Below are 230,686 nucleotides of genomic sequence, written 5' to 3' on the forward strand. Positions count from 1 at the left end.
GTAGTGCCTTTCTTTGACCCGGCACCATGGGGCGGACAATGGATGAAAGAAGTGTGTGGATTAAATCCTGAAAAAGAAAATTATGGTTGGTGTTTCGATTGTGTGCCCGAAGAGAATAGTCTTTATTTTGAGGTGAACGGTGTACGTTTTGAATTGCCGTCGGTAGATTTGGTTTTGTTGAAATCTAGAGAGCTTTTAGGTGAACCGGTAGAAGCGCGTTTTGGTAAGGATTTCCCGATTCGTTTCGATTTCCTAGATACAGTAGGTGGTGGAAATTTGAGTGTACAAGTGCATCCTACCACACAGTTTATCCGTGAAAACTTTGGTATGTATTATACTCAGGACGAAAGCTATTATCTGCTGGATGCTAAAGAAGGAGCTTCGGTCTATCTTGGTTTGAAGAATGGTATTAATAAAGATGACATGATTCGTGATTTGCGTGAGGCTCAGAAAGGTGAAATCGTTTTCGATACAGAAAAGTATGTAAATAAACTGCCTGCTAAAAAACATGATCATTATTTGATTCCGGGAGGTACGGTGCATTGCTCAGGTTCGGAGGCACTTGTATTGGAAATCAGCTCAACACCCAATTTGTTTACATTCAAACTCTGGGATTGGCAACGTTTGGGGTTGGATGGCAAACCGCGCCCCATTAATGTGGAAAGAGGTAAAGAAGTAATAGACTGGAAACGTAATACGGAATATGTAAAAGAATATCTGGCAAATCATTTCACTCAGATTGCCGAAGGAGAAGGATGGAGCGAGGAGCGTACTGGATTACACCCGAATGAATTCATTGAAACACGCCGTCACTGGTTTTCCAAATCTGTTACACATCATACGAATAATAGTGTGAATGTACTGAATTTGGTGGAAGGTGAAGAAGTGGTTGTTGAAAGTCCGACAAGCGCTTTTAAACCATTTGTGGTACATTATGCTGAAACCTTCATAGTTCCGGCAAGTGTGGGTGAATATACAATAACTCCTTGTGGCAAGTCTGTGGGAAAAGAGTGTGGAACCATCAAGGCTTATGTGAGGTTTTAACCGGAAAATGGTATTAATTAAATCTGATATAATATGTATAGACATGACCAACGTACAGTAATGACCTTGGATGCAGGAGGCACGAATTTCGTTTTTTCAGCTATCCGGGGAAATCAGGATATTGTGGAAACTATTTGTTTGCCAGCGGTTTCGGACAATTTGAATGGATGTCTGACTGTTTTGAAAAAAGGCTTTTCTGCAGTGAAAAGACAATTGGAAAATGAGCCGGTAGCTATCAGTTTTGCATTTCCTGGTCCAGCAGACTATAAGAATGGTGTGATAGGCGATTTACCGAACTTTCCGGTTTTTCGTGGAGGTGTGGCTTTGGGAGCTTTTCTGGAAGAAGAATTTGGTATTCCGGTATATATAAATAACGATGGTAACTTGTTTGCTTACGGTGAAGCGTTGGCCGGAATATTACCTTCCATTAATGAGGAACTTAAGGCTGTCGGTAATCCTAAACGTTATAAAAACTTGTTAGGCATTACGTTGGGAACCGGTTTTGGAGCAGGAGTGGTGATTGATAATTGCTTGCTGACCGGTGATAACGGCTGTGGTGGTGATGTCTGGATTATGAGAAATAAAAAATATACCGACTTGATAGCCGAAGAAAGTGTCAGTATCCGTGCAGTACGCCGTGTGTACGGAGAACTGAGCGGTGAGGCGGTTGATAATCTGACTCCAAAGGATATATATGACATTGCCGAGGGCATACTCACGGGGAATCGTGAAGCGGCTGTGCGGAGTTTTGATGAATTAGGTGAAATGGCGGGTGCTGCCATTGTCAGTGCACTTCATATTGTAGATGGTATGGTGGTTATAGGAGGAGGAGTTGCTGGTGCAGCTAAATATATTCTGCCAGGTATGATGCGTGAAATGCGTCGTTCCATATCGACTTTCTCCGGACGGGATTTCGATTGTCTGCAGATGGAAGTTTGTAATTTGATGGAGCCGGACGAATATAAGAAGTTTTTAGAAGATACAAGTTCTTGGGTTGAGGTACCTTTTACTGACAAGAAAGTATCCTATGATTGTACTAAACGTATAGGGGTGGCGATTTCAACTTTAGGAGCAAACAAGGCTATTGCACTGGGAGCATATGCTTTTGCTTTACAACAGATAGACAAGAAGATATAAGGGTTAGTTTGCTTTTTAAGTAGATAAGATTGTTTTCACGGATAACAAAAAATAATAAGACTCATTATGAATATGAAAAAAATAATATCTTTTTTTATCGTTGCTTGTTGCGCTATGTGTGCAACTGCTGCAAAAGTGGTATGGCAAATTGGCGTTGCGGATAATTCCGGAACAGAACTGGCTTTGGGCCCTTCTGAGTATAAAAAGTTCCTGGCTCATGATTTTGGTTATGAAGATCGTTACTTTTTAGTGGGGACTTCTGTTGACAAAAATGATTTCCCTTATGTGTTGCCAGGGCCTGATGATACTTGGGGAGGTACATGGAGTACTTCCGGTTGGAGAACTCATGATGCAAATATATTGTTTGGCATTAAAAAATTGCCGAAACATGGCAAATGGAAATTGGTGGTAGACTTGGTGGATGCCAATCCGAGCCGTTCGGTGGTTAAAGTTATGGTGAATTCTGCCGAAAAGAAGTTTGAAATTAAAGGGCATTCGAAAGGAGTACTGGAGGGTAATCTTCAAGATGCCAAGGAACAAATTCTTGAATTTCCAATTTCAGCCAATGATTTGAAAAAAGGTGGAAATATGGTCACTGTTTCTGTTCTTGAAGGGGGCTGGATTGTTTTCGATCAGATACGTTTGGAAGGTGCTGACGAACTTGTTCTGGAAAAGAATAATGAATATGCTTTCTTGCGCAATGTGGCTCCGGCAGAATATGAAATGGAAATGGATGGAGCAAAAATACAGCCTTTATTGGTTGATGTAGAGCATCTATCCGGTAACCCGAAATTGAGTGTAAAATTAGACGGTATAGATGTTTTTTCTGCGCAGTTGGACACGGCACGTTATGTATTTGAAGTACCTATGCCTGCTGTGAAAAAAAGTAGAAAGAGTGAATATCAAGTGTTTGTAGATGGACAATTGCTGGAAAAGGGTATTATTATACGTTCTCCGCAAAAGATACAGACATTTGCTGACTATGTAGATACCAAAATAGGTACGGCACATTCTCGATGGATGATTGCACCGGGACCTTGGATGCCTTTCAGTATGGTGAAGCTGAGTCCGGACAATCAAAATATGGGCTGGCAGGCCGGTTATCAACCAACTTTTGAAACTTTGGGTTGTTTCAGTCATATCCATGAGTGGACAATGGGCGGATTAGGGTTAATGCCTACTAACGGCAAGTTGTTTACTCAGGTTGGCGATCAGTTCCGTCCAGATGAAGGTTACCGTTCGCGTATTGACAAGAGGACAGAAGAAGCTCCGTTAGGATATTATAAGGTCTTCTTGACCGATACAGAAATCTGGGCGGAGGTGACAGCTACAGAAAGAGCAAGTTTCCAGAAATATACCTTCCCGAAAGATAAAGATGGACGTGTAATGATTGACCTTCATGTGCAAGCTGAATATGATTATAATCTGCTGGATGTAGATATTAAGAAGGTAAGTGATTATAGAATTGAGGGACGCTCTCATCAGATTTCTCCTCGTCCTTATGTGTGGAGTAATGACGCTGATCAGGAATATGTAGTGAACTTCGTAATAGAGTTTGATGCACCGATTAAGAAAGTAGGTGGCTGGAAGAATAAGCAAATATTGGATGGAGGCCATATATTTGGTAAGAACTTGAAAGATGCAGGACTTTATGTCGAATTTGATACGAAAAAGCATCCGGTGGTGCAGGCTCGTGCCGGTATTTCGTTGGTGAGTATTTCAAATGCTTCTGAAAATCTGCAAAAGGAAATCTCTGATAGATTTGGTTGGGATTTTGATGCGGTAGTGCAAAATCAGAAAGATGTATGGAATGGTATTTTCAACCGTCTGGATATAACTACCAATGACCGTCTGGAGAAGGTGCGCTTTTACACTAATATGTATCGTGCACTTTGCCGAAATTTGTGGAGTGATGTGAATGGCGAATGGGTGTCTCCGGACGAAAAGGTACGTAAATTTACAAATCCTGAACATGTAGCTTTAGGATGTGATGCTTTTTGGAACACTTTCTGGAATTTGAATCAGTTCTGGAATTTAGTGACACCCGAATGGAGCTCCAAATGGGTGAACTCTCAGTTGGCATTGTACGATGCAAACGGGTGGTTGGCAAAAGGTCCTGCCGGAATGGAATATATTCCGGTAATGGTGGCCGAACACGAAATTCCACAGATGGTATCTACCTATCAGATGGGTATTCGTGATTATGATGTGGAAAAGGCATTTGAAGCCATGAAAAAAATGCAGACTACTCCAGCTACACATGTTGCAGGTGGTTTTGCCGGTAATCGCGATTTGGTGTCTTATATGAAATATAAATACGTACCTATTGAATTGGGACGTTTTTCTAATACATTGGAGTATTCTTACGATGATTGGACTGTGGGACAGATGGCGAAAGCATTAGGTAAATTCTCGGAATATGCTACATTCAATGATCGCGGATATTGGTGGAAAAATGCTATTAATCCGGAAAATGGATATGCTCACATGCGTGATTCGGTCGGTAACTTTATCCCTGATTTTGATGCATTTCAAACCGGACGTAATCACCACTATGTAGAAGGTAATTCTTGGCAGCTTAGCTACTTTGTGCCTCAGGATGTACCGGCCTTGATTGACATAATGGGAGAAAAATCATTTGTGGATCGTCTGAACTGGGGTTTTGAAGTAAGTGAACCTTGGAGATACAATGCTCCCAATGACCAATATTGGGATTATCCGGTGGTTCAGGGCAACCAGCAGTCCATGCATTTTGCTTTCTTGTTCAATTGGGCCAATAAACCTTGGCTGACACAAAAATGGTCCCGTTCCATTATTGATAGATATTATGGTTGTGGCGTTGCCAATGCCTATTTGGGTGACGAAGATCAGGGCCAGATGAGTGCTTGGTTTGTGATGGCGGCTTTGGGACTGTTTCAGACTGATGGCGGTTGCAGTGTCGAACCTATTTATGAAATTGCCAGTCCATTGTATGAGAAAGTGGTTATTGATTTGGGCAAACGCTATAATCGTGGTGAAACATTTACAATTGAGGCTAAAAATGTATCCAGAAAAAATAAGTACGTTCAGAGTGCCACTCTGAATGGTGAGAAGTTGGAACGTTTCTATTTCCCCGCTGCAGAATTGCTAAAAGGTGGAGAATTGATACTGGAAATGGGTGATAAACCGAATAAGTCATGGGGGATTGCTCCATGCTCGGAAAATAAATAATGTTAGTGTCTACCGTCTTAATAAATTAATATCATGAAACGACTTTGTTTTTTGGTGATATGTATGAGTATCATTATGGGGTGTTCAACAAGTACTTCAAGCACTAAAGCTTTGGTGGACTATGTAGACCCAAACATTGGAACTGCGCATTGTCGTTGGTTCTTTTATACACCGGCTGCTATTCCGTTTGGCATGGCAAAACTGGCTCCTTCTACCGATGCGCATTTGGGAAATCCCGGTGGTTGGCAAGCAGTGGGGTATGATTTTCGTCATACTTCCATCGAAGGCTTTGCCAATTTTCACGAGTTCCAGGTAGGCGGTGTCGTATTTGCACCGACTGTCGGAGAATTGCAGACAGTACCGGGTGAGTTGGAAAATCCGGATGGCGGTTATCGTTCACGTTTCGATAAGAAAGATGAAGTGGCAGCTCCCGGGTACTATTCTGTTTTGTTGAAGGACTATGGAGTAAAGGCTGAATTGACTGCTATGAAACGAGTGGGATTTCATCGTTATACCTATCCCAAAACAGAACTGGCAAACCTTATCTTCGATATAGGTAACAAGCAAGGAGAAAGTGGTGAGGTGAAAGATGCCGAAGTACAATATTTTGAAGATGGCCGGGTGGAAGGTTATGTAATCACTTCCCCCGTATATGTTAATATTTATCAGAAAGGGGCAGATGTACGTATGTATTTCTCGGCTGTTCTTAATAAGAAGCCGGTTCAGGTAGGTACTTTTGTAAAAGATGTGGTTAATCCGGGTAAACATCAGGAAAAAGGACCAGGCGCGGGTCTTTACATGACATTCTCTACAGAAGAACAAGAGGCTGTGGAAGTCAAAGTGGGCCTATCCTATACTTCCATAGAGAATGCTCGTTTCAACCGGGAAACCGAGGCTGCGGATGTTACCTTTGACCAAGCCAAGAAGAATGCAACAGATGTGTGGAATGAATCTCTGAGCAGGATTTATGTGGAAGGAGGGAAGGAAACTGATAAAGTGAAGTTTTACACCGGATTGTTCCATGCGCTTTTGGGGCGTGGATTGGCTAGTGATGCAAATGGATATTATCCTAAAAATAATGGAACGGTCGGTCGTATTGCTCTTGATGAAGAAGGTAATCCGGTACATCAGCATTATAATACGGATGCCATTTGGGGTGGTTTCTGGAATCTGACGCAATTATGGTCATTGGCTTATCCCGAATATTATTCTGATTGGATAAAAAGTCAGTTGTTGGTTTATCAGGATGCCGGTTGGTTGGGTGATGGCATCGCATGCAGTAAATATGTGTCTGGAGTAGGGACGAATTTTACTAGCTTGGCTATTGCTGCTGCATATAATTGCGGTATTCGTGATTTTGACGTACAGCAGGGATATGAAGCTGCTTTGAAGAATGAAGTGGAATGGCGTGGAAGACTTGAAGGTGCAGGTAAGATGGATGTACGTCAGTTTGTGGAACGTGGATATTCTCCTTATGAAAAACGGTTTGATATGGTGACTCGTGAGGAAGGATCTGGGTTTGGTGCTTCACATACAATGGAATACAGTTTCAGTAGTTTTGCTGTGTCCCAATTTGCCAAACATTTGGGTAAAGAGGATGACTATAAGTTACTCTCTGATTTGTCGAATGGCTGGAAGAATCTTTATGATCCGGAGACCCGTTTGATTCGTCCCAAGGATACTAAAGGAAATTTTCTGGAAGATTTTAATCCATTGGCTCCTTGGAAGGGATTTCAAGAAGGAAATGCCGTGCAATATACATTTTATGTTCCTCACCAGATAGACGAATTGGTAGATTTGGTAGGGCAAGAAACGTTTAATAATCGTCTGGATAGTATCTTTTTGCTTTCACAGAAAAATATTTTTGGAGGTGGGAAAGAAGTGGATGCGTTCGCCGGATTGAAGACGGTGTATAATCATGGTAATCAGCCTAATTTGCATATTTCTTGGTTGTTTAACTTTTCGGGTAAACCATATCTGTCTCAAAAGTGGGTACGTGCTATTTTGGATGAGTTCTATGGCCTCGAAGGTATACATGGCTATGGTTATGGACAGGATGAGGATCAAGGACAATTGGGGGCTTGGTACGTAATGTCTGCATTGGGCTTATTTGATGTAAAGGGATTGACGGAGATTGATCCGAAATTCCAGATAGGTGCCCCTTTGTTTGACAAAGTCACTGTCCGTTTGAATAAAGATTATTATCCGGGAGAGAAATTTGTAATCGAAGCTAAGAAGCAGGCGGTAGGTGATTGTTATTTGCAGGATATATCTTTGAACAACCGTCCGCAAGATACTGTACAATTGCCCTTTAGTGAGGTCGTAAAAGGAGGAAAATTGGTTTTAGGTTTGGGAGCTTCACCTAATGAGGAATTGACTCACTGAGAAATATGTTATGAAAAATAATCTGTTTTCCACTTCTATGGTTGTACTGCCGATAATATCGGCAGTACAACCTATTTGGGCCCAGAAAGTGTCCAATAAACCGTTGAATATTGTTTGTATTTTTACGGATGACCATGCTTTCCAGACCATAAGTGCTTACGGACATCCTATTTCAAAGTTGGCTCCGACACCTAACATTGATCGTTTGGCTGGGAATGGCATGCTTTTTACGCAATCTTTTGTAGAGAATTCCATTTCAGCTCCAAGCCGGGCGACCCTTTTAACGGGCTTGTATAGTCATCAGCACGGACAGACGAGGTTGGGGTGCTGTTTGAATCCACAGAAACAATGGTTTACCGAGCTGCTACAAAAAAAAGGATATGTAACTTCAGTCTTTGGAAAGTGGCATTTGAATGTTGAGCCGAAGGGGTTTGACCATTATGACATTCTTTTTGATCAGGGTGAATACTATAATCCCAAGTTCCGTCGTCCTGATACAAACGGAGAATATATAAAAGAAAAAGGATATGCTACCACGTTGATAACCGATCATGCCATAGAGTGGTTGGAGAAAAACATCTCCGATGAGAAGCCTTTCTGTGTCCTTGTAAATCACAAGGCACCTCATCGTAATTGGATGCCTGACTTTCCCAATATGCATTTATTTGAGGATGTGGATTTTCCAGAACCTGAAACGCTATTTGATGACTATACGACACGTGGTCCGCAGATGAAAACTCAGGAGCTGACAATTGATCGGCACATGGGGTATGCGTTCGATTTTAAGGTGAGAGAATTGAAGAACGAACCTACATTGCAATATATTAGAGACAGTTGGCTGATGGCAATGGCTGAGATGGATAGCAAACAGCGTGCCACATGGGAAGCTATTTATGACAAGAAAAATGAAGAATTCCTGAAAAATCCTCCGGTTGGAAAGGATTTGCTTCGGTGGAAATATCAACGGTATGTAAAAGAGTATTGTCGGACTATCCGTTCGGTAGATGAACAAGTGGGCCGTTTGCTTGATTATTTGGAAGAAAAAGGAGTTCTGGATAATACAGTGATAGTTTATACCTCTGATCAAGGTTTTCTGTTGGGAGAGCATGGACTGTATGACAAGCGCTTTATGTATGAGGAGTCTTTCCGTACACCTCTGATTATTTCGTGCCCTTCTTTAGTCAAGAAACATTCGGTATGCAAAGAGCTGGTGCAGAATATTGATTTGGCACCGACTTTCCTGAGCCTTGCAGGAGTGGAGGTGCCGAAAGAGATGTCTGGGCGCTCTTTATTACCGTTGTTTAAAAATGGAAAGGCGGAAAATTGGCGAAATGAGTTATACTATCATTTTTACGATTATCCGGCAGTGGGTAGTGTACGCAAACATGATGGCATTCGCACTAAACGCTACAAATTGATTCATTGGTATGGAGAGGGTAGTGGGAATGATGAAGCTATTGACTTTTGGGAATTGTATGATTTGAAAAAAGATGTGATGGAGGTCAATAATGTATATGATAACCCGAAGTATGTAAAAGTACGGGAAGCACTGACTGTTCAATTGGAAAAACTGCGTAAAGACGTGGGAGTGACAGAATAGATATTTTATATAAAAATCCATGAAAATGAAAAAACAAAACTCTATAATGACAGCCTTTCCGGTACTTTTCGGTTTCTTTGTGATGGGCTTCTGTGATATTGTCGGTATTTCATCAGACTATGTTCAGCGTAGTTTTAACTGGTCACCTATGATGACCGGGTTTGTACCTTCAATGGTGTTTGTTTGGTTCTTGTTTTTAGGAATTCCGATAGGTAATCGGATGAATAAATGGGGACGTAAGAATACCGTACTTGTTAGTATGGTGATTACAATTGTAGGTATGATTCTGCCATTATTGGCGTATGATGGTGTAACTTGCATGGTGGCTTATGCCTTGTTGGGTATAGGAAATGCTATTTTACAAGTTTCTTTAAATCCGTTGCTTAATAATGTTATAACTAACAAAGCTTTCCTGACAAGTAGTTTGACAGTTGGGCAGGTAATAAAAGCGGCTTCTTCTTTAGTCGGTCCGGAGATTGTATTGCTGGCTGTCCATTATTGGGGGATGGATAAATGGTATTATTGCTTCCCCATTCTTGGCTTCATCACTTTATTGTCGACAGTTTGGCTGATTGCAACCCCTATTGAACGGGAAAGAAATGTTGTGTCGAACAGTGATCTTTCCATGAGGAATACGTTTGCTTTGTTGAAAGACCGGACTATTCTATTACTGTTTTTAGGAATTTTCTTTATTGTAGGCGTGGATGTGGCGACAAACTTTATTAGTTCGAAACTTATGTCTATCCGTTTTGGATGGTCTGATGAGCAAGTAAAATTTGCTCCTCAAGTCTATTTCCTTAGTCGTACGATTGGTGCTTTGTTAGGGGCGTTCTTGTTGACCCGTATTGCAGAAATGAAATATTTCCGTATAAATATTGTAGCTTGTGTCGTTTCGCTGTTAGTTTTAATGGGAGTGGAAAAGGATGTGGTGAATATAGTTTGTATTGGTGCAGTAGGCTTTTTTGCTTCATCTGTTTTCTCTATTATTTATTCAATGGCTTTGCAGGCGCGTCCGGAGAAGGCAAATCAGATTTCCGGTCTGATGATTACAGCGGTTGCCGGAGGTGGAGTGGTAACTCCAGTTATCGGTTTTGCCATCGGTACTGTAGGTATTATCGGTGGTGTTGTGGTGACGTTGGCCTGCGTATTATATCTAACGTATTGCGCTTTTGGTATAAAAGTAACTTCTTGTGTAAAGTGATTCGTTTTTTGATACTATTAATACATCATCATTTTTATTTTTTAAGCGTCTTCGAAAACGAAGACGCTTTTTTGTGTTGTATGGTTTCTTTGGTATGATGATTTAATGAAAATATAATTTTATACCTTATAATTAATGTGTGAACATTGAAGTGTGTTGTGTAATCATTTTGATAAATACGGGCTTTGCTGGGATGTTATTCTTTGAAATGTTTGTTTTTTAATATTGTAGTTAAAGATGTTTTTAAACATAATTAGTTAATTATTAGTAGTTTAAGTTTTAATATGTATTCTTTTATAAATAATTTAGTGATAAATTAATTTAAGTTTAGTTTGACTTTTAATTTATTACATCTCATTTTTTTATAAAAAAAACTTTGTTTTACTTTTGCTTTTTGAATTTATTATATATATTTGCTGCATCTATATGTTCATACATATAATGAGGTTTGTTTTTGTTGAGACTACTTTATATGTTTAGCAGTTTTATTAAAAACTAATATTTTGTGGAATGAAAAAAATCATTACCGTTATTTTGTTATTAATGATGTTCATTACCGGATATGCACAACGTATTGTTGTGTATAAACAGTTGGATGAGAGCTTAATTAAAGTATCTGCCAGCAGCGAATTGAATAAAGGAACTATTTGTTCCGTAGTTAATGGAGATGGAATGCAGGGGTGCTATCATGTGGCTAATAACCTGGGACATGGCATGTGGTTGTCTGAAGTTTCTAAAAAGCCAGTTCGTTACAATAAGTCTACTCATGAAGGAGTTGTCTGGTTTTTGTGTGATTTTGGTAAAAGTAGAAAATGTCCTGAAGTAGATTTGATTCAGATATGGAACTATAATCAGAATGAGCATACTCGGCGTGGACTCAATAAGGTATATATAGAGTACTCAGAGGATGGGAATAAATGGCAATTACTAAAGAATGGTGATTTGGAATATTATTTAATTCCTGAATCGGTAGGACGTAATCCTGGATCCGTGGATTTTTCTTTGGATACTAAAGGTATAAAAGCACGTTATATATGCTTTACGGCTGCGTTGGATGGAGAAGGTAATCATTATGATCGTAAGAATCCGGTTGTGATACAGGAAGCTGCTGATATGCATCAGAATGTGGATTACTATGGTTTGAGCGAAATTCGTTTTTATAAAAAAACAGTGGTTTCAGTACAATCATTGGGAAAGCTTGATGATATTTCTTTTGTGGCTGGGCAAGGCTATCTAAAGAGTGCTGAAGGTCCTAAACGAGAATTCTTATTACGTTTTAATACTCCATTGTATGCTGGGGCTACCTTAACGTGTCAATTAGGTGATAAAATATGGAATGCTGAAATAGAGGCTTCAAAGACTGGGGTGGATGAGTACAAAGGATATTTCCCTGCTGGATATATGGAAGAGACCTCTTCTTTGGAGATAAAGGTGAATAGCCGTCAAGGTTGTGTGAAACGTAAATATGAAGTGCCAGGAGCAAGAAAGTGGACTGTTTGCTTTTTTCCGCATTCTCATTTGGATATCGGATATACACATCGCCAGGATGATGTGATGAAACTTCAATGGCGTAATTTGGAACGCGCACTCGATTTAGCTGAGCGTACTAAAGAATATCCGGAAGGTTCACGTTACTGTTGGAATACGGAGGCTACATGGGCAGTTGCTGCATATTTGAAAAAATATGCAGCAACTGAAAAGGCTGAACGTTTGAAGCAGGCCATTCGCGATGGTATTATTAATGTTGATATGTCTTTGGGAAGTATTTTGACTGGGATTAGCCGACAAGAAGAATTGATGCATATTTTTGATGATGCACATTGGATTAGTGATGAAGTGGGAGTAGAGCTGAATACTGCAATGATGAGTGATGTGCCTGGGCAAGCTTGGGGATTGGTCACTGCAATGGCTAAGAATGGAGTGAAATATTATTCACCCGGACCAAATTATGTACCTTTTTATGGGAGGATAGGAAATGACCGTGCTGCTGCTTTACATGTCAGATGGGGTGATAGACCTTTTTATTGGCAATCTCAATCAGGTACTGATAAAGTACTTGTATGGCAGGCAGGGCGCGGTTACTCATGGTTTCATGGCTGGTTGGCTAACCGTATCGGAGTTTGTGGACTTGAGCCAATCTGGGACTATTTAACAGAATTAGAAACTGAGGAGTTTCCATATCAAACTTGTTATTTACGTTATACAGTTCATGGTGATAACGGCCCTCCCGATCAATCAATGTCTGATGTAATCCGTGAGTGGAATGAACGTTATGAGTCTCCTCAATTCCGTATATCAACTGCCCGTGAGTTCTTTATGAAATTCGAAGAACAATATGGCGCTGAATTACCCGTCTTTGCTGGTGACATGACTCCCACTTGGGAAGACGGAGCGGCTTCTACTGCTTGTGAGACAGCAATGAATCGTACTACTGCTGCACGCTTGGCACAGACTGAAACTATTTGGAGTATGCTTCATAAAACAGACGCTTTCCCAGATAAAGCTTTTAAAGAAGCATGGAAAAATGTGATACTGTTTTCTGAGCACACTTGGGGGGCTTCTGCTAGTGGAACTGACCCGCATTCTAAATTTACAAAAGATTTGTGGGAAGGGAAAAAAGCTTATGCTGATAATGCAAGTAATCAGTCTCAAATATTATATAAACAGGCTTTAAGCCCATTGCATGTCGACAAAGGTGGGGATTTTGTACATGTGCTGAATACAAATCTTTGGAATCGTACGGATGTAGTGTTTTTGGATTCAATGGTCAATTTGAATGAAAAAGAATTGATAACCAGGACTGGTGAAAAAGTAGAGACACAGCGTCTGTATGATGGCCGTTGGGCTTTTGTTGCTGAAAATATACCAGCACTTTCTTCTGAGGTATATCAAATCGTCTCGAAGAAAAAGAGTTCAAGACGTTTCGTTTCCATGATTGCAGAGAATAAAATATTAAATAATGGAATTGTACGCGTTGAAATTGATGAGGTGAAAGGTACAATTAGTTCTTTCAAAAGAGTTGGTGACTCTTATGAATATGCTTCGAATAGCGGTTTGAATGATTATTTATATACTGGAAGATATGCTTCTGACCCACAGGGAATCGAACAGATATTAAATATAAGAGTGTTGGATGATGGAGCGGTTGCTGCTACACTGCGTATAGAGTCTAAAGCTCCAGGATGTAATACTTTATGGCGTGATGTGACAGTTTACAAAGGGATAGATAGGGTAGATATTTGTAATACGTTGGATAAGCAGGATATTTTAGATTTTGAAAATGTGCGTTTTGTTTTTCCATTCAATATTCAGCAACCTGAAATTACAATGGATCTTGCCATGAGTGAAATTCATCCTGAGCGTGAGCAACTGGAGGGAGTAAACAAACATTATTATTCATTGCAAAACGGATTGGCTGTGGGAGATTTGGAGCATGCAGTCTGCCTGACCACCGTTGATGCGCCTTTTGTTGAACTGGGTTCGCCCTCAGGGCTTGATTATCGCCTGAATCCCCGTCATGGATATGGCTGGTGGCAGTCTGCCAAGATATCGCCGATTGTCTATTCATGGGTAATGACGAATACATGGAGGACTAATTATAAAGCATCACAAGGAGGCACAGCGAAGTTTCGCTATTCTTTGCAGCCTTGTAATCCGCTTGACCTGAAATTGAAACAGCGAGGAGCTGAACGTGAGATGGAATTGGTGGCTGTAGCCAGTCGTTCTTCTCAGAATATAGAGCAGTTGTTTCGGTTGAAAGGACGCCATCGTATTGCATTATCCAGTATCAAACCTGCTGACGATGGAAAGGGGTATATTGTCTGCCTGCACAATATGGGTAAGCAGAGTGTTTGTTCATCATTTGTTTGGGGTAGTATAAGGCCGCGTGAAGTAAGTGTATGTGATTATCGTCAGAAGGCCTTAAGACCTTTTAATGACGAGATGTTTTGGATGAAGCCTTATGAATATATCATGTTGAAAGTAATAATAGAATAATCATCAAATTGCAATTTTAAATTTAATAAGTATGAAAAAGTTAGTGGTACAGAATCTTTTAAAGGTTTGGTTGTGTGCAATGGTGTCGTTCATGACAGTGACGTTGTATGCACAAGGGAACTCTTTTAAGGTATCGGGTACAGTAAAGGACAACACCGGTGAGCTGGTGATTGGCGCGACTGTCATTGATACCAAGACAAAAAATGGATGTGTGACGGACGTTGATGGAAACTTTTCTTTAGAGGTGACGCCAAATTCGTCGATTAAAGTAAGTTTTATCGGATATAAGTCACAGACGATTGCCATCAAGGCAGAACAGAAGGTTTATAATGTCATCCTTCAAAGTGACAATGTTTTGATTGATGAACTGGTAGTGGTAGGCTATGGAGTGAAAAAGAAACAGACATTGACCGGTGCTGTGTCTGCCGTAAACACGAAGGACATTGTTTCTACAAAAAATGAAAGTTTACAGAATATGCTGACTGGTAAGATTGCCGGTTTACGTGTGGTTCAAAATTCAAGTGAGCCGGGAGCTTTCAATACATCGATGGATATCCGTGGACTGGGGAATCCACTGGTGATAATTGATGGTATTCCTCGCGATAATATGGCACGCGTTGATCCGGAAGATGTTGAGAGTATTTCTGTTTTGAAGGATGCCTCTGCTTCTATCTATGGTGTGCGTGCTGCCAATGGCGTGATTCTTATTACCACCAAAAAAGGTGCGCAAGGGAAACCGGAAATTAATTATTCGGGTAGCTTTACTTGGCAAATGCCTTCCAATTTCCCAGATTTGGTTACTTCACAAGAATGGATGACATTGGCTAATGAAAAGGGACGTCATAATGTAGATGGTGGGGGAGCTTCTTATTCTGATGAAGAAATAGCCGCTGCACAGACTACAGATTGGAAATCAGCAGTATTACGTGGTTCTGCGCCTCAGACACAACATTCCATCAATATTTCAGGTGGGACGGAACGTGTAAATTATTATGCGAGTGTTGGCTATCAAGCGCAACAAAGTTTCTTGCAGACAGATGATATGAATTACGATAAATGGACAATGCGTAGTAATCTTTCTGCCAATATTACTAAGAATCTGAAATTGGATGTTAATCTTTCAGGTTTGATGGATGAGCGTAATACACCGCATTATGGTGCTTATGATATTATTCGTGGTCTTTGGTTGATGCAGCCGATGGATCCCATTTATCAGGAGAATGGCGGTTTTACCCAGCCTTCAAACTCTACTTTGATGAATCCGGTGGCGATGATGGATAAGGATGTTGTAGGATATAAAACTTATAAGAGCAAATGGTTTCAGTCAAGTTTTTCATTGAGTTATGATGTACCTTGGGTAGAAGGATTGAAACTAAAGGGGTTATATAGTTACGATTATATAATGAATGATAATAAGGAGTTTGAAAATACTTGGAAATCATATCGAGATAATCAGGTATGGACGCGTAATGATCCTCCTAAAGTAGGTCGTACATTCTATTCAAAAGATAATACTTTATGGCAAGTACAAGCTAATTACTCTCGTGAGTTTAATGGGCATAATATTGATGCGATGCTGCTGTTTGAGGAATCGACTTATAAGGGGGATAACTTTAATGGTAAAAAGGAACTTTCTATTCCTATAGATCAAGTTTTTGCCGGAAATGCTGATAACCAGCAATTTGGACAGAGTACTGCTGCTTCTGCCTTGTTTGATAATGCCAATCAAGCATTGGTAGGGCGTGTAGCTTACGATTATAAGTCCAAATATCTTATTGAATTTGCTTTCCGTTATGAAGGTTCTTCAAAATTCCCTGCAAATTCACGTTGGGCTATGTTTCCTTCAGTGTCAGGGGGATGGCGTGTCTCTGAAGAAAAGTTTTGGAAAGAATCTTCTTTGAATTTCATTAATAACCTTAAAATACGTGCTTCTTGGGGTAAGATGGGTGACGATGGTGCTTTAGCGTATCAGTTCCTTAATGGTTATACGTATCCGGTAGGTGGGGCAGCATATGCGATGCCGGGTGGTGCCATTTTTGATGGCTCATTTGTCAATGCTTCTGCAACAAAGGGATTGGCTAATCAAAGCATCTCATGGATTGAAGCTAAAACTTTTGATATAGGTTTTGATTTGGAAGCATGGGATGGCCTATTGGGATTGACTGTTGATTATTTCCGACGTGATCGTGATGGATTACTGACCACTCGGGCAGCGAGTCTTCCGGGAGTAGTGGGAGCCGCATTGCCACAAGAGAATCTGAATGGAGATATGACCCGTGGATATGAAATAGAAATAAGCCACCGTAATACCATCAATGAGTTCAGTTATGAGATAAAGGAAATTTTGCGTATGCCCGTTCAGAAAATAAACATGTGGAAGGTGCGCGGAAAGGTAATTCTTATTTGAATTGGAAACAAAATTCAAACGATCGTTTTACAGATCTTTGGTGGGGATATGGGGCCGGCGAACGTTTTACTTCATGGGATCAAATTTATTACAATTCTATTTATATAGGACGTGGTTCTGTACTCGGTGATTATAACTATGAGGATTGGAACGGTGATGGTTGGATTAATGAATTGGACGAACATCCTTTGACGAACACGGGAGACCGTCCTTTGATAAATTTCGGTTTGACGTTTAATGCAAGTTGGAAAGGTTTTGATGTAAGTCTGTTGTTGCAAGGAGCTGCCAAACGTCATATCTCTTATGATGAGTTGCTTTACAATCCATTGTGGGCTAATACAAATGCTTTGGATCAATTTATGGATCGTTGGCGTCCTGCTGATAGTCATGCAGATCCTTACGATCCGGCAACTAAATGGATTAGCGGTCATTATGCTTACACTGGTTCACTGCCGAACCGGAATTCAGAATTCAATATGCAAAATGCTGCTTATCTGCGTTTGAAAACAATTGAAGTGGGATATAGTCTTCCTAAATCATGGTTGACTAAAATTGGTGTACAAGGGCTGCGTGTTTATTTAAGCGGTTATAACTTGTTTACCATTACCGGATTGAAATATTGTGATCCTGAATTCCCGTCAGGAAATTATGGATATAACTATCCTTTAAATAAAACAGTTACTATTGGAGCAAATCTTAAATTTTAAATGAATATCAACATGAAAATTAAAAAATATATCTTCGCATTTGCATTATGCATGGGGTCATTGACTTCTTGTGTAGATCTGGACATCCCACCAATGAATATTGTTGGTGATAATGATATTTTTGGAAGTACGGCGGGGGTTACAAGCTATATGGCCCGTTTGTATAGTACGTTGCCTGTAGAAGACTTCCGCTATTCGCATGTAAACATGTTCTTTTCGGGAGGTTCTAATTTTGCGCAACCTTCTTGTTTGACTGGTGAAGCTATTAGCCGTGACACGAAGGGGGCAGAGGTTGAAACAGCAAACTATTGGGATGCTGCGTATGCCTTAATACGTGAAACGAACTATTTTATAGAAACACTTCCCAAATATGCTGATTCACATTCTGCTGCTGAAATTGAAAGTTTGTTGGGCGAAGCGTATTTCATTCGTGCTTATACTTATTTTGCATTAGTAAAGCGTTATGGTGGTGTACCTATTGTTAACACAGTAATTGATTATCCGGCTACAGTAAGCATTCCTGAAACACAATTGTTCCGTGATTCGGAAGAGGCTGTCTGGGATTTTATTTCCAGTGATTTGGACTACGCTATTGCGCATTTGTCTGCAAAGAACCAAAAAGGACGTGCCAATAAATATGCAGCTGCAGCTTTTAAATCGCGTACTATGCTTTATGCCGGAAGTATTGCCAAATATAATGATGTGAATGAAGTTTATAATGATGCGCGTATTTGCGGAATTCCAGCAAATCGTGCTGCCGATTATTTTAAACAGGCTTATGAAGCATCGAAGATTGTTGATGAAGGAGGTTATGCTCTTTACAAAGGGGACTGGGCAACTAATAATAAAGATGCACAATATACTAATTTCGTGAATATTTTCTTGAAAGATACGGAAGAGAATATTTTCGTGAAATATTTTGATTACCCGGACTGTGTACATTCATATGATTGTTTTGCACAGCCTACGCAAACCTCTACCGGTGGTAGCAACACAGAAATTTGTCCTACATTGGATTTTGTAGAAATGTTTGAAGGTTTTGAGAAAGATGCCGATGGGCATTTTGCCAACATGAACACGGAAGGTTATTATAAATTGTATGAAACAACAATGGAACCTTTCAAGAATGCCGAACCTCGTTTGCGTGCTACTGTATTGCTGCCGGGTGACGAGTTCAAGGGTGAATCCATTGAAATCCGTCGTGGTATTTGGGTTGGAGAAGGTGATAAAATTTCTCCTCTTCTTCCTTCAGAAGATACCTATGGCTTTTATGATGATTATAGTGCTTATGCTAACGATGCGACGAGTTTGCTGAAATTGGCCAGTCGCGAATCGCAAAATACGGATGCTAATGCAATTCAGTTAAAGGATGGTACAATGATGAAGCGTGCAGGGAAAAGTGGTACAGTGAAGAATCAGGAGATAGGCTGTACGGTTTCCGGTTTCCTTATTCGTAAGTATCTGAATCCTGAACAGAAGAATACAACTTGGAATCAGTCTGTTACAGATTGGATTGATATCCGTTATGCAGAAGTATTGCTCAATCGTGCCGAGGCGGCTATGGAACTTGCAGCTGCGGGTAGTGTTACCGATGATGCCGGTAAGAATTATGTAGAGGAGGCTTTCCGCTGTGTGAATCTTATTCGTGAACGTGCAGGTGCTACGTTGCTTGCTTCTTCTGCAGAAACTTCAATTGATGTAGTGCGTATAGAGCGTCGTAAAGAGCTTGCTTTCGAAAATAAAACTTATTGGGATTTGAAGCGTTGGCGTATTATTGATGATGAGCAGTCTACACGCAGATATCGCACTCTGCAGCCATTCTTTGCAGCAGATGCCATGAAGTATTTCATGGATATCAAGGAGCAGGAATATGGATATACTTATACTTATGATACACGTAATTATTATCAGCAGATTCCGACTGGTGAAATCACCAAGAATCCGAACTGTAAACAAAATCCAGGTTATTAATTATAAGAAACGAAACATTCAATTATGAAAAAGTTAACATATATTTTGTTGTCCTTATGCTTATTGGTAAATTTTACCTCTTGCGATGTGGATAATTATGGAGAACCTGAAGAAACTTTCCGTGGTGCTTTTATTGATAAGGAAACCAAAGAACCTTTCCAAACAGCTATTGGTAATACCGGCATTCGTATCCGTATGATGGAGTATAGCTGGAGTGATACTCCGGAACCTTATGATTTTAATTGTATGCAGGATGGTACTTTCCAGAATACCAAAATATTTGCAGGCAATTATGGTATTATTCCTGAAGGTGCTTTTGTACCATTGGATGAAGAGATTATTGATATAAAAGGTACTGTAGAGAAAACTTATGAGATTGAGCCGCTGTTGCGCGTGAAATGGGTAGGCGAACCTCAGGTCAATGCAGATGGTACTGTGGAGGTGAAGGTTATAATTACTCGTGGTACAAATAATCCGGATTACCAACAACCGCTTACCGAAGCTTGGCTATTTGTGAGCGAAACGAGTTATGTCGGAGATTTCAGCTTCAGTCCGCGTTTTTCTACTCAGTTGTTAGGGGCAGCTTTAACCGATGTTTTAGGTAAAGAAATTACTATTAAGACAAAAGGACAATTCCCTGATTATTCGCGTAAATTCTTTTTGCGTGTAGGTGCTCGTACTACAAAAAGCTTTAGCGGTACCAATCGTTATAACTATACAACAATTAAAGAAATCACAACTATAGCACGTAATTAGTAATAATCTGGATGAGAGTGTATTGGAACCTTGATAAGCACATTGTTTGGTCTGGTTTTTTACACTCTCATCTCTTTTATAGATATTAATATGAAACAGTCCTTTTTTATTTTTATGGTAATTACCCTTATGTTACCTCAGTTCGTTTCTGCAAAAAGGGGGAAAAATAGTTCACAACTTACTGTTATTTCTTATAATATGCGGTATGGTACGGCAGAGGACGGTGTTAATGCATGGGAATTCAGAAAGCCAGCTACTATAAAAATGATTAAAAAGCATAAACCCGATATTTTGGGAGTTCAGGAAGCTTTGGATTTTCAGCTGGCGTTTATTCTTGAGAATTGCACGAACTATGAGGCTGTAGGTGTTGGACGCATTGATGGTAAGCACGACGGAGAGCATGCTTCAATAATGTATAATAAGAAAAAAATAGAATTGTTGGAGTGGGGTAATTTTTGGCTTTCTTCAACTCCTGAAATTCCTTCTATAGGATGGGATGCTGCATGTACCCGTACTGCTACATGGGCACTTTTGAAGGATAAAAAGACAATGGAGAAATTTTATTACGTTAATACTCATTTGGACCATGTCGGAAGAGTGGCACGGAAGGAAGGTCTGAATCTCATCTTAGAAAAGATACAGAAGATTAATCCTGATAATTTTCCATTAATTTTGACCGGAGATTTTAATATGGAGCATACAGATTCTTCCATACAAAAACTGAATGAAAAAATGATAGATGCTAGAACTTCTGCTAAAAAAACGGATTCTTTTGGTACTTTCAATGGATGGGGGACCCGTAGCTCCATTATAGATTATATTTATTATAAAGGGTTTAAAATGTGTACGGAATACGTTACAATTCGAGAAAAATATGCAGGAAAAACTTTTATTTCTGATCACTATCCGATTAAGGGGGTACTGAAGTTTTAATTATGTGAAAAATCATGATGTATTCTGGTTTTCTCACGATGTGTTTGCTAATGGAGGGTTGTTAGAATTATGGATGAGTCCGAAACCGAATAAAAAATGAGGGAAAGACAAGGAAATTCTTAATATGTCCCTACTGAATAGGTTGCTATTATGAAGAAAGGCGAAGAGGTGCAACTCCCTTCGCCTTTCTTCATAACAACTATGGCTTTTATTCTTACAGAATCCCTTGTGCCATCATAGCCTTCGCCACCTTCATAAATCCGGCCACATTGGCACCCTTCACGTAATTTACATAACCGTCGGCTTCTGTACCATATTGCACGCAAGCTTCGTGAATGTTCTTCATAATGCTCTTCAGTTTCTCGTCCACTTCCTCTGCACTCCAGCTCAACTTGATGGAGTTCTGAGTCATTTCGAGACCAGATACTGATACACCGCCAGCATTGGCTGCCTTACCCGGAGCATACAGAATCTTTGCATCCTGAAATACTTTGATGGCTTCCGGTGTAGAGGGCATGTTGGCGCCTTCGGATACTGCCATTACCCCATTAGCTATCAACTGACGGGCATGGTCGCCATTCAATTCATTCTGAGTGGCAGAAGGCAAAGCGATATCAGCCTTTTCGCCCCAAGGCTTGGCTCCTTCCACATATTTCACACCCGGATATTGTTCAGCATATTCGCGGATACGTCCACGATAGAGGTTTTTCAGTTCCATGATGTAATCCAACTTTTCGCGGTCAATGCCGTCCGGATCGTATACATAACCGTCAGAATCAGACATGGTCAATACCTTACCACCCAATTCCAATACTTTCTCGGCCGTATATTGAGCTACGTTACCGGAACCGGAAATCAGACAAGTTTTGCCTTTCAGGTCAGTACCCTTAGTCTTCAACATTTCCATCAAGAAGTAGATGTTACCGTAGCCGGTAGCTTCCGGACGAATCAGCGAACCGCCGAACTCACGGCCCTTACCGGTGAAAGTACCCGTAAATTCATGAGCCAGCTTCTTATACATACCGAACATGAAACCTACTTCGCGACCACCTACACCGATATCACCGGCAGGTACGTCTGTTTCAGGGCCGATATGACGCCACAACTCCAGCATGAAAGCCTGAACGAAACGCATAACCTCAGCATTCGACTTGCCGCGCGGAGAGAAGTCCGAACCGCCTTTACCGCCACCCATGGGCAGAGTTGTCAATGAGTTTTTAAATGTCTGCTCGAAAGCAAGGAATTTCAGGATGCTCAGGTTTACAGAAGCGTGGAAACGAACACCGCCTTTATAAGGGCCGATAGCGTTGTTGTGCTGCACACGATAGCCCATGTTGGTTTGTACGTTACCTTTATCGTCTACCCAAGTAACACGGAATTGGTAAACGCGATCGGGGATGCAAAGACGTTCAATCAGATTGGCTTTGTCAAACTCCGGATGCTTGTTATACTCTTCTTCAATCGTAGAAAGAACTTCTTCTACTGCTTGATGATACTCCGGTTCGTTGGGGAACCGTCTTTTCAGGTCTTCTAATACCTTAGCTGCATTCATAATCTATTTCTTTTATTGGTTGCTACTATATGTTACCTAAAACAATTCGATTTTCGGTTTGTTTCCTTTTCCTCTCATTGCGGTTGCAAAAGTACACATAAAAATGAAACGAGCAAACATTTTATAAAGAAAATGCGGTATAAGACAACATTTTTATTGTTTTATACCGCAAAATGGAATAAAAAGATATTATTTATCCTCTTTTTAGAGACTTTATGACGGGAATAAATACTAAAGCCGCCGAAATGGCAAGCGTTAGAATGATTGGACCGTCAATTCGTTCGATAGATATCAAAACAATGTAGCAAAGTGCTGCCCAAAGCAGCACAATGCAAACTATTTGGAATTTTGATAACGGTCGTCTCATTTGACTGCCTTCTTTTTGTCTACGATAGCATCGATAACTGCTACTGCAGTGATGTTAACGATATCGCGCACAGAGCTCTCAAAATCGGTAAAGTGGATAGGCTTGTTCAATCCCATTTGGATAGGACCAATCAGTTCGGCATCTGTATCCATGGCCTGCAACAGTTTGTAAGCAGAGTTTGCAGAACTCAAGTTCGGGAAAATCAGTGTGTTTACGTCTTTTCCTTTCAGGCGTGTAAACGGGTACTTGGCATCACGCATTTCGCGGTTCATGGCGAAATTCACCTGCATTTCTCCGTCAATGGCAAGGTCAGGATAGTTTTGTTGCATATAATCCACTGCTTCGTGTACACTTACCGGACTTCCTTCCTTATCCGCACCGAAGTTGGAGTAACTCAACATGCCCATTACCGGTGTATGATTGAAGAAGCGGACGGTATATTCCGACAGCTTGGCAATGTCAATCAGCGTTTCGGCATTGGGATGACGGTTAATCAGCGTATCTGCCAGGAAGTATGTGCCTTTCTTGGAGTTCAGAATATGCATGGTGCCGAAATGTTTGTATTCTGGACGGATGCCGATGACTTCCTTGGCGACCTTGATGGTATTGCTGTATTTGGTGTAAAGGCCTGTGATGAAAGCGTCTGCTTCACCCGTCTCCACCATCATCATACCAAAGTAGTTACGTTCGAACATTTTGTCGTTGGCTTCTTCGTAAGTGACGCCTTCGCGGGCACGTTTTTCAGATAGAATGCGGGCATAGCGTTCACGGCGCGGCGCTTCATCCGGATGGCGCAGATTTACTATCTCAATACCTTCAAGGCTAAGGTCTAGTTCTTTTGCCAGCTTCTCGATGGCTTCGTCGTTGCCCAATATTATAGGATGGCAGATACCTTCAGCCTTGGCTTCCACAGCAGCTTTCAGCATATTGGGGTGGATGCCTTCGGCAAATACCACACGTTGCGGGTTGCGGCGGGCGGTGTCGTAGAGCTGGCGGGTCAGTTTGCTCTCGTAACCCATCAGCTCACGCAGTTGCAGGCGGTAGGCATCCCAATCTTCGATGTCTTTGCGGGCTACACCGCTTTCCATGGCAGCTTTGGCCACAGCGCAGGACACTTCGGTGATGAGGCGCGGGTCAACCGGTTTCGGGATGAAGTATTCGGGACCAAAAGTGAAGTTGTTTACGTGGTATGCCTCGTTCACCACATCAGGCACGGGCTGCTTGGCAAGGTTGGCAATGGCGTGTACGGCAGCAATTTTCATTGTTTCGTTGATGGCTTTTGCCTGCGTGTCGAGGGCACCGCGGAAGATGTAGGGGAAACCGATTACATTATTAATCTGGTTAGGATAGTCGGAACGACCGGTGGACATCAGTACGTCCGGACGTGCTGCCATGGCGTCTTCGTAAGAGATTTCCGGAGTAGGGTTGGCAAGGGCAAACACGATGGGATGGTCTGCCATGCTGCGAACCATGTCCTGGGTCAACACATTACCTTTTGACAGTCCAAGGAATACATCGGCGCCTTTGATGGCTTCTGCCAGAGTATGTACATCGCGACGGTCGGTGGCAAAGTAACGTTTCTGCTCGGTCAGATTCTCGCGGTCGCTGGTGATGACTCCCTTACTGTCCAGCATCAGGATATTCTCACGGCGTGCACCGAGCGCTTCATACAGTTTGGTACATGAGGTGGCGGAAGCCCCGGCACCGTTTACGACGATTTTCACTTCCTCTATCTTCTTGCCTGCCACTTCCAGGGCGTTCAGCAATCCTGCGCTGGAGATGATGGCGGTGCCGTGCTGGTCGTCGTGCATCACGGGGATGTCCAATTCCTCTTTCAGGCGGCGTTCTATTTCGAAACATTCGGGTGCTTTGATGTCTTCCAAGTTGATACCTCCGAATGTTGGGGCAATAGCCTTGACAGCTTCGATGAACTTGTCGGGGTCTTTTTCATTTACTTCGATGTCGAATACGTCGATACCTGCATAAATTTTGAACAACAGACCTTTACCCTCCATGACGGGTTTGCCGCTGAGGGCGCCAATATCGCCCAGGCCGAGCACGGCGGTTCCGTTGGAGATGACAGCTACCAGATTGCCTTTTGCTGTATATTTATATGCATCTTGCGGGTTTTTCTCAATTTCGAGGCACGGTTCTGCAACGCCCGGAGAGTAGGCGAGAGAAAGATCGGTTTGTGTACTGTAAGGCTTGGTGGGTACTACTTCAATCTTACCCGGTTTGCCTTGCGAATGGTAGAGCAAGGCTGCTTCTTTGGTTATTTTAGCCATGGTAGAATAGTTAAATTGGTTATAATTTGGCTGCAAATGTAGGTATAAAAGTTCTAAATTGTAGCTCGCTGTCAATAAAATCTATTACTTTTATCAGTTAATTAGCTTAAAATGCTTATTTTTGGCATCAGATTTTAGAAATTACCCCCATTTATTAACTTAACACATGAGTTGCATGAGAATTTTGAAACTTCCTCTGGCAGGATTATTATTTTGTGTAATGGCACTATTTGCTGGATGTAAAACGAGTAATGAACCTAAGGCACCGGTTGCTCTGACCTGGGAAATGGGTGCAAGTGACATCGAACCCGGATATTATGAGAATACCTTTATTCTCAAGAATATCTCTCAAAAACCTCTAAAAAAGAACTGGACGATTTACTATTCACAGCTTCCCCGAGGGGTGAAGCAGGAAGGAGCCTCTGAAGTGAAGGTAGAGGTAGTGAACGGTAATTTTTTCAAAATGTATCCGACAGACGAATTTGCTTCGCTGGCTCCCGGTGATTCCATGCGGATTACTTTCCTTTGCACTTACAAGCTGGACCGGAACTCCCATGTACCGGAAGGAACTTATTGGGTGGAGACTGTGGATGGTAAAGAGGGCAGTCCGTTGCCCGTGGCTTTGAAGGCGCTGCCGCTTCCTTCTCCCGAGTCAATGAGCGGCTATCCGGATGCGACTAAGATTTATGAATCCAATCTTCGCTTGGCTGGTGCTCCTGCTTTGGTGCAGTCAGACATTCTTCCGTCTGTAAAGAAAGTGGTAGCCATTGAAGGCGATAATGTCGTATTGGAAGGTAAGGTAGCTTTGGCATTTCCGGAGAACTTTGCCGGTGAAGCCAAGTTGCTGAAAGAGAAACTGACTGGTTTGTATGGTTTGGAAGTTGTCGGAAATGCTTCCGTGAAGATTGTGCTGGAAGAACTGCTTGATAGGAAGGAGGCCGTAAATGATGAATATTATACTATCAATATAGGTGACAACCTGATAAAAATCAGTGCTGCCACTCCTCATGGCATTTTTAATGGTACACAGACACTTTTGTCAATGTTGAAGGGCAAGCAGACACCTTATTTGCTGGAGGCAGTCTCCATTCGGGATTATCCGGACTTGGCATATCGTGGACAAATGATAGATATTGCCCGTAATTTCACCGCTCCGGAGAACTTGAAGAAACTGGTGGATATTTTTGCATCTTATAAATTGAATGTCCTGCATTTCCATTTTTGTGATGATGAAGCCTGGCGTTTGGAGATTCCCGGTTTGGAGGAACTGACTGCTGTGGGTAGCCGTCGCGGGCATACCACTGACGAAAGCCAGTGCCTCTACCCATGTTATGACGGTGGCTATGACCCTGATGCAAAGACTGTAGGCAATGGATATTATAGCCGCGAGGAATTTATTGATTTGCTGAAGTATGCTGCCGAAAGACATGTCCGCATTGTTCCGGAAATAGAATCTCCGGGGCATGCCCGCGCTGCCATTGTCTCCATGAAGGCACGCTATAACAAATATTTTGAAACTGATCCGGGAAAAGCTACAGAATATATATTGAGTGAACCGGAAGATACTTCACGTTATGTTTCTGTACAATATTATACGGACAATGTGATGAATGTCGCCTTGCCTTCTACCTACCGTTTTATGGAGAAGGTGATTCAGGAACTTAATGCGATGTATCAGGAAGCCGGTCTTTCATTGTCCACAGTGCATTTGGGTGGTGACGAAGTGCCTCGCGGCGTGTGGATGGGCTCTCCGAAATGCCAAGAGCTGATGAAGGAAAAAGGCATGACGAAAGCTCATGATTTGTCGGAGTATTTCATTACGCAAATGGCGGATGTGATGCAGAAGAACGGACTGAAATTCAGTGGTTGGCAGGAAGTTGCTTTGGGGCATACCGAAGAGGCTCATCAACAGTTGAGGGGCCAGGCTGCCGGTGTGTATTGCTGGAATACTGTACCGGGCTCTGATGAAGTGGTTTATCAGACAGCCAATAACGGTTACCCGGTCATCCTTTGCAACGTGGGCAATTTCTATATGGATATGGCTTACAATGGTCATCCGGACGAGCGTGGACTCGATTGGGGAGGTTATGTGGATGAGTCTGTCTCTTTCTCTATGCTTCCTTTCAGCATTTATCGTTCGCTGCGTGTGGATATGGCAGGCAATCCCATTGATTTGGATAATGCGGAAAAGGGGAAGACTGCTTTGACAGAGATAGGCAAGAAGCATATTATGGGTGTACAAGGGCAATTGTTTGCCGAAACTATCCGTAGTTTTGATGGCGTGGAATATCTTCTTTTCCCCAAAATCTTAGGGCTGGCAGAACGTGGCTGGAATGCTCATCCGGTATGGGAAAACCTGTCCGGCGTGCGGGAGCAGCAGGCTTTCAATCAGGCTTTGGCACTTTATTATGAGAAAATCAGCAAGAGTGAAATGCCTTATTGGGCAAAGAATGGGATTAACTTCCGCTTGCCTCAGCCGGGATTATTGGTAAAAGATGGAAATCTGTATGCTAATGTGGCCATTGATGGTGCTGAAGTACGTTACACAACTGATGGTTCGGAACCTACTGCCCAGTCAACCTTATGGAAAGAACCGGTGAAGTGTGGTTCCCTGGTAGTGAAAGCAAAGACCTTCTACCAAGGCAAGGAAAGTTTGACGATTATATTGAATGTTGAGTAATAGAGAATATTGAAATGAAAAGGGAGTGCATTTTCGGACAATGCACTCCCTTTTGTTTATTCCTTTAGGCGTTCAGCGCTTGTTCGATGTCGGCAATAATATCCTCTGCATTCTCTATACCTACCGAGAAGCGAATCAGGTCGGGGCGTACACCTGCCTCCATCAGCTGCTCGTCTGTCAACTGGCGGTGTGTATGGCTGGCTGGGTGCAGCACGCAAGTACGTGCATCGGCCACATGAGTCACGATGGCCGCCAGTTTCAGTGAATCCATAAACTTGATAGACTCTTCCCGTCCGCCCTTCAAGCCGAAGGTGACAACGCCGCAAGAGCCGTTCGGCATGTACTTCTGTGCCTGCTCGTAGTATTTGTCGCCCGGCAGACCACAATAATTCACCCAAGCCACTTTATCGTTCTGGGCAAGATACTCGGCTACCGCTTGTGCATTCTTGCAATGTTGGGGCATACGCAGGTGTAGTGTTTCCAGACCCAGGTTCAGCAGGAATGCGTTTTGTGGAGACTGGATGCTGCCCAGGTCGCGCATCAGTTGGGCTGTAGCCTTGGTGATGTAAGCCATTTTGCCGAAGGCTTTCGTATAAGTCAGTCCGTGGTAAGACTCGTCCGGTGTGCACAGTCCGGGGAATTTGTCGGCGTGTGCATCCCAATCGAAGTTACCGCTGTCTACAATGGCTCCACCTACACTGGTGGCATGTCCGTCCATGTATTTGGTAGTAGAGTGTACTACGATGTCGGCACCCCACTCAAACGGGCGGCAGTTGATAGGGGTAGGGAAGGTGTTGTCCACAATCAAGGGCACGCCGTGGCTGTGGGCAATGCGTGCAAACTTCTCTATATCGAGCACTTCGAGCGTAGGGTTGGAGATGGTTTCGCCGAATAGGGCCTTGGTATTGGGGCGGAAAGCAGCGGAAATTTCTTTCTCGCTGGCATCTGGGTTGACGAAAGTGACGTCGATGCCCAATTTCTTCAAAGTTACTCCGAAGAGGTTGAATGTTCCGCCATAGATGGTAGAGGAGCAAACAAAATGGTCTCCTGCCTGGCAGATATTGAAAATGGCATAGAAGTTGGCTGCTTGTCCGCTGGATGTCAGCATAGCGGCCACACCACCTTCGAGGGCGGCAATCTTGGCGGCTACTGCATCGTTCGTAGGGTTCTGCAGGCGGGTATAGAAATAGCCGCTGTCTTCAAGGTCGAACAAGCGTGCCATCTGTTCGCTGGTATCATATTTGAAAGTTGTACTTTGATAGATGGGGAGTACACGGGGCTCGCCCTTTTTAGGAGTCCATCCGGCTTGTACGCACAGCGTCTCCGGCTTGAATTGCTTTGCCATAATGTTATCTGTTTTAAAAGTTTCTTATCTATTATCGCGTAAGTTGTCGCAAAAGTAGGGAAAAAATTATAATTTTGTGCTTAAGTATGGTAAAATGCTATAAATTAGCGGCTGGAAATTTGTAGCGAACCGAATAAATGATGAATAATTGGAATATGAAACGCATATTTTGTTTACTGACCATCTTCTTTTGTACTTTGTTTGCTTTTAATGCTTCGGCTCAGGAAGAGCGGGATAGTCCGAGACGTGGAGAAGGAATCTCTGTTTTCCTGGAACGTAACAAGCGCCCGGGGAGAGCCTATTATAAGGAGTTTTTGGAGCTGAACAAGAAACTTCTTAAAGGGAAGGAGGAATTGCGGCTGGGAGTGAAGTATGTACTGCCCCCATTATCAAAGCCGGTTGGCAATGGGAAGAAGACAATCAATGAACCTTTGTTCGGGAAAGCGCTTGCCAGTGTAAAAGTGACATCCAACCGTTTGCAGGGCGCTTGTTTTTATGTAGTGAGCGGGCATGGAGGCCCCGACCCCGGAGCTATCGGCAGAATCGGCAAAATAGAACTGCATGAAGATGAGTATGCGTATGATGTGGCTTTGCGCCTTGCCCGTAACTTGATGCAAGAGGGGGCGGAAGTCCGTATCATTATCCAGGATGCTAAAGACGGAATCCGTGATGACAAGTACCTTTCCAACAGCAAACGTGAGACGTGCATGGGAGCTCCCATACCCTTGAACCAAGTGGCACGTCTCCGGCAACGTTGCGCCAAAATCAATGAGTTTTACAAGAAGGACCGCAAGAACTATAAATATTGCCGTGCCATTTTTCTTCATGTGGACAGTCGCAGTAAGAGCCATCAGACCGATGTGTTCTTTTACCACTCTAAAAGCAAGCCCGACAGCAAGCGTCTGGCTAAGACCATGAAGAAAACTTTCGAATCGAAATATGACAAGCACCAGCCCAACCGTGGGTTTACCGGAACTGTCAGCGCACGCAATCTTTATGTGTTAGCCAATACTTCTCCCGCTTCCGTATTCGTGGAATTGGGAAATATCCAGAACACTTTTGACCAGCGCCGTTTTGTAATCAGTTCGAACCGCCAGGCCTTGGCCAAGTGGATGATGGAGGGTTTCATCACGGATTATAAAAAGGCGAAATAAGGACAATCAACTCTCACTCTCCTTTTTCTTTTCGTGTACCACCACGACTGTAACGGCCGTTATTATCAGCGCCATGCCGATGGCGCTGGCCGGTGTGAAGCTTTCATTGAATATCAGGCAACCGATAACTACGGCTGTCAGAGGTTCCAAGGCCCCGAAAATGGAAGTCAGTGTAGGCCCTATGTATTTAATGGCTTTTACCAGGGTGATGTTGGATATAGCTGTTGCCGGCAGCGCCAGTCCGAGAATATTCAGCCATGTGTAGGTATCATTGGCCAGCCGGATGCCTCCGGTCAGATATCCTCCTATAATAAAGAACAAGGCTCCCAGCCCCATTACGTAGCATGTCAATGCAGTGGAGGGAATCTGCACGGCACGGCTCTTCCTTACTCCTACGATATATCCTCCATAAAAGAATACGGACAGACCGGCAGCAATCAGCCCGATGGTCGTGTTTCCTCCTTCAAAGTCTATTTTGCCGGATGACAAAAGTCCAGCTCCGCTTAGTGACACCAACACGGCAAACAGAATGGCGAATGACCTCTTTTCTCCGAAAAAGCCCATCATGGCCAGTGCCACGGCCAGCGGATACATGAAATGAATGGTGGATGCCACTCCGCTGGATATGTTCTGATAGGCGATGACCAGACTGAAGGAGGTAGCTGCTCGGAGCAGGCTGAGGATGAACACCGTTCCCCAGTCTTTCCTGCTGATGCGGAATGTCTCGCCCAGCATAATGCCGAAAACGACCAAGGTAAGTGAAGCTATTCCCCATCGGTAGGCCAATACTTCGAAAGAGGAGAAGCCCGCAAGGAGTAATGAAATGGTGAAGAAAGGAGCCAGCCCGAAGGTGGCAGAGGAGAGAGCCGCATATATAAACCCTTTTATGGAAACATTTTGCATTTTTTATCTTGATTTTAATGGAGATTTTAAAATTATCTGTTTGCGTCAATTGCTTGATTCGCATTGCGTCGTGCAAAATTAATGAATAAAAACAAGCATACAGACAAGGGAGTGTCCCTTTTTTACAATACAGTATAGATATGGGTATCTAATATAGTATCGACCGGCTTGCCTGATATTTATTCGTTCCATCATGAGGTAAAAATCATTCCACCGCGGAGTAAAAATCGTTCCACCATGGTGGAACGATTTTTACTCCATGGAGGAACGAATACTTGTTCGCTGTCCGGCTCCTAAACTCTTCCGGGGAGAAAGTCTGATAGCTCCGGCAGAACAGTTTGCCTACTCTACCGGAATATAAATCTCTGTCAACAGTTCCTCCGGCGCCGTATCTGCGGGGTTGTTCAGGTAACGTTCCGCACTGGACTCATCCCGTAAGCTACATTCCATTTCGGGGATATACTTCCCGTAGATGGTATCGTATACGGCCTGCAGATGTTCGTATGGACCTTTGTATAGGAATATGGCATAGCGGCCTGCCGCGAGCTGTTTAAATCCGATGTCTCCTTTGGCCGTTGCAAATGAGGGTAGGACCATACATACATCGGTACGCAGCTTTTCAGCGGGTGTCACTTTGGGGTCATCGTGATAGATACAGTAGGGCATCACTTCTCCCATAGGCAGTTTTTCTTCCTGGATGAACTGGCAAAGGCGCATCCATGCGCTGCAATAGTCGTTCAGTTTATAGTCGCCAAAGAGGCGGATGTAAATCACATTTCTGGCAGGAACTTCTTTGATTTCGTGTTTCAGTTCCAGTTCCGGACGAATAATGGCTGGTTTCATAATTACAAAGTTTTTATTGTTACGGTATTCTAATGGTGAAATGCCGTAGAACTGCTTGAATACTTTCGACAGTGACGAAGGCGAAGAGTAGCCTATACGGTAGGCTATGTCCGCTATCGGCATGTCCGAGTAACGAAGCAACCGGGCAGCGGCTTCGGTACGCGTCCGGACAATGAACGTACCGACGGGTTCACCCAGGAAAGCTTTCATGATGCGGTGGAAGTAGAAGGGAGAGAAATGGGAAATCCTGGCCAAAGATTTCAGGTCAATTTCTTCTCCGAGGTGCAGATTTATATAATCCACTACTGCGTTCACACACTTTTGGTATTCCTCCTGGGTTGTCTTTTTCTGCTGCATGGCTCTATTGGGCTTTTTCATGTTGCAAAAATAGGAGGAAAAGAAATAGGTTACTTGTCCGATGTTGCTATAAATGCAATATCTTTAAATAAGATAAGCTATATCCCGGCACAACTTTTTCGTGCAAGCATGAAAGTTTTGCATTCGATTTGCAATATCTTTGCATTTCAGATGAAAAAACAAATGCTTGCAGATGACCGAGGAGATTAAAAGACAACTTTGGGAGTGGGCGGCGGCCTATCATTGCGCCGGCTTCATTCAGAACGACCCCGTACAGTTTCCACATCGCTATGAACGGAAGCAGGATATTGAAATCAGTGGGCTGCTGACTGCCATCATGAGTTTCGGCAACCGTAAACAGATATTGAAAAAGGCTGAAGAGTTGCATAGGTTGATGGGGGTATCACCTCATCAATACGTGTTGTCCTGCCGATGGAAGAATGACTTCCCTGCTACGGACAGAAGCAGTTTTTACCGAATGCTTTCTTATGCTGACTTTCATTCCTATTTCAGGCGTTTGCATGCTGCCTATTCTGCTTTTGACAGTCTGGAGGATGCCTTATGTACGTATGCAGGTAATCCGATGGAAAGGTTATGCGCATTTTTGGAAGTCTCGGCAAAGAGCCCCCAGAAGAAACTGAACATGTTTCTGCGCTGGATGATAAGGAAAGGTCCGGAAGTGGATTTTGGTATTTGGGAGAGATTTGATTGCAGGGACCTGATTGTGCCTTTGGACACGCATGTCTGCCGTGTGGCCTATGCTTTGGGACTCACCGAGACAGAAACATTTTCTTTGAAGAATGCCCGCCGGATTACTGAAGCTCTGGCAGAGGCCTTTCCGGACGACCCGTGCCTGGGGGACTTTGCTTTGTTTGGAAGCGGAGTCAGCGGAGTATTGTAGCGTGTTACCAGTCTATTTCTTGTATCCCTCTGCTCCGTAAGAAATCGTTGGCTTTACTGAAGTGCCTGCAACCGAAGAATCCGTATTCGGCAGAACGTGGGGACGGATGGACGGTAGTCAGAATCAAGTGTCTGCTGCTATTGATTAAAGCGGCTTTTTCTTTGGCGTACGCTCCCCAAAGCATGAATACAAGATTCTCCCGTTCTTCACTCAGTTTCTTGATAACAGCGTCTGTGAAGATTTCCCATCCCATGTTCCGGTGCGAGCCGGTTTCGTGGGCACGTACTGTGAGGACGGAATTCATAGGAAACACGCCTTGCGCTACCCAACGGTCCAGATTTCCGGAAGTCGGAATGGGCTTTCCCAAGTCCTGATGTATTTCCTTGAATATGTTTGCCAGAGAACCGGGAATGGCTATTCCTTTCGGTACGGAAAAGCAGACTCCATAATACTGACCGGGATTAGGATAAGGGTCTTGTCCGAGTATGACGACTTTCACTTTCTCGAACGGGCAAGAGTTGAAGACGTGGAAAATTTGATGGCCGGGAGGTAGCACGTTGGCATGTCCATACTCACTTTTTACAAATGCTACCAGCTTCTCAAAATAAGGTTTGTCAAACTCCTCTTGCAGGCGTTTTCTCCAGCTTTCTTCTATTTTTACGTTCATAAGAGTCTTGCAGTTACATATGAATAGGAAACGATGTTGCAAAAATACAAATAATCCGGATGAGGCAGATGCATTTACGAGTATAAAGAATGTTTTAATTATCGTATGAAACGATAGTTATTTTGAGTAAGTTTATTACTTTTGTGGTGCAATGCCGGACACTAAGCATAAAGCCGTCATTGTTGAGGTTGAACTGATTGGTAAAATAAAGGAATGGAAAATTTTCATCGTATGGATGCTTGTCCGGTACGGGATGTACTGAGCAGGTTGGGAGACAAATGGACAATGCTTGTGCTGGTCACACTGAAAGCGAATGGAACGATGCGCTTTTGCGATATACAGAAAACCATAGGGGATATTTCCCAGCGGATGCTGACGGTTACATTGCGCTCATTGGAGACGGACGGGCTGATTGTCAGGAAAGTCTATGCGGAAGTTCCTCCTCGTGTGGAGTATAACCTTACAGAAACCGGATGTAGCCTGATGCCGCATATCGAATCTTTGGTAGGATGGGCATTGGAGCATATGAATGATATTTTGAATCGGCGCAGTCTGCAGAACTGATGGGTCGATATGCAAAGAGGGTGTGTCGAAACTGGTATTCACCACAGATTACACAGATTTGCACAGATAAGCATCTTTGATTATCAGTAGATTAAGCTCATTCTGTGTTAATCCGTGTAATCTGTGGTGAATTTTGACACACCCCTTCAGAAGTTTCCAAGTGCTTGTTTTATTTCTTAGCATCGGCAAAATTGTGAACCTTGTTTTTCAGATTGTCAGCTTTCTCTGCGGCCTCATGGGCCTCATGGGCCATCTTGTCTGCTACTTTGGTGCCAACGTGCAATGCTTCTTCTTCAGCAGTGTTAATGAACTCCTTGGCTTCGCCATTTGCTTTGTGGATGGCACGGCATATGGCATCTTCCAGCTTTTTAGCTTTCTCCGTACGGGAGAAGTGGTAGGCCAATGCACCGGCAACCGAACCTATTCCCAGTCCGATCCAGAAATTAGAATCTTTACATTTCATAATCAAGTCAGTTTTTAATAGTTAAAGTTAGAATCAATTCTGATGAGACAACATACTTGCCAAAGATTGGTTCATCCGGCGGGAAAGGAATTAATAACAATTTACTTTTGTTGGTGGAGATATTTATTCTGCTTAAATTTGCGATGCACTTAAAATTTATACAAGTATGATTAGATTAAATGTTTTTATTCAGGTAAGTGCGGAGAACCGTGCCGCAGTATTGGAATCTGCCAAAGAACTGGTCGCATATTCCTTGAAGGACAATGGATGCATTGCTTATGATGTGTTTGAGAGCGCCACTCGCAGCGATGTTCTTATGATTTGTGAAACATGGAAAGATGCAGAGTCATTGTCTGCCCATGAAAAAGCAGACCATTTTGTGGCCCTGGTGCCCAAAATCCAGGGGCTGGCTGCCATGAAGTTGGAAAAATTCGAGTTCTGAATCAGTAATTTGAGGTAGTAAGGGGTTGTGTGATCATGCGTAAATAAGTATATTTGTGCATTCTTAATATACATATTTATGCTGATTACCCTTATTATCCTTGTTCTCTCCGCTGCCTTTTTTGTAGCAGGCAAAGTCCGTTCGGACATTGTGGCGCTTTGTGCGCTGATTGGTTTATTGATATTTCAGATTCTTACTCCTGAAGAGGCCCTTTCCGGCTTCTCCAACTCGGTGGTGATTATGATGGTGGGCTTGTTCGTTGTGGGCGGCGCCATTTTTCAGACCGGGCTGGCTAAAATGATAAGTTCGCGCATTTTAAAGCTGGCAGGCAAAAGCGAGCTGAAACTCTTCTTGCTGGTGATGCTGGTTACCTCTGCCATTGGTGCTTTTGTGAGCAATACGGGAACGGTGGCTTTGATGCTGCCTATCGTGGTGAGCTTGGCACTGAGTGCCGGAATGAATCCTAGCCGTCTATTGATGCCTTTGGCTTTTGCCAGCAGCATGGGCGGTATGATGACACTTATCGGTACGCCTCCTAACTTGGTCATTCAGAATACATTGACGGGAGCGGGCTTTGAACCGCTGTCTTTCTTCTCCTTCTTGCCGGTGGGCATTGTGTGCGTGATAGTGGGAACTTTGGTTTTAATGCCTCTGACCAAATGGTTTCTCTCCAAGAAAGGCAAAAAGAATGACGGAACATTGTCGGGTAAATCATTGGACCAACTGGTACAGGAGTACGGACTTTCCAGCAACCTGTTCCGTTTGAGGGCTGTCAATGACTCCCGTCTGATAGGAAAAACCATCATAGACCTGGATGTACGCCGCAAGTATGGTCTGAATATCATTGAAGTACGGCGTGTAGACTCTTCCCAACATAGATTCCTGAAAACTATTACCCAGAAATTGGCATCACCCGATACGACTATTTGGGTGGGCGACGTGCTTTATATTACGGGAGAGGTATCGAACGTAAATCGTTTTGCTGAAGACTTTTTAATGGAAATGCTCGACGGGCATACCACTGAAGAAGCCTCTAAAGCCGACAAGTCCCTTGACTTTTATGACATCGGAATTGCCGAAATCGTGTTGATGCCCTCTTCCAATATTGTGAACCGGACGGTGAAGGAAGCGGGGTTCCGTGATAAATTTAATGTAAATGTATTGGGCATCCGTCGTAAGAAGGAATATATATTACGTGAATTGGGACGTGAGCGTATGCATAGTGGCGATGTTTTGCTGGTGCAGGGTGCGTGGCAGGACATCGCACGGATAAGCAGGGAAGATTCCGATTGGGTGGTATTGGGGCAGCCTTTGGCAGAAGCCGCCAAAGTGACGCTGGATTATAAAGCGCCCATAGCTGCCGCTATCATGGTGCTGATGGTTGCCATGATGGTCTTCGACTTTATTCCCGTGGCCCCGGTGACAGCGGTGATGATTGCCGGCTTGCTGATGGTGCTGACGGGATGTTTCAGGAATGTGGAAGCCGCCTATAAAACGATAAACTGGGAAACAATTGTACTCTTTGCAGCCATGCTCCCCATGTCTCTTGCACTCGAAAAAACCGGTGCCTCGGAATATATATCCAACAGTCTTGTGAGCGGATTGGGCAGTTATGGTCCTATTGTGTTGATGGCAGGTATCTATTTCACCACTTCATTGATGACCATGTTCATCAGCAATACGGTGACGGCAGTGCTGATGGCCCCTATTGCTCTTCAAAGTGCGATTCAGATTGGAGTAAGTCCCGTTCCGTTCTTGTTTGCCGTGACGGTTGCGGCAAGCATGTGTTTCGCTTCTCCGTTCTCTACACCGCCCAATGCACTGGTGATGCCGGCAGGACAATATACATTCATGGATTATATAAAAGTGGGGCTCCCGTTGCAGATTATTATGGGAGTGGTGATGGTATTTGTGTTGCCGTTGCTGTTTCCTTTTTAGATATATTCTTATTAATTGGAAAAAACACACTTATTGGTTGAGTGTAAAGAGGAGATTGTACGTATTAAAAGGAAAAAAGATAGATACTATGAAAAAGATTCTTTTATTAATGGCAATTTTCTTTTCTGTATTATTGCAGGCACAGCTCAACACTCTGTCTATGAATCTTCCCCAAGGGCATCCGCGTTATCTGACTGATGCCGGTGGAAAAGAGACTACTTTGAAGTTGATAAGTAATGAACCGTGGGCGGAAGAAGTGTTCGGAAAGCTGAAAAGCAAGACGGATGTTTATGTCCGGTTGACAGAAGCACAGCCGGAATGGTTGCTTTCGCGACTTGCCATGTATTGGGAATCGCATGCCACGGATGTATATGTAAAAGGTGAAACCTTTGATTATGCCGGTGGAGAAAAAGCTCCAGTTCCAACCGTACGCTATACGGGGACACGAGGGACCTTTGCTACACACAGTCGTCCGAAGTTGGAAGATGTCGTTCCTTACGATGACGTCGGTGGCAATGTTACGTTTTGCAACAACTCTTTGCCGGGACGCCCCATGGAAAGTGTGCACCCTTCCAAAACCGGTCGTAACATAGAAAGCCTGAACCGTGAAATTATGGGCATTGCCCGTGATGCAGCTTTCCTTTACTGGCTGACGGATGATGAGAAATATGCAAAATTGGCAGCCGGAGTTTTTGATACCTACATGCAGGGCATCTATTATCGGAATGTCCCCGTTGACCTGAATCATGGGCACCAGCAAACTTTGGTGGGCATGACTTCTTTCGAGGTAATCCACGAAGATATTCTTAAAGATATAGTTCCTCTTTATGATTTTCTTTACGGCTATTTACATAGCAATTATGCCGATAAACTGGAAATCTATGCCGGAGCTTTCAAGAAATGGGCAGACAATATCATAGCAAACGGAGTGCCTCATAACAACTGGAACCTGATGCAGGCGCGTTATGTCATGGACATTGGCATGATTTTGGAAGATAATAGATGTTATGCCGACGGTAAGGGGCGTGAGTACTACATTGATTATGTGCTCAACCGTTCCAGTATCCGTCAATGGAGCCTGAAGAAACTGGCGGATTATGGCTATGACTCAAATACCGGTATTTGGGCGGAGTGTCCCGGTTACAGTGGTGTTGTACTTAATGACTATGCCAACTTCACCAATCTGTTCGACCGTAATTTGGGATATGATTTGACTCTGGATTTGCCGGTTATTCCGAAAGCAGTAGCCGCTACTCCCCAATATCTGTTCCCCAACCGGATGATGTGCGGATTTGGTGATACCCATCCCGGTTATTTGAATACTTCTCCAATAATCCGCATGATAGGGAATGCCCAGGTCAATGGCAAGAAAGAGCAGGAGGATTATTTCACGGCTTTGTTGAAGTGCTTGAAGCCAGATATGGGTGAGGCGAACGGGAAACGGAATGCCCGTGTCTCCATCAATTCTTTTTTTGACGATAAACCATTGGTGCTGAATCCTGATATTAAGGCTGGCAAGATAGAAGATTATGTATCACCGTTGTTCTATGCTCCGAATGTGTCATGGTTGGTGCAGCGCAACGGGATGCATCCACGCCACAGCCTTATGGTATCGCTGAATGGCAGTGAAGGCAATCACATGCACGCCAACGGAATCTCTATGGAGCTTTATGGCAAAGGCTATGTTTTGGGTCCCGATGCCGGTATCGGCTTGTATCTGTATAGCGGATTGGATTACTTGGAATATTATTCCCAGTTTCCCAGTCATAATACGGTTTGTGTAGACGGTATATCGAGCTATCCGGTAATGAAGAGTAACCATGCTTTCCGTGTGAACTCTTGCTTTCCGGCACCGGTATCAAAGAAAGGAGAATTTTATCCGATTACATATAGTGAAGTTTACTTCCGCGAACCGGAGAGTTGTGCCGACCAGACCCGTCTGACGAGCATCGTCACCACGGGACCGGAAACCGGTTACTATGTTGACATATTCCGTAGCCGTAAAGTGCAGGGTGGAGACAAAATGCATGATTATTTTTATCACAATCTTGGGCAGACGCTTTCACTGACCGGTACAGACGGTACCGATTTGGGGTTACAGCCTACCGAAGAACTCTCTTTTGCCGGCGCACATTTGTATGCCTATTCTTATATCTACAACAAGAAAGCAGTGCAGACGGCTAAGGATGTAAAGGCCTCTTTCACTATCGACATGAAAGACGGAGATGATATTTCCATGAACTTGTGGATGAAAGGGGAAAAAGACCGTAAAGTCTTTACCGCTTTGTCTCCCATGACTGAAGGTTATAGCCGTACTCCGGGGATGCCCTACAATATCAAGGAACAGCCTACCCTGACATTTGTTGCCAGACAGTCAGGAGAGGCATGGAGCCGTCCGTTTGTGGCAATCTATGAGCCGTCTTCGGTAAACGAACCGGGACAGATTGAGTCTGTCACTTTTCCGGAGGTGGAATGTAAGGACAAAGGGAGCCATGTCGCAGTTTGCGTTGAACAGAGGAATGGTCGTAAGGATTGTATTTTATCCTCAGACAACGCGTCGCACCTTTGCGGCATGGGGGATATGAAGGCAAAAGCTGTTTATGCTTTATGCGGAAACAAGGCGGGAAAAGAAACTACATTGTTTTTGGGAAACGGTACTTTGCTGCAAACTCCTCGGGTTACTATAAAATCTGAAAAAACTGCAAATGTTTTGTTGGAACATCAACTGGATGGGTGGTATTATGAAGCCTCTGCCGATTGTACGATTACAATAAAGGGACAGACATACAAAGCTAAGGCTACAAAAGGATTGGAATATTTGGGAAGATAGTTATATCATTCCCTCTATTTTTAAGCTTGAGGTAGCTATACAGTTGATGTTTTTCGTTATATTTGCACCATAGAGTAAAGACTACAGTGTAATGAAAAACATAATAAAATACATTTTTCTTTTTCACTTGTTAATGTTCTGTGCATGGGCCTATCCAAGTACATATACCTTGCGTGGCTTGTCGGTATCCGACGGACTGTCTGATTTGCTGGTCAATGCCATTTATAAAGACTCTTTGGGATTTGTCTGGATAGGTACGGGTAATTCTTTGGAGCGTTTTGACGGAAGCCATATCAAACACTATCCGATAACCGGTTCCAATGAGAAATTGAAACGTGTCAATGTTATTGCCGAAATGGAAGATAACCAATTGTGGATGGGGAATGGCATGGGATTGTGGCGTTTGAACAAAGAATTGGATGCTTTGGAACTTATTGTCCCCGATATGATAAATTGTGCAGTCCACTCTTTGCTTCATGATGGAAAAGGGACACTCTATATCGGTAGTGCGAAAGGGCTCTTTTTATACAAGAAAGGAAACTTGGAGCAAATATTACTGGATAAAAATGCCCTTTCTGCTTCGAATGTTGTAACCGGACTTTCATTGAATGAGCAGGGCATGCTATGGATGGCAACCGAGAAGGGACTGTATTCGTTACGATTGTCCGACAGAAAAGTGAAAGCCTATCATAATGTAAAAGACGGCAAGCATGTGTGTGCTTTTAACAATATCACCCGTATCGGTTCTACCATTTATCTGGGTACTATGGACCAAGGGATTATTTCCTTTGACACCCGTTCCGGAGAATTTGAGCATTTTGTGGAGGTGGGGTGCAACATCATCTCTTCCCTTTCCAGCGACGGCAAAAATATGTTGTATGTAGGAACGGATGGCAATGGAGTGCATTTCATAGCCACAGACCGGCGGAAGGTGGTCCGTACCATGCGGCATGAGACGGGTGACAATGAAAGCTTGCGTTCCAATTCCGTTTATTCGCTTTTGGTAGACCGGAACGGAATGATTTGGATAGGGTTCTACCAGTTGGGACTTGATTATACTTTATATCAGAGTGATTTGTTTACTACTTATGCTTTCCCTCCTTATTTCAATTCCAGAGACATGCCTATCCGTGCCCTTGCCATCAATGGGCATGAAAAGCTGGTAGGTTCGCGTGACGGCTTATTCTATATTGATGAGAAAAGGAATCGTTTCAAAAGTTTCCAGTCGCCCGAAATGCGCTCCGGCATGATATTCTGTATTTTATTTTATGAAGGAGAATATTATGTAGGAACTTACGGCGGAGGAATGTACATCTTCAATCCGGAAAGGTTGACCATACGTGACTTTGCACCTGACGGTGAACAGCAACCTTTTGTAAAAGGACATATCTTCTGTATCAAGCAGGATGCGGAAGGAAATTTATGGATAGGAACTTCTCAAGGCGTTTATTGTTATAAAGACGGCAGGCAGGTGGCTCACTATACCAGTTCCAATTCCAGGCTTCCTGAAGGCAATGTCTACGAAATCTATTTTGACTCTACCCGTAAAGGATGGATTTGTACGGAAAATGGCGTATGTATCTGGGACCCTTCTTCTGAAAAGCTTCGTACGGATATATTTCCTGAGGGATTTATCCATAAGGAGAAAATCAGGGTCGTTTATGAGGACTCCGGGCATAATCTTTATTTTTTTCCGGACAAAGGCTCTCTGTTCATATCCGATTTGTCTATGAACAGCTTCCGGCGTTTGCATCCCGGTACTCCTTTGGAGGGGCGAGACGGGATGTTCATTATAGAAGATCGTAAAAAATGGCTGTGGATGGGGACGAGTGACGGTTTGTTCCATTATGACAAGAATGACAATTTTATCCCTTATAACTTTGTAGACGGTATTCCGAGTTCCATTTTTACCCTATGCCCGCCGGTTTGTGACGCGGAAGGAAATCTCTGGTTTGGAAATTCTAAAGGATTGGTCTCTTTGGATGTTGCTCACATGAATCAGAAGAAGCATGATTTTTATCCGGTCAAGGTAACCGATGTGCATATCAATGGTAAGCCGTCTACTTATCCGATGGTCACCGTTGGAAGTGGTATTTCGAGAATCGGGTTGGAGCCTTCGGAGAAAAATGTCACTTTCTGTTTTTCCGACTTTTCCTATACTTCTCCTGCTTTTATGTCCTATGAATACCAGTTGGAGGGTAGGGATGACGGTTGGATAGCAATTACAGGGCGTTCGGAAGTGACTTATTATGATTTGCCTTCCGGTTCTTATGTGTTTAAGGTGCGCCGTATGGGGGAACCGGATTCGGAAACTCTGCTGAAGGTGGAAATCGCTTCTGTTTTCAGTGGTTGGCTTGCTTGGGGGATTGTTGTAGCAGTACTGTTGGCCGGTGGAGGCTATTATTTCTTCGGGCGTGGAAAAAGACAAGCCCCTGAGCAGGTACAGGTCGTGAAAGAAGAACAATCTGTTGCGGTGGAGACAAAATCGGTATCTGAAGAAAAGTATAAAAGCGTAAAGGTCAGCTCGGAAGAGTGCAGGCGACTGACGGACAAGCTGGAAAAAATCATGCATAAAGACAAGCTTTATAAGCATTCTGATTTGAAGATAGCCGATTTGGCTGCTGCCATTGATACGTCTGCCCATACACTTTCTTATCTTTTCAATCAATACTTGGAACGCAATTATTATGATTATATCAACGATTACCGCATTGCCGAGTTTAAACGTTTAGTCAATACGGAAGAGTATTCCAAATATACGCTGAGTGCTCTTGCCGAACTTTGTGGCTTCAGTTCCCGCGCTTCTTTCTTCCGTTATTTCAAGAAAGCTACGGGAATTACTCCGAATGAATATATCCGAAGCATAGGAGGGAACAACGAATAGTCTCAAATTATTAATTGATACTGTGAGTCTCATATTCTTAAGTCGCTATATATTAGCGACTTTCTTTGTTTTTAGTCTAACCGTATTAGTTGAGATTTGTATGCCCTTCAGAAGTGTTGTTTTTATTGAAATAGAAGTTATTTTTGCATTGTTCAATCGAACGGAAAACATGAATCGTAATCTAATTTATTATGGAAAACTGCATGATGACATCCCCCCAATTGATAGCTGATTCTTATGAGCGTTATCATTTTTCGGTTTACCTGTATATATATAATAAGGTGAATAATAAGGAAGAGGCGGAAGACCTTTCTCAAGATGTATTTGTCCGTCTGATGGACTATAAACAAATGCTCCGTCCCGATACTGTCAAGTTTTTCATTTATACCATTTCGCGTAATTTGGTGAACGACTATTTGCGTCGCTATTATAAGAAACAAGAGATTACCTCTTATATGTATGATAGGACGGAGGTTGGTCATAATGAGGTGGAGTCTTGTGTGGTAGCCGATGATTTATTGGCTTGCGAGAAACGGCGGGTAGAATTTCTTCCGTCGCAGCGTCGTAAGATTTATGTCATGAACCGTTTTGAAGACAAGTCTGTCACAGATATTTCGGAAGAATTGAATCTTTCGCGCCGCACGGTGGAGAACCATCTTTTCATCAGCCGTAAAGAGGTACGCGAATACTTGAAGCAATGTATCTAATTAGGTATTGATAATAATATAGTGTTAATTTTAAATTTATAAATTTATGAAGAATGAATTTCTAAAGTTCTCATCGAGAAGAATTTTATTCTCAGCGGCAATGGTATCAGCTTTGTTGGCGGGGAGTCCGCAGATGGCATTTGCCGAAGCGAACGATGTTCAGGCTGTTATGCAGACGAGTGTAGTTAAAGGTAGGATTCTTGACTCTACTGGTGAACCGATTATTGGTGCAAGTATTATAGAAAAAGGTACTACCAATGGAACAATTACTGATATTGATGGAAACTTTTCATTGAGCGTTTCTTCATCTAAAGCTATTTTAGTTGTTTCTTATTTAGGTTATAAATCTGTGGAATTATCAGCTTCAGATAAAAAATTAAATGAGATAGTGTTGAAAGAAGATACAGAAATGCTTGATGAAGTTGTTGTAGTGGGTTATGGCGCAGTTAAGAAATCTGATTTGACGGGTGCCGTAGCTTCTGTTTCTACAAAAGAATTGACGGCTGCTGGTATCTCCAGTGCAGCTGGTGCTATGCAAGGCGTAGTGCCTGGTGTCAATATTCAACGCTCATCTAATAAGCCTGGTAGTGGGTATAATATCTTGATTCGTGGTTTGAATACAGTTAGTGGTAGTACCAAACCATTGATTGTAATTGATGGTGTTCCTGGTGCTGAATTGGAAAACATCAATCCTGATGACATTGAAAAGATTGATATATTGAAGGATGCCTCTTCTACAGCTATTTATGGTTCCAGAGCTACGAATGGAGTTGTAATCGTGACTACCAAAAGAGGAAAAGCCGGAGCTCCTAAAGTCAGTTATGATGGTTCCGTTGGATTTAAAAATTATATGAATGCTCCCGATATGATGGATGGACAGCAATATGTCCAACTTGCACGGGAATACTCTCGAGCTACTAAAGGTAACGGAGAATATGTTTCGGATGATAAAATATTTTCAGCATCAGAATTGGTTGCTATTGAAAATAATAATTATATGGATTGGTTTGATGCTCTTACTTCTACTGCGTGGATGAACAGTCATACACTTTCAGTTTCTGGAGGAACAGAGAAATCATCCTATGTGGCGTCTGCGGGTTATCATAATGAAGATGGTTGTCTTCAACCTCAGTTTTATAAGCGATATAATCTGCGTGCTGCCGTTGACGTAACGCCTAATGATTACTTTAAGTTCGGGGTAAGCCTTTATGGAACTTTTTCTGACCAAGAAACTGGTAATGAAGATGGTTTGCAGACTATTTATCGTTTACGTCCTACTTATCATCCTACTAATCTTGTGACAGGTGAGCAGGAATTCAAATATGGTAGCGGACAGTTCAATCCTTTTGTAACTCAGAAAAACCAGTCATGGAGATATAAGAAATATGATGTTCTGAGTAATTTATTTGTAGAGTTTAATCCTATTAAGAATTTGGCGTTACGCTCTACATTTTCTCCCGATCTTCAATTTATTGACTATGGTATGTATGCAGGTGCTTATACTAAGCGTAATCAAGGTTCACAAGCTACTGCATGGTATGAGAAAACTACCATTTTGAATTGGGTTTGGGATAATATGGTTACTTATAATTTTGACTTGATGAAGGACCATCATTTTGATTTGACAGGTGTTTATTCAATGACCGAATATCAGAATGAATTTATGCGTGGTGACGGTGCCGGTCTTTCTTATAATTCTTTATGGTATGCTTTGCAAAATGGTGCAAAAACGAATAAGACTCAATCTAAGTACACTAAAACATCATTGATGTCGTATTTGGCACGTTTGAACTACAATTATAAAGGCAAGTATTATGTGACTGCAAGTATGCGTTATGACGGTTCTTCCAAATTGGCTGAAGGACATAAATGGGGAGGTTTCTTCGCTGGTGCATTGGCTTGGAGAATCACTGAAGAAGAATTTATGAAAGATATTGATTGGCTGAATAACTTGAAATTGCGTGTAAGTTTCGGTCAGTCTGGTAATGATAATGTAGGTGCTTATCAGACACAAGGTTCTATCAGTGGCGCTCAGTACTATTCTTTTGGAACGAATGATGTAATTGGCTACGTGCCTAACAATTTGCGTAATATGGAATTAGGTTGGGAGAGAACAACAGAATATAATATCGGTGTTGATTTTGGTTTCTTGAACAACCGTATATCAGGTTCTTTTGAGTACTATAACCGTTTGACAGAAGATTTGATTATGAACAAAACTCTTCCCATTACTCTTGGTTATTCTTCAGTAAAGGCTAATGTTGGTTCTGTTCGTAATAAAGGTTTTGAATTTGTATTGAATACGGAAAATATCCGTACAGAAGACTTTTCATGGAGAACTTCATTCAATATAGCTTATAATAATAATAAGATTGAAAAGCTGCAATATATAGAAGATCTGACTTCAAGAGGTAAGTCATTCGAAGGAATGAAGGGTGATTATAGCAATCTTTGGGTGGTAGGACAACCTATTGACATCAACTATAATTTGATGACTATTGGCGTATGGCAGTTGGACGAAGCAGAAGAGGCTGCTAAATATGGATGTAAACCTGGCCAATATAAAGTACTGGATCTAGATAAAAATGGTAAAATAGATGATGCTGACCGCGTAATTGATGGTAAGCGCACCCCGGATTGGACCGGTGGTATGGTTAATACTTTTAATTATAAGAATTTTGATTTATCGGTAGGTACTTCTTTCCAATTGGGCGGTCGTATGCGTAATCAATTCTATGTGTCTTATGCACTTGAGAACAATAATATGAACTTAAATAATATGGTGAAAGATTATTGGACCCCAGAGAATCCTACTAATGAATCGGCTCAACCCGGTAATATGGGAACTTATCGTAGCAAAGCAGGTTCGTGGGGAAATCAGAAGTCGGACGTTTCACATACAATGTCATCATCAGATTTCTTTAAAATAACTCATGTTAGTTTGGGATATACATTTGATAAGAAATTGATTTCTAAATCATTCTTGACCAATTTGAGATTGTATTGTACGGTTCAAAATCCGATGATTATTTGTGCTGATAATGTTATTGTTCCCGAACAGTTACCTACAAATGTATCTAGCACAGACCTTATGACACGCAATGTGATGTTTGGAGTGAATGTTTCTTTTTAACAAATCGAAATTAAAGAAAGAATAAAATGAAAACTAAGAATATAATTAAAAAGGGCTTATTGCTTATTTCCGTAGCTACTTTCGCAAGTTGTTCGTCTTTTCTTGAAGAAGAAAATTGGACTAGTCAGTCAGCTGAAGACTATTACAAAACAGCCAAAGGTTATGAATCATTAGTTAATGGTGCGTATGCCTCTTTGAAGTCTGTATATAATAATTATAGTTACCATAAACTTACTCAATTGGGTACTGATATTGGCACACAGCCTAACGGTACTGTTACTAGCGACTTGAATCAGTATGTAGTGACTTATGATAAATCAAACGGAACTGTATATGAGCAGTGGTCTAAACTTTATGTAGCATTAAAAGATGTAAATGCTGCTATCGGCCGTGCTACAAATGTGACTCTTAAAACAGAAGACCCTATTGAAGGAATTGATCCGAATCAACGTGACTTGAGGGTGGCAGAAGTCAAATTTCTTCGTGCGCTTTATTTGTTTGAAATTGTGAAGAATTGGGGGCAAGCTCCTTTGGTACTGGAAGAAGCTCAATCAACAGCAACAACTTCTAAACTGAACAGTGGCGCGGAATTTTATACTCAGATTCTGAAAGACTTGCAAGATGTGTTATCTTCTTCATTGCCCGAAAAACAAGGAGCTTCCGATTTTGGACGTGCTTCAAAAGCAGCAGCTCGCCATTTGCGTGCTTTGGTTTATTTGACTCGTGGATATCAGGACTATGCAGATGTGAATGACTTTAAAAATGCATATGATGATGCGATGTATGTAATTGAAAAGACGGGGCATAGTTTACTTGAAGACTATGCTATGGTTCACCGTCAGTCTAATGAGGCTAATGATGAGGTTATTTTTGCTGTAAACTATAACAATAGTACAAATAATAATAATAATCAACAGAGTACTTATTATCTATTCTCTTACCGTGAAGGTTGGGAAGGTTTGGCCAAATCAAATTTCTACGCCAATGACTACGGAGATGTGATGCCCTCAAAGTATCTTTATACCTCTTTCGATTGGAAAAAAGACCGTCGTGCGGAAGTTACTTTTATGAGTCCGCTTAATGGAGATCCTGCTACTTCGGTGGATGGACGTACTTATGGACGTAATGCCTTTATGAATACTACTCAGCTAGGGTCTTCAAGTACAGGTGTTGCCGATACGGTGATTCATTTTCCTGTACCTACAGAAGAAGGCTTTAGAGTGTATTCAAAAGCTGAGCAAGATGCGGCAAATGCTGCTTCTCCGATGAAGTTTATTTATAATTATCCTTCCGGTTCTTACAAAGATTGCTCTGAAGATGATTACTTTATTACCGGTTTGCAAGGCAATAGTTCAACCACTCGTGCTTGGTTGCCGGTATATAAGTTCAAGGATGCAGGTACTCTTTATGGCGAAAGTGGTGGTAGCCAGTATGGAAGTCGTGACATCGTGTTGTTTCGATTGGCTGAAACTTACTTGATTGCAGCCGAAGCAGCTGTAATGAAAAAAGACAATGTGAATGCTTTGCTTTGTATCAATGCGGTTCGTGAGCGTGCAATGCATAATGCGAAGGAACAAGGTTTGGCTAAATATGAAGGTACAGTCACTATTGATGACGTATTGGATGAAAGAGCACTTGAATTATTTGGTGAAGCACCTCGTTGGAATGATTTGACTCGAACTGGTAAGTTGGCCGAAAGAGTTTTAGAGTATAACTGGGACGTAACCCATATTACAGGTGGTTTAATCCAAACTCAATTAAGTGCAGCCACCAATGCCAAATATAGTCTTCGTCCTATTCCGGTGAATTGGCTGAATACCCTATCTAACGGACAAGAATTGGGAAACAACCCTGGATGGGAATAATAGTAAATTGAAACTATAAATTAATAGGGCTTGCCAGTTTGTTATTTGCAATAAATTGTGCAAGCTCTTTGTTCTTTTAATCTTAAAAGAGTATTTGTTATGGATATATATGAAAAACTACTTAAATGTGCAAGCGTTTTAGTGATGCTATGTTCGATATTTTCTGCTGCTGCCCGAAACTTTATTCATCCCGGTTTGCTTCATTCTCAAGACGATTTAAAACGTATTACTCGACTTGTGAAAGAGAATTCCTATCCGGCTATGGGTTCGTATGATTTATTGAGAAAAGTGCCGGGTGCATCCTTTGAGTATGAAATGAAGGGGCCGTTTGAGAATATCAGTCGTGCCGGAAAATATGGATACACCAAAGCTCCTTGTGAAAGCGATTGTAATGCGGCTTATTATAATGCTCTGATGTGGAACATTACCGGTGATGTACGTCATGCCGATAAAGCTATGGAAATTCTTCGAGGATATGCATCCACATTACAGAAAATATATGGACCTGATGATCCTCTTTGTGCAGGTCTTCAGGGATTCATGCTTATAAATGCAGCTGAAATAATGCGTTACACTTATCAAGATAATCAATATGTGAAAGGTTGGAGCGAAGCTGATACAAAGAGTATAGAAGGTATGTTCCGTAATGTATTTCTTCCAGTACTTACCACTTTTGTTCAAGCCAAACCTTATGCAAATGGTAATTGGGGAGGATCGGTTAACAAAATGGTGATGGCAATTGGTATTTTCTGTAATGATGAACCTCTTTACAATCAGGCTGTAGACTTCTTTTATAATAGTCGGGATAATGGAAGTTTGCCTAATTACATTGCAGAAACTGGCCAATTGCAAGAATCGGGACGTGATCAAGCTCACTGTATGCTTGGAGTAGGTGTTTTGGCTGAATTGGCAGAATGCGCTTGGAAACAAGGGGATAATCTTTATGCGGCTTTAGATAATCGTATTATGAAAGGATATGAATATCTTTCTAAAGTTAACTTGGGCTATACGGATGTTCCTTTTGAAGTTTGGAAAGATGCTACAGGTAAATATTGTAACTGGCAAAATATGGGAGAAGCAGAATTGGGCAAATTCAGGGCTGTTTTTGAAATTGCATATAATCATTATGTGGAACGAAGGGGAATTGCAATGCCTTATACGGAAAAGGTGCTAAAGCGTATTCGCCCTGAAGGCATAGGATGGACGTGTGATAATCCGGGTTTTGGAACATTACTCTTTTACTTAGGAAAAAACGAACCGGTTCCTCTTGAAGGGCAAATTTCAGAACAACTTAAATATGGCTGGAAAGGGTGGCAAATTGCAGCACCTGATTTAGAGCCTGTCGGCAATGAATTCTTATTGGTGAACAAAGGTATCTCAATGCAGAAAAACCGGATACACTATAATCCTTCAGAATTCCCTTATATAAAAGTGACATTCAGCCATAAACCCGAAGAGGTTAAAGATGGATGGCTTCGGTTGAGCTATAGCGTACAGAGTGCTCCTGAATTTTGGACTTTTTATGAGAAGGATGCGGTGAAAGTGGATGGTAATACTTATTGGTTTGCTGTGAAAGACGCACGTTCCAATAATGGAACATTATTTGGTACACGTGACAGGCATATTTCGTTGTTGCTCGATTTTGGAGACATAAAGGCTGTCGGTGTTGAAAGTATCGTTTCCGAGAGTCATTTATAAATGTGTGTGACGGATAGGTGTGGAGCTAAACAAAATAACAATATTGTAATTAGAATTGATATGAAGAAGAGATTAACACTGACGTTTTGGGGTATGTTGGTTGCGTTTTCTGTTATGGCAGAAGCGGTGAAGGTTACATCGCCCGACGGCGAATATGAGTTTACGGTGAGCGATGACGGACAATTGAGCTATTCGCTTTTCTATCAACAGAAAGAGGTGATAGAACCTTCTCGGTTAGGAATCGAATGGAACGAAAATTGGTATGATGGAATCCGAATAGTCACTTCGCGTAACAGCCGGATAGATAAGAATTGGAAACCTGTCTACGGTGAACGTGCCGTTGTGAAGGAATTATATAATGCTTGCGAGATAGAGTTGGCTAAAACTGGTTCGCGGAAGAGAATGGTGCTGGATGTGCGAGCTTATAACGAAGGCGTTGCATTCCGTTATCGTTTTGTAGGAGGTGAATATTTGAAGATTGAAAATGAGTTTACCCAATTTACACTTCCTAAAGGCACTCTTGCTTGGCATACCGAACGGGCACAGACCCCTTATAATCTTTTGCCACTCGAAGGGTGGGAAAATGAGTCGGATCGTCCGTTGATGCTTCAATTGCCAGAAGGCCAATATGCTTGTCTTGCCGAGGCTCAGGTCGTGGATTATGTGCGTACCAAATTTAAACTTTCGGATGAGAAACCTTATACTTTGCTTACTTCAATGTATGGAATAGTGGAGGATATAGCTCCATATCATACGCCTTGGAGAATTGTGATGTGCGCTTCCCGGCCAGGAGATATTCTCGCTAACAATGACTTGTTGCTTAATCTGAATCCTGATTGTAAAATCGCTGATACATCCTGGATTAAACCGGGGAAGGTAATGCGGGAGGTTACACTTACCACTGAAGGTGGTAAGGCTTTAGTGGATTTTGCAGTGAAGCGCCGCTTGCAGTATATTCATTTTGATGCAGGTTGGTATGGTTTTGAATATGACAAGTCTTCTGATGCTACTACCGTAACGCTCGACCCACGGCGCAATGAGCAGATTGATGCGCTTAATCTGCAAGAAGTGATTAGTTATGCCAAGTCGAAAGGAATAGGTGTTATCCTTTATGTAAATCAACGTGCTCTTCAACAACAACTGGACGAGATACTTCCTCTTTACAAATCATGGGGTATAGCGGGTATTAAGTTCGGTTTTGTACAGGTCGGCTCTCAAATATGGACAAGGTGGATGCACGAAGCGGTGAAGAAATGTGCGCAATATGGCCTTATGGTGGACATTCATGATGAATATCGTCCAACGGGTTTTAGTCGTACTTATCCCAATCTGATGACCCAAGAAGGTATTCGAGGAAATGAAGAATTCCCTGATGCGACTCATAATACCATTCTTCCCTTTACGCGTTTTGTTGCAGGTGCCGCAGACTATACTATCTGTTATTATCGTCAGGACTTCGGGCGTTTGCATACGGATAAAGATAGTTATGGGGTACCTCGTTCTCGTACTATTCAAACAACTCCTGCTCATCAGTTGGCTCTTTCTGTAATCTATTACAGCCCTCTTCAGTATATGTATTGGTATGATAAACCCTCTGATTCACAAGATGAACCTGAATTGAAATTCTTTGATGATGTTTATACTACTTGGGATGATACGCAGGTGCTTCAAGGTAAGATAGGCGAATTCGTTACCATAGCTCGCCGCAAAGGTGAAGAGTGGTTTGTTGGTGCCATAACCAATAATGATGCTCGCGAACAGGAGATTAGTCTCGATTTTTTGCCGCAAGGAAAGTCTTATATAGCTGAGATTTATACAGATGGAGATAAATCAGTAAAAACCCGTACTCGTGTGCGATGTCAGCGGTATCTTGTGAATGCCCAGTCGGTGCTTCGTTTCTCTCTTCGTGCTTCCGGTGGTGCCGCTATTCGGTTGGTGCTTGATACAGGTGATAACCGAAATGTTCGCAACTATAGGAAGCAGAAATTATAAAGATTTAATTTTTAAAATCCAGTATGATGAAATGTGATAAGAAGAAGTGTTTATTGGCTTTAGTATTTCTGTCATCATTGTTAATGTCGTTAAAGGTTTATTCTAATGAGCCCGAAACAAATTGGAAGTATGTAGAACTGGTAAATCCATTCGTGGACAGCCATCGTTCTCGTTGGTTCTTTTTTAGTTCTGCTTGTCGCCCATTTGGTATGGTCAGTCTGAGTCCTGATACAGATACGGAACATTCATGGGGATCGGGTTATATGTATGGCTCTAAGTATATACGATGTTTTAGCCATATTCATAATTGGCAGATGTCCGGTGTTGCTGTAATGCCTACGGTTGGTCCATTTAAAGGGCATTTGGGCATGGACTCCTATCAGTCTGAATTTACTCATGAGGGTGAGATTGCCAAACCTGGGTTTCATAAGGTGAAACTTACAAATTATGATGTGACTGCTGAATTAACGTCGACAATGCGGGTAGGCTTCCATCGTTATACGTTCCCCCAAAGCGATTCGAGCTATGTCCTTTTTGATACTGGCGCTTTTTTGGCTCACAGTCCTACCGCTTATTCGGAAGTCTGGAAGATTAGTGATACGGAAATAGCTGGTTGGGAAATAATGGAGCGTACAGGGCGTCGTCCTAAGGATACACCTGTCTATTTTTATGCACAGTTGAGCAAGCCGGTGGAGCAGATAGTGACTTGGCGTGAAGGGAAAATAGTGCCTAATACCAAACCTGAGCGAATTTCAGGAAAGAATGTGGGATTGGCTGTGAAGTTTCGTACCAAGGCCAATGAAAAAGTACTACTGAAGGTTGCCATTTCATACGTTAGTGTAGAGCAGGCTCGTAAGAATCTTTATGCGGAACTGGAATCATGGAATTTTGAAGAGGTAAAACATGCTTCGTTTGATGAGTGGAATACTTGGCTTGGTAAGATAGAAGTGGAGGGCGGTAGCCGTGAGCAACAGATAAAGTTCTATACAGATCTTTGGCACGCATTATTGGGACGTAAGGTAGTGAGTGATGTTGATGGGTGTTATCTTGACCAAACGTCTGACTTTCCCCGTATTTGCCGTATTCCTTTGTCTGCAAGTGGTAAACCTCTCTACAATCATCATAATTTTGATGCGTGGTGGGGGAGCCATTGGTCGCTTGATATTCTTTGGTCTATGGCTTATCCGCATCTGATGGATGATTTTTGCAATACAATGTTGGATATGTATCGTAATGGGGGACTTATTCCTCGCGGACCTTCGGGGGGGAATTATACCTATGTAATGATAGGCGATCCTGCTGTGTCTTTCTTTGCAACTGCTTATAACAAAGGTATTCGTAATTATGATGCTGATTTGGCCTATGAAGGGCTACGCAAGAATGCATTTCCTGGAGGTATTCGTGACCATGCCGGTTACGAACATAGTAAGGATGCTCATTCAGGTGGAATGGAATATTATATTAAAATGGGATATGTGCCTGATGGACGTGCGAATGTGGTAGGTATGCATACTACAGGTGCATCTATGACCTTGGAGTACGCATATCAAGACTGGTGTCTTGCCCAAATGGCCAAGGCAATGGGCAAGCAAGCTGATTATGAATTGTTCTTTGAACGCTCAAAAAATTATAAGAACCTTTGGAATAAAGCATCAGGATTCATGCAACCTAAAGGGACGGATGGAGAATGGTTACCTGATTTCGATCCACTTGAGTTGACGGAGAAAGGTGGTTTTTGTGAAAGCAATTCGGCTATATATTCTCATTATGTTCCCCACGATATGCAAGGTTTAATAGCACTTTATGGTGGTCATAAGAAATATGCCGAGCGTTTGAATGAGAACTTTGTCAAGAGTGAGCCTTATGGTTTTTTCCGTTCAAAAGATACCAAATCTGGTAATTGGACTGATTACGGTAACCAACCAGGCACGGGCATGGCTCATCTTTTCAATCATGCTCGGGCACCATGGCTGACACAAAAATGGGTGCGTAAGGTCAAAGCGGCTTATGCTGATGTTACCCCGTATGGTGGGTATCGTGATGATGAAGACCAAGGGCAGATGGGAGCTTTGGGCGTTTTAATGGCGATGGGACTGTTTGAAGTGGACGGAGGCTGCGCTGTAAAGCCTTATTATGAGATAACCTCTCCTATATTTGATAAAGTGACCATACATCTTGACAATAGGTACTATCCGGGAAAGACTTTCCAAATTGTAACTACGGGCAATTCCGACAAAAATATGTATATCCAACGGGCTACGTTTGATGGAAAACCCTGGGATAGGTGTTGGTTCTATCATGAAGATTTTGCTAACGGTGGTGTTCTTGAATTGCATTTGGGTGATAAGCCTAATAAGCAATGGGGAATTGGTAAATTGCCGCAGGATGATTAAAATGCGGAGGTTGCGTCAAAACGTTGACACAACCTCCGTATAGCTTTTCTTATTTGAATAGGTCTTTAATTGGGGATATTCCTAAAATAAGGAAATTTAAGGCAACTAATTCATTGCGAGTTGGTTGCCTTTTTGTCTCTTTAAGCATTCCCCCAAAAAACGGTTTGACGGCCAAAACGGGGGTAATCTAAACTAAAAACACATGGTAAAGATACAAAAAATCTCAGAAATCGAACCTCGTTTGGGTTTTACTGAGTTCGATATGCTAAAAAATATCGTCAAAGTTTTGCAACGAGTGAATTAGGCCGCCTCCATGCTCTGTTTCCTTTCTCGGAATTGGCCCGACAAATGCATTTGAAGTCCTCTGCTTTGGGGCGTAAAAGTTATTTTTCTCCCGAAGGTAAAATAGCCTTGATGGTCTTGAAGTCCTATACCAACTTTTCCCGATGCCACCTGTTATGAAAGCCATCTTGATGTAGGCCGTGCCTACCTTGCTTATAGTAAACTACGTAAACGCAGGAAATCGCAGATTCGTATGATTAAACGCAGGTCACTTACTATCCTCTGATTACCAAAGACGCTTTTCGGTCATACAGACAATCCTTGAGCAAGGGAAGAGTTTATTTGCAGGCAAGAAAGTATCTAACCGTATTGTGAGTATCGACCGGCATCACCTTCGCCCCATCATCAGGGGCAAGGAAACCAAATCCGTTGAATTCGGAGCCAAAGTCAACAATATACAGATAGATGGAATCTCTTTCATAGAACATATCTCTTTTAAGGATTTTAATGAAGGAGTACGTTTGAAAGACTGTATTCGTCTGCAACAACAACTGACCAGGGTTAGGGTCAAGGCGCTTGTGGCAGATTCAATCTATGCCAATAATGCCAACCGGAAATTTTGTACTAAATATCATATAAGTACTTCCTTTAAGCGTAAGGGCAGAGCTGCCAAGGATGAGCCGCTTCGTAAGATTTTACGGTCGGAACTCAGCCGTGAAAGAGCTACCCGCTTGGAAGGAAGTTTTGGAACGCAGAAGCAACATTACTCACTGGCCAGGATAAAAGCCAGAACCAGGAAAACGGAAGTACTTTGGATTTTCTTTGGGATACATACAGCCAATGCGGTATGTATGATAGAAAAAGTAGAGAGGAAAAAAAGGATGGCTGCATAATCAGACTAAAATAAGAAGAAAAGAGGGGAGGTTTTTAACTTCACCTAAAAAAGGCATGTACATAACGCATGGGTGGGAAGAAAAGAATAAGTATATGTAAATAATATTCTATGAAAAAGATAGAAGACCGGGAGAGTTGAACGGAAAAATCAAGAGAAAAGCTCACGTAAAGTAAAACTTTTCTCTTGATTTATTAGAAACGGGAACATTTACTGAATATCCCCAATTTATTCAATGTGTTTGCCTACGAACTGTACGTGTTTCACAAAGTCATTCATTTGTACTTTTTCGCTTAGGGCGTTTATCGGTTCACCGTAATAACTTACATTCTCAAAAGTAACGCCCGATATATTGTATTTGTCATCAATCCCTTGTAACAAAACAGTTCCTCCAGCTTTAGGGCTATTCTTTGTACCGTATGTATATATGTTGCGGAAAGTTACATTGTGTATATATGGACCACTAGATGGAACTACTACGAATTCTCCATATCCACAACTACCTGGACCACGCCGTCCTGGGCCAGTTTTGATATTGTTGGGGCGCGGCTTCTCTATTGGACGAGTACCAACCAACTGAAGGGCAGGAGTCATTTTAATTAAATTATAAGGTTTGTGCCCATTGATTCTGATATTTTCGAAGCAGAGGTTCTCCATACTCATTTCACCTGTGGGGTGTAACCAAAATATTTGTACCCGGTCACGGTCAGGGAAGTGGATGACATCAATATTTCGTGCCGTGAAGTTGCGGAATGCCGGACAACTACTTTCAGTAGCCATACGAAATACATTGGCAAAATCTACCCAAAATACACAATTCTCTACCGTGATATTCTCTACTGACTTAGAATGACTTTCACCTCCTGCACGAGTGATGCCTTTGGGGGAAACGGAATCATCGTCCGTACGAAAGAAGCAGTTGCGTATCGTTACATTGCTGGAATTGCAAGGATCTACCCCGTCATCATTTCCCACTCGCGAACCGGCCAAACGGATATGGTCAATCAATACACGGTCGCAATCTTGCGGAACAATAGTCCAATAATAAGAGCCTTTCAAAATAATATCTTTCATCACCAAGTTATTGCAATGTTTGGCATTAATCATATAATCTGTTGGACCGGCATTGTGTTCCCAATCGGAACCGTCTAAAATGCCACGACCGCAAATCGTAATATTGTCACCAGTTGCTTCTATTCCTGCATTGACTACGGCACCTCCTGCTATATATAGTGTCTGATTGTCGGTAAGTTTTATTAATCCATTTTTCGGATTATGTTCACCCGGACCATAGTAAATTACATTCGGGTCATCTTTGGAGGGAATACTTTTTTCCAATTCATTACTGAAGAGAATCAAAGGGCTGTTACAACCGTCTGGTTCAAAAGAAATGTCACAAGGAGTATCTAGCTTAAAAGTAGCTATGTTTTTATTTACCGATGGACGGATGCCGTATTTGTCAGGCAAAATATTCAGTTTGCTCAGTTGGAAATTACTTTTTACAGTAATCGTTACCGTACCCGAAAAATCGAAGTAAGCAATTGAATATTTCTTGTCGTGGTGTTGTGTACTGGCTGTATATACCGGTATAGTTATGCCGTTGACTTCAACTGTATAATCAGAGGACAGAGGTTCGGTTTGTGGTACCGGATAACTAACTACTTTGGCTCCGATGTTCATGCTTGTAGCAAAGATTAGCACAAAGCTCAAAATCAATTTTTTTAATAATGTTTTCATAATGTATATTTTGTTTATATATGTTTTGTTATAATATATAGAATGGAATTGACTCTTCTTTCTTGTCTATCGCTATTTATCTCAGTCCGGATGTTCCTATTGTGCAATCTCAAATTCTCCTTTCAAGCGGATGTCTTTTGATGAAGAACCAATCATGACTTTGAACATGCCCGGCTCAACGGTGAAATTCATTTGTTTGTCCCATATCCCCAGCTCTTGTGGTGTGAGTTCGAAATGTACGGTATGCGATGCTTCCGGTTTTAGAGTGATGCGCTCGAATCCTCTCAGCACTTGTGTATAGGTGGTTACGCTGCTGACTTCATCGCGCAAGTAAAGCTGTACCACTTCATCTCCTTCGCGCTGACCGATGTTCTTGATGGTGCAACTGATGGAGATGTTGCCTTGTACTCCTTGTTTGGATGGAGATATTGCAAGGTCACTATATTGGAAAGTCGTATAGCTTAGTCCATGACCGAAGGGGTAGAGCGCACCATAGACAGAAGTCTCGGAGCTTTCATCAGAACCGGGCTTGAAAGGAAAAGCAAAGGGTATCTGCCCAACGGATTTAGGGAAGGTCACGGCGAGGCGTCCTCCGGGGTTGTAGTCACCAAACAGTGCTTCGGCTATGGCTTGTCCTCCGAATTCACCAGGAAACCAGGCATGGATGATGGCAGGAACATGGGTAGCGGCGAAGTTGATGGATGAGGCGCGTCCGTCAATCATTACCAATACCACTGGTTTGCCTAATTGGCAGATTTTTTTGAGTAATTCTTTCTGTCTGCCGGGCAAGTCCAATGAAGTGCGTGACCTGTCTTCTCTTACGGTAAGTTCGTTTCCTCCTAATACCATTACGGTAACTTCCGCTCCCTTTGCCGCCTCTATGGCTTCTTCCATCATTTGCGCTTCTTGGGCAGCCTTGGGAAATTCAAGGACTTCGCTTTCGGGGAAGTGGGGGTCGATGATGTCGCATCCTTTCTTATAAACAACGTCTGCTTGGGGAAGCATCTTTTTGATACCTTCGTAAATGGTGGTAATGTGTGCGTTGGCTGGGCCATATCGGCAGATTAGCTGTTGTCGCTCGTCGGCATTTGGACCGATGACGGCTACTGAGCGTATCGACTTGGAAAGTGGAAGTGTCTGGTGTTCGTTTTTGAGGAGTACTAACGATTGGCGTGCGGCTTCCAGCGCAAGTTGTTGATGTTCGGGACTGTGTACTATTTGTCCGGCTCTCTTTTCGTCGCCACGATAAGGGTTGTCGAAAAGTCCGAGCCAGAACTTCACGCGTAGAATCTCGGCAACACGTTGGTTGAGTGTTTCTTGGGAGATTTTTCCTTTCTTTACGGCACTGCGCAGCGGAAGGATGAAGTCGGCAGGTGGTGTGAAATGGGTGCGGATGTTGAGTCCGGCATTAACGGCTTGCGCTACGGCATCTTCATATCCGTTGGCCACTTGATGTTTGGTGGAGATAAATTCTACGGCTTCACTGTCGGAAACCACATAGCCTTTGAATCCCCATTCTTGTCGAAGAATTTCGGTGAGGAAATGATAACTGCCTGTGATGGGTTCGCCGTCATAGTCGTTGTACGAACTCATTACTCCCAGCGCACCGGCTTCGTGGAAGGCCACTCTAAAAGGATCGAGATAGAGTGTGCGCATTTCTCGGGGAGCTACGTGGGGGTCGGTACGTGTTTTTCCGTCACGTCCACCTACCGGTATGCTATAGACGGCAAAATGTTTTGGGGTAGAGACCAGCTTGTTCTTTTGTAGGCTCAGAATCATTTGCTTTCCCATTTGTCCTGCATGATAGGGATCTTCGCCATAGGTTTCTACGCATCGTCCCCATCGGGGATCTTGTGCGATGTCGAGGATGGGGGAGTATATGTTGGTATATCCCAGTACGGAGGCTTCACGGGCTTCAGCTTCGCCTATTTGGGCTATTAGTTCTTTGTTCCATGTAGCTCCTCGTCCGCATTGGGCAGGAAAGTAGGTCGCCCGGTCATGGCATAGCCCCCGGATGCCTTCGTTGGTGAAATCTACCGGGATTCCCAGCCGTGTATTTTCTACGAACCAGCGTTGAATGGCGTGCTTCGTCTTTACGTGGTGTGCATAGGGGAAAGAGTATGCAGACTTGAAGCTGCCAAGCCCATTGTGCTCTTCATCAATATTCCCGATGCCATCTTTCCATACTTCGTTTTTCCAGTTATCACTTGGAAGGGCGTCATTGAGTACGCGGCCTGAACCATACAGTGTAGCCATCTGGCAACTTTTTTCTTCGAGAGTCATTTGCGAGAGCAGGTTTTGCACCCTTGCTTCAAGTGGGGCGTAGCTGTCTTCGTAGATGTCCTTCACGCCATTTTTGTTAAAGTCAATCCATCCTTTGTGATAGATGTTTTTGACGGTTGACTTGTCCTTCTCGTAATCGAGTATCGAGTTGCTCCACAACTGCTGGCTGCAAATCATGGATACAAGGACGGTTGTTAGGTATCTATTCATACTGATAAAACAATTGGTTGATGTTTTTTGATAATATACGTATCAAGCAGGACTGTTACCTAAACCTGATAGTTAATTTGCCGGGGCGATTGAGTATTTCTACTTTTTGGTTCGTAATTTCTTATATGCTTATAAATTATATCATTAATAAACTTGTTACTTACTAATTATGCAAAAACATTTTAGATTGAGGAATGCGTTATTTGCAGGATTACTGCTTGCCGCATTTGGGTGTTCTTCCCATACCCATCCTACCACTGATTTTAATGTGGATTCTGCTATTGCTTACTGTAGCTGTCAGGCTATAAAAACTCTTGAAACGCTTCCTGATGTAGATTCGATTCCCAATACGATTGATAAAGGACAGAAAAAATGGCAGTATGCTCATGTAGGTTCTTGGACATCTGGCTTTTGGCCGGGTACATTATGGTATCTTTACGAAGCGACTCAGGATACGGTATGGTTGCATGCAGCTGAAAATGTTACTCGTATTCTGTTGCCGGAAGCTTATCGTAAGGCTCGTTCGCATGATTCGGGATTTATTATGATGCCAAGTGTGGGTAATGCTTATCGTCTTACGGGCGATACTATGTACGCTCAAGCACTTCATCATGCGGCAGATTCGTTGGCCGAACTCTATAACCCCAAAGTGGGTACCATATTATCTTGGCCGGGTATGGTCAAAAAGATGAATTGGCCTCATAACACCATTATTGACAATATGATGAATCTTGAATTGCTTTTTTGGTCGGCCAAGAACGGTGGTAACAAATGGCTGTATGATGTAGCCGTAAAACATGCGGAAACAACCATGAAATATCATTTCCGTACGGACCATTCGTGCTATCATGTTGCGGTTTACGATACACTGGACGGTCATTTTATTAAAGGCGTCACTCATCAAGGATTGGCTGATAGTACAATGTGGGCTCGTGGTCAGGCCTGGGCCATCTATGGTTATACGATGGTTTACCGTGAAACTCGTGATGTACGTTTTCTTGAAGTAGCTTGCCAATCGGCCGATGCTTATCTTCGTCGTTTGCCTGAAGATATGGTACCATATTGGGATTTTGATGCGCCAATGTCACCATTGCTCCCTCCTAAAGACGCATCTGCTGCTGCTGTTACGGCTTCGGCGTTGATTGAACTTTCGGGCTATGTAAATGATGAGATAAAATCACGCCATTATCTTGATGCAGCTATAGCTATGTTGGAGAATCTCTCCTCATCGGCTTATCAGTCGGGTACGGTTAATACAGCTTTTTTACTTCATTCTGTAGGCCATATGCCTCGTGGACGTGAGATTGATGCTTCGATTATGTATGCAGATTATTATTATATAGAAGCACTTTTACGGCTTCGTACCGTAAATAAAGGCGGATGACTTGCTACTGCGTCCCCTTCATGCCCCATTGTCAAAGTCAGGAAATATTCTAATGTCGTTTTGATAAATGATGTGTTAATAGGGCAAACATGTGTGGCAGAGCCGTAGAAAGGAGAATTACAATGAGCAAGAAAGATAGAGACATAGCCCTCTTCGTGGCATTCTGCATTGAAGAATACGGAGCGGCTAAAGGAATGATGGACGATCAGGTACTTTTTTAGCAAAGGCTCACTATAGTGAGCCTTTGCTAAATATAAGGAGTGAACAGAAGAAACATATACGGCTCTTTCATTTAAGGGAGTTAAAGGGTGTTAGAAGCCGATAGTATAGCTATACATCAACAGAACTATCGGCTTTTAACTCCTAAGCTTGCAGGGTGATAACTCCTTCTAACTTCCGATAACTCCCTTAAATGAAAAAGCCATGAGAAACATGGGAGATGTTTGTGAATATAATAAGTAAAATTCCTACCTTTGTCTTTATAACCATTGATTTTCTCCATAGCCATGTTAGAAGATTACAGAAGATACCCGATAGGAATACAGAACTTTCAACAGTTGCGCAACAACGACTGTGTGTATGTAGACAAGACGGAACTGGTTTATAGACTGACACATACCGACCGGGTCTATTTCCTCAGCCGTCCCCGCCGTTTCGGCAAGAGCCTCTCGTGTCTACGCTCGAAGCCTACTTCCAAGGAAAGAAAGACCTTTTCGGAGGGTTGGCTATGGAGCGCTGGGAGAAGGATTGGGAAAGCTATCTGGTGTTGCACATCGATTTCAGCCTAACAAAATACATGGAACTGACCGACCTTACGGGGCAGCTTAATCTCTTCCTGCACCGGTGGGAAAAGATTTATGGAAAGGATGAAGCGGAAAAGACCGCTTCCGAGCGTCTGCAAGGCATTATTCTGAGAGCTTCCGAGCAGATCGGCAAGCAGGTTGTCGTGCTGATTGACGAGTACGATGCCCCCTTGTTGGACAGCAATTCCGACACCGCCTTGCAGCAACAGCTCCGCAACGAGATGCGGAAGTTCTTCAGCCCCCCTCAAGAGGTTGGGGCAGTATCTTCGCTTTCTCTTCATCACCGGCATCAGCAAGTTCAGCCAACTGAGCATCTTCAGCGAACTGAATAATCTGAAGAACATCAGCATGCACGATGATTTCAGTGCACTCTGCGGCATCACCGAGCAAGAATTGCTCACAGACTTGAAACCGGACATCGAGCGAATGGCCAAGGCAAACAATGGGACTTATGAGGAAGCTTGCGCTCACTTGAAACGGCAGTACGACGGCTATCATTTCAGTAAGAATTGTGCCGACATCTATAATCCGTTCAGCTTGTTCAACGCTTTCGATGCAAAGGAGTACAAGAACTTCTGGTTCTCTACGGGCACTCCTACCTTTCTGATTGATATATTGCAACGCACGGATTTCGATGTGCAGAGCCTGGACGGACTTACGGCTACCGATGAACAGTTCGATGCGCCTACCGACCACATTGTCGACCCTATTCCGGTACTTTATCAGAGTGGCTACCTGACAATAAAGGGGTATGACCCTGCTTTCCGTCTTTACCGGCTGGCCTATCCCAACGGCGAAGTGCGTTATGGTTTCACGGAGTCCTTGCTTCCTGCACTCAACAAGCACATCATTTGGTAAATGTCACCCCTTCCACATGTTCGCCGATGAAGAAGCGTGCCATGTCTCCCATCTTGTACCATTTCGGTTTGCCCGGCATGTCGTCGTAAATAGCTTCTCCGTTGATTCTGAGATTCTCGAAGCGGATGTTCTTCACTTTCCGTTCTTCGTTGTAGCCGGCAATGATGGACAGTTCGGCGTTCTCTCCGTTGTAGGTGATGTCCTTGAAGAGCACGTTCTCAATCCCTCTGCCCGGAGCCGCACAATATTTCTTGTTAAAGAAGATGCGTAGGTTGACAAGTTGGCCTTGACGGAAATCTTCTATGCGGATATTCTCGAAACGCACGTTGCGGACCAAGTTGTTGTCTCCTACGTTGATGGCCATACAGCCTTGATAGTCTATCTGCTTTTCTTTATGGTCGAGGATGTCGATATTGATATAGTTCAGGTTCTCCATTACTTCTTGACCTTCGGCATCGCCGTGCAGTCCGATGAAGATGGGATGGGCCACGTCCGCCCAGAGGGTGGAATTCTGCATGGTGATGTTCTTGCATCCGCCTTTGAAGCCCATACAGGTGGCATAAACAGTGGTACAGTCGTCCGAGTTTCTGCAAAATACGCCATCGAACAGTACATTGTTGCTGGCAAACACGTTCATCCCGTCGCCCCATCCATAGGAGCTGATGGCCTTTACGTTGCGTATCGTCACGCTGTCTGAGCCACCGGTGGGGCATTGGGTGGTAATCAAGCCTTCTACCCGGATGTTTTTGGAGTTGATGATGCTGACTCCTGCTCCACGTCCTTCGGGATGTACTTCTCCCCGGCCGAAGATAGTTACATTTTCAGCATTCTTTGCTCGTATGCACCCTCTGACGATGGCTCCTCCGGAAATGTATACGGTTTTGCCTGAAGGTACATCCAGCGTGTCGCCCGGTAATTGGTGTATGCCCGGACCGAAATAAATCAAGTTGCGGTTCTTTTTTAATTTCTTCGGGTTCATACCCGGTTTCAGAGGATTGTTCCGGTCTATCGGATTGGCGAAGAGGTGCAGGTTGTGGAAGATGTCGCCGTTCACTTCTATCGACAAGTTGTGGGGAGAGTTCAGCTTGAAAGTAAGCGTGTTGCGGCTGACCTGCGGAGTGATGCCGTAGGAAAGAGGACGTATGCGGGCTGTTTCTATCTCTTCCTTATGGGCGGTGACCGACACTTCCACTTCACCATCGAAGTCGAAATAGCTCATGGAGGCCAGCTTTACATGGTGCCGGGCCTCTTTTACTTCGTCCACTTTGACGGGATAGGTGGCTATCGTTTGCCACTTTCCACCCGGTTGGCGCACCTTGACGGTGAAGTCGTCCTTCAATTCCGCTTCCTGAGGAGCGGGATAGGTGATTAACTGGTTTTGCGCGCCGATAGTCTGAGCGAATCCGAGCAATAAGCCGGAGATAAGGATTAGTTTTCTTAGTTTCATTGGTAATAGCATTATTGTTGTTTTAAGTAGAAATACGTTTTCTACGGGATGTTCACTTAGTAGGGCTAATGAAATTTGTGCAAATTAAGTGCTTTTCGGCTTTCAATCGTATATTTTGTGTAGAAAACGATGGAACTTATGAAACAGATTTGCAAATTAGTAGTGATGTTATTGTTGGCCTTTACCGCAGGAGTACAGGCACAGTTAGTGACATATCCTGAAAGTTTAAATCCGGGCATGCCCCATAATGACGACTACACGGTACGTGTACGCATCCCCGGCGGTGAGTGGAAAGACTTGTTTGAATACAACGTACAGGTAGATATGGACAACGTGCAGAATGCTTCCATGGTACAATTTGATATGGGAAGTGCTGTAGAGGTAATGGTGAAGAAGAACAATGGCAGCGTGCGCGAAGTGACCATACGCCCTTTGAGTAAAGGTATTGAATACAAGCAGATACAAAACGCCATTCTTTTCACTTTGGAAAAGCCACAGTATCTCTCTATTGAATTTGATGGCGACCGGTTGCACAATCTGCATCTCTTTGCCAATCCTTTGGAAACAGAAAAATATGATAAAGAGACAAAAGGCATCATGTACTTCGGTCCGGGAGTCCACCGTCCTAAAGACTTACCTAATAATCAAATCCGTATTCCCGGTAATACCACCGTGTATCTGGCACCGGGAGCGGTAGTCAAAGCGAAACTTCTGGTAGACAAAGCGGAAAATGTCCGGATTATCGGACGAGGCATCTTGGACCATCCGATACGGGGCATTGAAGTGACTGACTCAAAGAATGTGCTGATAGATGGAATTACCGTAGTGAACCCTGATCATTATACCGTATTCGGAGGCGGTTCAACGGGAATCACCATCAAAAACCTGAAATCATTCAGTTGCAAGGGTTGGAGTGACGGCATTGACATGATGTGCTGCCGCAGTGTGATGATTGACAATGTCTTCATGCGCAATTCGGACGACTGCATCGCTCTGTACAATCACCGCTGGAACTGGTGGGGAGGTTCGTCCGACATCACTGTGCAGAACTCCATTCTTTGGGCAGATGTGGCACATCCCATCAATGTAGGCGGCCATGGCGACCCCGATTCACCTACGGGAGAAGTAATAGAAAATTTGACTTTCCGCCACATCGACATTCTGGAACATGACGAGGATGACCCGATTTATCAAGGTTGCATGACAGTGGATTGCGGTGACAAGAACCAGGTCCGTAATGTTCTTTTTGAAGATATCCGGGTAGAGAATATTCAGGAAGGACGGCTTTTCTATGTCAAAGTACGCTTCAACGGGAAATATGATAAACAGCCGGGAAGCGGCATTGACGGCATTACTTTCAGGAACATTACGTACACAGGAGTAGGAGAGAATCCATCGTTGATGCAAGGACTGGACAAAGAACGAACCGTGCAAAACGTGACGTTTGAAAATGTAGTAATCAATGGAGAACGGATGAAGGACCTGAAAGGAGTAGTAACCAATGAGTTTATAAAAGGAATTAAAATAAAGTGAACCATAAGAGCCAGTTTAAATTTTCTTCAAAAAGTATTTCTTCAGCTTCTTCCCAAGCTTCTTTCCGGTCTGTTTTCCTCTTTTTATTCGTCACATAGCCCGCTATGCTCCTCATAAAAACAGAAAAACATCCTCAGAAAGAACTCTCAAAATAATGCTGAATAAAATTTGAACAGGCTCTAAAACCAAAGAACCATGAATAGATATAGACTGCTTTTTTCAATAATCCTCTTGCTTTACTTCTCTCCCTGCCTGCGGGCAGGAGAGTGGCAATGGTCTGTGACTCTTGACGGATTCGTCTCCAACGAAACGAACCGGAATCCTACGGCTTTCTTGTGGATACCCGCCGACTGTATGCAGGTGAAAGCAATTCTTGTAGGACAACACAATATGAGCGAAGAAACTCTTTTTGACAATCCCCTTTTCCGCGAGAAGATGCAGAAGCTGGGAATCGGCTTTGTATGGATAACACCCGGCATCGACCAGCAATGGGATGTATCGAAAGGCACACAACGGATATTCGAGAAAATGATGGCCGACTTGGCAGACGTCAGCGGATATAGCGAACTGAAAAATGTCCCTATCGTGCCCATAGGCCATTCGGCCATGGCTACTTATCCCTGGAACTTTGCCGCATGGAATGCGGAACGTACCTTGGCCGTCATCTCCCTGCACGGCGATGCTCCGCGTACGAACTTGACCGGCTACGGGCGTGAGAATCTGGAATGGGGACGTACCCGTAATATCAACGGGATACCCGGACTGATGATTGAAGGAGAATATGAATGGTGGGAAGCCCGGGTAAATCCGGCACTGGCTTTCCGCATGATGTATCCTGAAAGTTGCATTTCGTTTCTGTGTGATGCAGGACGGGGACATTTTGATGTGGCAGATGAAACAGCCGCATACATCGCTCTGTTTCTGGAAAAGGCTGTCTGCCTGCGACTGACGGATGAAGTGACGAAAGACGGTAAAGTAAAACTGAATCCGATAAACCCGACCAAAGGCTGGCTGGCAGAACGCTGGCATCCCAATCAGAAGAAACGAGCCAAAGCTGCTTTCTACTCACAATATAAAGGCGATGTGCATGACGCTTTCTGGTATTTTGACCGTGAAATGGCAGAAGCGACTGAAGCACGGTATGTGCAAAGTCGCGGTAAGGAAGAACAGTATCTGGGATTTGAACAAAGCGGCAGTCTGCTGGCATACGACAAGAAACAGCATGTACGTGTACAGCCTCGCTTCAATCCGAAAGCCGATGGAATTACTTTCCATCTGAAAGCCGTATGTACGGATTCCCTGAGAACGAAACTGTCTGACGAACACGCAGATGCAACGCCGACAATCAGTCGCATCTGCGGACCGGTAGAAAAGGTAAATGACACGACATTTAAGGTATCTTTCTATCGGATGGGTATGGATAACCCACGCCGCACCGGTGATATATGCCTGCTGGCAAGCCAGACAGGAGACCGGAGGTATAAAAGTGCCGTTCAGGAAGTCAGTATCCGCATCCCCTACCGGAATACGGCAGGAGAAAGGCAGCATATACTGTTTCCGGGACTGCCCGATGTGGAAACAGGAAGCGGGTCTCTATCTTTAAAAGCCACAAGTGATTGCGGACTGCCGGTCTCTTACTACATCAAAGAAGGTCCGGCCGAGATAGAAGGAGACCAAATTGTATTCACTCCTATTCCTCCTCGCAGCAAATTTCCGGTAAAAGTGACGGTAGTTGCCTGGCAATACGGCGTTGCAGGTAAGGTGCAGACGGCCGAGCCGGTGGAACGTAGTTTTTATATAAAGAAAGAATTAATAAAAAGGTTATGAGAAATAAGAGTTTAATCCTAATGACAATTTGTGCGGCTCTATCAACCGGTCTTTCCGCCCAATCCGTTTATCCCGGACAGCATGCCGGAAAAATGAAAAAAGTGACGACCGCACCGATGCAGGTAGAAAGTTTCGACTTAAAGGACGTGCGTTTATTGCCAAGCCGCTTTCGCGACAATATGATGCGTGATTCCGCTTGGATGACTTCCATAGCAACCAATCGTTTGCTGCACGGTTTCCGCAACAATGCCGGAGTATTTGCCGGGCGTGAAGGCGGATATATGACCGTAAAGAAACTGGGTGGTTGGGAATCGCTGGACTGTGAACTGCGCGGACACACAACAGGGCATTTACTATCAGCCTATGCGCTCATGTACGCATCTACCGGAAGTGAAATATTCAAGTTGAAGGGCGACAGCCTTGTTACAGGTCTGGCAGAGGTACAGGCGGCTTTGGGAAACGGATATCTCAGTGCATATCCGGAAGAATTGATTAATCGGAACATACGTGGGACAAGTGTATGGGCACCCTGGTATACACTGCACAAACTCTTCTCCGGATTGATTGACCAATACCTCTATGCAGATAACAAACCGGCATTGGAAGTTGTGACCCGCATGGGCGACTGGGCTTATAATAAACTTAAACCACTGGATGAAGCCACCCGGAAAAGGATGATACGGAATGAGTTCGGCGGTGTGAACGAATCTTTTTATAATCTTTATGCCATCACCGGCGACGAGCGTTATCAATGGCTTGCCGAATTCTTCTATCACAATGATGTGATAGATCCGCTGAAAGAACAACGCGATGATTTAGGTACCAAGCACACGAATACCTTTATTCCAAAAGTTCTTGCCGAAGCACGCAACTACGAGCTGACGCAGGATAACGACAGTCGGAAACTGACAGATTTCTTTTGGCATACCATGATAGACCACCATACCTTTGCACCGGGATGCAGTAGTGATAAAGAGCATTATTTCGATCCACAACAATTATCCAAACATCTGACCGGATATACCGGTGAGACTTGTTGTACGTACAATATGCTGAAACTAAGCCGTCACCTGTTCTGCTGGACGGGAGATGCCAAAGTTGCCGATTACTACGAACGTGCACTCTATAATCATATTCTTGGACAACAAGATCCTGAAACGGGAATGGTATCCTATTTCTTGCCCTTACTCTCCGGCTCTCACAAAGTTTATAGTACCCGGGAGAATTCCTTTTGGTGTTGTGTAGGCAGTGGTTTTGAAAGTCATGCCAAATACGGAGAAGCTATCTATTGTCACAATGAAAAAGGAATTTACGTGAATCTCTTTATTCCGTCAGAAGTAAACTGGAAAGCAAAAGGAATAACTCTGCGTCAGGAAACAGGTTTCCCAGCAGAAGAAAACACTACATTGACCATCCAAACAGACAAACCTGTCACCACTACGATTTATCTGCGCTATCCCTCATGGAGTGAAGGCGTGAAAGTAAACGTCAACGGGAAAAAAGTATCGGTAAAGCAGAAACCGGGATCATACATTGCTGTAACCCGCCAGTGGAAAGACGGTGATCGCATTGAAGCCAATTATCCGATGAGCCTGCAGCTGGAAACCACTTCTGATAATCCTCAAAAGGGAGCTCTGCTATACGGACCGCTGGTATTGGCCGGCGAATTGGGAACAGAAGGTATGCAAACTCCGGCACCATTCTCTGATCCGGCATTATACAATGATTATTATACTTACGATTATCATATCCCGGCAGGATTGAATACGACATTGCAAGTAGACTTAAAACATCCGGAACGCAACCTGCAACGTACAGGTAAAGGACTGGAATTCAAAAATGCGGAAGGTACTATATTGAAACCTCTGTACGATGTGCACCATCAACGTTATGTTATATATTGGGATTTAAAAACAAAGTAGATGAAAAAGAATCTTCTTACAGTTTCTCTTTGGGGAATTTATCTTTTATTCCTGTCATGCCGCCCTGCCAGTAATAGGCAGGCGGTTTATAATTTTGCACCACTCGATTCCATTATTACCGGTTGGATAGACAAAGAGTATTATCCCGGTGCAGCCATTTGCGTAGTTAGAGATGACAGCATTATCTTTTGGAAAAACTATAAAGAATTCACTCCCGATACCAAAGTCTATGTAGCCTCTGCCGGAAAATGGGTGGCAGCTGCAGTCATCGGAGCGGTAGTAGACCGTACCGATTTGGATTGGAATGATAATGTAAAGAAATGGATTCCTGAATTTAAAAACGACGTAAAAGGAATGATTACTTTACGTCAGTTGCTTTCGCACACATCAGGCGTTCGCCCTTACCTGCCGGAACCACGCGTAGACAATTACAATCAGCTGGATTCGGCAGTCATGGAGATTCTTCCACTTGACACGGTTTTCACTCCCGGCACTCGTTTTGAATATGGCGGACTTGCCATGCAGATAGCCGGCCGGATGGCAGAAAAAGCGATGAATAAAGAATTTGAGGAATTATTCCAGAAATTAATTGCCCGACCTTTAGGAATGAAAAGCTCTCACTTCACGCCCGTGAATACGGATGGCGGACACGCTCCCATGCTGGGTGGAGGTCTCTGTACCACTTTGCACGACTACATGCGTTTTCTTGATATGATCTACCACAATGGCGTATTTGAAGAAAAGCAAATACTGAAACCCGAAACCATACATGAAATGCAGGCAGACCAGGTGGGAAATGCGGAAGTTCACCCGGGTGAATACGTAGAACGTGCACTGAAAAAATATCATACCGGTATATACGGTTTGGGAGAATGGAGGGAACTCATTGATGAAGCAACAGGAGAAGCCTATCAGATCAGTTCACCGGGTTGGGCCGGCGCCTATCCATGGATCAATAAACAGGGCCGGGTATATGGATTCTTCATAGCCCATGTACAGGGAAGTTCACAAAAGGAAGATGGTTTCTCGTCATTTTATGGAAGTCCCGTCATTTCACAAACTGTCTCGAACATTATTTCCCTAAAAAGATAGAATACATTGAGTATCCCCATATCTTAAATCGTATTTATATAAAAACAATAAATACGAGGATATGAAGACTATCGGCTCAACAATTATTATGTTAGCTCTCGCTTCTTCCCTTTTTGCGGACAATGGCAAGGAACTGAAGCTGGCATCTCCTGACGGAACACATGAAATAGTATTTTACCAAAAGCAGGTTTCACCTGCGGTAAACGAACTTTGTTATCGGGTAGATTACAAATCACAACCCGTAGTCAATGAGTCGCGTGCCGGGTTGGAACTGGACAACCGGATATGGGAAATGGCTTTGGGAGTTCGAAATCTGAAACAGCCTGCCTGCTGGATGGACAATCTGGAAGTGGACTCCGTGACTTACCAGCTCGAAACAAACCTCACCTGGCAGCCGCTTTACGGTGAGCGTAGCAGTGTACGCGATCATTACCGGGCCGGCACCCTTTGTCTCTCCAAGAAAGACAACTCCGGTTATCGGCTCAATATAGAGGTACGTGCCTATAATGAAGGAGTGGCTTTCCGCTATTTCTTCCCGGAACATCCGAAGGCTATCTTTCATAAAGTAGTAGGTGATCTCACAGAATACGCCTTACCGGCAGGCACAAAAGCATGGACTGAACAATGGGCACAGGCTTTCTTCGAACGCCTGAATATCGATGATATCAAACATCCGGTGGAACGTACCCTTACGTTTGAACTCCCGAATGGCAAATGGGCCGCACTGGCAGATGCGGATGTAGACGACTGGTGCCTGACCAAATACCTCGTCTCCACCGATAAGAAGAACACGTTGACTTCTGTAATGTATAGCCCCGTAGATGTGGTGACCTATTATGCCACTCCTTGGAAGATAGTCATGGCAGCCGACAAACCGGGTGAATTGCTGGAACACAATGATATCATCCAGAATCTGAATCCGCCGTGCGAAATTGCCGATGCTGCCGCATGGGTGAAACCGGGCAAGATTATGCGCGAAACGACTATCACCACCGAAGGGGCTATTGCTACCATCGACTTCTGTGCAGCACATCATATTCCGTATATGCTTTTCGACTGGCAATGGTATATGCCCTGTACTTCACATGACGGGGATGCTACAAAAGTGGTTGACAAACTGGATATGCCCCGCGTAGTAGCATACGGTAAGGAGAAAGGAGTTGGCATCTGGGTGTACGTCAACCAGCATGCACTCATGAAACAAATGCGTGAACTCTTCCCATTGCTACGCCAATGGGGAATTGTCGGAGTGAAATCCGGTTTCGTACAATACGCCAGCCATCGCTGGGCTACCTGGTTGCACGACATGGTCCGCTTGGCAGCAGAGAACCATCTGCTGATGAATATCCATGATGAGTATCGCCCTTCAGGCTTCAGTCGTACTTATCCGAATTTATTGACTCAGGAAGGTATTTGCGGAAACGAAGAGTTTCCCGATGCAACTCATAATGTCACGCTTCCCTTCACTCGCATGATAAACGGTGCAGCCGACTATACGATCTGTTATTTCGACAAACGGCTGAAAACGACTCATGCCCACCAACTGGCAGCATCGCTCGTGTTCTACAGTCCGCTGCAAACTATCTTCTGGTATGACAAACCGTCGTTCTATCACGGAGAACCGGAAATGGAATGGTTTGAGAACTTGCAAACTGTATTCGACGATACGAAAGTATTGGATGGCGCTCCCGGCAAAAACATAACGATGGCCCGTCGTAAAGGGCAGGAATGGTTCTTGGGGGCGATGACCAATAATGAAGGTTCCGAAGAAGAAATTCCTTTGGATTTCTTGGATAAGAATAAAGTCTATCTTGCTTCTGTCTATACCGATGGCGGCGAAAAGGTGAAGACACGCACGCAGGTGGAATGCAGTTATTTATTGGTGGATGCTTCCATGACGATGAAGTTTGACCTGAAGCCCAGTGGCGGTGCTGCGGTTCGTTTTGTACCGGTGGAGGCGAAAGAGGCGAAGGGATTTAAAAAATATAAAGGAAAAATATTATAAAGGTTTGGGTGTAATTCTCCCTTTGAACGTATAGATGATAGATTATTCAAAGAAGGTGTTGTTATGGTAAAGATGTTTTTTATACTGTTTGGAGTACTTGCATTTTGTCAGGCTGTATGTGGACAGTCCGTTTCCAAAGTTTGGGTTGCCGACCGGAAGGATGGGACGTATATGAATCCTGTTCTGCATGCCGACTATTCCGATCCGGATGTGTGTGCGGTGGGAGATGATTTTTATATGACCGCTTCCAGCTTTAATTGTACTCCGGGGTTGCCCATTCTCCATTCCAAGGATTTGGTGAATTGGAAACTGGTAAACTACGCGTTGAAAACTATCGAACCGGAAGAATTCTATAACAAGCCTCAGCATGGAAAGGGCGTGTGGGCTCCTTCCATACGTTACCATAACGGTGAGTTCTATATTTATTGGGGAGATCCGGATTTCGGCATTTTTATGGTGAAGGCTAAAGACCCGCAAGGTGAATGGGATAAACCGGTATTGGTAAAGGCCGGAAAAGGCATGATAGACCCTACGCCTTTGTGGGATGAAGACGGGAAGGTCTATCTGGTTCATGCGTGGGCCGGAAGCCGTGCAGCTTTCAACAGTGTCGTCACGGTATGCGAAATGAATCCGGAAGGAACCAAAGTCATCAGCGAACCGGTGTTGGTATTTGATGGCAATGACGGGGTGAACCATACGGTGGAAGGCCCCAAATTCTACAAACGCAATGGGTATTATTATATATTGGCCCCTGCCGGTGGGGTGGTTACCGGTTGGCAACTGGCACTCCGTTCAAAGAATGTTTATGGCCCTTACGAAGTGAAGAGGGTGATGGCGCAAGGAAGTACGGACATCAACGGCCCGCATCAGGGCGCTTGGGTAGAGACGAATTCCGGTGAATCCTGGTTTGTACATTTTCAGGATAAAGCAATGTATGGGCGGGTCATTCATCTTAATCCGGTGAAGTGGACGGAGGGTTGGCCTGTCATTGGTGAAGATAAGGACGGTGACGGTTGCGGAGAACCGGTAAGACGGTATCGGAAACCGAATGTCGGGAAGACATATCCGGTAGAGACTCCGGCAGAGAGTGATGAGTTCAATTCCCGCCGGTTGGGGCTGCAATGGGAATGGCATGCCAATTATCAGGATGCTTTTGGTTTTACTTCCGATTTGGGGTATATGCGTATCTATGGGCATGTGCTGTCCGAGGACTTCGTGAATTTCTGGGAAGTGCCGAATCTGTTGTTGCAAAAGTTTCCGGCAGAAGAGTTTGCTGCCACGACCAAGTTGAAGGTGGTGGCTAAAGCTGACGGACAGCAATCCGGATTGATTGTGATGGGATGGGACTATTGTTACATTGGAGTGGAGAAGCAAGGCGACAGATTCGTGCTGAAGCAGGTGGTCTGCAAAGATGCCGAGCAACAAAATAAGGAAACTTCTACCCGTTTGATGGAATTGCCGGTAAGCCGGAAGCTTGAAGCCGGACTGTTCCCCAATTATGAACGGGACATCTATTTGCGGGTAAAGGTAGGTAAGAATGGGGTCTGCCATTTCCATTATAGTTTGGATGGAAAGAAATATCAACCGGCCGGTGAACCGTTTACTGCACGTCAAGGCAAGTGGATTGGCGCTAAAGTCGGTTTGTTCAGTACGGCTCCGTTCGGTAAAGATAGAGGTTGGGTTGATGCTGACTGGTTTCGCATAGAAAAATAAAAAGATAAGATAAATGAAAACAAAAACACTATTGGCAGGCTTGGGACTATGTTTGCTTGCTGCTTGTTCAATTTCAAAAGAGGAGTTGATTGTTGATAAGGAACTGGATTATTGTAATCGTCAGGTGCATCGTACTTTGGACATCATGCGTGGAAAGGGAGGTAAGATTGACTATACGATGATGCCTCGTAATATCTTGGATGGCCAGTACGACTGGAATTATCGCAAGGCTACGAAAGATGAATGGTGCAGCGGCTTCTGGCCGGGTATTTTGTGGTATGATTACGAGTACACCGGTGATGAAAAGATTAAAGAGGAAGCGGAGAAATTCACAGCTTCTCTGAAATTCCTTTCCGAAATCCCGGCTTTCGACCATGATTTGGGCTTTTTGGTCTTTTGCAGTTATGGAAACGGGTACCGGTTGACCCATAATCCCGAATACAAGCAGGTGATTCTGAATACGGCAGATTCATTGGCTACCTTGTTCAATCCCCGTGTAGGCACTATCCTTTCGTGGCCGCGCAATGTGGAGATGTTCGGTGGGCATAATACGATTATGGATAACCTGATTAATCTGGAGATGTTGTTCTGGGCAGCCAAGAATGGCGGTAATCCATATCTGGCAGATATAGCCGTCTCTCATGCCGATAAGACAATGAAGTACCAGTTCCGTCCGGATTATACTTCCTGTCATGTAGCAGTTTACGATACGCTGACGGGGGATTTTATCCGGGGATGTACCCATCAGGGATATGCGGACAATTCAATGTGGGCCCGTGGGCAGGCTTGGGGAATTTATGGATATACTACTGTCTATCGTGAAACAAAAGATGTCCGTTATCTGGATTTTGTGCAAAAGGTGACGGATGTATATCTCAAGAATTTGCCGGAAGATTATGTGCCGTACTGGGATTTTAATGACCCTGCCATCCCGGATGCTCCACGTGATGCATCGGCTGCCGCAGTAGTAGCTTCCGCATTATTGGAGCTTTCTACTTATCTGCCTGGTGAAAAGGGGAGGGAGTACAAGGGTGCTGCCATAAAGATGTTGAAAAGTCTTAGTTCGGATAAATATCAGAGTAGAAAAAGCAACCCCTCTTTCTTGTTGCACTCTACCGGACACTGGCCTGCCAAGTCGGAGATTGATGCCTCTATCATCTATGCTGATTACTACTATATGGAGGCATTGTTGAGGCTGAAAAAGCTGGATGAAAAGGAAAACGGATAAAGTTTGTTTCGAGTGTTGGGATAGGAGCAATACCCTGATTTTCGGGACTTATCTATCTGTTTTCCGATGAGCCTGGCTTTATCTTCTTAACCTGATGAGGTTACTGACTTTCCGTTGTATTGCCAGTACGTTCAGCAGTGATACTGCCAGAAACAGCAGACCGCTGGTCAATATGCATGGAAGCAGTGAACCGCTCTCCAGTTGCGGGAAGAGGTTTTGGACTACTTCTATATAGTAACTGCGTACCCATGCCACGCAGCCGATGGCGAGGAGCAGTACCAGTACATTCAGCCCTACTGTCAGTATATAATAAGGCGTGGCTACCCGCGTCGGGCTATATCCTATCAGCAGCAGGTTTTCCAGTTTTACCGTATTCTTTTGGAGAAGCAGGAAGATGCTCAGCATCAGGATGTAGAATGACAGAATGCTGATGAACAATCCTACGCCCACGACGATAGCCGTAATGAGGCGCAGGAAATAAGTTGTCTTTCCGGCATCCAGATTGTTGCCTTCGGTTTCGTAATTCTTTTGCTGGAAATAGTCGGTGATGGCTGTGTCGGTAGGATTCTTCACTTCCACAATAAGTCGGGACGGTTCAGCTTCTTTTTCCGGTGCAAAATTCTTGTTGGCCCAGTCCATGAAGGATTGGGGAACGAGAATGGTATTCAGCCGGTTGGAGAATCCTACAATGTTGCCTTCATATTGTTCCACACGTCCGTTGCCCCGCATCATGATGTCCATCTGTACCAGACTCATCAAGCCTTCGGAGAGTTTCGGCAGACTCCGGCTTTGTGCAAAGCCAAAGTTGTAGAGGTTCAGATAATTGCGCGGAATGATGATGGGGATTACCCGGGCATCTTCGTCAAAATGCCATTTCTCCAGACTGACATCCACATATTCGTCGGGTACAGACTCGAAAAACATCTCCGTTGACAGACGGATACCGGCTTCCTGCATACCGAGTCCGGCAGAAACCTTGAACAGGGAAGGAGTGAACGCGCCTACCCCCTTAGTAAAAGGTTGGGCTTTCAGGTCCTTTATCTCATCTTTGGAGAAGGTATTGCTTTTCCCGGCAAAGCTGCCCAAAGTACTGATTTTCTTGGTAGCAATGATATAATCCTTCTTCATGAAACTGTCCCCTTCCGTAAAAACGGGAAGGACATCACGATAGAATTGTACGCTCAGCAATACAATCATCATGCCGAAGAGATTGGCGAGGAAAAAGCCTGCCAACTGTCCGACACTGATGTGCTGGCGGAGAAGTTTCCAAACAAGTCGGTTCATATTAGCCACATTTATAATTGATAAATTTCATCATAATCCAATTCCAGATGTTTGCCGATGGAAGTCACTATGATTCCCGCTCCTTGGCGGCTGGCTTCTTCTGTCAGCAGCCTGCCCATGATTGTTCCGTTCTCGTTATCTAGATGGCTGACGGGTTCATCCAGGAAGATGAAGTCGAAAGGCTGGCAGAGGCTGCGGATAAAGGCGACTCTTTGTTGCTGGCCGAAAGATAGCTTCCCGGCTTTTTCGTTTACCTTGTCGGCAATGCCGATTGCCTCGAATAGGGTAAGGACTTCTTTCCTTTTTTTGAAGTTGGTAAGCCGGTTCTTCAGTTGTATGTTTTCGATGGCGGTAAGTTCGGGAAAGATACGCAACTCCTGAAAAAGAATGCTGAGGGAGTGTTTGCGTATATCTGTCCAGTCATTGACGGAGAGTGAACGGATATTGCGCTCATCAAAGTTGATGATTCCCTGATAATCGTTGCGGTAGCCGTAAACATAGCTGCAAAGCGATGATTTTCCGGTGCCCGAAGCGGCTTCTATGAGATAACGTTTCCCTTTGTGGAACGTAATGTCCCGATGCCATACGTCTGAGGTAATGGCATCACGGTCGGCAAACACTTGAGGTAGTGTTTGCCGTAGGTGAATCCTATTCATGAGTGGTATTAATCCTTAATCTCTAATCCTTAATCCTTAAATTACATTCCTGCAAACTGCTTGATAAAGTCCACAATCTGTTTCAGTGCATTAACATTCTTGTTCTTCAGCTGCAGGGTGACAGTTGCCTTGTCCTCGTTGCCGACAGCTTCCAGATACGAGATATTGCCGAGCAGCGAGTAATAGGTGCTATACTCTTGTCCGCCAAATCCAGCTAGCATTTTTACAACGGGCAGGTCAAGTACGGCTTCCGCATTGATGACAAAGGCTGTGCGCTTGCCTTTCAAACTGGAAGCGAAGTCCGTTTCTTTGGCAGACGGGTCAGCGGTCTTGCATGCATTCTTATACAGCAGTTCGTCATTGGTGGCGTACATCTGTTTGTCTCGTATGCCGAAGAATATGTTGATAGCGCGTGATTTATAGACATATTCATTCTCATTCAATTTCACGATGTCTTCGCCGCGTTTCAGTCCCAGTTCGGACTTTTTCTCATAAAGGGCTTTCAAGGGAGCGTCGTTCTTTACGCTGGCATAGGCCAGGAAAGAAGGATTGCTGTTCATGGTTACATTGATAAGGCCTATGGTCAGGTCGTTGTGGAAAGCACTGAACAAGTCTTTTACTTCAGCGGCTTTGGTAATGGAGAAATCGTTGCGGAACTGCTCATTCTCTTGCAGCACATTGTAGAACTCTTCTCCATTGATACCTATGCTGAATAGCGCCAGGGTAGATTTTGGGAAATACTTCAAGAACGTGTTTTCGATGGGACAAGTACTTTTGATTTGCTTTTCGAAAAGTGCTTTCAATTCTGTGTTCTCGGTATAGCTCTCTACTTTCAGTTCTATTTTCCCTTTTTCGAAGGAGAGACTTCCCAGCATCTTCAAGTCTTTCAGGTCGATATTGTGGGATATTCCGTAATTCAGCGGATTGGCGTATGCACTCAGCAGGCTGGAAGGAGAGATGAGCATATTGATGTCTCCATCCTGCTTTTGCATTTTCTTGAAAGCGGTGTTACTGTTGATGCTGTTTTCTCCGGTCTGTTTCAGCAAGGCGGGAATTCCTTCTTTGACTTTTTCCAGTTGCGATGTGCCGGTGTAGTTCACCACCATAAGCGTGGTAGGAGTGAAAGCGAGCAATGCCCGCTTGTTGATTTGTGCAAAACTGTAACCGTCCGCTTCTGCCACATGGCTGATTATCTGTTCTTTCTCCGTAACTTCCAGAAGCTTCAGCAAATCATCCTCACTTTGAACCTTGGCTACCATGGTGGTGTAGGGGAACGAGGGAGCGTTGAAGACATAAATCGGCGCATTGACGTCCACTCCCGATTTGGCAGGGTCTTTCAGTACAGCCTCCAATTGTTGGAAAGTAGCTGCATTCATATCGCTTTTCAAGGCATCTGTCAGCTTTTGCAGTGCTTCTTTAGTCTCTTTATCTTTGGTACCGGCCTTGTCTGCCAATGATTTTAAATTGACAGCGATGACTTGCGAGGCATCGGAAGGAATAACGTTGGTGTATTCTGGCTTTTTGGACGAACAAGCGCTTATCAGCACGATGAGCATTGCCAGTACTGAGAAGTGGAAGAATAGGTTCTTTTTCATATAGTTTTTGTTTTAGTGAGTATCATTGATTCTGTAAATTGAGGATGTGGCAGGCAACCAGTGCCGCCGTCTCTGTACGCAACCTTGATTTTCCCAAGCTGATGGGGATAAAATCGTTTTCCGTCGCCTTCCGGACTTCCTCTTCGCTGAAGTCTCCTTCAGGACCGATTAGTACGAGAGCGTCCTCTCCGGGATGTACCATATCCTTCAAAAGCGGTTTTTCGCCTTCATAACAGTGGGCGATGAATTTCTGACCCGGAAAAGGCTGTGTGATGAACTTGTTGAAGTCTGTCATTTCATTCAGTTGGGGCAGGCGTGCCTTGAGCGACTGCTTGATGGCAGAAACCAGAATTTTGGAGATGCGCTCCGTCTTGATGACTTTCCGTTCCGAGAAACGGCAGTTCAGGAATGTCAGTTCATCAAACCCTATTTCCGTCGCTTTCTCGGCAAACCACTCTGTACGGTCCATGTTCTTGGTAGGTGCCATGGCAATGTGCAGATGACCTTTCCACAAGGGGGCTTGCGGAAGGGTTTCCAGAATATTCACCAGGCAGCGTTTGTTGGTAGCCGTACTGATTTCGGCGCGATAGAAGCAGCCCTTTCCGTCTGTCAGCATAACCTCGTCGCCTGCTTGCAGGCGTAAGACCCGTACGGCATGTGCTGCTTCCTCTTCGGGCAGTTCTGCGTGGGTCTGTATGTCGGGAGTATAGAATACGTGCATGTTACAAATTGTTTTTGAGTTGGTTGATTTGGTCTCTTATCTGTGCGGCTCGTTCGTAATCCTCTTCTTCGATTGCTTTCTGCAGGGCTGTTTTCAATATGCCTATTGTGTCTTCCTGCAACAGTTCGTCTTTGTCCGGCTCGCTGCCTCCCATAGGGTCGGTGGTGCTTTCGCCGGTTTTCAGACATTCTGTTTCGAGAATCTCTTCGTAGACAAAGATAGGAGCATTCATGCGCAATGCCAGGGCGACGGCATCGCTGGTACGGGCATCAATCCGGAGAATAGTCTCTTCGGCTTTCATGTAAAGGTAGGAGTAGAATACTCCGTTGTCTACTTTATAGATAAGAATACGCATCAGTTTTACACCCAGCACCTCAAGAACGGAAGCAAATAGGTTATGGGTCAGCGGACGGGGCGGTACAATACCTTTCATCTCGATGACCATAGCTTGTGCTTCGGTGGCACCTATAATAATCGGAAGCTGGCGTTTGCCACCCACTTCACCCAGTACCAGGGCATAGGCACCCGCTTGCGCCTGGCTGTTGGAAATGTTTAGTACTTGTAGTTCTATCTTTTTCTTATTCATACCTATTAAATCAACCTGACTCTCAATCAGTTTTTCTCTATTTTTTCCGGATTATGTTTATAGCGGAACACCATTCCAAATAGCAGACCAATGACTAAAGCATATCCTGCAAAGATAAGCCATACCGGTGTCCAGTCGCGGCTTACCAGTCCTCCGCCTTCGGCATATACCGAGAAGGCATCCACCACGGCTCCGCTGGCATAACCTCCGATGATGGCTCCCACACCGTTCGTCATCATGAAGAACAAGCCTTGTGCGCTGGCACGGATACTGGGATGTGCCTCCATTTCTGTAAACAGCGAGCCCGATACATTGAAAAAGTCAAATGCCATGCCGTAGACAATCATCGAGAGAATGAGCATCCAGAGTCCGCTTCCCGGGTCTCCGAGGGCAAAGAGCCCGAAACGGAATACCCATGCAAACATACTTATTAACATAACACGCTTGATTCCGAAATGTTTCAGGAAGAAGGGGATGGCAAGGATAAACAGCGTCTCACTCATTTGCGAGATGGAGAGCAGGATGACGGAGTGTTTTACACCGAACGAATCTGCATATTCGGGTATGGAAGCAAACGAACCCAGGAAAAGGTCGCCGTATGTGTTTGTTATTTGAAGGGCGGCTCCCAGCAGCATGGAGAACAAGAAGAAGATAGCCATCTTCTTGCGCTTGAACAGCACCAGTGCGTCCAGTCCGAAAGCGGAGAGCATCGTTTTTCCTTCGCTGCGCATGGGGGGGCAGGCTGGCAAAGTGAAAGCATAAAGTCCCAGCATGGCTGCCGATATGGCTGCCACATAGAGCTGTGCCGAACTTGCCTTGAACCCGGTGAGGTCCACAGCCCACATGGCACAGATAAAGCCTACCGTTCCCCATACACGGATGGGAGGGAAGTCTTTTATCAAATCCATCTTATATTTTTCCAATGCATTGTAGGATACGGTGTTGGCCAGAGATAGTGTAGGCATGTAAACAAGCATGTTGAGCAGCATGGCCCAGTACATGTGGTTGTATGTGGTGGCAGTTGAAGCATAAATCAGAGCACCGGCACCGATGAGGTGGAGTATGCCATAAAGGCGTTCGGCGTTTATCCATTTGTCGGCGATGATACCGGTCAGTCCGGGCATTATCAGTGAGGCTATACCCATGGTTGCAAAGATTGCTCCGATTTGTCCGCCTTCAAAATGTAACGTACCGCCCATGTAACCACCTAATGAAATCAGCCATGCTCCCCAAACGAAGAATTGCAGGAATTGCATGGCAGTGAGTCGGAATTTGATGCTCATAATATTAGCTTTTTATGTTTTGAATTATGTAATAGATGCAAATGTACAATGAGACTAGGAGAAAAACAAGTTCTGTACGGCTTTTTCTTCAACGAAAGAGATTAATGAGGGATGGGTTTTGGGAAGGAATGTATTATAAAAAAAGAAGGGTATCTATCCCAGACACCCAATCTTTATTAACCTTAAATCTAATACCATGAAAAACACAGTGCAAATATACACGGTTTATGTTATATAACATGCTGTTTTGGCGTATTTCTGCTTTTTATTAACTCTATTTAAGAAAAGCAGGCTAACAAAGCCTGCTTTTTCCTTTATTCTACATATAGAACCAGTCCTTTCAGGTATTCCCCTTCCGGATGATAGATGCTGACCGGGTGGTCGGCAGGTTGCGTCAGTTGGTGCAGGATGCGTACGCTGCGGCCGGACATGGCAGCGGCTGTGAACACGGCGGTGCGGAAGTTTTCTTTGCTGACGGCTTGCGAGCACGAGAAAGTGAAAAGAATACCTCCGGGCTTGATTTTTTCGAAAGCCTTGACATTGAGTTTGCGGTAGCCTTGCAGGGCATTGCGCAGAGCATCGCGGTGCTTGGCAAAAGCAGGAGGGTCAAGAACTATCAGGTCGTATTGGTCGCCCATGCGGTCAAGGTATTTGAAGGCATCTTCTGCATAGGCGGCATGGCGGGTGTCACCCGGGAAGTTCAGTTCGATGTTCTTGTTGGTCAAGTCGATGGCTTTGGCGGAGCTGTCCACGGAATGCACCAGTTTGGCGTCTCCACGCATAGCATATACGGAGAAGCCGCCGGTATAGCAGAACATATTCAGTACGCTGCGACCTTTGGCATAACGTTCCAGTAGCGAACGGTTCTCGCGTTGGTCTACGAAGAAACCGGTTTTTTGGCCTTTCAGCCAGTCGATGTGGAACTTCAGGCCGTACTCCATGGCTACATTGTCCGTGCTGCCGCCTTTCAAGAAACCATTCTCCGGATAGAGGTCGGCCTTGAAGGGAAGGGTCGTCTCCGATTTGTAATAGATATTGTCAATCTGGCTGCCCATCACTTCGGTAAGGGCATCGGCAATGGCCATGCGGTCGAGGTGCATGCCGGCAGAATGTGCCTGCATCACTGCGGTACGGGCATAAATGTCGATAACCAGCCCCGGCAGGTTGTCTCCCTCCCCGTGCACCAGGCGATAGGTGTTGTTTGTCGGGTTTCCGGCTATGCCGATACTGCGGCGCATGTCGTATGCTATGCTGAGTTTGCGTTTCCAGAAGTCCGCATTGATTTCTTCTTCTTGACGGAAGGTCAGTACGCGTACGGCGATACTGCCAATCTGAAAATGCCCTTTGGCTATGAATTCCTTTTTGGACGTGTAGATTTCAACAACTTCCCCTTCTTCGGGCTCTCCGTCGAAATGTGCGATGGCGCCGGAAAACACCCACGGGTGAAAACGCTTTAATGACTCCTCTTTATTGGGTTTAAGGTATACTTTGTACATATATATATATAATGTGATTAATGTGGTAATCTGATAATGTGCATCACATTACCACATTATTATTGGCTTCTATCTCAAAATCTCCTGTCCGTTTCAGTTCTTGCAGCCTGTTGTAGATGTTGAGGCATGCCCAGGCATCGGTGGCGGCATACAGTTTCTGCGGTTCGGTCAAGGTTTCGGCTTCCCAGTTGGAAAGGCGCTGGCTTTTCGAAATCTTTTCCCCGAAGAGGATGGCGTATATCTTCTGCAGGCTTTTGTCCTGGATGCCGAAAGTGCGGACATATTCCTGCAATTCGATGCAGGCATGCTGTTCGAAGGGCGCGCGTTTGTGCAGCATCATGAAGTCGTCCCGCAAGGAAAGGCCTACTTTCGTTACGCTTGGGTTTTCCAGCAATGTGATAACCGGCAGAGTCAGTCCCGTCAGGTTGAGGCGGAACAGAAAGCAATGTTCCTCTGAGGAAATCTGTAGCAGGGCCACCTTGTGTATCTGTCCTTTTGTGAACGATGGACGGGTTTCGCTGTCTATGCCCAGCAACGGGCAGGACTTCAGATAGGCGACTGCCTTTTCCGCTTCCCATGGTGTCTGTACGACATGTATCTGTCCCGGAAAGGCGGCTTTGGGCAGGTCTTTCACTGTTTCTTTATCTATTGTTCTTTTGATAACCATAATTTAATATTCAAAGTCTGCGGTTTCCTCCTCTTCATCCTCGCCTTGCGCATACTTCACCTCGTGCAGGGCACGCAGGGTGTTGACAAGCTTCTGTCCCCAATGGAGGCGGAAGTTTTCCTGGCAGATGGCAAGCGAATCGTTCATCGTCTCGTTGAAACCCAGCTGGAATACGAAGATAAAGTCCTTGATGTCCTGGTATATGTCGGCCAAGTCTTCGGAAATGTTCCTGGTGATGGGCTGGTCACTATACTTCATGTCGGATACGAATACGTCCAGGTAGTCGTCTTTCTCGGCCAGGATATTGGCGAGGTTCATGCGGAGTACCTCATAGGTCTCTTCGGTGACGAATGTTTCCGGCGCCTCGTCTCCTATGGTTTCGCACTCGGGCAGCATGGAGGCCTTCAGGTAGAGCAGCGGAAGTATTTTTAAGGAGGTATCGACGAACGCGGAACGTTTCACCCCTTCCGCTTGTTCCAGAAACTTACAAAACTCGGCGGCTACGGTCACAAACTCTACGGCATTCCGGTCGAATATCACTTGACTTTCTTTTTTCATATCTTCTTGATTTGAAACGCAAAGATAGCGCAAACCGAAAGTAGAAGCAAATTAATTGGCAGGATTATTCTTTTTTCACTACATGATATTCTGTTCCTCTTGTCTTCCGGCGGCTGCTGATGCCCAGTTTGTGGAGTGCACGTCCGAACAGAGCCACTTTATTGATGGACAGCCGGTCTTTGGTCTTGGTTTGCAAGAAGGAGAGAATCTCCATAGGGGTCATCCAGTCTCCTTCCTCTTCATTTTCGGCGGGATGGAAGTGGCAGAGGAAGAGCTGTTCCAACGGTGTGGGCTGTTCAAACTCCCGGTTGGTCTGTTTCAAGATGGCTTCGTCGGAATCGTCCAGCCAGTAGCGTTCACCTTTGGCTATGGCATCCATGGCTTGTGCGTAGAGTTGCCGGTAGTTGATGGTGACATTGGTATGGATGGGGCCGGTGACTTCGATGCAGATGAAACGGCGGCTGCCGCTGGGGTCTGTCAGCAGGTCTTTCTGGTTGCTGGTTGCTATAAAGGAGGCGTAGCGTCTTATTTCCTGGATGGCGGTGCCGTAAGGCTTGCGCAGGTTTGCCACGGGTTTCTGCAGCAGATGCTTTAGAAAACCTTGCTGATTGACGCTGATTTGGTCGAATTCGTCGATGTTTATCAGGAAAAAGCGGCCGAGGCTCCGCTCTGCGTCCTGCTTGCTTTTGAAGTCGATACTGTCGGTATATCCGAAGCGCAGTTCGGGTGGCAGCAGGATGCGGCAGAAGGTACTTTTACGATAGCCTTGGGCTCCGACCAGTAGGGGAGACGTGTTGTTTCCATGCTGACGGTCGATGTTTTGCCAGTGCGCCGTCATGCTGAGAAACCAGCGGTAGAAGAGTTCCCGCCAGTACGGATTGTTGCAGGGGACGAGGTCGGCCAATGCGCGGATACGGTCCTTGCCGTCCCAATGTCCGGTGCTGTTCAGATATTCTTCGATGGGGTTGTACAAGGGAATGGCGTCCGAGTTGAGGTAGCGTGCCACATCTCTGTCCCATACGCTGATTCCTTCTTTCAGGGCATTCTGTCCGATACTGCTTCTTACCCGCTGGTCGGCAGGGCGGAAATGGAAGTGTATGGAGTCCCGTTGGCGGAATTCCAATTCTCCCAGCACGGTGTTCCAGCGGAACTCATAGCGTCTGTTCATGAATTCTTCCAGGCGGAAGGCGGTGATTTGGTCGCGGGTCATGCTGCTGCGGGTGCCGAAGCCTTTGCATTCGCGGTAGAGGTTGTGCAGGGTCATGCGCACCAGTTGTTCATCCGCTTCGCGGTAGTAGTGCATCATGACTTGACGTACTGCCTCTTCTTCGGGAATGCCGGCTTTGTAGCAATGCCCGGCAAGCAGGTAGAGCAGGGGGCGAAGGTCATCGCCCCGTTTCCAGTTTTCCAGCTCTTCGAAGGTACGGTTCAGGGCGGCTTCGAAGAGGATGGAGAAGGTTTGGGAGGCCGGATAGCCGGGGGCAATGCGCATCAGCGGGTTTGCTTCGGTCTGTTTCCGTTGGCCGAAGGTGGGCTCGTCGGGCACGGACAAAGGCTGTTCCAGACAGAAAGGGACGGCAGACGGATTGTAATAGGGACGGTCATCGAGCGTCATGCGGCAGCTTTGCTCCACGGCAGGTTCTTTCAGGGTGATGGGGTAGGGGAGCAGGGGCTGGTAACAGTTTACGGCGAGCCGGTAGGCAGCGGTATGAAACAGCCTGATTTTTTCTTCCTGCCTGGGGCGCGAACCGTCGGGGGTGGCAAACAGTACCCATATTTTTACGCTTCGTCCGCTGCTTCCGCAAAAGGCGGCAAAAGTTTGCGGCAGCAGGGCCGCCTGGCGCTTTACTTGCTCCACTTCCACGGCATTGGCCAGGTGGTTGACTTCAATCTGTACCAGTCCGTTGTAGGTTTTCAGGTATCTTTCCCCCTCTTTGCTGCGGGCATATTCTGCGGCAGGGCAGATGCGTGGTAGTTTGTCTATGCAGGGGTAGTGTCCGTTGCTTCCGGTGATGTGGGGAATGAGGCTGCGCAAGGCGGATATGTGTCCGGCTTTGTTCTCGGTTTTCATCTTCTCCATCAAGGTGTCGCTGGGCCATGTGCTGAATGTCTCTTTGCCGGTTTCACGAGCGGTGCGTATAAGGGTAAGTTTCATGGGGTGCTTGCTGTATTAAAGTCCGCAAAGCTACTGAAAAATGACGGGACAGCCGAGGAAAAGTGGAATTATGATGAAACTTCTCATATTTATTCCGGCTGTACGTCGTAATCCGACTGGTTTTTCACGCCGACAATGTCTTGCTTCCTCACCTCGGTTGTTAATATGTGCTGCAACTGCTGTGAGGTCAGCGTCTCGGTGGGAGAGAACTCAGCCGACTTCATATAGTTTAAAATGGCATTGCGCAGCTGACCTCCTTCCGGAGTGTGGCGAATTGCTTCGAGGTTGCTCATACAAACCAATACCTTACCGTTGTCTACGGCAAATTCGAACAGCAAGCCTAACTTGTGGTTCCGTTCCACATTGTCTACTACTTGGATAAGCGGCTTGTATTCGTGGCGCGTAGCATTCAGAATAAAGGGGCGGGCATGGCGTACGATGCTCCACCATTGCCAGTTGCTATGGCACTCGGTGGGGAACTGCCGGAACAAGGGATGTTTCTCGTCCATTAGCAAGGAGAGGGTGCCCGGCGAAACTTCGCGGCCGGCGTTTTCCGAAATGCTTTTGAACATGGCATAGTTCCAGTAGTCAGGAGTAAAAAGTCCACCTACACTCTGTTCTTCAATGGCTTTGTGGTCGGGTATAAGCAGTATCTTCCCTCCTTGGCTCAGTCTCTTTCGCGCCTCGTCATCCAAGGACTGACAGATGAAGATGTCCGCTTCGCTTTCCGGTGTCCGGTCGGGGTATACCCATAAGTTATAATAGTTATGATAATTCCCGGTGGTCAGTGTCAGTCGCAATTGGGCAGGCTTGTCTATTTCGGTAAGGGTGCTTTTCAACTCGCCCACCTGCATTACTTTTCCTTGCTCTACATGGGCGGGGACTTTGCCTTCGCGAACAAAAGTTACGCTGTCACTCAGGCTTTCCAGACGCCAGCATAATGCATCAGACCATGGTTGCTCTTCGTAATTTGTCAGGGCGAGGCCTATGTTCAGCTCTTCTTTGTTGCTGTAACAGTAGGTGTCCATAAGCGCCAGCGGTACCACCGGAGCACAAAAGCCGCGGAATGTTTCGGGAGTGACAATGCCTTTGCTGTCCATGAAAGCATCCAGAATGCCTACCAGTCCCGAGCCTTGTCCGGGAAAGTCTTGAAGGTCGAGCATCTGGAATCCGCCCAGGCCGGCAGTGCGCAGGCCGTATTCAATGTCAGCCTTGTAGCATTCGACGGCAAAACGGCCGGTAGCCTGATGGAATGCGTCGATCTGGTTCTGCAGTCCGTTTTCATTGAGCCGGTCACGGAATATTTCCAAGTTATATGGATGCAATACGCCGGTGTATTTCTCCAACTCCTTGTAGTCGGGATAAATTTGGAACTGTCCGGTTTCGTGACTGATGACCGGTCGGGGAGATTTCGCTATGGCAGCAGTATAATCCGCACGGGTATTGGGACGGGTGTTGTTCAAGATACCTCCCTTTTCGGCATCGACAAAGGCAAACGAACTGCGTACGTGCGTTGTATAGCCTTCGCCTCCTCCTACCCGGCAGGTTGTCAGATAATCTTCACCGTCTATGGCACCTCCCCAACCCAGGAAGTTGTTGGAACCGAACGAATAGAGATGGCGGTTGTCATGTTTTCTGAATCCGTCCAGCCAATTGCGCATCAGGTCAACGTCGCCACCCAACTCGTTGCCCAGTCCCAACATGGTGAATGAGGGGTGATTGCCCATGTAGTCGAGGGTCATATAGGCTTCGTTCTGCAAGAAGTCATTCAGGCGATGGTTGTCCGGTGAAATGCTTCCCCATAAAGGCAACTCGGCCTGGAAATAAATACCCTCGATGTCGGCAGCGGCAAAAGCGGCGCGGGGCGGGGTGTAGGAATGGCAACGGTAGTAGTTGATGCCATAACTCTTGGCTGTCTGAAAAACTTTTCGCCAGGACTTTACATCCATCGGCGCATATCCGGTAAGTGGGAATACGCAAGCGTCGTGTTTGCCGCGCAAGAAGGTCTTGAAGCCGTTTATGGTGAACTGAGTACCTTCGGTGGCAAAGTCGCGCATACCGAAATCTGTTATTATATTGTCTTTACCCTCGTTTGTGGCAAGGGTCACGTTCAGTGCATAAAGTGTGGGGTGGAATTCGCTCCATGTCTGCATCCGGTTGCCCATGTCGAGCGTCAGTTCTATCTTATTTTCACCTTTGCTCAAGCCGACTTGTTTTTCCATGTCCGGTAACTGGTGTTCTTGTTGGGTGTTCCACGTCTTGGTAGAAAGGGTCACTACGCCCGATTGCTCCGAATCGCTGTATATGTTTACATGGATGCGGGCCTTTTTCTCCTTTACAGACGGGTAGACTTGTACCTGCTCGAGATAGGTGTGTGGGGTCGCTTCGATGTAGAAATCGCCCAGAATGCCGTTCCAGTTGGTTTGTGTGCCGTCGGTCCAGGCATGCGAGCTTTGGATTTCGGCTGGTACGGAGCTGGGAGAATTGTCAATGCGTATCTTTATATGGTGGCTGCCGGGTGCCAAGGCCGGCAGGCTATAGCAGTGAGGTGCATAGATATGTCCCAACGTGCCGACGCTGTCCCCGTCTATCCAGAGAGTACTGGGCTTTGTACGTTCCATGAAGAGTATCAGGCGTTTCCCTTCCATCTGTACGGGAATTTCAACATCTTTTTCATATTCTACGATGCCGGAGTAGGGATAAGTCCGTGTCAACTGGGAGGTTACATTGGTGGGATGCCTGCCGTCTCCCAACTTGTTTTCATCCGTCGTACCGGGCAATGTGCAGTTCCCTAATGAACTGTTCCAATTTCCTGATAAATCGATTCGTTCTCTTATTGTCTGGAATTCTTTTTTGTCTGTACATGATGCCAGACATGCCAATAAGCATAATACAATGAAATTTCTCATAAACTACCTGTTTTTCATGGCCGGTGATTGATTGACCGGTTGCAAATATAGGGCATTGCTCCCGTCTCTCTGTATACAAAATGTTTCCAATTATGTGACGGGATGTTTTTTTATTGCTATCTTCATGCTTGATATTAGTGTTGTTGAGTGTTCGTCATTATAGATGAGGATTTTTATATCATGTAATTTGTTTCTGTCTTTATGAATAAAGAATTGAAAATCAGTGATAAATCACCTTTTGAGAAAATAAGGAAGTTTGATGGGCAAGGACGGTCATACTGGACTTCGAGGGAATTGTGCGCTGCTTTGGGGTATAGTACGTACCAGAAATTTTCCGTTCCATTGGCAAAAGCCATGAGGTCTGCCGAAGCGGATGGTATAAATGTGGATGAGCATTTTAACCTGATGGTTGAAATGGTTGGGGTAGGCTCTGGTGCGCGTAGGAGCGTGGAAAACTATCACCTTACGCGGGAGGCTTGCATCTTTATAGCGAGGCAGGTCTATGCTAAAAAGAAAGAAGTGCAGGCAGCCCTTGAATACTTTTCCAGTGTTAGCATTGATTTTGATGGGGCCGAATGTGATGTGAACTGTCAGGAGGTTGTCTCTGAGATGGAGAAAGATAAAATCAGAGAGAGGAACCGGGAGCATTGGAAAAGGTTAAATGACGAAGCTTCAGAGTTTTATAAAAAGAAGATGAGGCTGCTGGATGAAGTGGAGGATTTTAAAGCGGATGCTTCTTTTCATGGGAACAAGGCTCCACATCACATGATGTACAAGCTGGGGACATTGTACAGTAAGGATGGATGCAGAGGGTATGAATTTCTGATAGAATATGATGTGTATGAACCGGTTGTCGGCATTTATTATGGATGTAAGGGGCTGATTCTTGATGGGAATGATGAAGATGGGGAAAAAATGTTCAATGAAGAATGGAAAGATATTCGTTATTATGTTACTGCTGTTCTTGAAAATACATTTCCGGGGAAATCTTTCACTCATCGCTTTAAGCCTACAAATAATGCGAACAACCATACTTATTGGCCCTTTTGGATTACTCTTCATGAAGATGAGGATATTGTGGAGGTGGGTGCAAGGGCGGTTCGTCTTATAAGAAGTATATATGAGGGGTATCTTGAAAATGAAGATGTTGAGGCTCTGAGAAAACGTTCTGGCTCTCGGAAAGAGCCTCAGGAAGAGGATAAGATACGTTTCTCTGCTGATGTTAACTTTACAAAAAAAGCGTATCAGGAACTGCTTGAAGAGATAGGCCAAATGTCGAAAAAGGGAAAGGAGAAGACAAATAAAGAAATGTTTGAGAAACTACTGGAAAAGACCACTGAAAGTGGATATCTGAGAAAAGAAAAACACTATGAGGCAGCGTGGCGGATAGTACGAAATGCAGATGTGAAGGAGCGAGATTTGCAGCAGAAAACTAATAAACAATTTATCTACATGATTAGACTTCTTTTGGGGTATATGCAATTTTATTTGGGAACATTAGATACTTCTAAGTGTGATATAGAACATAATAGAGGAGTGGTGTCACCTCCTTACACGTCTATCAGCAAGATTTTGATGACTATGAACGGCGGATTTTTCGGGGAAACAATAAGAAAATTGTGTGATAGTAAGAAGGATGCTACATCTATAATAATAAATTCATGGAAAATATTGCAAACTCTATTAGACCTGCCAAAGGACGCTTGGAAAATCGTAAATGACACATTAGGCTTACCAGAGAAAAAATGGAAAACCTTTAAAGATAAATGTGGAAATGGATAAAGAGGTTGATTGTCTTTTTTGTAGACGTCTATTTCACAGCTGGTTCTTCCCCCATACTTTTGCAATCGTTAATGCTAACGGTTGCTTTTTGTTCTTATAGGCAGAGGGCGCCATAATATAAACTTTAAAAAAAAGATTATGGAAAATCAAGAATTTCCGAAAGGAGTCGGTTTCGCTCCGTTTTTGCGTTCATTCATGAGTAATTCTTCTATTTCTATTGATGAACTTGCAGTGGCTATGACAATGTCGAAGTACGCAATTACACGTTTGGCCGAGGGCAAGAGTTATCCTACTGACGTGTGCTACGCAGAATTCTGTATCATGTTCACCGTTGTATTAGGTAAAGATTTTGATGCTTACAAAAAGATGACTAGAAAAGACAAAGATGATTTGGTTGCCAAAATAATGGCAAGTGGAGGATCTGCTTGTACGGTGGCAGGAATGATAAGCTTGATTTCGGCTTCAGGTGTTGTTGCTGGGTTGTCGGCAGCAGGAATAACCTCCGGATTGGCTGCAATTGGCGGTATAATAGGAGGTGGTATGCTGGCAGGGATTGCAGTTGTTGCGGCTGCCTCATTGGTAGTAGGGGCCATATTGTATTCTCTTTGTAAACCCAAAGATAAAAAGGCCGATTTTTTGCTTGCGTACAGATATGATTTAGACCCCAAATATGAAATAAATCCTCAAGACAATGAAGATGAAGATATGGATTGAAGAAGCAATGAAGGAAATGGTAGAAGAGGTAGAAAAAAATGAACCGATGCCAAAACATTGGAAACGCAGTGTGCTGCTGTTCTGCTTGTTGTCGGCCGTTTGTTTTCAGACGGGACTTTTGGTGTTGGCAAAAAACGGCATTGCTTCCGCTGATAGAAGCCCTCTTTTCATTGCAACTGGCATTGTCTGTTCTATGCTGGTGGGAGTTGTGCTGATTAAATGCTGCTTATATGCAAAAAGAATAATGAATAAAAGTAATAATTAAAAATAAGATAGTTATGGAATGTATTTTTTGTTTGAATGAGAATGCCTATTTCGATGGCGTGAATTATGTTTGTCCGGATTGTGGAAGAGAATGGCCATGTGATGAAATTGCGGATGACGATGATGATAACAACAAGTTGCGTTGCCCTGAGTGTGGCTCGCATTTGGTCTATCCTGATTCAAGTGGTATTAATGATTATGCTTGTGATGCTTGTGGGTGTAGATGGGATGGTGACGATGATGACTACGATGAAGATTATGACGATGATGATGAAGATTAATTATTGCAATTATGGAACTGGGCAAATAGCGCTATTATTACCGCATTATTACATGCTTCAATCTGAAAAAGATTAGCATTCCTTTGCCAAGCCCCCTGCTTTTCATTATCTTTGCCTCTGTAGTTTGTAGTTGCGCACAGTCGTGGAATGTCTTTCTCATAGTTGTGAAGAAGGTGTATCACAAATATGAAGAAGGTAAACCACAGCTGTGCGCATCTTTTTTTGATAAGCTTTCAGCAGAAGGAAGAACGCTTCTTTGCGTAAGGAAGACCCATGCTCTGCCTAATGAAAGCCGGTACTTTGTATGAGCGAAACCTGCAGACAGCAACAGAAATGAATCTAAAAATGGAGGAAAGAATATGGCAATTTTATTTGATTGGTACGAAAACCCGAAAACGAAGGATAAACAAGGGGAAGAACTGACCCTGCATCCCCGGATTAAACTGAACGGCTCCACGACGACCGATGAGCTGCGCAGGCATATACAAGAATACTGCTCGCTGACCGAGACGGATGTACTGGCGGTACTCGATGCTTTGTCGCATTTTGTGGGACGCGAGCTGGGGGAGGGCAGGCAGGTTCATTTGGACGGCATCGGTTACTTTGTTCCTACGCTGACCTGCACGGAACCGGTGACACTGGAGACAAAGCGGAAAAGTACTAAGGTAAAGTTGAAAAACATCACTTTCAGACCGGACAAGGCGCTGCGCAGTGAGATAGGAGTATTGAAGGTAAAGCCGCTGAAATTGCGGAATCTCACGAAAAAGAGGCTGACGGATGATGAGGTGAAGCAAAAAGTGGTGAACTATCTACGTAAGAATGAGTTCATCACCCGCAGTGTTGTACAGTCGATTTGCGGCATGACCCGCACGACTGCGACGCGGCAGATTCGTCGTCTTTGTGAGGAGAATGTGTTGGTGAACAAAGGGTTGCAGAAACAGCCGATTTATTTTTTGAAGGAAAAAGAGTAGGTTGATGCGTATAGGGCTTGCATGGATTGCGTCATGTAGGCAAAATCTGCCTGCATGCTTGCATGAGGTCTGCTTGCATGGCGCAATCTGTTGTAAATTAGTGCGCTATGTCATTTCATGCAAGCATGTAAGTAAAACATGCGATAAAACTACAGTTGTAGATTAGGAATACCTATAATCGGCAGACGAGAAATTAAAGAATGAAAACAACGCGGCAGAAGGATAGTTTTTATTATTTTTGCAATCAATTCTCAATAGTTATTTAAAAAATATGGCAAAGAAAAATTCAACAGCTAAAGATACGGAGCTGTCACTCTCGTTTTTTGGGAAAGTGGCAGCGTTATTTAGAAGTGAAACTGTTCATTTCGTTATCGGCTTGGTACTGGTAATCTTTTCGGTTTATTTGTTGCTCGCCTTTTCGTCGTTCTTTTTCACGGGAGCGGCAGACCAGAGCATCATTGACGGAGGCAGTGCGCAGGAGCTGATTTCCACCAATAATGGGGTGAAGAACTACGCCGGTAGCCGCGGTGCGCAGTTGGCCAGCTATCTGATAAATGATTGTTTCGGCGTATCGTCTTTCTTGATTCTCGTGTTCCTGGCTGTGGCGGGATTGAAGCTGATGCGGGTGCGTGTGGTGCGCTTGTGGAAGTGGTTCATCGGCTGTTCGTTGATGCTGGTGTGGTTCTCGGTATTTTTCGGTTTTGTGTTTGTAGACCAGTACAAGGACTCTTTCCTCTATCTGGGCGGTATGCACGGATACAATGTCAGCAACTGGCTTGTGTCTCAAGTCGGTGTGCCGGGAGTATGGCTGCTATTGTTGGTAACTGCCATCTGCTTCCTCATCTATCTGAGTGCACGGACTGTCATCTGGTTGCGCAGATTGTTCAGTCTCAGCTTCTTGAAGCGTAAGGAGAAGGCGGAAAGCGTGCAGGGTGAAACGCCGGAAGAGTTCAAGACCTCTTGGGGTGCAAAGGAAAAGACTACTGCTCCGACACCGGAAGCTGCGGAACCGGAAAAGGTTCTTGAAAAGGAGGAGGAGGTTGCCACAGAGGAAGAAGAGGACGAACCGCTGAATGAAATCACCCTTGACTTGGGTGGAAGTGATGGAAAGGTAAAGCCAGCCAAGTCTGCGGATGAGGATGTTACCATGACTTTTGAGACTCCTGCACCGGAGCCGGTGCCCCCTTTTCGGGAACAGCCGGTAGAGAAGGAGCCGGCATTCCAGGTTGAGAAGGCCGAAGAGGAGGAGTATGTGGGAACGGAGAAGGAGCCGTACAATCCCCGTCTGGATTTGGAAAACTATCATTACCCCACAATAGACTTGATGAAGCATTACGATGACAATGGTCCGACCATTGACATGGTAGAGCAGAACGCGAACAAGGATAAGATTATCAATACTCTGCGTAGTTTCGGTATAGAAATCAGTACCATTAAGGCGACGGTAGGTCCTACGGTGACGCTGTATGAAATCACTCCCGAGCAGGGCGTCCGCATTTCGAAGATACGCGGTCTGGAAGATGATATTGCCCTCAGCCTTTCGGCGCTCGGCATCCGTATCATCGCTCCCATTCCGGGAAAGGGTACGATTGGTATCGAAGTGCCCAACTCCAATCCGAAGATTGTATCCGGTCAGAGCATTATCGGCAGCAAGAAGTTCCAGGAGTCTACTTACGACTTGCCCATCGCACTGGGTAAGACGATTACGAATGAAGTGTTTATGGTGGATTTGTGCAAGATGCCGCACGTGCTCGTTGCCGGTGCTACCGGTCAGGGTAAGTCCGTGGGGTTGAATGCCATCATCACCTCCTTATTATATAAGAAGCATCCGGCAGAGCTGAAGTTTGTGCTGGTAGACCCCAAAAAAGTAGAATTCAGCATCTACTCCGTGATTGAGCATCACTTCCTCGCGAAATTACCCGACGGGGAAGATGCCATCATTACGGACGTCACGAAGGTGGTGCAGACTTTGAACTCCATCTGTGTGGAGATGGATACTCGCTATGACTTGCTGAAAGCTGCCCATGTGCGCAATATCAAGGAGTATAACGAGAAGTTCATCAACCGTCGTCTGAATCCGGAAAAGGGGCATAAGTTCATGCCTTACATCGTAGTCGTTATCGACGAGTTCGGTGACTTGATTATGACAGCCGGTAAGGATGTGGAATTGCCCATCGCACGTATCGCCCAGTTGGCGCGTGCCGTGGGTATACATATGATTATCGCTACACAGCGACCGACAACAAACATCATTACGGGTACGATTAAGGCCAACTTCCCGGCGCGTATCGCCTTCCGTGTATCGGCAATGGTCGATTCGCGTACCATCCTCGACCGTCCGGGAGCCAACCAGCTGATAGGCCGCGGTGATATGTTATTCCTGCAGGGAGCTGACCCGGTGCGTGTGCAGTGTGCCTTTATCGATACGCCCGAAGTGGCGGAGATTACGAAGTTTATCGCCCGCCAGCAGAGTTACCCCACTGCTTTCTATCTGCCCGAATATGTGGATGAAAATGCAGGAGGTGATTTGGGGGATGTGGATATGGGACGTCTCGATCCTTTGTTCGAGGATGCAGCCCGTCTCGTTGTTATTCACCAGCAGGGTTCCACATCGCTCATTCAGCGTAAGTTTGCCATCGGTTATAATCGTGCCGGCCGCATCATGGACCAGTTGGAGAAAGCGGGGATTGTGGGACCGGCGCAAGGTAGTAAGGCGCGTGAGGTGTTCTGTATAGATGAGAGCGACCTGGAAATGCGGTTAAACAATTTGCAATAAGGAATGGTTATTTATAGAATGATGAAACTTGATAAGCTTTTACTTGGTGTGCTATTGCTGTTGTTTGCTGTGCCGATGTCGGCACAACAACCGGATGCCAAGAATATATTGGAGCGTACAGCCGAAGCCTTTCGGAAAGCGGGAGGGGTGAAGCTGGCGTTTACCGTGAACGAACAACAAGGCTCTTATGCGGGAGTTCTCTATCTGGAAGGTGAGAAGTTTGTGGTTGAGACCGAGGGAATGAAGACTTGGTTTGACGGACATACGCAGTGGAGCTATGTGGCTTCGGCAGATGAGGTGAATGTATCGGAACCTACGCAGGAGGAATTGCAGACTCTTAATCCGTATGCTTGGTTGTCCCTCTACAAGCAGGGATACAGATTGAAGTTGAGCAGTGTCGGTGGTAAGCAAGACAAGTCTGTTTATTACATCACCATGACTGCTGCCGACAAGAGAAAAGACCCTGAAAGTGTCTATCTGTTTGTGACAAAGGATACGTATCGTCTGCATCAAGTGGACTTGGCACCACGGGGGAGTAAGTATATGACTACTATCCTTATTGATAGCTACCAGACAGGACAATCCTATCCGGATAGTTTTTTTGTCTTTGACAAAAAAGCCTATCCCACAGCTGAAGTCATCGACATGCGCTAAATAGTAAATTGTAAATAGTCAAATAGTAAATAATATAATGATGGAAACAGAAAAAGTAAAATGTCTGATTATCGGTTCGGGTCCTGCCGGCTATACTGCCGCTATTTATGCAGGTCGTGCCAATCTTTCACCGGTACTTTATGCAGGATTGCAGCCCGGTGGCCAGTTGACAACCACTACTGATGTGGAGAATTTCCCCGGTTATCCCCAAGGTATCGGAGGTCCGGAATTAATGGAAGACCTGCGGAAGCAAGCCGAACGTTTTGGCGCAGATTTGCGTTATGGAGTTGCTACCGCAGCCAATCTTGCTGAAGCACCTTACAAGATTACGATTGATGACGAAAAGATGATTGAGGCTGAAACGCTGATTATTGCTACAGGTGCCGCTGCGAAGTATCTGGGGCTGGAGGATGAAAAGAAATATGCGGGAATGGGTGTCAGCGCTTGTGCCACTTGTGACGGTTTCTTCTACCGCAAGAAAACGGTAGCTGTTGTAGGGGGTGGAGATACTGCCTGCGAGGAAGCTGTTTACCTTGCCGGACTGGCTGCCAAGGTTTATCTGATTGTCCGCAAACCTTATCTCCGCGCTTCCAAGATTATGCAGGAGCGTGTGATGAAGCATGACAAGATTGAAGTACTGTTCGAACATAATGCCGTAGGCTTGTTTGGAGAGAACGGTGTGGAAGGTGTACATTTGGTACAGCGTATGGGTGAACCTGATGAGAAGCGCTATGATGTGGCTATTGACGGTTTCTTCCTGGCTATCGGCCATAAACCCAACTCAGATATTTTCAAACCTTATGTAGATACGGACGAAGTAGGTTATATCGTCACCGAGCCGGGAACACCGCGTACGAAAGTGCCGGGCGTATTCGCCGCCGGAGACGTTGCTGATCCTCACTATCGTCAAGCCATCACCGCTGCCGGAACTGGTTGCCAGGCAGCCATTGAAGCGGAAAGATATTTGTCTGCGAAAGGACTGATTTAGTGATTAGTGATTAGGGGTTAGGATGGTAACAATGTGTTTTTATTATGCTAACCCCTAATCGCTTATCCCTTGTCACTTATTCCTTATCCTATCTTGCTGATTTTCTTCAGCTTTTCTTCGTCTATGATTTTGATTTTACGTCCGTCGATGGTGATTAACCGTTCTGTGGCAAACTGTGACAACGTACGTATGGCGTTGGAAGTGGTCATGTTTGACAAATTGGCCAGATCTTCACGCGAGAGATAGATACTCAAGGTGGAGCCGTCTTCCTCCAAACCATAACTTTCTTTGAGGAACAGCAGGGATTCTGCGAGTCTTCCGCGGATATGTTTCTGCGTCAGGTTTACGGTACGTTCATCGGCAATGCCCAAGTCAACGGACAATTGCTTGATGAAGAACATGGCAAGGTCGTTGTTTTGTGTGAGCAGAGTCATCAAGGCAGTCATGGGGATTTGGCAAACAAGAGACGGCTCGAATGCAGATGCTGCCGTGACATAGTCTGTTTTTGCAAAGTAAGGGCGGTAACCGAAATATTCGACAGGTTTAATCATACGGATAATCTGGCTTCTACCACCGACTCCGTCTTTATAGATTTTGACCTTTCCACTCAGCAGACACATCAAATGCGTAGGTGTCTCGCCTTCGCAATGGATGACTTCGTTTTTTTTGTAGTTCTGGAGTGTGAAGTGGTTGGCGAGGAATTCCCGTTGTTCGTCATTCAAGGGAGACCATATATCTGCAATCAACTCCGGAACATTAATATCAGACAAGTTTACTTTTACCATAACTGCTGCAAAACTGTGTTATACAGCACAAATGTAAAAAGAAAAAATTAAATATTGCACAAATATGACAAAAAGATGTCGTAGGGGGGAGATAAAGGAAAATCTATATATTTACGATTAGACGATTTACGATTGAAGTTTGTATTGTTAAACAACTGCTCATTAGCAGGTGGGTTTATGATTGTATGAGTAACTCCAACCGTAAACCGTCAAATCGTAAATCGTAGTAACTTAATTGTTTATCGTAGTATCTCTATCCCCCTCCCTGCGGGGGAGGGGCTAGGGAGAGGCCTACTTTGTAAACAGCAGCTCCCTATATTTCGGAAGCGGCCAGATTTCATCATCAATTTCCATCTCAAGGTGGTCGATGTGGTCACGGATACTTTCCAGATAAGGGCGTACGGTTTCTTCGTAAGCGAAAGCCTTGTCTTTGTAGTTATCCATGTGGTTGGCTACTTTGCGGGCTTCGGTCATTTCGCGTACTTGTACCTTGATGGCTGTTACGCGCTTGGAAATTTCGCGTACAAGCTCTTTCCGGTCGGCACTGAGGACTTCGTATTCTTCGGGAGAGAAGGTCTCGCGCAGGCCACGGAGATTTTCCAGCAGACGGTTTTGGTAGATAACGGCAGTCGGTACGATGTGGTTGATGGCAAGGTCGCCCAGCACACGGCTTTCTATCTGTACCTTCATGGTGTATTTCTCCAGTTCTACTTCCAGGCGGCAGGCAAGCTCCGTTTCGTTGAAGATACGTTCGCCGATGAGTACGGAACGGGACTGGTTATCCATGTAGTGCATCAGGGCTTCGGGAACGTGGCAGATGTTGGTCAGCCCACGGCGGGCGGCTTCCTGCTTCCATTGTTCGGAGTAGCCGTCACCCTCAAAGCGGATAGGCTCGGAGGCGATGATGGTCTCTTTCATAATGCGGAAGATGGCTTCATCCTTGCCGACTCCTTCTTCCATCAGTTTGTCGATGGAGACTTTGAATTCGTTCAACTGGTTTGCCATAGCTGCATTGATGGCAATCATGGCGGCGGCACAGTTGGCGGACGAACCTGCGGCACGGAACTCAAAGCGGTTGCCGGTAAAGGCGAATGGAGAAGTACGGTTACGGTCGGTGGTATCCAGTAATATTTCGGGAATACGTCCGATGCCTAATTTCAGTGTTGTCTTTTCTTCCGATGTCATCTTGCTGCTGCTTATCTGGCGAGCTATCTCGTCGAGGATGGAAGACAGCTGTTTGCCCAGGAAGATGGACAGAATGGCGGGAGGTGCTTCATTGGCTCCCAGACGGTGGCTGTTTCCGGCACTCATGATGGAGGCGCGCAGCAAGTTCTGGTTTTTGTATACCATCATCAGTACGTTTACCAGGAAGGTAAGGAACAGCATGTTTCCTTTCGGATTCTTGCCCGGTGCAAACAAATTGATACCCGTATCGGTGCAAAGCGACCAGTTGTTGTGCTTGCCGGAGCCGTTCACGCCGTTGTAGGGTTTTTCGTGAAGCAGTACGGCGAAGTGATGCTTGCGTGCGATGCGTTTCATCAGATCCATCACAAGCTGGTTGTGGTCGTTGGCAAGGTTGGCATTCTCAAAGATAGGCGCCAGCTCAAACTGGTTGGGAGCTACTTCGTTATGGCGGGTCTTGACCGGGATACCCAGTTTGTGACATTCGATTTCCAGTTCTTTCATAAAAGCTGTGACACGTGGGGGGATGGAGCCGAAATAGTGGTCCTCCAGCTGCTGGTCTTTGGCCGAGGAGTGTCCCATCAGGGTACGTCCGGTCAGACAAAGGTCCGGGCGGGCATTGTACAGTGCCGAGTCGACGAGGAAATATTCTTGTTCCCAGCCTAAATTGGTATAAACGCGTGTGATATTCTTGTCGAACAACTGGCATACGTCTGTCGCTGCTTTGTCTACGGCTGCCAAGGCTTTGAGCAATGGAGTCTTGTAGTCGAGCGCTTCGCCGGTATAAGAGATGAAGATAGTGGGGATGCAAAGTGTGGTATCTACCACAAAGGCAGGTGAGGAAACATCCCAAGCAGTATATCCTCGTGCTTCGAATGTGTTTCTGATACCCCCGTTGGGGAAAGAGGATGCATCCGGTTCCTGCTGGATGAGCAGTTTGCCGGAAAAACGTTCGATCACTTCTGTTCCTTCGCCGAATTCGATGAAGCCGTCATGCTTTTCAGCAGTTCCATCCGTTAGGGGTTGGAACCAGTGCGTGTAGTGGGTGACGTTGAGGGACTTTGCCCAACTTTTCATGCCGTTGGCAATCAGGTCTGCCATTTCGCGGTTGATGGGAGTGCCTTTTTCGATGGCGTCGGTCACGGCTTTGTAGGCTTCACGAGGCAGGTATTCCTGCATTTTCTTACGGTCGAAGACATGGCTGCCGTAGTAGTCGGACAGTTTGTTTGAAGGGGTGGTCACTTCAAGAGGTTGCCGATTGGCAAGTTCTTGCAAAGCAAAAAATCGCATTTTTGACATATAAGTCTCTCCTTTTATTGGTTGTTGGGCGCAAAAATACATGTTTTTTCTGAACTACCCCCTCTTTTTTAGGGGGTATTCTCGAAAATATTAGTGTTTTTTGAGAATAGACCCCCTGAAAAAGCCTGCTTGTTATGGAAAAACGACCCAAAGCTTGCGTTTGTTACATGCCATGATTAGTAATCTTTCCGCATCACGATTAGTAATCTTAGTGCGTCGTGATTAGTAATTTTCATGTGTCACAATTACGAATCATTCTGTACATGACACTTGTGGCACCCTTTTTATAACAATTAATATAGGTTCGTATTTATCTCGCACAAACTATGTGTGCTTGTGTATTATTGTCTCTCGCGTAACATATGTTTTATAATAAAGGGTGTCACAAGTGTCATTCCCGCTTCTTTATGGAACATGTTTTTGCATTACACAAATTCTTCCGTATATTTGTCCCGATTCTATAAGGAGAAATTGCGGTTGAAACGTTTGTTGTTTATATGGATTTGGATTTGCTTCTTGTTTTCTTTTGTACAGAAGGCAGGGGCGGAGCGTGTATCTTATCCGGTTGACAAACATGTGAGTTCCGCAGACTCCATCATGGAGAAAGTCATCTTCTTTGCCCCCCTTTATGAACGTATTATTGAAAGTTACAAGGCTGAGCTTTACATAAAGGGCTGGGTGAATATCCGTAAGAAGAATCATATTCTCCGCTACATCCCTTCCATGTTCCGGCCCAAGAAAGGGGTGCGGGAATATATGATGGAAACTTATAGCGATTTGCATTTTACTGCTCCCGACATCTATGACCAGAAGGTAAAGGCAAGTGTCGGTACTGCTTCCGAGTTTTGGGAAATGGACGGACGGCTGCCGGAATATTTTCACATCAACATCTATTCTTCTACCTTATTATATGACAAACTACTCTCTCCTTTAGCACCCAATGCCAAAAAATATTATACCTATCGGATTGATACGGTGATGGGGGAACGGCATGCCCTTCAGTATAAAATCCGTTTTATGCCAAAAAGCAAAAGCTTTCAGCTGGTGGGCGGTTATCTGATTGTGAGTGATAACGTGTGGAGTGTACGCGAGATGCGTTTTTCCGGACGTAATGAGATGGTGCGGTTCAATAATCTGGTGAAGATGGGTAATGTGGGCGATTCGGACGAATTTCTTCCGTTGCAGTATGATGTGGAGGCAACGTTCCGTTTTTTGGGAAATGTGGTAGATGGCACTTATGAAGCTGTACTCGATTATAAGAACATCATTCAGAAAACTTCTGGCAGTGATATACGGAGGTCGGTGAAGAAAAGTAAATATGACTTGTCCGATTCATACACGTTGCGTACTGATACGAATGCTTATCTACGTGATACTGCTTACTTTAAAATTTTGCGTCCCATTCCTTTGACTCCGCATGAGGAGACACTGTATCAGGATTTCTTCTTGCGTCGGGATACGCTCGCCCGGAAAAAGAAACCGGTGAATAAGAACTTGGAGTTTTGGGGGCAGATTGGAGATGCATTGATCAGTCGCTATACGGTAGACCTTGATAAATTGGGGAGTGTGCGCTGTTCACCACTAATCAATCCTTTTCTTTTGAGCTATAGCGGCAAGCATGGAATTTCGTATCGGCAGGAGTTCAAGTACAACCGTATTTTTACCGGTGATCGCCTGCTGCGCATCGTTCCCCGGATAGGTTATAATTTTAAGGAAAAAGAGTTTTACTGGAGGGTGAGGTCCGATTTTGATTATTGGCCCCGTAAGCGTGCAGCATTGCATCTGGAGTTTGGTAACGGTAACCGGATTTACAGCAGTGATGTGCTGGACGACCTGAAAGCCATCCCCGACAGTATTTTTGACTTCAACCAGATACACTTGGATTATTTCAAGGATTTGTATCTGAATCTGCGTCATAGCTGGGAAATAGTAAACGGTCTGTCGCTGGAAGTGGGTGTATCCATGCACAGACGTACGGAAGTGAACCGCTCCCGGTTTGAACTGAACTACCCGAGCATGCCGCCTACCAAGTCGGCCACCCGTGCCGGTTCCGGAGGTTCATCCTTCTTTCCGAATTTTGACCCGAATATCCTGAACAAGTTCCGCCATACCTATAATAGTTTTGCTCCCCGCGTCCGCCTCACCTGGACTCCGGGACAATACTATTATATGAATGGCGACCGTAAAGTAAATCTTCATTCCAAGTATCCTTCCATCTCAGTAGATTGGGAGCGGGGACTCAGTGGAGTGTTGCAGAGCAGTGGTTCGTACGAGCGTGTAGAGATTGATTTGCAGCATCAGGTTTCTTTGGGCTTGATGCGTGATATTTATTGGCGTTTTGGTTGGGGAGAGTTTACCAATCAGAAGGAACTGTACTTTGTGGACTTTGCCAATTTGCGGCGTTCCAATCTTCCTATGGGTTGGAGTGATGATATTGGCGGGGTGTTCCAGTTGCTGGACGGCCGCTGGTATAACTCTTCCCGTAAATATATCCGCGGACACCTTACCTATGAAGCGCCTTTCCTCCTGCTCCGCCATCTGATGAAATATACCCAATATGTATTGAATGAACGTCTGTATCTGAATGCATTGGTGGTTCCTCACTTGAAACCTTATCTGGAAGTAGGGTATGGCATTGGTACACATATATTTGACTTTGGCTTGTTTGCCAGCTTTGCAAACTGGAAGTATCAGGAAATAGGTTGCAAATTTACCTTCGAACTGTTTAACAGATAGCAATGTGGTAATGTGATTAATGTGCCAATGTGTCAATGACCAGGACGTGATGGCGTAGCATAAACATAGCGCAGCCAATTAGCCAATTAGCATATTGGCACATTATCACATTAATCAATTGTCAATTATTGATTCTTTTGTAACTTTGCTGCAAATTACTTGGAGCTATGGGTATAGTAATAGGAATAGATGTGGGTGGAAGTACCACGAAAATCGTTGGAATCAATGGAGAACAGATACAGTCTCCAATGTTTATTACGGCTACCGACCCGGTGACTTCCTTATTCGGAGCATTCGGTAAGTATATTTATGACAATGGTATACAGCTGGCCGATGTGGAGCAGGTGATGCTGACGGGAGTGGGAAGCGCATTTGTCAACAGCCCTCTATATGGACTGCCTACTCGCAAAACGGATGAGTTTATTGCCAATGGTTTGGGAGCCAGACATGCAACGGATATAGACCAACTGATTGTAGTCAGCATGGGTACCGGCACTTCTTTTGTGAAAATAGACGGAGACAAGGTGCAGCATATTGGCGGCTTGGGGATTGGTGGAGGTACTTTGCAGGGATTATCGAGGTTGCTGTTGAAAACTCATGATATTCATCAGGTGTCCGAGTTGGCTGAGAAAGGGGATGTAACTCGTGTCAACTTGCAGATAGGTGATATTTGCAACACTGCTTTGCCTGACTTGCCGGTGAGTGCTACCGCCTCTCTTTTCGGGAAAGCAGATAGCAATGCTTCTCAAGAAGATATTGCCTGCGGTATAATTTATACGGTACTTCAAACCATTGGAGGAGCTGCTGTACTGTCAGCTTTGAACAGTCCTATCAAGGATTTCGTTCTGATAGGAAATCTCACCCAACTGCCCCAGTGCCGGGAGGTGTTTTCTAAAATGGAAGCCATCTATCATGTACATTTTCATATACCGCCCTATGCTGAATATAGAACAGCAATAGGAGCGGCATTGGCATACGTAAAAGAAAGGCAAGGGTAGTGGTTACTTCTTGCCTGCCTTCTTCATATAGCTGTTTATCAAGGTACATGCGGGAGCGGCCACCGTACCGTGGTCAAATCCCTCCATCTGATAGAGGGTGGTTTTTTGTCCCAATGCTTTGAGGAGAGCATACAAATGGGCGTTTTCCTCATAGCGTGCCAGCATCTCCAACTCTTTGTCGCCAGTGATAAGTATCATGGGTGAAGCGCCTTTTCTTACGTTATTGGAAGGAGCATATTTATCTATAATCGGAGTGTCGGAAGGCAGCCCGCGTTCTTTGCGGATGGTGTAGTGGGTAGTGGTCTGTCCGCTGATGGGGAAAGCGCCTGCCAGGCTGTTGGCGTCAATATTCCACTTTGCCAGGTAACTCTTGTCCAGATTGAGCATCAGACAGAGATAACCACCGGCTGAATGACCGGCTATGTATATTTTGTCTTTATCTCCTCCGAATTCTTCTATATTCTCGAAAGTCCAAGCAACGGCCTCTGCGGCATCTTCCGTGTAGGCAGGGTTTTGGGCACGCGGGCTGAGTCGGTAGTTTACGGCTATCACGGCGTAGCCTTGCTCCAGGAACTCCTTCGGAAAATGTTTTTCTCCGGCTTCCAGTCCTCCGCCGTGGAACCAGATAAGGGTGGCAAATCCTTTTTTATCAGTAGGATAATGGAGGTCGAGCTTACAACGCTCCAGCTTATAACTGTCCTTTTCGCCGGGATGAAGATAGGAAATGTTCTTTTGCGTACGGTAGTTGTTGTCCGTTGTCTGATTTTGGCTATAACATAATAATGTATAGCAAATGATGGAAATGCATGCGATTATCTTTTTCATGATAAATTATTGAGATTATGTATAAATGAAACGATGCAAAGGTAACATTTTTTTTATTCTTTAATTGATTATTCCACTGCTGTTTTGAATGCTTTTTGTTTTGTAGTTCAAGAAAATACTTCTATCTTTGCGCCCGATTTACAATGAGTCAACATAAAGTCTCACTTAATTAACGAGTTAAACAATTTATTTATTAATGGAAAATTTAAAGAATGTAGCTCCTATTGAAGACTTCAACTGGGATGCTTATGAGAACGGCGAATCAGTAGCCAGTGCAAGCCACGAAGAACTGGAAAAGGCGTATGACAATACGTTGAACAAGGTTAACGACCGCGAGGTAGTTGATGGAACCGTAATCGCAATGAACAAGCGTGAAGTAGTTGTGAACATCGGTTACAAATCAGACGGTATCATTCCGATGAGTGAATTCCGTTACAATCCTGAACTGAAGGTTGGTGATACTGTTGAGGTATACATCGAAAACCAGGAAGACAAGAAAGGACAGCTCGTTCTGTCTCACCGTAAAGCTCGTGCTACCCGTTCTTGGGATCGCGTAAACGCAGCTTTGGAAAACGAAGAAATTATCAAGGGTTACATCAAGTGCCGCACAAAGGGTGGTATGATTGTAGACGTATTCGGCATCGAAGCTTTCTTGCCGGGTTCTCAAATCGACGTGAAGCCTATCCGCGACTACGATGTATTCGTTGGCAAAACTATGGAATTCAAGGTTGTTAAGATTAACCAGGAATTCAAGAATGTGGTTGTTTCCCACAAGGCTCTTATCGAAGCCGAACTGGAACAACAGAAGAAGGAAATCATCGGTAAACTCGAAAAAGGACAAGTTCTCGAAGGTACCGTTAAGAATATCACTTCCTATGGTGTATTTATCGACTTGGGTGGCGTAGATGGTTTGATTCACATTACAGACCTTTCTTGGGGCCGTGTTAGCGATCCGAAAGAAGTGGTTGAACTCGACCAGAAACTCAACGTCGTTATCCTTGACTTCGATGATGAGAAGAAGCGTATCGCTCTCGGCTTGAAGCAACTCACTCCGCATCCTTGGGATGCACTGGATGCTAACCTGAAGGTTGGCGACCACGTGAAGGGTAAAGTTGTAGTTATGGCTGACTACGGTGCATTCATCGAAATCGCTCCGGGTGTTGAAGGTCTGATTCACGTATCTGAAATGTCTTGGTCACAGCACTTGCGTTCTGCACAGGACTTCATGAAGGTAGGTGACGAAGTTGAGGCAGTAGTCCTGACTTTGGACCGCGAAGAGCGTAAGATGTCTTTGGGTATCAAGCAGCTGAAGTCTGATCCTTGGGAAACTATCGAAGAGAAGTATCCTATCGGCAGCAAGCACACTGCAAAAGTTCGCAACTTCACTAACTTCGGCGTATTCGTTGAAATCGAAGAAGGCGTTGATGGCTTGATTCATATTTCTGACTTGTCTTGGACGAAGAAGGTTAAACATCCGTCTGAATTCACTCAGATTGGTGCTGACATTGACGTACAAGTTCTGGAAATCGACAAGGAAAACCGTCGCTTGAGCCTTGGCCACAAGCAACTCGAAGAAAATCCCTGGGATGTATTCGAAACTGTATTTACAGTAGGTTCTGTACACGAAGGTACTATCATCGAAATGCTGGATAAGGGTGCTGTAGTTGCTCTGCCTTATGGTGTAGAAGGTTTCGCTACTCCGAAGCACCTCGTTAAGGAAGACGGTTCACAAGCTCAGTTGGACGAGAAGCTTGAATTCAAGGTAATTGAGTTCAACAAGGACGCTAAGCGTATCATCCTTTCTCACAGCCGTATCTTCGAAGATGCTGCAAAGGCAGAAGAAAGAGCTGAAAAGAAGGCTGCTACTAAGAAGTCAACCGGTAAGAGAGAAGACGTTGCTCCTGCTATCCAAAACCAGGCTGCATCTACTACTCTGGGTGACATTGATGCTTTGGCTGCCTTGAAGGAACAGATGGAAGCTGGAAAGAAATAATTACTCCGTTCTATAAATGAAGGAAGGGTACTTGCGCAAACAAGTGCCCTTCTTTTTTATGATTTGTCAATAGAATTTTATGGAATTAAGGATGGTTTTTCCATAAATGTTTATCTTTGCAGGGTGGTTACTTTTGCAATCATAGAAATATTCAATAATTTAATTTTCATTTATTATGAAAAACATGTTCAAAAATGCAGGGAAGATGGTGTTGTTCACTTGCCTGTCGCTGATGTTACTAACCGCATGCGGTCAGAAGTCTAAACTCAAGCTGGCTATTGCAGCAGCCAACAAACAATGTCCCATGGATATGGGAGCTTCCGGCGAAATATCCAGTATTACTTTTGATGGGGCGGATGTGGTATATGTACTGCTTATGAATGAAAGTTTCCTCAATATAGACGCTTTGAAAGAGAATCCTGATGCAATGAAGTCTGCTGTGACTGTTATGTTCGGTAATCCACAAGGGTCCATTAAAGAGATGCTGGATTTGGTTGTCGGTACTGATTCCGGTATAAAGTTCATATATAAAGGAAAGACATCCGGTAACGAAGTGGAATGTTATCTGACTACTCAGGACTTGAAAGATATATTGAATGGCGGTTCAACTGCTGAAAGCAGTGATAAGAAGAAACTGGAAGAGCAAGTGAAGATGACCAACGTATCGTGCCCGATGCAGGTGGATGAAGCCACTATGCTCAATAAACTGACAATCGAGTCGGATAAGGTGCTTTATCATTATACGATTGACGAATCTGTAGTACAGATGTCTGCTTTGAAGGAAAATGCCGAACAGATGAAGGCAAATGTGAAGAACTCTTTGAACTCCTCCGATCCAGCCTTGCGCATGTTCTTGGAAGTATGTGTGAAGTGTGATAAAGGGGTGGGCTATCTGTATAAAGGGAATAAATCCGGAGAAACTTTTGAAATATCCTTTGGAGTTTCAGAGATAAAGGCTCTTCTATAAATCAAGGAGTAGAAATCAGTTCGGAAGGTTTGGAATGGAAAAATTTGAGTTACATATTCTTGGTTGTGGTTCCGCTTTACCCACAACGCGTCATTTCCCTACGTCTCAAATTGTGAACGTGCGCGACAAGTTGTTTATGATTGATTGTGGGGAAGGGGCGCAGTTGCAGTTCCGTAAATCACATCTGAAGTTTTCGCGTTTGAATCATATCTTTATCTCTCACTTGCATGGAGACCATTGTTTTGGCTTATTGGGACTGATTTCTACACTTAACCTTTTAGGACGTACAGCCGAGTTGCATATCCATTCTCCAAAAGGGCTGGAAACATTGCTGACACCTATGCTGGATTTTTTTAATAGGCAGATGACGTACAAGGTCCTTTTCCATGAGTTTGATACGAAAGAACCGATGCTGATTTATGAAGACCGTTCGTTGACGGTTACTACTATTCCTTTGCGTCATCGTATGCCGTGTTGTGGCTTTTTGTTTGCAGAAAAGCGGCGTCCTAACCATATTATCCGTGAAATGGTCGATTTCTACCAAGTGCCGGTATACGAATTGAATCGTATAAAGAATGGGGCCGATTACGTGACACCGGAGGGAAAAACTGTTTCCAACAACTTGTTGACCCGCCCTTCTGCTCCGTCCCGCAGTTATGCTTATTGCTCGGATACCATCTATCTTCCTTCTATCGTAGAGCAGATAAAAGGGGTTGATTTACTTTTTCATGAGGCGACATTTGCGAATGAGGATGCGCCACGTGCCAAAGAAACATTTCATACAACTGCTGCACAAGCGGCTGAAATAGCCAGGAAGGCTGAAGTGAAGAAGTTGTTGATAGGACATTTTTCGGCACGATACGAAGATGAAAATATCTTGCTTCAAGAAGCATCCGCTATTTTTCCGGATACTCAGCTTGCCAAAGAAACACTTTGTGTATCGGTATGAATTAAACTTTTCGTATCTTTGGCAGTCTAAAACAACAAATGCGAATAGAAATTTATGACCCCTTCCTATAATGAACGCGAAGTGTTGGCTCTTCTACAAGAAGAAAGCACACAAAAGCGGGGATTTGAGATGATTGTTACCCAATATAGCGAGCAGCTGTATTGGCAGATTCGTCGTATGGTCCTCTCTCATGAAGATGCCAATGATTTACTTCAGAATACTTTCATTAAGGCATGGACTAATATAGATTATTTTCGGGCAGAGGCTAAACTCTCTACCTGGCTCTATCGCATAGCCTTGAATGAATGCCTCACTTTTCTGAACAAACAACGGGCTGCTTCCACAGTATCTTTGGATGATCCCGAGGCAGATGCACTTCAAAAGCTTGAAAGTGATCCTTACTTCTCCGGTGATAAAGCAGAGATGGCTTTGCAAAAAGCCTTGCTTGCCTTGCCGGAAAAACAACGTATGGTGTTTAATTTGAAGTATTACCAGGAAATGAAATACGAAGAGATGTCTGATATATTCGGTACTTCCGTAGGTGCCTTGAAGGCTTCTTATCACCATGCCGTGAAGAAAATAGAAAAGTTTTTGGGTGAGGAGTATTAAACCTTTGCTACAAAACAATGTCTAATTAAACAGAAAGGAGAAAGCTTATGAAAGAAGAAGATAAAATACTGAAAAAGATAGGGACGGAAAATCCTTTCCGCGTTCCTGACGGCTACTTTGAGAATCTTACTTCAGAGGTAATGAACCGGCTTCCCGAAAAAGAAAAACTCACTGCTGTACAGACAGAGCCTACAATGTGGCAGAAGGTAAAGCCTTGGTTGTATATGACCGCCATGTTTATAGGTGCGGCATTGATTATCCGCGTGGCTTCTTCGGAGCATACTCCATCTGTAGAGCGTATGGCTGCTGATGATACGGAAACAGAAATGGAATATATTAATATGGCCGTAGAGAATTCCATGCTGGATGATTATTCATTGTATGTTTATTTGGCAGACTCTGATGCAGAATAAGGTAACAACACTCAACTATTTAAAAATGAAAAGACTGATTGTTTTATTGGTTATGATATGTGGCATGATGCCCCTGCTTTGGGCTAGTGATGGATGTGATCAGCATCTGTCACCCGAAGAGTTTCGTGCCAAACAAAAAGCGTTTATAACGGAGAAAGCCGGGCTGACGAGTGAGGAAGCAGCTAAGTTCTTCCCATTGTATTTTGAATTGCAAGACCGGAAAAAGCAGTTGAATGACGAGGCTTGGAAATTGCTCCGGCAAGGGAAAGATGAAAAAACAACCGAAGCCCAGTATGAGGAAATTATGGAAGGTGTGTATGATGCCCGTATTGCTTCTGACCGGTTGGACAAGACCTACTTTGATAAATTCAAGAAGATATTGTCTTGTAAAAAGATTTATCTGGTGCAAAGAGCTGAAATGCGTTTCCATCGTGAACTGCTGAAAGGCATGCATAAAAAGGGAGATGGCCCCCAGCGAAGACCGCAAGGGAAAAAATGAGTAGTGAATGAATTACAAATAAGGAAGGTTGCCACGATGGTGTGAGCAACCTTCTTTTGTTAATGAGAGATACCTCGTTTTAGCCTTGCTAAACCTCTACTTTAGTTCCCTAAACCTTTGCTTTAGCCAGCTAAACCTGACCTTTAGAAGAATCATCTTGTTTGCTTTCTTTTTCCAATGCTTTCGCTTCATTCCATAGCTTGTCCATTTCTTCCAGCGTCATGTCATGGAGGTTTTTGCCCTCCTTGATGCTGTGCGCTTCTACATAGTTGAAGCGGTTGATGAACTTCTGGTTGGTCTGTTCCAGCGCATTGTCCGGATTGATTTTGTAGAGGCGGGCAGCGTTGATGAGGCTGAACATGACATCGCCGAATTCAGCTTCAGCCTTTTCTTTATCCATGTGGGCGACTTCAGCCTGGAATTCTTGGATTTCTTCTTTTACCTTATCCCACACTTGCTCGCGTTCCTCCCAGTCAAATCCTACATTGCGTGCCTTGTCCTGGATGCGGTAGGCCTTGATGAGCGAGGGTAGGGCAGCGGGTACACCGCTCAGCACTGTTTTGTTCCCATCTTTTTCCTTCAATTTTAGCTGTTCCCAGTTTTCAGAAACCTGGCCTGCGGTTTCGGCCTTTACATCGCCGAAGACATGGGGATGGCGGAAAATAAGTTTCTCACAAAGACGGTCGCATACGTCTTTCATATCGAAATCACCGGTTTCGGAGCCTATCTTTGCATAAAAAGCCACATGCAGCAGCACATCGCCCAGCTCTTTGCAGATGTCATTCTTGTCATCGCGTATCAGGGCGTCACAAAGTTCATAAGTCTCTTCGATGGTATTGGGGCGCAGGCTTTCGTTGGTCTGCTTGCGGTCCCAGGGACATTTCTCGCGCAGCTCGTCGAGTATGTCGAGGAAGCGGCCGAAGGCTTCCATCTGTTCTTTTCTTGTATGCATGATTTTGAAATTTAGTTTTTCCATTCTTCGTATGAGATAAGCAAGCCTATTACTTCCGAATAGTTCTTGCGTCCGCTTTGAATCTTGTTTCCTTTAAGGTACAAGTCGTAGATAAAGTTCTGGATGTCTCCGATGAGCGGACTGTATTTCTCCATCCAGTATTGCTGGTTCTTTTGGGCCAGTTCTATGATTTCAGGACGTATCCGGTTGAAAAGTTCTGCGTATTCTTCTTCGCTCATCAGTCGGCGGGCATTGCCCAGCACATGTGAGAGCACGGAAAGGTAGCCGCTGAAACGAATCTCTTTCACCTGCGAACGGGTGCAGACCTGGTAAGCGTAGAAGTTGGCTTCTGCCTCGCTGGTGATGCCTAAAAAGTGTGCCAGCTCGTGGGCATAAGTAGCAGGATATTGTGGTGGAAGCAAATCGCCGTTCAGCGTGAATTCGCAGAAGAAAGGTCCCATGCTTCCCGTAACACCGACCATGGAAATGAACGGAGTGAAAAGCATGGTCTTCACGCGCGGAGAGGAGTGGGGAGGGCGATGTATCCCCAGCGTATCGCTGATTTGGTTGTATCCGTGTACGCTTTCCCGGCAGACCAATGGTTCGTCAATGGAGGTGACATCTGTATAGGAAGCATTCAGCTTGTCTATATAGTTGTCTACAAATGACTGAAAGATTTCGGGAGTATAGGCAGTATAAGGAATGTTTGTCCTGCCATAGAAATCTTTCTGTGAGTAGTTCAGTCCCCATGCCAGATAGAACCATGCATATATCCACAGCAAGTATTCCATTTCGTTCAGCAGAATCTGTTTCCACTTTTTCTTTTGGATATAGCGTGCCTTGATTGGATTGAAAAGAAGTCCGAGTACACTGAGGAAAATAAACAAGTCGCCTATGGCAAAAGGCATGAGTTTTGAAAAGGAGGACAAGAAATGGGAAATCACCGGATATACAGACTGTGCATATACTTCTCCCAATATTGGAATGAGCTGCGTTGCCCATACAACAGACAGTAATACGATTAATACGACATACCGGATTTTCAATTTGTCTCTCATTTTTATTTTCAACCTACCATTAAGAGGACTATCGACCTCTAACTCCTAAGCCCGGAGGGCGATAACTCCCTTTAACTCCTACTAACTCCTGACTCATTTTGTAGGGACAAAAATATATATTTAAATTTTAATTCATTAATTTTGCGCCCGTTATTCGCAATAAATTAATTATAGAGATTTAAAAACATGGAATTAGCAAGTAAGTACAATCCCGCTGACGTGGAGGGAAAGTGGTACCAGTATTGGTTGGACCACAAATTATTCAGTTCGAAACCCGATGGTCGTGAGCCTTACACCGTCGTCATCCCGCCCCCCAACGTCACCGGTGTGTTGCACATGGGACACATGCTTAATAATACCATACAAGATATTCTGGTACGCCGTGCCCGCATGGAAGGCAAGAATGCCTGCTGGGTGCCGGGAACCGACCATGCATCCATTGCTACCGAGGCCAAGGTGGTGAACAAACTTGCCGCACAAGGCATCAAGAAGACAGACCTTACCCGCGACGAGTTCTTGAAGCATGCCTGGGAATGGACTGACGAACATGGCGGCATCATCTTGAAGCAGCTCCGCAAGCTGGGTGCTTCTTGCGATTGGGATCGTACAGCTTTTACTATGGATGAGAAACGCAGTGAAAGCGTGCTCAAGGTTTTTGTTGACTTGTATAACAAAGGTCTGATTTATCGTGGTGTCCGCATGGTGAACTGGGACCCTAAGGCACTGACCGCACTTAGTGACGAGGAAGTAATCTACAAAGAAGAGCACAGCAAGCTGTACTATCTGAAGTATATGGTAGAAGGTGACCCCGAAGGACGTTATGCAGTGGTTGCTACCACCCGCCCTGAAACCATCATGGGAGATACAGCCATGTGCATCAATCCGAATGACCCCAAGAATACCTGGTTGAAGGGTAAGAAGGTGATTGTTCCGTTGGTAGGACGTGTTATTCCGGTTATCGAGGACGATTACGTAGATATAGAGTTCGGTACCGGTTGTCTGAAGGTAACTCCTGCCCACGATGTGAACGACTACATGCTGGGTGAGAAGTACAATCTGCCGAGCATCGACATCTTCAATGATAACGGAACGCTTAGTGAAGCTGCCGGCTTGTATATCGGTATGGACCGTTTCGATGTGCGCGAGCAGATTGAGAAGGACCTGGCTGCTGCCGGTCTGTTGGAGAAAGTGGAAGCCTATACCAACAAGGTAGGTTTCTCCGAACGTACCAACGTGCCCATCGAACCGAAACTTTCCATGCAGTGGTTCCTGAAGATGCAGCACTTTGCCGACATGGCTTTGCCGCCGGTGATGAATGATGAGTTGAAGTTCTATCCTGCCAAATATAAGAATACGTACAAGAACTGGTTGGAAAATATCAAGGACTGGTGTATCAGCCGCCAGTTGTGGTGGGGGCATCGCATTCCTGCTTATTTTTTGCTGGAAGGTGGTTATGTAGTGGCTGCCACTCCCGAAGAAGCCTTGGCATTGGCAAAAGAGAAAACGGGTAATGCAGACCTTAAACTGGAAGACCTTCGTCAGGATGAGGACTGCCTGGATACTTGGTTCTCCTCCTGGTTGTGGCCCATCTCTTTGTTTGACGGTATCAACAATCCGGGTAACGAGGAGATAAACTACTATTATCCTACCAGCGACTTGGTGACCGGTCCGGACATTATCTTCTTTTGGGTAGCCCGTATGATTATGGCAGGCTATGAATATGAAGGAAAGATGCCGTTCAAGAACGTTTACTTTACGGGTATTGTCCGTGACAAGCTGGGACGTAAGATGTCCAAGTCGTTGGGTAACTCTCCCGACCCGCTGGATTTGATAGAGAAGTACGGTGCCGACGGTGTGCGTATGGGCATGATGCTTTCAGCTCCTGCTGGCAATGACATCCTCTTTGACGATGCACTGTGTGAGCAAGGACGTAACTTCAATAATAAGATATGGAACGCTTTCCGTCTGATTAAAGGTTGGGAAGTCAGTGCGGAAGTTCCGGTACCGGAAGCTTCAGAACTGGCAATACGCTGGTTTGAGGCCAAGCAGAATGAAGTGGCTGCCGAAGTGGCTGATTTGTTCAGCAAGTACCGTTTGAGTGAAGCGCTGATGGCTGTTTACAAACTGTTCTGGGACGAATTCTCTTCCTGGTATCTGGAAATGATTAAACCGGCATACGGCCAGCCCATCAACCGGAAAGTGTATGAAGCAACTATCGGTTTCTTTGATAACTTGTTGCATCTGCTCCATCCGTTCATGCCATTTATTACAGAGGAGTTGTGGCAGCATCTTTGCGACCGTACAGACGGTGAGAGCTTGATGGTAAGCCCGTTGTCAATGTCGGCATTGGTAGATGAGGATATCATCCGGGAGTTTGAAGTGGTGAAAGAGGTTATCAGCAATATCCGTTCCATCCGTTTGCAGAAGAACATCGCCCAAAAAGAGACACTTGAGTTGCAGGTTATCGGTGAGAATCCGGTTGTGGCATTCAACGCGGTTATCATGAAAATGTGTAACCTTTCCTCCATCAATATAGTGGAGAACAAGGCCGACGGTGCTGCTTCCTTCATGGTAGGTACTACGGAATATGCCGTACCTTTGGGTAATATGATTGACGTGGAAGCCGAGATAGCCCGTATGGAGGCCGAACTGAAGCATAAGGAAGGATTCTTGCAGGGTGTGCTGAAGAAACTGGGTAACGAGAAGTTTGTGAATAATGCTCCTGCCGCCGTTCTTGAGATGGAACGCAAGAAGCAGGCAGATGCTGAAAGTATCATCAAATCTCTCAAGGAAAGTATTGCAGCATTGAAAAAGGCATAACTGTCCATCACATAAAACAGAGAAAAAGCTCCGGAACCTTCAACTCCGGAGCTTTTTTTAGCGGTATAATGAACTGTTTATTTGAACAGTTCTGCTACGCACCACATCAGGCGTGCGGTGGTGTGTGTCCAGATTTCCTTGTAAGTGCAGTTATTTTGTATCGGGAAGTAGGGTTCGTCCTCATTTTCGAATGTTTCGATTCCTACGGGCACGGCTCCCACAACATTTCCGGCGTATGCCCCGTAAAGCGGCGGATAGTCATATCCGTCTCCATAAACGGTACTCATGGCAAACGGGTTGTAGCCTAATATGTATTCTACCTGGCGGGTTGCAATATCCCTTAACGCTTTATCATTGAATAGGCGTGCAAGAATAAAGGCAGCCTTGGCTTTGCCCATGACAACAGCGTGGAATCCCCTGAACTGATAGGCGACGGGGAAACGGCGCAGATAGAAATCCTTCGAGAGAGGGATGCCGTTGCGCACTTGTGCATTGTATTCTTCCAGGCTGGGAAGCCCTACCTGCTCACCTTCGTGGTACAGATTTTTATAATCGGTATTATCCACCTCGTATACGGCGCTTGGCAGTATGCCATACGGCTCAATCAGTTGTGAAATCCCGCGTAGATAGTCTGCATAGGCTTCACAGGATGCCTTCCACAACGGGGCGTCCGGATGGGTAGGGGCATCTGTCAGTAGCATCGAGAGTCCTTCGGTCATCAAGTGCTCTTGGCTTTGGTGATAATAGGCCAGGATACGTTTTTTCCGGGAAGATTCATAGAAGAAACCTCGTAGGGGGATTTTCCAGTCGGTACGCTTTTCCAACTGTTGGCTCGCCATGACGGTACGTGCCAGCCGGGTTGCCCAGTCCAGATAGTAAACATCTTGTGTAAGGCGGTACAAACGCATGGCTGTGACGGTGGCAAGGGCATAAAGTTCGGTTTCGTTCTGTTCCGTCCTTTGCGTATCCAGCAGGTCGATGGCGAATTGGAAGTCCTCAATGGCACTGTTCCGGCACCACCGTGCAAACACTGGGTCTTTCTTTTCAAAATGAGGGGCGGCGAGTGCGCAACTGGAAGCGGCTTTCAGATTGTCCGTAGGCGTATTTCGTGCTTCTGTCTGCATGTCGTCTTTGTCACCACGGATATTCTTTGTCCAAATGCCGATAATCAGTCCACCCAGTCGGTAGCCGTCACCGAAGCGGGTACGCAGAATCCAGTTCACTCCCCAGCGTGCCTCTTCCAGCAGGCGTTCGTAGAAGATACTGTCTTTGCCTTGTACGGCACCGGCCATATCGAGGAGGGCGATGCACGATTCGGCTGTATTTCCCGTTCCTTGAGTCAGGTCGGCTGCATCGTGCCATCCTCCGGCAATGCTCATGCTCCGTCCGTCGGGATGATAGGCGAATACATCCTGATGGCATTCCTGATGAATGCCGGGCTGGTCGAAACCGCAACGTTCGGAAAAGAAGAAGTTCAGCGTGTGCCAGGCGGTAGACAGGTAGGCATCATTTCCGATGGGGAAAGGCTTTGATTGTACGTCGCCGATGGAGAGGAAGTATTGTCCGGGCGTATTGAAACTGCTGAAGTCCAGCACAAGAAATCCTTTGTCCTGCTTCTTGTCCTGATTCAGAGGACTGGCCGTACTTTGATAAACGGTTTGTCCCGTGGCGGCATCGTGCAGGCTGAAAGCCCTTTCCGGCATGTGCTGCACCAAAGCCTGCTTGCGTGCTCCCGGCTTGTATCCGCTGTGGCAGTAGGCCATTGCATCTTTTCGCAGGTCGAATCCCCGGCTGTTTTCCGCTTCTACCTTTTCGATGCGCATGTCGTCTATGTATAGGCTCATGTGTTCGCTGGCTCCTGCAGGAGCACCTGCCAGCATGATGTTTACCGAAAAGCCGGTGACACAGTCACGGTATAGGTCCGGTATTTCCCATATGATGTGTTGCCATTTGTTGGGATAGACAGTCTCGAAGTGTTGTCCTTCAAAGCGTCCGGGAGTCGGCATGATTTTCTCTCCTTCATTGTATAGGGTGAATCCGGCAAAGGTCAGATAAACGCCCGGTGCATCCACATATACCCAAACGGAAAAGCGGTTGTATTCCCGCAAGTCTTCCCGGTCGAGGGGACGGATAATCTCCGGGGTGGCGTAATTCCGGTTTGTTGGATTCTTCTTGCCCAAGGAGGCAGGAGTGTCCAGACGGACACTTCCTTTGCCTGAGACAGTGACTTTACGGTCCACATGTATGGTTCCGGGTCCGGTGTGGCGCAGAGCGCCGAAATCTTCGGCCAGGGGGAGTACCCTGCTTTTCAATACCTTTTTCTTTTCCCACCGCGTCAGTCCGGCGTGTGCGAGATTGGCTTTCATTATGCGGTGCACATGATTGCTTTGCTGTAATTGTTTCTCCAGTTCCGTATCGGGTTTCCATGGAGCTTGTGCTTGTGCCTGCATGCAGCAGCATGCCAGCAGCAGTGTTCGGATGATGTGTTTCATGGTATTCAGTGTTTGGTTTCAGGGTAAGCATGAAAAGGAGCCTTGAACTCCGGACGTAATGTATAAGTATCCTTCAGTGGGAAATCTGCGGGAACTTCTTGGGTGACGGCGCCGGTGGCAGCCCATTCGCATCCCCGGAGTAAAGTCACCTGGAAACCGGTGCAGCGCATGGAGTAAGTCATGTTCGGGTCGTTGCCGCAGTGCCCCAGGAGGTCGACGAATATGCGCCCTTTTCCGTAGCTTACTGTCCACATCAACGGTTCATGCCGTCCGCGTTCGTAGGCGGTTGCCAATATTTCCATGTTTCTTACCGGACCGCGTAGGCGGGTATATATCTCGTCCTTGAAGTGTTTCCATTGAGGAGGCAATCCTTGCAGGATAGGATGATGGGGGGCGCGGTGTTCTATGACGGTTTCGTGCTGCAAGCCGTGGTAGCCGGCATACCCCGGAGAGTAGTCGTAGACGTATTGTCCGTCTTTCCAGTACAGATACGGACCGTCCTTTTCGTTTCGTCCGTCCCATGCCCCCATGCCTATTATCTCGTTGTATTCTTTCCAGTCGGCCATCGGGACGACGGAAGAATGTATCACTACCACACCGCCTCCATCGGCAACGTATTTCTCGAAATTCTTGCGTACGGGCTCTGTCCATGTAGCTCCGCCGTAGTTGATGACGATTAAATCATATTGGTGGAAATCGGGTTTGAAGGTGGCGATGTCTCCACCAAAGTCGGGTGTAAAGGCAAAATCCACTTTGAACATTCCGCTGTTTTCCAATATCTGCTTCATGGCTTCGCAGGCGCCTTGCCAATAATGGCTGCCGTCCTGCCCGGCTATCATCATGGTTTTGATTACTTTCTTTTGCTGTGCGTGTGTGTGCGAGGCAGCTCCTATATAAATAAGGAGTACCAGGATAAGTGTCAGTCTTGTTTTCATTTTCCGGAAGATTTAAAGTTTTTGCCAGTAGGGTTCCATTCTATACGGTCGTAGCAGCGTGTGGTGCGCAGATTGTAACCTTGTTCGTCTACGCTGAACTTTCCGTCTTTGAAGTAGGATATGTAGAGCTCGGAGATGCCGTCCTTGTTGCGGTCTTCTACAAGGAGATTGTACTTGTCGGTGACATAAATCTCGTCGGAAATGTATTGTATTTCTTTGGTATAGTTGTCTACGATTGCATAGTAGGCCTTGAAAAGGTCGAAAGTGGGGTAGTGTCCGTTGTCACGTCCGAAAAGCATTACTTCTTCAAGGGCATCGTCCCCGTCCATATTGGCAAATACGGATTGCTGAAAGGAAAATCCCGGTTTTTGTACTTGTGGAGGAATATTGTCCCATCCTTCCTGATGGGCTGTCACTGAAAATTGCGCTTGTGCATGGATGACGTACACCAGCGCTGACAATAGGATAATCAGTTTTCTCATTGCGTGCATTTTGAGGTTATGATAATAATAGGGTTGCTTCTTGCTTATATGACCGGTGGCCCGGAGTTTTCCCTAACTTTTTTTAGAATAATTAATGAATACGGGATATATAGGGACTTAGTGCCTCTCCCAGCAGGACTGAACCGGTCTGACCTCTCAGTCCTATACTCTTTAGGGCTAAGTCCCGGTGTGTAGCCGGCAAGGTATAGGGGACGTTCTGCTTTTGTATGGTCTTAATGCGAGGTGAGCAGGTGCATCAATATCAGTGGCAGATAATCTTTCAGCTTGACCCTTAATATCTTCAAAGCCTGCTGAATGCGGTAGTCTACCGTTTTGGGGGAAACGTTGAGTAGTTCGGCAGCTTCCTTGTAACTCAGATTCTGGAAACGATGCATGATGAAAGCTTCCCTATAAGTAGGCGGCAGTTCGTTGATGGCCCTTTGTATATGCTTGCTTAATTCGTTGATTTGATAGATATCCACCTCCTGCAGCATGGCGAACATTCGTTCATAGTAAGCGGTGTCTGCCCGTTGCTTCACTTCATTTTGGGCAATCCGGGTCATGCAACGATGGTAGACAGCCTTGAACAGATATTGCTTGAGCGAATATTCGATAATGGGTCTTTCGCGGTTTTCCCAAAGCCATAGCATGACGTCCTGAACAATCTCTTCTGCATCTTCCAACCGGACAAAACGATAGCAGTAGGTGCAGAGCACTGAATAGTACTTTTGAAATAACACATCAAAAGCACTTCTATCTCCTTTTTGTATGGCGGATAATAAAGATGTATCTTCTAATGGTATGTTTCTCATAGGGTGGGGGTTCATTATTGTTGGGCAAAAATAGCTTTTTTTCCTATTATAATCTAAGTATATAAAATATTTTTAGTTTTTTGTTTAGGAGTTCTTTTCACCCGTTTGTCTTTAGATTAAAGCTAGCAATAAAAATTATGGTAAAAAGAGAGGGAATGGAGAACCTGCTTCTCAGGTATTATGAAGGAGAGACAACGGAGGATGAAACTGCTCTGGTAAAGGAGTGGCTGGAAGCATCGGAAGAGAACCGCAGGACAGCCCGCCAGGTTCAGACACTCGGTCTGGCGGCGGACATGGCGCAGATTTCATCCAGGCTGGATGTAAAGAAGGCCTTGGAGGATGTACATCGTAAGATGAAACAGAAAAAGGTCAATAGGTATCAGGTATTATTTAGAGGGATGCAACGGGCGGCCGCCATTTTATTCATCCCTTTGATGGTATCGTGGTCTATCCTTTATTGGGACAAGGATAAAGAAGAGATACATATGATGGAAGTCAGGACAAATCCGGGAATGACTACTTCTGTCGAATTGCCGGATGGAACGGAAGTCGTTCTGAACTCGTCGTCGTCGTTGCGCTATCCTTCCCGATTTGCCGATGATAAAAGGGAAGTGAAGTTGGTGGGTGAAGCATTCTTTTCTGTCGCAAAAGATGAAAAGAAGTTCATTGTCGGCACGCTGAACAATTCCAAGATAGTGGTACATGGAACGGAGTTCAACGTAGAGGCTTACAAAGGGAGCAGGACGGTACAGACCACTTTGGTTTCGGGTAAAGTCAGTTTCTCCTATGTGAATAACGGCAGGAGAAATAATGTAATGATGATACCGGGGCAAAAGGTTATTTATGATATAGTGCGGGAAAAGGTCGTTGTGAAAGAAGTCAATGTAGACGTGGAAACATGTTGGAAGGACGGACGCTTGATTTTCAGGAACACTCCGTTTGAAGATATATTGAAGAGTTTGAGCAAAAGATATAATGTGGAATTCATTCTGAAAAAGGCTTCATTGAAGCAGAATTCCTTTACGGCTACATTTACCAAACAACGTTTGGAGCGAATATTGGAGCACTTCCGAATATCCTCGAATATTCATTTCAAGTTTGTTGAAGATGGTGATGTGGATGCCGAGAGACAGGTAATAGAAGTTTATTAACCCTTTAAAAAGTAGTATGATGAAACACAAGTCCGTTTAGAAAAACATGCAGGAAAATGTTGGCGCATTTTCCTGCATGAAACACAGTAACTTTTAAATATCTGTTTGGCGACAGATAAAGTAACTTTATTTTTTCACTAGAAATCAATACAAAATTATGAAAAAACACTATTGTATCCAATCATTTAGGGCAAAAAGTGTCCTGATGAGATGCATGAAAAAAATTCCTCTTGCTATGAGATGCACATTATTTATGTTGTTTTGTTTGGTTGGTATGACTTTTGCCAATGAAGGTTATGCTCAAAAGACAATGGTAAACATTGCTCTTGAGAACAAGACTGTTGATGAAGTACTGACGGAGCTGGAACAAGGTACCGAATTTGTTTTCTTCTACAACAACAAGCAGATTGACGTTAAGCGCCGTATATCGGTCCGGGCAAATAACAAAACCATATTCAAGGTTCTGAATGATGTATTCAAAGGAACCAATATAGGCTATAAGATATTGGACCGTAATATAATCCTTTATGATAAAGCTGTAGGAGCTGATGGGGTACAGATAGCTTTGCAGGCTGCGACGGTGAAAGGTTCTGTGGTCGATGCAACCGGTGAACCGGTGATTGGTGCCAGTATCTTGGTGCAGGGAACTACCAACGGTGTCATAACAGACATTGACGGTAATTTCATTCTGACCAATGTGGGCTCTGATGCTACTCTTATAATAAGCTATGTAGGTTATAAGACACAAAACATAAAGGTTGCAGGCCGAAATTCGTTCAAGATAGTTTTGGTAGAAGATGCTGAGATATTGGATGAAGTGGTTGTTGTAGGATATGGTGTACAGAAGAAAGAATCACTGACCGGTGCCATTGCAGCCATTGGTGCTGATGAAATAGCTACGACCAAGACCGAGAATCTGATTAGCAATATTCAAGGTAAGATGCCGGGACTATTGATTCGCCAGAAAACCGGAGAGCCGGGAACTTTCGACAATATGGTGAGCATTCGCGGTTATGGTGACCCGTTGGTGGTAATTGATGGTATCACGCGTGAAGGTACTGAAGAACTTGCACAGCTGAATTCTGAGGATATAGAAAGTATCTCTATTTTGAAAGATGCTTCTGCCGCTATTTATGGTATGAATGCGGCTAATGGCGTAATCATTGTTACTACCAAAAAAGGTGTGGCCGAAAAGACCAGAGTATCTTACTCGGCATTGTTCGGTATGAAGAATGCCACGGGTATGGAAGAAACGGTAGATGCTTATACTTATCGCATGTTGGCCAATGAAAGGGCACGTAATGACCAGGCTGCCCCTGAATACACTGACGATATTCTGGAACTGTATAGAACCGGGGCTAAGGGTTATACAGACAATAACTGGATTGACATGTTTATGAATAAACTGGCGTTCCAGCAATCGCATACTGTTTCTGTGAGAGGCGGAACGGATAAGGTGAAATATTATGTGAGCTTCGGCTATAATGGCGATAATGGTTTGCTGAAGAGTGGTATCCAATACTATCATAGATATAATCTGAGAAGTAACCTGACTGCAGAGCTTACGAAAGGGCTGAAACTGAATGTGAATCTGTCCGGGCGTTGGGATGAAACCCAAAGGCCGAGAGAGGATTTTATGTGGACTTTTAAGACTTTGATGGTTAATGACCGTGGTATCGGTACTCATACGATTAATAATCCCAATCATTTGTCTGCAATCGGTCCTGAAAACAAGAATCCTTTTGCGTTGGTTGATCCGGATATAGACGGTTATCGCAAGAACAGAGGCCTGACGTATTCTGCCGATGTGGAATTGAATTGGCAAGTTCCTTTTGTAAAAGGGTTGGCATTGAGTCTTTTGGGGTCATTTGACGGTAACAATCGTAACAACTCTTCTTTAAATCGTTCTTATCCGTTGTATGATTATTATACAGATGCGCCTGCCGGTACGGGAGGTAGTACTGATGCTTATTCCAATACGATGAGAATATATCAGAAGATTTATGGCAGGTTGCAGGCTAATTATATGCGTTCTTTCAATCAGCACAATTTGAATGTGACAGCTGTGGCAGAGTTGAACAGTACACGACGCGATGAATTATCCGGTTCCCGGCAATATTCAGAGTTGTTTACTAATGATATTTTGAATCAGGCAAGTCCGGGTACAGCTACCAATTCAGGGTATCGTAGTTTTGGCCGTTTGGCAGCCTATCTGATGCGTGCGAACTATGATTATGCCGGTAAATACTTGTTGGAAGTAGTAGGGCGTTATGATGGTTCTTATCGTTATGCTCCTTCTAAGCGTTGGACGTTCTTCCCGTCGGTAAGTGCCGGATGGCGACTTTCGGAAGAAAGTTTCATCAAGGACAATTTGCCGTTTATTACTAATTTGAAAATCAGGGGTTCTTTTGGACAAAGTGGATATGATGCCGGTGATCCTTTCCAATATGTATCTGCTTATAATTCGGCTTCTAATGGTTATGTTTTTGATGGTGCCAGCCAGATTATGGGTATGGTAGCTCCTGGTGTAGTGACTGACCGGCTTTCTTGGGTTACATCTTCTATTTCCAATGTAGGTCTGGATTTTGACTTATGGAACGGTAAGTTGAGTGGTACTATCGAGTGGTTCAATCGTAAGAATGAAGGCATTTTGGCCGACCGTGCACAATCTGCTCCTGATACATTTGGTGCAAGTTTCCCGAAGGAAAATCTGAATTCTAACCGGAACCGGGGTTTTGAGATTGAATTGGGACACAGAGGACAAATCGGTAAGGACTTCTCATATTCAGTAAGTGCTAATTTTACGTATGCCCGTGAAAGAAGTCTGCATGTGGAACATGCAGAATATACCAGTTCTATGGATAGATGGCTGAATGGAAAGGAAAACCGTAACAGTAATGTGATGTGGTTGTATAAATACGATGGCCAATATACTTCTTTGGAACAGTATGAAACGGCTCCTTTGATTGGTGGGAACTTGGGTAACTCTAAGATGCTTCCGGGTAGTTACAGATTGCTTGACCTGAATGGTGATGGTAGAATTAACAGCAGTGACCGTGTTCCGGAGTTTTGGGCAACCGGTGCAAATCCTCCTATCCAGTATGGGTTGACTTTGGCGGCTTCTTATAAGAATTTTGATCTCAATATGCTGTTTCAAGGAGCTTCCGGTTACTCCATCGGATATGCCAATGATGATGTTTGGGGATATGGTGGCAAGACAAATAAATCTTATTTAATTGCGAAATATGTAGATCGTTGGCATCCTGCAAATATAACAGATGATCCGTATAATCCTGCCACACAATGGGTAGCCGGCTATTATCCGGCATTACGCCACAATTTCTCTAATACTTCGGATAATGGTAGTAGATGGAATTATGGTATTTCCGTTTGGCTTCCGCAAGCTACTTATCTCCGTTTGAAGAGTATGGAGATCGGTTACAATCTGCCAAAATCATTTATGAAAAGAATCGGGTTGAACAGTGCCCGTATCTTTGTCAATGGTTCAAATCTGCTTACGTTCTGTAACAAGGCTTTGAAGGATGCTGACCCCGAACGTGAGGAAAGGGATTGGGGAGCCAACCTGGCATATCCGTTGATGAGAACTTATAACTTTGGGTTAAACATAAACTTTTAATTCTGAAATACCATGAAAAAAAATATTTTATCGATATTCTCGTTATGTGCATTGATGGGATTGTCCGGTTGTAATGCCTTCTTGGAACTTGAACCGCTGGATAAAGTGTCTCCCGATCAGTTATTGGAGACAGAAGGTGGTGTAAAGGCACTATTGGCAAACATATATACCATGATTCCTATGGAAGATTTTAATTATCGTCCGAATGCTGGTTTTAATCAACGCGGTTATGATGGTGTGAATGAAACTACTAATTTAGCATTTCTTACCGACGAAGCTACCCGTAGTGACGGAGGAGTGGATATAGGTTATGAAGGATTCAATTATTGGCCCTATGGAGATATTCGTCAAGTGAATATTTTTATGCAAAATGTAGAAAAAGCCAAAGAAGCAGGAACAATTTCTGTTGCAGATGCGGATCGTATGACTGGTGAAGCCCATTTTGCACGTGCTTATATGTATTATGGGCTTGTAAAAAGATATGGCGGCGTTCCTCTGATTGACAAAGTGCAGGACGATGATTATGCCGATGGTGGACCGGGTGCTGTGGCAGTTCCCCGCAGTACAGAGTTGGATACTTGGAAATTTGTATTGAATGAGTGTACCCTTGCTGCTGCTACCTTGCCCGATGCGACTTCTGGTTCGGATTTGTATCGCGTAACCAAGTGGGCAGCTTATGCGTTGAAGTCAAGAGTTGCACTTCATGCAGCTTCTGTAGCCAAGTATTGGAATCTGGCACCTTTGGCTGGTGAAGCTGTCACTCAGAAACTGGTGGGTGGAATGACTTCTGCCGATGCCGATGCATTCTATAAAGAATGTATTGAAGCATCTAAGTCCCTTATAGAGAATTCCGGTAAATCTCTTTATAAACCTGCTCCGGCTACTGTTAAGGAGGCTGCATCAAACTTCCAGGCCTTGTTCCTGAATGACCAGAATGAAGAGGTCATTTTCAGTAAAGCGTATCTTAATGGAACAACCAATACTAATCAGGGACATAGCTATGCTCAGTTTAATATCCTTCCTCAAGTCAATCCGGGCGCTCTGAAATATGGACGTTTCAATCCGATGTTGGAAATCGTTGATTTGTTTGAAGATTATACGGATGACGGCACGGGAAAAAGTGCAAAGATTGTAACTCGTACGGATGGGAATGAAGATGCTTATATCCCTAATTTCCATAATATGAATAATGCTTCTGTAGTGAACACCTTGATGTCAGTACCTTTTGTTAAATATAACGATTTGTATGAACCGTTTGCCAACAAGGATGCACGTCTGTTGGCAAGTGTGGTTGTGCCGGGTTCATCTTATGCCGGCACTGAGATTATTATCCAGGGCGGATTTATTAAGGACAATAATAGCTATGTGGCTTATTCAAACGAGTCTACTCAGAAAAATGGAACAACATATTATGCTTTAGGAGCCGAAGGTGAAACCATGTTCTCTGGATTTAATAATGTGAACAGTGGTGAGGATGCTAATTGGACTGCTACAGGTTTTGGAGTTCGTAAGTATATGCCCGAGGGCGAGAGCATGTCTCCCGACCGTCTTTCGTCCACTACCTCTTATATTGATATGCGTTTGGCAGAAGTCTACCTGAATTATGCTGAGGCTGTTGTGGAAAATGGTAGTGGATTTGGCGATAAGGAATTGGCTGAGAACTATTTGAATGCTTTGCGACGTAGAGCCGGACATACCGACCGGATATCTTTGACATTAGAGAGTGTTTTGAAGGAACGTCGTGTGGAGATGGCGTTTGAAGGAAAGCGTTTTTGGGATATGAATCGTCGTAGGGAATTCCATACTGAGTTCAGCAATAATAGAATTCGTAAAGCTTTGGTGCCGATGCTTGACTTGCGTGGTGCAGAGCCTAAATATGTCTTTGCAAGGGTGAACTACTTTGGTGACGAAACAAGAGGAGGGCGTACTTTCCAGAACATCAACTACTATAGGGGCATACCTAATATTGCCACGAATGGTTTAGTTCAGAATCCAGGTCATTAATTTGAATAATATTAAGTAGAAAGTTATGAAAAAGATATTGTTATTTGTGTCATGCTTCTTATTTGCATTGACATCTTGTGAAATTGATAATTATGAGGGACCGGATGCTTCCATACATGGTTCTATCCTTGACGAACAGACAGGTGAACTTGTAGGTTCTGATATGGAAAACGGTAATGCAATTAAAGTGAGGGAGCATGGATTTACTAATGCTACGGATCAAACCTGGTATATCACAAATACCGGAGAATATCGTAACAATATGGTTTTTGCTGCCACTTATGATGTTCGTTTTGAAAATGGGAATTTTTATCCATTTGAAGTGAAGGATTTTGTTGTTAAGTCAGGGGATAATGTGTATGATTTCAAGGTTATTCCTTATATTCGCGTCAAAAGTCCAAAAGTAGAAAAGAATGGCAATGTAATTACTGCTACATTCTCGTTGGAAGCTGGTAAACAAGAAGTGAAATTGAAAGAGATTCAGTTGTTTGCTTTTTCAGATATGTGGGTAGGTAACAATGTGAAATTGACGTTGAATGGAGGGACTGATAAGCAAGTGTTTAGTCCGAGTACTGCTATAAATAGCGCTGATATTTATACATTGTCCATCGATCTGGGACAAAATGCTGATGTCTTGAAATACAGCAAGAATTATTATTTCCGTATTGGCGCTCTGGCTGATGTTTCGGGTGTGGGCACTGTACGGCATAATTATGCGCCGGTAGTAGTTATAAAATTGTAATTTATAGCAGAGGGAGACGTTCTGCTTGACGGCAGAACGTCTTTTTTTATCCATACATTAAAAATAAGACCATGAAGAAATTGAACACGATTATTTTAATTTTGCTGGGGATGATATGTACTCAGTTGTATGCTGTACAATTGAATTCGATTTATCCTCTAAAACCCAATGACTCCGAAGCTTTTTATTTCACTCCCGAGAACTATCCTATAAAGGCGGATGGAAAGATGGATGTATCGGATGCTTTGCAGGCAGCGATTAATCAAGTGAAGAAAGAAAAGAATTTCGGAATCCTTTTTATCCCTGAAGGTAAATATAAAATCAGCAAGACCATTTATATTCCTACGGCTATTCGTTTGATTGGCTATGGAAAGAATCGCCCGGAATTTATTCTGGCTAAGAATTCTCCGGGTTTTCAAGAGGAAGTAGCTGATGATAAAGGAAAAGCTAAATACATGTTCTGGTTTACGGGAGCCGTTGTCAAGGAAGGTGAGAAACCCCGTGATGCCGGTGCCAGTACGTTCTACAGTGCCATGTCGAATATCAACTTGCGCATAGAAGATGGTAATCCGCATGCAGTGGCGCTACGCACACACTTTGCCCAACACAGTTTTATCAGTTATGTGGCCGTATACATAGGTAAAGGCAAGGCTGGTCTGTTCGATGTGGGCAATGAGTTGGAAAACGTTGCTTTTTACGGGGGAGATTATGGCATTTATACGACAAAAGCCTCTCCCGGATGGCCGGTAATGATGGTCGACTCTTATTTTGAGGGACAACGTGTAGCTGCTCTTCGTTGTCAGGAGTCCGGTTTGGCAATGGTGAATCTGTATGCCAAGAATGTTCCGGCTGTATTTGATATTGACCCTAATTATTGCGACAAGTTATTTTTGGAAAACAGCTATTTTGAAAATGTAAGTGGTCCGGCAGTGGTGATTACCAACGAGAACAACAGCAACAATCAGATAACCTTTCGCAATGTATATTGTAAGAATGTACCGACCTTGGCGAAATATACCCGTAGCAATACGGCCACCCATGTTGCTCATAAAATCTATAAGGTAAAGTCATACGACCACGGCTTGCAGATGGATAACATGGTGGATATGCCGGAATATGAAACGTTGGTTGATATTGAACCGATACAGAAGATGCCGGTTGCCCAACTGATGGACATCCCTGCACTGCCTGCAATGGCAACATGGGTAAATCTGCGCGAATTCGGTGCAAAGGGAGATGGGGAAACGGATGATACGAAGGCCATCCAGGAGGCTATTGACAAGTACGATAATATCTATGTGCCCCAGGGCTGGTATCGCATTACCGAAACTTTGAAGATGAAGCCCGATACCAAGTTGATAGGCCTGCATCCTTTTGGCACTCAGTTCCGGCTAGACGAAAGTACTGCTGCATTCAGTGGTTTTGGCGGTCCGAAAGCGATGGTGGAATCTTCGGAAGGCGGTGCAAATATGCTGATGGGCATTGGTATCAATACCGGCGGTTATAACTATCGTGCTGTAGGTGTGAAGTGGATGGCAAATGCAGATTCTTATATGAATGACGTGAAGTTTGTAGGCGGGCATGGCGGTTTATGGAAACCTAAACCGGGTGTTGAGGAACCACGTGGCCGGTGGAACAGACCGGCTCGTATCAGTTCTCCCGATAATCCGGTAGCGGCTTCGGGCATGGATCTTGCTTGGGACAACCAGTATTGGAGTCTGTGGGTGACCAACAACGGTGGTGGCACCTTTAAAGATATCTGGACAGCAAGCACATATGCCACCAATGGTTTCTATGCCAACAATACTTCTACTCCGGGGCGTATCTATGCCATGTCCATCGAGCATCATGTAAGAAATGAAGTACGTTTCAGCAAGGTGTCCAACTGGAAGGTGTATTGCATGCAAACCGAGGAAGAGAGCCGCGAAAGTACCGATTGCCAACCGATAGAGATGGACGACTGCAAAGATGTGACCTTTGCAAACTTGTATATGTTCCGCGTTATCCGTGTCAATGAACCGTATCACAGTTCTGTACGTATCCGCAATTGCGAGAACATCGCATTTCTGAACCTGCATAACTATTCTCAGATTAAATATACGAATAACATTGCAGTGTTCGATGTCAACAAAGACATTGACATCCGCCCGTGGGAACTTTCTCGCTTGATTGTAACCGGAAAAGAACCTCATCAGCAATCGTTAGGCAATGAAATAGGTAAGGTGAACCAATTGGCTTCCGATTTGGAATTTGCCGAAGGCATTGCGCGCGACAGTAAAGGTAACATTTACTTCTGCGACCATCGGATGCGTCGTATCTTTAAGTGGTCGGTAGAGACAAATAGCTTGTCGCTGCTGGCAGATTTCCCGTGGAAACCCTCCAACCTGGCTTTTGATTCAGAAGATAATCTATTGGTATTGTTCAGATATGATGCGCAGCCGGGATATCTGATTAATGGTAAGCCGGAGGAAATGCCGGTAATGCCTGATACAAAAGGTACTTCTTTCAGCGGATATGGTAATTCCGCATATACAATGAGAGTCTACTCCATTGACCCGGAAAATCCGGAAGAGACCATCAAACTGTTGCCGCGTGTTCCGATGGGTCAAGTGAAGAACGTGTATAAGGCTCTTTATCCTTCTAACCGTTGGAGAGACTTCCACGATTTCAATGCGGTGTCGGTCTATGTTCCTGAAATGTGCTTCCTGGCACCGGATGGAAAAACTATCATTCCTCATTATTTCGACTTGTCACGTAGTTCTTCCCTGCTGGAAGCCTATCCGGGAAAGCCTTTCTATACATCTGATGAATATGACCGCAGAATGGTGAAGATGGATGTGGCCAATGACGGCACGCTCTCCAACTTGAGCTATTTTGTGGAGCAGGGCGAATTTGGTTCTGCTGTAGATAAGGAAGGGAACTTGTATGTGGCTGACGGAGAAATATATGTATTTGATAAGGATGGCAAGAAGAAAGGGATGATTCGTGTTCCCGAACGTCCGTCCACATTACAGTTTGGCGGTAAGGATGGCAATACATTGTTTGTCACAGGCCGTTCCAAGTTCTTTGGTGTACGTATTAAATAAGGAAAATCCATATTAAAACAATCTGTGTAATGAGAAATTATCAAATAATGAGATACCTGCTGATAGTCTGTTGGATTATCGGTAATATGCCGTCCGGGTGGGCGGCAGAGGGTGGTTCCGCCTATACGCAAAGACCGGACGATCCGGAAGCATTCTACTTTACCCCGGAGAATTACGGCTTCAAGGCTGATGGAAAGTCCGACGTGACCGATGCACTTCAAGAGGCAATCAATCAGGTGAAGCGCGAAAAGAACTTTGGGATACTGTTTCTGCCGGAAGGAAATTATCGTATTAGCAAGACGATTCAAATTCCCTCATCCATTCGGCTGATTGGTTATGGGAAGAAACGGCCGGTGATTTATTTGGGAGCCGATACACCCGGTTTCCAGACTACTCAAAATTATATGATATGGTTTACGGGAGGGCTGGCACAAGAGGGCAGGAAGCCTTCGGATGCCGGTGCAGGTACTTTCTATAGTGCGGTGTCCAATGTAGATTTCCGTATAGACAAAGGTAATCCTCAAGCCGTCGCCATTCGTGCGCATTTTGCCCAGCATGGATTTATCAATCATTGCGACATTCGGATTGGTTCGGGGAAAGCCGGCATGTATGATGTTGGCAATGAACTGGAAGACGTCAGGTTCTATGGCGGTGAATATGGGATAATTTCCTCCAGGACTTCTCCGGGGTGGCCTATGATGATGGTCGATACTTACTTTGAGGGGCAGAGAAAGGCGGCTGTCTATTCAAAAGAGGTGGGATTTGCCATCGTCAATATGCATGTGAAGAATACGCCCGTTGCCTTTGAAATGGCAGAGAATCTGGCAGACCGTCTTCATGTGGAGAATTCGTTGTGGGAGAATATTTCGGAAGCCGGTGTCAGGGTAAGCGTAGAGGGAAATACTTTTTCGCAATTGAATCTGGTGAATGTGGATTGCAGGAATGTTCCCGTACTGGTGGGCTATGCTCAAAGTGGAAAGAAAGTTGCCGGAAAAGCAAAAATGTACAGAGTCAAGGAGTTTACTTACGGTCTGGTGTATCAGGATTTGAATGATGCTTCTTCTTTCAGGGAAATATGTGAAATAGAGCCGGTGGCAAAACTGCCGGTTACACTTGGCAAGGACCTTCCGGTTCTTCCGGCAATGGAGACATGGGTCAATATCCGAGACTTAGGGGCAAAAGGTGATGGCGAGACTGATGATACGGAAGTTTTTGAGAAAGCTGTCTCTTTGCATAAAAACATCTATGTGCCCCAGGGTTGGTATCGCCTGACGAGAACGTTGAAGCTGTCTCCCGGTACTAAGCTGATTGGGCTGCATCCTTTTGGGACTCAATTTCTGTTGAAGGAAAGCGAGCCTGCATTCAGTGGTTTCGGCGTGCCTGTGCCTTTGGTTGAATCTTCCGAAGGCGGCGACGACATGCTGAATGGTATAGGTATTAATACCGGTGCGTATAATTACCGTGCTGTCGGCTGTAAATGGATGGCGGGTGAGCGTTCGTACTTGAATGATGTGAAGTTTGTAGGCGGGCACGGCACCTTGCGCAAACCGGCTCCGAATGTTTCCGGACAGTCGTCTTACCGCAGGGGCGAGCGTCGAATTAGTTCCCCGTCTTCTCCGGTCATGGAGACCGGTAAGGATATGGCTTGGGACAACCAGTATTGGAGTTTGTGGATTACAAACAATGGCGGTGGGACAATTAAGGATGTTTGGACAGCCAGTACGTATGCTGCCAGTGGGCTTTATATTAGCGAAACGAAGACTCCGGGACGTATTTATGCCATGTCTTTGGAGCATCATGTCCGTACTGAAGCCCGTTTCCATAATGTGGCCAACTGGAAAATTTATGCTTTCCAGTTTGAGGAAGAAGGTCGTGAAGGGCCTGATTGTTATATGGCAGAAATGTCCAATTGTCAAAATATCGAAATGGTAAATGTGTGGATGTATCGCGTTATCCGTGCCTTTATGCCGAAGAGGATAGGTTTCCGCATATGGGATTGCAAGAATATCACTTTCCGTAATATGCACAATTATACGCAGATATTGCCAGTCATAGAGTTTCCTATATATGATATGAATAAGAAGTTGCCCGTTTATTCGTGGGACTTTGCCCGTCTCACTGTTTCGGGTAGCGAGAAGAGCCTTCGCCCTTCCTGCACGGTCATGGACAAGCCTGTGAAGCTGGCTACCGGTTTTGAACTGGCCTCCGGAGCTACTACCGACAGTAAAGGAAATATCTACTTCTGTGAAAACCGTCTGAAGAAAATCTATAGATGGTCGGCAGACACGGAGCAGATTACTTTGATAGCCGATTATCCCTGGAAGCCTTTTACATTGACTACTGATACGCAAGACAATCTGCTGGTTATTTTCCGCTATGACCCTCAGCCGGGTTATCTGGTGAACGGCAAGCAGGAAACGGTAGTGCGCTTGCCGGATGATAATCCGATGTACAGTGGTTGGGGTAACAGTGGCTGGAGTGCTTGGGGGTATTCTTTTAATCCGGATAACGTGGATGCTACGATGAAGCCTATGCCACGTGTCGTTACAGCCGGTATGAAGAATATACAGAAAGTCATTCACCCTTCCAGTCGTTGGAGAGGTGACTTTGACAAGGTGGTTGCCAGTATGCCTGAGTATAGTTTTGTCGCTCCGGATGGCGTGACAATTATTCCGGATACCTATGATTTGGGGCGTTCTTGTGCTTTGACTGTTACAGTTCCCGGTCAGTCAGAACCGGTTTATATTGTAAATGAGATGAATAAAACGACAGTACAACTTTCCGTTGGTGGGGATGGCCGTTTGACAGAACAAGGAATAATATGTCCTTATGGCCAATACAGTAATGTGACCGATGCTGACGGAAATGTCTATGTTGCTGATGGTGAAATATTTGTCTATGACAAATATGGTAAAGAGCAGAGACGTATTCAGATAGAAGAACGCCCGATTTCCTTGGCAATTGGTGGAAGGCAGAAGGATATGCTTTTTGTTACCACCTCAAGTTCTTTCTATGGAATTAAGATACGTTAGGTATTGTATAGGTAAAAAAGAATTAGCCCCTGCGGTCGTTTTATATCGCAGGGGCTAATTTATTATAAGAAGGTCTCTTTTCCTTATAGGCTGATTGTTTGGAATATTATTTTTCCAGCAGCTCTTTCAGAAAAGAATCCAGTTCCTCATCCAATCCTTTCAGTAGCTCTTCATTGACCAATAGAGTATCATCATCCATCAGCAACAGTTCTGCTATTGTTTCTCTATCATCATCCACCAGTACAAAAGAGAATGGTTTCAGAATAGTCAGCTTGTCGAACTTTCCTTCATTTTTCATGTTGCAGAGCAGTGAGGACAAGATACGCTCTACATTTTCGTAGAAATCATCCCCCTCGTATGTCATCCATTCTTCAATGGAAGTATTGGCAAGCTCTTCATCTTCATCATCAAAGATAGACAGTTCGCCCGAATTCTGATTCGGTTGCAGATGAATGTCTGTAACGATAGTCTGTTCGCAACCGCAGGTGTATTTGCCGATTGCTTTTTTAAGAGTGTCCTCCAAGAGTGCTAATGACGATTGACTGAGCTTCATAATAACTTTCTTTTCTTAATGGTTGTTCAAAGGTATAAAAAAAACGGTTATCTCTGCATCATTTGACTAAAAATCATCATCAAATCTGTTCATTTGCATGTTCAGGCGTGCCATTCCCTCTTTTCGTTTCTCCAATTCGTCTACATACATGCTGATAAAGATGTAATAGGAGATGGTTCCATCATGTATTTCGCCTGTCTCTTTTTTGTCTGTCTTGCTTTTCTCACGGGCAAGGGTTTGCGCTTTTAATGCCCATTCCAAGGCAGTATCTATGCTGTCTTGCATTTCGTAGCCCAAAGCGGTGTTATAGGCTGCATACATTTTCTGTTTTCCTTTTTTTGTTTCGTAGGTCTGCTTCCAGAGCTCTACTGCTTTACTCCAATTTTCTTCTTTGGCATATACGGCTGCGTCACGCATATTTACAGAACCACCACTGAAGAGATAGCGGTTACCAGTTTTCCAATAAGGGAGTAGATGTCTTACCGGAACCGTTCCTGCAAATTCAGATGCTTGCTTCACCATGTCTTCTTCGCTGATGAGGCGGGAACGTACTGACGCTTCACCATTTCCTGCCTCTTCCCAGAAAATACTGTCATTGCTGTTGACGGTCACCATAGGACCTTTGCGGTTAGGTAAATATATTCTGACGGTAGGATATACCTTTACATCCACTGTGCCGAGGAACACACCCCAGTCGGGCATATAACTTATCTTGCGATTGGAACGCATTTGTATGTTTTCCAGGGCTATCAGGAAATCTACGTCCAAATTCTGTGTAAGTTCCAGTACTTCATCTCTCGATAATGTGCTTTCGCGGGGATTGATGTCTTTACTCCGGAGGGCAGAGTCGCATATCACAACCTCTTCAAAGTAGTTTTCGTTGGCAAGGGCCTCTGCAAGGGATTCGGTTGTTATTGCGGCGTCTCCATTGTAGTAGTTGGTGAGGCGTGCCACCTCATTCTCGCTTTTTTTCTGTTCTTCCTCACTGATGATGAGTTTGTTGTCCGGTACGTTTGGCATGTTGTTGACAACAGCCACACGTTTCAGTGTTGCCGGGAAACTGACTTCTGCCGGAAGCATATAATCAATGGACAGTTGTTCTACACTCTGGCAGCTGCCTAACAGCAGAGACCCCATCAATAACAGACAATAGTGATATTTGGTCATAGTCTTTGGTTTTGTTCTTTGGAGCAAAAGTACTCTTTTAGCTGAATATTCAAAAGCTGGAACGAATAAAAAATGTGATAATGTGGTAGGAGAAAAAGTGATAGGGTGATAAAAGATACCTGACGGTATCATCTTATCACCCTATCGCCTTATCATTTTATAGCTTTACTTTATGCATTCCTTCCGTGGCAGTTTTTGTATTTCTTACCGCTTCCGCAAGGACAAGGATCATTGCGTCCTACGGTCTTCTCGGCACGGATAGGTTCGCGTCTTGGTTGTTCACGTGTATCTTGTGCCGCAGCGGCCTGCTGGTTCGGGTCATTCAAATCAACCTTCTGTTCGCGATACTTGCTCATATCCTGGCGTTGTTCCGGAGCAGCCTGGCGCACCTCTACTTGACGGGGAGCCTGGGGAGCCTCAGGGGCTTCAGCCGGAGCCTCTTGTACCGGGATTTGTCCACGCATCAAGATAGAGATAGTCTGATTATTAATCTTATTCACCATGGCATCAAACAAGTTCACAGATTCCAGCTTGTAAATCAGCAGCGGGTCTTTCTGCTCGTAACTTGCATTCTGCACGGAGTGTTTCAGCTCGTCCAGCTCGCGCAGGTTTTCTTTCCATGCTTCGTCGATGACGTGCAGCAAGATGGATTTCTCGAATGACTTCACCACCTCCTTACATTCTGTCTCATAAGCTCTCTTCAGGTTGCAGGAGATGTTGTACATACGTTTTCCGTCTGTGATGGGGATAAGTATGTTTTCGTACATGTGTCCCTGCGTTTCGTATACTTGTTTGATGACCGGATAGGCTATCTGTGCCATACGTTCTGTCTTGCGTTTGAAGAGTTCCATGGCAGCGTCAAAAGTTCTGTCTGCCAGTTTTTCTTTCTTCTCATTACGGAATTCCTCTTCGGTGAAAGGTACTTCCATGGCAAGTGTCTGGAGCACATCCATCTTGCAGTTTTCGTAGTCGGGCGCTTCAATGGCATTGGCACAACGGTCCCAAATCATGTTCACGATATCCATGCCGATACGTTCGCCCATCAAAGCGTGGCGGCGTTTGGTGTAGACTACTGTACGTTGCTTGTTCATCACGTCGTCATATTCCAACAGACGCTTACGGATGCCGAAGTTGTTTTCCTCAACTTTCTTTTGCGCACGTTCAATGGATTTGGAAATCATGCCGTGTTCAATCATTTCACCTTCTTTGAAACCCAGTTTGTCCATTACACTGGCAATGCGGTCACTGGAGAACAAACGCATCAGGTCATCTTCCAAAGATACGAAGAATACAGAAGAACCCGGGTCGCCTTGACGTCCTGCACGACCACGTAACTGACGGTCCACACGGCGTGATTCGTGGCGTTCTGTACCGATGATGGCAAGACCGCCTGCAGCTTTCACTTCCGGACTCAGCTTGATGTCGGTACCACGGCCGGCCATATTGGTAGCGATGGTTACAGCACATTTCAAACCGGCAGTAGCCACAATATCCGCTTCCTTCTGATGCAGTTTGGCATTCAATACACTATGTTCAATCTTACGCATGGTAAGCATTTTGCTCAACATTTCAGAGATTTCAACAGAAGTGGTACCCACCAGTACGGGGCGTCCTGCTGCCACCATTTTTTCTATCTCTTCGATGACTGCTTTATATTTTTCACGTTTTGTCTTGTAAACGCGGTCATTCATGTCATTACGGGCAATGGGGCGGTTAGTCGGAATAACCACTACATCCAGTTTGTAGATGTCCCACAACTCGCCGGCTTCTGTTTCTGCCGTACCGGTCATACCGGATAGTTTGTGGTACATACGGAAATAGTTCTGTAATGTAATGGTGGCAAAAGTCTGGGTGGCAGCTTCTACTTTCACGCCTTCTTTGGCTTCGATGGCTTGGTGCAAACCGTCAGAATAACGACGTCCTTCCATGATACGTCCCGTCTGCTCATCCACAATTTTCACTTGGCCGTCAATTACCACATATTCGTCATCTTTCTCGAACATGGTGTATGCCTTCAACAGTTGGTTGATGGTATGCACACGTTCGCTTTTGATGGCATAGTTGGTCATCAGGGCATCCTTCTTTTCAAGGCGCTGTTCGTCTGTCAGCTCTGTTTCGTTTTCCAAGGCAGAGAGTTGCGCTGTGATATCGGGGAGTACGAAGAAAGTGGGGTCCTCTACATTGCTACTAATCAAGTCTACGCCCTTGTCAGTCAAATCCACGCTGTTCATTTTCTCTTCGATAACGAAGTACAGCGGGTCAGTCACCTCGTGCATGCGCTTGTTGTTCTGCTCCATGTAGATTTCTTCGGTCTTCAGCATACCGGCCTTGATGCCTTGTTCGCTGAGGAACTTGATGAGTGCCTTGTTCTTGGGCAGGCACTTGTGACTGCGGTACAAAGCGAGGAAGCCTTCTTCCTGGTCTTTCTTATCGTTCGATGCAATCAGGCGCTTGGCATCGGCCAGGTATTGGGTAGCCAGTTTTTTCTGAGCTTCTACCAGACGTTCCACTTGCGGGCGGAGCTGTTCGAAGAGTTGGTCATCGCCTTTGGGAACCGGTCCGGAGATAATCAGCGGAGTACGGGCATCATCAATCAATACTGAGTCCACCTCATCGACAATGGCATAATTATGTTGGCGTTGTACCAGGTCTTTGGGGCTGATAGCCATGTTGTCACGCAGGTAGTCGAAACCGAATTCATTGTTTGTACCGAACGTGATATCTGCCAGATAAGCTTTGCGACGGGCATCAGAGTTGGGCTGGTGCTTGTCGATGCAATCTACACTCAAACCGTGGAACATGTAAAGAGGACCCATCCATTCGGAGTCACGTTTTGCCAGATAGTCGTTCACTGTTACCACGTGCACGCCGTTACCAGTCAGGGCATTGAGGAATACCGGTAGGGTAGCTACCAATGTCTTACCTTCACCGGTTGCCATTTCGGCAATCTTACCTTTATGTAGAACCACACCACCGAATAGCTGTACATCATAATGTACCATGTTCCATACAGTATCGTTACCACCTGCTATCCAATGGTTCTGGTAGATGGCTTTATCGCCTTCGATGCGTACAAAGTCTTTAGTGGCAGCCAGTTGGCGGTCAAAATCGGTAGCTGTAACCACTATTTCTTCATTTTCAGAGAATCGTTTGGCTGTTTCCTTTACAATAGAGAAAGCGGTGGGTAATACTTCGTCCAGCGCTTTTTCATAAATCTCCAATATCTCTTTCTCGATTTTGTCGATTTGGTTGAAGAGGTCTTCGCGTTTTTCCAGTTCGGTATCTTCAACGCTGGCTTTCAGTTCTTCCACTTTGGCGCGTTGTTCGGCTGCCGAATCGTGGATGTAGGCTTTCAGTTCTTCTGTCTTGGCGCGTAGGGCGTCGTTGTCGAGTTTGGCTACTTCCGGGTAAGCGGCTTTGATTTTCTCCACCCACGGTTGTATTTCTTTCATGTCGCGTGTGGATTTGTTGCCGAAAATCGAGCTTAAAAATTCATTAAATCCCATTATATATTTGTTTTTATTATTATTGCTGAGTTAGTTGAGCGTGCAAAGTTACTGATTTCTATACAGATTATCCAGATTTGCACAGATTATTTTAGAATCAAAAGTCAAGGGGAGATGCTGTACTTGCATTAGGGGCGCGGATGCGCATTACACTTGCCAAGGTAGGGGCAATGCGGTCAATACTGATGGGGGTACGGATGGTTTCAGCCTTCATTCCTCCTCCCAATAAAATGAGGGGAGCAGGAATATCGGCCGTACGTACTACACGGTTATCAGTACTATTTTCCTGCATGATAGTCCAGCCCGGGAGTATTTCAATGAGCAAATCGCCAGAGCGCTTGCGATGAAAACTATTGCGTATACGTTCTATTTGCGGTGACCAGGGGCCCAAAAGCAGGCGATGAGCTGAATATACTTCGCTCACGCCACTAAACTGAACCAGAAATTCGGTAGATTTTTCTTGAATTTCAGTCAGGCTCAACTGCTTGTTCTCAATAAGTTTATGGTTGAGATAGATTTGTTGGTCATAATAAGCTTCCACATATTGTCCCTCGCCATAGGATGCCATGAGGTACATGTTTAGCAGGGCGGCACAGCGGTTCAGGTAGAATTCACCACCCGGTATCCGGTATACGCCCGGGTCGGCTGCTTCCGGGTCGGCATAGCCGGTGGAGGTGATGCAGAAAAGTACGTTGTGGAGCCCAACTTTACGTTCTATGAGCTCTAATAAGGAAGCTATACTACGGTCCAGTCGCACGTAGGTGTCTTGCATTTCCATGGCACATTCCTGCGTACTTCGGTGGTTATAATTTCCTGCGTAGTAAGTCAGCGATAATAGGTCGGGCACGTCATCTTGTCCGATAGTGCTCTTATTCAGCAGCTCTTCGGTCAGCAGGTTGACTTCCTCATTGATGAAAGGGCTGGTTATCAAGCGGCGGAACTTGTTTGTCCGTTCACCATCCAGCTTGTATTTGAATGGCTCGTTGCGCCATTCGGGCAGAAATGTATAGTTGGTAAAAGGAAGTGCAGGTGTCCATACCATATCCTTGATACGGTAGTCAGGAGATTTCCGGTCGTTGTATTGGCTCAGCCACCACGGAAATTCATTATAATAAGTCGTACTGCACCATTTTCCGGTATTGTTATTAAGCCAGAAAGCACCGTTCCCCGCGTGCCCGGCACCCAATATGGCGGCATCGCGGAAAGGCGCGATGGCATAGACCAGACCTTTGTTGCGGGTAGCTATTTTCAGCTCGTCGGCAATAGTAGAGGTCAGTAATTGGGAGGGGGAAGTGCTTTCGTCGGTATAGTTGCCCATGAAGTTGGGGTCTTCTACACAGTTTATGGGGCGTAGTGTACCTGCATCCAGCCACTGCTCTGCAATGATGCCGTTCATGGACGGTGTTGTCCCGGTATAGATGGCGGCAATGGCCGAGGCTCGGTCCGTTCCGCAAAAAGGAAATTCTGCTTGACGGAATACTTTACCTTCACGCAGTAAGCGCTTAAACCCCTTTTCTCCGTATAAGGACGAAAATGCTTCCATATAGTCTGTACGCAACTGGTCAATGGTCAATGTTACCACCAGCTTTGGGGAGGCAGGCAGCGGTTGGGCTTGCAGACCACTGAATGTAAGTGCGAGTATGGAAGTTATCAGTCCTTTTTTCATTACTTTCGTTTGTATGTTAGAATGAGGTTGCTTGCAGAACGTATCAGCAAACACAGTGCCAAAGGTAATACTGCTGGCGGAATTCTCTGCGGAATTATTGTCCAAAGCCCTATAAAAAGTGTTAAAACTACAAAATCAACCAGCATATAGCGGCTTATTCCCCTTTTTCGTACCCTGGATAGCATGAATGGAAGGCAGAAAAGGTGAAATGGATGGAATACAAATAATATATAATTGGGACTTACTGCCGGATGCTGTGAGAATAGTGCTAAAAATGCCAGTATACATCCAGCCATTCCGGCAACCAAGAAGAGTATGAGGTCTATGCCCCAAAGAGTTTTCCCTCTTCGTATGCCGTAAATGCTGATGCCTGCTACAAGTATCAGTAATAGCGAAGCCGACTGCATCGGTGTGATGCCTCTGCTGACGAAGTCGGCTGGTGTTTTACCCGTTACTACGATTTTTTCTTCTTTGGCAACCAGTGGCCGTGCTTGTCCTTCTTTGTCCACAATCTGCGCTTTATTGAAATACTCCTGCATGTAGAAGGGGACGAACATTGCCAGCCGCCGGTTGATGGGTTCGTCTGCTTTGCTGCCCATGCATAGGTCCATGCCGAAACGTGACCACAAATGGCCTTCACTGTATTTATGCAGCAAATCCCTGAAAGAGATTCCCGTACTGTTAGCAGTCATATTGTCAGCGTATTGCAGAGTGCCGTTGATGGCACGCTCTATCTGGTCCCGCGGGCGGGTGGCACAATTGTCGTAGAAAAAATTGTAGCGGTATACTCGGTTTTCAGGGCGGTAGTTCTCTGTCAATAGTGCTATCAGGCGTTCTTTTTCCTCTTCTGTTAGGTTTAACGTTTGTTGCCAGACATCGCGTCCCAGATAGTTGTATTCGGCGGCGAAATGCTCATAATCGGTTACTCCAAGTTGATAATCCGTTTCTCCCAAGGCAAAACGGAAGATGAAGTTAGGGGCGTTGAAGTTGAACATGCCGTAATTGAAGACGGCGTCAATGCCACGTGTATAGTTCTCGTACCGTATGGCAGTGTGTCCGAATAGGGAATAAATCTCTCCTCCTGCAGCGCAAGTCAGTAGGCTGACGCGTACGGAGTCTGTTGCAGCAGTCTTTTGCTGTTGTGTCACCTGGGCATTTGCTGAAGGCAAACAGAAGAAAAAGATTGCTATATATATATGTATAAGTAGGCTTCGTTTCATGCTGCAAACTTACGGAAAAAACTAATATTATCCCAATTTGTGATTAGGAACTAAAGCGGTTATTCGCGTTATCCCGGTCATCTGTGTCCGAAGAATCTTTTTTAATTATGAACTTGATACAATTCTTAATTCGCATTATTGGTTGTTTTGAATCAACTGTCGAGTACGAGTGGTAGGTATTTTCTATTTACAAACGATACGGGTGCAAGAAATAGTGGTATATTGAACCTGATTCAGTCGTATACTGAATGCCATTCAATCGTATACTGAATAGGGCTCAGTCGTATACTGAATGTAGCGCATTTAGCTGTATTGATAATCAGGTGGTTGTGGTATGATGTTGCGGCTTTAATAAATCTCAACAGAATGTAGAAGTGGCATTGTGGTTGTTTGGTGTGGATGTGAATAAGAATTCTTGTGCAGTTGTTCTTCTAATAAAGAGATGGTTTCTGCTGAATTTCAATATTAATGTTATATCTTTGCGCCGCTAAATTTATGCAATACGGTGAATCTCATTATTGATATAGGAAATACAATCGCCAAGATGGCGGTGTTTGATGGTGGACGTATCGTGGAGGTGGTGTATGACTCCAATCTGACGTTGGAACGGTTGCCTGAAGTATGCCGTACATATACGATTGAAAAAGCGATAGTGGCTACTGTCATTGATTTGAGTAGAGAGGTGTTGTCGCAACTGGAAGATATGGCTGTCCCCATTCTGTGGCTCAATGAAAAGACTTCTCTTCCGGTAGAAAACCTCTATGAAACTCCCCGGACGCTGGGGTATGATCGTATGGCGGCGGTGGTAGGAGCCAATGAGCAATTTCCTGGCAGGGATATACTGGTGATTGATGCCGGTACCTGTATCACTTATGAGTTTGTCGATGCTGCTGCCCGCTATCATGGCGGGAATATCTCTCCCGGCCTGCAGATGCGTTTCAAGGCGCTTCATCAGTTTACCGGACGGCTTCCAATGGTGGCTCTTGAGGGGCGGATGGTGCCCATGGGGAAGGATACCGATACGGCTATCCGTGCCGGAGTACTGAAGGGTATTGAATATGAAATTTCAGGTTACATTACGGTTATGAAGCATAAATATCCTGAACTTTTGGTTTTTTTAACGGGCGGGGATGATTTTTCTTTTGATACAAACTTAAAAAGTATCATCTTTGCAGACAGATTTTTAGTGTTGAAAGGATTAAATAGAATTTTAAACTATAATAATGACAGGCTATAGACAAACACTGTTAGTGCTCTTGCTCACGATATTATCAGGAGCGGCAGTCGCTCAAAATAATACAAATTCTCCCTATACACGATATGGATATGGACAGTTATCTGAACAAGGCTCGAGCAACAGTAGGGCGATGGGTGGTATTGCCTATGGTTTACGGGACAAGTATCAGACTAACTTTGCTAATCCTGCATCCTATACGGCGGTAGATTCGCTGACTTTTATCTTCGATGGAGCAGTCTCTCTACAGAATACAAATCTCAGTAACGGTACTCTGAAACGAAATGCCAAGAATTCCAGTTTTGACTATATCACGATGCAGTTTCGTGCAAGTAAATGGGCTGCCATAAGCTTGGGGTTGCTGCCTTATTCAAACGTTGGATACAGTATGGGAGAATATCGGGAAGATACGGAATTTCCAGACAAATCTACTACGGTAAGCTATTCGGGAGAAGGAGGCTTGCACCAGCTTTATTTAGGTGCCGGTTTTAAAATAATTAAAAATCTTTCTGTCGGTGCGAATTTTTCGTATCTTTGGGGAGATATAACAAGAACCGCTGCGGAGACCTTTCCGTCCAGTTCAAGTGTATTTCCTATTACAATACAGTCTAATGTGGCTGTAAAGAGTTATAAGTTGGATTTTGGAGCGCAGTACACTCACCAGTTTGGGAAAAAACATGTTGCAACGTTGGGAGTTGTCTTTTCTCCGGGGCATGATCTGAGTAACGATGCGTACGAAGTTACGCAGACTGGTAATAGCAATACGGGAGCTACTTCGGTAACAAGGGATACTGTCGTTACTTGTGGCATTCCGACAACATTTGGCGCAGGTGTGACCTACGTGTACGACAACCGACTGACTGTAGGCGCGGATGTAATGTTCCAGAATTGGAGTAAAGTGAGTTATATGAACAATGACGAGGCGTTTTGCGACCGTGGAAGAATATCCGTTGGTGCAGAGTATCTGCCGAATCCTATGGGACGAAGTTATTTGTCTCATGTGAAGTATCGTTTGGGAGCTTATTATTCCAAACCTTATTATAAGATAGACGGTGTACGTGCCGCTGATGAATATGGCGTTACTGCCGGTTTTGGATTGCCCATACCGAGAACCCGTTCCGTATTGAGTCTTTCTGCACAATACGTGCGAACCAAAGGAACCCAAGCAGCGTTCTTGAACGAAAATACATTGCGCATTTGTATCGGAGTAACCTTTAACGAACGTTGGTTCTTCAAGCGTAAAGTGGATTAATGGAAATTGAATAGACAAAAATATAACAACTAAAATTTAAATACAATGAAAATTAAGACGCTTGTGGCTGTCTTGCTCCTTTCGGGTGGAGTGACCAGCACTTTCGCACAGACTGAAAATTGTAATTCGAACAGTAGTATCTCTCATGAAGCAGTGAGAGCTGGTAACTTTAAGGATGCATACGCTCCTTGTATGGCTGTATTGAAGGATTGTCCTACACTGCGGTATTACACATTTACAGATGCTCAGAAGATTTTAGTGGGTTTCTTGAGTCAGATTAAGGATAGAAATTCTGCTGATTACAAGAAGTATTTTGATGAGTTGATGGATGTATATGATTTGAGAATGAAGTACATTCCTGAATTCATTGGTAAGGGAATGAAGGGTGTGCCGAGTGTGGCTGATGCCTTGGGTGCCAAAGCTGTGGATTATCTTCAGTTCGCTCCTGCTCCGGACCTTAATACGGCTTATAATTGGCTGAAAGAATCTGTTCATGCTGAAAAGGGTGGTTCCAAAGGTGCGGTGTTGCACTATTTCCTGGATACTTCCATGCAGAAGGTAAAGGCTGATGATAATCATACCGACCAGTTTTTCCAGGATTATATTGATGCTTCCAAGTATGCAGATGACGCACTTGCTGCTGAAACCAAGGAAGCTAAGAAGGCTAACTTGCAAGCTATCAAGGATAACCTCGTGGCCATGTTCATTCAGAGTGGTGTAGCTGATTGTGAATCTTTGCAGAATATCTATGGTCCTAAGGTGGAAGCAAGCAAGACTGACTCCGCTTTCTTGAAGAAGGCATTGAACATCCTGAAATTGATGAAGTGCAACGAAAGCGAAGTTTACTTCAAGGCATCTGAGTACATGTATCAGATTGACCCGACTGCCGATGCAGCTGTAGGTGTAGCATACATGTACTATAAGAAAGGTGACTATGACAATGCCGTGAAGTATTTTGATGAAGCATTGGCTAAAGAAACTGATAATGACAAGAAGGCTGAAATGGCATACGCTACTGCCGCAGCCTTGATGCAGGCCAAGAAACTCTCTCAGGCAAGAAGCTACTGCCAAAAGGCTATGAGCTTTAAGGAGAACTATGGAGAGCCTTATATTTTACTGGCACAGCTTTACGGCTCCAATCCTAACTGGACCGATGAGCCTGCTCTGAATAAGTGTACTTACTTTGTAGTAATTGACAAGCTGCAGAGAGCTAAAGCTGTAGATCCTTCAGTTACAGAACGTGCTAACGAATTGATTAGTACTTATTCCCGCCACACTCCCCAGGCTAAAGACCTCTTTATGTTGGGTTACAAAGCTGGTGACCGTATCACTATCGGTGGATGGATAGGTGAATCTACAACTATCAGATAAAATCATGTTGCTACAACCCATCAACATTGTTTATCATAAAAATGCGAGCATAACCATTGTCCTTGGGGCAATGGTTATGCTTCTTTTATTTTCTTCGTGTTCCGGGAAGAAGAAGGAGCTGGGAGATGCCATTACCGAGCGTGACTCTATGGCAGTGATGGATACCCGCGGGGTGACTACACTGGTTTCTGATTCCGGTGTAACGCGTTACCGCATCAATACGGAAGAGTGGCTGGTCTTTGACCGGAAGAATCCTCCTTACTGGGCTTTTGAAAAGGGGGTCTATTTGGAGAAGTTCGACTCTATCTTCCAAGTGGAGGCAAGTATCAAGGCTGATACAGCCTACTTCTTTAATAAGGAGGAGTTGTGGAAACTGATGGGGAATGTGCATATACAGAATTTGAAAGGTGAGCAGTTTGATACAGAGCTGCTGTATTGGGACCAGCGGGCACAAAGAATTTATTCGGATGAGTTTATCCGTATCGAGCAGCCTGACCGTATCATTACGGGACATGGCTTTGAATCCAATCAGCAGATGACTGTTTACACGATTCGCAAGCCGGAGGGTATCTTCTATGTTGACGAGGAGACTGCCGCAGCAGACAGCTTGCAGACTGATACCATAAATTGATAAAATGGATACCGTTATTTTTTTATTGATAACCATGGCTTTCTCTGCTTTCTTTTCAGGAATGGAGATTGCCTTTGTTTCCGTAGATAAACTGCGCTTTGAGATGGAAAGGAAGTCAGGCGTCACTTCCGGTATCATTTCCTATTTCCTTCGCAACCCGAATAACTTCATCTCGACCATGCTGGTGGGTAATAACATCGCGCTTGTCATTTATGGTATCTTGATGGCACAAATCATAGAGGTGAATCTTCTTGCCGGAATTATTTCCAATCATTTTGTAATGGTGTTGGTGCAGACTGTAATTTCCACTCTTATTATTTTGGTAACCGGTGAGTTCTTGCCGAAGACTTTGTTTAAAATCAATCCCAATCTGATGCTGAGGGTATGTGCCATTCCTTTATTCATATGTTATGTCATTCTGTTTCCTGTTTCAAAGTTTGCATCGGGATTGTCGTATCTGTTCCTTCGGATATTTGGGATGAAAGTAAACAAGGAGGCGTCGGCCAAGGCTTTTGGCAAAGTGGATTTGGATTACTTCATCCAGTCGAGCATAGAGAATGCGGAAAGTGAAGAAGAACTGGATGCAGAGGTAAAGATATTCCAAAATGCGCTTGACTTTTCGAATATAAAGATACGCGACTGTATTGTACCGCGTACAGAGGTGGTAGCTGTAGATCTGACCACTACATTGGAAGAATTGAAATGTCTTTTTGTGGAGTCGGGTATTTCCAAAATCATAGTATATGATGGAAATATAGATAATGTGGTGGGATATATTCACTCGTCGGAGATGTTCAGGAATCCGGTGGACTGGAGGAATAACGTGAAGGAAGTGCCTATTGTACCCGAAACGATGTCGGCCCACAAACTGATGAAACTGTTCATGCAACAGAAAAAAACGATTGCTGTAGTGGTGGACGAATTCGGTGGTACGGCGGGTATCGTCTCTTTAGAGGATTTGGTGGAAGAAATTTTTGGCGATATTGAGGATGAGCATGATAACACATCCTATGTGTGTAAGCAGTTGGGTGAACGTGAATATGTGCTTTCGGCCCGTCTGGAAATAGAAAAGGTAAATGAGACTTTCGGGCTCGACCTGCCGGAATCGGATGATTATCTGACAGTGGGCGGTCTGATTTTGAACCGTTATCAAAGTTTCCCGAAACTGCATGAAGTGATTGAAGTGGATAATTATCAGTTTAAAATAATCAAGGTAACAGCCACTAAAATTGAGTTGGTAAGACTGAAAGTCATTGAATAATTTCATTTAGGCGTAATTTTTTAAAGAATAAATGGATGCGTATTAGCATTTTTTGTATCTTCGTGCGCTAAAATGAACATGTTAGGAAAATAATAATAAACAAATAAATCATATTAACTAAAATGGCAACATTACAAAACATTCGGTCTAAAGGACCTTTATTGGTGATTGTTATTGGTTTGGCGCTGTTTGCTTTCATCGCAGGTGACGCGTGGAAAGTGCTTCAGCCACACCAGTCACAAGACGTAGGTGAAGTGAACGGGGAATCAATTTCCGCTCAGGATTTTCAAGCATTGGTAGAAGAATATACAGAAGTCATCAAGTTCTCCAGTGGCAACAGTGCATTGAGCGATGAGCAGACAAACCAAATCAAAGATGAAGTATGGAGAACATACGTCAATAATAAGCTGATTGAAAAGGAAGCAAAGAAACTCGGTCTGGTTGTATCGAAGGCTGAGATTCAGGCTATCATTAATGCCGGTGTGCATCCGATGCTGCAACAGACTCCGTTCCGTAATCCTCAGACCGGTGCGTTTGATAAGGATATGTTGAAGAAGTTCTTGGTGGACTATTCAAAAATGAATAAGGCACAGATGCCTTCACAATATGCAGAATACTATGAATCCATGTACAAGTTCTGGTCTTTCCTCGAAAAGTCCCTTATCCAGGCACGTCTTCAGGAGAAGTATCAGGCTTTGATTACAAAATCTCTTTTCTCCAACCCGGTAGAAGCTCAGGACGCTTTTGATGCAAGAGTAGAGCAGTCAGACCTGCTGCTTGCTGCAGTTCCCTATTCTTCTATCGTTGACTCTACCATCGTTATCAAGGATTCCGATTTGAAAGCTGCATACGACAAGAAGAAAGAACAGTTCAAGCAATATGTGGAAACTCGCAATATCAAGTTCATTGATGTGCAAGTTACTGCAAGTGCAGAAGACAGAGCTGCTCTCCAGAAGGAAATGGAAGAATACACCGAACAACTTACTGCCAATCCTTCTGACTATACTACCTTCATCCGTTCTACCGGTTCCGAAGCTCCTTATACAGACTTGTTCTACACTACTAAGTCTCTGCCTGCTGATGTGACAGCCCGTTTGGACTCTGTTGCGGTGGGTGGTGTGTTCGGGCCTTATTATAACGTATCTGACAATACCCTCAACTCTTTCAAGAAATTGGCTACTGCTGCCATGCCGGACTCTATCGAGTTCCGTCAGATTCAGGTAGTTGCCGAAGATGCTGAAAAGACGAAGACTTTGGCCGACAGCATCTACAATGCTATTAAGGGTGGTGCCAGCTTTGCTGAAGTTGCGAAGAAGTACGGTCAGACCGGTGAGCCTACCTGGATTTCTTCTGCTAACTACGAAGGCGCACAGATTGACGGTGACAACTTGAAATACATTACCGCTGTCACAACTTTGGGACAGAACGAACTGACCAATCTGGCGTTGGGACAAGCAAATGTCATTTTGCAAGTAACCAACAAGAAGGCTGTCAAGGATAAATATAAGGTAGCCGTTATCAAGCGTCCGGTAGAATTCAGCAAGGAAACTTACAGCAAGGCATACAATGAGTTCAGCCAGTTCATCGCTGCAAACAATACTTTAGAGAAAATGATTGCCAATGCGGAAGATGCTGGTTACAAGTTGCTGGATAGAGCCGATTTGTACAGCTCTGAACATGGTATCGGTGGTATCAGAGGAACCAAAGATGCTTTGAAATGGGCGTTTGAGGCAAAAGCCGGTGAAGTTTCTGGTTTGTACGAATGTGGCGAGAGCGACCGTATGCTGGTAGTAGGTGTTGCAAGTATTGTTCCTGAAGGTTATCGCCCACTGGCTTTGGTAAAGGACCAGTTGAGAGCTGAAATTCTCCGTGACAAGAAAGCAGAGAAGATTATGGCTGATATGAAGGCTGCCAATGCAACTTCGTTCGAGCAGTACAAGAATATGGCAAATGCTGTCAGTGATTCTGTAAAGCACGTTACTTTCTCTGCTCCTGCCTATATCCCGGCATTGCGTAGTAGCGAACCTCTGGTAGGCGCGTACGCTTCTATTGCTGAAGTGAACAAGCTGAGTGCTCCTATCAAGGGTAACGGTGGTGTATTCGTTCTGCAACCATATGCAAAAGAGAAGCTGAACGAAACATTCAACAAGGAAACTGAAGAGGCTAACTTGGCTAACATGCATGCACGTATGGCAAGCCAGTTCATCAGTGACTTGTATATGAAAGCCAACGTAAAAGACCAACGTTATTTATTCTTCTAAGAATAGAAAACCCATATTGAAAAGCCGTCCGGTACTTCCGGGCGGCTTTTTCATTGTCTGTACATTTCATTTTCTACACTCTCCGTTGTCTTTGTGCAACTTTATTCCTACCTTTGCATTTTTGAAAGAGTTTTGTTTTAATGAAAAACGATATGCAGAAACGACCTCTATTGGGCTTGACGCTCGCTGAATTGCAGAATGTGGTGAAGAATTTGGGAATGCCCGGTTTCTCTGCCAAGCAGATAGCTTCCTGGCTGTATGACAAGAAGGTGGCTTCTATAGACGAAATGAGCAATCTTTCGTTGAAGCATCGGGAATTGCTGAAAGAAATCTATGAGGTAGGTGCCGAAGCGCCGGTAGATGCCATGCGCTCTGTAGACGGTACGGTGAAATACTTATACCGGGCAGGCGAGGGACATTTCGTGGAAGCTGTCTATATACCCGACGAAGACCGGGCTACGCTTTGTGTCTCCTCTCAGGTGGGCTGTAAGATGAACTGCAAATTCTGTATGACCGGCAAGCAGGGCTTTACCGCCAATCTGACATCCAACCAGATTATCAACCAAATCAGTTCGTTGCCCGAAAGGGACAAGCTGACCAATGTGGTAATGATGGGCATGGGCGAACCACTTGATAATCTGGACGAGGTATTGAAAGCGCTGGAAATAATGACCGCCTCTTATGGATATGCGTGGAGTCCCAAGCGTGTCACCCTTTCTTCAGTGGGATTGAAGAAGGGCTTGCAGCGTTTTATTGGGGAATCGGACTGCCATCTGGCTATCAGCCTTCATTCGCCGATACCTTTGCAACGTCGCGAGCTGATGCCGGCAGAGAAGGCCTTCTCCATCACGGAGATTGTTGAATTGTTAAGAAACTATGATTTTAGCAAACAGCGCAGACTATCTTTTGAATATATTGTTTTCAAAGGAGTGAATGACTCGTTACCGTATGCAAAGGAACTTCTGAAGTTGCTACGTGGGCTGGACTGCCGGATTAACCTGATTCGTTTTCATGCCATACCTGGAGTGAATCTTGAAGGGGCTGATATGGAAACCATGACTGCGTTCCGTGATTATCTGACTTCGCACGGTCTGTTTACCACTATACGGTCATCGCGTGGAGAGGATATATTTGCTGCTTGTGGCATGTTGTCCACTGCCAAGCAGGAGGAGAATAAAGAAGAATTAATATAAATTATTAACTTAGGTAGGGAGGATATTACGCATTCTTCGTAGCTTTGTGAAAAACTAAAATGATAGAGATATGAGAAAGCACTTGTTTTATTTGAGTATGGTTCTCGTACTGACGCTTTTTTCCGCTTGCGGTGGTGGTAAAAAGGGTGTGTTTACTCCGACCTCCAGCGGTCGTGCGTATGAAGTTCTGGTAGTGGTGGAGCCCGGCTTGTGGGAACGTCCTGCCGGTAGGGCGCTTTTCGATGTGCTTGATTCTGATGTTCCGGGGCTTCCCCAGTCAGAACGTTCATTCCGAATCATGTATACTGCCCCTTCCAATTATGATGCCACTTTAAAACTGATTCGCAATATCATTATTGTCGATGTGAACAAGGACCTCTATACCCAGCCTAAATTCAAGTATGCAAGGAATGTATATGCTGCTCCTCAGTCTATTCTCACTATTCAGGCACCGGACGAGGCTTCGTTCGAGAAATTTGTGGAGGAGAATAGGCAGGTAATCATCGATTTCTTTACCCATGCGGAAATGAATCGTCAGATTTCAGTATTGAAGGACAAGCATAGCGACTATATAGCAACGAAGGTGAAAAGCCAGCTCGATTGCGATGTATGGGTGCCGGGCGAACTGACATCTACCAAGGAGGGTGAGAACTTCTTCTGGGCAGGTACGAATGCAGCTACCGGCGACCAGAACTTTGTAATCTACTCTTATCCTTATACGGATAAGGATACGTTTACTAAAGAATATTTTGTTCATAAACGCGATTCCGTGATGAAGATTAATATCCCTGGTGCCCGTGAAGGCATGTATATGTCGACGGATTCTCTGATGACCGATGTACGCCCCATCAGTGTGCAGGGAGACTATGCACTGGAGGCCCGCGGCTTGTGGCGCATAAAGGGTGACTTCATGGGCGGTCCGTTCGTATCGCATGTACGTTTGGACAAGGCCAATCAGCGTATTATCGTATCTGAAATATTTATTTATTCACCTGATAAAATGAAACGTAATCTGGTACGTCAGATGGAGGCTTCGCTCTATACCTTGAAACTGCCCGGCAGCAAGCAGGAAGGTGCGGAAATTCCGGTAGGCGTAACCTCAAAAGATACTACTAATAATAAGTAATAAAAATGGAAGACAACAAAATAAGAGTCGGCATTACACAAGGCGACATTAATGGTGTAGGGTATGAAGTGATTTTAAAGACGTTTGCAGACCCGGTGATGCTGGAATTGTGCACGCCGATTATCTACGGTTCGCCTAAAGTGGCAGCTTATCATCGTAAATCATTGGACTTGCCTACCAACTTCAGTATCGTCAACTCCGCCTCCGAAGCGGTTCCCAATCGCTTGAGTGTAGTGAACTGTACGGATGATGAAGTAAAGGTTGAGTTCTCTAAACCTGACGTTGAAGCTGGTAAAGCTGCACTTGGTGCACTGGAAAAAGCCATTGAGGAATATAAGGAGGGAATGATAGACGTGATTGTCACAGCTCCCATCAACAAGCATACCATCCAGTCGGAGGAGTTTGCCTTCCCCGGACATACGGAGTATATAGAGCAAAAATTGGGAGATGGCGAGAAGGCCCTTATGATTCTGATGAAAGATGACTTCCGGGTAGCATTGGTGACCGGACATATTCCCGTTAAAGAGATAGCCGGAAGCATCACCAAAGAACTGATACAAGAAAAACTGAAGATATTCAACCGCTCCTTGAAGCAGGATTTTGCTATCAGCGCACCGCGTATTGCAGTGCTTTCGCTGAATCCGCATGCAGGAGACGGCGGATTGCTGGGAACTGAAGAGCAGGAGATTATCATTCCGGCCATCAACGAAATGGCTGCTAAGGGTATGCTTTGCTATGGTCCTTATCCGGCAGACGGGTTTATGGGCTCAGATAACTTTACCCATTTTGATGGTATCCTGGCCATGTATCACGACCAGGGGCTGGCACCGTTCAAGGCATTGGCTATGGACGAGGGCGTGAACTATACTGCCGGCTTGCCGGTGATACGCACTTCGCCTGCTCATGGCACGGCCTACGATATTGCCGGGAAAGGAATCGCCTCTGAAGATTCATTCCGGCAGGCTATCTATGTGGCAATAGATGTGTTCCGTAACCGCCAGCGTGAGAAAGAGGCACATGCAAATCCGCTGCGCAAGCAATATTACGAGAAACGTGACGATAGCGACAAACTGAAACTCGATAGTGTAGAAGAAGATTTGTAGAATGACAAAAGCGGAAATACAACAAGTAAAATTACGTTTCGGCATTATCGGCAACAATGAAGCGCTGATGCGTGCCATTGATATCGCTATCCAGGTAGCGCCCACCGACTTGTCTGTACTGATTACCGGAGAGAGTGGTGTGGGAAAGGAGAGCTTTCCGCAGATAATACACCAGTACAGCCGGCGCAAGCATGGACAGTACATTGCCGTGAACTGTGGAGCCATTCCCGAAGGGACGATTGACTCGGAACTGTTCGGTCATGAGAAGGGCGCATTTACCGGGGCTATCGGCGAACGGAAGGGGTATTTCGGTGAGGCCAACGGCGGAACAATCTTCCTTGATGAAGTCGGCGAATTGCCTTTGCCTACCCAGGCACGCTTGTTGCGTGTGCTCGAGAGCGGTGAATTCATCAAAGTAGGTTCTTCTAAGGTGGAAAAGACCGATGTGCGTATTGTTGCCGCTACCAATGTAAACTTGACACAAGCCATTGCTGACGGACGTTTTCGTGAAGACTTGTATTACCGTTTGAACACAGTTCCTATTCAGGTCCCTCCATTGCGCGAACGCGGTGAAGACGTGGTGCTGCTGTTCCGAAAGTTTGCTTCGGACTTTGCAGAAAAGTACCGTATGCCTGCCATTCAGCTGACGGAAGACGGCAAGCAAGTGTTGCTGGGCTACTCATGGCCGGGTAATGTGCGCCAGTTGAAGAATATCACCGAGCAGATATCCATCATTGAGACCAATCGTGAAATCAATGCATCCATACTGAAGGGCTATCTGCCTGAGCAGAACAATATGCAGCGCCTGCCTGCCTTGTTTGGAGTGAAGGAGGACAAGAGCTTCGGGAGTGAACGGGAAATTCTCTACCAGGTTCTGTTTGATATGCGCCAGGATGTAACGGACTTGAAAAAGCTGGTGCATGAGATTATGGCTGAAAGGGGAACGGTAGCCAATCCGGCGGTTGCCACATCGGCCTACTATACGCCGGCTACTCCGGCGGTGGTACCTCCGGTAACATCCAGTGTCCCCACCATTATACATCCTTCGGTAAAGCCGGTTACTCCGGTGGACGATGATTTCCAGGATACGGAAGAATATGTGGAGGAGTCACTCTCCCTGGATGAAGTGGAGAAAGAAATGATACGTAAGGCGCTTGAAAAACATCACGGCAAGCGTAAGAGTGCGGCTCAGGATTTGAATATCTCTGAGCGTACGTTATACAGAAAGATAAAAGAATATGGATTGGATTAAAAAAGCGGCATTTGCTTCCTTGTTGGTAAGCTTGTTATTTCTGGTGAATTCATGTAGTATGAAGTTGGGACTTGCTCCGATAAGCTCTATCGACTATACAAAGGTAAAAACGATTTCCATTGCCGATTTCCAGAACCGGGCAGAGTATGTATATGCACCGCTGGCAACAGAATTTAACCAGAAAATGAAGGATATGTTCATTCAGCAGACTCGCCTGCAACTGGTGAATTCCGGAGGAGACCTGGAAATAGACGGAGAAATAACCGGCTACAATCAATATAATGAATCGGTGGATGCCAGCGGCTACTCTTCGAAGGTGAAGGTGACGCTGACTGTCAACGTGCGCTACACCAATAACACGAACCATGAGGAGGACTTTGAACAGCAGTTCTCGGCTTTCCAGACCTATGATTCCTCAAAATTGCTGACCGAAGTGCAGGACCAGCTGATAACCTTGATGGTGAAAGACATTGCCGAACAGATTTTCAATGCAACTGTAGCTAACTGGTAAACTCATGACGCCTACCCATTTGCAACAATGGATTCAGCATCCCGAGACGCTGAATAGGGATACTTTGTACGAGCTTCGCACATTGGTGGCACGCTATCCTTATTTCCAGTCGCTCCGTTTGCTCTATCTGAAAAACCTCTATCTGCTGCACGACATCAACTTTGGCGCGGAGTTGCGCAAGGCTGTGTTGTATGTGGCAGACCGTCGTGTGCTGTTTTACTTTATAGAGGGTGACCGCTATACTTTGAAATCCCGGAAGGTCTCGTCGCTGTTTTCCGGCGATTTGGAGAAAGAGCCGAGTGTGGACCGTACCCTTTCCTTGATTGACGCATTTCTGGCTACTGTTCCCGAAGAGCATTCACAGCATACGGAGCTGGATTATGCGGTGGATTATACGGCCTATTTAATGCAGGAAGAACCCGGTGTGGATGCAGAAGATGAGTCGGAAGTGCCTAAACTGCGCGGGCATGAATTGATAGATGACTTTATCCAAAAGAGTGAGTCTTCGGATGCCTCGGATACGAGAAGGGAGTTTCTTGTAGAGAAGGAGGAAGAGACTGAAGAAGAGGAAGAACCCTCAGTATCGCCGGTAACGGAAGAGTTGGACGATAGCTGTTTTACGGAAACTTTAGCCAAAATCTATATAAAACAGCACCGATATGACAAGGCGCTTGAAATTATTAAAAAATTAAGTTTGAATTATCCAAAAAAAAATGCTTACTTTGCAGACCAAATCAGATTTTTGGAGAAATTGATTATTAACGCTAAATCAAAATAACAAAATGTATTTATTATTAGTTATCTTAATGCTGATTGCATCTGTGCTGATGTGCTTCATTGTATTGATTCAAAATTCTAAAGGAGGTGGTCTGGCATCAGGCTTTTCATCATCCAACCAAATTATGGGTGTGCGCAAGACTACGGACTTTTTGGAAAAAGCAACCTGGACTCTGGCAGCTGTCATGGTAGTCTTCAGTATTGTTTCTGCTTACACTATTCCTTCTTCCACAGGCAAGGGCGGTGATGTGATTCTGGAACAGGCGCAACAAGAAGAAAAAACTAATCCTTATAACATGCCCGTAGGTACAGAAGCTCCGCAATCGGAGGCCCCTGCAGCTACAACTCCGGCTGAAGCTCCTGCTCCTGCAGCAGAAGCCCCTGCAGCAGAATAAGATAAGGATATTGCGGATGACTCCCGCTTGGAAAAATAAGAGAAAGGTTGATACTGAAAAGGTGTCAGCCTTTTTTCGTTTTGATGAAGTATTTATTTACCTTTGTCAGTAATTTATGCAATCTGATTAATAAATTGAAATCCAAATAGTACAATGACAGAACAACTCAAACTTAAATTGAATGATTCCAAGGCTACCCGTTGGGGGGCATTGGTGATTGTTGCCTTCACGATGATGGCAGCTTATTATGTAAACGACGTGGTAGCACCGTTGAAGACAATGTTGGAAACGGACTTGGCTTGGTCGAGTACCGACTTCGGATTCTTTACCGGTGGTTATAGTTTTCTGAATGTTTTTTTCCTGATGTTGATTTGGGGAGGATTAATCCTCGACCGCTTTGGTATCCGTTTCACCGGAAAGCTGGCAACTATCCTGATGGTAGGTGGTACAGCACTTGAATACTATGCAATGACGGGACTTGCCGGTGCCGACGCGACTTTATTCGGAATCAATGAAATATTTGGCTATAAAACGGGTGTGTTTGTTGCTTTTGCCGGTTATTCCATTTTTGGAGTAGGAGCGGAGGTCGCCGGTATTACAGTTTCCAAAATCATAGCCAAGTGGTTTAAGGGGAAAGAGCTTGCCACGGCTATGGGGGTACAAGTTGCTTTAGCACGTATCGGTTCGCAAGCCGGTTATGCCGTAGCCATTCCTTTGGCCCGTGCTTTCGGTATTTCCACACCGGTGTTGTTGGGTTTGGTTCTGTTGTTGGGCGGTATGATTGCTTTCTTCATTTTTGCAGTGATGGACAAGAAGCTGGACAAACAGATGGAAGCTGCTGCCATTGCTGCCGGTACGGAAGATGAGGAAGAGAAGTTCTCTTTTAAGGATGTGAAGAATATTCTGGTCAATCCCGGTTTCTGGCTGATAGCATTGCTGTGTGTATTGTTCTACTCTTGTGTATTCCCATTCCAGAAGTTTGCTTCCGAGTTGATGATTATCAAATACGGTATCAATGAGAATGTGGCCGGTACATTTGCCGGACTTCCGGCATTGGGAGCGCTGATTCTGACTCCGGTCTTTGGTGGTTTCATTGACAAGCGGGGCAAGTCCGCATCTATCATGCTGCTGGGCTCGGCCATGCTGATATGTGTGCATTTCATTTATGCTATTCCCGATATAAACTATTGGCTGGTAGCTATTGTGCTGATGATAATTTTGGGTATCGCTTTCTCGCTGGTACCTTCTGCCATGTGGCCGGCTGTGGCCAAGATATTCCCGGTAAGCCAGTTGGGTACGGCATACGCATTGATTTTCTTTATCCAGAATATCGGTCTTTGGGGTATTCCTACATTGATAGGGTGGGTGCTTGATGCCTATTGTATATCCGGCAAGAAACCAGATGGAACGAATATGTATGACTATACGGTGCCTATGTGCATTTTTACCGGTATTGCCTGCTTGTCCCTTATAGTGGCTCTACTGCTGAAGAAGGCAGACAAGAAGTATGGTTATAAGCTGGAAGAGCCTAATATTCAGAAATAATAGGAAAAGCGGATACCGTATGATGGAAATACCCGAAGGAAAAGTAAGTCTGTTGGACGCTGTTCCGGTCCGCTGTGGACATATAACAACCGAATGGGAAGGTGAGTGCGCCGTACTCGCCTACCCACGGTTTAAATACGAATGGATGCGTCGTTTTTTATTGCCGAAGGGGATGTCTCCTGACATCCATGTGAGGCTGGAAGAACACGGTACAGCTGTCTGGAATCTGATAGATGGACATCGTACCGTGCGCGAAATCATCTCTCTACTTGCCAGGCACTTTGGGGAGGAAGAGAATTATATTCCCCGGGTCACCGCCTACGTAATGCAGTTGCGTAAGGATGGATTTATCCAGTTGACAATCCGGAATTAGAATTCCTTTATTCCCTATCCACTTTTATCAATCCTCCCGTTGCCGTATCAAACAGCACTTTGATGGTAGAATTCTTGTTGAACAGTACCGGTGCGAGGTATTCTACGGTGCCGAATTGGGTAATGGGAAGTTGGTCGTCAAACAATTTCTTATTGTTATACATCAATGTCACTTGTGCCTTGCCCGGAAGGTTATAGGCTACACCGTCCACTTTCTTTTTGCCTTCCTCGGTGGCAGATACATCGGGACTTTTGAGGTCGGTGACGCTGATATAATACGGTTCACCGGCAAGGTCATTATTGGCCACCACTCCCAGCTTTCGGGAAAAACGGAAAGCCACCTCATCTTTCATCTCTTTAGGCGTCAGCCGGATGGTGAATGTCTTGGGTTCTTTCTTTATTTTGCCCGAGAACATTTCCGTCATAGCCGTTTCCTGCTGGTTCAGATTGTCAAGCATCAGCTTGAGTTGGGCGCCGTCCTTGGGCATATTGTCTGCTTCGCCGCGCAGGAGGGCATTCTTGCTTTCGCGGATGCTGTATATTTCCTTGGCCACCAGCTCGGCCATCTTGGCACTGGAGTTGGACATCAGTATTTCTTCCGTCAGAAAACTGCGTGGGTCAATGCTGCTTTCGGTGGCTTTGGCTTCGGGCGTCTTGGCAGCAGGCTTACCGCTGAACGGAATGTTGATGGAGCGGACAATTCCGTCTTCGGTAAGCTCCATAAGGGGTGCTACGGTCTTGTCTTTCATCTTCACGAAATAGACGTTGTCCTTATCCGGTACACCGGCTATGCGGGTTTCTATCTTATCCAGTGTCCAGAACTCCTCGGGTTCGGCAGACACGTTGTTGAGACGCAGATAGCGGTCGGCATATCTGCAAAATTCTCCGGGAGTGTAGGTATGCTTGGTGGCTTGCAATACGATTTCTATTTCTGTTTTGGGTAACATATAGGTCACTCCGTAGTCTTTGCCACGCATCACACCGGTGGTTACGTCTGTTTGCGCCAGGGCAGTGGTAGACAAGAACAGAGCTGAGAGCATCAATATATTCTTCTTCATAATGTACATTCGTTTAGACTGATTTAGCTAAGGGACAAAGTTAATGAAGTTATCTTTGCTAAATATTGCTTTATAAATTATTAACAGAGCTGACGAACTGTACGCAAACCGGCATGTCGACTACAATGTCCTGATGAGTATCTTCCAAGAGTCCGGTAACTTCGTTTCGTTTGTATACCTGAATGACATTGCTGTCGCGGCAGGCGGCAAGCAAGTATTTACCGTTGGGCGTGATGTTGAAGTTGCGGGGATGGATGCCGGTGGGCTGATAACCTACCTTTGCCAAGGTCCCATTTTCGGGATTCACGGCAAAGATGGCGATGCCGTCTTCTTTCAGACGGTTGCTGGCGTAGAGGTATTTCCCATCCGGACTGAGGTGGATGTCTGCACTTCCACGGGCGGCTACGGTGTCGGCTGTGATAGTCTGTATCTGTTCCAGGCAGCCGTCGTCGTAACTGAAGGCAATGACCTTACCGGACAGTTCGGTGATGAGATAGGCAAACTTCCCGTTAGGGCTAAATGTCAGATGGCGCGGGCCGGAATCTGCCTCAATGCCAACGGCTTCCAGAGAAGCATGAGGAATAGGGTTGTCGGGGTGCATCACAAAGCGCAGGATGCGGTCGGCACTGAAGTCGGTGGCGAAGATATACTTTCCGTCCGGTGAAAAGACCGTGCAATGGATGTGGGGAGTGGCTTGCCGTATGGCGTCGGGACCGGTGGCAGAGCCTTGAAAGAGCGTGTCTGCAGGAGCCAAAGTGCCGTCTTTCTGTAAAGGAAAGACGGACATGGTTCCACCGCTGTAGTTGGCAGTCAACACTTCCCGGCCATTGGTGGCCACGTAGCAGGGGTCGGCGCCGAAGGTGGGAACGGTGTTCAGCAGGCGCAGTTCTCCCGTTTCCCGGTCTAAGGAAAGGGAGCTGAGGGCTGCTGTGCTGTCGTTCATTTCACTGACGGCATAGACAAATTCGCCATCTCCCGAGGGGACGAGGTAGGAGGGATTGGGCAATGCCGCTGAACTGAGCGGAACGGCTGTTCCCGTCTCCTGATTAAAGCGGAAGGTATAGATACCCTTGCTTGAGCCATTCGTGTAAGTACCTATTAGCATGGCGAGTTCGTCCTGGTCACCGTTAGTGCCCTTTGGAGAAGAGCCACATGCTGTCAAACCTAATCCGAGCATACAGAAAAGAAGTGTTTTCATTAATTTAATGTGTTAATGTGCCAATATGCTAATGTGCTAATTGGCTGCGCTGTATATGCTGCATGGTCATTGGTACATTAGCATATTGGCACATTAGCACATTAAAATTTAACTTCGGCAATACTGACGCGGTCATCGTTCAGCACGATGCGGAGGTCGCTGGCGGTAGTGCCTTTGAACGGATAGGAAATCAGTTTGCCGTATTCGCTGACGGTGCCCGAATATACGGTGAGGAACTGTCCGCCACCGCCCGAGAGCTGGATTTCGAAGGTTGCCGGCAGGTTGTTGTCACGTGTAAAGGCAATGGCAACTTTATCTACCTTGGCTCCGTTCTTCAAGGCAAAGGTAATATAATCTCCCTTATTTCCTTGCCATGCGGTATTGATTTTTTCGTCGAGCACGTTTTCGGCATCCTCTGGGTTGGTGCTGGCACTCACACGCTTTGCTGGTTTTTGGGCTTCAATGGCTTTGGCACGGGTCTGGTAGTCTTCTACGGTCAGCGTTCCGTTCAGGCGGATGTCTTCGGAAGAGGCGCCGGCCATGAGCACGAAGTCGCCGGGTTCCACCACCCATTTCATGTCGGCGTCCAGAAGCTCCAGGTGCTTGCGGTCGATGGTGAAGGACAGCTCCTGGGCTTCGCCCGGTTCGAGGTGGATGCGCTGGAAGCCTGCAAGATTCTTTTCGTAGGTGGTGATGCTGCTCAGTACGTCGCGGATATAGAGCTGCACTACTTCATCTCCGGCACGTTTGCCGGTGTTGGTCACCTTCAGGCGGACGGTGGCAGACTCGTTCGGGGTGATGACTCGGGGGGTGATGTCGAGGTCGGAGTACTCGAAGGTGGTGTAGCTCAAGCCGTAACCGAAGGGGTAGAGTGCTCCGTTGATGCGTGACATGTTGCCCGTAGGTCCCGGATTCTTACCGCCGTCTATCTGTGAAGAAGGCTTGCAGGGGAAGTTGAAGGGGATTTGCCCTACGGTCTTGGGGAAGGTCACCGTCAGCTTTCCACCGGGGTTGTAGTCGCCGAAGAGGATGTCGGCCAGGGCTGTTCCGCCTTTGGAGCCGGGATACCAGGCTTCGAGGATGGCGGGGACGAACTTGTCTGCCCAGTTGATGGAGAGCGGGCGTCCGTTGATGAGTATCAGTACGACGGGCTTGCCCGTGGCTTGTATGGCTTGAAGCAGTTGCAACTGCCGGCCGGGCAGGTCGAGGCTGGTACGCGATTTGTTTTCGCCGCAGGTGCGTTGTCCGCCGCCCAATACTACGATGGCAACATCAGCTTGACGGGCATTTTCTACGGCTTTGTCTATCTCGGCTTGTTCGTCGTCGGTCAGCGGATAGTCTATGATTTCACTTTCGGGCCAGTGGGCGTCCACCAGGTCGCAGCCTTTGGTGTAGAGCACCTCTGCCTTGCCTTTTGTCTTTTCTTGAATGCCTTCCAGCACAGTGGTCACTTCTACGGCAAGTGGGCCGTAATGGGTCAGCGCGTAGCCTTCTTCATTGGCATTGGGACCACAGACGGCAATCTTCTTGGTGGAGTTGATGTCTAAGGGCAACAGCTCACCGGCATTCTTCAGCAGAACGATGGACTCGCGGGATGCCTGCAAGGCGATGGCTTCGTTCTCTTCTTTTTCCACTTCACGGTCGGCACCGGCAAGGTCTGTCTGGTAGGGGGCATCGAACAGACCGATGAGGAACTTTACCCGGAGGATGTCGCGCACACGGTCGTTAATGACTTCTTCGCTCAGTCCGCCTTCCTTCACCAGTTCGCGGAGGGGAAGGACGAAGGAGTCGGGCGAGCGGAAGGTACAGCGTACGTTCAGCCCGGCTTCCACGCTTTGGCGGACGGCTTCTTTCATGTCTTTGGCGGTGCCGTGCTTGGTGTAGAGGTATTCTACGGCGTCACTGTCGGATACGACGTAGCCACGGAATCCCATTTCGCCACGCAGGCGGGTGGTGAGCCAGTAGTAGCTGCCCTGTACGGGGATGCCGTCGTAATCGTTGTACGAACTCATTACGCCCAGCATGCCAGCTTCCCGGATGACGCGTTTGAAGGGGTAGATGTGTATGTTTTCCACTTCGCGCGGCGACATTTGCGGGTCCACGCGTGCCATGCCTTCGCGGGCGCCTTTGTTGTTACTGTAAGCGGCAAAGTGCTTGCCGGTGGCGGCCACTTGGTGGTTGTGCTGCAAGCCGCGCACCATTTCGATGCCCAGTTCGGCTACGAGGTAGGGAGATTCGCCGTAAACTTCTTCGTAGCGTCCCCAGCGCTGGTCGCGTCCTACGTCGAGGATGGGGGCGTAGACGTTGGTGTAGCCCAGCATGCGGGCTTCGCGTCCGGTGATGAGTCCTACTTGGCGAATCAGTTCACGGTTCCAGGTATGTCCCAGTCCCAGTTGGGTGGGGAAGTTGGTGGCGCGGTAGCTTTCCACGCCGCGTATGCCTTCGTTGGTAAAGTCTACGGGGATGCCGAGACGGGTATCTTCCACAAAGAACCGTTGCACCTCGTTCAGTGCCCAGGCGTGGCGCGAGGCGGGCCAGACGTAGGCATTGTCCGAGGGAGGCAGCCCCCATTGCTGGAAGCCGTTCAGGTGTTCGTCGATGGCGCCGATACCGTCTTTCCAGAGCAGCTCTTTCCATTCGGGGGTGGGGAGGTCGTCTTTCAGTACGCGTTTGTAGCCGTAGAGGGTGACCATTTGGCAGGTCTTTTCGTCCAGCGTCATCTGTTGCAGCAGGTTTTCGATGCGTGCTTCGAGCGGGGCGGAGGGGTCTTCGTACACGTCTTTCACTCCGTTTTTGTTGAAGTCTATCCAACCTTTGCGGTACATTTCACTTTTCACCGGCTTGTAGGTTGCCGGTGTTTTGGCAGGCTTTTGTGCGCAGAGCAGTGTGCTTCCTCCAAGCAGCAGGGTTAGGGCAATAAGGTTCTTCATGATATGTTCTAAAAATCTCTTGGTTATTATTGTTTCTTTTGTTGACAAAAATACGGCTAATGTGTGAAATAAAGGGATAAAATAGTCCGAAGTATCGGCTTTTATTGTCCGAAGGGTCTTCCTCTTACTAAAAATATCCTCCAAGACGCTACCGGGGAATTCAAATCATTATTAGACGAAACATATCATTCACTTTTAAAAAGAAAGAGAGAACACTATAATAACCTGAAAAGTAGATGCAATCGCGGTGTATACAAGTATTACGGCTACATCTGTTAAACGAGGGTGTATTTATATAATAGGAATCTGTTGACGGAATTGTTGCTTGTACGGAAGAACTTTCTTTTCAACCTTGGGATGTCTAAACCCAACCTTGGTTTAGACATCCCAAGGTTGGGTATGGAAAAACCAAAGTTTGGGATAGATTGCTTCCTTAATTCTTTCCGGTTTTTCAGTTAACTTCAGAGACTTTTTCCGTTAACTTCCCATCTCTTTTGTGCAAATATCCATTACAGAAGATAGATATTCCCTCTTGCAGGGGGTAATTCCGTCAACGGATACTGGCTTTGGTAGCTGTTTGAACATTGATGACAATGGGGTGCACATATTCTATGTATGGAAGATTATTGTTTTTATCACGAAAAGTCAGTATTAGCTAATATTTGTAAATATATGGTGATTGCTAATAAAAGAATATGTATCTTTGGGCCAAAGAAAGCGGTAGAGGATGAAAAATAAAGTAGCATTTATCCCTTTTTCACCCTCCCTACTTAGCAATGAGTTACGCAATCTTTTAAATTTCAGACCGTTACAAAGTCATGGGGTTGACTGGATTTGACAGCGGGCAGAAATGGTAAGTAAGCATGCAGTGCGTCGTTGATTTGCACTTTAATCTCAGTCCTCAAAATTTTATCTGGCGAAACTCGTTACGCTCTCGCTGCTTAATCGAAGTATAGTAGATTGAAGCTTAATCCCGGCACCAGGTGCTGGGACGTGACATCACTCGGAAGCTGTTGCTCCGAAGCATTCCGATAAAGTGGTGCAGTCAAATCGGGGATAGTTCGTGTCAGCCTCGTGGCGCGGGTGAAAATTTAGAGGATAAGGCAACGGTTGATGGCTTTGGTTCTGCCGCTGCACGAAAATTTAGGCAAAGATAAGCATGTAGAAAGCTTATGATTTCCTCGTTTGGACGAGGGTTCGATTCCCTCCAGCTCCACGGAAATAGTAAAAAGAAGTTTGTAAGTCCTTGAATTCCAGTAATTCAGGGGCTTTTTCTTTTCTTCTACTCCCCCTACCTTTTATATTCATTTAGAAAACAGTTGTAGTAAATGTGCTACAATTCAAAATTAATATCTACTTTTGTCTGTTCAAAAATCAATAACTATTAGAAGTGGGGGCAACACTTTAAATTCTGCAACAGATTTATGAAAATTCACGAAGGAAAATGTACAGAGAAGATTTTGAAAGAACGTGAACGGATTGGTAACCGGTTAGCCATTCTTCGCAAGAAGAGAAATATGACCCAAGAGGAATTGGCTAATCTTTGTGGTGTTAATCGTGTTAATATAGCCAAGATAGAGAAAGGGGCTTATAATGTGAGCATTGATATACTATCTAAGGTAACATCCGCTCTTGGTTTTGTGATAGATATAAAAGTGGATAGCTCTGTTTGTCCGACTCATTTCTCTCAACGTAAACCTGTAAAGCTGGTAATAGGGGAAGATTATTATGTCAGTTTTGGCAATAACGAAGCCCATAGATGTAAGCTGGTGGATATTCCGGAGATGTACCAAGGTCAAAGAATTAAAATCGAAACTCCGACCCCGAGAGGGTCTATCACCCACATATTATTTGCCGATGAAATAGGAACGACACCTGACGAGGCTGTAATGAACCAAGTAACGATGTAAAAACATTAAAAGGGAGGAAGTGCAAGTTCCCCTTTTATTGAAATCACCTTCGCTACAACCATCTGCAGCGAGGGTGATTTTTTAGTTTATGAGGGTTTCTACACACCCTCTTTCATCAGGGCTATTCAGAAATTTAATGGTTTCTTCTGAATATATAATCTTAAATTGATGGTTCGGAATCAATTCTAAAGCTGGGAAATCAGTAGTGATTAACAGTTTTAGTCCCTTTCTTTAATATGTAAAAGCAACTTGTACAAAAGAAGTTTCTTATGTACGGGATAGCAGCAATAACTCCGTTGAGCCTTCGTGGGGACAAGCCGAATTTGATTTTATAATGTGGGTTTATAAGGTACAGTCTCCGGTCAATGATTTGATAGTTGGCTTGCCGGGCGATGCGATTGAACAGTTCGATGGTGCATCCGGTGCTCTTTATATCCAGTAGCTCCGTGATTACGCGTTCCTGCTCACCGCATAGTCTTAATATCCATCTGTATAAAGTGCGGGGAAGGAGGTGGAGAAAAGGGAAATGTGAAACAATGTGGCTGTGTGCTATCTGCTGGTGGCCTCCGAATGGCATTTGCCAGGCGGGAAATCCTACAAATACAGCTCCGTCGGCAGACAAATGTTTTTGTAGGCCGGAGAGGAACCGTTCTTTGTCTCTGATATGCTCTATCACATCGTGTAGAAGAATCAGGGGAAAATTCGTAGCCTTGTCCTCAAGCTGGAAAATGTCGGTGGCAATGAACTGTCCCTGCTGATGCCTTTGGGTGAAGAAGGTCCTGGCTTGCTCTATTCGCATGGCATCAATGTCTACGCCCATCACCCGGCAACCGGCTTTGGCAAAGGGAAGCAGATTGCCTCCCTCTCCACAGCCCACTTCCAGCACTTTATCGGGGATGTGTCCGATGACTTCCTTTATGTAGGGGATATAATAGTTCTTGCTGGTCTGTGACTGTTCATCAAAGTAGCTTTCCCGGTCGGTATGTCGTTTCTGCATGTTCTTTGTTCCTTCTTGAGTTTAATTATCCATATAAATAGATAATCAGTCGGGTAAAAGACTGCGTGGCGCATCGTTTTTTTACCAGGAAATGCGGAGGCCTACCGGGAGGGTGAATGTGAACGGGTGTTCCTTTCGGATGGTGCGCAGTTGGCTGCCGTCGGGGATATAATAGTTTACAGTCGGCTCCAGATAGATGCCTGCCTGGGGTGTGAGGCGATATTGTATGCCTATACTTGTGTTGACCGACCACTGCCAGGGAGCACTTACCGGCTGGCTGTCGAGCTTGTGTGGAATACTGTCCGTGACATGGAAGCTTTGGAGTGTCCCTTTTATGGGGATATCCACCTGCATGCCTGCCGTGGCATAACCGGAGAAACGTTTGTAATGCCAGAAACGGTAGGAAAGCCGGAGAGGAATGCCGATATAATGTAGCTTCTGGTTGTCTTGAATGCGGAATGCTTCGCCGGTAGTGAACTCCGACCTGAGAAGCGTATATTGCAATCCGGTTTCCAGACTCCAACGCTCATTCAATTTCTTGCTGAGAGAGAGTCCCACGACGATGGGGGCATGATGCTGCTGGTTCTCAACAATCCTGCCGCTGTTATTCTGGGCAATCTGCATGAGTCCGATGGAATCTTTTCCCAGAGTACCCTGCTGATAGCGGGTGTGCAGATAAGAATAATACTCTTCCCACGTGCTGACTTGTTGAGGGAAGTCACTTGAAATGCCGTCGGTATGTGGAGTGGCAATCAGCTTATATAAGTTCTGTGCCAGTTGCGGTCCGAGTGAACCAGCCAGCATCAACTTCCATTTTCCGGATTTCTTCTTGCGGGTTGGCGGCATCAGGGAAGGGGAGGAGGCGAAAGCCATCTGCCGGTTGGTGATGGTCTGTCCGGTGAATGGAGAAGGTATGGGATATTTGTGGATACTATCTTTCATTGTGGGTATGGCAAGGGGCCATTCTGTGGAAACTGGAACGGGAGGGATGATTCGTTCCCTTTTGTTCAGATTTTCTTTAGTATGGCATTGTTCGCCGGTTCGGGGAGTATCGGTTTTCTTTGTTTGTTGCGTACTCCCGGCTTGCCTGGAAGAAACTTTGGACAAACGGTTTTCCCTGATACTCTTTTTCTCTCTGTACAGATAGTCATACAGCGTTGGAAAGAGAAGCAATACTGTCAAAACAATGAATACACGGTATCCTGCCAGCATCTTTTTAAGTAAAATTTTCGCCCGGAACAATTGGGAGGAAGAGGAGTGTGGCGCTATACCCAGTAAATCTCCGATTTCTTTGTGGGACAATCCTTCCAGTACTGCCAGTTTAAATACCTTGCAGTAGCCCTCCGGAAGGCTCTCCACTATATCCAGCATCTTATCGTACGAAATGAAATCCGGACAAAAAGGATTTTCAGCAGGCTCTTCCTCTTCCGGAATATCTGTCAATGGGATGGTGGGGTTGGCATTGGCATGGTTGAGGTATTGCAGTGCCAGGTTTCTCATAATCTTTTTCATCCAGTATTCCAGTTTCTCCGGGTTGCGCAGCGAATGAATGGAAGTGAATATGATGACAAAACCGTCGTGAAGAAGATCTTGGGCTATCGTTGGGTCGGGAATATAGCGTAGGCATACTTTCAGCATTTTCTCTGAATAGTTTTCGTAGAGCAGGCTCAAGGCCTGCCCGTTTCCCTTCTGGCATAAAGTGACAAGAGCTTTTGTATCCATGTGTTTGTCTCAATGTTATTTCTTAAGGATAGAGAAGAACATGAATGACTGCATGGATTTTTATTTTTTAACTAAGCCTCCCGGTTGACTTCTGCTGCACAGTCCGGACAAATGCCTTTCAGTACATAGTTGATGCTGTTCAGTGTAAATCCTTGAGGCAGCTTCACCACCGGAGTGGGAATGTTGGTGAAGCAGAAGGTTTTGTTGCATTTCTCGCAATGGAAATGGGTGTGCAGGTCGCTTACGTCGCAAGAGCAACTGTCGCTGCACACGGCATACTTGAAGGAACCCGTCCCGTCATCTATACTGTGTATCAGATGATGGGAGAGGAATAGGGTAAGGGTACGGAAGATGGTGGATTTGTCCACCGTATCCAGCATGGTTTCAAGGTCGAGCAATGAGACGGAACGGCCTGCCTGCATCATGGTGCGCAATACCAGGATGCGGATGGCAGTGGGCTGTATGTCCCTTTTGGCCAATAGGTCCAAATATTTCTTTTCTTCCATTTTTTCTATTTAATAAGTTTTTGTATGCGTATGGCGTTCACTATCGCAATGAGGGCGACGCCTACGTCGGCAAAGACAGCTTCCCAAAGTGTAGCGATTCCACCGGCACCGAGGATGAGGACAAGCAGCTTCACTCCGAAAGCCAGCGAGATGTTCTGCCAGACAATCCGGTGGGTTTGCCTGCCCGCATGAATGGCGGTGGCCACTCTCGAAGGCTGGTCTGTCTGTATCACTACATCGGCGGTTTCGATGGCGGCATCGCTGCCAAGTCCGCCCATGGCGATGCCCACATGGCTAAGGGCAAGAACCGGGGCATCATTGATGCCGTCGCCCACAAAGGCTATTCGGTTGGCAGGGTTGCTGCGGAGTGCCTCGATGTGCTTCACCTTTCCGTCCGGCAGCAGGTTTCCGTATGCCTGGGTGATGCCTAGCTTTTCTGCAAAGTTAGTAACAATGGCTTGTTTGTCTCCCGATAATATCTGAATATTATTGATATTTAAAGCTTTTAATTCTTTGACGGCGTTGACGGCATCTTCCTTTAATGTGTCTGATAGCAACAGATAACCGGCATATTTTGTTCCGATGGCGCAGGCCACAATCGTATCGACAATTGATGACAATTCATCGGGATATTCTATCCCGAACTTAGTCAGCAGGCGGGTGTTCCCCACCAGGACACGCGTTCCATCCATAGTGGCTTGCAGTCCGTGGCCGGCAATCTCCGTAACGTCCGTTGTGGCAATCAGCTCTATATCTCTTTGTTTGGCATAGCTTATGATGGCTTTGGCTATGGGGTGCGTACTGTTTCGCTCTGCCGAGGCGGCAAGCTGTATCAACTTCTCTTCCGTAACTCCCGGTTGTGCCTGGCAGGATTGTACATCGAAGGTGCCTTTGGTCAGCGTACCCGTCTTGTCGAATACCACCGTGTTGACTTGGGTGATGGCATCGAGGTAGTTGCCACCTTTGAAGAGGACACCCAGGCGGGAGGCGGCGCCGATTCCTCCGAAGTAGCCTAACGGAATGCTTACGACGAGGGCGCACGGGCAGGAGATAACCAGAAAGACCAATGCCCTGTATAGCCAGTCATTGAAGATGAACGAGAATTGTGCATCTGCCAGCGAATAGAGGAAGGGGAGCAGTACAATCAATGCCGCCAGTCCGGTGACGGCGGGCGTATAGATACGGGCAAACTTACGGATGAAAAGTTCTGCCGGCGCTTTGCGCTCGGAGGCATTCTGCACCAGTTCCAATATACGGGAAAGAGCACTTTTCTCGAAGGGTTTGGTGACTTGGATGCGTACGACTTTGTCGGTCGCAATCATTCCGGCAAGCACTTCCCCGCCCTGGCGGATGTTGCGGGGAACACTTTCTCCCGTCAGTGCAGAGGTGTTGAAGGCGGCAACTTCGTCCAGCATCGTTCCGTCCAGGGGGACGCGCTCTCCGGCTTTTACTTCGATGGTTTCGCCTACCTGCACACGTTGGGGAGCTTCGACAAGCGTACTGCCGTTTCTGATGACCGTTGCCGTTTCGGGACGTACGTCGAGCAGGGCGCTGATGTTACGCTTGGCTTTGTCTACGGCTTTGTCCTGAAAGAGCTCTCCCAAGGAGTAGAAGAGCATGACGGCAACGCCTTCGGGATATTCGCCTATATAGAAGGCGCCGAGGGTGGCGATGGACATAAGGGTGAATTCGCTGAACACGTTCTTTTGCAGGATGCTTTCCCAGGCTTCCCTCATCACCGGGAGGCCTACGGGGAGATAGGCAAGCAAGTACCATATAAAAGGTACATACTCTCCCTTGAAGAAGGTGGCGTCAGTAGCATTCAGGATGAGACTTCCGAAAAGTAATAGGGTGGAGAGGATGATTCTCCAATAATCTTTCAGCAGACTGTTTCTTTTTTCTTGTATCGCTGTATGTCCGTGTGTGCAGCAGCATTTGCAACTCATATTGTTTCCTCTTATTTTCTATTTTCTGCAGCAAAGGTAGCGGAAAGGAGATGCAACTTGGTTGCAAAGTGAAAATTTCCGGAATGTCCGGGAAAGATTTCGCAAGCCGACACTTTCCGTATCGGCAATATCGGAGATGTTCATCCCGAAGATTTCCGGTAGCTGATAGAGGTAATTCGCGAGTTAAACGCTATCTTTCCCTATTTTTACACCCAATTTCGGAGGTATTAGATTTATGGCAACATCCAGAGAAATGGAAGAATACGGAGTTGTTCCTATACATTTCCGTTTCTTTTTTCCCGGTTTGGAGACTGCTCTGCATCCTGCGATACACTATCCAGGGGGTGGGATATACCAATCTTGCCATGCTTTCCGGTGTCTTGGAGATGATTGCCCGGATACTGGTCAGCCTACTGGCTGTTCCAGCCTTCGGTTGTCTGGCTGTTTGTTTTGGTGACCCTACTGCATGGATTTTTGCAGATGCCTTTTTAATACCAGCCTTCATTTATGTCTATCGGCGGATACTTCGGATGAAGAAAAATTAGTGTATCTTTGTATCGGGGAGTTGAAAGAAGAATGACTGGACGAAAAATTATACACATCGATATGGACGCATTCTACGCCTCCGTAGAACAGCGTGATAATCCTGCATTGCGGGGCAAGCCCATTGCCGTGGGCCATGCGGAGGAACGGGGAGTGGTGGCGGCAGCCAGTTACGAGGCACGGCGTTTCGGGGTGCGTTCTGCCATGTCGTCACTGAAGGCAAAGCAGCTGTGCCCCCAACTTATCTTTATCCCGGGACGGATGGAAGTCTACAAATCCGTTTCCCGCCAGATACACGAAATCTTTCATGAATATACGGATGTCATCGAGCCCATTTCGCTGGACGAGGCTTTTTTGGATGTGACGGAGAATAAACCGGGCATTCCATTGGCTGTAGACATCGCGAAGGAGATAAAGCGGAAGGTGCGGGAGAGGTTGAATCTGGTGGCTTCCGCCGGCATATCCTATAATAAGTTTCTTGCCAAGATAGCCTCGGACTACCGCAAGCCGGATGGGCTTTGCACCATACATCCTGCCCAGGCACTGGACTTTGTTGCCCGGCTGCCCATTGAAAGTTTCTGGGGAGTGGGACCGGTAACGGCGAAGAAGATGCACACCTTGGGGATTCACAACGGGGAACAGCTGCGCATGCAGTCTTTGGAGATGCTGACCCGCGAATTTGGCAAAGTGGGGACAGTCTATTATGATTTTGCCCGTGGCATCGATACCCGTCCGGTAGAGGCTGTCCGCATCCGCAAGTCTGTGGGTTGCGAACATACGTTGGAGAAGGACATCAGCAAGCGTTCATCCGTCATTATAGAGCTGTACCATGCGGCAGTGGAGCTGGTGGGGCGACTGGAGCACGCCAATTTCCGCGGGAATACGCTGACGCTGAAAATCAAGTTTCATGATTTTAGCCAGATTACCCGCAGTATGACCCAAACAAAGGAGCTGGTTGCCCTTGACGTGATTCTGCCTTTGGCAAAGCAATTGCTGCAGGAAGTGGATTATGAACATCATCCTATCCGTTTGATTGGGCTTTCCGTTTCCAACCCCCGTGAAGAGGGGGAGGAGAAAGGAGTCTGGGAACAGCTGAGTTTTGAATTTAGTGACTGGGAGACGGAACATTCAAATAAATAATGCTATATTTGTGTTCAGTATTAAAAAAAGGAAAGCTATGGGCTGTTTTATGAATATTTTGTGGTTGATGTTTGGAGGTATCATCACTGCTGTGGAGTATCTTATTGCAAGTTTATTGATGATGTTCACCATTATTGGCATCCCTTTTGGCATGCAGACCTTGAAAATGGCAAGCCTTGCCTTGTGGCCTTTCGGCAAAGAGGTTCGTAGCGGGGAACGTTCCAACGGTTGCCTCTATGTGCTGATGAATATTCTTTGGATATTCTTGGGCGGCATTTGGATTTGCCTTTCGCACTTGGGATTCGGGTTATTGCTGTGCATCACCATTATAGGCATTCCTTTCGGTATCCAACACTTTAAGCTGGCAGGGCTGGCATTGACTCCTTTCGGGAAGGATATTGTTGCGGCTTGAGCGATTGTGCTGTATCGTTTTTTATAAATATATGTAAGTATAATTGATGGTAGAGGATGAATGGCGCTTTAATCTTATTGTAATGTGCTTCTGCTTGCATGCTAAATGTTTAGCTTTGTGTTTAGCATCCGATTATGGTTCTATTTTTTGTTTTTATTTGAATTATATATAATAATAATTTTATTTTTAAAAGTGAAATGTTATATTTGTGATTATCCTCACCTATAACACTTCACATATATGCGAAAAACACACCTTTACACGCTACTATGCGTCCTATGTTTTCCATCTTTGGTTTGTGCACAACAAGCCGTTTTTGATGAATTCAGAAAAGCGGCAGGAGATTATGCTGCTCTTTACTCCGGTAAGGCAGAGGAAAATTATAACCAGCAGAAGTATCTTAACCATCCCTATTGGAATACGGATGAATTTCGCGAGGGGGCTGTCTGTTATGGCAGATGGCTTTACTCGGATTTGCAGCTCCGTTATGATACCTATAAAAAGAGTCTGATTGTGGTTACTCCGGAGAAACGGATAACCTTGCAGGTAGATATGCGGAAAGTGGATTATTTTGTCATAGAAGGACAGAAGTTTGTACCGCAGGGTGACTGTTTCGCTGCGTTGCTATATGATAGTCCGCAAATGTGCCTGACACAGTATATCGTATCCACAATGGAGTCTCAGGTGAAGAAAAACGATCTTTATTACAGCCGGTTCAAGAAAAAGAGCTATTTCAGTCTTCGCAGTGGCGGAACCGATTATGTGATAACTTCCCGTTCGGGTTTCTTGAAACTTTTTCCTACATACAAGAAGCAGTTGAAGGCTTATTGCCGGAAAGAGCGGCTGGACTTCAAGGAAGATGGCGGTGTCCGGGCAATGACCCGGTTAACGGAATATATTGATTCCTTAATTCATGGAAAATAATATGAAAGCACATAATCTTAAATATACAGTAGCCTTTTTCCTCCTATTGTCGCCTTTCGGCATGTTTGCACAGCAACAGATGGCTACGGACAGCATTTCCATATTCGAATTGATGGATGCAGTAGAAAAGGGCACGTCTTGCCGTGTTTATACAACGATAACGGTTCCTTTTAAAGTGAAGCGGGCAGAGGTGAAGAACCCCACTGCCGAGTACTTGAGAGAGGCTTTGGCAGCTACTATCTATAAGGTGACGGTTTATGGTGACAGAATATTTGTCTTGCCGGAGATTTTTCTGGCTACCTCGCTGCCACCGGTATTGATGGGGGAAAAGTTGGAGACGGATGAGGAACTATTGCCTTCATACATTCCTATTGTGAAGTCTTCTTCAGAAAACAAGGTCTATGAGATAGGAAACAAGTACAAGCCTGCCCCCGGAGATATGATAACTTTGACCGGAAGAGTTTCTGACTTTAAGACCGGCCAGAATCTGGATGGTATCGACATCATTCATCGAGAGCCGTGGGTAGCTACGACGACCAACCGTCAGGGGGAATTTACCATTGACCTGCCTGCAGGCTATAATATTCTTGAAATCAGTGGGATGAATATCAAAGTGACCCATCGGCAATTTATGCTTTATGGTGAAGGCATTGTCCATATCGAGTTGGAAGAGGAAGACCATATGCTGGATGAGGTGCTTATTGTTTCGGGGCGTATACAGAACGTGAAAAGTGTGCAGTTGGGAATGGAGAAGCTGCAGCCTGCCCTGCTGAAAAACATTCCTACGGCTATGGGTGAGGTGGATGTGCTGAAGATGATACAGACACTTCCCGGCATCAAGACAGTGGGGGAGGCATCCAGCGGATACAATGTGCGTGGGAGTGCCGCTGACCAGAACCTGCTTCTTTTCAATAACGGAACGATTTATAACCCCAATCATCTTTTCGGTTTTTTCACGGCTTTTAATTCGGACATGATAAAGGATGCGGAACTTTATAAGAGCAGTATCCCCAGCCAGTATGGCGGGCGTATCGCTTCCGTACTGAACATCACCAGCAAGGAGGCGAACAAGGAAAAGTTTACTGGTTCTGCAGGTATCGGGCTTGTGACCAGTAAGTTGAATCTCGAGATTCCCATCATTAAGGAAAAGACTTCCCTTCTGCTGAGTGGACGTACGACCTATTCGGACTGGATAATGAAGACATTGCCCAACAAAAGCGGGTATCGTGATGGGAAAGCCGGTTTCTATGATTTGGGGACTGTCTTCTCGCATACGCTGAACGAGCGCAACAAGCTGAATGTCTATGGCTATTATAGTCACGACCGTTTTGCCTTTAATGACAATGAGAAGTATGCCTACAACAATATGAATTTCTCGGCAAACTGGAGGACTGTCTTTGCAGAAAAGCTGACCGGAAACTTCTCTTTCGGTTATGACCACTACGATTACCGAAATGATGAAACGGTGGAGGAAGCGTCTGCCGCACGGCTGTCTTTTGCCATTAACCAATGGTTTGGAAAAGCGGACTTTCTTTATCAAGCCGGCAATAGCCATGCGGTGAACTTCGGTTTGATGAGCCAGCTGTATAATGTGAATTCCGGGACCTACGAGCCGGTGGGGCCTAATTCGCTGGTAAGATATGATGAACTGCAAAAGGATAAAGCACTGGAAAGTGCCGTTTATATAGGGGATGAATGGGATATAACTTCCAGGCTCTCCATCAATGCGGGTATACGCTATTCCATGCTCAATGCTTTGGGACCGTGCACTTACTATACATATCAGGAAGGTATACTGCCCTCCATGTCTTCGGTGGCGGATTCTATCACGGCGGGGAATGGAAAGGTCATCAAGACCTATCACGGACCGGAATTCAGAGTGTCGGCACGTTATGCCTTTACAGATGATTTTTCCGTAAAGGCCGGTTTCAATACGATGAGGCAGTATATCCATAAGGTATCGAATACTGCCGTTATGTCTCCTACAGATACCTGGAAGCTGAGCGACCCCAATATCAAGCCTCAACGTGGCTGGCAGGTGGCGGCAGGCGCCTACTATAATACGCCGGGGCAACTTCTGGAATTATCTGTAGAAGGATATTACAAAAAGCTGATTGATTATCTGGATTATCGCAGTTCCGCCCAAATCCTGATGAACCACCATCTGGAGACGGATGTCATCAATACGGAGGGATATGCTTACGGCGTGGAATTCCAGGTGAAAAAACCGGCTGGAAAACTGAACGGGTGGATGAGCTATACTTATTCGCGCACTTTCTTGCGTCAGAATGATCCGCGCATAGCCCGTCCCATCAATGGTGGAGAATGGTATCCGACCGAGTATGACAAGCCGCATGACTTCAAGCTTGTAGGCAATTACAAGTTTACCCGCCGTTACAGCATGTCTTTCAATATGGATTACAGTACGGGCCGTCCCACCACAATTCCTGCCGGGCAATACTACGACCAGGGTTTGAAGAAAATGCAGGTTTACTATACCGACCGTAACAGTTATCGTGTTCCCGACTATTTCCGTATGGATTTGTCGTTCAATATTGAACCCAGTCACCACCTGACATTGTTGACCCACAGTTCCCTTTCTTTCGGTATCTATAACCTGACCGGAAGGAAGAATGTGTACTCTGTCTATTTTGTGTCCGAGGAGGGTAGGATTCAAGGATACAAGATGTCCATATTCGGTGCTCCCATTCCTTTTGTTACTTATAATATTAAATTCTGAAAGGGTATGAAGAATAAAGTATATTGGGTGATATGTATATGTCCGTTATGGTTGTTCCTTAGTAATTGTGTGGATAAGTTCAATGCCCACTTGCCGGAAAGTAGTATCGGCCTTCTCATAGTTGAAGGTAGTATAATATCGGATAGTGCTGTCGTGTTTTCTTTGAGCCGTTCCTTTTCCTTGGATGTGGAAGGGGTTCCTCCTGATTTCAATAAGGTGGATGCTGAAGTTTGTGTAACCGGTGAGGATGGCTCCAGTTTTAGGGGTGTTGCGTTGGGTAATGGAAAGTACCGGGTTGCTGTCGGAACATTGCATAGGGATGTCCGCTATAGCTTGAAGATTGTCTATGAGGGAGATATCTATACTTCCGAACCTCAATATCCGATAGGAACGGAAAGCATAGACGATGTCACCTACGAACAGCAAGGGGAGTATGGTGATGTCAGTATCCGTTTCTCTATGCAAAGCAAAGATGCTGCATGTTATTCTTGGAGTTATGAAGAAGATTGGGAGGTGAGGGCCGTATACAATCCTATGTGTGCTTATGACCCCGAAACAGATAAGATCGTTGATTATGATGCTAGACCATACTCACGCGGATGGTGTCATAGTGAATCGTCCGAGATAATAATAGGTAATATGGAAATAAACAAGGATAATCGTGTAAAGGATAAGTGTCTCTATTCCATTGAAGCAGACGATATTCGTTTTTCTTGCTATTACAGTACTATAGTGAAACAACGTAAGATTTCGAAGGGTGAATATGAATATTATCAGGAGAAAATAAAGCTTAATGAGGAGATGGGCGGGTTGTTTGTTCCCCAGCCTTCGGAATTGCCGTCGAACATTAGATGTGAAAGCTCAAATAAACAGGCCATTGGATATGTTGGTGTCAGTTTGAATGTGGCGGAATATCGCATTTTCATTTCTACAGATGATATACAATATAGGCTTCCTGAGGGGTATTGTCAGGGAGCGAAAGGGCTGAAAGAAGAGTATACATTTTTAGATTTATACTTGATGGGGTATACCATTGCATATCCGGACCCGGACCCACGTACGGGATTCAAAGGTTATGCATGGGTTTCTGGAGGTTGTACAGACGTACGCTATTTAGGTGCCAGCTTGGAAAAGCCTTCCTTCTGGCCAGTTGAAATCAATCTGTTTTAATAAGAAAAAGCGATGAATAATGCAAAATATATAGTAACATGGATATGCTTGTTGTGGCTCACTATTGGCAGTTGTGTGGATAAATTCAATGCGCACTTGCCGGAGAGTAGTACGAGGGTGCTTATAGTTGAAGGTAACATCATATCAGATAGTACAGTTGTTTTTTCCTTGAGCTGTTCCTTTCCTTTGAATGTAGAAGGAATTCCTCAGGATTATAACAAGATAGATGCAGAAGTCAGTGTAGTAGGAAGTGATGGTTCTTGTTTTAATGGCACTTCTTTGGGAGATGGAAAATACCAAGTTGTAATTGGCTCTTTGAATAAAGATGCCAGCTATAGTCTGAAAATTGTGTATGAAGGGGATATTTATACTTCGGAGCCTCAATATCCATTGGAGACAGAAACAATAAATGACGTTACCTACGAGCAACCGGAAAAATACGGTGACATCTCTATCCGCTTTTCTATGCGGAGTGAAGATGGCGGATGTTATTTCTGGAGTTACGAGGAAGATTGGGAAGTGAGGGCAGTATATAATCCCAAGTTCCGTTATGACCCTACCACTGATGAGGTGGTTGATTTTGATGCTACACCATATGCACGGGGATGGTGTCATGATAAGTCGGCTAAAATCATAGTAGGTAATATAGGAACAAATAAGGATACTCAATTGAAGGATAAGTGGCTCTATTCTATAAAGGCGGATAATAACCGTGTCTTTCATCATTATAGCACTTTGGTGAAACAGCGTAAGATTTCGAGGGGCGAGTACAAATATTATCAGGAGAAAATAAAAATCAATGAAGAAATGGGTGGATTGTTTATTCCTCAGCCTTCAGAACTTCCTACGAATATTATTTGCAACAATTCAGGCAAAAATGTAGTTGGTTATGTGGGAGTTAGCATGAATGTGGCAAAATATCGTATTTTCATTTCTGCCGATGATATATATTATAGGTTTCCTGACGGTTATTGCCAAGAATTTAGAGGTTGGGCAGATTCGTACATGGATTTATATGTGATGGGATATGCTATTGCTTATCCATTGATGGTAGGTTATGCATGGGTTTCCGGAGGTTGTACAGACGTACGCTATTTAGGTGCCAGCTTGGAAAAGCCTTCCTTCTGGCCGGATGAAATGAATTAATATTGAAATGATATGAAGAGAGTGATATTTTGTATTATAGGTTGGGTTCTTGTATTGGGATTACACGCTCAAATTGTTGAGAATATGCGTATTTATACAGACAAGGACTGCTATGTGGCTGGAGAAGATTTGTGGATAAAAGTTTGTGTGACGGATTCCTTGTCTCGTGGAAGCGTATTAAGCAAAGTAGCTTATGTAGAGATAAGTGACACGAAGCTGGTATACGCACAAGGTAAAATCGACTTGCAGAACGGGAATGGATGGGGACGTATCAGACTTCCGCAAGTCATGCATACCGGAGCTTACCAACTGACGGCATATACGCGTTATATGAGGAACTATCCTATGGCTTGTTTCCCAAAGAAGTATATAGCCTTGCTTAATACTGTTCAGACAACAGAGGAGGATAATGTGGAACTTTTTACGGATTCCATTACCGTTTCACAAGCTTCCGGCAATCAGCTTTCCGGAGCGGACTTATGGACAGATAAATCGGTCTATGGGAACCGGAGTAAAGTAGCCTTGACATTACCCAATCTGCCTGCTGATGTCAAGGAACTTACTTTGTCCGTAGTACGAAAAGACTATGTGCTGAAGGGGTTTCCAATATCAGCCGACGGGCAGAAGAACTATACAAGTGTTCCGGAACGGTCATTTGCTGCAGAGTGTGAAGGGCATATTGTAACCGGCAGGCTGATGGGAGCGCCTGCTGACAATGTAAATGCACGTCTGGCATGTGTGGGCAAGGATATTCGTGTCTTTGGCGGACAGCCTAAGGCTGACGCTATTTATGCTTTTTATACGACCGGAATAACGGATATGCAGGAGATTGTATTAACTGCATTACCGGAGGAGGAAAGTCCCTGCCGATTGGAGCTTATTTCTCCTTTTGTCGGGGTGTTGGCAGAAAAACTTCCTAAAGTCTGTGTGTCATTTCGGAAAGAAGACTTGATAGAGCGTGGTTTCAGCGCGCAATTACATTCTCTTTTGCCGGTAGATTCTTCGTATAGCAAGAGTATATTGCAACAACTTTATGATTTTGTTCCCGCTTCCACTTATAATCTGGATGAGTATGTTCGTTTCAGGACTGTGAGGGATGTTTTTGTGGAATTTGTCAAGGGAATACGTATCAGTCAGCTGGAAGGTAAAGATGTCATCCGGATACTGCAACCGGATATAAGGAGATTCAGTAATATGAAAACACTGGTGTTGTTAGACGGGATTCCGTTTGATGACCATGAAACCATTCTGAACTATGATGCCCGTTTGATACACTATATACATCGTTATACTGGCAAATATACTTTTGGCGGGGAGTTGTATGATGGAATTGTTTCGTTTATAACCCATCGGGGAACATTGCCTGATATACGTTTGGATAAGAATTCACAGATGTTTTCTTATGAGTTTCCACAAAAGAGAATCGCATTTGTTGCTCCATCATACAATTCAGAGAAACAAGCCGGTTCTCGCTTACCGGATTTTCGGCATACACTTTATTGGAATCCGGAGATAACTTCCGCTATGGGTACACTCAACTTTTATACTTCGGATATGAACGGAATATATATAATTACCCTACAAGGAATTTCGGTTGACGGTAGGGAGATAAGGATGCAAAGTGAGTTTGTTGTTGGTGCTAACCATTAGTATAGATGGATAAAAAAGAAAAAGGGCAGAGAACTGAAAAGTTCCCTGCCCTTTATTCATTGTATTTAAAGGTGTTTTTTTACATGGTTACGAGTGACTGCTTTGCAAGCAGCTTTTGTAGTTTACCGTTCAGTGTTTGACACATTGTTCCATTACCCATTGCCTGATAGCGTTTGATTTGGTACTGTAACATAAAAATTTCATTTGCATTCTTTTTCATAATTCTCATCTTTTTGTGCTCTCCGCGTTTCGGAAAGCGGGTTTTTACATCTTTTCTTTTATCTTATAACGTTGCAAAGATACGAAATGTTTGCGAGAAATGTGTTTTATAACATAAAAAATAGCCATTCATCCTTTATTTTCTTTAGAAATACTAGATTTTGCAATCTATATATGACAAATATGTTACGCAAGTTTCGCAAACTCTTCCTTGTTTTATACCTTTGTAAAAAGGGATATTTTAGTATGGAGAATATTGTCAGAACAATAAGAGCTTATTATCCGGTTTCAGATGAAGCATTGGCGACATTGGCACATGGTTTTGAAAAGCAAGTGTTTCCTGTCAAAACACTTATTATCCGTGCAGGACAATTTGATAGGCAAGTCCACTTCATAGAGAAGGGAATGACACGCTCGTACACCTTGCACGATGGAAAAGAAATAACGACATGGTTCTCTATGGAAGGTGATGTAGCTTGTGGCTCGTGGGATTTATATAGGAACAAAGCAGGCTTTGAATACGTGGAAACATTGGAAGAAACACTGGTCTATTCTATTTCCATTGAAACGCTTAATGAGTTGTATAAGTCAGATATAGATATTGCAAATTGGATGAGGGTGTTACAACAGGAAAATTTTCTTCGCTTACAAGATATTCATATATCTCGCCTCAACTTGTCTGCGTATGAGCGTTATGAAAAATTAATGAGTGAGTGTCCGGCCCTTTTTCATAGAGTGACTTTGGGACATATCGCTTCTTTCCTTGGCATTACACAACAATCATTGAGTCGTATCAGGGCAAAGGGGTATTTTTTAACATAGGATAAATTCCTATACATTAGAGTTTTGTATTTTTGTCCGCAAAAACAGGATGCGTATGAAAACAGAATATGAAAAGTGCATGGCTGGCGAACCTTTTATAGGAAGCAGGGATCCGAAAATAGTGGAGATGATTTTGCGTACAAAACGTCTCCTGGCACAATTCAATGCCACAGATTATGCCGATAGCAAGCGCAGGAGGGAGTTGTTGTGTGAGATGTTGGGACATGTAGGCAAGAATGTGCATGTGGATATTGACTTCCATTGTGAATGTGGCAAGCATATTTTTATGGGCGACAAGGTAATTGTCAACATGAATTGTACCTTTGTGGACAACAATCGTATTGACATAGGTAGCAACGTCTTAATAGCCTCTAATGTACAGATATATACGGCAACCCATTCTACCAAAGTAGATGAACGTATGGTGCAGGACTGTCCGGAAGAACAAGAAATCTGCCGTACGTATGCCTTACCTGTACGAATAGAGGATGGAGTATGGATTGGTGGAGGGGTTGTCATTTTGCCTGGTGTCACCATCGGGAGGAACAGCGTTATCGGGGCGGGGAGTGTGGTTACCCGTTCTATTCCTGCGAATTGTGTGGCAGTGGGAAATCCTTGTCGTGTGATAAAACAGATTGATAATATAGTATCTGTATGAGCATGTGTTGAGTAAATGTATTATCTTTGCATATATTACCATGTAAACAAGAGAGACTATATACTTATGGGGAAATTGGTGGAACTTTGGCGGAGTCCTTATCCTACGTTTTATCAACGCTGGAAGGCAGTAGTGATACCTTCGGCCATTATTTTTCTGATATTATATATACTTCAGCCGTTCGGTATTTCCCGGATAAAGGGAAGTGTGTTTGGGGTGGTTGCCGGTTCTGCATTGATTGCGGCAGGTGCTTCGGGAGTTTTCACCTATTTGCTTCCGGCATTATTTCCTGCTTATTACAAGGAGCAGAACTGGACATTGGGTAAGCATGTGTTGAATTTGCTGCTGATGTTGTTGCTGATAGCAGTGGGGATTTGGGCCTATCAATCATGGTTGATGGGAATGTGGTTGGACAAGCGGTTGTTCTTTCTGGCTTTGTCTTGGGTAATGGTGCTGGCACCTTTTCCTACCATATTTTTTCTGATGTGGAACCGCAATTTGCAACTGACCCGCAATCTGAAAGAAGCTATGGAGATGAACGGTCACCTTTCAAGGAGAATATCCCCGGAAGTTGGGATAGCGAGCTTGGAAGACAAGGTGTTTTCCTCGGAAGAAGCGTTGGTGTTTGCCGGTGGCACCAAAGAAATGCTGGAAGTAAAGGCCGGAGATTTCCTTTATGCAGAGGCAAAGGGGAATTACGTAAAAGTAGGTTACCGTTCAGATTCGGATAAAGAAAAGAAAATTACATGGAGATTGTTGCGTGCCACCATGAAGCAGGCAGAGGAAGCTGTCTCTGCTTGCCCTTTTATTATCCGTTGCCATAGGGCCTTTCTTGTAAACATCCGGATGGTGGTGAAAGTAGATGGAAACTCTCAGGGATATAAGCTGAATCTGGAGGGTTGCGAAGAAGATGTTCCGGTTTCACGCGCATACGCCAAAGAGGTGAAAGCATTGATTGAAAACCGAACAAAGAGTTAGTCACTCGTCACAGAAATACGTTGTTCGTCACAAAGAGTTTGTTGGTTGTCACATATCCGGGCTGTCTGTCCCGGATATTTTTTTGTCTTATACCCTTCCTTTATGTTTGCGGCAGGAAACACAACGAATGTAAAGATATGAAACGGGAAACAGTCTTTGGGATATTGGGTGTATTACTTTATACACAGCCTTCCGTAGCGCAGAAATCAGTGACCGATACAGTACGTCTGAATTTTAATATAGACAGTGTCGCTTTGGAAGAAGTAGTGGTAAAAGGAGCCAGAACTCCTGCTGCCAACAGCCGTTGGAGCGATATGCATCCGGTGGAACTGGTCACGGTGGGCGGTGCGAACGGTGATTTATACAAGGCATTGCAGACTTTGCCCGGTACGCAAGTGCAGGGTGAAACCGGTGAATTGCTGGTACGTGGTGGAGGCAGTTACGAGACGCAGACTTTTATTGATGGAATGCATGTACTGAATCCCTATACTTCGAACGGAATAAATACCCCTGCTCGCAGCCGTTACTCTACATTTATGTTCAGTGGGGTAAACCTTGCTTCGGGAGGCGCTTCACAAGAATATGGAGAAGCGCTTTCGGCAGTCTTGCCATTGGAAACAAAAGATTACAGCAAGGTCGATAAAGTCGGAGTGAACGCTTCCGTTGTCGGTGTTGGTGGAGGGGGCACAAAGACTTTTGACAGAGGATCCTTGTCTGTTGACTTGAATTATCAGAACCTGGGTTTGTATGACAAGGTTTATTCGGGCAGGAGGGATTTCGAGAAGCCTTACCGGATGTTTTCCGGAGCTGTCCAGTTCCGTTATACTCTTGATGAAAGAGTGGTATGGAAGGTTTACGCACAATACGACCGGACGGACTTTTCCACTTACGAAGGGGATAACCGCAGATTGTTCGGGCTGGGTGAAGACAATATCTATGTAAATGCAACCTTTCGCAGGCATACTTCCGGAGAGTGGAGTTGGTTTGCAGGGGCGGCCTATTCTTACTATAACCGGAGAATCGGAGGAGCAGTTGTTTCGGGTGATAACTGGCTGGAACGTCAGCAAGAGACGCATCTGAAGGCTAAAGTTTCCAAACGGCTGTCATCGGTATTCCGCCTGGATATGGGGATAGAGAGCTATATCCGCAATTACAGGAATCATTATCTGTTGTGCGGGACGGATGACAGCAATCGCATGTCGCCTACCATTGGTGCGGGTTTCTTTTCGATGGCTTATTATCCGATGGAACAATTGAAGATGGAGTTTTCTTTTCGCACGGAATACACTTCTCCGAACCGTAAGATGAATTTCTCTCCCCGGCTGGCGGCGAACTATTATTGGGGAAACATGATGCTGTCGGGGATTGTAGGGCGATACACACAGTTGCCCGAGAACAACTGTTTGGTGCGTCGGCCGCAGTTGATGTCGGAAGTATGTATGCAGTACAATTTGGGCGTTCAGTACGACTATGAAGGGCGTTTCTGTAAAGCTGAACTTTATTATAAGGATTATGACCGTCTGGCATTGGAGGAAACGGATGCCGATACGAAAGCTGTATTCTTGACCTCCAACGGTTATGGACACAGCAAAGGCATAGACTTGTTCTTCCGTGATAGAGCGTCCTTCAAGAATCTGGAATACCAGTTATCCTATACCTATAATATAGCCAAACGTAAATATCGGGAGTATCTGGAACTGACTACTCCTCAGTATGCTACACGGCATAATGCAGCCTGGGTGGTGAAGTATTCCTTGCCTCGCCTGCGTTCCATTGTCAGCGTGACCGACCGTTTCAGTAGCGGACGTCCTTATCATAACTCCATGCTGCCGGGTCTGATGAACGATGAAGTGAAGCCTTATAACAGTCTGGATTTGGGTGTGACCTTCCTGGCAAGCAAGAAGGTAATCATCCATGCTTCCACCAGCAATATCCTTTGCCGGAAGAATGAGTTCGGTAAGGTGGATAACAAGGCTGTCCTGGCTTCCAGCGACCATTTTTTCTATGTAGGAGTATATGTGACTTTAGGCAAGAAGGCCGCCTACGATGTATCCAATTTTTAGACAATAACCCTTTTTAAATAAACAAAGATGAAAGCAATGATTATTTTTTTAGTATTTGTAATGCAAAGTGCCGCCCAGCTGCTCTTTGCCCAGAACCTGACTATTGAAGTGTGTGACATTGAAAAGGTGGAGGGGCATCTCTATGTCGCCATCTACAATTCGGAAGAAACATTCATGAAGAAACCCTTGACCGCCTTCCGGATAGATGTGAAAGATACGTCGCTCTCCATTCCTTGCCAGGGGTTACCTACGGGTACGTATGCCATTTCGTTGTTTCAAGACGAGAACGGAAACGGGAAACTGGATACTGCCGTTTTCGGCATTCCTACAGAGAAGTACGGGTTCAGTAATGATGCTCAAGGCGTTATGGGTCCGCCGTCTTATGACAAATGCAGCTTCACTTTTTCCGGAGACACGACTTTGGTGATACATCTGAAGTAGAGTGATTATGTAAGTAAAACGGGAATTAATTTTCTTTTGCGGACGATTTACACTATTTTTGTGGTTCAACCTTAATAATTGCGTTATGAAACGAGTTGCACGACTTCTGGGATTTCTCGGACTGGTATGTTTGCTTGCCTCTTGCGGCAAACGTTCTTTCATTACAGACACTTCTTACCGCCAACGTGTGGAGCAAGACTTCAATCAAAAAAAAGAAAGGTTGCCGCAGGGCGATTTGTTTGCCATATTTGATACGGACTTGACGTCGTACGAACGCGAAGCTTTGGAGTTCCTTTATGCCTATATGCCTTTGGCAGACATTGCCGATTATTCCGGAGAATTTCATCTGATGAACGTGCGCGCCTCCCAAAAGGCTGCCGATGAGATGCCTTGGGGAAAAGTTATTCCTGAGGATTTGTTTCGTCATTTTGTACTTCCGGTGCGGGTCAACAATGAGCATCTGGACAGTGCACGGGTAGTGTTTTACGAAGAACTGAAGAATCGTGTCAAGTCTCTGTCCCTCTATGATGCCATTCTGGAGGTGAACCACTGGTGCCACGAGAAGGCTATCTATACTCCCTCCGATGCCCGTACCAGTTCGCCTTTGGCAACGGTACGCACGGCATACGGGCGTTGTGGCGAGGAATCTACCTTGCTGGTTGCCGCCTTGCGTTCGGTGGGTATCCCTGCTCGTCAGGTCTACACACCCCGGTGGGCGCATACCGACGACAATCATGCGTGGGTAGAAGCATGGGCAGACGGGAAATGGTATTTTCTTGGAGCCTGCGAACCCGAACCGGTACTCAACCTTGGTTGGTTCAATGCTCCGGCCAGCCGCGGCATGTTGATGCATACCAAAGTTTTCGGACGTTATGAAGGAGTGGAAGAAGTGATGTCCGTCACTCCCAATTATACGGAAATCAATGTAATCGGTAACTATGCACCGACGGCCAAGGCCACGGTTACGGTAACGGACGGGCAAGGCAAGCCGGTGCCCGATGCTTGTGTGGAGTTCAAACTCTACAATTATGCTGAGTTTTATACCGTAGCCCGGAAGCGGACCGATGCGGAGGGAAAGGCTTCTTTGACAGCCGGTAAAGGCGACATGCTGGTATGGGCATCGAAAGACGGACAGTTCGGCTATGCCAAACTGTCTTTCGGCAAGGACCATGAGTTGGCTGTGAAGATGGACAAGACTGCCGGTGACGGTCATACGGCGGATTTCGAACTTGTGCCGCCCCCCGAAAATGCGGAGTTGCCGGAGGTTACTCCCGAACAGCGTGCTGAGAACGACCTCCGCATGGCTCATGAAGATTCTATCCGCAATGCCTATGTGGCTACGTTTATGACAGATGAGACTGCTCGCTATTTTGCCCGGCAGTACCAGCTCGACGAGGATGCCGTTGCCCGGATTCTGGTAGCTTCCAGAGGAAACCACCGGGTTATTGCCGACTTCATGGCACGGTTGCGCTCTGAAAAGTCCAAAAGAGGAGGTCTGGACCTGCTCCAACGGATTTCGGCAAAAGACCTCCGCGACGTTACACTGGAAGTTCTGATGGACCACATGCAATCCCGTATGTGCAAGAATGCCGACCATTTCCGCAGATATGTGCGCAATCCACGCGTAAGCAACGAGATACTGACCCCCTATAAAGGATTTTTCAAGAAAGCCGTCTCAAAGGAAGATGCTGAGGCATACAAGGCAGAGCCGATGAAACTGGTGGCATGGGTGGCCCAAAATATCCGGGTAGACAATGACTGTAATTTGGGAGGGGCTCCCATTTCTCCGGAAGGGGTCTGGAAGGCCCGTGTGGCTGATGCCCATAGTCGTGACATTTTCTTCGTCTCCATGGCACGCAGCATGGCAATCCCTGCCCGTATCAACGGAGTGACCGGCAAAGTACAGTTGATAGGGGATGATGGTGCGATGGATGTGGACTTGAACCATCATCCGGAAGAGCCGGTCTTTATGGCAGAAGGAATTGCTTCGAAGGGAAAGTTGGTGGCTTCCTATAAGCCTATCCGTTCGTTGGATAACCCGAAATACTATTCTCATTTCACTCTTTCCAAACAGACCCCGCAGGGCAGTTTGCAATTGCTTTCCTATGACGAAGGCGATGCAGATATGGGCGGCGGTACTACATGGAGCAATCTTCTGAAGGAAGGAACAGCTCTGGAGGCCGGAGATTATGTTTTGGTGACCGGTACACGCCTTGCCAGCGGTGCGGTACTTTCTAAAACCACCTTTTTCAATATTCTGCCGGAGAAGACAACGGAAATTGAATTGGTGATGCGCGAGAGCGAGGATGAGGTGCAGGTTATCGGGAACTTTAATTCGGAGTCTCTCTTCACTCCGCTGCCGGACGCCGGCTCCGCAGCCCAGCAGAGTCTGCTGCAGGCTTGTGGGCGCGGTTACTTTGTCGTAGGCATTCTGGGTGTCAATCAAGAGCCAACCAATCATGCGTTGCGCGACATCGCTTCATTCAAGGCTGATTTGGAGAAGTGGGGGCGTAAGATGGTGTTGCTGTTCCCTAATGAGGCCAAAGCCGGCAAGTTCGCCCGCGAGTCATTCCCCGATTTGCCCTCTACCATTATTTATGGTATAGATACGGACGGTATCGCTGCGCAGATTGCAGAAAGCATGAAGTTGAAGCATAAAGAGAGCCTGCCGATATTCATCATAGCCGATACTTTCAATCGGGTGGTCTTTGTATCGCAAGGATACACCATCGGACTGGGAGAACAACTGATGAAGACAATAAAGGGGTTATAGGGCTTTCTGCCATGAATTGTAAATAGTAATCGTCAAATAGTAAATCATCCGATGCCTGTTATCGAAATATCATCTTTGACCCATCCCGGTGTGGAGATATTCAGTACCCTTACCGAAGCCCAGTTGCGCAACCGCTTTGAGCCGGACAAAGGGCTGTTTATAGCTGAGAGTCCTAAGGTTATCAAGGTGGCTCTGGATGTCGGCTACGAGCCTTTGGCCCTTTTGTGTGAGCACAAGCACATTTATGGGGATGCTGCTGAAATCATTGAGCGTTGTGGCGATATACCCGTCTACACAAGCGGTAGGGAATTGCTTGCCGAGCTGACTGGCTACGTTTTGACACGTGGTGTTCTTTGTGCCATGCGCCGTCCGGTTCCGAAGAGTATGGAGGACGTCTGCCGGGGAGCCCGGCGTATTGTGGTTATCGACGGGGTGGTGGATACCACCAATATTGGGGCCATCTTCCGTTCGGCGGCAGCTCTTGGCATGGATGCTGTGCTGTTGACGCGTAATTCCTGCGATCCTCTGAACCGTCGTGCGGTCCGGGTTTCAATGGGAACGGTTTTTCTTGTGCCGTGGACGTGGATGGACGGTCCTCTGGATACGCTCGGTGAGTTGGGTTTCCGCACGGCGGCCATGGCGCTTACGGACAATTCCATTTCCATAGACAATCCCGTTTTGAAGACCGAGCCCCGGTTGGCTATTGTGATGGGTACTGAGGGAGATGGTCTTTCGCACGAAGCGATTGCGGGAGCCGACTATGTGGTTCGTATCCCCATGGCGCACGGTGTAGATTCGCTGAACGTGGCGGCCGCAGCGGCTGTTGCTTTCTGGCAACTTCGCGTTTAGAAGTGATAACTCAAAAAAGCATATATTATGTTGGCATATACTTATATTGAACACGGAAAGTTCGGATTGCTTGAGAAACCGATACCGGTATTGGAAGATGCACGTGATGCTATTGTGCGGGTGACACTGGGTAGCATATGCACCAGTGACTTGCATATAAAGCATGGAAGTGTACCGCGCGCCGTACCCGGAATTACGGTAGGACACGAAATGGTGGGCATCGTAGAGCAGGTGGGTGCCGAAGTTGAGTCGGTAAAGCCCAGCGACCGTGTGACTGTGAATGTGGAGACTTTTTGTGGTAAATGTTTCTTTTGTCGTCACGGATATGTGAACAACTGTACCGACACTAATGGCGGTTGGGCTTTGGGGTGCCGTATCGATGGCGGCCAGGCGGAATATGTACGTGTGCCTTATGCCGACCAGGGACTGAACCGTATTCCCGATACGGTAAGCGACGAGCAGGCGCTCTTGGTAGGCGATGTGTTGGCCACCGGCTTCTGGGCTGCCCGTATCTCCGAAATAACCGAGGAAGACACTGTACTCATCATCGGTGCCGGGCCGACGGGTATTTGTACCCTGCTTTGTTCCATGCTGAAGAAGCCCCGTCGCATTATTGTCTGCGAGCAGTCGGCCGAAAGAATCCGTTTTGTCCGCGAGCATTATCCGGAGGTGCTGGTCATTGGGCCGGAAAACTGCAAAGACTTTGTGAGGAAGCATAGCGACCATGGTGGGGCAGATGTCGTACTTGAAGTTGCCGGCACGGAAGATACTTTCCGCTTGGCATGGGAGTGTGCCCGTCCCAATGCCATTGTCACCATTGTGGCGCTTTATGACCAGCCTCAGTTATTGCCCTTGCCGGAGATGTATGGCAAGAATCTTGTCTTCAAGACCGGTGGTGTGGATGGGTGCGATTGTGCCGAGATACTGCGCCTGATAGCGGCGGGACAGATAGATACCACACCGCTTATCACACATCGTTTCTCGTTGGAGGAAATTGACGAAGCCTACCGTATTTTTGAGAATAGGCTGGAGGGGGTGATAAAGGTGGCGATTGTGGGTAGATAGAAAAAGAGGATAGCCAATGAAGGCTATCCTCTTTTTCTATGTAATTATTTACTTGCTACTTACTTGCTCAAAGCTTGAGCCACGTCAACCGCACAAGCCACTGTACATCCTACCATCGGGTTGTTACCGATACCCAGGAATCCCATCATTTCTACGTGGGCAGGAACTGATGAAGAACCAGCGAACTGAGCGTCTGAGTGCATACGACCCATGGTGTCAGTCATACCGTAAGAAGCCGGTCCGGCAGCCATGTTGTCCGGGTGCAGAGTACGACCAGTACCACCACCGGATGCCACTGAGAAGTACGGCTTGCCAGCCAATACGCGTTCTTTCTTATAAGTACCTGCAACCGGGTGTTGAAAGCGGGTCGGATTCGTAGAGTTACCAGTGATAGATACATCCACGCCTTCTTTCCACATGATAGCCACACCTTCGCGAACATCGTCTGCACCGTAGCATTTTACTTTGGCACGGGGACCGTCGCTGTATGCGATTTCACGAACTACTTTCAGTTCACCTGTATAGTAATCGAATTGAGTCTGAACGTATGTAAAGCCGTTGATACGAGAGATAATCTGTGCAGCGTCCTTGCCGAGACCGTTCAGGATGCAACGCAGAGGTTCTTTACGTACCTTGTCAGCTTTAGCGGCAATCTTGATAGCACCTTCGGCAGCAGCGAATGACTCGTGACCTGCCAAGAAAGCGAAACATTTGGTTTCTTCACGCAGCAACATGGCTGCCAAGTTACCATGACCGATACCAACCTTGCGGTCGTCAGCTACAGAACCCGGAATACAAAATGCCTGCAGACCGATACCGATAGCTTCAGCAGCTTCAGCAGCGTTCTTGCAGCCCTTCTTAATGGCGATGGCGCAACCTACAACGTATGCCCATTTTGCATTTTCGAAACAGATGGGCTGAGTTTCTTCACAAGTCTTATAAGGATCGAGACCATGAGCTTCGCAGATAGCATTGGCTTCTTCGATGTCTTTGATACCGTTTGCGTTCAATGCAGCAAGAATCTGCTTGATACGACGGTCTTGGCTTTCAAATTTTACTTCTCTAATCATATGTCTTTCCTCCTTATATTATTCGTGACGTGGGTCAATGTGTTTAACTGCACCTTGCTCTTCAGTGAAGCGGCCGTATGTACCGGTAACTTTCTTCAATGCTTCATTGGCGTCTGTACCTTTCTTGATTTCATCCATAAACTTGCCCAGATGAACAAATTCGTAACCGCAGATTTCGTCGTTCTTGTCCAAAGCGATAGTCTTGATGTAACCTTCTGCCATTTCCAAGTAACGAGAACCCTTAGCCAACGTTCCGTATAATGTGCCTACCTGGCTGCGCAGACCTTTGCCCAAGTCTTCCAAGCCAGCTCCAATCATCAAACCGCCTTCAGAGAAAGCAGACTGAGTACGACCGTAAACAATTTGCAGGAAGAGTTCGCGCATAGCTGTGTTGATAGCATCGCAAACGAGGTCAGTATTCAATGCTTCGAGGATAGTCTTTCCCGGGAGGATTTCTGATGCCATAGCAGCAGAATGAGTCATACCGGAGCAACCGATAGTCTCAACCAAAGCTTCCTGGATAACGCCTTCCTTTACATTGAGGGTTAATTTACATGCACCTTGCTGAGGAGCACACCAGCCAATACCGTGTGTCAGACCAGAGATGTCAACAATTTCTTTAGCTTTTACCCATTTACCTTCTTCGGGAATAGGAGCCGGTCCGTGATTAGGACCTTTCTTCACAACACACATGTGTTCCACTTCGTGTGAATAAGTCATAATTAGCTCTTTTTTTAAGTGATATAATTAAAAAAAACGTAGTCCACTTTTATTAGTCGGGTGCAAAGTTAGTTGTTTTCCCCGTTTCTGCCAACTGTTCAATTTGACTTTTTTTAAAAAAAGAAGTAATAAGAAGCTGAATTTCTGCGGAATGTAAAGTGGAGTTTGCAGTTGACTGTTTTTTCTCGTCTCTGATAGGGTTTGTGAATCAATAAGGTATGTGCTTGTTAATCAGGAAGTAATTTTGCCAACCCCTTGCTTGCGTCTTGGCAAACTTTTGCCATGCCTATGGCAAAGTTTTGCCAACGCGGTGGCAAAGTCTTGCCAATGGTAAGGCAAAATCCTGCCAACTGGTTGGCAAGGCGAAGAAAATAAAGGGGAGTCCGTGTTTGACTATGGCTGCAAAGTCTTACCTTTGTGGCACATTAAATAAAATACAAACTATGATAGAAGTTACAGATGTGGCATTGCGCCAGGCTGCCGGTGAAGGGATGGATGCATTCATCGGCGTATTCACCGGTGCTTATAAGAAAGAAATAGGCGGAGAAATGACTGCCGGGACGATGTCTTTGCTTACCGGTGAACAGCATTCATTGTTGGCCTATCAGATATTCCGTGATGAAGTGATGGAAGGGGGCTTCTGCCAACTGATTCAAAATGGTTATGGCGGTTATATTTTCGACAATCCGTTTGCCAAAGTGATGCGTTTGTGGGGAGTGGGCGATTTGAGTAAGTTGGTTTATGCTGCCAAGAAAATATACGATAGCCATCGTGACGACTTGGAACGCGAACGCACAGACGAGGAGTTTATGGCAATGTACGAGCAATATGAGGCTTTCGATGAACTGGAAGATGAATTTTTGGAAAAAGAGGAGGAATATACAGCTTTGGTTGCCGGCTATGTGGATGAGCATTTGGAGCTGTTTGCCAAGATTGTGTGATAGAGAGTAACGAGGAAAGGCATATTAGCCTATACCCATTCTTGCCTTTCGGTATTGGAGAGATGTGCTATCTGAAAGCTAAAATATGCGAGCTATGAATGCCGAGATGAAAAATGGAATTAATTTATTGATGATTCTTGTATTGTTTATCTCATGTGTACAAGAAAAAGAGGACAATAATGTCTTAAGACGTGTGGAAGCGTGTATGGAATTATTTCCTGATAGTGCCTTGTCGCTTCTGAGTCAAATTGAATGTCCCGAATGTATGAGAGGACAACAGAGAGCAGATTATGCTTTGCTTTTAACGCAGGCTTTGGATAAAAACTATTTGGATAATTTGCAGTCAGACTCATTGATAATGATAGCGGTAGAATATTATAAACAGGAAGGTGATAAATTGAAGGCAGGGAAGGCTTACTTTTATTATGGAAAAGTGATGTTGTTAAAGGAGCGCTTCTCAGATGCTATGCAGGCTTATCTGGAAGCATCGAGTCTCTTGGAAGAAACTAGGGATTATAAAGTACAAGGGATGGTCTGGGAATATATAGGGTATTTGAACTCGGTTCAAGGATTGTATGAAAATTCTATAGACAATTTTAAACATTCTATCAGGTACTATGAACTGGCGAGTGACAGACGTCGTATTTTATATGGTTATAGGAATATGGCAAGAGGCTATTTTTCGGTACATCATAATGATAGTGCAGGTTGGTATGCTGAAAAAGGGCTTGTGTTGAGTGACACTGTTAGTGGTATGAAGGCATCTTTTCTACATTTATTAGGACTTATTGCCAATAATGAAAAACGATATCCACAAGCAATAGAGTATTTTTCAAATGCAATGGAAGTTTGTGATAATTTAAATGATAAATATCGTTATAGTTTGTCTTTGGGACGTGTTTATTCTGAAGTAGGTCAAAAGAAAAAAGCTGAAGATTGTTTTGTTTCTTGTATCAATGCAACTAATATTTTTGTGTCTTCGGGTGCATATTACTATTTGGCTGATATGCATAAAAAAGATGGTAATTATTTGAAAGCGTTTTTGTATAAAGAGAAGTCTGATTCATTATTAGAGGTGACTCGTAATGCTGAACTGCAAAAGCAGTTGTTGGATTTGCAGAATAAGTATGAAAATGATAAGCTTATTTTGGAAAATAAACAGATAAGGCTGGAAAATGAGAAACAGACTTATTTTTATTTGTATTCATATTAGGGTTGGGCATCATCGCTTTCTTTCTGGTTAGGAAAAGGTATCGAACAAAATTGTTGCGTAATGTCGAGATTATTGGAAATAATAATGCAATTATTAATAGATATGCTTGTAGAATTGCAGAATTGGAGAATGTGAGCTTACAAGAACGTCAGGCTAAAAAAGAGGAAATAGGAATCCTGAATAGAAAAATCCTTTGTTTAATAGCAGAAAATAAGCGAGTATGTGAGAATTCGAGTGTTGACGCCTTGTTTGTATTAGAGGAATTGAAGCAAGGAAATTTGATTATTAGTAATATGACTATTGCTGAACGGCAACATATATTTGACTTTCTGGATTTGGTTCATGCGAATTTTATTACTCGACTTAAACAAGAGTTTGATTTAACAAAAAATGAATTATTGTTGGCTGCGTTGCTGAAAGTGGGATTCTCTAACAAGCAATTAATGATTGTTTTTGATTGTGAAATGAAATCCATATATAAAAACAGACAAAGACTAAAAGCAGATTTAGGACTTACTAAGAATGATTCTTTAGAGCAAATGATAATGATGTATTGAGAAAAAAACGTTTTTTTGTCCTATATGTTTCTTTGTAGTGTGTTGATATATAATTTATTACCTACCCTATTTTTGTCCGCATAGTTATTGCTGAATTATTGTTGAATAGTCCCTAATTTTGTATAAATAAAAAATGAAAGACTATGAAACTGAAAATTATCTTATCTGTATTGTTGTTATTTTCTTTATTAAAGGTCGATGCTAATCCTTTGGTCGACATAAGTATTGCTTCTGGAAAAGAAGAAGTCTTTTTGCATTCAAATGATATTCCTTTTGAAATTCTGACTACGGGAAAAGAAGATGGAAGCCGTTCCGTTATACCATTAGTGCCATTTGTTGTATTCGTTGAAGATTCTAATTATTCCGTGGAATTGGATTTTATGGAAGGAATCGGGGTAGTGGAAATTGCCATTTCCCAAAATGGTTCTGTGATTTATTCTTCTTCCGAGAATATTCTATCTCCCCTTCGGAAATATTTGCAACTTCCTTTCGGAGTATCAGGGGAGTATTGTATAGAAATTAAAGGAGATAATGGGGCATATGCATATGGCTGTTTTGAATTATGATATATTGTTAACTAAAAAATGTAATGCTTATGAAAAAGATTAGTTTATTGTTGGTAGGAGTGTTAGCTCTATTTTCTTGTGAGCAAGAGGAATTGGATAACTTTGTGGAAAGTAGTGGTGTGGGGCAGGTGATGACAAGGGCGATAGGTTCTAGTGCGGATTTTGATCCGATAAGTGAGCTTGCCGAAATTCCAGTGAATATTTTGAATATTGGAAACTCTAAACAAAAGTATCTTACTTGTAAAGAGAAAGGTACTGAAATTTGTTTAACAGATAAAGATGATGGATCTTTGAGGCAGAGATGGTATCTGAAGTATGGAAGAACTATTGTTGTTGCTGGGGGAAATAATAGAGTGACATCCGATACATATGGAGTTGTTACTCCTAATAACTATTTATCTTCAGAAATACCTGATAATCTTCGTTTGAGTTATTGGAATAAATCAACTTTTGATTCACCTTTGGCTGGACCTGGCTTAAGCTTTAATTGTTTGGCTGATGCTAATTGTATGATATATACGATGTATGGAAACTTTAATACTGGTTTGTCTTCTTATTATTTGCAATCAGAATCTTCAACGTCTTCCTCTGTAAAGTTTAAAACGAATAATTCCTCAAGCCTCGCTTTATGGGAAATAGTTCCTGTTGGTGAATATGAACTTGTTGGTTTAGAGTATGTACGGACTACGGTTGACAGCTTTGAACCTACAGAAGTGATTTGTGACCATGATGAATATACAAATGAACATTTAAGCGTTGATACATGGAACTATTCTTTATCTACAAGCTATACAGAAAAATCTGATTTTTCAAAAACAGAAGGAGTAAGTGTCACTATTTCAGGAGGATTGAACGTGGGTATACCTAATGTGGTAGGAGATGATTCTTCGCTTGGAGTAAATGTTTCTGTACAGCAGCAGACAAATAAATCTTGGACTTATGGTACAAGTGATAGTAAAACGGTAACAAAAACGAGAACTGGACAAATCCCGATTCAACCAGGTGAAACTGTAAAACTTGATGCGGTGTTAGTCATGTACAAAGGTAGTTTGACTTACGTTGCTACATTAAGGAAAATAGGGGATACTAAAACGTTTAGAGTTAAAGGAAAATGGAGTGGAGACTGCTTTTCTTCTTTTGAAGCTAGAACATATAATCCAACAACAGGGAAATTGGTAGGAGAATATGTTTTAGAATAATGTGATTGTCTAAATTATGGTTGTTTATAAATGTTAAATAAATATTGGGGCGTGCAGTATTTAGATTAATCTTTCATTTAATCTTAAAAACAATGAAAAAACGAGGAGAGTGCTATATTACTCAATTCTTTTATCTAAATTTGCAAACTCTAATATTTATAGGAAAGATGAAACAATTAAAATTCTTGATGGTTGCCTTGACATTGTTGATGGGCATTGCGTTTACTTCGTGTCTGAATTCAGATGACGGAGAGTATGATGACATTTATGGCATGGTTTTAGTGAATAACTATATGGGATTACTCTCTTTTGAAGATGCTGCGGGTAACACTTATCAACCTACATCGGCTTCTGTTACTCAATTTGAGGCAAATTCGAGTTTGAAGATTTCAGATTCTCGAATGGGAATCATCTTAGGAAAGAGCATAGAACCTGAGACGAATGAAAAATCTAAAACTACCAACTTCACTTTGAAGAATTTTCAGCCTATTTCTTTTGCAAACGCTGTCGTATCAATGACAGCAGAAAGCTTGGTTGTTGATGCGCCGGAAACAGCACCGGTGATAACTTTGAAATTGGAAAATGGGTCAGTTCAGCCATTTTTGTATAACAAGGATATACTTGTAACTCCTATAGCTTGGAGACTGCAAAATGACAACGATAAGTTTAAGATGCATAAATTTGCTTTAGCTTGTGTACTGGATGAAATTGAAGCAGGGGCCACAGACCTTGTTTTCTATCTACGTCATGATAAGGGTGCTGATGATAAGACAGATGTTTATTATTCTAATTGGTATGGGTATGATATAAAAAATGCTTTAGAAAGGTTTAAAGAAAAAGCAGGAAATCTTCCTACTAAATTAGTTATTAAGTCGCATGAAAGTGGAAATAATAGCAATACAGAAATACCGGAAAACTATACGGAATATACTGTAGAATACAAAATTGCGTCTACTAATCAATAAATTGATATTGAATTACAAAGATTTATTTCATATAGCAATACTACTGATTTCCTCTCCGGCTCGTGCCTGGGAGGAAATTAGTTTAGAGGATAGGCGAAAAGTATTTACTGCTTTTGTCTATCCTATGATTGGTTTATGCGGGTTGTCCGTTTTCATCGGCTCTTTGATGAAGATGGGATGGGACGGGCCGCAAAGCTTTCAATATGCCATGACACAATGCTGTGCGGTGGCTGTATCCTTGTTTGGAGGATATTTTTTGGCAGCCTATCTCATCAATGGGTTGCGTGTCCGCATGTTTATGCTGGACAGTGATATTCCTTTGGCGCAACAGTTTGCAGGTTATGCACTGGTAGTGGTGTTCATGCTGAGGATTGTTATCGGCATATTGCCTGATTTCGGCATTATGGCTCTGTTGCTCCAATTCTATATCGTGTATGTTGTGTGGGAAGGAAGCAAAAAGGTGATGCAGATAGCGGAAAAAGACCGTTTGCGTTTCACCATTCTTTCTTCTATTTTGTTAATAGCTTGTCCGGTGGCCATTGAATGGATATTCAATAAGCTGACGGTAGTGCTAAACTGATAAATGTTATGAAACAAGCTCCTGTAAATATAAAGAATAAGCGTGCTACGTTCGATTACGAACTGACGGACACCTATACGGCCGGCATTGTGCTTACGGGCACAGAAATCAAGTCCATCCGGTTGGGGAAAGCAAGCTTAGTCGATACGTTCTGTTACTTTGCCAACGGCGAATTGTGGGTGAAGAACATGCATGTGGCCGAATACTTCTATGGTTCGTACAACAACCACAATGCACGCAGGGAGCGCAAGCTTTTGTTGAATAAGAAGGAACTTGAAAAACTGATGCGCGGCACGAAAGATCCGGGTTTCACCATTGTTCCCGTGCGCTTGTTTATCAATGAAAAAGGGCTGGCCAAACTTGTGGTGGCACTTGCCAAAGGTAAGAAGCAATATGATAAGCGCGAATCACTGAAGGAAAAAGATGACAAACGCGATATGGCGCGTATGTTTAAAAGATAATATGAGTAAACTTGGTAGTTTGGTGCGTGAGCGCATCCTTATTTTGGATGGTGCAATGGGCACCATGATACAGCAATACAACTTGACAGAGGGAGATTTTCGGGGTGAACGCTTCTCGCAGATTCCCGGACAGATGAAAGGTAACAATGACTTGCTTTGTCTGACACGCCCCGATGTGATACAAGACATTCACCGCAAGTATCTGGCGGCAGGTGCAGATATTATCGAAACAAATACATTCAGTTCCACCCGCGTCAGTATGGCCGATTATCATGTGCAGGACTATGTGCGTGAGATGAATCTTGCCGCAGTGCGCCTGGCACGCAAAGTGGCAGATGAGTTTACTTCTCTTACTCCCGACAAACCCCGTTTTGTGGCAGGCTCCGTAGGACCGACGAACAAGACCTGCTCCATGAGTCCCGATGTGAACAATCCGGCCTTTCGTGCCTTGAGCTACGATGAACTGGCCGATGCCTACCGTGAGCAGATGGAAGCATTGCTCGAAGGTGGTGTGGATGCTTTGCTGATAGAAACCATTTTTGATACGCTGAATGCCAAGGCTGCTATTTTTGCCGCCGGGCAGGCGATGGAAACTGTAGGAGTTCATGTACCCTTGATGCTCTCTGTGACTGTTTCTGATATTGGAGGGCGTACTCTGTCGGGACAAACTTTGGATGCTTTTCTCGCCTCCGTGCAACATGCCGATATTTTTTCAGTTGGGTTGAACTGCTCCTTTGGCGCCCGCCAGCTGAAACCTTTCCTGGAGCAGCTTGCTGTCCGTGCACCTTATTATATCAGTGCTTATCCCAACGCCGGACTGCCCAACAGTTTGGGCACATACGACCAGACTCCTGCCGATATGGCACATGAAGTAAAAGAGTATATCCATGAGGGATTGGTGAATATTATCGGTGGTTGTTGCGGAACGACAGATGCCTACATTGCCGAGTACTCCTCGCTGATTGCCGGTGCAACGCCCCATCAGCCGGTTCCCAGACCGGAAAATCTTTGGCTCTCCGGGCTTGAACTTCTGGAAGTGAAGCCGGAAAACAACTTCGTGAATGTGGGTGAACGCTGCAATGTGGCAGGTTCGCGCAAATTCCTGCGTCTGATTAATGAAAAGAAATACGACGAGGCGCTCAGCATCGCTCGCCGGCAGGTGGAAGACGGTGCGCAGGTCATCGACATCAATATGGATGACGGACTGCTGGATGCCCGGACAGAGATGACGACTTTCCTCCATCTGATAGCTTCGGAACCGGAGATTGCCCGTGTTCCCGTCATGATAGACTCCTCTAAGTGGGAAGTGATTGTGGCCGGATTGAAATGCTTGCAAGGCAAGTCCATCGTCAACTCCATCTCCTTGAAGGAGGGGGAAGATAAATTCCTGGAGCATGCGCGTACCATCAAGCAATATGGTGCGGCGACCGTGGTGATGGCTTTTGATGAAAAAGGGCAGGCAGACACGTACGAACGTAAGATTGAGGTCTGCGAACGGGCATACCGTCTTTTGGTGGACAAGATAGGTTTCAATCCCCATGATATAATTTTCGACCCGAATGTACTTGCCGTGGCAACCGGTATGGACGAGCACAACAATTATGCTGTAGACTTTATCCGTGCCACCGGATGGATACGCAAGAATCTGCCCGGTGCGCATGTCAGTGGAGGAGTGAGTAACCTTTCCTTCTCTTTCCGCGGCAATAATTACATTCGCGAGGCGATGCATGCCGTATTCCTTTACTATGCCATCCGCGAGGGCATGGATATGGGTATCGTCAATCCGGCTACCTCCGTTCTTTACACCGATATTCCCGCTGATATATTGGAGCGCATAGAGGATGTGGTCTTGAACCGTCGTCCCGATGCTGCTGAGCGCCTGATAGAAACTGCCGAACGCTTGAAAGCGGAAGCAGAGGCGGCAAAAACTTCCGGAGGAGAGCGGCAGGCTGCCGCCCATTCCCAACTTGCCTGGAGAGAGGAGACTTCTGTGGAAGAGCGGTTGAAGTACGCCTTGACAAAGGGTATCGGCGATTATCTGGAAGAAGACCTTGCCGAAGCGCTGAAGCTGTATCCCAAGGCTGTTTCCATCATTGAAGGTCCGTTGATGGCAGGCATGAATCATGTCGGCGACTTGTTTGGGGCAGGCAAGATGTTCCTGCCGCAAGTAGTGAAGACGGCGCGCACCATGAAGAGGGCGGTTGCCATCCTCCAGCCCGTAATCGAGTCGGAGAAAGAAGAAGGTGCGACTGCTGCCGGGAAGGTACTACTGGCTACGGTGAAAGGTGATGTGCACGACATTGGCAAGAATATAGTCTCGGTAGTAATGGCATGCAACGGCTACGAAATAATAGACCTTGGCGTCATGGTGCCTGCCGAAACCATTGTACAGCATGCCATAGAGGAAAAGGTAGACATGATAGGATTGAGTGGCTTGATAACCCCTTCGCTGGATGAAATGGTGCATGTAGCCATTGAGCTGGAAAAGGCAGGTCTGGACGTTCCTCTGCTGATAGGTGGTGCCACGACTTCACCGCTTCACACAGCTCTGAAAATTGCTCCGGTCTATCATGCTCCCGTAATCCATCTGAAGGACGCTTCACAGAATGCTACAGTAGCAGCCAAGCTGATGAATCCTAAGACAAAGGAGGAGCTGGAAGAAGAACTGCATGAGAAGTATCGGCAGTTGTGCGAAAAGAACCGGGAGAAACAAGTGACAACCGTTTCCCTGGAAGAAGCGAGAAAGAACAAACTGAATCTGTTTTAAATAGGAAGGAAAATAAGGATTAGGGATTAATCCTTAATCCCTATTTTTTTATCTTCTTCTTGTATTGCTCGAAGCGTGACGTAATATCCCTTACGAAGTTATAAGTTTCAATGCCACGGAAATAGCCGTTTTTGCAGACGGGGTCGGTGAAGTATTCCTCATTGCTTTTTAGCAGAATGAAGTTTTCTACATTATCACGCCAGACATATTTGTTTTTGCCGTATTTTTCGGCCAGTGCCATGGCATCCAGCACATGGCCGATACCGGAATTATAAGATGCCAGCACAAAGTTGATGCGTTCTTCCTGGGGTATCTTGGAAAAACTTTTGGCTGTGGCGCCTATGTATTTCACGGCAGCCTTTATACTCTCTTCAGGGTTCTGTTCCTTTCCTTCGGGTAGCCCCATAGCCCTGGCTGTGACAGGCATCAGTTGCATCAGCCCCCTGGCACCGGCCCAGGATACGGCGGTGGAGTCGAAGTTGGACTCAGTATATGCCAGAGACGCCAGCAGGCGCCAGTCCCAGTCTATCTTGGGAGCATATTTCTTGAACAAATCATCGTAATGGGAAATTTTTCCTTCGCGCAGGGAGAGGATAGGAGAGTGGGGAATGGCCTTGCCGATTTCAAAATATCGTTTCATACTTGCCGTATAGGCAGGTGAAGTCATATTCTCCTCGTGCCATTTGTTGGCGGCGGCTGCCAGTTGCGGACAGTCTTTCCGGACTGCCCACGATGCACGCTGGTCAAAGCTGATGGAGAGTCCGATATTCAGGTTGGGGTAATAGGTCGTATTAAGCTGTGCCACATCATTGTCTGCTACGGTATAGGGGATTTTCCCTTGTGCCACTTGGGTGATGAGGTCTTCTGCACTGATACTGTCGTTGGTCACTTTATGGATGTGGATACCTCCTCCGAGCTCTTCGTCCAGATTGACCAGCCGTTCATAATATTTTCCGGGCTTCACATATACATCTTTCCCGATGAGTTCCGTTACGTCTTTCAGTGGTTTGGTGCGTCCGCCGTTACGTTGCACGATGACTTGGTGCGTGATGACCTCTTCGCCGCAATAAAGCAGGCTGTCTTTCCATTCCTTGGTGATGGGAAGGTTGTAGGCTATGAGGTCTCCCTTGCCTGCCAGCAACTTCTCTATGAGTTCGTGCACATTCCGGGCTACCTCTATTCTCAGCTTCACTCCCAGGCTCTTGGCAAACTGTTCGCTCAGCTCATACTGGAATCCCATGTCCTGGCCACGGTAGATGAAGTAGGAAGTGGAACTGTACAGTGTCAATACGACCAGTTCTCCGCTGTCCTTTATCTGTTGCAGGTCATCCGCTTCTTCTTTTTCGGCAGGATGTCCTCCACGGCATCCTGCGATGCAGCACAACAACAACAGCAAGATAATTGGGACGGGAGAATTGATAATGGATGATTTATGTCTGGCGAAAGAAAACAGGCTGTTCATATCTCATAGGGTTTAGTGCGTTCTTAATCCTCCATTATCAATTCTCCATTACAAATTAACTCCCCAAGTGCTTCTTGATGTACATGGTCAATATATCAATGGCCACCTGGTTGTTTCCGCCTTCCGGCACAATGAGGTCGGCGTATCGTTTGCAGGGCTCTATGAATTGCTGGTGCATGGGTTTTAGTATGCGTGTATAGCGCTCCATGACGGCTTCGGCCGTGCGTCCGCGTTCCACCACGTCACGCTGGATTACACGAATTAGGCGTTCGTCGGGGTCAGCGTCTACAAATATCTTGAGGTCCATCATGCTTCGCAGCTTCTTGTCGCACAAGGCAAGGATACCTTCTATGATGATGACTTCCCGGGGCTCGATATGGATGGTTTCGGGCTGCCGGGTACACGTCAGGTATGAGTAGGTGGGCTGTTCTATGCTTCTTCCTTCGCGCAGCATGGCGACATGCCTGGAAAGAAGGCTCCACTCGAAAGCGTCGGGATGGTCGAAGTTGATGTTCTGCCGTTCTTCCACGGGCACATGGCTGCTGTCCTTGTAGTAAGAGTCTTGTGGCAACAATACCACTTCACCAGCCGGTAGGCTTTCGATAATTTTACGTACGACGGTGGTCTTTCCCGAGCCGGTTCCGCCTGCAATTCCTATTATTAACATCCGTTTAAGTGTATATTTGAAACAAAACCAGTATTTTTGCAGTTGTTAAAACAGCCGCTTAGGCTGACAAATATAGTGATAAATCATTTAAATGGCAAAGTTATGGTAAAGCACATTGTATTATTTAAGTTAAAAGATGAGGCACCGGCTGACGAAAAGTTGGCTGCGATGAACAGTTTCAAGGCAGCTATCGAAGCGCTTCCGGCTAAAATATCCGTTATCCGCAAGATTGAAGTCGGATTGAACATCAATCCTGCCGAGGCTTGGAGCATCGCTCTTTACAGTGAGTTCGATACGTTGGATGACGTGAAATACTATGCTACCCATCCCGACCATGTAGCTGCCGGCAAGCTTATCGCTGCTGTGAAAGAGAGCCGTGCCTGCGTGGACTACGAGATAATTGAAAATTAAAAATTAAATCAGAGAACATGAAGAAATTACTGTTCCCTTTCGTTCTGTTGCTCTTCGCTGTGGCGGTGCAGGCACAGATACAAGACCCCGTCAAGTTCAATTCCGAACTGAAGATTTTGGCTGCCGATGAAGCGGAGGTCGTTTTTACGGCTGCTATTGACAAGGGCTGGCATGTCTATTCCACCGACTTGGGCGATGGAGGGCCTATCTCGGCGACTTTCAATGTGGAGAAAATATTCGGAGCGGAAGTGGTTGGCAAACTGAAGCCCGTAGGCAAGGAAATCTCTACTTTCGATAAGTTGTTCGAAATGAAGGTGCGCTATTTTGAAAATACGGCCCAATTTGTGCAGAAGCTAAAATTGACGGGTGGTGCCTATCAGCTGGAAGGATATCTGGAGTATGGCGCTTGCAACGATGAAAATTGTCTGCCGCCCACACAAGTGCCTTTCCAATTCTCCGGTAAGGTAGAAGGGGCTGCCAAAGAAGCTGCTGCCGCTACGGCTGAAATGAAAGCCGAAACACAGTCCGCAGAGCAGGAGACTGCCGCCGATACGGTTTCTGTGGCTGCTATTGGCGGTGCGGACGGGCCGACGGAAATCAATGTGACGGACAAGGTGGACCTCTGGAAGCCGGTCATCAATGAATTGCAATCTTTGGGCGAAACTACTTCGCAGGAGGATATGTCCTGGATTTATATCTTTATTACCGGATTTGCCGGCGGACTGTTAGCGCTCTTCACCCCTTGTGTATGGCCCATCATCCCGATGACTGTCAGCTTCTTCTTGAAGCGTAGCAAGGATAAGAAGAAAGGCATCCGTGATGCATGGACGTATGGTGCTTCCATCGTAGTGATTTATGTGACGCTCGGACTGGCCATTACGCTGATTTTCGGAGCCAGCGCACTGAACGCACTCTCTACGAATGCAGTATTCAATATCCTTTTCTGCCTGATGCTGGTGGTGTTTGCGGCTTCCTTCTTCGGAGCGTTCGAGATAACGTTGCCCTCCAAGTGGAGTACGGCTGTAGACAGCAAGGCCGAGGCGACAAGCGGTTTGCTCAGCATCTTCCTGATGGCATTTACCTTGTCGCTGGTATCTTTCTCCTGCACGGGACCCATTATCGGATTCCTGCTGGTGCAGGTTTCCACGACGGGCAGCGTGGTGGCTCCCGCCATCGGCATGCTGGGCTTTGCCATAGCTTTGGCATTGCCTTTCACGCTGTTTGCCCTGTTCCCGTCCTGGCTGAAGTCCATGCCCAAGTCCGGTGGATGGATGAACATCATCAAGGTGACGCTCGGCTTCCTGGAGCTGGCCTTTGCCCTGAAATTCCTTTCGGTGGCCGATTTGGCTTACGGCTGGCGCATCCTCGACCGTGAAACGTTCCTTGCTTTGTGGATTGTACTTTTTGCACTGCTTGGTTTCTACTTGTTGGGCAAAATCAAGTTCCCGCACGATGATGACGATACGAAGGTCAGCGTGCCCCGTTTCTTCATGGCGTTGGCCTCGCTGGCGTTTGCGGTGTATATGGTTCCCGGTTTGTGGGGAGCGCCGTTGAAGGCGGTCAGTGCCTTTGCGCCGCCCATGCAGACGCAGGATTTCAACCTTTACAATAATGAGGTGCATGCCAGGTTCGACGATTACGACCTCGGTATGGAGTATGCCCGCCAGCATGGCAAGCCCGTGATGCTCGACTTCACCGGCTACGGCTGCGTGAACTGTCGTAAGATGGAGCTTGCCGTATGGACCAACCCGAAGGTGAGCGACATCATCAACAACGACTATGTGCTTATCACGCTCTACGTGGACAACAAGACCCCGCTTCCTTCTCCCGTGAAGATTGTGGAGAACGGCACGGAACGCACGCTGCGCACCGTAGGCGACAAATGGAGCTATCTGCAGCGTGTCAAGTTCGGCGCCAATGCGCAGCCCTTCTACGTGCTGATTGACAACGAAGGCAAGCCGCTCAACAAGTCCTACTCCTACGACGAGGATATACCTAAGTATATCGAGTTCCTGCAGACCGGACTGGAGAATTATAAGAAAGAGAAATAAATAGAACTGGAAAAAGGATGCTTGTAAAAAGGCATCCTTTTTTCACTAAATCCCCTTTTTGTATGAAACACATTATAGACATTGATGCTTGGGAACGCCGGGATAACTACGGCTTTTTCCGCAATTTTGTAAATTCCTGGTATTCCGTCACCACAGAGATTGACTGCACGGAAGCCAGTGCTGCAGCCCGGGCTGCAAAGCGCTCCTTTTTCCTTTATTATCTGTATGCTGTGGTGCGTTCGGCCAATGAAGTCGATGAACTCCGTTACCGTACCGACAAGGAAGGCCGGGTTGTTTTTCACGACCGGGTGGACATCATTTCTCCGATAGCCGTTCCTGGGAAAACATTCTATACCGTGCGCATTCCCTATTACGAAGACTTTGAACGTTTCTATGCCGAAGCCTACGCCTTGATAACAAACATGCCCGAGGACGGTGACCCTTATGGAGCCGAAAAGATTCTTGCCGAGCAAGGCGATTACGATGTGGTCCATCTGAGTGCGGTTCCCAAAATGTATTTCACCTCGATAACCTATACACTTGCCGAAGCAGGCAACGGTTGCAGTTATCCGTTGATGACTGCCGGCAAGGCTGTATCCCGCGAAGGTCGTCTGGTATTTCCTCTTTCCATCTATGTGAACCATGCTTTTGTCGACGGTTCTCATTTGACCTCCTTCTTCGGAAAGGTGGAGGAGTATTTGAAAGAGATTTCACATAAATGAATCACCCCAAATAAATAATCTATGAAACGCTTATAAGGGTGTTTTTTCATGCTACAAATATATATGATGCCATACATATATGGCAACTTTGAGTTGTTTTTTGTATCTCGGTTTCTGTTTTTTAAGTATCATTGAAAAATCGGAAATGTGCAGACAAGATTTGTAGTATTACAGAATTGTTACAGAATTTATCCTTACCTTTGACACTTTAACAGAATAAGCGTATGGTAAGTAATATATCTTCATGCACGAAAGTACTTGTTTTGCCGATAGTTCTATGGGTTGTTTCGTCTTTTTCCCTGCGGGCGCAGGAGAAGGATTTTGCCACTTGGGCGAATGCCGGTTTCGAATATAAGTTGAAGCCAGCATTTACTGTTTCCGGTGGGCTGGAGTGGCGTACAAAGGATGATTTGGGAAAGACAGACCGGTGGGGGCTGAAGGTGGGGGGAAGCTATAAGCTGTTGCCTTTCCTGAAGCTTGGAGCTGGGTATGAGACGCATTACCGCAATCGGGGGGCAGATGGCTGGAAGTTCCGGCACCGCTACCGTTTGGAAGGCACTCTGTCTGCCCGTGTGCAAAGGGTGAAACTGTCCTTGCGTGAGCGCTTTCAGCATACGTTCGATGGGCATAGAGATGAGTTCCGCTTGCGCTCGCGTGCGAAGTTTGCCTATGACATTCCGAAGTGCAAGCTGGAACCGTATGCTTCGGCCGAGATGTATAATGGTTTGAATAAGACAGAGCACTTCGGAGTAAAGCGGATGCGCTATCGTGGGGGTATTACGTTGCCCTTGTCCGAGCGCTGGGAGGCGGACATCTTCTATTGCAGGCAATGGGAGAAGGATAAGCGGAAGGATATAGTAGGGGTGGAGTGTGTTTATAGCTTTTGAGGGGAGATGAGGGCTGAAAGCCTTTTTTTACTTTTTGTTCTTCCGGTACTCCTTTTTCAGATAAAAGTTGAATCCGGCATATATTTGGAGGGTGCCGAACCCGTTGTTCAGGGAGAAACTGTTTTTGTAGTAGTCGTATGTCCGTCCTACGAATGAGGTACCCACGAAGTATTTGCTGTTGTTGTATACCACACCTGCACGCAGAATGAAGTCGATATTGAAATTCTTGTACCAGTCGTCCGCTTCCCGCTCTTCTGTCTTCTCTATGCGTGATGTCTTGTAGGCGACAGCCGGATTGAACGACAGGCATGCGAGGCAGTTGCGGGCAAACACCCAATTGTAGGCATAGCCGGCGTTGAGGCTGATGTTCGTGTATTTGATATGTTTCACCTTCATACCCGGGTTCATGGTTTCCTGAATGATTTCGGGCAGCTTGGTATAGTCGAAGTTCAGATTGTGGGTGGATACGGAGAATCCGGCAATGAAAGAACCTGCATTGCAGCGCTGGTTGGTGGACTGGCTGAAGGCGGCTGGATAGGAGAAACGTCGATTGTTGAAAATGTAATACAGATTTAATCCCTTCATCTTTACTTTCAATCCGTTGAAGTCTTCGGAATAATTGGAGGGAATCTCGTCGGAAAAGCCGGATACCTTGTGTATCTTATAGTCGTTTCCGGTGCTGCGATAGAAAATGTCGACTCCCAGTTTGGAACTGTAAAGACTGAGATCAAACTCCGTACCGCGCTTTTTCTTGCTTTTCTTTCCGTAGAGCCAGTCCGTATCGACAGCCCATCCCAGGAATATCCAACGCCATCCGAAGTAAGCGCCTATCTTGTTGTGAGGGTTGGGCGAGAAACGGAGCCGCTGGTCGTCATTGCCCACGGAGTAATACTCGTAATTGGTGAAATGGTCGAGCATCAGGGCGTAATTGTATCGGTTGGGACTGATATAGGTAGTGTCGAAGTCGCTGAAGTTGAGGAATTTCTTCAATGCTTTTCCGAAGGTGTTTTTATATACGATGCTGTCGCATGCGACAGAACCGTTCTCCTTGTTTTGCGCAAACAATGAGAATGTAAATAATATCCATAAGCAGAAAAAGGCCCCTCTTTGCATCTTGTTGTTCTCTCTCATTTATACAAAGCTAAATAAAATAACCGGTTTTTGAACAGTATCCCGCTAATTTTTCTCTGAAAAAGGCATCAATAATTTGTAGTTCTCAATCGGAATGACTAATATTGAACGTCTTATTGAGAGACTTTATGAATCAAAACCAGATAAAGAAGAATACGATATGAAGAAGATTATCAATCCGTGGAAAGATATGGAGGGCTACAACTGTTTCGGTTGCTCTCCCGACAATGAAGCCGGTGTGAGAATGGAGTTTTATGAGGACGGTGACGAGGTGGTGAGCATCTGGAAGCCGCGTCCGGAGTATCAAGGGTGGCTGAATACGTTGCATGGAGGCATCCAGTCCGTATTGCTGGATGAAATCTGCGGCTGGGTCGTGTTCCGCAAGCTGCAGACCGGCGGGGTGACATCGAAAATGGAAACCCGCTTCCGCAAATCCATATCGACCAACGACACGCATGTGGTGCTGCGGGCTTCGCTTCGCGAGCAGAAGCGGAATATTGCTATCATAGAAGCACGCCTGTATAATAGCATGGGCGAACTTTGCACAGAAGCCACTTGCACCTACTTTACCTTTCCGAAGGAGAAGGCGGAAGCGGAAATGCATTTCCATAGCTGCGAAGTAGAGCAGGAGGAAATATTGCCGTTGATTTAATTGTTTCACCACAGATTACACAGATTTGCATAGATTGGAATAAAAATAATCTGTGCAAATCTGTGTAATCTGTGGTGAACTAAGATGAATTTGAAAGAAAAAATAAACTTTTTGTGATAAATCTTTTGGAGTTTCAAACTTTTAGTTTACTTTTGTCGCATTAAAATCCAAAAAATATGAAGAATATCGTTGCACATCATCACCATCATCATCCTAACGAATAACTCGGTGGGCGTATGAGTGTATATGTACAACAGATGACATAACAGACGAGGCTTGCCGAATATTGGTAAGCCTCGTTTTGTTTTCTGTCATCTCATTCAAAATAGTAAATAGTAAATCGTAAAATAGTAAATAACCTTATGTTAAGAATTGCAGTACAAGCTAAGGGTCGTCTGTATGACGAGACCATGTCGTTTTTGGGAGAATCGGATATAAAGTTGAGTGCCATGAAGCGCTCGTTGTTGGTGCAGTCGTCAAACTTTCCTCTTGAAGTGTTGTTTCTGAGGGATGACGACATTCCGCAGTCTGTGGCTACCGGAGTGGCTGATATAGGAATTGTGGGTGAGAATGAATTTGTTGAGAAGAATGAGGATGCAGAGATAATCAAGCGTCTGGGATTCAGCAAATGCCGTCTGTCTCTTGCCATGCCGAAGGATATTGAGTATCCGGGGGTGAAGTGGTTTCACGGAAAGAAGATTGCGACATCTTATCCGGGTATCCTTTCCGGCTTTTTGAAAGAGAATGGGGTGAATGCGGAGATACACGTCATTACGGGGTCGGTAGAAGTGGCGCCGGGCATCGGTCTGGCAGATGCCATTTTCGATATTGTAAGTTCCGGTTCTACGCTGGTGAGCAACCGCCTGAAGGAAGTGGAGGTTGTGATGAAGTCCGAAGCCCTGCTGATTGGTAACAGGAACCTGAGCGAGGAAAAGCAAGGGATATTGAGGGAGCTGTTGTTCCGTATGGATGCCGTGAAGACAGCCGAAGATAAGAAATATGTGCTGATGAATGCCCCGAAAGAGAAACTGGATGAGATTGTCTCTGTACTTCCGGGCATGAAGAGCCCCACGGTAATGCCTTTGGCACAAGAAGGCTGGTGCTCGGTACATACGGTACTCGACGAGAAGTGTTTCTGGGAGATTATCGGAAAGCTGAAAGCGCTGGGGGCAGAAGGCATTCTGGTGCTGCCGATTGAGAAAATGATAATTTAAAGCCTCGAGGATGTGTCAAAAGTATATAAACGCTTTCTTTATGTTACGACATTAGGTACGAATTACGCGAAATAGCGCGGAATCGGTAAAATAAATCCGTGAAATCCGCGTAATCAGCGCCTAAAAGAAAGTCTTCAGAGAGTTTTGACACACCTCCAATAATATCATGGTTTATGCATAAATCTTTAAAAACATGTCATTATGATATTGATTAGTAATCCCGATAAATCCCAGTGGCAAGAGATTCTGAAACGTCCGGTGATGAATACGGAGAATCTGTTTGATACGGTGCGGAGTGTTATTGACCGTGTGAAGGAGGAGGGAGACCCTGCTGTGCTGGATTATGAAGAAAAGTTTGATAAAGTGGTGTTGGCCTCGCTGGCAGTGTCGGAAGAGGAACAGCAGGAAGCGGAAAACCTGGTGAGTGAAGACTTGAAAGCAGCTATTCGCCTGGCAAAGCAGAACATCGAGACTTTCCACGCCGCACAACGCTTTGAGGGCAAGAAAGTGCAGACTCAGCCGGGGGTGACCTGCTGGCAGAAAGCGGTTGCCATAGAAAAGGTGGGATTGTATATCCCCGGAGGAACGGCTCCGCTGTTTTCTACGGTACTGATGCTGGCCGTTCCCGCCAGGATTGCCGGATGCAAGGAGATTGTTCTCTGCACCCCTCCGGGACGTGACGGAAAGGTACATCCCGCTGTGCTGTTTGCCGCAAAAGTGGCAGGTGTCAACCGGATTTTCAAAGCTGGCGGCATACAAGCCATTGCCGCTATGGCATACGGAACGGAAAGTGTGCCTAAGGTTTACAAGATATTCGGTCCGGGAAATCAGTATGTCACGGCTGCCAAACAGCTTGTGAGCTTGCGTGATGTGGCGATAGATATGCCGGCAGGACCTTCGGAAGTAGAAGTTTTGGCTGACGAAACAGCTAATCCGATTTTTGTCGCCGCCGACTTGTTGAGCCAGGCAGAACACGGAGTGGACAGTCAGGCTATATTAATTACGACCTCTGTCGAATTGCAACAAGCTGTAAAGGTGGAAGTGGAACGCCAACTGGCCTTACTGCCACGTAAAGAGATTGCCGAAAAGTCTCTTGCCAATAGCAAACTGATTGTAGTGGACAGCATGACAGAAGCCATTGAATTGACCAACGCGTATGCTCCCGAACATCTTATCATAGAAACCGAGGATTATCTTTCCGTGGCAGAACGTATCGTGAATGCCGGTTCCGTATTCCTGGGTTCTCTTACTCCGGAGAGTGCGGGAGATTATGCTTCGGGCACAAACCATACCCTGCCGACAAACGGCTATGCCAAAGCATACAGCGGTGTCAGCCTCGACAGCTTTATCCGCAAGATAACTTTTCAGGAGATAAAGCCGGAAGGATTAAATATCATCGGCCCTGCCATCGAGCTGATGGCTGCCAATGAACAGCTGGATGCGCATAAGAATGCTGTGAGTGTGAGACTGGGGCAGTTGGAAAATGGAAATGGAAATTGAAAGTTGAAAATTGAGAGCTGATGGCTTAAAGTAATTTTAATCGTAAATTGTCAAATCATAAATAACATGGTGAAAACATTACAAGAACTTACCCGTCCGAATATCTGGCGTCTGAAGCCTTATTCTTCAGCACGTGATGAATATAATGGTGCTGCGGCATCCGTTTTTCTCGATGCAAACGAGAATCCTTATAACATGCCGCACAACCGTTATCCCGACCCCATGCAGCGGGAGTTAAAGACAGAATTGTCTAAAATTAAAAAGGTGAGTCCCGATTCCATCTTCTTAGGGAATGGCAGTGACGAAGCTATCGATTTGGTGTTCCGTGCTTTTTGTGAACCCCGTGTGGACAATGTAGTGGCTATCGACCCTACCTACGGCATGTATCAAGTCTGTGCCGACGTTAATGATGTGGAGTACCGCAAGGTGCTGCTCGATGAGGATTTCCAGTTCTCTGCCGACAAGCTTTTGGCTGCTGCGGATGAGCATACCAAACTGATTTTTATCTGCTCTCCCAACAATCCTACCGGCAATGACCTGCTCCGTAGCGAGATTGAAACGCTGATTCGCCAGTTTGATGGGTTGGTGATACTGGATGAGGCATACAATGACTTCTCCGAAGCACCTTCCTTCCTCGAAAATTTGAATCGGTATCCGAATCTCATTGTACTGCAAACCTTCTCCAAAGCATGGGGATGTGCTGCCATCCGTCTGGGCATGGCATTTGCCTCACCGGAGATTATCGGCATCCTCAGTAAGATAAAATATCCCTATAACGTGAACCAGCTGACACAGAAGCAGGCAGTGGAAATGCTTCACCGCTATTATGAAATAGAACGTTGGGTGAAGACCTTGAAAGAAGAACGGGAGAATCTGGAAGCCGAGTTCGCCGCACTGCCATGTACGGTGAAGATGTTCCCTTCCCATGCCAATTTCTTCCTGGCCCGTGTGACGGATGCCGTGAAGATTTACAATTATCTGGTAGGCAAGGGTATCATTGTCCGCAACCGTAACTCCGTGTCACTCTGCGGAAATTGCCTGCGGGTGACGGTGGGAACGAGAGGAGAGAATGAAAAATTGATTGAAGCGCTGAAGGAATATATGTAGAAGGAGTTAAAGGGAGTAAAAGGGGGGTAAAGGGATTAAAAGGGAGTTAAAGGCCGATACTGCTGTTCTATACAAGTAATGCTTATGCAAGCAAAACTACCGGCCTCTAACTCCTCTAACTCCTTCTGCCTCCTTCTAACTCCCGATAACTCCCTTTATTCCCTCAAAAAAATATCCTTTAAAATGAAGAAACTACTTTTTATAGACCGTGACGGGACTTTAGTCATTGAGCCGCCCATTGATTATCAGCTGGACTCCCTGGAGAAGCTGGAGTTCTATCCGAAAGTGATGCGCAATCTTGGCTTCATCCGCAGCAAGCTGGATTTTGATTTTGTAATGGTGACCAATCAGGATGGGCTCGGCACAACTTCCTTTCCGGAAGAGACCTTTTGGCCGGCACACAACCTGATGATGAAGACATTGGAAGGCGAAGGCATCACCTTCGACGACATCTGCATAGACCGCAGCATGCCCGACGACAATGCACCGACTCGCAAGCCGCGTACCGGAATGCTTACCAAATACCTCGATAACCCGGACTACGATTTGTCCCACAGTTTCGTCATTGGCGACCGGCCTACGGATGTGGAACTGGCAAAGAATCTGGGCTGCCGCGCCATTCTTCTGCAAGATGACACGGCGTCATTGAAACCCGTTTCCGAAGGTGGCGGTGCCGCTTGTGACGGACTTGAAGATTACTGCGCCCTCGCCACCAGGGATTGGGATAAGGTTGCCGAATTCCTCTTTGCCGGTGAGCGTACGGCGGAAGTACGTCGCACTACCAAGGAGACAGATATATACGTATCCTTGAATCTGGATGGTGACGGGCATTGTGACATCGCGACCGGACTGGGCTTCTTCGACCACATGTTGGAACAGATAGGCAAGCACGGCGGCATGGACCTCACCATCCGTGTGAAAGGTGACCTTGAAGTGGACGAGCATCACACCATCGAAGATACCGCCCTTGCTCTGGGCGACTGCCTTTATCAGGCCTTAGGAAGCAAGCGGGGCATTGAACGCTATGGCTATGCCCTTCCTATGGACGATTGTCTTTGCCAAGTGTGCCTTGACTTTGGCGGACGCCCGTGGCTGGTATGGGATGCCGAGTTCAAGCGCGAGAAGGTGGGAGATATGCCGACGGAAATGTTCCTGCATTTCTTCAAGTCCTTGAGCGATGCTGCCCGGATGAATCTTAATGTAAAAGCCGAAGGACAGAACGAACATCATAAGATAGAGGGCATCTTCAAGGCGTTGGCACGTGCGCTGAAGATGGCGGTGAAGAGGGATATTTATCACTTTGAACTGCCAAGCTCGAAAGGAGTGTTGTAGAATCGTGCAGACAACTGCTGCAAAGTTACTGCATACCTTTTGCAGTGCTGCTGCAAAGCAGTTGCAGTGACGCTGCAAGGCTTTTGCAGAGCCACTGCAGATGTATTGCAGAGCTACTGCAAATGTATTGCAGAGTTTTGCAGTTGTATGTCTCTGATTAATAGATAAGTAGTGTTATGTCACATTTAGCCCCTTTGATAGCTGATTTAGCTCTGATATTGATTTGTGCGGGGATTATGACCCTGCTTTTTAAGAAGTTGAAGCAACCGCTGGTATTAGGATATGTAGTTGCAGGATTCCTTGCCAGCCCTCACATGGCCTATACACCGTCGGTGATGGACACGGCTAATATACAGACCTGGGCGGATATAGGCGTTATCTTCCTGCTGTTTGCACTGGGATTGGAATTCAGCTTCAAGAAGATTGTGAAGGTGGGAGGCGCGGCGATTATTGCTGCGTGTACCATCATCTTTTGTATGATATTGTTGGGTGTGACGGTAGGTACCGGTTTCGGCTGGAAACGGATGGACTGTATCTTTCTGGGCGGTATGATTGCCATGTCATCCACCACTATTATCTATAAGGCGTTTGATGATTTGGGGATGCGCAAGAAACAGTTCACGGGGCTGGTACTCAGTGTGCTTATTCTGGAGGATATTCTTGCCATCGTATTGATGGTGATGCTCTCCACGATGGCAGTCAGCCATAACTTCGAGGGTACGGAGATGCTGGGGAGCATTGCCAAACTGCTGTTCTTCTTGATACTTTGGTTCGTGGTGGGTATTTACCTCATCCCCGGATTGTTGAAGCGGTGCCGGAAGCTGATGAGCGAGGAAACCTTGCTGATAGTCTCTCTCGGACTCTGTTTCGGCATGGTGGTGATGGCTGCACATACGGGGTTCTCGGCTGCTTTCGGTGCCTTCATCATGGGTTCCATTCTTGCCGAAACGGTAGAGGCAGAGAGCATAGAACGGCTGGTGAAGCCGGTCAAGGACTTGTTTGGCGCCATCTTCTTCGTATCGGTCGGCATGATGGTAGACCCAGCCATGATTGTGGAGTATGCGGGACCTATTGTCGTGATTACTTTAGCGGTTATCCTCGGGCAATCCCTTTTCGGGACGCTGGGTGTGCTGCTGGCGGGGCAACCGCTAAAGACAGCCATGCAGTGCGGTTTCAGCTTGACGCAAATCGGTGAGTTTGCCTTTATCATAGCTTCGCTGGGCGTGTCGCTGCATGTCACCAGCCATTTCTTATATCCTATTGTGGTGGCGGTGTCTGTCATCACCACTTTCCTCACTCCTTATATGATTCGTTTGGCAGACCCCGCTTCCAATCTTGTGGATACGCATTTGCCGGAAAAATGGAGAAAGTTCTTGACCCGTTATGCTTCAGGTTCGCAGACGATGAACCATGAAAGTCTGTGGAAGAAACTGATATTTGCACTAGTCAGGATTACGGTTGTATATTCTATCATTTGCGTGGCGGTGATAGCTTTGGCGTTCCGTTTTCTGGTGCCTTTCGTGCACGACAGTCTGCCCGGGGTATGGGGCTCTTTGTTGGCTGCCTTTATCATCATTCTGTGTATAGCTCCGTTTCTGCGTGCTATCATGATTAAAAAGAATCATTCGGAGGAGTTCGTGACTTTATGGAAAGATAACCGTGGAAACCGGGCGCCGTTGGTGGCTACCATTGTACTGCGTCTGCTGCTGGGTGTTTCGTTTGTCATGTTCGTTATAGCCGGTTTATTCAAGATGTCTGTGGGACTGGTATTTGGAGTGGCGGTGTTGCTGGTGACTTTAATGATACTCTCCCGCCAGTTGAAGAAGCAGTCCATCATGATAGAGAGGACATTCTTCCAGAATCTGCGGTACCGCGACATGCGTGCCGAGTATATGGGAGAGAAGAAACCGGAGTATGCGGGGCGTCTGCTGTCGCGCGACCTGCACCTGACGGATTTTGAAATCCCCGGCGAGTCGGCATGGGTGGGCAGGACATTGGCGGAGCTGAATTTCGGAAAGAAATACGGCATCCATGTGGTCTCCATCCTTCGGGGCAAGAAACGGATTAATATTCCCGGAGCGTCTGTCCGCCTTTTCCCGCAGGACAAGATACAAGTGATTGCCACGGACGAGGAACTGAACATCTTCGGCAAGGAGATGGATAAGGTGTCTGCCATGAATACGGATGTGATAGAGAAGAGCGAGATGATTCTACGCCAGTTCTGTGTGGACGGGCAGTCTCCTTTCCTGAACAAGACCCTGAAGGAAGCAGGGATACGCGAGAAGTATCACTGCCTGATTGCCGGTGTGGAGCGGGGAGGGGAGACCCTGCATGCTCCCGACCCGCATGAACCTTTTGTAGAAGGCGATGTGGTATGGGTTGTAGGCGAGAGTGCCGATGTGTACGAATTAGTCAGTCAGAAAGGCGAAGGTTTCGACATGGAGGTGTGACAAAACAAAAAAGCATCTTACTTCTTGATAGTTTTTAGGCACACCTTCATAGTCGTTAATCAGAGCTTGTTTAGTATTTTGTCCATTACCCAGTTAGTCAGAGTGGCGCTTTCACCGTCACAGCCGCAGACTGACTTGCCCAGCAGGTGGTCTACCACTGCCTGTATAAGCGGTTGCTGGACGTAGGTGGGATTTTCGACAATGATTTCCTCACGCCCTCTTTCTGTGTGCAGCGCAATGGGGTCATAGGTGAATACGGAGAAACAAATCATGCCTTTGTCTCCAATGATTTCTATACGGTCTTCGCGGGCGGATTCGTGGGCGACGAAACACCAGGAGCCGCTGCCTACTAGTCCGCTGTCAAACTGGAAACATGCGCTTAGGGTGTCTTCGGCAGGATATAGTCTGCCACGGTTGCTCTTGTAGCCGCTAGCTTCGAGGATACATCCGAAGATTTCCTGCAGCAAGTCTATCTGGTGGGGCGCAAGGTCATAGAAGTATCCTCCGCCGGCAATGTCCGGCTGCACGCGCCACGGCAGGTTTTCCTTGTTATGGTCGAGGTCGCGGGGAGGCTGGGCGAAGCGGATTTGAATGTTGATGATGTTGCCAATATGTCCCTCCTCTACCAGTGACTTTACCTTCAGGAAGTAGGGCAGATAGCGGCGGTAGTACGCAACAAAACATGGAACACCCGTTTCTTTGGAAATGCGGTTGATGCGGCAGCACTCTTCGTAGGTAACAGCCATCGGCTTCTCTATGTAGACCGGTTTACCTGCCTTCATGGACATGATGGCGTACGTAGCATGTGAAGAAGGAGGAGTGGCAATGTACACGGCGTTCACCTCTTCGTCGTCAATCAGCTCCTGGGCATCGTCGTACCATTTAGGAATCCCTCTTTCCTTGGCGTAGGTTTTGGCCTTGTCGCCATTTCGGCTCATGACGGCCACTACTTCGGAGTTCTCTATTTTCTGGAATGCCGGTCCGCTTTTGTATTTGGTCACTTCTCCGCAACCGATGAATCCCCATTTAATTATTCTCTCGCTCATAATCTTTCCCTTATTTTTACTCTTCCTCAAAATCGAATTCAAAGTCGAAATCATCCAGAAATTCCGGTTCTGTAAATTCTTCCAGACTCCGGCGGTCTTTTTTCGTTGGTCTTCCGGTACCTTTGGCACGGTTGACGAAACCGCTAATACGGCTCATCTCCAGCAGTTCATACTGTTCCGGAGTCGTTACATTCTCCATCATTTCGGCAACAAGCTTTGCGCCGACACGCTTTTCGATGGTTTGCAGTACTTTGAAGGAATAGGTGACGGGGGGCTTGCGCACCTGGATGACATCTCCCGGCTTCACCGTACGGGCAGCCTTTGCCAGTGCGCCGTTGATGCTGATGCGCCCTTTTTTGCAGGCTTCGGCGGCTATGGTACGCGTCTTGAAGATGCGCACGGCCCACATCCATTTGTCAATTCTGGCTTCGTTCATTTCTTGTTATATTGATTCATGGTGATATCTATTCCCGCCAGGCAGAAACTTTTGATGATTTCTCCGGCTGTTTCCAATCTCTCGCCCATTGTTTTCCAATCTTCATCGGTAAAATGTCCCAGCACATAGTCAATCTGCCCACCACGGGGAAAGTCATTGCCGATGCCGAAACGCAGGCGTGCATAATTCTGGGTGCCCAGCGTTGATGCAATATGCTTAAGGCCGTTATGTCCCGCATCGCTTCCCTTACCTTTCAGGCGCAGTGTGCCGAAAGGCAGTGCCAGGTCATCTACCACTACCAACACATTCTCCAATGGAATGTTTTCCTTTTGCATCCAGTAGCGTACGGCGTTGCCGCTGAGGTTCATAAAGGTGGAAGGCTTCAGCAGTAACAGTTGGCGTCCCTTGACTGACAGTGTTGTGGTGAAACCATAACGTCCGTCGGTAAAAGTGGCACCCGCTGCTTTGGCCAGAGCATCTACTGCCATGAATCCGATGTTATGGCGGGTTTCGTGATATTCGGGGCCGATATTGCCCAATCCTACAATTAAATATTTCATAGTCAGTGCTTCCTGTTTATGAGGGTGTTAAAACTAGTATTCACCACAGATTACACAGATTTGCACAGATAGACATCTTTGATTATCGGTACATTAAATTCATTCTGTGTTAATCTGTGTAATCTGTGGTGAATTATACACTCTCGTGAGCCGTAAAAAGAACGCGGATTATCGCAACTTTCCGCGGAAATCAGTATGAAATCTGCGTTGGCTGCGTTAATCCGCGTTCCCGAATATTTAGTCTTTCTTGGAAAGAATCGATTAGTTGCCTGCAGCAGCAGCGGCACCTCTTGCAGCACGAGTCAGCTTAACGGCGCATACAACAGCTTCTTTGGCATTCAGCAATTCCAATCCTTCGTATTGCAATTCGCCAACTTTAACAGTCTTACCAAGTCCCAAGTGGGCAACGTTGATAATCAGTCTTTCAGGAATTACGTTATACAAAGCTCTTACTTTCAGCTTACGCATCTGGAGTACCAGCTTACCACCGGCCTTAACACCTTCTGCCAAACCTTCCATCTGTACCGGAACTTCCATAACGATAGGCTTAGCCTCGTCGATTTGATAGAAGTCAACGTGCAGGATAGTATCCTTTACGGGGTGGAATTGGATATCTTTCATGATAGCGTTTACTTTCTTGCCATCAATCACCAAGTCAACTACGTAGATGTGCGGAGTGTAAACCAAGTTACGCAGACCCTCTGCAGGTACAGTGAAGTGAACATTTTCACCTGCACCATAAAGTACGCAAGGTACACCGTTGTTTTTACGAATAGCTTTCAAAGCTCTTGCTTGTTCCGAAGAACGTTCTGCAATAGTTCTTGCAGTTCCTTTTACTTCAATTGATTTCATTTTAAAAAATTTTGTGTTACTCTAAATTAAGTAAATTTTTTGCTTAATTCACCATCACACGATGTGGCTTGCCACACGATGTTGCAAAAAAGCGGTGCAAAAGTACAGCTTCTTTTTGAATTATCAAAAGGTTATAACTTAAAATTCAATGTCTATCTTGATTTCTCCTTCCAATGAAGACGCTTTTTCCTCTTTCGGCAGTTCTTCTTTTCCCGTTTCGGGACTTTCAGCCTCTTCGTCAGTGGTATGTCTTGTATAGCAGCCTTGCTGTTCCTGGATGAAGCCGATGGCTTGCTGAAGTCCGTTCATGAACTTTTCAAAATCCTCTTTGTATAGAAAGATTTTGTGCTTTTCGAAACTTACCTGCGAGTCGTCTCCTTCGCCCATCACAATCTTCTTGCTTTCCGTGATGGCGAGAAACATTTCGTCTTTTCTGTTTTTCTTGACGTCTAAATAGTAGATGCGCTTACCTGCTTTGATGGATTGGGAGAATACAATCTCCTTGTCGTTCATGTCCGCTGCGTTTTTCTTCTTAAAGTCTTCCATATTATAATAGGTCTCAATTTTGATATTATCACCTTAAAACTTGTATCTCGTAGCTTTTAGCTCTTTATCGGGCTCAAAATTGACGATTTTTTTTAAACTGTCAAAAGAAAAAGACCGGATAATCAATATCTGCATTAAAAAATGTGATTTATTTATGTAAACTCATTAAAAATGCCTACTTTTGCGCCTTGTTAAAACACTAGTATTTACTTTAGAATTATGATCAACAGAGTTCTTATTCGTCTTAAGATTATACAGATTGTATATGCTTATTATCAGAATGGCAGTAAAAATTTAGACTCAGCGGAGAAAGAATTGTTCTTTAGCCTTTCAAAGGCATACGACCTCTACAACTACCTGCTGATGCTGATGATAGCTTTGACGAACTACGCACAAAAACGTATTGATGCGGCAAAAGCTAAGCTGGCTCCCACTGCCGAGGAGCTGTATCCCAACATGAAATTTGTGGAAAACAAGTTCATAGCCCAGTTGGAAGTGAACAAACAATTGACGGAATTCATTGCCAACCAAAAGCGCACGTGGGCCAATGATGAAGACTTTGTCAAGGGATTGTATGAGAAAATTGTGGAATCAGATATATATAAGGAATATATGGCTTCTTCGGACAATTCTTACGAATACGACCGTGAATTGTGGAGAAAGCTGTATAAGACTTTTGTCTTCAACAACGAAGCCTTGGACAATGTGCTCGAAGACCAGAGCCTCTACTGGAATGACGACAAGGAGATTGTGGATACTTTCGTACTGAAAACCATCAAGCGCTTTGAAGAGAAGAATGGTGCCAATCAGGAACTTCTACCAGAGTTCAAGGATGAGGAAGACCAGGAATTTGCACGCCGTTTGTTCCGCCGTGCCATCTTGAACTGCGACTATTACCGTCACCTCATCAGCGAGAATACGCGTAATTGGGACTTGGACCGTGTAGCCTTTATGGATGTTGTTATCATGCAGTGTGCCTTGGCCGAAATCTTGAGTTTCCCGAACATTCCGGTGAGTGTTTCGTTGAACGAATATGTCGATATTGCCAAAGTTTACAGCACGGCCAAAAGTGGCAGCTTCGTGAACGGTACATTGGATGGAATAGTTAATCAATTAAAAAAAGAAGGTAAGTTAACGAAAAACTAATACCTTTGTTTAATAATAGAAACCAAAACTGAGTATTTATGAACTTAATGACTGTATTCTTCCTGCAAGCTCCTGTTGCAGGCCCTGCTGGTGGTGGTAGCATGATGTGGATTATGCTGATAGCCATGTTCGTTATTATGTATTTCTTTATGATTCGTCCTCAAAACAAGAAGCAAAAGGAAATCGCAAACTTCCGTAAATCGCTTCAAGTGAATCAGAAAGTAATCACAGCCGGTGGCATCCATGGTGTTATCAAGGAAATCAACGACAATGATGTGGTGCTTGAAATCGCTTCCAACGTTAAGATTCGTATAGACAAGAATTCTATTTTTGCTGCAGCTGCTGATGCGAATAGCAGTCAGGCATCTAAATAATAGAAATGTGAGCCTATGTTTGAACGTAGGAACATACAACGTACATATCTGAAGATATCAAGAGAAGTGAAGGACTTTCTGCTTAGCGATAAAAGCAGAGAGTTCTTCATTTTTTTGTTTTTCTTCTTTGTGGCTGGTGGCTTCTGGCTCTTGCAGACCTTGAACAACGACTATGAGGCGGACTTTTCTATACCGGTGCGGCTGAAGGGAGTGCCCAATAATGTGGTGATTACCTCTGAACCTGCTTCAGAACTCCGTATCAAGGTAAAGGATAAGGGAACGGTACTGCTCAACTATATGTTGGGAAAGAGCTTTTATCCCGTTATTCTCGATTATGCCGATTATAAGGGCGTGGATAATCAAGTAAGGATATATCCCTCGCAGTTTGAAAAGAAAGTGCTGAACCAGCTGAATGCCTCTACCCGCCTGCTTTCCATGAAGCCGGATACATTGGAGTACATCTATTCGACGGGAGCCTCCAAACTGGTGCCGGTGAAGCTGCGCGGCACGCTGAGTGCCGGACGTGAGTATTATCTTTCGGATACGATATTCAGTCCCGATTCCGTATTGGTGTATGCGCCGCAAGGCGTGCTGGATACGATTGCTGTTGCCTATACGCAACCGGTGAAGCTGGAAGATATATCGGATACCTTGAGGCAGCAAGTCCCCCTGCGTATCCAGAAAGGTGTGAAGTTTGTGCCTTCTTCCATTGAGATGATGCTTCCGGTGGATATTTATACGGAAAAGACAGTGGAGGTGCCGTTGCGTGGCGTTAACTTTCCTGCCGACAAGGTGCTGCGCGCTTTCCCTTCCAAGGTGCAGGTCACGTTTCAGGTTGGTCTGAGTCATTTCAGGCAGATTAACGCTGATGATTTTCATATTTACGTGTCCTATGAGGAACTGCTCCGTCTGGGTTCCGACAAGTATACGGTAAAGATTAAGAATCTGCCGAAAGGGGTGAGCCAGGTACGCTTCAATCCGGCACAAGTGGATTTTCTGATAGAGCAAGTTTCTCCTGATTATGGCGATTAAGATAGGTATAACCGGTGGTATCGGTAGCGGAAAGAGTATGGTATCCCGGCTGTTGGAAGTGCTGGGTGTTCCCGTCTATATCTCGGACTTGGAAACGAAAAGGTTGATGGCATCCGATTCATTGATCCGCGAGGAATTGTCAGCTTTGCTTGGTGCGGAAGTGTATGCCGGTGGCACGCTGAACAAGCCTTTGTTGGCGTCTTATCTTTTCGGTAGTCCGGAGCATGCCAAAGAAATCAACTGTATTGTGCATCCTCGTGTAAAGGAGGATTTCAGGCGGTGGACACAATGCCGCACCGCTTTTCCCATTGTCGGTATAGAATCGGCCATTCTGGTCGAAGCGGGGTTTGCGGGTGAAGTGGATGCTATTGTTATGGTCTATGCGCCCGAAGAGGTGCGCATTTTACGTGCCGTCCGGCGGGATGCTTCCTCGCGCGAATTGATAGAAAAGCGTATCCGTAGCCAGATGAATGACGAAGAAAAGCGTAAATATGCAGATTTTGTCATTGTAAATGATGGCGAAACCCCATTGATTCCGCAAGTTTTAGAGCTAATCGGTTCGCTATCTGAAAAAATGCACTATCTGTTACGCAAATAGGCATCTCCTTAACAATAAAAATAAGCAAGCTTATTTTGTATTGTCTTCGGCTTACATTATCTTTGCCCCCCGAAAAAAATAACTACTAATCATCAAAATAGAATATATTATGTTGAAGACTATTTTGTCCATTTCCGGTAAACCGGGATTGTATAAGCTTGTTTCTCAGGGAAAAAATATGTTGATTGTAGAGTCGCTTGCAGACAAGAAGCGTTTCCCTGCCTATGGTAATGAGAAGATTATTTCTTTGGGCGATATCGCCATGTATACAGATACGGAAGATGTTCCTTTGAAGGAAGTGTTTCTTTCCATGAAGAAAAAGGAAAATGGTGCTGCCGTAGTGCTGGATTTGAAGAAAGCTACTGCCGACGATTTGCGTGCTTACCTGGCAGAGGTATTGCCTACCTTCGATCGCGACCGCGTATATCCGTCCGACATCAAGAAATTGATTGTTTGGTATAATTTGCTGGTGGCAAGCGGTATGACGGATTTTGAAGAAACTCCTGCGGCAGAAACGAAGGAGGAAAGCAAGGCCGAGTAATCGGAGAAGGATTGAAATACAAAATAAAAGAGGCGATTCTCAATAGTCGGGAATCGCCTCTTTTATTGGGGGATACGGGTTGCTTTTAATTTCTGAAAACCAGTCCGTCGTCAGTGGTATTGGCATCCACTGTAATAGGCTTGCTGCGGTCTACTTCCTGAGCCAGCAGCTTCTTCGACAAATCGTTCAGCAAATAGTGCTGTATGGCACGTTTCACCGGACGGGCGCCGAATTCAGGGTCATAACCTGCATTGGCAAGGAAGTCTATGGCGGCATTTGTCAGAACAAGTTCCACACCGTTACCGGAAAGCATCTTCTGCACACTCTTGATTTGGAGCACCACAATTTGCTTGATTTCGGGCTCTGTCAGTGGCAGGAACATGATGGTTTCGTCGATACGGTTCAGGAATTCCGGGCGGATGGTCTTTTTCAGCATATTCATCACTTCCTTTTTGGTTTCCTCTACGATTTGCTCCTTATTGCTACTGTTGAGCTTCTCCATCTGGCTTTGGATATAGCCGCTGCCCATGTTGGAGGTCATGATGATAATCGTATTTTTGAAGTTGACCGTACGCCCTTTGTTGTCCGTCAGACGTCCGTCATCCAGCACTTGCAGCAAGATGTTGAATACGTCCGGATGAGCTTTCTCGATTTCGTCGAATAGGACGACAGAATACGGTTTCCGCCTTACGGCTTCTGTCAGTTGTCCGCCTTCATCGTAGCCCACATATCCCGGAGGCGCTCCTACCAGACGGGAAACGCTGTGTTTCTCCTGATACTCGCTCATGTCGATACGGGTCATCATCGTCTCGTCGTCAAAGAGGAACTCCGCCAGCGCCTTTGCTAATTCCGTCTTACCTACACCGGTGGTTCCCAGGAAAAGGAATGAGCCGATAGGACGTTTCGGGTCTTGCAGTCCGGCACGGCTGCGGCGTACGGCATCGGATACGGCCTCGATGGCTTCGTCCTGCCCGATAACCCGCTGGTGCAGTTCCGCCTCCAGATGCAACAGTTTGTCCTTTTCGCTTTGCAGCATCTTGCTTACCGGTATGCCGGTCCAGCGGGATACTACGTCGGCGATGTCTTCAGCGTCCACTTCCTCTTTAATCATGGCCTTGTCACCCTGCATCTCGTGCAGTTTTTGCTGCGTTTCTTCAATCTCCTGGTTCAGCGCTTGCAGTTTGCCGTAACGGATTTCGGCCACCCGGCCATAGTCGCCTTCCCGTTCTGCCTTGTCGGCCTCGAACTTCAGGTTCTCTATTTCCACCTTATTCTGCTGGATTTTGTTGACAAGGGTCTTTTCACTTTGCCATTTCGCCTTGTACGAGTTTTCCTGCTCCTTCAGCTCGGCAAGTTCTTTGCCGATTTGTTCCAGTTTGGGCTTGTCGTTTTCGCGCTTGATGGCTTCACGTTCAATCTCCAGCTGCTTTATCTTACGCGAAATCTCGTCCAGCTCTTCCGGTACGGAATCGACCTCCATACGTAGCTTGGCAGCGGCTTCGTCCATCAGGTCGATAGCCTTGTCCGGCAAGAAACGGTCGGTGATGTAACGGTTGCTCAACTCTACGGCGGCGATGATGGCATCGTCCTTAATCCGTACGTGGTGATGGTTCTCATAACGTTCCTTCAGACCACGCAGAATGGAGATGGTGCTCAGCGTGTCCGGTTCGTTCACCATGACAATCTGGAAGCGGCGCTCCAACGCTTTGTCCTTTTCGAAATACTTCTGATATTCATCGAGGGTAGTGGCCCCGATGCTCCTCAGTTCACCGCGTGCCAAGGCGGGTTTCAAGATGTTGGCGGCATCCATGGCGCCTTCCCCCTTGCCGGCACCCACCAGGGTATGGATTTCATCAATGAAGAGGATGATGTCTCCTTCGGACTTCTTAACTTCGTTGATAACGGCCTTCAGACGTTCTTCAAATTCGCCTTTGTACTTGGCGCCGGCCACCAGTGCACCCATATCCAGGGAGTAGACTTGTTTGTTCTTCAAGTTCTCGGGGACGTCTCCACGCAAGATACGGTGGGCAAGTCCCTCTACGATGGCCGTTTTACCGGTACCCGGTTCACCGATAAGAATCGGGTTGTTCTTGGTACGCCGGCTCAGAATCTGCAGGACACGCCGTATCTCTTCGTCACGGCCGATGACGGGATCCAGTTTGCCGCTGCGGGCTGCTTCGTTCAGATTGATGGCATACTTTTCCAATGACTGGTAAGTGTCTTCGCTGGATTGTGAAGTTACTTTTTCTCCTTTTCGCAGTTCGTTGATGGCTTCCCGCAGTTCGCGTTCCGTCATCCCGGCATCTTTCAGAATGGTGGATGCAGTGCTTTTCACATTCAGCAAAGCCAGCAGTACCGGTTCCAGGGAGACGAATTCATCACCCATTTCCTTGGAATATTGGGTGGCCTTCTGGAACACTTCGTTCGTTTCACGGCTCAGGTATGGCTCTCCGCCGGATACCTTGGGCAGAGAATCAATTTGCTTGTCCAGTACAAGTGCTATCTGCTGACCGTTCATGCCCAGCTTCTGGAAGATGAAGTTGGTGACATTTTCACCTACTTTCATCACGCTTTGAAGTACATGCACGGGCTCGATGGCCTGCTGTCCACGGCTTTGTACCAGGTTCACAGCCTCCTGCACTGCTTCTTGCGCTTTAATGGTAAAGTTGTTAAAGTTCATATTTTGTTCTCCTTTCTATTTTATCAGTTTCATAACACTTGGGAAGGCGCAAAAGATTTGCCATTGGCACATTTCGGACAAATTGTCTGCATATAAAATATGTAAAATGACAAATTGTCTGTAAATCAGTCGTTTTGTTTCTTTCTACTTCTTTAGATAAGAAGTTGGAGCAAAGTTCCTTTTCGTATTAAACTCTATTGGTTAAAGAGAAGGGCAAATAAGGATGTCATGCATGAGATGTGCATCTCATGTAGTACGAGGTGTACATCTCATGTAGTACGAGATGCACATCTCATGTAGTGAGGGCCTATATGTTTTAGTAGCTAAGTCTTCGTGTTCCAGCTCCAAGGTTCCCGTGTTGCGGAGGAAGGATATTCTCTTTCCGCTTCGGAGATATAGATTAATTGTTTGGGATGATACAAGTTATTGATAAATTTGTCGTACTTTTACTGCTTCAAAGTTTTGTGCTTTCTGTGTGGTAGGTTTTTGGAGCTCCGCTTGCAGAGGAGCATTATGTATAATCACGTATTAAAATAGAAGATAATGGAGGATAAGATAAAGTTTCCGGCAAATGTGATATTGATAGATGTTGCATTTCTGAATGAAGTGGTATATGGTGCAAAGAACTTTTTGGAAGGTAAGTTGGGACGGAAGCTACCCGATGTTGACCTGCCGGCATGGTTGAGCTATCTGGCATTGGACGCCGGCTTGAGAGAACAAGAAAATGAGGTGGAAGTGTTGCTGGTGCATACTCCGGCAGCGGACGTGCTGAAGTGTTGTGAACCATCCGATGTGAATAAACTGAATCACCAGGCATGCCGTACGCCGCTGGGCGAATTTGCATTTTCTTCCGTCACCTCTTCCGGTTTAGTCTCTACCGAAGAGTTGTTTCTTGACCTGATGAACCTGGCGCTTGATTCTGCGGATGTGAAGTGTTTGATGCTGTTGCCTTTCCATCAGGTATATGGTAATGGAGTGGAGGAGAAGCTGGCGGGTTTCTTCAAAGACAAGAATGAGGAAGAACGGGGCAAAGCTGTGTACTTCATTACGGAGGAACCTCTGAGCCCGGTGTATTGCCGCCTGGAGCCGGTGTTTTATTCTTTGGCGCATGCTTTCGGCATCAAGTCTGACGAGTTATAAGATATAAGAAGTATATGAGTGATTTCCGTTTAAAAGTGTTTCAGTCTGTTGCCAAGAACTTGAGTTTTACAAAGGCTTCGCAAGAGTTGTTTGTAAGTCAGCCGGCTATAACCAAGCATATCCAGGAGCTGGAGGCCACTTATCAGACGAGGCTTTTCGACCGGCAGGGAAGTAAAATCAGTTTGACCGAGTCAGGCCGGCTGCTTTTGGAGCATTGCGAACGGATATTGGAGGACTATAAACGGCTGGAATATGAAATGCACTTGTTACATAACGAATATATTGGAGAACTCAAGTTGGGAGCCAGCACTACCATTGCGCAGTATGTGCTTCCTCCGTTGCTGGGCAGTTTTATCGGCAAGTTTCCGCAGGTCAACTTGTCCTTGCTCAATGGAAATTCCCGGGAAATAGAAGCCGCTTTGCAGGAACACCGCATTGACTTGGGATTGGTGGAAGGGGTTTTCCGCCTTCCCAATCTGAAGTATACTACTTTTCTTGAGGATGAACTGGTAGCGGTAGTCCATTCCAAAAGCCGTTTACAATTGCCCGAAGAGATTACTCCCCAGGATTTGCCCGCTATTCCTTTAGTGCTTCGTGAGCGCGGTTCGGGTACGCTGGACGTGATAGAACGCTCACTCCAGAAGCACGGCGTCAAGCTTTCCTCACTCCATGTACTGATGTATCTGGGTAGTACCGAAAGCATCAAGCTCTTTCTTGAAAACTCCGATTGCATGGGAATCGTGTCTATCCGTTCCATCTGCAAGGAACTGGCGGCAGGCACTTTCCGCGTGGTCGAGATAAAGGATATGCCCATGCTTCGCGACTTCTGCTTTGTCCAGTTGCAAGGGCAGGAAGGAGGGTTGTCACAAGCCTTTATGAACTATATGTTTATGTCCCGATAACAATAAGTTATAGTCTATAAGTAGAAACGATTGGCGGGTGTACTAAAATAGAACTACCTTTGCATCCGGAAAATTAAGGAATAAACATTAGTAATAATAGTAAAATAAACAGTATGGCTTCAAATCGAGTTTTGGCTAAAAGCATTAATATGCCTTTTCTTCAAAGTAATAATAAATTTATTTATGTATCTCTTCTGGTTGTCCTCTCCTTCTTTCTGCTGCTGGATTATGTGCCCGGTATGCATGCCTATTCGGCATGGGTCACTCCGCCGTTGGCGTTGTTCTTGGGGTTGGCCTTTGCGTTGCTGTGTGGGCAGGCACATCCGAAGTTCAATAAGAAGACTTCAAAGTACCTGTTGCAATACTCTGTTGTAGGGTTAGGATTTGGAATGAATCTGCAGGCTTCTCTGGCTTCGGGCAAGGAAGGAATGGAGTTCACGATTATTTCTGTAGTGGGGACATTGCTCATCGGCTGGCTCATAGGACGTAAGTTCCTGAAAGTGGACCGTGACACTTCCTATCTTATCAGTTCCGGTACGGCTATCTGCGGAGGCAGTGCCATTGCGGCTGTGGGGCCGGTGTTGAAGGCAAAGGATAGCGAGATGTCTGTGGCATTGGGCACCATTTT

169 protein-coding genes, 1 other RNA gene and 4 pseudogenes (2 of these 174 only partly in view) are annotated in these 230,686 nt (G+C 45.3%); 120 read left to right on the forward strand and 54 right to left on the reverse strand.

The features are described 5' to 3' along the window. The 12 genes from DW896_RS02790 to DW896_RS02840 form a co-directional block, all read left to right on the forward strand. A protein-coding gene (locus DW896_RS02790) for a class I mannose-6-phosphate isomerase (protein WP_009038011.1) crosses the window boundary here: on the forward strand, window positions 1–1,044 show its 3' portion. Its footprint begins 684 nt before the window's first position; the window shows 1,044 of its 1,728 coding nt (coding positions 685–1,728); its start codon lies beyond the left edge, outside the window; it ends in the stop codon at window positions 1,042–1,044. 33 nt (window positions 1,045–1,077) lie between these two features. Continuing rightward, window positions 1,078–2,181 (forward strand): ROK family protein, encoded by a 1,104-nt coding sequence (locus DW896_RS02795; protein WP_117588442.1) that lies wholly within the window; start codon window positions 1,078–1,080, stop codon window positions 2,179–2,181. Window positions 2,182–2,253: 72 nt separating this feature from the next. Beyond that, entirely contained in the window at window positions 2,254–5,391 is a 3,138-nt protein-coding gene (locus tag DW896_RS02800; RefSeq protein WP_199600412.1) for a GH92 family glycosyl hydrolase, read from the forward strand. Between the two features lie 33 nt (window positions 5,392–5,424). Continuing rightward, complete coding sequence (locus tag DW896_RS02805) at window positions 5,425–7,776, forward strand: GH92 family glycosyl hydrolase (protein WP_009038014.1); 2,352 nt, start codon at window positions 5,425–5,427, stop codon at window positions 7,774–7,776. A 10-nt stretch (window positions 7,777–7,786) separates the two neighbouring features. Further along, a complete protein-coding gene (locus tag DW896_RS02810; RefSeq protein ID WP_117652711.1) occupies window positions 7,787–9,376 on the forward strand; it encodes a sulfatase in 1,590 nt (529 codons plus the stop codon). 25 nt (window positions 9,377–9,401) lie between these two features. Further along, entirely contained in the window at window positions 9,402–10,577 is a 1,176-nt protein-coding gene (locus DW896_RS02815; RefSeq protein ID WP_117652722.1) for a sugar MFS transporter, read from the forward strand. Between the two features lie 510 nt (window positions 10,578–11,087). After that, window positions 11,088–14,573 carry a glycoside hydrolase family 38 C-terminal domain-containing protein gene (locus DW896_RS02820; protein ID WP_117652710.1) on the forward strand — a complete coding sequence of 1,162 codons (3,486 nt, stop codon included), beginning with the start codon at window positions 11,088–11,090 and terminating at the stop codon, window positions 14,571–14,573. A 31-nt stretch (window positions 14,574–14,604) separates the two neighbouring features. Next, complete coding sequence (locus tag DW896_RS02825; protein WP_243634816.1) at window positions 14,605–16,980, forward strand: SusC/RagA family TonB-linked outer membrane protein; 2,376 nt, start codon at window positions 14,605–14,607, stop codon at window positions 16,978–16,980. Continuing rightward, window positions 16,977–17,687: a hypothetical protein gene (locus DW896_RS21645; RefSeq protein ID WP_243634817.1), complete on the forward strand. Its 711-nt coding sequence runs from the start codon at window positions 16,977–16,979 to the stop codon at window positions 17,685–17,687. Before DW896_RS02825 ends, DW896_RS21645 begins: the two co-directional genes overlap by 4 nt. A 12-nt stretch (window positions 17,688–17,699) precedes the next feature. Further along, entirely contained in the window at window positions 17,700–19,658 is a 1,959-nt protein-coding gene (locus DW896_RS02830; protein ID WP_227740927.1) for a RagB/SusD family nutrient uptake outer membrane protein, read from the forward strand. 24 nt (window positions 19,659–19,682) lie between these two features. Beyond that, window positions 19,683–20,414: a DUF3823 domain-containing protein gene (locus DW896_RS02835; RefSeq protein WP_009038031.1), complete on the forward strand. Its 732-nt coding sequence runs from the start codon at window positions 19,683–19,685 to the stop codon at window positions 20,412–20,414. A gap of 90 nt (window positions 20,415–20,504) precedes the next feature. After that, window positions 20,505–21,347: an endonuclease/exonuclease/phosphatase family protein gene (locus tag DW896_RS02840; protein ID WP_034529535.1), complete on the forward strand. Its 843-nt coding sequence runs from the start codon at window positions 20,505–20,507 to the stop codon at window positions 21,345–21,347. A gap of 214 nt (window positions 21,348–21,561) precedes the next feature. Here the strand turns inward: DW896_RS02840 and DW896_RS02845 are convergent, their stop codons facing one another. Both DW896_RS02845 and DW896_RS02860 read right to left on the reverse strand, forming a co-directional pair. Then, window positions 21,562–22,899 carry an NADP-specific glutamate dehydrogenase gene (locus DW896_RS02845; protein ID WP_009038033.1) on the reverse strand — a complete coding sequence of 446 codons (1,338 nt, stop codon included), beginning with the start codon at window positions 22,897–22,899 and terminating at the stop codon, window positions 21,562–21,564. A 363-nt stretch (window positions 22,900–23,262) separates the two neighbouring features. Beyond that, a complete protein-coding gene (locus tag DW896_RS02860; protein WP_117652706.1) occupies window positions 23,263–25,551 on the reverse strand; it encodes an NADP-dependent malic enzyme in 2,289 nt (762 codons plus the stop codon). Window positions 25,552–25,726: 175 nt separating this feature from the next. Here DW896_RS02860 and DW896_RS02865 point away from each other — a divergent pair, with 175 nt between their 5' ends. Continuing rightward, window positions 25,727–28,231, forward strand: a complete 2,505-nt coding sequence (locus DW896_RS02865) for a family 20 glycosylhydrolase (protein ID WP_009038037.1) — start codon at window positions 25,727–25,729, stop codon at window positions 28,229–28,231. A 64-nt stretch (window positions 28,232–28,295) separates the two neighbouring features. Here the strand turns inward: DW896_RS02865 and DW896_RS02870 are convergent, their stop codons facing one another. After that, window positions 28,296–29,576, reverse strand: a complete 1,281-nt coding sequence (locus DW896_RS02870) for an O-acetylhomoserine aminocarboxypropyltransferase/cysteine synthase family protein (protein ID WP_009038038.1) — start codon at window positions 29,574–29,576, stop codon at window positions 28,296–28,298. Between the two features lie 137 nt (window positions 29,577–29,713). Here DW896_RS02870 and DW896_RS02875 point away from each other — a divergent pair, with 137 nt between their 5' ends. After that, complete coding sequence (locus DW896_RS02875) at window positions 29,714–30,730, forward strand: N-acetylmuramoyl-L-alanine amidase (protein ID WP_009038039.1); 1,017 nt, start codon at window positions 29,714–29,716, stop codon at window positions 30,728–30,730. 6 nt (window positions 30,731–30,736) lie between these two features. Here DW896_RS02875 and DW896_RS02880 read toward each other — a convergent pair whose 3' ends face one another. Then, window positions 30,737–31,633, reverse strand: coding sequence for a DMT family transporter (locus DW896_RS02880; protein WP_009038040.1), 897 nt, complete (start codon window positions 31,631–31,633; stop codon window positions 30,737–30,739). Between the two features lie 342 nt (window positions 31,634–31,975). After that, window positions 31,976–32,833, reverse strand: a complete 858-nt coding sequence (locus DW896_RS02885; RefSeq protein WP_034529538.1) for a GyrI-like domain-containing protein — start codon at window positions 32,831–32,833, stop codon at window positions 31,976–31,978. 193 nt (window positions 32,834–33,026) lie between these two features. Here DW896_RS02885 and DW896_RS02895 point away from each other — a divergent pair, with 193 nt between their 5' ends. Continuing rightward, window positions 33,027–33,734 (forward strand): TIGR02757 family protein, encoded by a 708-nt coding sequence (locus tag DW896_RS02895; RefSeq protein ID WP_009038042.1) that lies wholly within the window; start codon window positions 33,027–33,029, stop codon window positions 33,732–33,734. A 4-nt stretch (window positions 33,735–33,738) separates the two neighbouring features. Here DW896_RS02895 and ung read toward each other — a convergent pair whose 3' ends face one another. Next, on the reverse strand, window positions 33,739–34,401 hold the full coding sequence (gene ung, locus DW896_RS02900) for a uracil-DNA glycosylase (RefSeq protein WP_009038043.1): 663 nt from the start codon (window positions 34,399–34,401) through the stop codon (window positions 33,739–33,741). A gap of 213 nt (window positions 34,402–34,614) precedes the next feature. On the opposite strand from ung, the gene DW896_RS02905 reads away from it, so the two are divergent. Then, entirely contained in the window at window positions 34,615–34,965 is a 351-nt protein-coding gene (locus DW896_RS02905) for a helix-turn-helix domain-containing protein (RefSeq protein ID WP_009038044.1), read from the forward strand. Between the two features lie 169 nt (window positions 34,966–35,134). On the opposite strand, the gene DW896_RS02910 is transcribed toward DW896_RS02905, so the two are convergent. Further along, the gene (locus DW896_RS02910) at window positions 35,135–35,428 is read right to left on the reverse strand and encodes a YtxH domain-containing protein (RefSeq protein WP_005826938.1); all 294 of its coding nucleotides are present in this window, start codon (window positions 35,426–35,428) and stop codon (window positions 35,135–35,137) included. A 166-nt stretch (window positions 35,429–35,594) separates the two neighbouring features. Between DW896_RS02910 and DW896_RS02915 the strand changes: the two genes are divergently transcribed. The 11 genes and pseudogenes from DW896_RS02915 to DW896_RS02965 all read left to right on the forward strand — a co-directional run bounded on the left by DW896_RS02915 (window position 35,595) and on the right by DW896_RS02965 (window position 56,485). Beyond that, complete coding sequence (locus DW896_RS02915) at window positions 35,595–35,870, forward strand: putative quinol monooxygenase (RefSeq protein WP_005826936.1); 276 nt, start codon at window positions 35,595–35,597, stop codon at window positions 35,868–35,870. A 78-nt stretch (window positions 35,871–35,948) separates the two neighbouring features. After that, window positions 35,949–37,808 (forward strand): SLC13 family permease, encoded by a 1,860-nt coding sequence (locus tag DW896_RS02920; RefSeq protein ID WP_005832990.1) that lies wholly within the window; start codon window positions 35,949–35,951, stop codon window positions 37,806–37,808. A gap of 88 nt (window positions 37,809–37,896) precedes the next feature. Then, window positions 37,897–40,638, forward strand: a complete 2,742-nt coding sequence (locus DW896_RS02925) for a heparinase II/III family protein (RefSeq protein ID WP_009038046.1) — start codon at window positions 37,897–37,899, stop codon at window positions 40,636–40,638. 91 nt (window positions 40,639–40,729) lie between these two features. Then, window positions 40,730–43,522: a two-component regulator propeller domain-containing protein gene (locus DW896_RS02930; RefSeq protein WP_009038047.1), complete on the forward strand. Its 2,793-nt coding sequence runs from the start codon at window positions 40,730–40,732 to the stop codon at window positions 43,520–43,522. Window positions 43,523–43,713: 191 nt separating this feature from the next. Then, window positions 43,714–44,229, forward strand: a complete 516-nt coding sequence (locus DW896_RS02935) for a sigma-70 family RNA polymerase sigma factor (RefSeq protein WP_009038048.1) — start codon at window positions 43,714–43,716, stop codon at window positions 44,227–44,229. A gap of 46 nt (window positions 44,230–44,275) precedes the next feature. After that, complete coding sequence (locus DW896_RS02940) at window positions 44,276–47,362, forward strand: TonB-dependent receptor (protein WP_005832982.1); 3,087 nt, start codon at window positions 44,276–44,278, stop codon at window positions 47,360–47,362. Window positions 47,363–47,388: 26 nt separating this feature from the next. After that, window positions 47,389–49,227, forward strand: coding sequence for a RagB/SusD family nutrient uptake outer membrane protein (locus DW896_RS02945; protein ID WP_005832980.1), 1,839 nt, complete (start codon window positions 47,389–47,391; stop codon window positions 49,225–49,227). A 99-nt stretch (window positions 49,228–49,326) separates the two neighbouring features. Continuing rightward, on the forward strand, window positions 49,327–50,925 hold the full coding sequence (locus DW896_RS02950; protein WP_005832978.1) for an alginate lyase family protein: 1,599 nt from the start codon (window positions 49,327–49,329) through the stop codon (window positions 50,923–50,925). Between the two features lie 60 nt (window positions 50,926–50,985). Beyond that, window positions 50,986–52,917, forward strand: coding sequence for a glycoside hydrolase family 97 protein (locus DW896_RS02955; RefSeq protein ID WP_005832976.1), 1,932 nt, complete (start codon window positions 50,986–50,988; stop codon window positions 52,915–52,917). A gap of 26 nt (window positions 52,918–52,943) precedes the next feature. Next, window positions 52,944–55,310, forward strand: coding sequence for a GH92 family glycosyl hydrolase (locus tag DW896_RS02960; RefSeq protein ID WP_034529654.1), 2,367 nt, complete (start codon window positions 52,944–52,946; stop codon window positions 55,308–55,310). A 202-nt stretch (window positions 55,311–55,512) separates the two neighbouring features. Next, a pseudogene (locus DW896_RS02965) lies at window positions 55,513–56,485 on the forward strand (transposase). Between the two features lie 227 nt (window positions 56,486–56,712). Here the strand turns inward: DW896_RS02965 and DW896_RS02970 are convergent. Both DW896_RS02970 and DW896_RS02975 read right to left on the reverse strand, forming a co-directional pair. Then, window positions 56,713–58,221, reverse strand: a complete 1,509-nt coding sequence (locus DW896_RS02970) for a glycosyl hydrolase family 28 protein (RefSeq protein WP_016272940.1) — start codon at window positions 58,219–58,221, stop codon at window positions 56,713–56,715. Between the two features lie 96 nt (window positions 58,222–58,317). Next, window positions 58,318–60,681 (reverse strand): glycoside hydrolase family 3 N-terminal domain-containing protein, encoded by a 2,364-nt coding sequence (locus tag DW896_RS02975; RefSeq protein WP_371413375.1) that lies wholly within the window; start codon window positions 60,679–60,681, stop codon window positions 58,318–58,320. A gap of 202 nt (window positions 60,682–60,883) precedes the next feature. On the opposite strand from DW896_RS02975, the gene DW896_RS02980 reads away from it, so the two are divergent. Both DW896_RS02980 and DW896_RS21410 read left to right on the forward strand, forming a co-directional pair. Next, window positions 60,884–62,098 carry a glycoside hydrolase family 88 protein gene (locus DW896_RS02980; protein ID WP_009038053.1) on the forward strand — a complete coding sequence of 405 codons (1,215 nt, stop codon included), beginning with the start codon at window positions 60,884–60,886 and terminating at the stop codon, window positions 62,096–62,098. A 506-nt stretch (window positions 62,099–62,604) separates the two neighbouring features. Beyond that, window positions 62,605–63,735: pseudogene (locus tag DW896_RS21410) on the forward strand (AAA family ATPase); the annotation flags it as partial. A gap of 13 nt (window positions 63,736–63,748) precedes the next feature. Here DW896_RS21410 and DW896_RS03000 read toward each other — a convergent pair. Next, complete coding sequence (locus tag DW896_RS03000) at window positions 63,749–65,206, reverse strand: glycosyl hydrolase family 28 protein (protein ID WP_034529542.1); 1,458 nt, start codon at window positions 65,204–65,206, stop codon at window positions 63,749–63,751. Between the two features lie 138 nt (window positions 65,207–65,344). On the opposite strand from DW896_RS03000, the gene DW896_RS03005 reads away from it, so the two are divergent. From DW896_RS03005 to DW896_RS03035, 7 genes are all read left to right on the forward strand, one after another. Then, window positions 65,345–66,739 (forward strand): glycosyl hydrolase family 28 protein, encoded by a 1,395-nt coding sequence (locus DW896_RS03005; RefSeq protein WP_005832954.1) that lies wholly within the window; start codon window positions 65,345–65,347, stop codon window positions 66,737–66,739. A 195-nt stretch (window positions 66,740–66,934) separates the two neighbouring features. Further along, window positions 66,935–68,566 (forward strand): hypothetical protein, encoded by a 1,632-nt coding sequence (locus tag DW896_RS03010; protein WP_005832952.1) that lies wholly within the window; start codon window positions 66,935–66,937, stop codon window positions 68,564–68,566. Further along, entirely contained in the window at window positions 68,563–70,488 is a 1,926-nt protein-coding gene (locus DW896_RS03015) for a glycoside hydrolase family 127 protein (RefSeq protein WP_005832950.1), read from the forward strand. Before DW896_RS03010 ends, DW896_RS03015 begins: the two co-directional genes overlap by 4 nt. Next, window positions 70,489–71,580, forward strand: a complete 1,092-nt coding sequence (locus DW896_RS03020) for a serine hydrolase (protein ID WP_005832948.1) — start codon at window positions 70,489–70,491, stop codon at window positions 71,578–71,580. Window positions 71,581–71,641: 61 nt separating this feature from the next. Further along, window positions 71,642–73,585 carry a glycoside hydrolase family 97 protein gene (locus DW896_RS03025; protein WP_009038057.1) on the forward strand — a complete coding sequence of 648 codons (1,944 nt, stop codon included), beginning with the start codon at window positions 71,642–71,644 and terminating at the stop codon, window positions 73,583–73,585. Window positions 73,586–73,648: 63 nt separating this feature from the next. Then, window positions 73,649–75,298 (forward strand): glycoside hydrolase 43 family protein, encoded by a 1,650-nt coding sequence (locus tag DW896_RS03030; protein ID WP_009038058.1) that lies wholly within the window; start codon window positions 73,649–73,651, stop codon window positions 75,296–75,298. A gap of 13 nt (window positions 75,299–75,311) precedes the next feature. Next, window positions 75,312–76,526: a glycoside hydrolase family 88 protein gene (locus tag DW896_RS03035; protein ID WP_009038059.1), complete on the forward strand. Its 1,215-nt coding sequence runs from the start codon at window positions 75,312–75,314 to the stop codon at window positions 76,524–76,526. A gap of 78 nt (window positions 76,527–76,604) precedes the next feature. Here the strand turns inward: DW896_RS03035 and DW896_RS03040 are convergent, their stop codons facing one another. The 11 genes from DW896_RS03040 to DW896_RS03090 all read right to left on the reverse strand — a co-directional run bounded on the left by DW896_RS03040 (window position 76,605) and on the right by DW896_RS03090 (window position 90,436). Beyond that, entirely contained in the window at window positions 76,605–77,810 is a 1,206-nt protein-coding gene (locus DW896_RS03040; RefSeq protein WP_009038060.1) for a hypothetical protein, read from the reverse strand. Between the two features lie 11 nt (window positions 77,811–77,821). After that, window positions 77,822–78,466, reverse strand: a complete 645-nt coding sequence (locus tag DW896_RS03045) for an ATP-binding cassette domain-containing protein (protein WP_009038061.1) — start codon at window positions 78,464–78,466, stop codon at window positions 77,822–77,824. Window positions 78,467–78,507: 41 nt separating this feature from the next. Continuing rightward, window positions 78,508–80,061, reverse strand: a complete 1,554-nt coding sequence (locus DW896_RS03050; RefSeq protein WP_005826925.1) for a DUF4836 family protein — start codon at window positions 80,059–80,061, stop codon at window positions 78,508–78,510. A gap of 22 nt (window positions 80,062–80,083) precedes the next feature. Continuing rightward, window positions 80,084–80,782 carry a 16S rRNA (uracil(1498)-N(3))-methyltransferase gene (locus tag DW896_RS03055; protein WP_009038062.1) on the reverse strand — a complete coding sequence of 233 codons (699 nt, stop codon included), beginning with the start codon at window positions 80,780–80,782 and terminating at the stop codon, window positions 80,084–80,086. Between the two features lies 1 nt (window position 80,783). Beyond that, window positions 80,784–81,368 carry a bifunctional nuclease family protein gene (locus DW896_RS03060; protein ID WP_005832936.1) on the reverse strand — a complete coding sequence of 195 codons (585 nt, stop codon included), beginning with the start codon at window positions 81,366–81,368 and terminating at the stop codon, window positions 80,784–80,786. A 26-nt stretch (window positions 81,369–81,394) separates the two neighbouring features. After that, window positions 81,395–82,651: a nucleoside permease gene (locus tag DW896_RS03065; RefSeq protein ID WP_009038063.1), complete on the reverse strand. Its 1,257-nt coding sequence runs from the start codon at window positions 82,649–82,651 to the stop codon at window positions 81,395–81,397. A 314-nt stretch (window positions 82,652–82,965) separates the two neighbouring features. Continuing rightward, window positions 82,966–84,147: a class I SAM-dependent rRNA methyltransferase gene (locus DW896_RS03070; RefSeq protein ID WP_005826914.1), complete on the reverse strand. Its 1,182-nt coding sequence runs from the start codon at window positions 84,145–84,147 to the stop codon at window positions 82,966–82,968. A gap of 43 nt (window positions 84,148–84,190) precedes the next feature. After that, window positions 84,191–84,814 (reverse strand): 3'-5' exonuclease, encoded by a 624-nt coding sequence (locus tag DW896_RS03075; protein WP_119992869.1) that lies wholly within the window; start codon window positions 84,812–84,814, stop codon window positions 84,191–84,193. Window positions 84,815–84,817: 3 nt separating this feature from the next. Further along, a complete protein-coding gene (locus tag DW896_RS03080; RefSeq protein ID WP_008665189.1) occupies window positions 84,818–85,372 on the reverse strand; it encodes a DUF5063 domain-containing protein in 555 nt (184 codons plus the stop codon). 64 nt (window positions 85,373–85,436) lie between these two features. Beyond that, window positions 85,437–87,527, reverse strand: coding sequence for a BT4734/BF3469 family protein (locus DW896_RS03085; RefSeq protein WP_117652704.1), 2,091 nt, complete (start codon window positions 87,525–87,527; stop codon window positions 85,437–85,439). 89 nt (window positions 87,528–87,616) lie between these two features. Continuing rightward, entirely contained in the window at window positions 87,617–90,436 is a 2,820-nt protein-coding gene (locus DW896_RS03090) for a glycoside hydrolase (RefSeq protein ID WP_119992871.1), read from the reverse strand. 201 nt (window positions 90,437–90,637) lie between these two features. Between DW896_RS03090 and DW896_RS03095 the strand changes: the two genes are divergently transcribed. From DW896_RS03095 to trxB, 8 genes are all read left to right on the forward strand, one after another. Next, complete coding sequence (locus DW896_RS03095; protein ID WP_057258636.1) at window positions 90,638–92,218, forward strand: hypothetical protein; 1,581 nt, start codon at window positions 90,638–90,640, stop codon at window positions 92,216–92,218. A gap of 138 nt (window positions 92,219–92,356) precedes the next feature. Further along, a complete protein-coding gene (locus tag DW896_RS21580) occupies window positions 92,357–92,932 on the forward strand; it encodes a hypothetical protein (protein WP_207802306.1) in 576 nt (191 codons plus the stop codon). Further along, window positions 92,910–93,197 (forward strand): hypothetical protein, encoded by a 288-nt coding sequence (locus tag DW896_RS03105; protein ID WP_044468860.1) that lies wholly within the window; start codon window positions 92,910–92,912, stop codon window positions 93,195–93,197. The genes DW896_RS21580 and DW896_RS03105 overlap by 23 nt, the downstream gene beginning before the upstream one ends. A 13-nt stretch (window positions 93,198–93,210) precedes the next feature. Then, on the forward strand, window positions 93,211–93,477 hold the full coding sequence (locus DW896_RS03110; protein ID WP_005832022.1) for a hypothetical protein: 267 nt from the start codon (window positions 93,211–93,213) through the stop codon (window positions 93,475–93,477). A 359-nt stretch (window positions 93,478–93,836) separates the two neighbouring features. Continuing rightward, on the forward strand, window positions 93,837–94,448 hold the full coding sequence (locus DW896_RS03120) for a winged helix-turn-helix transcriptional regulator (RefSeq protein WP_005832923.1): 612 nt from the start codon (window positions 93,837–93,839) through the stop codon (window positions 94,446–94,448). Between the two features lie 271 nt (window positions 94,449–94,719). Continuing rightward, window positions 94,720–97,224: a DNA translocase FtsK gene (locus DW896_RS03125; RefSeq protein WP_005832921.1), complete on the forward strand. Its 2,505-nt coding sequence runs from the start codon at window positions 94,720–94,722 to the stop codon at window positions 97,222–97,224. A gap of 3 nt (window positions 97,225–97,227) precedes the next feature. Then, window positions 97,228–97,878, forward strand: coding sequence for a LolA-like putative outer membrane lipoprotein chaperone (locus DW896_RS03130; RefSeq protein WP_080707064.1), 651 nt, complete (start codon window positions 97,228–97,230; stop codon window positions 97,876–97,878). Window positions 97,879–97,915: 37 nt separating this feature from the next. Next, on the forward strand, window positions 97,916–98,866 hold the full coding sequence (gene trxB, locus DW896_RS03135) for a thioredoxin-disulfide reductase (protein ID WP_057255730.1): 951 nt from the start codon (window positions 97,916–97,918) through the stop codon (window positions 98,864–98,866). Window positions 98,867–98,949: 83 nt separating this feature from the next. On the opposite strand, the gene DW896_RS03140 is transcribed toward trxB, so the two are convergent. Together DW896_RS03140 and DW896_RS03145 are read right to left on the reverse strand one after the other, a co-directional pair. Beyond that, a complete protein-coding gene (locus DW896_RS03140; RefSeq protein ID WP_005832010.1) occupies window positions 98,950–99,651 on the reverse strand; it encodes a Crp/Fnr family transcriptional regulator in 702 nt (233 codons plus the stop codon). A 291-nt stretch (window positions 99,652–99,942) separates the two neighbouring features. Continuing rightward, a complete protein-coding gene (locus tag DW896_RS03145) occupies window positions 99,943–102,132 on the reverse strand; it encodes a glutamine synthetase III (protein WP_005832915.1) in 2,190 nt (729 codons plus the stop codon). A gap of 414 nt (window positions 102,133–102,546) precedes the next feature. Here DW896_RS03145 and DW896_RS03150 point away from each other — a divergent pair, with 414 nt between their 5' ends. Further along, the gene (locus DW896_RS03150; RefSeq protein WP_117983964.1) at window positions 102,547–104,868 is read left to right on the forward strand and encodes a DUF5686 family protein; all 2,322 of its coding nucleotides are present in this window, start codon (window positions 102,547–102,549) and stop codon (window positions 104,866–104,868) included. A gap of 167 nt (window positions 104,869–105,035) precedes the next feature. After that, complete coding sequence (gene coaW / locus DW896_RS03155; RefSeq protein ID WP_008665214.1) at window positions 105,036–105,866, forward strand: type II pantothenate kinase; 831 nt, start codon at window positions 105,036–105,038, stop codon at window positions 105,864–105,866. 3 nt (window positions 105,867–105,869) lie between these two features. On the opposite strand, the gene DW896_RS03160 is transcribed toward coaW, so the two are convergent. Beyond that, on the reverse strand, window positions 105,870–106,691 hold the full coding sequence (locus DW896_RS03160; protein WP_119992874.1) for an alpha/beta hydrolase: 822 nt from the start codon (window positions 106,689–106,691) through the stop codon (window positions 105,870–105,872). A 196-nt stretch (window positions 106,692–106,887) separates the two neighbouring features. Between DW896_RS03160 and rpsA the strand changes: the two genes are divergently transcribed. The 6 genes from rpsA to DW896_RS03190 all read left to right on the forward strand — a co-directional run bounded on the left by rpsA (window position 106,888) and on the right by DW896_RS03190 (window position 112,121). After that, the gene (gene rpsA / locus DW896_RS03165; protein WP_005831997.1) at window positions 106,888–108,684 is read left to right on the forward strand and encodes a 30S ribosomal protein S1; all 1,797 of its coding nucleotides are present in this window, start codon (window positions 106,888–106,890) and stop codon (window positions 108,682–108,684) included. Between the two features lie 175 nt (window positions 108,685–108,859). After that, entirely contained in the window at window positions 108,860–109,651 is a 792-nt protein-coding gene (locus DW896_RS03170; RefSeq protein ID WP_035449023.1) for a hypothetical protein, read from the forward strand. Between the two features lie 34 nt (window positions 109,652–109,685). After that, window positions 109,686–110,600 (forward strand): ribonuclease Z, encoded by a 915-nt coding sequence (locus tag DW896_RS03175; protein ID WP_005832904.1) that lies wholly within the window; start codon window positions 109,686–109,688, stop codon window positions 110,598–110,600. 54 nt (window positions 110,601–110,654) lie between these two features. Next, complete coding sequence (locus DW896_RS03180; protein WP_009038073.1) at window positions 110,655–111,209, forward strand: RNA polymerase sigma factor; 555 nt, start codon at window positions 110,655–110,657, stop codon at window positions 111,207–111,209. Window positions 111,210–111,256: 47 nt separating this feature from the next. Beyond that, window positions 111,257–111,622: a hypothetical protein gene (locus tag DW896_RS03185; RefSeq protein WP_008665222.1), complete on the forward strand. Its 366-nt coding sequence runs from the start codon at window positions 111,257–111,259 to the stop codon at window positions 111,620–111,622. A 25-nt stretch (window positions 111,623–111,647) separates the two neighbouring features. Continuing rightward, entirely contained in the window at window positions 111,648–112,121 is a 474-nt protein-coding gene (locus DW896_RS03190; protein ID WP_009038074.1) for a hypothetical protein, read from the forward strand. A gap of 130 nt (window positions 112,122–112,251) precedes the next feature. On the opposite strand, the gene mazG is transcribed toward DW896_RS03190, so the two are convergent. Beyond that, window positions 112,252–113,076, reverse strand: coding sequence for a nucleoside triphosphate pyrophosphohydrolase (mazG, locus tag DW896_RS03195; protein WP_035449333.1), 825 nt, complete (start codon window positions 113,074–113,076; stop codon window positions 112,252–112,254). Window positions 113,077–113,084: 8 nt separating this feature from the next. Continuing rightward, window positions 113,085–114,131, reverse strand: a complete 1,047-nt coding sequence (locus DW896_RS03200; RefSeq protein WP_009038076.1) for a DUF3810 domain-containing protein — start codon at window positions 114,129–114,131, stop codon at window positions 113,085–113,087. Window positions 114,132–114,317: 186 nt separating this feature from the next. Between DW896_RS03200 and DW896_RS03205 the strand changes: the two genes are divergently transcribed. Next, window positions 114,318–116,951, forward strand: coding sequence for a valine--tRNA ligase (locus tag DW896_RS03205; protein WP_009038077.1), 2,634 nt, complete (start codon window positions 114,318–114,320; stop codon window positions 116,949–116,951). Window positions 116,952–117,028: 77 nt separating this feature from the next. Here DW896_RS03205 and DW896_RS03210 read toward each other — a convergent pair whose 3' ends face one another. From DW896_RS03210 to DW896_RS03225, 4 genes are all read right to left on the reverse strand, one after another. Continuing rightward, window positions 117,029–119,443 (reverse strand): glycoside hydrolase family 9 protein, encoded by a 2,415-nt coding sequence (locus DW896_RS03210; RefSeq protein WP_009038078.1) that lies wholly within the window; start codon window positions 119,441–119,443, stop codon window positions 117,029–117,031. A 5-nt stretch (window positions 119,444–119,448) separates the two neighbouring features. Beyond that, window positions 119,449–120,378 (reverse strand): ThuA domain-containing protein, encoded by a 930-nt coding sequence (locus DW896_RS03215; RefSeq protein WP_009038079.1) that lies wholly within the window; start codon window positions 120,376–120,378, stop codon window positions 119,449–119,451. Next, complete coding sequence (locus DW896_RS03220) at window positions 120,375–120,869, reverse strand: hypothetical protein (protein WP_008665232.1); 495 nt, start codon at window positions 120,867–120,869, stop codon at window positions 120,375–120,377. Before DW896_RS03220 ends, DW896_RS03215 begins: the two co-directional genes overlap by 4 nt. A gap of 224 nt (window positions 120,870–121,093) precedes the next feature. Then, on the reverse strand, window positions 121,094–121,672 hold the full coding sequence (locus DW896_RS03225; RefSeq protein WP_008665234.1) for an RNA polymerase sigma-70 factor: 579 nt from the start codon (window positions 121,670–121,672) through the stop codon (window positions 121,094–121,096). A gap of 137 nt (window positions 121,673–121,809) precedes the next feature. Here DW896_RS03225 and DW896_RS03230 point away from each other — a divergent pair, with 137 nt between their 5' ends. From DW896_RS03230 to DW896_RS03255, 6 genes are all read left to right on the forward strand, one after another. Beyond that, complete coding sequence (locus DW896_RS03230) at window positions 121,810–122,823, forward strand: FecR family protein (RefSeq protein WP_008665236.1); 1,014 nt, start codon at window positions 121,810–121,812, stop codon at window positions 122,821–122,823. Window positions 122,824–123,058: 235 nt separating this feature from the next. After that, window positions 123,059–126,460, forward strand: a complete 3,402-nt coding sequence (locus tag DW896_RS03235; protein ID WP_034529659.1) for a TonB-dependent receptor — start codon at window positions 123,059–123,061, stop codon at window positions 126,458–126,460. Window positions 126,461–126,472: 12 nt separating this feature from the next. Then, window positions 126,473–128,464, forward strand: coding sequence for a RagB/SusD family nutrient uptake outer membrane protein (locus DW896_RS03240; protein ID WP_005831973.1), 1,992 nt, complete (start codon window positions 126,473–126,475; stop codon window positions 128,462–128,464). Between the two features lie 25 nt (window positions 128,465–128,489). Then, window positions 128,490–129,206 carry a DUF3823 domain-containing protein gene (locus tag DW896_RS03245; protein ID WP_005831972.1) on the forward strand — a complete coding sequence of 239 codons (717 nt, stop codon included), beginning with the start codon at window positions 128,490–128,492 and terminating at the stop codon, window positions 129,204–129,206. A 71-nt stretch (window positions 129,207–129,277) separates the two neighbouring features. Continuing rightward, complete coding sequence (locus DW896_RS03250; protein ID WP_034529551.1) at window positions 129,278–132,292, forward strand: glycosyl hydrolase family 28-related protein; 3,015 nt, start codon at window positions 129,278–129,280, stop codon at window positions 132,290–132,292. A 29-nt stretch (window positions 132,293–132,321) separates the two neighbouring features. Beyond that, entirely contained in the window at window positions 132,322–135,324 is a 3,003-nt protein-coding gene (locus tag DW896_RS03255) for a glycoside hydrolase family 55 protein (protein WP_034529554.1), read from the forward strand. Between the two features lie 106 nt (window positions 135,325–135,430). Here DW896_RS03255 and DW896_RS03260 read toward each other — a convergent pair whose 3' ends face one another. The 5 genes from DW896_RS03260 to DW896_RS03280 form a co-directional block, all read right to left on the reverse strand. Then, window positions 135,431–135,877, reverse strand: coding sequence for a hypothetical protein (locus DW896_RS03260; protein WP_005831967.1), 447 nt, complete (start codon window positions 135,875–135,877; stop codon window positions 135,431–135,433). 66 nt (window positions 135,878–135,943) lie between these two features. Beyond that, window positions 135,944–137,044, reverse strand: coding sequence for a DUF6340 family protein (locus tag DW896_RS03265; RefSeq protein ID WP_009038084.1), 1,101 nt, complete (start codon window positions 137,042–137,044; stop codon window positions 135,944–135,946). Window positions 137,045–137,214: 170 nt separating this feature from the next. Next, a complete protein-coding gene (secA, locus tag DW896_RS03270; protein ID WP_005831963.1) occupies window positions 137,215–140,550 on the reverse strand; it encodes a preprotein translocase subunit SecA in 3,336 nt (1,111 codons plus the stop codon). 97 nt (window positions 140,551–140,647) lie between these two features. After that, window positions 140,648–142,216 (reverse strand): alkaline phosphatase family protein, encoded by a 1,569-nt coding sequence (locus DW896_RS03275; protein ID WP_009038086.1) that lies wholly within the window; start codon window positions 142,214–142,216, stop codon window positions 140,648–140,650. Then, the gene (locus DW896_RS03280) at window positions 142,216–143,436 is read right to left on the reverse strand and encodes a DUF4105 domain-containing protein (RefSeq protein WP_009038087.1); all 1,221 of its coding nucleotides are present in this window, start codon (window positions 143,434–143,436) and stop codon (window positions 142,216–142,218) included. The genes DW896_RS03275 and DW896_RS03280 overlap by 1 nt, the downstream gene beginning before the upstream one ends. Before the next feature lie 505 nt (window positions 143,437–143,941). Here DW896_RS03280 and DW896_RS03285 point away from each other — a divergent pair. From DW896_RS03285 to DW896_RS03355, 15 genes are all read left to right on the forward strand, one after another. Next, window positions 143,942–144,673: a type III pantothenate kinase gene (locus DW896_RS03285; protein WP_005831955.1), complete on the forward strand. Its 732-nt coding sequence runs from the start codon at window positions 143,942–143,944 to the stop codon at window positions 144,671–144,673. Continuing rightward, entirely contained in the window at window positions 144,660–145,922 is a 1,263-nt protein-coding gene (locus tag DW896_RS03290) for a hypothetical protein (RefSeq protein WP_005831954.1), read from the forward strand. The genes DW896_RS03285 and DW896_RS03290 overlap by 14 nt, the downstream gene beginning before the upstream one ends. Before the next feature lie 45 nt (window positions 145,923–145,967). Continuing rightward, window positions 145,968–147,293 (forward strand): M48 family metallopeptidase, encoded by a 1,326-nt coding sequence (locus tag DW896_RS03295; RefSeq protein WP_005831953.1) that lies wholly within the window; start codon window positions 145,968–145,970, stop codon window positions 147,291–147,293. 4 nt (window positions 147,294–147,297) lie between these two features. After that, window positions 147,298–147,924, forward strand: a complete 627-nt coding sequence (gene lptC, locus DW896_RS03300; protein WP_005831952.1) for an LPS export ABC transporter periplasmic protein LptC — start codon at window positions 147,298–147,300, stop codon at window positions 147,922–147,924. 4 nt (window positions 147,925–147,928) lie between these two features. Next, window positions 147,929–149,185 carry a hemolysin family protein gene (locus DW896_RS03305; protein ID WP_005831951.1) on the forward strand — a complete coding sequence of 419 codons (1,257 nt, stop codon included), beginning with the start codon at window positions 147,929–147,931 and terminating at the stop codon, window positions 149,183–149,185. Between the two features lie 122 nt (window positions 149,186–149,307). Then, a complete protein-coding gene (locus DW896_RS03310; RefSeq protein ID WP_005831949.1) occupies window positions 149,308–151,446 on the forward strand; it encodes a SurA N-terminal domain-containing protein in 2,139 nt (712 codons plus the stop codon). Window positions 151,447–151,598: 152 nt separating this feature from the next. Then, a complete protein-coding gene (gene rlmN / locus DW896_RS03315; RefSeq protein WP_008665254.1) occupies window positions 151,599–152,639 on the forward strand; it encodes a 23S rRNA (adenine(2503)-C(2))-methyltransferase RlmN in 1,041 nt (346 codons plus the stop codon). A gap of 70 nt (window positions 152,640–152,709) precedes the next feature. After that, window positions 152,710–153,765 (forward strand): DUF4837 family protein, encoded by a 1,056-nt coding sequence (locus DW896_RS03320; RefSeq protein WP_119992875.1) that lies wholly within the window; start codon window positions 152,710–152,712, stop codon window positions 153,763–153,765. A gap of 5 nt (window positions 153,766–153,770) precedes the next feature. Next, window positions 153,771–154,868: a 4-hydroxythreonine-4-phosphate dehydrogenase PdxA gene (gene pdxA, locus DW896_RS03325; RefSeq protein ID WP_005831943.1), complete on the forward strand. Its 1,098-nt coding sequence runs from the start codon at window positions 153,771–153,773 to the stop codon at window positions 154,866–154,868. Window position 154,869: 1 nt separating this feature from the next. Beyond that, on the forward strand, window positions 154,870–156,120 hold the full coding sequence (locus DW896_RS03330; RefSeq protein WP_005831941.1) for a sigma-54-dependent Fis family transcriptional regulator: 1,251 nt from the start codon (window positions 154,870–154,872) through the stop codon (window positions 156,118–156,120). Beyond that, on the forward strand, window positions 156,107–156,631 hold the full coding sequence (locus DW896_RS03335; RefSeq protein ID WP_005831940.1) for an LptE family protein: 525 nt from the start codon (window positions 156,107–156,109) through the stop codon (window positions 156,629–156,631). Before DW896_RS03330 ends, DW896_RS03335 begins: the two co-directional genes overlap by 14 nt. Before the next feature lie 4 nt (window positions 156,632–156,635). Further along, window positions 156,636–157,409 (forward strand): hypothetical protein, encoded by a 774-nt coding sequence (locus DW896_RS03340; protein WP_005831938.1) that lies wholly within the window; start codon window positions 156,636–156,638, stop codon window positions 157,407–157,409. 4 nt (window positions 157,410–157,413) lie between these two features. Then, on the forward strand, window positions 157,414–157,803 hold the full coding sequence (secG, locus tag DW896_RS03345; protein WP_009038088.1) for a preprotein translocase subunit SecG: 390 nt from the start codon (window positions 157,414–157,416) through the stop codon (window positions 157,801–157,803). Window positions 157,804–157,956: 153 nt separating this feature from the next. Next, the gene (locus tag DW896_RS03350; RefSeq protein WP_005832845.1) at window positions 157,957–159,348 is read left to right on the forward strand and encodes an MFS transporter; all 1,392 of its coding nucleotides are present in this window, start codon (window positions 157,957–157,959) and stop codon (window positions 159,346–159,348) included. A gap of 19 nt (window positions 159,349–159,367) precedes the next feature. Continuing rightward, on the forward strand, window positions 159,368–159,721 hold the full coding sequence (locus DW896_RS03355) for a PqqD family protein (RefSeq protein ID WP_005831929.1): 354 nt from the start codon (window positions 159,368–159,370) through the stop codon (window positions 159,719–159,721). A gap of 7 nt (window positions 159,722–159,728) precedes the next feature. Here DW896_RS03355 and DW896_RS03360 read toward each other — a convergent pair whose 3' ends face one another. From DW896_RS03360 to DW896_RS03370, 3 genes are all read right to left on the reverse strand, one after another. Then, window positions 159,729–160,778: a DUF4831 family protein gene (locus tag DW896_RS03360; protein ID WP_034529662.1), complete on the reverse strand. Its 1,050-nt coding sequence runs from the start codon at window positions 160,776–160,778 to the stop codon at window positions 159,729–159,731. A gap of 70 nt (window positions 160,779–160,848) precedes the next feature. Then, window positions 160,849–161,976, reverse strand: coding sequence for a lactonase family protein (locus tag DW896_RS03365; RefSeq protein WP_009038091.1), 1,128 nt, complete (start codon window positions 161,974–161,976; stop codon window positions 160,849–160,851). A 101-nt stretch (window positions 161,977–162,077) separates the two neighbouring features. After that, entirely contained in the window at window positions 162,078–164,906 is a 2,829-nt protein-coding gene (locus DW896_RS03370; protein WP_117713732.1) for a beta-glucosidase, read from the reverse strand. A gap of 820 nt (window positions 164,907–165,726) precedes the next feature. On the opposite strand from DW896_RS03370, the gene ssrA reads away from it, so the two are divergent. Both ssrA and DW896_RS03380 read left to right on the forward strand, forming a co-directional pair. After that, window positions 165,727–166,125, forward strand: a transfer-messenger RNA (tmRNA) gene (ssrA, locus tag DW896_RS03375). Window positions 166,126–166,330: 205 nt separating this feature from the next. Next, entirely contained in the window at window positions 166,331–166,816 is a 486-nt protein-coding gene (locus DW896_RS03380; protein ID WP_005831917.1) for a helix-turn-helix domain-containing protein, read from the forward strand. A 199-nt stretch (window positions 166,817–167,015) separates the two neighbouring features. Here the strand turns inward: DW896_RS03380 and DW896_RS03385 are convergent, their stop codons facing one another. The 4 genes from DW896_RS03385 to DW896_RS03400 all read right to left on the reverse strand — a co-directional run bounded on the left by DW896_RS03385 (window position 167,016) and on the right by DW896_RS03400 (window position 171,987). Further along, window positions 167,016–167,813: a bifunctional 2-polyprenyl-6-hydroxyphenol methylase/3-demethylubiquinol 3-O-methyltransferase UbiG gene (locus DW896_RS03385; protein ID WP_009038096.1), complete on the reverse strand. Its 798-nt coding sequence runs from the start codon at window positions 167,811–167,813 to the stop codon at window positions 167,016–167,018. Between the two features lie 81 nt (window positions 167,814–167,894). Then, a complete protein-coding gene (locus DW896_RS03390) occupies window positions 167,895–169,535 on the reverse strand; it encodes a sigma-70 family RNA polymerase sigma factor (protein ID WP_009038097.1) in 1,641 nt (546 codons plus the stop codon). A 71-nt stretch (window positions 169,536–169,606) separates the two neighbouring features. Next, entirely contained in the window at window positions 169,607–170,041 is a 435-nt protein-coding gene (locus DW896_RS03395) for a Fur family transcriptional regulator (protein ID WP_005831909.1), read from the reverse strand. 5 nt (window positions 170,042–170,046) lie between these two features. Continuing rightward, window positions 170,047–171,987, reverse strand: a complete 1,941-nt coding sequence (locus DW896_RS03400) for a heavy metal translocating P-type ATPase (protein WP_119992877.1) — start codon at window positions 171,985–171,987, stop codon at window positions 170,047–170,049. A gap of 87 nt (window positions 171,988–172,074) precedes the next feature. On the opposite strand from DW896_RS03400, the pseudogene DW896_RS03405 reads away from it, so the two are divergent. The 9 genes and pseudogenes from DW896_RS03405 to DW896_RS03445 form a co-directional block, all read left to right on the forward strand. Further along, window positions 172,075–172,149 (forward strand): annotated as a pseudogene (locus tag DW896_RS03405) (2-aminoethylphosphonate:pyruvate aminotransferase); the annotation flags it as partial. A 95-nt stretch (window positions 172,150–172,244) separates the two neighbouring features. Beyond that, window positions 172,245–172,532, forward strand: a pseudogene (locus tag DW896_RS03410) (2-aminoethylphosphonate--pyruvate aminotransferase); the annotation flags it as partial. Window positions 172,533–172,563: 31 nt separating this feature from the next. Beyond that, window positions 172,564–173,670 (forward strand): DNA polymerase IV, encoded by a 1,107-nt coding sequence (dinB, locus tag DW896_RS03415; protein WP_009038099.1) that lies wholly within the window; start codon window positions 172,564–172,566, stop codon window positions 173,668–173,670. A 37-nt stretch (window positions 173,671–173,707) separates the two neighbouring features. Beyond that, window positions 173,708–174,082, forward strand: a complete 375-nt coding sequence (locus DW896_RS03420) for a YccF domain-containing protein (RefSeq protein WP_005832831.1) — start codon at window positions 173,708–173,710, stop codon at window positions 174,080–174,082. A gap of 240 nt (window positions 174,083–174,322) precedes the next feature. Beyond that, a complete protein-coding gene (locus DW896_RS03425) occupies window positions 174,323–175,006 on the forward strand; it encodes a hypothetical protein (RefSeq protein WP_005832827.1) in 684 nt (227 codons plus the stop codon). Between the two features lies 1 nt (window position 175,007). Next, window positions 175,008–177,746: a TonB-dependent receptor domain-containing protein gene (locus DW896_RS03430; protein ID WP_034529665.1), complete on the forward strand. Its 2,739-nt coding sequence runs from the start codon at window positions 175,008–175,010 to the stop codon at window positions 177,744–177,746. Between the two features lie 6 nt (window positions 177,747–177,752). Beyond that, entirely contained in the window at window positions 177,753–178,916 is a 1,164-nt protein-coding gene (locus DW896_RS03435) for a DUF4249 domain-containing protein (protein ID WP_005832823.1), read from the forward strand. A 12-nt stretch (window positions 178,917–178,928) separates the two neighbouring features. Beyond that, complete coding sequence (locus tag DW896_RS03440; protein WP_119992879.1) at window positions 178,929–180,062, forward strand: DUF4249 domain-containing protein; 1,134 nt, start codon at window positions 178,929–178,931, stop codon at window positions 180,060–180,062. Window positions 180,063–180,146: 84 nt separating this feature from the next. After that, window positions 180,147–181,712 (forward strand): hypothetical protein, encoded by a 1,566-nt coding sequence (locus DW896_RS03445; RefSeq protein WP_227212788.1) that lies wholly within the window; start codon window positions 180,147–180,149, stop codon window positions 181,710–181,712. A gap of 79 nt (window positions 181,713–181,791) precedes the next feature. Here the strand turns inward: DW896_RS03445 and DW896_RS21415 are convergent, their stop codons facing one another. After that, the gene (locus DW896_RS21415; protein ID WP_005832819.1) at window positions 181,792–181,932 is read right to left on the reverse strand and encodes a hypothetical protein; all 141 of its coding nucleotides are present in this window, start codon (window positions 181,930–181,932) and stop codon (window positions 181,792–181,794) included. A gap of 245 nt (window positions 181,933–182,177) precedes the next feature. On the opposite strand from DW896_RS21415, the gene DW896_RS03450 reads away from it, so the two are divergent. The 8 genes from DW896_RS03450 to DW896_RS03485 all read left to right on the forward strand — a co-directional run bounded on the left by DW896_RS03450 (window position 182,178) and on the right by DW896_RS03485 (window position 191,580). After that, window positions 182,178–182,753 (forward strand): Crp/Fnr family transcriptional regulator, encoded by a 576-nt coding sequence (locus DW896_RS03450; RefSeq protein ID WP_009038102.1) that lies wholly within the window; start codon window positions 182,178–182,180, stop codon window positions 182,751–182,753. A 55-nt stretch (window positions 182,754–182,808) separates the two neighbouring features. Next, window positions 182,809–183,411 (forward strand): sugar O-acetyltransferase, encoded by a 603-nt coding sequence (locus DW896_RS03455; RefSeq protein ID WP_005832814.1) that lies wholly within the window; start codon window positions 182,809–182,811, stop codon window positions 183,409–183,411. A gap of 66 nt (window positions 183,412–183,477) precedes the next feature. Then, window positions 183,478–184,389 (forward strand): LytTR family DNA-binding domain-containing protein, encoded by a 912-nt coding sequence (locus DW896_RS03460; RefSeq protein WP_008665300.1) that lies wholly within the window; start codon window positions 183,478–183,480, stop codon window positions 184,387–184,389. Between the two features lie 137 nt (window positions 184,390–184,526). Then, window positions 184,527–186,452: a TonB-dependent siderophore receptor gene (locus DW896_RS03465; protein WP_009038103.1), complete on the forward strand. Its 1,926-nt coding sequence runs from the start codon at window positions 184,527–184,529 to the stop codon at window positions 186,450–186,452. 27 nt (window positions 186,453–186,479) lie between these two features. After that, complete coding sequence (locus DW896_RS03470; protein ID WP_005832808.1) at window positions 186,480–186,893, forward strand: DUF2141 domain-containing protein; 414 nt, start codon at window positions 186,480–186,482, stop codon at window positions 186,891–186,893. An 85-nt stretch (window positions 186,894–186,978) separates the two neighbouring features. Then, window positions 186,979–189,666: a transglutaminase domain-containing protein gene (locus DW896_RS03475; RefSeq protein WP_009038104.1), complete on the forward strand. Its 2,688-nt coding sequence runs from the start codon at window positions 186,979–186,981 to the stop codon at window positions 189,664–189,666. Between the two features lie 51 nt (window positions 189,667–189,717). After that, window positions 189,718–190,515 (forward strand): RNA methyltransferase, encoded by a 798-nt coding sequence (locus tag DW896_RS03480; RefSeq protein WP_005832804.1) that lies wholly within the window; start codon window positions 189,718–189,720, stop codon window positions 190,513–190,515. 27 nt (window positions 190,516–190,542) lie between these two features. Then, complete coding sequence (locus DW896_RS03485) at window positions 190,543–191,580, forward strand: alcohol dehydrogenase (RefSeq protein WP_119992881.1); 1,038 nt, start codon at window positions 190,543–190,545, stop codon at window positions 191,578–191,580. A 59-nt stretch (window positions 191,581–191,639) separates the two neighbouring features. On the opposite strand, the gene DW896_RS03490 is transcribed toward DW896_RS03485, so the two are convergent. Then, window positions 191,640–192,650 (reverse strand): GGGtGRT protein, encoded by a 1,011-nt coding sequence (locus DW896_RS03490; RefSeq protein ID WP_005831851.1) that lies wholly within the window; start codon window positions 192,648–192,650, stop codon window positions 191,640–191,642. 18 nt (window positions 192,651–192,668) lie between these two features. Continuing rightward, window positions 192,669–193,370, reverse strand: a complete 702-nt coding sequence (locus tag DW896_RS03495) for an iron-sulfur cluster assembly scaffold protein (RefSeq protein WP_005831848.1) — start codon at window positions 193,368–193,370, stop codon at window positions 192,669–192,671. 443 nt (window positions 193,371–193,813) lie between these two features. On the opposite strand from DW896_RS03495, the gene DW896_RS03500 reads away from it, so the two are divergent. The 9 genes from DW896_RS03500 to metH all read left to right on the forward strand — a co-directional run bounded on the left by DW896_RS03500 (window position 193,814) and on the right by metH (window position 202,619). Further along, window positions 193,814–194,311, forward strand: a complete 498-nt coding sequence (locus DW896_RS03500; protein ID WP_008665373.1) for a DMP19 family protein — start codon at window positions 193,814–193,816, stop codon at window positions 194,309–194,311. Window positions 194,312–194,405: 94 nt separating this feature from the next. Next, window positions 194,406–195,524, forward strand: coding sequence for a lipopolysaccharide assembly protein LapB (locus DW896_RS03505; protein ID WP_227740922.1), 1,119 nt, complete (start codon window positions 194,406–194,408; stop codon window positions 195,522–195,524). A gap of 53 nt (window positions 195,525–195,577) precedes the next feature. Next, window positions 195,578–196,081 carry a hypothetical protein gene (locus DW896_RS21650; protein WP_227740920.1) on the forward strand — a complete coding sequence of 168 codons (504 nt, stop codon included), beginning with the start codon at window positions 195,578–195,580 and terminating at the stop codon, window positions 196,079–196,081. A gap of 143 nt (window positions 196,082–196,224) precedes the next feature. Further along, the gene (locus tag DW896_RS03510) at window positions 196,225–196,647 is read left to right on the forward strand and encodes a DUF3244 domain-containing protein (RefSeq protein WP_008665376.1); all 423 of its coding nucleotides are present in this window, start codon (window positions 196,225–196,227) and stop codon (window positions 196,645–196,647) included. A 29-nt stretch (window positions 196,648–196,676) separates the two neighbouring features. Further along, a complete protein-coding gene (locus DW896_RS03515; RefSeq protein ID WP_225982668.1) occupies window positions 196,677–197,846 on the forward strand; it encodes a hypothetical protein in 1,170 nt (389 codons plus the stop codon). Window positions 197,847–197,938: 92 nt separating this feature from the next. Continuing rightward, window positions 197,939–198,811: a hypothetical protein gene (locus DW896_RS03520; protein WP_005831838.1), complete on the forward strand. Its 873-nt coding sequence runs from the start codon at window positions 197,939–197,941 to the stop codon at window positions 198,809–198,811. 7 nt (window positions 198,812–198,818) lie between these two features. Beyond that, a complete protein-coding gene (locus DW896_RS03525; protein ID WP_005832772.1) occupies window positions 198,819–199,391 on the forward strand; it encodes a Yip1 family protein in 573 nt (190 codons plus the stop codon). A gap of 8 nt (window positions 199,392–199,399) precedes the next feature. Continuing rightward, window positions 199,400–199,852: an SsrA-binding protein gene (smpB, locus tag DW896_RS03530; RefSeq protein ID WP_005831836.1), complete on the forward strand. Its 453-nt coding sequence runs from the start codon at window positions 199,400–199,402 to the stop codon at window positions 199,850–199,852. 1 nt (window position 199,853) lies between these two features. Next, window positions 199,854–202,619 (forward strand): methionine synthase, encoded by a 2,766-nt coding sequence (metH, locus tag DW896_RS03535; protein ID WP_009038110.1) that lies wholly within the window; start codon window positions 199,854–199,856, stop codon window positions 202,617–202,619. A gap of 40 nt (window positions 202,620–202,659) precedes the next feature. Here metH and DW896_RS03540 read toward each other — a convergent pair whose 3' ends face one another. Both DW896_RS03540 and udk read right to left on the reverse strand, forming a co-directional pair. Then, window positions 202,660–204,081 (reverse strand): transglycosylase SLT domain-containing protein, encoded by a 1,422-nt coding sequence (locus DW896_RS03540; protein ID WP_172679925.1) that lies wholly within the window; start codon window positions 204,079–204,081, stop codon window positions 202,660–202,662. Between the two features lie 55 nt (window positions 204,082–204,136). After that, window positions 204,137–204,748: a uridine kinase gene (gene udk / locus DW896_RS03545; RefSeq protein WP_005831829.1), complete on the reverse strand. Its 612-nt coding sequence runs from the start codon at window positions 204,746–204,748 to the stop codon at window positions 204,137–204,139. A 102-nt stretch (window positions 204,749–204,850) separates the two neighbouring features. On the opposite strand from udk, the gene DW896_RS03550 reads away from it, so the two are divergent. The 4 genes from DW896_RS03550 (at window position 204,851) to DW896_RS03565 (ending at window position 208,819) form a co-directional block, all read left to right on the forward strand. Then, window positions 204,851–205,159 carry a Dabb family protein gene (locus DW896_RS03550; protein WP_008665385.1) on the forward strand — a complete coding sequence of 103 codons (309 nt, stop codon included), beginning with the start codon at window positions 204,851–204,853 and terminating at the stop codon, window positions 205,157–205,159. A gap of 17 nt (window positions 205,160–205,176) precedes the next feature. Next, complete coding sequence (locus tag DW896_RS03555) at window positions 205,177–207,210, forward strand: cytochrome c biogenesis protein CcdA (protein ID WP_009038114.1); 2,034 nt, start codon at window positions 205,177–205,179, stop codon at window positions 207,208–207,210. Between the two features lie 62 nt (window positions 207,211–207,272). Next, entirely contained in the window at window positions 207,273–207,932 is a 660-nt protein-coding gene (locus tag DW896_RS03560) for a CatA-like O-acetyltransferase (protein WP_034529567.1), read from the forward strand. 224 nt (window positions 207,933–208,156) lie between these two features. Continuing rightward, window positions 208,157–208,819, forward strand: a complete 663-nt coding sequence (locus DW896_RS03565; protein ID WP_005831821.1) for a DUF2490 domain-containing protein — start codon at window positions 208,157–208,159, stop codon at window positions 208,817–208,819. Window positions 208,820–208,846: 27 nt separating this feature from the next. Here the strand turns inward: DW896_RS03565 and DW896_RS03570 are convergent, their stop codons facing one another. Continuing rightward, window positions 208,847–209,950 carry a DUF4421 domain-containing protein gene (locus tag DW896_RS03570; protein WP_005831819.1) on the reverse strand — a complete coding sequence of 368 codons (1,104 nt, stop codon included), beginning with the start codon at window positions 209,948–209,950 and terminating at the stop codon, window positions 208,847–208,849. A 160-nt stretch (window positions 209,951–210,110) separates the two neighbouring features. Between DW896_RS03570 and DW896_RS03575 the strand changes: the two genes are divergently transcribed. The 6 genes from DW896_RS03575 (at window position 210,111) to DW896_RS03600 (ending at window position 218,205) form a co-directional block, all read left to right on the forward strand. Beyond that, window positions 210,111–210,602: a PaaI family thioesterase gene (locus tag DW896_RS03575; protein WP_005832726.1), complete on the forward strand. Its 492-nt coding sequence runs from the start codon at window positions 210,111–210,113 to the stop codon at window positions 210,600–210,602. Between the two features lie 362 nt (window positions 210,603–210,964). After that, window positions 210,965–211,816: an ATP phosphoribosyltransferase gene (hisG, locus tag DW896_RS03580; RefSeq protein ID WP_008665397.1), complete on the forward strand. Its 852-nt coding sequence runs from the start codon at window positions 210,965–210,967 to the stop codon at window positions 211,814–211,816. A 201-nt stretch (window positions 211,817–212,017) separates the two neighbouring features. Then, a complete protein-coding gene (gene hisD / locus DW896_RS03585; RefSeq protein WP_009038116.1) occupies window positions 212,018–213,316 on the forward strand; it encodes a histidinol dehydrogenase in 1,299 nt (432 codons plus the stop codon). Between the two features lie 66 nt (window positions 213,317–213,382). Then, window positions 213,383–214,423: a histidinol-phosphate transaminase gene (gene hisC, locus DW896_RS03590; RefSeq protein ID WP_008665401.1), complete on the forward strand. Its 1,041-nt coding sequence runs from the start codon at window positions 213,383–213,385 to the stop codon at window positions 214,421–214,423. Between the two features lie 183 nt (window positions 214,424–214,606). After that, window positions 214,607–215,755, forward strand: coding sequence for a bifunctional histidinol-phosphatase/imidazoleglycerol-phosphate dehydratase HisB (gene hisB, locus DW896_RS03595; RefSeq protein ID WP_009038117.1), 1,149 nt, complete (start codon window positions 214,607–214,609; stop codon window positions 215,753–215,755). A gap of 176 nt (window positions 215,756–215,931) precedes the next feature. Further along, the gene (locus DW896_RS03600) at window positions 215,932–218,205 is read left to right on the forward strand and encodes a cation:proton antiporter (protein ID WP_009038118.1); all 2,274 of its coding nucleotides are present in this window, start codon (window positions 215,932–215,934) and stop codon (window positions 218,203–218,205) included. Between the two features lie 59 nt (window positions 218,206–218,264). Here DW896_RS03600 and DW896_RS03605 read toward each other — a convergent pair whose 3' ends face one another. The 5 genes from DW896_RS03605 to DW896_RS03625 form a co-directional block, all read right to left on the reverse strand. Beyond that, a complete protein-coding gene (locus tag DW896_RS03605; protein WP_009038119.1) occupies window positions 218,265–219,251 on the reverse strand; it encodes a Gfo/Idh/MocA family protein in 987 nt (328 codons plus the stop codon). Between the two features lie 16 nt (window positions 219,252–219,267). Continuing rightward, the gene (locus DW896_RS03610) at window positions 219,268–219,687 is read right to left on the reverse strand and encodes an RNA-binding S4 domain-containing protein (protein ID WP_009038120.1); all 420 of its coding nucleotides are present in this window, start codon (window positions 219,685–219,687) and stop codon (window positions 219,268–219,270) included. After that, on the reverse strand, window positions 219,684–220,247 hold the full coding sequence (gene pth / locus DW896_RS03615) for an aminoacyl-tRNA hydrolase (RefSeq protein ID WP_005831801.1): 564 nt from the start codon (window positions 220,245–220,247) through the stop codon (window positions 219,684–219,686). Before pth ends, DW896_RS03610 begins: the two co-directional genes overlap by 4 nt. 261 nt (window positions 220,248–220,508) lie before the next feature. Beyond that, window positions 220,509–221,099 (reverse strand): 50S ribosomal protein L25/general stress protein Ctc, encoded by a 591-nt coding sequence (locus DW896_RS03620; RefSeq protein ID WP_005831799.1) that lies wholly within the window; start codon window positions 221,097–221,099, stop codon window positions 220,509–220,511. A 138-nt stretch (window positions 221,100–221,237) separates the two neighbouring features. After that, window positions 221,238–221,645, reverse strand: coding sequence for a PUR family DNA/RNA-binding protein (locus tag DW896_RS03625; RefSeq protein ID WP_005831798.1), 408 nt, complete (start codon window positions 221,643–221,645; stop codon window positions 221,238–221,240). Window positions 221,646–221,864: 219 nt separating this feature from the next. On the opposite strand from DW896_RS03625, the gene nusB reads away from it, so the two are divergent. The 5 genes from nusB to DW896_RS03650 all read left to right on the forward strand — a co-directional run bounded on the left by nusB (window position 221,865) and on the right by DW896_RS03650 (window position 225,336). After that, window positions 221,865–222,791, forward strand: coding sequence for a transcription antitermination factor NusB (nusB, locus tag DW896_RS03630; RefSeq protein WP_005831796.1), 927 nt, complete (start codon window positions 221,865–221,867; stop codon window positions 222,789–222,791). A 38-nt stretch (window positions 222,792–222,829) separates the two neighbouring features. Continuing rightward, complete coding sequence (gene yajC / locus DW896_RS03635) at window positions 222,830–223,165, forward strand: preprotein translocase subunit YajC (protein ID WP_009038121.1); 336 nt, start codon at window positions 222,830–222,832, stop codon at window positions 223,163–223,165. A 15-nt stretch (window positions 223,166–223,180) separates the two neighbouring features. Continuing rightward, window positions 223,181–224,197 (forward strand): YbbR-like domain-containing protein, encoded by a 1,017-nt coding sequence (locus DW896_RS03640; RefSeq protein ID WP_005831792.1) that lies wholly within the window; start codon window positions 223,181–223,183, stop codon window positions 224,195–224,197. Next, entirely contained in the window at window positions 224,187–224,795 is a 609-nt protein-coding gene (gene coaE, locus DW896_RS03645; protein ID WP_044469102.1) for a dephospho-CoA kinase, read from the forward strand. Before DW896_RS03640 ends, coaE begins: the two co-directional genes overlap by 11 nt. A 109-nt stretch (window positions 224,796–224,904) precedes the next feature. After that, window positions 224,905–225,336, forward strand: coding sequence for a DUF5606 domain-containing protein (locus DW896_RS03650; protein ID WP_005832700.1), 432 nt, complete (start codon window positions 224,905–224,907; stop codon window positions 225,334–225,336). Between the two features lie 85 nt (window positions 225,337–225,421). On the opposite strand, the gene clpB is transcribed toward DW896_RS03650, so the two are convergent. Beyond that, window positions 225,422–228,016, reverse strand: coding sequence for an ATP-dependent chaperone ClpB (gene clpB / locus DW896_RS03655; RefSeq protein WP_005832699.1), 2,595 nt, complete (start codon window positions 228,014–228,016; stop codon window positions 225,422–225,424). Window positions 228,017–228,559: 543 nt separating this feature from the next. On the opposite strand from clpB, the gene DW896_RS03660 reads away from it, so the two are divergent. From DW896_RS03660 to DW896_RS03670, 3 genes are all read left to right on the forward strand, one after another. Beyond that, entirely contained in the window at window positions 228,560–229,156 is a 597-nt protein-coding gene (locus DW896_RS03660) for a DUF6621 family protein (RefSeq protein ID WP_025836268.1), read from the forward strand. Between the two features lie 14 nt (window positions 229,157–229,170). Continuing rightward, window positions 229,171–230,058, forward strand: a complete 888-nt coding sequence (locus DW896_RS03665; protein WP_035448955.1) for a LysR family transcriptional regulator — start codon at window positions 229,171–229,173, stop codon at window positions 230,056–230,058. A gap of 113 nt (window positions 230,059–230,171) precedes the next feature. Then, window positions 230,172–230,686, forward strand: partial view of a YeiH family protein gene (locus DW896_RS03670; RefSeq protein WP_009038126.1) — the 5' portion only. Its footprint extends 508 nt past the window's final position; the window shows 515 of its 1,023 coding nt (coding positions 1–515); its start codon is at window positions 230,172–230,174; the stop codon falls past the right edge of the window.

Origin of the sequence: Bacteroides sp. AM41-16, from assembly GCF_003603495.1 — a bacterium.
GTDB lineage: Bacteria > Bacteroidota > Bacteroidia > Bacteroidales > Bacteroidaceae > Bacteroides > Bacteroides uniformis.

What these genes read in the sequence shown, in the direction of transcription:
- DW896_RS02795 (WP_117588442.1), top strand. Translation starts at nt 1,078, where the DNA reads ATGTATAGACATGACCAACGTACAGTAATGACCTTGGATGCAGGAGGC.
- DW896_RS02800 (WP_199600412.1), top strand. Translation starts at nt 2,254, where the DNA reads ATGAAAAAAATAATATCTTTTTTTATCGTTGCTTGTTGCGCTATGTGT.
- DW896_RS02805 (WP_009038014.1), top strand. Translation starts at nt 5,425, where the DNA reads ATGAAACGACTTTGTTTTTTGGTGATATGTATGAGTATCATTATGGGG.
- DW896_RS02810 (WP_117652711.1), top strand. Translation starts at nt 7,787, where the DNA reads ATGAAAAATAATCTGTTTTCCACTTCTATGGTTGTACTGCCGATAATA.
- DW896_RS02815 (WP_117652722.1), top strand. Translation starts at nt 9,402, where the DNA reads ATGAAAAAACAAAACTCTATAATGACAGCCTTTCCGGTACTTTTCGGT.
- DW896_RS02820 (WP_117652710.1), top strand. Translation starts at nt 11,088, where the DNA reads ATGAAAAAAATCATTACCGTTATTTTGTTATTAATGATGTTCATTACC.
- DW896_RS02825 (WP_243634816.1), top strand. Translation starts at nt 14,605, where the DNA reads ATGAAAAAGTTAGTGGTACAGAATCTTTTAAAGGTTTGGTTGTGTGCA.
- DW896_RS02830 (WP_227740927.1), top strand. Translation starts at nt 17,700, where the DNA reads ATGAAAATTAAAAAATATATCTTCGCATTTGCATTATGCATGGGGTCA.
- DW896_RS02835 (WP_009038031.1), top strand. Translation starts at nt 19,683, where the DNA reads ATGAAAAAGTTAACATATATTTTGTTGTCCTTATGCTTATTGGTAAAT.
- DW896_RS02840 (WP_034529535.1), top strand. Translation starts at nt 20,505, where the DNA reads ATGAAACAGTCCTTTTTTATTTTTATGGTAATTACCCTTATGTTACCT.
- DW896_RS02845 (WP_009038033.1), bottom strand. Translation starts at nt 22,899, where the DNA reads ATGAATGCAGCTAAGGTATTAGAAGACCTGAAAAGACGGTTCCCCAAC.
- DW896_RS02860 (WP_117652706.1), bottom strand. Translation starts at nt 25,551, where the DNA reads ATGGCTAAAATAACCAAAGAAGCAGCCTTGCTCTACCATTCGCAAGGC.
- DW896_RS02865 (WP_009038037.1), top strand. Translation starts at nt 25,727, where the DNA reads ATGAGAATTTTGAAACTTCCTCTGGCAGGATTATTATTTTGTGTAATG.
- DW896_RS02870 (WP_009038038.1), bottom strand. Translation starts at nt 29,576, where the DNA reads ATGGCAAAGCAATTCAAGCCGGAGACGCTGTGCGTACAAGCCGGATGG.
- DW896_RS02875 (WP_009038039.1), top strand. Translation starts at nt 29,714, where the DNA reads ATGATGAATAATTGGAATATGAAACGCATATTTTGTTTACTGACCATC.
- DW896_RS02880 (WP_009038040.1), bottom strand. Translation starts at nt 31,633, where the DNA reads ATGCAAAATGTTTCCATAAAAGGGTTTATATATGCGGCTCTCTCCTCT.
- DW896_RS02885 (WP_034529538.1), bottom strand. Translation starts at nt 32,833, where the DNA reads ATGCAGCAGAAAAAGACAACCCAGGAGGAATACCAAAAGTGTGTGAAC.
- DW896_RS02895 (WP_009038042.1), top strand. Translation starts at nt 33,027, where the DNA reads ATGACCGAGGAGATTAAAAGACAACTTTGGGAGTGGGCGGCGGCCTAT.
- ung (WP_009038043.1), bottom strand. Translation starts at nt 34,401, where the DNA reads ATGAACGTAAAAATAGAAGAAAGCTGGAGAAAACGCCTGCAAGAGGAG.
- DW896_RS02905 (WP_009038044.1), top strand. Translation starts at nt 34,615, where the DNA reads ATGGAAAATTTTCATCGTATGGATGCTTGTCCGGTACGGGATGTACTG.
- DW896_RS02910 (WP_005826938.1), bottom strand. Translation starts at nt 35,428, where the DNA reads ATGAAATGTAAAGATTCTAATTTCTGGATCGGACTGGGAATAGGTTCG.
- DW896_RS02915 (WP_005826936.1), top strand. Translation starts at nt 35,595, where the DNA reads ATGATTAGATTAAATGTTTTTATTCAGGTAAGTGCGGAGAACCGTGCC.
- DW896_RS02920 (WP_005832990.1), top strand. Translation starts at nt 35,949, where the DNA reads ATGCTGATTACCCTTATTATCCTTGTTCTCTCCGCTGCCTTTTTTGTA.
- DW896_RS02925 (WP_009038046.1), top strand. Translation starts at nt 37,897, where the DNA reads ATGAAAAAGATTCTTTTATTAATGGCAATTTTCTTTTCTGTATTATTG.
- DW896_RS02930 (WP_009038047.1), top strand. Translation starts at nt 40,730, where the DNA reads ATGAAAAACATAATAAAATACATTTTTCTTTTTCACTTGTTAATGTTC.
- DW896_RS02935 (WP_009038048.1), top strand. Translation starts at nt 43,714, where the DNA reads ATGGAAAACTGCATGATGACATCCCCCCAATTGATAGCTGATTCTTAT.
- DW896_RS02940 (WP_005832982.1), top strand. Translation starts at nt 44,276, where the DNA reads ATGAAGAATGAATTTCTAAAGTTCTCATCGAGAAGAATTTTATTCTCA.
- DW896_RS02945 (WP_005832980.1), top strand. Translation starts at nt 47,389, where the DNA reads ATGAAAACTAAGAATATAATTAAAAAGGGCTTATTGCTTATTTCCGTA.
- DW896_RS02950 (WP_005832978.1), top strand. Translation starts at nt 49,327, where the DNA reads ATGGATATATATGAAAAACTACTTAAATGTGCAAGCGTTTTAGTGATG.
- DW896_RS02955 (WP_005832976.1), top strand. Translation starts at nt 50,986, where the DNA reads ATGAAGAAGAGATTAACACTGACGTTTTGGGGTATGTTGGTTGCGTTT.
- DW896_RS02960 (WP_034529654.1), top strand. Translation starts at nt 52,944, where the DNA reads ATGAAATGTGATAAGAAGAAGTGTTTATTGGCTTTAGTATTTCTGTCA.
- DW896_RS02970 (WP_016272940.1), bottom strand. Translation starts at nt 58,221, where the DNA reads ATGAAAACATTATTAAAAAAATTGATTTTGAGCTTTGTGCTAATCTTT.
- DW896_RS02975 (WP_371413375.1), bottom strand. Translation starts at nt 60,681, where the DNA reads ATGATTTGCAGCCAGCAGTTGTGGAGCAACTCGATACTCGATTACGAG.
- DW896_RS02980 (WP_009038053.1), top strand. Translation starts at nt 60,884, where the DNA reads ATGCAAAAACATTTTAGATTGAGGAATGCGTTATTTGCAGGATTACTG.
- DW896_RS03000 (WP_034529542.1), bottom strand. Translation starts at nt 65,206, where the DNA reads ATGAAACTAAGAAAACTAATCCTTATCTCCGGCTTATTGCTCGGATTC.
- DW896_RS03005 (WP_005832954.1), top strand. Translation starts at nt 65,345, where the DNA reads ATGAAACAGATTTGCAAATTAGTAGTGATGTTATTGTTGGCCTTTACC.
- DW896_RS03010 (WP_005832952.1), top strand. Translation starts at nt 66,935, where the DNA reads ATGAATAGATATAGACTGCTTTTTTCAATAATCCTCTTGCTTTACTTC.
- DW896_RS03015 (WP_005832950.1), top strand. Translation starts at nt 68,563, where the DNA reads ATGAGAAATAAGAGTTTAATCCTAATGACAATTTGTGCGGCTCTATCA.
- DW896_RS03020 (WP_005832948.1), top strand. Translation starts at nt 70,489, where the DNA reads ATGAAAAAGAATCTTCTTACAGTTTCTCTTTGGGGAATTTATCTTTTA.
- DW896_RS03025 (WP_009038057.1), top strand. Translation starts at nt 71,642, where the DNA reads ATGAAGACTATCGGCTCAACAATTATTATGTTAGCTCTCGCTTCTTCC.
- DW896_RS03030 (WP_009038058.1), top strand. Translation starts at nt 73,649, where the DNA reads ATGGTAAAGATGTTTTTTATACTGTTTGGAGTACTTGCATTTTGTCAG.
- DW896_RS03035 (WP_009038059.1), top strand. Translation starts at nt 75,312, where the DNA reads ATGAAAACAAAAACACTATTGGCAGGCTTGGGACTATGTTTGCTTGCT.
- DW896_RS03040 (WP_009038060.1), bottom strand. Translation starts at nt 77,810, where the DNA reads ATGAACCGACTTGTTTGGAAACTTCTCCGCCAGCACATCAGTGTCGGA.
- DW896_RS03045 (WP_009038061.1), bottom strand. Translation starts at nt 78,466, where the DNA reads ATGAATAGGATTCACCTACGGCAAACACTACCTCAAGTGTTTGCCGAC.
- DW896_RS03050 (WP_005826925.1), bottom strand. Translation starts at nt 80,061, where the DNA reads ATGAAAAAGAACCTATTCTTCCACTTCTCAGTACTGGCAATGCTCATC.
- DW896_RS03055 (WP_009038062.1), bottom strand. Translation starts at nt 80,782, where the DNA reads ATGCACGTATTCTATACTCCCGACATACAGACCCACGCAGAACTGCCC.
- DW896_RS03060 (WP_005832936.1), bottom strand. Translation starts at nt 81,368, where the DNA reads ATGAATAAGAAAAAGATAGAACTACAAGTACTAAACATTTCCAACAGC.
- DW896_RS03065 (WP_009038063.1), bottom strand. Translation starts at nt 82,651, where the DNA reads ATGAGCATCAAATTCCGACTCACTGCCATGCAATTCCTGCAATTCTTC.
- DW896_RS03070 (WP_005826914.1), bottom strand. Translation starts at nt 84,147, where the DNA reads ATGTACAAAGTATACCTTAAACCCAATAAAGAGGAGTCATTAAAGCGT.
- DW896_RS03075 (WP_119992869.1), bottom strand. Translation starts at nt 84,814, where the DNA reads ATGGTTATCAAAAGAACAATAGATAAAGAAACAGTGAAAGACCTGCCC.
- DW896_RS03080 (WP_008665189.1), bottom strand. Translation starts at nt 85,372, where the DNA reads ATGAAAAAAGAAAGTCAAGTGATATTCGACCGGAATGCCGTAGAGTTT.
- DW896_RS03085 (WP_117652704.1), bottom strand. Translation starts at nt 87,527, where the DNA reads ATGAAACTTACCCTTATACGCACCGCTCGTGAAACCGGCAAAGAGACA.
- DW896_RS03090 (WP_119992871.1), bottom strand. Translation starts at nt 90,436, where the DNA reads ATGAGAAATTTCATTGTATTATGCTTATTGGCATGTCTGGCATCATGT.
- DW896_RS03095 (WP_057258636.1), top strand. Translation starts at nt 90,638, where the DNA reads ATGAATAAAGAATTGAAAATCAGTGATAAATCACCTTTTGAGAAAATA.
- DW896_RS21580 (WP_207802306.1), top strand. Translation starts at nt 92,357, where the DNA reads ATGGAAAATCAAGAATTTCCGAAAGGAGTCGGTTTCGCTCCGTTTTTG.
- DW896_RS03105 (WP_044468860.1), top strand. Translation starts at nt 92,910, where the DNA reads ATGAAGATGAAGATATGGATTGAAGAAGCAATGAAGGAAATGGTAGAA.
- DW896_RS03110 (WP_005832022.1), top strand. Translation starts at nt 93,211, where the DNA reads ATGGAATGTATTTTTTGTTTGAATGAGAATGCCTATTTCGATGGCGTG.
- DW896_RS03120 (WP_005832923.1), top strand. Translation starts at nt 93,837, where the DNA reads ATGGCAATTTTATTTGATTGGTACGAAAACCCGAAAACGAAGGATAAA.
- DW896_RS03125 (WP_005832921.1), top strand. Translation starts at nt 94,720, where the DNA reads ATGGCAAAGAAAAATTCAACAGCTAAAGATACGGAGCTGTCACTCTCG.
- DW896_RS03130 (WP_080707064.1), top strand. Translation starts at nt 97,228, where the DNA reads ATGGTTATTTATAGAATGATGAAACTTGATAAGCTTTTACTTGGTGTG.
- trxB (WP_057255730.1), top strand. Translation starts at nt 97,916, where the DNA reads ATGATGGAAACAGAAAAAGTAAAATGTCTGATTATCGGTTCGGGTCCT.
- DW896_RS03140 (WP_005832010.1), bottom strand. Translation starts at nt 99,651, where the DNA reads ATGGTAAAAGTAAACTTGTCTGATATTAATGTTCCGGAGTTGATTGCA.
- DW896_RS03145 (WP_005832915.1), bottom strand. Translation starts at nt 102,132, where the DNA reads ATGTCAAAAATGCGATTTTTTGCTTTGCAAGAACTTGCCAATCGGCAA.
- DW896_RS03150 (WP_117983964.1), top strand. Translation starts at nt 102,547, where the DNA reads ATGTTTTTGCATTACACAAATTCTTCCGTATATTTGTCCCGATTCTAT.
- coaW (WP_008665214.1), top strand. Translation starts at nt 105,036, where the DNA reads ATGGGTATAGTAATAGGAATAGATGTGGGTGGAAGTACCACGAAAATC.
- DW896_RS03160 (WP_119992874.1), bottom strand. Translation starts at nt 106,691, where the DNA reads ATGAAAAAGATAATCGCATGCATTTCCATCATTTGCTATACATTATTA.
- rpsA (WP_005831997.1), top strand. Translation starts at nt 106,888, where the DNA reads ATGGAAAATTTAAAGAATGTAGCTCCTATTGAAGACTTCAACTGGGAT.
- DW896_RS03170 (WP_035449023.1), top strand. Translation starts at nt 108,860, where the DNA reads ATGAAAAACATGTTCAAAAATGCAGGGAAGATGGTGTTGTTCACTTGC.
- DW896_RS03175 (WP_005832904.1), top strand. Translation starts at nt 109,686, where the DNA reads ATGGAAAAATTTGAGTTACATATTCTTGGTTGTGGTTCCGCTTTACCC.
- DW896_RS03180 (WP_009038073.1), top strand. Translation starts at nt 110,655, where the DNA reads ATGACCCCTTCCTATAATGAACGCGAAGTGTTGGCTCTTCTACAAGAA.
- DW896_RS03185 (WP_008665222.1), top strand. Translation starts at nt 111,257, where the DNA reads ATGAAAGAAGAAGATAAAATACTGAAAAAGATAGGGACGGAAAATCCT.
- DW896_RS03190 (WP_009038074.1), top strand. Translation starts at nt 111,648, where the DNA reads ATGAAAAGACTGATTGTTTTATTGGTTATGATATGTGGCATGATGCCC.
- DW896_RS03200 (WP_009038076.1), bottom strand. Translation starts at nt 114,131, where the DNA reads ATGAGAGACAAATTGAAAATCCGGTATGTCGTATTAATCGTATTACTG.
- DW896_RS03205 (WP_009038077.1), top strand. Translation starts at nt 114,318, where the DNA reads ATGGAATTAGCAAGTAAGTACAATCCCGCTGACGTGGAGGGAAAGTGG.
- DW896_RS03210 (WP_009038078.1), bottom strand. Translation starts at nt 119,443, where the DNA reads ATGAAACACATCATCCGAACACTGCTGCTGGCATGCTGCTGCATGCAG.
- DW896_RS03215 (WP_009038079.1), bottom strand. Translation starts at nt 120,378, where the DNA reads ATGAAAACAAGACTGACACTTATCCTGGTACTCCTTATTTATATAGGA.
- DW896_RS03220 (WP_008665232.1), bottom strand. Translation starts at nt 120,869, where the DNA reads ATGCACGCAATGAGAAAACTGATTATCCTATTGTCAGCGCTGGTGTAC.
- DW896_RS03225 (WP_008665234.1), bottom strand. Translation starts at nt 121,672, where the DNA reads ATGAGAAACATACCATTAGAAGATACATCTTTATTATCCGCCATACAA.
- DW896_RS03230 (WP_008665236.1), top strand. Translation starts at nt 121,810, where the DNA reads ATGGTAAAAAGAGAGGGAATGGAGAACCTGCTTCTCAGGTATTATGAA.
- DW896_RS03235 (WP_034529659.1), top strand. Translation starts at nt 123,059, where the DNA reads ATGAGATGCACATTATTTATGTTGTTTTGTTTGGTTGGTATGACTTTT.
- DW896_RS03240 (WP_005831973.1), top strand. Translation starts at nt 126,473, where the DNA reads ATGAAAAAAAATATTTTATCGATATTCTCGTTATGTGCATTGATGGGA.
- DW896_RS03245 (WP_005831972.1), top strand. Translation starts at nt 128,490, where the DNA reads ATGAAAAAGATATTGTTATTTGTGTCATGCTTCTTATTTGCATTGACA.
- DW896_RS03250 (WP_034529551.1), top strand. Translation starts at nt 129,278, where the DNA reads ATGAAGAAATTGAACACGATTATTTTAATTTTGCTGGGGATGATATGT.
- DW896_RS03255 (WP_034529554.1), top strand. Translation starts at nt 132,322, where the DNA reads ATGAGAAATTATCAAATAATGAGATACCTGCTGATAGTCTGTTGGATT.
- DW896_RS03260 (WP_005831967.1), bottom strand. Translation starts at nt 135,877, where the DNA reads ATGAAGCTCAGTCAATCGTCATTAGCACTCTTGGAGGACACTCTTAAA.
- DW896_RS03265 (WP_009038084.1), bottom strand. Translation starts at nt 137,044, where the DNA reads ATGACCAAATATCACTATTGTCTGTTATTGATGGGGTCTCTGCTGTTA.
- secA (WP_005831963.1), bottom strand. Translation starts at nt 140,550, where the DNA reads ATGGGATTTAATGAATTTTTAAGCTCGATTTTCGGCAACAAATCCACA.
- DW896_RS03275 (WP_009038086.1), bottom strand. Translation starts at nt 142,216, where the DNA reads ATGAAAAAAGGACTGATAACTTCCATACTCGCACTTACATTCAGTGGT.
- DW896_RS03280 (WP_009038087.1), bottom strand. Translation starts at nt 143,436, where the DNA reads ATGAAACGAAGCCTACTTATACATATATATATAGCAATCTTTTTCTTC.
- DW896_RS03290 (WP_005831954.1), top strand. Translation starts at nt 144,660, where the DNA reads ATGACAGGCTATAGACAAACACTGTTAGTGCTCTTGCTCACGATATTA.
- DW896_RS03295 (WP_005831953.1), top strand. Translation starts at nt 145,968, where the DNA reads ATGAAAATTAAGACGCTTGTGGCTGTCTTGCTCCTTTCGGGTGGAGTG.
- lptC (WP_005831952.1), top strand. Translation starts at nt 147,298, where the DNA reads ATGTTGCTACAACCCATCAACATTGTTTATCATAAAAATGCGAGCATA.
- DW896_RS03305 (WP_005831951.1), top strand. Translation starts at nt 147,929, where the DNA reads ATGGATACCGTTATTTTTTTATTGATAACCATGGCTTTCTCTGCTTTC.
- DW896_RS03310 (WP_005831949.1), top strand. Translation starts at nt 149,308, where the DNA reads ATGGCAACATTACAAAACATTCGGTCTAAAGGACCTTTATTGGTGATT.
- rlmN (WP_008665254.1), top strand. Translation starts at nt 151,599, where the DNA reads ATGCAGAAACGACCTCTATTGGGCTTGACGCTCGCTGAATTGCAGAAT.
- DW896_RS03320 (WP_119992875.1), top strand. Translation starts at nt 152,710, where the DNA reads ATGAGAAAGCACTTGTTTTATTTGAGTATGGTTCTCGTACTGACGCTT.
- pdxA (WP_005831943.1), top strand. Translation starts at nt 153,771, where the DNA reads ATGGAAGACAACAAAATAAGAGTCGGCATTACACAAGGCGACATTAAT.
- DW896_RS03330 (WP_005831941.1), top strand. Translation starts at nt 154,870, where the DNA reads ATGACAAAAGCGGAAATACAACAAGTAAAATTACGTTTCGGCATTATC.
- DW896_RS03335 (WP_005831940.1), top strand. Translation starts at nt 156,107, where the DNA reads ATGGATTGGATTAAAAAAGCGGCATTTGCTTCCTTGTTGGTAAGCTTG.
- DW896_RS03340 (WP_005831938.1), top strand. Translation starts at nt 156,636, where the DNA reads ATGACGCCTACCCATTTGCAACAATGGATTCAGCATCCCGAGACGCTG.
- secG (WP_009038088.1), top strand. Translation starts at nt 157,414, where the DNA reads ATGTATTTATTATTAGTTATCTTAATGCTGATTGCATCTGTGCTGATG.
- DW896_RS03350 (WP_005832845.1), top strand. Translation starts at nt 157,957, where the DNA reads ATGACAGAACAACTCAAACTTAAATTGAATGATTCCAAGGCTACCCGT.
- DW896_RS03355 (WP_005831929.1), top strand. Translation starts at nt 159,368, where the DNA reads ATGATGGAAATACCCGAAGGAAAAGTAAGTCTGTTGGACGCTGTTCCG.
- DW896_RS03360 (WP_034529662.1), bottom strand. Translation starts at nt 160,778, where the DNA reads ATGAAGAAGAATATATTGATGCTCTCAGCTCTGTTCTTGTCTACCACT.
- DW896_RS03365 (WP_009038091.1), bottom strand. Translation starts at nt 161,976, where the DNA reads ATGAAAACACTTCTTTTCTGTATGCTCGGATTAGGTTTGACAGCATGT.
- DW896_RS03370 (WP_117713732.1), bottom strand. Translation starts at nt 164,906, where the DNA reads ATGAAGAACCTTATTGCCCTAACCCTGCTGCTTGGAGGAAGCACACTG.
- DW896_RS03380 (WP_005831917.1), top strand. Translation starts at nt 166,331, where the DNA reads ATGAAAATTCACGAAGGAAAATGTACAGAGAAGATTTTGAAAGAACGT.
- DW896_RS03385 (WP_009038096.1), bottom strand. Translation starts at nt 167,813, where the DNA reads ATGCAGAAACGACATACCGACCGGGAAAGCTACTTTGATGAACAGTCA.
- DW896_RS03390 (WP_009038097.1), bottom strand. Translation starts at nt 169,535, where the DNA reads ATGGATACAAAAGCTCTTGTCACTTTATGCCAGAAGGGAAACGGGCAG.
- DW896_RS03395 (WP_005831909.1), bottom strand. Translation starts at nt 170,041, where the DNA reads ATGGAAGAAAAGAAATATTTGGACCTATTGGCCAAAAGGGACATACAG.
- DW896_RS03400 (WP_119992877.1), bottom strand. Translation starts at nt 171,987, where the DNA reads ATGAGTTGCAAATGCTGCTGCACACACGGACATACAGCGATACAAGAA.
- dinB (WP_009038099.1), top strand. Translation starts at nt 172,564, where the DNA reads ATGACTGGACGAAAAATTATACACATCGATATGGACGCATTCTACGCC.
- DW896_RS03420 (WP_005832831.1), top strand. Translation starts at nt 173,708, where the DNA reads ATGGGCTGTTTTATGAATATTTTGTGGTTGATGTTTGGAGGTATCATC.
- DW896_RS03425 (WP_005832827.1), top strand. Translation starts at nt 174,323, where the DNA reads ATGCGAAAAACACACCTTTACACGCTACTATGCGTCCTATGTTTTCCA.
- DW896_RS03430 (WP_034529665.1), top strand. Translation starts at nt 175,008, where the DNA reads ATGAAAGCACATAATCTTAAATATACAGTAGCCTTTTTCCTCCTATTG.
- DW896_RS03435 (WP_005832823.1), top strand. Translation starts at nt 177,753, where the DNA reads ATGAAGAATAAAGTATATTGGGTGATATGTATATGTCCGTTATGGTTG.
- DW896_RS03440 (WP_119992879.1), top strand. Translation starts at nt 178,929, where the DNA reads ATGAATAATGCAAAATATATAGTAACATGGATATGCTTGTTGTGGCTC.
- DW896_RS03445 (WP_227212788.1), top strand. Translation starts at nt 180,147, where the DNA reads ATGCGTATTTATACAGACAAGGACTGCTATGTGGCTGGAGAAGATTTG.
- DW896_RS21415 (WP_005832819.1), bottom strand. Translation starts at nt 181,932, where the DNA reads ATGAAAAAGAATGCAAATGAAATTTTTATGTTACAGTACCAAATCAAA.
- DW896_RS03450 (WP_009038102.1), top strand. Translation starts at nt 182,178, where the DNA reads ATGGAGAATATTGTCAGAACAATAAGAGCTTATTATCCGGTTTCAGAT.
- DW896_RS03455 (WP_005832814.1), top strand. Translation starts at nt 182,809, where the DNA reads ATGAAAACAGAATATGAAAAGTGCATGGCTGGCGAACCTTTTATAGGA.
- DW896_RS03460 (WP_008665300.1), top strand. Translation starts at nt 183,478, where the DNA reads ATGGGGAAATTGGTGGAACTTTGGCGGAGTCCTTATCCTACGTTTTAT.
- DW896_RS03465 (WP_009038103.1), top strand. Translation starts at nt 184,527, where the DNA reads ATGAAACGGGAAACAGTCTTTGGGATATTGGGTGTATTACTTTATACA.
- DW896_RS03470 (WP_005832808.1), top strand. Translation starts at nt 186,480, where the DNA reads ATGAAAGCAATGATTATTTTTTTAGTATTTGTAATGCAAAGTGCCGCC.
- DW896_RS03475 (WP_009038104.1), top strand. Translation starts at nt 186,979, where the DNA reads ATGAAACGAGTTGCACGACTTCTGGGATTTCTCGGACTGGTATGTTTG.
- DW896_RS03480 (WP_005832804.1), top strand. Translation starts at nt 189,718, where the DNA reads ATGCCTGTTATCGAAATATCATCTTTGACCCATCCCGGTGTGGAGATA.
- DW896_RS03485 (WP_119992881.1), top strand. Translation starts at nt 190,543, where the DNA reads ATGTTGGCATATACTTATATTGAACACGGAAAGTTCGGATTGCTTGAG.
- DW896_RS03490 (WP_005831851.1), bottom strand. Translation starts at nt 192,650, where the DNA reads ATGATTAGAGAAGTAAAATTTGAAAGCCAAGACCGTCGTATCAAGCAG.
- DW896_RS03495 (WP_005831848.1), bottom strand. Translation starts at nt 193,370, where the DNA reads ATGACTTATTCACACGAAGTGGAACACATGTGTGTTGTGAAGAAAGGT.
- DW896_RS03500 (WP_008665373.1), top strand. Translation starts at nt 193,814, where the DNA reads ATGATAGAAGTTACAGATGTGGCATTGCGCCAGGCTGCCGGTGAAGGG.
- DW896_RS03505 (WP_227740922.1), top strand. Translation starts at nt 194,406, where the DNA reads ATGAATGCCGAGATGAAAAATGGAATTAATTTATTGATGATTCTTGTA.
- DW896_RS03510 (WP_008665376.1), top strand. Translation starts at nt 196,225, where the DNA reads ATGAAACTGAAAATTATCTTATCTGTATTGTTGTTATTTTCTTTATTA.
- DW896_RS03515 (WP_225982668.1), top strand. Translation starts at nt 196,677, where the DNA reads ATGAAAAAGATTAGTTTATTGTTGGTAGGAGTGTTAGCTCTATTTTCT.
- DW896_RS03520 (WP_005831838.1), top strand. Translation starts at nt 197,939, where the DNA reads ATGAAAAAACGAGGAGAGTGCTATATTACTCAATTCTTTTATCTAAAT.
- smpB (WP_005831836.1), top strand. Translation starts at nt 199,400, where the DNA reads ATGAAACAAGCTCCTGTAAATATAAAGAATAAGCGTGCTACGTTCGAT.
- metH (WP_009038110.1), top strand. Translation starts at nt 199,854, where the DNA reads ATGAGTAAACTTGGTAGTTTGGTGCGTGAGCGCATCCTTATTTTGGAT.
- DW896_RS03540 (WP_172679925.1), bottom strand. Translation starts at nt 204,081, where the DNA reads ATGAACAGCCTGTTTTCTTTCGCCAGACATAAATCATCCATTATCAAT.
- udk (WP_005831829.1), bottom strand. Translation starts at nt 204,748, where the DNA reads ATGTTAATAATAGGAATTGCAGGCGGAACCGGCTCGGGAAAGACCACC.
- DW896_RS03550 (WP_008665385.1), top strand. Translation starts at nt 204,851, where the DNA reads ATGGTAAAGCACATTGTATTATTTAAGTTAAAAGATGAGGCACCGGCT.
- DW896_RS03555 (WP_009038114.1), top strand. Translation starts at nt 205,177, where the DNA reads ATGAAGAAATTACTGTTCCCTTTCGTTCTGTTGCTCTTCGCTGTGGCG.
- DW896_RS03560 (WP_034529567.1), top strand. Translation starts at nt 207,273, where the DNA reads ATGAAACACATTATAGACATTGATGCTTGGGAACGCCGGGATAACTAC.
- DW896_RS03565 (WP_005831821.1), top strand. Translation starts at nt 208,157, where the DNA reads ATGGTAAGTAATATATCTTCATGCACGAAAGTACTTGTTTTGCCGATA.
- DW896_RS03570 (WP_005831819.1), bottom strand. Translation starts at nt 209,950, where the DNA reads ATGAGAGAGAACAACAAGATGCAAAGAGGGGCCTTTTTCTGCTTATGG.
- DW896_RS03575 (WP_005832726.1), top strand. Translation starts at nt 210,111, where the DNA reads ATGAAGAAGATTATCAATCCGTGGAAAGATATGGAGGGCTACAACTGT.
- hisG (WP_008665397.1), top strand. Translation starts at nt 210,965, where the DNA reads ATGTTAAGAATTGCAGTACAAGCTAAGGGTCGTCTGTATGACGAGACC.
- hisD (WP_009038116.1), top strand. Translation starts at nt 212,018, where the DNA reads ATGATATTGATTAGTAATCCCGATAAATCCCAGTGGCAAGAGATTCTG.
- hisC (WP_008665401.1), top strand. Translation starts at nt 213,383, where the DNA reads ATGGTGAAAACATTACAAGAACTTACCCGTCCGAATATCTGGCGTCTG.
- hisB (WP_009038117.1), top strand. Translation starts at nt 214,607, where the DNA reads ATGAAGAAACTACTTTTTATAGACCGTGACGGGACTTTAGTCATTGAG.
- DW896_RS03600 (WP_009038118.1), top strand. Translation starts at nt 215,932, where the DNA reads ATGTCACATTTAGCCCCTTTGATAGCTGATTTAGCTCTGATATTGATT.
- DW896_RS03605 (WP_009038119.1), bottom strand. Translation starts at nt 219,251, where the DNA reads ATGAGCGAGAGAATAATTAAATGGGGATTCATCGGTTGCGGAGAAGTG.
- DW896_RS03610 (WP_009038120.1), bottom strand. Translation starts at nt 219,687, where the DNA reads ATGAACGAAGCCAGAATTGACAAATGGATGTGGGCCGTGCGCATCTTC.
- pth (WP_005831801.1), bottom strand. Translation starts at nt 220,247, where the DNA reads ATGAAATATTTAATTGTAGGATTGGGCAATATCGGCCCCGAATATCAC.
- DW896_RS03620 (WP_005831799.1), bottom strand. Translation starts at nt 221,099, where the DNA reads ATGAAATCAATTGAAGTAAAAGGAACTGCAAGAACTATTGCAGAACGT.
- DW896_RS03625 (WP_005831798.1), bottom strand. Translation starts at nt 221,645, where the DNA reads ATGGAAGACTTTAAGAAGAAAAACGCAGCGGACATGAACGACAAGGAG.
- nusB (WP_005831796.1), top strand. Translation starts at nt 221,865, where the DNA reads ATGATCAACAGAGTTCTTATTCGTCTTAAGATTATACAGATTGTATAT.
- yajC (WP_009038121.1), top strand. Translation starts at nt 222,830, where the DNA reads ATGAACTTAATGACTGTATTCTTCCTGCAAGCTCCTGTTGCAGGCCCT.
- DW896_RS03640 (WP_005831792.1), top strand. Translation starts at nt 223,181, where the DNA reads ATGTTTGAACGTAGGAACATACAACGTACATATCTGAAGATATCAAGA.
- coaE (WP_044469102.1), top strand. Translation starts at nt 224,187, where the DNA reads ATGGCGATTAAGATAGGTATAACCGGTGGTATCGGTAGCGGAAAGAGT.
- DW896_RS03650 (WP_005832700.1), top strand. Translation starts at nt 224,905, where the DNA reads ATGTTGAAGACTATTTTGTCCATTTCCGGTAAACCGGGATTGTATAAG.
- clpB (WP_005832699.1), bottom strand. Translation starts at nt 228,016, where the DNA reads ATGAACTTTAACAACTTTACCATTAAAGCGCAAGAAGCAGTGCAGGAG.
- DW896_RS03660 (WP_025836268.1), top strand. Translation starts at nt 228,560, where the DNA reads ATGGAGGATAAGATAAAGTTTCCGGCAAATGTGATATTGATAGATGTT.
- DW896_RS03665 (WP_035448955.1), top strand. Translation starts at nt 229,171, where the DNA reads ATGAGTGATTTCCGTTTAAAAGTGTTTCAGTCTGTTGCCAAGAACTTG.